Below are 230,686 nucleotides of genomic sequence, written 5' to 3'. Positions count from 1 at the left end.
CCACGGCAACACCTCAGGGATGACCGCCCCGTTCGCCAACCAGCGGTTCATGGCCATCTTCGAGGCCCGGCCCGGCTATCCGCTGTTCCTGGTCCCCTTCGTGACCGTGTTCGGCGCCACCTGGGGCCTCTGGCTCGCCGGGCTCGTCGTCGCGCTGGCCGGCAGCGTCTGCGTGCTGCTCACCCTCCGCGCCGCGGGCGCCTCCCGACGCGCCGGTCTGGCCGGGCAGGCCCTGTACCTGGCCCTGCCCACCGGCACCGTGGCCATGAACCCCCTGAGCGACGGGCTCTCCCTGGCGCTCGGCACGGCGGTCCTCCTCGGCTGCGTGCTAATGCTGCGGGACCGGCCCCGCACCGGCGCGGCGCTCGTCGCGGGCGGCCTGGCCCTGATGTTCCTCGTCCGGTACTCGCAGGCACTTCTGCTGGCGGCCGCTCTCGCGGGAGTCTTCCTGGCCTGGTCCGGGTGGCTGCGGCTGAAGCGGCGGCGGCCCACTCCCGTACTGCGGGCGGCCGGACTGTGCGGGGTGCTGGCGGCGGCCGTCTACGCCGGGGCGCATCTGCTGTCCTGGCCCATGGGCCAGGACAGCGCCCAGGATCTGCTGACCCACCACTACCAGCGCCCCGATCTGCCCGACCCCTGGCCCGAGTTCTTCGTCCAGGAGCGGGTCTTCTGGACGGCGTGGCTCCGGCGTCAGGCCACCTACCCGGTCCTTCCGGTCCTGCTCGCGCTCTCGGCCTGGGCGCTGCTGCTGCGGCGCTCCGTGGTACTGCCCGTGGCCCTGGCGGCGGGGGCGGCGGGCCTCCTCAACCAGGCGGGCCACCCGAACCTCGACCAGCTCATCGGCCACCGCCTCATCGTGTTCGTCTGGCTGCTGCCCGTCCTGGCGGTCCCGCTGCTCCTGGACCGGCCGGTCGCACCCGCCTCCGCGTCCGGGCGAGGGCCGTCACCCGACGTCGCGGAGCCGGAGAACGTACGCGGCGGTCAACGCGACGGCGCGGTCGGCGTCGGCCAGCAGCTCCCCGAGGGCACGTGAGGCAGCCGCCCCCGGGACGCCCGCCAGCGCCTGGGCCAGCCGCCCGCGCGCCGACGCGGAGGTGGTGTCGTGGGCGAGGGGGGCGACGAGCGCGGCCGTGATCCGGTCCGCCGCCGCTTCGTCGCCGGCCAGCACGCTCAGCGCGTCGGCCGCGTCGGTGTCGTTCCTTCCGGCCACGACCATGTCGACGAGCTCCGGGACGACGTCCGCCTCGCCCCGTGTCCCGAGCGCCAGGGCGGCGTGGCCGCGGACCACGGCATCGGGATGCGCGAGGGCGTCCCGCAACAGCGCGGTGGCCTCGCCGCCGGGCATCTCGGCGAGTGACCGGACGGCACGCTCCCGCACGGCGGCCTCCCGTGAGCCGAGCCCCCGGGCCAGCAGCGCCGGGCCGCCGCCGCCCGCTCGGGCCAGCGCCCATCGGAGAGCCCCGGCCACGTTCGGGTCGCTCTCGCCGAGCGCCGCCTCGGCCAGGGCCTCCACCGGAACCTCGGCGACCGGGGCGAGGGCCGCGCGCTGGCGTGCGTCGGCGTTCTTCGACCCCAGGGCGCCCAGGAGTGTGACGACCTGGAGGACGTCCTCCCAGCCGGCCGGATCCGTGGCATGGACCCGGCGCAGCCGCGTGAGCAACTCGGTCTCCGCCGCGATGCGTTCGCGCGTCCGGCGGATGAGGTCGTCGACGAGCGCGGACGGTGTGAAGCCGGGATCGTCGAGAGCACGCCCGATCTCGCGCAGCGACAGCCCCATCGCCCGCAGGCTCTCGACGTGGAAGATCCGCCGGATGTCCGCCCCGGAGTACTCCCGGTAGCCGGACCCGGTGCGGCCCGAGGGCCGCACCAGACCGAGCGACTCGTAGTGCCGGAGCATCCGGGCACTGACCCCGGACCGCCGCGCGACCTCACCGATCAGCACGCGTTACGGCCCTTCCCCGCCGGAGCGCCTGACAGCCGGGGCCCCCTCGGAGCCACCGGCCTCACCGGCTCACCGGCCTCACCGGCCTTACCGGCCTCACCGAACTCGCCGGAACCGCTGGCCTCACCGGCCTCGCCTGAGCTGCCGCCGGAACCGGCGCCGGAACCCCCGGCCTCACCGGAACCGGCGCCGAGGGCGACGACCCGCTTCGCCTCCTCCAGCGCGAACGTGAATCCGGCGTCCGGGTCGCGCAGCAGCCGATCCGTGGCGAGCGCATGCGCGCGTACCCGCGGGTCGGGGTCCTTCGCCGCGGCGGCCAGAGCCGACGCCATCGCGTCCCCGAGCGCGATCAGCGCCCGGCTGAGGCTCAGCCGGGTCTCCGGCCCGCCGCGCCCGAGCTGCGTCGCCAGCAGCGCGCCCAACGCAAACTCCTCCTCTTCCGGTACGAGCACGACCGCCGCCCGCCAGGCGCTCCGCGCCACTTCGTCGTCGGCGTCGGTCAGGAGCGCCCGGGTGATCGCCGGCCACGCCCGCCGGTCCCCGATCTTGGACAGCGTGTGCAGCGCCTGACTCCGCGCCGACGCCCGCTCCGAGCGGACCTCGCCGAGCAGCCGGGGAAGCGTGACGGACACCGGGTGACGGGTGAGAGCCCAGGTGAGCATGTCCCGGACGAAGAAGTCGGGCTCGACGGCGCTCCGCTCGACGAGCTTGTCGACGAAACGGGGGTCCGGCGTCGTGCCGACGGCCAGCGCGGCCCGCAGCCGTACGGCCGGACGACCGTCCTCCAGCCCGCGAAGCGCCCGTACCGCGCCGGCGTCCGCTCCCGTACCTGCGCTCGTGCCCCTGCCCGCGCCCGTGTCGTGTCCCGTGACCGTCATCGAGAGCACCTCCTCGACCAGCAGTGAAAAGCTTGTCACCGTGTCAAGGTCAAACCGGAGCGCCCGGCCCCCGGCTCAGGGTCCGCGCCAGACGTTGGCGAAGGCCGTGTTCTCGATGGTCCGCCGCTGGCGTACGGCCTCCAGCTCCATCACCGCTTCATGGACGGTGGCGACCACGGCCGTGACCGTCTCGTCGTCGAGGCGGATCTCGTCGTCATCGGACCCGGCGCCGTCGAGACCCACGGCCGACGCGAGGGAGGCCAGAACGGGGTCGCCCTCCTCCCGGCGGGCGAGGGCACGGCGGCGGGCGGGGGTGTCCACCAGTTCCACCTGCTTCGGACCGAAGGGCAGCAGACCGCTCCGCTTCTGCGTGAGCTCGCCGTCACGTTCCAGCGCGTCCTGGTAGGCGGCCGAGAGATCCCGGCCGCGGCGCCACAGCCAGTCCTCGATCCGCTCGTAGGGCGGTTGCCGGGTGAGCCCCGCCGTGGCCTCGCCGAGCAGCCGGTCGTCCGGCGCCGACGAACCGCCCGGCACGATGAGGTCGCCGTCCACGGTGATGGTTCCCGCACCGATGAGATCGAGGAGTTCGGCTCCCGCGAGGGCGAGCGACAGGTCGCCCTGCCCCACGGTGTGCTCCGGCTCCGGGTCCATGGCGATGATGAACAGGTCTTTCGCCGTGGTCATGTACGGCTCCCCTCAGAGGCATCGACAGAGCGGGGCCCCGCCGCCGCCCCGGCCGGGAGCCGGTTCGGCGGCGAGGCGACTGCTACGACCAGTATCGCCCCCGCCCGCCCCACGGCCTCGGCGGCAGCCGAGCCGGAGCCGAAGAAGTCGATGGCCGTGGACCGGAGCGAACCCTAGGCTGAGCCGATGAGCCACGGGAAAACGTCGTACGTCTGTCTCTCCTGCCGGGTGTCGTACAAGCAGCCCTACGACCGGACGAGGCAGCGGAACTGCCCGAACTGCGCGGAGCCGATGATCCACGCCGGATCGGCGTTCGCGGCGCCGCGGCGGCGGGACATCGCGGCATGGCGGGCCCTCACAGTGCTGCTCAACGCGGGCGTGGGATTTCACAAGAGCTGCTGCGGCGGGCCCGGGTTCCGGCCCCGGGGGCTGCGTGAGGTGCGCGAGCGGATGACATACGCACAGCGCAGCGGTACGCCGGTGGCCAAGGCGCTCGTCCGGTACAACGTGCCGTAGTGAGCGGGGCCGGGGTTGCGGACCTGCCGGCGGGAGGCCTCCGGCGAACCGGGTGACCTCGGACGATGACGGGTCCGGCCCGGATCAGCTCCGGATCATGGATGGTCACTCAGTGTGTCATTATGTGCACGCAACGTAGCCATGCCGTCGCTTCGGCGACCCCTCAGAAGGATTTCCCCCGTGCGCTTTCGCTCCGCCCTCCCCGCCGCTCTCGGCGCCGCACTGCTCCTCGCCGCCGTTCCCTCTTCCGCCTCGGCCGCCGAGGGGCAGTTCCGCTACGACTACGTGACCGTCGAGGGGTACGAGGCGACCGGCTTCCTGAACAGCCCGCCGAGCGGCCGGTGTGTCAACCTCCCGGGCGTCGGCCCGGAGAACCCCGAGCCCGGGCACTCGCCGAAGAACCGCACGGATGCCTGGGCTCAGGTCTTCACCGACGCCGACTGCGAGGGCGACTCCTTCCCCCTCCGTCCGCACACCGGCGGGGCATCGGAGCGGCTGAAGGTGCGTTCGGTTCTCTTCCTCTGATTCTCTGATCTCTCTGACGCATCGCCATGCGCACTGCTGCCCGGGCCGAGCGGCTCCGGGCAGCACGTCCTCGTAGGCGTCATGGCGCCGCGTCCGCCCGGTCCTTCGCCTGCGGGACGGCTGTCTCTCGCTCCTCCCCGGTCCGCCGCTTCGGCGAGTCCCGCCCACGCGTACGGTCCATCTCGCGCCACTCCGGCCGCAGTCCGGCCAGATGCGTGGTGAGGAAGTACACGGCTCCGCCGGCGATCAGCACCGGTGTCAGCCCGGCGGCGGTCACCGCCGCTCCGGCGATCAGCCCGCCGAGCGGGATACCGGACCAGGCCAGCGAGTCGCCGAGGGCGTTGACGCGACCCAGCATCCGGCGCGGCACCCGTTCGACGAGGACGGCCCCCAGCACGGGGTTGACGAACCCGGCGCCGAACCCGCTGAGCGCGAAGACCGCCAGGACCGCCCCCAACGGGGCATCGAGGGCGAGGACCAGGAATCTCGGCGCCCCGGCCAGCAGGAACCCGGCGAGGACCACCACCCGCCGCCGCAACCGGTGCGCGACCGCCGCGGCGATCAGGCTCCCGCCGACCCCGGCGGCCCCCATCACGCTACCCATCAGGCCGCTCGCGGCCGGCCCGTTGCCGGACTGCCTGGCCCGGACGGGCACGCGTGTTCGCGAAGAACCCTTTGCGAAGAACTTTCTACGATGGCCGAAGTGCGCTGAGGTTCAGCGCCGTTCACCGCGGTTCGTTCGCGATACGCCCGGCCGTTAGGGTCGCTCGCGTGACTACCGCGATCGTTGTCGGCAGTGGGCCCAACGGGCTCGCCGCCGCTGTCGTCCTCGCCCGTTCGGGGGCCCGGGTCACCGTGCTGGAGGCGGCCGACGAGATCGGCGGCGGCACCCGCTCGGGCGAGGCCGTCATGCCGGGGCTGCTGCACGACCACTGCTCGGCCATCCACCCGATGGCAGCCGGATCGGCGTTCCTGCGGAGCCTCGATCCGGAGCGGCACGGGTTGATCTGGCGTCGGCCGGAGATCGACTGTGTCCACCCGCTCGACGGCGGCGAGGCCGGCGTGCTGCACCGCTCGGTGGAGGAGACGGCGGCCGGGCTCGGCCGGGACGGCTCCCGCTGGCGACTGGCGTTCGCCGGGCCCGCGGCCCGCTTCGACCTGCTGGCCGAGGACGTCATGGGGCCGCTGCTGCGCCTGCCCGGGCACCCGCTCGCCCTGGCGCGGTTCGGTCTGCCGGCCCTGCTGCCGGCCTCGGCCGTCGCGCGCCTGTTCACCACCGAGCGCGGCCGGGCGTTGTTCGGCGGGGTGGCGGCGCACGCGTTCCGGCCGCTGCACCACCCGCTCTCCGCCGCCATCGGCCTGGGCATCATCACCGCCGGGCACCGACACGGCTGGCCGGTCGCCGCCGGCGGATCGCGGTCGATCGCGGCGGCGCTGGCCTCGGCCCTCGCCGAACACGGCGGCACGATCGAGACCGGCGTCGAGGTACGGCGCGTACAGGATCTGCCACCCGCCGACATCACGATGTTCGACCTCGCGCCGCGCGCCGTCGCCGACATCGTCGGCGACCGGCTGCCCGCCCGTGTCGCCCGCGCCTACCGGCGCTTCCGGCACGGACCGGGCGCCTTCAAGGTCGACTTCGCGGTCGAGGGCGGCGTCCCGTGGACGAACCCGGACGCCCGTCGGGCCGGCACGGTCCATCTCGGCGGCCCGTACGCCGAGACCGCCGCCGCCGAACGGGACGTCCACGCGGGCCGCATGCCCGAGCGCCCGTTCGTCCTCGTGGGCCAGCAGTACCTCGCCGACCCCCGGCGCTCCGTCGGCGACATCCACCCCGTCTACAGCTACGCGCACGTGCCCCACGGCTACACCGGGGACGCGACCGGAGCGGTGATCGACCGGATCGAACGGTTCGCCCCCGGATTCCGGGACCGCGTCGTCGGCCACGTGGCGCGATCCACCACGGCCATGCACGCCCACAACCCCAACTACGTGGGCGGCGACATCGTCACCGGCGCCAAGGACCCGCGCCAACTGGTCCTCGGGCCGCGGTCGACGCTCTCCCCGTACGACACCGGTGTCCCCGGCATGTACATCTGCTCGGCCGCCACCCCGCCAGGGCCGGGCGCGCACGGCATGTGCGGCGCCAACGCGGCGGAGGCGGCCCTGCGCCACCTCACCCGTCGGCCCCGCGACCGGTAACCTGGCCGTACAGCCACCCCGCGCGGGCGGCTGTACGGCGGTGGGGCCCGCCGTAACCAACCGCAGCCGCAACCGTCGTCGGCCGCCAACGGTCCCTGCCTGACACTTCCGCGCGCCCGCGCACGGACCGGCCGATCAGGTAGGAGCCTGAACACGTGCACCCCGACCGCCCCGAACACCACACCCCGCCCACCGGCAGGCAGGCCGAACCGGTCGACCCGGACACCGCCGTCGGCCCGTGGCCGCCCGCGAAGGCGCCCGGCCCGAAGCGCCGTCAGGGCGAGATCCTCGCCGCCATCGCGGCCGGCGGCGTCATCGGCGCCTGCGCCCGCTACGGCGCCACCCTGATCTGGCCCGCCGCCCCCACCGCGTTCCCCTGGACCGTCTTCTGGATCAACGTCTCCGGCTGCGCCGCCATGGGCGTCCTGATGGTCCTGATCACCGAACGCTTCACCGCCCACCCCCTGACCAGGCCGTTCCTCGGCACCGGCGTCCTGGGCGGCTACACCACCTTCTCCACCGCCACCCTCGACACCCAGCGCCTCCTCGACCACGGCCGGCACGCCACCGGCCTGCTGTACGCGGCGGCGACCCTGACGGCCGCGTTCGCCGCGGTCTGGGCCGCCGCCGCCCTCACCCGCCTCGTCGTCCTCCCGCGCACGGGTGCGGAGCGGGGGCGCTCATGAACTGGCTGATGGTCATCGCCGGGGCGATCGTCGGGGCCCCGCTGCGCTATCTCACCGACCGCGCCGTCCAGGCCCGCCACACCACCGTCTTCCCGTGGGGCACCTTCACCGTCAACATCGCCGCCTGCGCCGGACTCGGCTTCCTCACCGGCGCCGCCACCGCCACCACCGTGCCCGCCGCGCTCCAGCACCTGATCGGCCCCGGCCTGTGCGCGACGCTCAGCACCTACTCGACGTTCTCCTTCGAGAGCATGCGCCTGGCCGAGACCGGCGCGAAGTACTTCGCCGCCGCCAACGCCGTCGTCAGCGTCGTCGCCGGCCTCGGCACCGCGTACCTCGCCACCGCCCTCGCCACCACCCTTCTGACCTGACGACGGAACGCACCCGCCCCACCTGAAAGCGCTTTGCATAAAAGTGCGTCGATGCGTATAGTCATGCCATCGATCAGGAGGGTTACCGATGGTGGTACGAGCAGCAGTGGCAGGGGCGAGCGGATACGCCGGCGGGGAGCTGCTCCGCCTTCTGCTGGCGCACCCCGAGGTCGAGATCGGCGCCCTCACCGGGCACTCCAACGCCGGGCAGGCGCTCGGGTCGCTCCAGCCGCATCTGCGGCCGCTGGCCGACCGGGTGCTGGAGCCCACCACCGCCGAGGTGCTCGCCGGTCATGACGTCGTCTTCCTGGCGCTTCCGCACGGGCAGTCCGCCGCCGTCGCCGAGCAGCTCGGGGACGAGGTCCTCGTCGTCGACATGGGGGCCGACTTCCGGCTCAAGGACGCCGGTGACTGGGAGACGTTCTACGGGTCCCCGCACGCCGGGACCTGGCCCTACGGGCTGCCCGAGCTGCCGGGCGGGCGGGCCGCGCTCGCCGGGGTGCGGCGGATCGCCGTGCCGGGGTGCTACCCGACCGCCGTCTCGCTCGCGCTCTTCCCCGCGTACGAGGCCGGTATCGCCGAGCCGGAGGCCGTCATCGTCGCCGCGTCGGGCACCTCGGGTGCGGGCAAGGCGGCCAAGCCGCATCTGCTCGGCTCCGAGGTGATGGGCAACATGACCCCGTACGGCGTCGGCGGCGGGCACCGCCACACGCCCGAGATGATCCAGAACCTCAGCGCCGCCGCCGGTGAGCCGGTCTCCGTCTCCTTCACGCCGACCCTCGCGCCCATGCCGCGCGGCATCCTCGCCACGTGCAGCGCGAAGGCGAAGCCCGGCGTGAGCGCGGAGAGCCTGCGCGCGGTGTACGGGAAGGCGTTCGCGGACGAGCCGTTCGTGGACCTCCTGCCCGAGGGGCAGTGGCCCGCCACCGCCGCGGTGTACGGCTCCAACGCCGTACAGGTCCAGGTCGCCCACGACCCGGCCGCCGGACGGATCGTGGTCATCTGCGCCATCGACAATCTCGCCAAGGGCACCGCGGGCGGCGCCCTGCAGAGCATGAACATCGCCCTCGGGCTCCCCGAGGACACAGGTCTCACGACGATCGGAGTTGCACCGTGAGCGTCACGGCAGCACAGGGGTTCTCGGCGGCGGGCATCGCCGCGGGAATCAAGGAGAGCGGAAACCCGGACCTGGCCCTCGTGGTCAACAACGGGCCGCGCCGCGCCGCCGCGGGCGTCTTCACCTCCAACCGCGTCAAGGCCGCCCCGGTGCTCTGGTCGGAGCAGGTCCTCAAGGGCGGCGAGGTCACCGCCGTCGTCCTCAACTCCGGTGGCGCCAACGCCTGTACGGGCCCCCAGGGCTTCCAGGACACCCACGCCACGGCCGAGAAGGTCGCCGAGGTGCTGGACGGCCACAGTGCGGGAGAAGTAGCCGTCGCCTCCACCGGGCTCATCGGCATCCTGCTCCCCATGGACAAGCTCCTCCCCGGCATCGAGCAGGCCGCCGCCGCGCTCAGCGAGCACGGCGGTGAGAAGGCCGCCATCGCCATCAAGACCACCGACACCGTGCACAAGACGGCCGTCGCGGGCGGCGAGGGCTGGACCGTCGGCGGCATGGCCAAGGGCGCCGGCATGCTCGCCCCGGGCCTCGCCACCATGCTCGTCGTCCTCACCACCGACGCGGATGTGGAAGCCCCCGCACTGGACGCCGCACTCCGCGACGCCACCCGGACCACCTTCGACCGGGTCGACTCCGACGGCTGCATGTCCACCAACGACACCGTGCTGCTCCTCGCCTCCGGCGCCAGCGGCATCACCCCGGAGCAGGACGCGTTCGCCGAAGCCGTACGGACCGTCTGCGACGACCTCGCCCGGCAGCTCATCGGCGACGCCGAGGGCGCCTCCAAGGACATCCGGATCGAGGTGATCAACGCGGCCACCGAGGACGACGCCGTCGAGGTCGGCCGCTCCATCGCCCGCAACAACCTCCTCAAGTGCGCCATCCACGGCGAGGACCCCAACTGGGGCCGTGTCCTCTCCGCCATCGGCACGACGAAGGCGGCCTTCGAGCCGGACCAGCTCAACGTCGCCATCAACGACGTCTGGGTCTGCAAGAACGGCGGCGTGGGGGAGGACCGCGACCTCGTCGACATGCGCTACCGGGAGGTCAAGGTCACCGCCGACCTGGCCGCGGGCACCGAGTCCGCCGTCATCTGGGCCAACGACCTCACCGCGGACTACGTCCACGAGAACAGCGCGTACAGCTCATGAGCGCCGCGCGGAAGCACACCGCACTCCCGAAGGCGCAGATCCTCATCGAGGCGCTGCCCTGGCTGACCCGGCACAACGGCAAGACCGTCGTCATCAAGTTCGGCGGCAACGCCATGATCGACGAGGAGCTGAAGGCCGCCTTCGCCCAGGACGTCGTCTTCCTGCGGCACGCCGGCCTCAAGCCCGTCGTCGTGCACGGCGGCGGCCCCCAGATCAGCGCCCAGCTCGACAAGCAGGGCCTGGTCAGCGAGTTCAAGGCCGGGCTGCGCGTCACCACCCCCGAGGCGATGGACGTCGTCCGGATGGTGCTCGCCGGACAGGTCCAGCGCGAGCTGGTCGGCCTCCTCAACCAGCACGGCCCCCTCGCCGTCGGCATGACCGGCGAGGACGCCCACACCATCACCGCCACCCAGCACCGGCCCACCATCGACGGCGAGTCCGTCGACATCGGCCGGGTCGGCGAGATCACCGCCATCGACACCGGGGCCATCCAGGCGCTGCTGGACGACGGCCGCATCCCGGTCGTCTCCTCCATCGCCCGCTCCGCCGACGACCACCACGTCTACAACGTCAACGCCGACACCGCGGCCGCCGCGCTCGCCGCCGCCCTGAACGCCGAGACGCTGATGGTCCTCACCGATGTCGAGGGCCTCTACGAGGACTGGCCCAACAGCGACGACGTCATCAGCCGGCTCACCGCGAGCCAGCTGGAGAAGCTGCTGCCCGAGCTGTCCAGCGGCATGGTCCCCAAGATGCAGGGCTGCCTCCACGCCGTGCGCAACGGCGTCGAGACCGCCCGGGTCATCGACGGCCGGGTCCAGCACTCGATCCTGCTGGAGATCTTCACCGACGAGGGCATCGGCACCATGGTCGTGCCGGACGCCCCCATCGACGTACACGCAGCCGACGTACACGCAGGGCCTGAACAGGGGGCATCATGACCGGCACCGGAGCCGATACCGGACTCCCCTCGCGCTGGCAGGACGCGCTGATGGACAACTACGGCACGCCCCGCCTGCCGCTCGTCCGCGGCGAAGGCGCGTACGTCTGGGACGAGGACGGCACCCGCTACCTCGACTTCGTCGGCGGCATCGCGGTCAACGCCCTCGGCCACGCCCACCCCGCCGTCGTCGAGGCCGTCTCCACCCAGATCGCCTCCCTCGGCCACGTATCGAACCTGTTCATCGCCGAGCCGCCCGTCGCGCTCGCCGAACGGCTGCTCCAGCTGTTCGGCCGTCAGGGCCGGGTCTTCTTCGCCAACTCCGGCGCGGAGGCCAACGAGGCCGCCTTCAAGATCGGCCGGCTCACCGGGCGCACCCACATGGTCGCGACCGACGGCGGCTTCCACGGCCGGACCATGGGCGCGCTCGCGCTGACCGGACAGCCGGGGAAGCAGGAGCCGTTCCGGCCGCTGCCCGGCGATGTCACGCATGTGCCGTACGGAGACGTGGCCGCCCTGCGCGCGGCCGTCACCACCGACACCGCCCTGGTCATCATCGAGCCGGTGCAGGGCGAGAACGGTGTCGTCGTCCCGCCCAAGGGCTATCTGGAGGCCGCCCGCGAGATCACCCGGGCGACCGGGACCCTCCTCGTCCTCGACGAGGTACAGACCGGTATCGGCCGCTGCGGCCAGTGGTTCGAGCACCAGGCCCACCAAGGCGTCGAGCCCGACATCGTCACCCTCGCCAAGGGCCTCGGCGGCGGTCTGCCGATCGGCGCGACCGTCGCCTTCGGCCCGGCCGCCGACCTGCTGAAGCCCGGTCACCACGGCACCACCTTCGGCGGCAACCCGGTCGCCTGCGCCGCCGGACTCGCCGTCATCGACACCCTCGCGGCCGACGGCGCGCTCGACGAGGTCAAGCGGCTCGGCGAGAAGATCCGCGACGGCGTGGAGGCACTGGGACACCCGCTGGTCTCCCATGTCCGCGGCAGCGGCCTGCTGCTGGGTATCGTGCTCACCGGACCCCTCGCACCGCAGGTGCAGCAGGCGGCCCAGGGAGCCGGCCTCCTGGTGAACGCGCCCGCCCCCGATGTCGTACGGCTCATGCCGCCGCTGATCATCGGTGACGCGGAGGTGGACGCGTTCCTGGAGATCCTGCCGAGCGCTCTCGACGCGGCACACGGGGACGGACGATCCGGAGCATGACCCTCCGGAGAATGAGGCGACGACGATGACCGAGGCGCAGGAAACCGAGCACGGCGGGCCGTCCGTGCCGCAGACCCGCACCGCCCGCCACCGCCGGATCGTGGACATCCTGAACCGGCAGCCGGTCCGCTCGCAGAGCCAGCTGGCCAAGCTCCTCGCCGACGACGGGCTGAGCGTCACCCAGGCGACGCTCTCGCGCGATCTCGACGAGCTGGGCGCGGTGAAGATCCGCAACACCGGCGGCGAGCTGATCTACGCGGTGCCGAGCGAGGGCGGATTCCGCACCCCGCAGGCCCCGTTGGGCGGCTCGGCCAAGGAGGAGCGGATGCGCAGGCTCTCGGCCGAACTGCTCATCTCGGCGGAGGCCTCGGCCAACCTGGTGGTGCTCCGTACACCGCCGGGCGCGGCCCAGTTCCTCGCCTCGGCCATCGACCAGGCCGAACTGCACGACATCCTCGGCACGATCGCGGGCGACGACACGCTGATGCTCATCAGCCGCGACCCGAACGGCGGTCAGGCGCTCGCCGACCATCTGCTGAGGCTCGCTCAGAACGACCGCTGAGGCTTTTACTAGTAGCGCGTGATCGCGGTCGGGCCCGAGCCGGTCCCGACCGCGATGTGCGGCCGCCGCTCCGGCTTCGCCCACGCCAGGATCTCCGCCATGGCGCCGGCGGGTACGGACACACAACCCGCCGTCGCCCCGCGCCCGTTCACATGCAGGAAGATGCCCGCGCCCCGGTCGCGCACCGGACGGTCGTAGTTGAAGCCGATCACCAGCGCCCGGGCGTACTGCGTGCCGTAGGAGACCAGGTGCTCGGCCTCCGCCGCGCGGCAGTGGGAGGGCCGCGGTTCCACCCAGCGGTTGTACGCCTCCGAGTCGTTGTCCTGGCACCACCAGGAGTCCTCGTTCACCTTCCGGTACGGATACGTCGTCCCCGCCGGAGCGTCCTCGATGCCGAAGGCGTACGGCAGGTCGTACAGCCCGGTCGGGGTGGTACTCGTGCCCTGCTGCCGCGTCGCCCCCTCGGCCAGTCCGTTCGCCCCGAACCGCGCGGGCGCGGACCCGGCCTCCGCCCACCGGCCACCGCGCCGCTCCCACCAGGTCACCGTCCCGGTGGTCGAGCCGGTGCCGGGAGCCTCGGCGGTGATCAGCTGCGAACCGCCGCCCGTGTCCGCCAGCCGGTCCGGGAGCGGCGGTACGTCGGAGGCGGGCGCGGCCCCGAGGGAGCCGGCCAGGGCCAGGAGTACGGCGGCGGTCACCAGTGATCTGCGCATGCTCCGGACCGTACGGCGACCGGCCCGCCCGCCCCACCGGACCTGCTCCGTACGGCCCAGCGGCGCACACCGGGCGGGGCATCACCGGTTCGGCATCACGGGCCGGGGCATCAGCGGTACCCGGGCTCCGGAAGCCGCTGCCGCCCCGCCGCCCGCAGCAGCCGGTCCGCCGCCACCCGCACCGCGCGCGGCCGGTCCGGCGCACCCCGCTCACGCAGCAGGCGCTCCGGAATCCCGGCGGCCTCCGGCAGCAGGGCCCGGGTCGCCGCCCGCACCACGGCCGGGCTCGGGTCGTCCAGCAACGGCGTCAGCCGCTCCCGCACCACCACGTCCAGCGCACGCAGTCCGCCGATCGCGTGCAGGCGCACGGCGGGCAGCGGGTGCTCCACCAGGGCCCACAGCGTCCCGGCGTCCGCCGCGCGGTCGCCGCACTCGCCGAGGCCCGCGGCGGCACCCGGGTGCGCGGCGGGCTCGGTGCACAGGGCCCGGCAGAGGGGCAGCGGGTCGACGCCGTCCTGACGCAGCACGTAGCGCGCGCAGGCCCGTACGAGGGCGGACCGGTCGGCGAGGAACCGCTCCGCGTCACCGTGCCGCCCGGCCCGCCGCAGCGCGGTCACCCCCGCCGAACGCACCCGGGGCGAGCGAGCCGTCAGCAGCCGGTCCAGCACGGCGGCCGCGTCCGGCCCCGGAGTCGTGCCCGGCCTCACGGCGGCCTCCGCGCAGAGGTCCTGGAGCGTGACGTCACCGCAGGTCGCCGCCGTGGTGGCCAGCTCCATCGGCGTCAGCAGTCCGCGCTCCACCGCGATCCGGTACGCGAGGCGGTACGTCGCCCGGTCCGGGTGGCCGGTCAGCACCAGCACCTCGGCCGCCGGGCCCTCGCGCAGCGCGTCCTCCAGCAGGTCCCGGGCGAAGTCGCCCCGCGCCCGCCGCGACAGCCGCAGGATCAGCTCGGCCAGCGGGAACAGGTCGCCGCCGGGCAGTTCGGCGAGCAGCTTCCGGGCCTTCTCTTGGACCGGAGCGGCCCAGTCCGCGCACCGCACCACCAGCAGCGGGCGCAGCTCCGGGTCGGCGCCCGCCGCGTCCAGGGCCGATTCCCGGATCCGCCCGTCCGGGTGGGACAGGGCGATGGCGGGAGGGAGCGGGGGCGAGGCCGGGGGAGCGACCCTCGAACGCGTACGTCCGCGCAACCGGTCCAGCAGCGTGGGGGCCGGCCGAACCGGCTCCCCGGGCGGCCGAACCGGCTCCCCGGGCGACCGGGCCGGCAGCCACGGGCGGTCGTCGAGACACCGGACGTCGGCGTCGAAGTCCAACCACGCATCGGCCGACGCGCCGTCCAACACCTCGGCCGGAGCGGCGCCCTCCCACACCCGCACCACCGGGCTCACGGTCTCCTTGTCACGGCCGTCCACCGTGCCCCCTTTCGTAAGGTGCCGATGCTAGAGCCGCTCCGGTCGAGAAGCCTCGGCATTTCCCGACCGAACGGCCACGCGCACCACCCTGACCTGCTGTTTTGACAAACAATACAGAGGACTGCATAGTTATACCCATCAGTGATTGCACCGTAAGGAGAAACCCGTGACCGAGCGCGTCGTACTCGCCTACTCGGGCGGCCTGGACACCTCCGTCGCCATCGGCTGGATCGCCGAGGAGACGGGCGCCGAGGTCATCGCCGTTGCCGTGGACGTCGGCCAGGGCGGCGAGGACCTGGACGTCATCCGCAAGCGCGCGCTCGCCTGCGGTGCCGTCGAAGCCGAGGTCGCGGACGCCAAGGACGAGTTCGCCGAGGAGTACTGCCTCCCGGCGATCAAGGCCAACGCCCTCTACATGGACCGCTACCCGCTGGTCTCGGCCCTCTCCCGGCCGACCATCGTCAAGCACCTCGTCGCCGCCGCCCACAAGCACAACGCCGGGATCGTCGCCCACGGCTGCACCGGCAAGGGCAACGACCAGGTCCGCTTCGAGGCCGGCATCTCCGCGCTCGGCCCCGACCTGAAGTGCATCGCCCCGGTCCGCGACTACGCGATGACCCGGGACAAGGCGATCGCCTTCTGCGAGGAGAAGAACCTCCCGATCGCGACCACCAAGAAGTCCCCGTACTCCATCGACCAGAACGTCTTCGGGCGCGCCGTCGAGACGGGCTTCCTGGAGGACATCTGGAACGCGCCGATCGAGGACATCTACGAGTACACCGAGAACCCCGCCGTCCAGCGCGAGGCCGACGAGGTCGTCATCTCCTTCAAGGAGGGCGTGCCCGTCGCCATCGACGGCCGTCCCGTCACCGTCCTCCAGGCGATCCAGCAGCTCAACGAGCGGGCCGGCGCCCAGGGCATCGGCCGGATCGACATGGTCGAGGACCGGCTCGTGGGCATCAAGTCCCGCGAGGTGTACGAGGCGCCCGGCGCGATCGCGCTGATCACCGCCCACCAGGAGCTGGAGAACGTCACCGTCGAGCGCGAACTGGCCCGCTACAAGCGGCAGGTCGAGCAGCGCTGGGGCGAGATGGTCTACGACGGCCTGTGGTTCTCCCCGCTCAAGCGGGCGCTCGACGGCTTCATCAACGAGGCCAACCAGCACGTCACCGGCGACATCCGGATGACCCTGCACGGCGGCCGCGCCGTCGTCACCGGCCGGAAGTCCGAGGAGTCGCTGTACGACTTCAACCTCGCCACCTACGACTCGGGCGACACCTTCGACCAGTCCAAGGCGCAGGGCTTCATCGAGATCTTCGGCCTCTCCTCGAAGATCGCGGCCAAGCGCGACCTCGCCTGATCTTCTCTCGTTGTACAGCCGCCTCCCCGTCGTCACGCGGCAGGGAGGCGGCCGCATATCCGCAACCGGGCCTACGCCTTGGCCTTTTGCCTTCGCTTTTTGAGGAGCACGCAGTGAGCAGCAACAACGGTGACGTCCGGCTCTGGGGCGCGCGTTTCGCCGACGGACCGGCCGAGGCGCTGGCCAAGCTGTCGGCGTCCGTCCACTTCGACTGGCGGCTCGCGCCGTACGACATCGCCGGCTCCCGCGCCCACGCGCGCGTCCTCAACAAGGCGGGCCTGCTCACCGAGGACGAGCTGACCCGGATGCAGGCAGGCCTCGACCAGCTCGAAGCCGACGTCGCCGACGGCTCCTTCACCGGCACCATCGCCGACGAGGACGTCCACACCGCCCTGGAGCGCGGACTCCTGGAGCGCCTCGGCCCCGACCTCGGCGGCAAGCTGCGGGCCGGCCGGTCGCGGAACGACCAGATCGCCACGCTCTTCCGGATGTACCTGCGCGACCACGCCCGGATCGTCGGCGGTCTGATCGCCGACCTCCAGAGCGCGCTGGTCGGCCTCGCCGAGGCCAACGCCGACGTCGCCATGCCGGGCCGGACCCACCTCCAGCACGCCCAGCCCGTCCTCTTCGCCCACCACGTGCTCGCCCACGTCCAGTCCCTCTCCCGGGACGCCGAGCGGCTGCGCCAGTGGGACGAGCGCACGGCCGTCTCGCCGTACGGCTCCGGGGCGCTCGCCGGGTCCTCGCTCGGGCTGGACCCGGAGGCGGTCGCCGCCGACCTGGGCTTCGAGCACGGTTCGGTCGCCAACTCCATCGACGGCACCGCCTCGCGGGACTTCGTCGCGGAGTTCGCCTTCATCACCGCGATGATCGGCGTGAACCTCTCCCGGATCGCGGAGGAGGTCATCATCTGGAACACGAAGGAGTTCTCCTTCGTCACCCTCCACGACGCCTTCTCCACCGGCTCCTCGATCATGCCGCAGAAGAAGAACCCCGACATCGCGGAGCTGGCCCGGGGCAAGTCCGGCCGTCTCATCGGCAACCTGACCGGCCTGCTCGCCACGCTCAAGGCGCTCCCGCTGGCGTACAACCGGGACCTCCAGGAGGACAAGGAGCCCGTCTTCGACTCCTGCGACCAGCTGGAGGTCCTGCTGCCCGCCTTCACCGGCATGATGGCCACCCTCACCGTCAACCGCGAGCGCATGGAGGAGCTGGCCCCGGCGGGCTTCTCGCTCGCGACCGACATCGCGGAGTGGCTGGTCAAGCAGGGCGTGCCGTTCCGGGTGGCGCACGAGGTGGCCGGCGCCTGCGTCAAGGAGTGCGAGCAGCACGGCATCGAGCTCGACCAGCTCACCGACGAGCAGTTCGCCAAGATCTCCGAGCACCTCACCCCCGAGGTCCGCACGGTCCTCAACGTGCGGGGCGCCCTCGCCTCCCGCGACGGCCGGGGCGGAACGGCGCCCTCCGCCGTCGCCGTCCAGCTCGCCGAGGTGAAGGAGGACCTGGCGGCCCAGCACGCCTGGGCGACCGCCCGCCAGTAGGGCCACCGGTCCGGTCGCAGCAGGTGGCGGCGGTGTCGTAAGAGGTCCACGAAGGGTGTCGCGAGCTACGTTCACCGGGGTAGGAGTAACCGAAACCCGACCCCGAGGAGCCCGCGATGCCCTTCGCCGCCCTGGCCGCCGCGACGACCCCGACCGCCCACATCGGACTGGGCCTGGCCGCCGTGGGGAGGCCCGGCTACATCAACCTCCACCGCGACCGGGACCTGCCCGCCGACCGGGACGTCGACGCCCTGCGCGCCCGCACCCACGAGCTGCTGGACGCCGCCTACGCTCAGGGCGTCCGGTACGTCGACACCGCCCGCTCCTACGGCCGTGCCGAGGAGTTCCTCGCCGAGTGGCTGGACGCCCGGCCCTCGTTCACCGACCTCGTCGTCGGCAGCAAATGGGGCTACACCTACACCGCCGACTGGAACGTCGAGGCCGAGGCCCACGAGGTCAAGGACCACAGCCTCGCCACCTTCGAGCGCCAGTACGCCGAGACCCGGGACCTCCTCGGCGACCGGCTGAGCCTCTACCAGGTCCACTCGGTCACCCCGGACAGCCCGGCGCTCAGCGACAAGGAACTGCTCGACCGCCTCGCCGCCCTGGCCGCCGACGGCGTCACCGTGGGCCTCTCCACCAGCGGCCCCGCCCAGGCCGAGGCGATCCGGGCCGCCCTCGCCGTCACGGTCGACGGCGAACCCCTCTTCCGTACGGTCCAGGCCACCTACAACGCCCTGGAGACCTCGGCCGCGCCCGCGCTCGCCGAGGCCCACGACGCCGGGCTCACCGTGATCGTCAAGGAGGGCATGGCCAACGGGCGGCTCGCCGGGGAGGAGGCCCCCGCCGTGTTCCAGGAGATCGCGGCCGGCGCGGGCGTGGGCGGCGACGCGGTCGCCCTCGCCCTGGTCCTGCACCAGCCCTGGGCCGGCGTCGTGCTCTCCGGCGCCGCCACGGCCGCCCAGCTCTCCGGCAATCTGCACGCGGCCGTCGTCGACCTGGACGACGAGCAGCGGGCCGGCCTCGACGCCCTGGTCGAGGAGCCGGAGGCGTACTGGCGGCACCGCGCCGGCCTGCCCTGGCACTGAAACACCGCCCAGGACCGCCCCGGACTCTGAACCCGTCGGCCTCAGGAGCTCGTCAGGACGACGAGTTCCCGGGTCGCCCGGGTCATCGCGACATACCGGTCCACCGCCCCCGCGACGCCCTCACCGAAGTCCTGCGGGTCGACGAGGACGACCAGGTCGAACTCCAGGCCCTTCGACAGTTCCGGGGTCAGCGACCGCACCCGGGGCGTCGTCGTCCGGAACGCGGGAGCGCCGATGACGCAGGCGGTCCCGTCGTCGTGCGCGGCGAGCCGGTCGGCCAGGACCGACTCCAGGTCCGCCACGGACCCGTGGGCGACGGGAATGCCGCTGCTGCGGACCGAGACCGGCACATTGGCGTCGGGGAGCACGGCCCGGACGACCGGCTCCGCTTCCGCCATGATCTCCTCCGGCGTCCGGTAGTTGATGGTCAGCGAGGCCAGGGTGATCCGGTCGAGACCGACCCGCTCCAGACGCTCCCGCCACGACTCGGTGAACCCGTGCCGGGCCTGCGCACGGTCCCCGACGACGGTGAAGCTCCGGGACGGACACCGCTGGAGCAGCATCTGCCACTGGGCGTCGGTCAGTTCCTGGGCCTCGTCCACGACGATGTGCGCGAAGGGCCCGGCCAGCAGGTCGGGTTCCACCCCGCTCGGCCGGTCGGCGGTGGCCAGCGACTCGCGCAGATCCGCCCCGCGCAGCATCACCAGCGCACCCTCGCCGTCCGCGTCGGCGTCGGCCAGCGTCTCGTCGGCCAGCAGGCTGTCGACGACCTCGTCCATCCGCGCGCGTTCGGCGGCGGCGGCCGCCGCGTGGCGGCGCCTGCGCCGGGAGGCCTCCGGGTCGCCGAGCCGCTGCCGGGCCGCGTCCAGGACCGGCAGGTCCGACTCCGTCCAGGCCCGCGGGTCCGGGCGCTGCAGCCGCCGGACCTCCTCGGGGCTCAGCCAGGGCGCGCACCTGCGCAGATAGGCGGGTACGGACCAGAGGTCGCCGACCAGGTCGGCCGCATCGACCAGGGGCCAGGCCCGGTCGAAGAGGGCGAACAGCTCCCGGTTCCGCCGCAGCGAGGCGCGCAGCGCCTCCTCCGGGGCGTCGCCGTCGTGCTTGTCCACGAGGATCGTGACCAGCTCCTCCCAGATCTGGTCGCGCGCCTCGTTGTGCGGGGTGCCCGGGTCCGCCGCCCCGAACGCCGAGGCCCAGTCGGCGGCGCTCAGCCAGATGTCGGACCAGTGCGTCTCCACCCGTACGCCCTCGGTCGGCGGCTCCTCGTAGAACCGGACGGCCGGCTCGACCGCGTGCACGAGGTCCGCGGACGCCTTGAGGCGCGCCACCTCCGGATCGGTCTCGGCCACCGCCCCGGCCCCCTCCGCGACCAGGTCCCGCAGGGTGCACGTCTGTACGCCCTCCTCCCCGAGGCTGGGCAGCACATCGGAGACGTACCCGAGGTAGGGCTCGTGCGGGCCGACGAACAGGACCCCGCCGCGCCGGTGGCCCAGGCGCGGGTCGGCGTACAGGAGGTAGGCGGAGCGGTGCAGCGCGACGACGGTCTTCCCGGTGCCGGGCCCGCCGTCGACGACGAGCGTGCCCCGGGAGCCGGCCCGGATGACGGCGTCCTGGTCGGCCTGGATGGTGCCCAGCACATCACGCATCCGGGCCGACCGGTGGCCGCCGAGGCTGGCGATGAACGCCGACTGGTCGTCCAGCGCGGCATGCCCGGCGAACCCCTCCGGGGCGAACACCTCGTCCCAGTAGTCGTTGATCCGGCCGCCGTGCCAGCGGTAACGGCGGCGGCTCGCCAGGCCCATCGGGTCGGCGTGGGTGGCGCCGAAGAACGGTTCGGCCGCCGGGGATCGCCAGTCGAGCAGCAGCCGGCGGCCCGTGCTGTCGGTCAGCCCGAGCCGGCCCACGTACAGCGGCCCGGAGCCGTCCGCGGCGACCATGTGCCCGAGGCACAGATCCAGGCCGAACCGGCGCAGCGCGCGCAGCCGGGCGGTCAGCCGGTGGATCTCCACATCCCGGTCCATCGCCTGTCGGCTCGCCCCGCCGGGCGCCCTGCGTTCGGCCGCGAGCCGGTCGGTCAGCTCGGCGATCGACTGCTCCAGACAGTCGGCGACGGCCGCGAAGTGCCGCTCGTCATCGGCGATCAGCGCCGGGTCGGCCTTGGGGGAGAGGCGGTCGGGGAGGTCGAACGCGCTGGTGGTCAGGGGTTTCACGTGGTCGGTTCCGATCTGCGGTGCCTACAGGTACGTACCGGGGGCGGGGTTCCCCCGGGGGAGTCGGACGCGGCGCGGCGTGCGGTCAGGCGGAGGGGGCGCCGAACCACCGGGCCGTCGCGGCGTGCAGGTCCGCCTGCTCCCCACCGGCCCACGCCACATGGCCGTCCGGCCGCAGCAGTACGGCCGGGGCGTCGAGGCCCTCCGCCACGTCGACGACATGGTCGACCCGGTCCGCCCAGCCCGCGACGGACAGACGGCCGGTGCCGTCGAGCAGCAGCCCGCGGCCCTCGTGCGTCAGGTCGTAGAGCCGGCCGCGCCTGAGCGGCAGGTCCCGCAGCCGCCGGCCGAGCAGGTCATGGCCCTCGCCGAAGTCGTAGCGGACGTCGACCGCGGTGACCATGCCGGTCAGATACGTGTTGACCTCCTCGAAGTCCATCAGCCGGGAGAACAGCTCCCGCAGCGCGACCGCGCCCGGCGAGGTGCCCAGCAGGGTGATCTGCGCCCGGGTGTTGTCCAGGACGCGCGCGCCCACCGGGTGCCGCTCGGCGTGGTAGCTGTCCAGCAGCCCTTCCGGCGCCCAGCCGTTGACCGCCGCCGCCAGCTTCCAGCCGAGGTTGAACGCGTCCTGCACCCCGAGGTTGAGCCCCTGTCCGCCGGTCGGCGGGTGGATGTGCGCCGCGTCGCCGGCCAGGAAGACCCGGCCGACCCGGTACCGCTCGGCCTGCCGGGTGGCGTCGCCGAAGCGGGACAGACCGCGGGGCGAGTGGACGCCGAGGTCGGTGCCCGCGACGGCCCGCAGCCGGTGCCTGAACTCCTCCAGCGTCGGCGCGGTCGCCCGGTCCTCGGACACCCCTTCGGCGGGCACGATCACCCGGAACGTGCCGTCGCCGTTGGGGATGACGCCGAACCGCAGCTGCGTCCCGCGGACCTTCTCGACGACGGCGGCGACCGTCGCCGGATCCTCGCCCAGCTCCATGTCGCCGAGCAGCGTCTCGACCGTGGCGGGCTGCCCGGCGAAGTCGACGCCGAGCTGCTTGCGCACGGTGCTGCGGCCGCCGTCGCACCCGACGACGTACCGCGAGCGCAGCCGCGTGCCGTCCGTCAGCTCGACGGTCACCCCGGCCTCGTCACCGTCCTCGTCACCGTCCCCGTTTGTGTCTGCGGACCGGCTCAGCCCGGCCACCTCGCAGCCGCGCCGGATCTCGGCGCCCAGTTCGACGGCGCGTTCGCGCAGCAGCTGCTCGGTCACCGGCTGCAGCGTGGAAAGGCCGTACGGGTGCGCGGTGTCCAGGCGGTCCGGCCACGGTTTCTGAATTCCGCCGAAGAAGCCGCCCACCTGGAATGTCTCACTGACTGCCAGGAACCGTTCCAGCAGCCCGCGCTGGTCCATCACCTCGACGCTGCGCACATGCAGTCCGCGCCCCCGGGATTCCCGGCCCGGCTCCGCCTGTTTCTCCAGTACGACCGTGTGCACTCCGGCGAGCCGCAGCTCAGCGGCGAGCATCAGCCCGGTGGGCCCGCCGCCGACGACTATTACGTCGATCATCACCATTCCGCCTTCGTCGTCGAATGCGGACGATTCTGCGGTATATGGGGGGCCTTGCGGCAAGGCCCCCCATCCGCTATAAATTAAGAGTGGCAAGGAGTGGTTTTACCTCCGGCCGCTTTTTTTATTTCCCCACCCGACTTTTCGCGCGGCACCGTGCCCACTGCGTCGTCGGCGTCTCCGATGAGACGAAGGTGTCTCACGTGGGTTATGGTCGTCTCATGACTCTCGACCGTGAGCAGGTGCTGCGCAGCGCCGCCGCCCTGCTGTCCCACAAATCGACCGCCACCATGGACGAGGTCGCCAGGGCGGCGGGCATCGGCCGCGCCACCCTCCACCGCCACTTCGCCGGGCGCGACGCCCTGGTGAAGGCGCTGGAGAATCTCGGTATCCAGGAGTTCGAAGCGGCCCTGGACGCCGCCCGGCTCGACGAGGACACCTCCGAGGAGGGGCTCCGCCGCCTCATCGCGGCCGTCGAGCCCAGCGCCGGACTGCTGTCCTTCCTCGTCAACGAGAACCAGCTCTTCGAGGGCGACGAGGTCAACGAGGGCTGGAACCGGGCCGACGCCCGCGTCTCCGCCTTCTTCCGTCGCGGCCAGGAACGCGGCGAGTTCCGTATCGACCTCACCCCCGCCTGGCTGACCGAGGCCCTGTACGGGCTCGTCGGCACCGGCGCCTGGGCCGTCCAGGCGGGACGGGTCGCCGCACAGGATTTCCAACACATGATCGTCGAGTTGCTGCTCGGCGGAGCACGCCGGAGCGTGGAGCAATGACCAGCATCGACCAGAACCCCGACACCACGGACGCGGTACGCCGCCCGGGGAGGTGGATCGCGCTCGCGGTCCTCGTCCTCGCCGTGCTGCTGGTGGCGGTGGACGCGACCGTCCTCGGTCTCGCCACCCCGTTCCTCAGCGAGGATCTGGAGCCCACCGGCACCCAGTTGCTCTGGATCGGTGACGTCTACTCCTTCGTCATCGCCGGTCTGCTCGTCTCGATGGGCAGCCTCGGCGACCGCATCGGCCGCAAGAAGCTGCTGCTGGTCGGCGCCGTCGCGTTCGGCGCGGTCTCCGTGCTCAACGCGTACGCGACCTCGCCCGAGATGATGATCGTGGCCCGGGCGCTGCTCGGCGTCGCGGGCGCCACCCTGATGCCGTCCACCCTCGCCCTGATCCGCAACCTCTTCCACGACCCGCGCGAGCGCAGCCTCGCCATCGGGATCTGGGGGGCGATGGCCTCGGCGGGCGCGGCGGTCGGCCCGGTCGTCGGAGGGTTCCTGCTCGAACACTTCTGGTGGGGTTCGGTCTTCCTCATCAACCTGCCCGTGATGGCCGTCCTCGTCGTCGTCGGCATCAAGCTGATCCCCGAGTCCAAGAACCCGGCCCCGGGCCCCTGGGACATGCTCAGTGTCGGGCTCTCGCTGGTCGGCATGATCAGTGTCGTGTACGCCATCAAGGAGACGGCCTCGCACGGGGTGAGCTGGGACGCCGGGGCGGCGGCCGTGCTCGGCGTCGCCGCGCTCACCTGGTTCGTCCGCAGGCAACTGCGGCTGCCCGCGCCCCTGCTGGACATGCGGCTCTTCCACCACCGGGGCTTCTCCGGCGCGGTCCTCGCCGACCTGCTGACCATCCTCGGCCTGTCGGGCCTGGTCTTCTTCCTCTCCCAGTTCCTGCAACTGGTGCAGGGCAGGGGCCCGCTGGAGGCCGGGCTCGCCGAACTGCCCGCCGCGATCGGCGCGGTGACCGCCGGTCTGCTGGCCGGATTCGCCGCCCGCCGCTTCACGGTCCGCTCCGTCGTCTCGGGCGGCCTGGCCGCGGTCGGTCTCGCCCTGGGCAGTGTCACGCTGCTCGACCAGTACACCGGCTATCCGCTGCTCGGCGCCATGCTGCTGGTCGTCGGCATCGGCGCGGGCTTCGCCTTCACCGTCACCGCCGACGTGATCCTCTCCAGCGTCCCGAAGGAGCAGGCGGGCTCCGCGTCCGCCGTCTCGGAGACCGCGTACGAACTGGGCGCCGCCCTCGGCATCGCCCTGCTCGGCTCCATCGTCACCGGTGTCTACCGGGGCTTCCCGACCCCGTCCGGCATCCCCGCCGGCGTCGAGGCGGCCGCCCACGAGTCGCTGGGCGGAGCGGTCGAGGCGGCCGGGGCGCTGCCCGCCGCCCAGGCGGGGCCGCTGGTCGCGGCGGCCCAGGAGGCGTTCGTCGACGGGCTGCGGTCGGCCGCAGGCGTCGGCGCGGCGGTCCTGCTGGCGGCGGCCGTCGCCGCCTGGTTCCTGCTGCGGGGCCAGAAGCTGGAGGACGGCATCGAACACCCGTAGCCGCGCCCGGTCACGGAGAAGGGCCCGCACCCCGGCGTGGGGTGCGGGCCCTTCCCGTGTCCTGGACGGCCTACGGGATCAGGCGGCCTTCGCCTTCGTCGCGTACATGTCCACGTACTCCTGGCCGGACAGACGCATCACCTCGGCCATCACCGAGTCGGTCACCGCCCGCAGTACATAGCGGTCGCGGTCCATGCCCTCGTACCGGGAGAACTCCATCGGCTCGCCGAAGCGCACCGTGACCTTGCCCGGCCGGGGAAGACCCGCACCGCCCGGCTGCAGCTTGTCCGTCCCGATCATGGCGAAGGGGACCACCGGCGCACCCGTCATGAGCGTCAGCCGCGCGATGCCCGTACGGCCCCGGTAGAGCCGGCCGTCGGGGGAGCGGGTGCCCTCGGGGTAGATCGCGAAGGCCTGCCCCTCCTCCAGGACCCGGCGCCCGGTCATCAGCGCCGCTACCCCGCCCCGGCCGCCGTCCCGGTCCACCGGGATCATGCCGCAGCCGGTGAAGAACCAGGCCATCAGCCGGCCCTTGAGCCCCTTGCCCGTGACGTACTCGTCCTTGCCGATGTAGAACACCGGCCGGTCGCAGCAGATGGGCATGATCATCGAGTCGATGAACGTGAGGTGGTTGCCCGCGAGGATCACCGGCCCGGTCCCGGGAATGTTCTCGGCGCCCTCCACCTGGGGGCGGAACATCAGGCGCAGAATCGGTCCGAGCACTGCCTTGATGACCGTGAGACGGGACAACGGTTCCTCCGGTGTCGTGGCCGGGCCGGCCGCGGTGGTTCGGGGTCCACCGGGCGGTGGCCGGTGCCGACGGATGATGGTCGGTGCAGGTGAGGACGATACTCGCGGGTATGCGCTGATCGCACATCGGGTTCACGAAGCGGATACGCAGTGTTGACGTGTGTTTCCGCCATGTTGGCCGACGGTCCGTCCTTTCGTACGTCTCCCAGCCTACGATCGGGCCTCGCTGGACCGGTCCCGGACATCACCGAGCGAGGAGCATTCATGACGGAGCGTGCGCGGAAGACCCCCGGCCGGCGGACCCTGCTGGGCGCCGCCGTCCTCGGCACGGCTGCCCTGGGCCTGCCCGCCGCCGCCCAGGCGGCCGAGCGGGGCCGCGGTCACGGCGGCGGCCACGGATCGCTGCGCGAGCTGCCCGTGCCGACGGTGATCGGCCACCGGGGCGCCAGCGGCTACCGCCCCGAGCACACCCTCGGCTCCTACCAGCTGGCCCTCGACCTGGGCGCGCACATCGTCGAGCAGGACCTCGTGCCGACCAAGGACGGCCACCTCGTCTGCCGCCACGAGAACGACATCACCGGCACCACCGACGTCGCCGACCACCCCGAGTTCGCCGGCCGCAAGGCCACCAAGAGCATCGACGGCGTCTCCTACACGGGCTGGTTCACCGAGGACTTCACCCTCGCCGAGCTCAAGACCCTGCGGGCCACGGAGCGCATCCCGGGCAACCGCCCGCACAACACCCTCTACGACGGCCGCTGGGCGATCCCCACCTTCGAGGAGGTCCTGCGCTGGGCCGAGAAGGAGGGCCGCAAGCGGGGCAAGCCCGTCTGGCTGTACGTGGAGACCAAGCACCCCAGCTACTTCCGGGGCCTCGGCCTCGGCCTGGAGGAGCCGCTCGCCCGGCTGCTGCGCCGGTACGGCCGGGACCGCCGGAACTCCCCGCTCATCCTCCAGTCCTTCGAGCCCGGCTCCGTCCAGCGCCTCGCCCGGCTCGTCGACACCCCGCGCATCGTCCTGCTCTCCGGCCCCAAGGAGCGCCCCTGGGACTTCGTCGAGTCGGGCGACCCGCGCACGGTCGCCGACCTGGTGAAGCCCGCCGGGCTGAAGTGGCTGGCCTCCTTCGCCCAGGGCATCGGCCCCACGCTCGACCTGGTCATCCCCAAGGACGCCTCGGGCCGGCTCACCACCCCGACCACACTGGTACGGGACGCGCACGCCAAGGGCCTGCTCCTGCACCCGTACACGCTGCGCAACGAGAACAGCTTCCTGCCCGCCGACTTCCGGCGCGGCACCGACCCCAACGCGTACGGGGACGTGTTCGGCGCCTACGCGGCCTACCTCGCCACCGGCATCGACGGCATCTTCGCCGACCACCCGGACACGGCCCTGCTCGCGGCGGCGGACCACGCGGGGCGCTGACGGGGTACGGAGCGCGGCGCGCCTCCCCGCACGCGGGGCGCGCCGTCAGCCGTACGCCTCCGCATGCCCCGGTCGGGTGGTGCGGCGCGACCGGAGCAACCGGCCGCCCCCACCGGCACGTCCGCCGGGGCATGACGCTTCTCGATCATGACCTCGGCCCGGCCGCGCCCACCGCCCACGTCGTCCGCGCCTTACAGCCCCTCGTGCGCGCGGAGGCGAAGGCGGAGGCCCCGGCCGCCGGGGTCGACCCCGCCGACCTCGAACAGAGCGTCTGGGTGCGGCTCCTGGAGCGCCCGGCCGCCGCCGGACCACCCGCCGACCCGGCCCGCTGGGTGCGCGACACCGTACGGGCGGAGGCCCGCAGAGGCCGCCGCGCGGCCCGGCGGGAACGCCCGTACGCCGGAACGGAACCCGCCGCCGGGCCGGCCGACTGCCCGGAACGCGCCGCGATCGGGGCCGCCGAACGCCGGGCGCTGCGCTCCGCGATGGCCCGGCTGCCCGGACACTGCCCCCGGCTGCTGGCGGCGATGCTCGCCCCCAGCGACCCGACCTACCGGGAAATCGCAGGGGAGTTGGGTATGTCACAGGGGAGCTTGGGCCCGATCCGTTCCCGTTGCCTTGGATGTCTGCGCAGAATGCTGGCTGCGGAGGTTGTCGCCCCATCCGTGCGGGGATAGGGAGCGGTAGGCAACCGGCTGACAGGTGAGCGGGAGGCGTGCACACATGGGCATGAGCGTGACCATCTCGGCGGCGACGACACAGGACGTCGAGCAGATATTCAGACTTCAGTACCTCTGCTTCCAGCGCGAGGCGGAGCTGTACGACAACTACCGGATCGATCCGCTCGTCCAGAGCCTCGCTTCCCTGCGTGCCGAAGTCGCCGACGACCTGGTGTTCGTGGCCCGGCTCGGGGACGAAGTCGTCGGCGCGGTCCGAGGATTCACCGATCCCGACGGCACCGGTCTGATCGGCAAGCTCTGCGTCCACCCCCGGCTCCAGGGCCACGGCCTCGGCGCCCGACTGCTGCTGGCCGCCGAGTCGGCGCTCTCCGCCGAGCGGTCCGCGACCCGCTTCCGGCTGCACAGCGGCCACCGCAGCGAGGGCAATCTGCGGCTCTACCGGAAGGCCGGATACGCCCAGGTCGGGGCCGTCACCGGAGCCGACGGCGTACGGATGGTCCTGCTGGAGAAGGACGCCGCCGACCGGGACTACGTGGCCAGCGCCTGACCGTGCGCCGCGCGCGGCGGAGCGGAGCGGCAGACGCTCAGACCGCCACCGTCTTCGCGCGGCGCAGCCAGATCATCCCGGTGACCGGCAGGATCACCGGGATGAAGAGGTAGCCCATCCCGAAGTCCGACCACACCGTCGCGTCCGGGAAGGCGGCCGGCTCGGCCAGCGTCCACGCGCCGACGACCAGCACACCCAGCAACTCCGCGGCGCAGCACACCAGCGCCGCCCGGCGGGCCTTCTCCCCGCCGCGCACCAGCGAGTACGTGATGAAGCCGTACACCACGGCCGCGACGGCCGAGAGCACGTACGCCAGCGGCGCCCGGTCGAAGTCGATGATGATCTGGACGATCGAGCGCGAGGCCGCCGCGACCGTGAACACCCCGTAGAACCAGACCAGGACCCGGCCGGGACCGGTGCCCAGTTCGAAGGACGGCTTCGGGGCCGCGTCCACCTCGGGGCGGTCGGTGTCGCTCACGTCAGTTTCCCCAGATGTCATAGAGCCGGACTTCCAGAACCGCCAGCACGATCGCGCCCGCCGCCACGGTGACCGAGCCCCAGCGGGTCCGCTCGGTCAACGACAGGAAACCGGCCGCGGGCACGGCGGCGAACGAACCGATCAGATAGGCGATGAACACCGCCATCCCCTGCTCCGGCCGCTCCCCGCGCGCCAGCTGGACGATTCCCACCACCAACTGGGCCAGCGCCAGCACGGAGACGACCGCCATCCCGATGAAGTGCCAGTCCTTCGTCGGCTGGTCCCGGTAGGCGGCGTGTCCGCACCAGGCGGCGAGGGCGAGCGCGGTCACGGCGACCGCGACCGTCAGGGCGTCAAGCATGAGTCGAGGGTATTACGGCCGGAACGCCCGCCCGCGTGCGGCCCCGGCCACCACACAGGCGGCCACGACCCCGGCGGCGATGACCGTGGCCTTGACCACAACCGGCGGCCGAAGTTCCGCTCCCAAGCCGACTGAACGCCGCCGGACGCACCCCCGTAATACTGCTGTCATCGCAGGTCACAGACGTGTTTCGGGGGTCGGACAGCGGAACCGGAAGGCTGGCGTCCGACCATCCAGCACTGTCCGCTATCCGGACAACCGGGATCGCGGGGACCTCACGTCTGTATTGTCGAATGCGCGCCTTCTGAGGGCCCCCGCCTGAGCCTCGCGCCCCGAAGCGAGACCGAGCCAGCGCCGTCCGCGCCCCGCGGAACGAGCGCGCCCGCGCATGCGCTTCCCCGGCCGACCGCCGCGTACAGCCATGCCGAGACCCCGGCCGACCAGCCCGAACAGTCTCTTCAGACGAATGCCCCGTGCCCGGCGGACACCGCGCCGCGCACTCGACAGTGACGGAAACCCCTGTGATCACCACGACGGGCCTCACGAAGGTCTACCAGTCGCGCGACCGTGAGGTCACCGCACTCGACGGCGTCGACCTGCACGTCCGCGAAGGCGAGGTGTACGGCGTCATCGGACAGAGCGGCGCCGGAAAGTCCTCCCTCATCCGCTGCGTCAACCTCCTGGAACGCCCCACCTCCGGCACCGTGACGGTGGCCGGCCAGGACCTCACCGCCCTCGCCGGCCGCGGCCGGCGGGCGAGCGCCGAACTGCGCCGGGCGCGCACCCGCATCGGCATGGTCTTCCAGCACTTCAACCTGCTGGACTCCCGCACGGTCCTGGACAACATCGAACTGCCGCTGGAGATCCTCGGAGTCTCCGGCCAGGCCCGCACCCGCAAGGCCAAGGAGCTGCTCGACCTGGTCGGCCTCGCCGACAAGGCGAAGTCCTACCCCGGACAGCTCTCCGGCGGCCAGAAGCAGCGCGTGGGCATAGCCCGCGCCCTGGCGGGCGACCCCCAGGTGCTGCTCTCGGACGAGGCGACCTCCGCGCTCGACCCCGAGACCACCCGCTCCATCCTCCAGCTGCTGCGCGACCTCAACCAGCAGCTCGGCCTGACCGTCCTGCTCATCACGCACGAGATGGACGTCGTCAAGACCATCTGCGACTCCGCGGCGCTCATGCGGCGCGGCCGGATCGTCGAGTCCGGAACCGTCGGCGAACTCCTCGCCACCCCCGGCTCCGAACTGGCCCACGAGCTGTTCCCGGTCGGCGGCACCGCCTCAGGGCCGGACCGGACGGTCGTCGACGTCACCTTCCAGGGCGAGTCGGCCTCCCAGCCGGTCATCTCCCAGCTCTCGCGTACGTACAACATCGACATCTCGATCCTGGGCGCCGCGATGGACACCGTCGCCGGCAAGCAGATCGGCCGGATGCGCATCGAGCTGCCCGGCCGCTTCGAGGAGAACGTCGTCCCCATCGGCTTCCTGCGCGAACAGGGCCTCCAGGCCGAGGTCGTCGAGGACGAGACCGGCCCGAAGGCCACCGCGGAGGCCGCCGGGACCACGGCGCCCGCCGCCCCCGCCGTACCGGAGCAGACGCCCGCCGCGATCACCAAGGAGGTCGTCAAGTGACCTGGTCCGAAATGCAGCCCCTGCTGACCCAGGGCACCGTCGACACCCTCTACATGGTGCTGTGGTCCGCGCTGGTCACCGTCGTCGGCGGACTGCCGCTCGGCGTTCTGCTGGTCCTCACCGACAAGGGCGGACTGCTCCAGAACACCGTGGTGAACAAGGTCATCGGCGTGATCGTGAACATCGGCCGCTCGCTGCCGTTCATCATCCTGCTGATCGCCCTGATCCCCTTCACCACCTGGGTCGTCGGCACCTTCATCGGCCCCACCGCGATGATCGTGCCGCTCGCCGTCGGAGCCATCCCGTTCTTCGCCCGGCTCGTCGAGACGGCGATCCGCGAGGTCGACCACGGGCTCGTCGAAGCGGTGCAGTCGATGGGCGGCTCCATCCCCACGATCGTCCGCAAGGTGCTCCTCCCGCAGGCCCTGCCTTCGCTCGTCTCGGGCGTCACCACCACCCTCATCGTGCTCATCGGCTACTCCGCGATGGCCGGCGCGGTCGGCGGCGAAGGGCTCGGCTCCAAGGCCGTCACCTACGGATTCCAGCGCTTCGACAACCAGTTCATGCTGATCACCGTCGCGCTGCTGATCGTCATCGTCACCGTGATCCAGCTGATCGGCGACCTCGCCGCCCGGCTGCTGGCCCGCCGGGGCCGCACTGCCTCCTGAGGCCGCTCCGCCTCCCGAGACAGCCACCCGGCCCCCTCGACCTCTCTCCCCATCGAGCCCGAACTCCTTGTCCGGGCGCACCACCACCACAAGAAAGAGGCACTTTTCGTGCGCAAGAACATCAAGATCACCGCTGCCGTCGCTTCCGCCGCCGCCCTCGCCCTGGGCCTGAGCGCCTGCGGTACGGACTCCGACCCGGCCTCCAAGAGCGAGACCGGCGCCAACGCCGACACCTCCAAGGCCCTGGTCGTCGCCGCGTCCCCGACGCCGCACGCCGACATCCTGAACTTCGTCAAGAAGAACCTGGCGGAGAAGGAGGGCCTCAAGCTGGAGGTCAAGGAGTTCACGGACTACGTCCTGCCGAACACCGCCACCCAGAACGGCCAGGTCGACGCCAACTTCTTCCAGCACAAGCCCTACCTGGACGACTTCAACGCGAAGCAGAAGACCACCATCGTGCCCGTGGTCAACGTCCACCTGGAGCCGCTCGGCCTCTACTCCAAGACGGTCAAGGACCTCAAGGACATCAAGGCCGGCCAGACCATCGCCGTACCCAACGACACCACCAACGGCGGCCGCGCCCTCCAGCTGCTCGCCGAGAACGGCCTGATCACCCTCAAGGACGGCGTCGGCACCAGCGCCAAGCTGAGCGACATCACCGACAAGAAGGGCCTGGAGTTCAAGGAGCTGGAGGCCGCCACCGTGCCCCGCGCCCTCAACGACGTGGACGCCGCGGTCATCAACGGCAACTACGCCATCGAGGCCAAGCTGAAGCCCGGCAAGGACTCCCTCGCCCTGGAGAAGGCCGAGGGCAACCCGTACGCCAACTTCCTGGCGGTCAAGGACGGCAACGAGAACGATCCGCGCGTCGAGAAGCTCGCCAAGCTCCTCAACTCCGACGAGGTCAAGAAGTTCATCGAGGACACCTACCAGGGCTCGATCGTCCCGGCCTTCGGCGCACCCGCCAAGTCCTGATGCCCGACCGGCACTTGCCGACGGAGCCCCGCACCTTCCGCCCGGAGGTGCGGGGCTCCGTCGTGCCCACCCGCCCATGCACAAGGCGGACCCGATGCTGCATGCTGTGCTTTTACCCGGTCTTCGGCATGGAGCTGCGCATGACTACCACCTTTCCGTCCATCTCCATCAGCACGGACAGGTTGGTGATGCGCCCTTTCGAAACGGCCGACATCCCCGCGCACATCGAGATGATGAACGACGAGACGGTCGTCGCGTGGATGGACGGACCGAACCCGTACGAACAGGTCGACGCCGAACGCTGGGTCCGCAGAATCGCTCCCTCCGAACGCACCTCCGGCCAGGGCATCGCCCTCGCCGTCACCGAGTTCCTCACCCAGCGGCTCGTCGGCAGTGTCCGCCTCCTCAACACCGACTGGCGCACCCGCTCCACCGAGGTCCGCTACATCACCGCCCCCTGGGCCCGCGGTGAGGGGTACGCCACCGAGTCCGTGCTCGCCATAGCCGAATGGCTCTTCCGCGACCAGGGCTTCGAACGCATCGAGCTGCGCACCCCCGCCGACAACACCGCCTCCCAGCAGGTCGCCCAGAAGCTCGGCTGCATCAGCGAGGGCGTCCTGCGCAACGCCCGCATCGCCCGCACCCGCACCGAGAACGGCACCGACGGCGGCTGGACCGACATCCGCACCGACCTGATCGTCTGGGGGCTCCTCCCCGAGGACCTCGAAGGCGTCGCCGAACAGCTCGCCGACGCCGGCGGCTACGGCACGTACAACGACTGGAAGTAGCACCCCGAGGCCCCCCGCAGGGCCAAAGGTCCGGACCGGATACCCTCACCCCTGCCCGGCACGCACGGGCAACGCCCCGCACAGCACGGGAAACGCCTCGCACCGCACGCGCACACCCGTACACCCCGCACCCTCCGACACCCCAGGAGACAGACGACGATGGCCGACCGGGTCACGGTGATCGGCTGGGACGGCTCGCCACTGCCCGGAGCGGCCACGGCCGCGCTCTCGGCCGCCACGCTCGTCGCCGGCGCCGCCCACCACCTCGCCCTGCCGGAAGTGCCGCCGAACGCCGAACGCATCCGCCTCGGCAGCGTCGACCTGGCCGCCCGCAGGATCGCCGGACACCGCGGCAGCGCCGTGGTCCTCGCCGACGGCGACCCCGGCTTCTTCGGCGTCGTCCGCACCCTGCGCGCCCGCGAACACGGTCTGGAGGTCGAGGTCGTCCCCGCCGTCTCCTCCGTGGCCACCGCCTTCGCCCGGGCCGGCATGCCCTGGGACGACGCCCAGATCGTCGTCGCCCACCCCCGTACCCTGCGCCGCGCGGTCAACGTCTGCCGGGCCCACCACAAGGTCGCCGTCCTCACCTCACCGGGCGCCGGACCAGCCGAACTGGCCCTCCTCCTCGACGGCGTCCACCGCACCTTCGTGATCTGCGAGGAACTCGGCACCGACCGCGAGCGCGTCACCGTCCTCACCTCCGACAAGGCCGCCGACCACGCCTGGCGCGACCCCAACGTCGTCATCGTCATCGGCAGCGGCCCCGAGACCACCGCGGCCGGCGCCTGGATCGCCGGCCGCCGCCCCGCCTACCCCCAGGGCATACGGGGCTGGGCCCTGCCCGCCGAGGCCTACCGGGCGGCCGGGGCCGAGCGGATGCAGGAGGCCGGCGAGGGCGAGTTCCCCGGCCTGCGCGCCGCCCAGCTCGCCCGCCTCGGCCCCCGCACCGGCGACCTGCTATGGGACATCGGCTCCGGCAGCGGCGCCCTGGCCGTCGAGGCGGCCCGCTTCGGCGCGGCGGTCCTCGCCGTGGACGCCGACCCGGCCGCCTGCGCCCGCACCGAGGCCGCCGCCCGCGCCTTCGGCGTCCCCGTCCAGGTCGTCCGCGGCCAGGCCCCGCACGTCCTGGAACGGCTGCCCGAACCGGACGTCGTACGGATCGGCGGCGGGGGAGTGCCGGTGGCCACCGCGGTCGCCGACCGCCGCCCCGAACGCATCGTCACCCACGCCTCGACCCGCGACGAGGCCGAGGCCCTCGGCGGGGCCCTCACCGGCAACGGCTACACGGTCGAGTGCTCCCTGCTCCAGTCCGTCGACCTGGACACCACCGCCTGGACCGAGCGCGAAAGGTCGGTCGTGTTCCTGCTGTCCGCACGGCGTTCGGACCTCGCCCCCTGACCCGTTCGGCCCGGTACGCGAGGTAGGCTGGCCGATTGTTGTACCGCGCCCGGCCGTTCGTCGCTTCGTTCGTCAATGTCCGGAAAAGTGGACCGTTTTGGTCCGCACTGTGGTACGGCACCAACCGGGGGACGCGCAACGTGGCGCAGTCCACAGTGAGCCGTGGCAGAACTGCCTGTCGCGGCGGCGAACGGCCGCGAGAATAGGAAGACCCGCGGGCGTTTCGTGCCGCGCGGCGAGCCCGCTCGTTCTTGATGACGAGCACCGGCGTGCCGTGGTTCGGCGTCCCGGGCGAAGGGCCGAAGGAGCACTGACGATGGGCGAGGGGTACGCATGACTGACACCGGCCAGATCCCGGGCGAGGGACTGCCGGAGAACGCAGGCATGGTGGAGCAGCCGGGCATCCCCGCCCCGGACGCGTACACCTTCCTCGACCCCTCCGAGCACACCACCGAGGACGACGACCTTCTCCTGATGCCGACCTCCCAGGGCGCCTGGAGCGACCCGCAGGCCGCCCCGGCCCCCGCACCCGGCCAGCCCGCCGCGTCGGCCGCTGTCGCGGCACAGCCCTCCGGGCCCGAGCACGGTGCGCAGCAGCCCCAGCCGCAGTTCCCGGCGCAGCAGGCACAGGCCGCCCCCGCGCCCGCCCCCGCCGAGCCGCACGGAACTCATGAGTCCGGTGGCCGCGACTCCGGTTCCGTGGACCTCAACGGCGTACGCATCCCGGCGCCCGCGCCGGCGCCGGTCGGCGCGCACGCGGCCGCCGCCCCCGCCCGCCGCCCTCTGCACCGGGGCCCGGCCGCCGCCGACCCTCCGTCGTACGGCGGCGGTACGCAGGGCGGCGTCGTGCGCTCGCTGGCCGACCGCGGCCCCGCCGGAGCCACCAGGACCGCCCCCGCGCGCCACGCGGGCCCGCCGACGACGGGGCCCGAGTACTTCGACGCCCCGGCCGAGGACCCCTCGACGCTGCCGGGCCCGCAGCTGGGCGAGATCCCGCCGCAGGCCGGCGCCCCGTGGGGCGCGCAGCCGCCGCAGGCACAGCCGGAGACGGTGCCCGTGCCCGCCGAGGCGGTGGAGCAGCCGGAGCAGGTGGTACAGCCCGAGCAGCTTGTCGAGGCCGCGCAGCCGGTCGCGGAGCCGGAGGCGGCCGCCGAGCCCGCGGCTGCCGCTGAGGCCGCGCAGTCGGTGGCCGAGGTCGAGCAGCCGGTTGAGACGGTCCCGCCGGTACAGGCGGCCGAGCCGGTCACGGTGTCCGCCCCGGCGGCCCCGGCCGACCGGCCGGAGCAGTTGATCCAGCCGGAGCAGCCGATCCAGCCGGAGCAGCTGAGCGAGCAGCCCGTGCAGCCCGCCGCCGTGACGCAGCCCGAGCCGGTCGCGCAGGCAGAGCCCGCCCCGCAGCCCGAGCCGGCCCTGGAGACCGAGCCCGCCCCGCAGGCCGTCCCGGCAGAAACGGTCGTTCCCGAGCCGGCCGCCGTGGAGCTGCCCCCCGCCGGTCCGGTCGTCGTCCCGGAGCCCGAGGCGGCCCAGCCGGAGACCCCGGTGGAGGCTCCTGTTCAGCCCCTGGCCGACGAGGTGACCCCCGCCCCCGAGGCGCCGGCCCCGGAGGCCGAGGCGCAGGCCGCCCCGGTGCACGCCGCGGCCCCCGAATCCCCGGCCCCGGCACCGGAACAGCCGGTCGCCGAGCCGGTGGTACAGCCCGAGCCGGTGGCGCAGCCCGAGCAGGAGCTGCCCGTCGAGCCGGCCCCCGAGCCGGCCCTGGCGGTCACGCCCGTCGCGGCTCCGGAGCCGGTGGCCGCGCCGCTCGCCCCCGAGCCCGTACAGCCGCAGCCGGCTGCGGAACTGCCCGCGGAGCCCGCCGAGCAACTCCCCGTAACGGAGCAGGAAGCCGCCCCGGCCCCGGAGCCCGCAGAGGCGACGACGGCAGAAACGGCAGACGGGACGGCAGACGGAGCGGCGGACGCAACAGCAGCCGCTCACGTGGCCGCGCCCGACGCCGAGGACGGCACCGGCCCCGAGGTCATCGAGACGCCGGAGCTTCCGGAACCGCTGGAGCCGGAACTCGCCGAGCGGACACCGGCCACTGCCCCGCAGCAGCCGCAGACCGACGCACCGCAGAACACCGGGACGGCGGACAGCACCGACTCGCCGCAGCAGCCGCGGACCGAGCCGGCACCACAGCCCGAGGGGTCGGCCGAGGCGTCCACCCCGCCCGCCCCCGGGTACGACGACGCGGAACGCGAAGCGGTGCTCCGGGTCATGCGCGAGCGGCGGGACATCCGCAACGGCTTCCGCAGCGACCCCATTCCGCACGAGGTGCTGCTCCGGGTGCTGGAGGCGGCGCACACCGCGCCGAGCGTCGGCCACTCGCAGCCGTGGGACTTCGTCGTGATCCGCTCGGCGGAGACGCGCCGCTCCATGCACGAACTGGCCCAGAGCCAGCGCGACGCCTACGCCAAGTCGCTGCCCAAGGGCCGGGCGAAGCAGTTCAAGGAACTGAAGATCGAGGCGATCCTCGACACCCCGGTCAACATCGTCGTGACCGCCGACCCGACCCGGGGCGGCCGGCACACCCTGGGCCGCCACACCCAGCCGCAGATGGCCCCCTACTCCTCGGCCCTGGCCGTGGAGAACCTGTGGCTGGCGGCCCGCGCCGAGGGGCTCGGCGTCGGCTGGGTCAGCTTCTTCGACGAGCGGGAGATGGTCCGGGCGCTGGGCCTGCCCGAGCACCTGGAGGTCGTGGCCTACCTCTGCGTCGGCTACGTCGACGAGTTCCCCGAGGAGCCCGAGCTGATGCAGGCGGGCTGGTCCAAGCGCCGGCCGCTGTCCTGGGTCGTCCACGAGGAGACGTACGGCCGTCGCGCGCTGCCCGGCGCCGAGCCGCACGACCTGCTCCAGGAGACGATCTCCGCGATCCGCCCGCTGGACGCGAAGGCGCTCGGCGAGGCGTGGGAACGCCAGAAGCGGATGACGAAGCCCGCCGGGGCGCTCGGCATGCTGGAGATCATCTCCGCCCAGCTGTCCGGGCTCTCCCGGATGTGCCCGCCGCCGATCCCGGAGCCCGCGGCCGTCGCGATCTTCGCCGGTGACCACGGGGTGCACGCTCAGGGCGTCACCGCCTGGCCGCAGGAGGTCACCGCCCAGATGGTGGCGAACTTCCTGGGCGGCGGAGCCGTCTGCAACGCGTTCGCGGCCCAGGTGGGCGCGGAGGTCTGCGTCGTGGACGTCGGCGTCGCCACGGACCTGCCCGCGACGCCCGGCCTGCTGCCCCGCAAGGTGCGCCCGGGTACGGCGGACTTCACGACGGGCCCCGCGCTCACCCGCGAGGAGGTCCTGGCCGCGATCGAGGTCGGCATCGAGACCGCCCGCGACCTGGTGGCGGCGGGCAACAAGGCCCTGCTCACCGGCGAGATGGGCATCGCCAACACCACCGCTTCGGCTGCGCTGATCTGCGTGTACACGGGGATCGACGCCTCCGAGGTGACCGGCCGGGGGACCGGCATCAACGACGAGATGCACGCCCGCAAGGTCGACGTCGTACGCCGTGCGCTCGACCTCCACCAGCCGGACGCGTCCGACCCGATCGGCGTGCTCGCGGCGGTCGGCGGTCTGGAGCACGCGGCGATGGCCGGCTTCCTCCTCGGCGGAGCCTCCCTGCGTACGCCGGTGGTCCTGGACGGCGTGAGCGCGGGCGCGGCGGCCCTGGTCGCCCGGGCCATCGCCCCCGAGGCCCTGGCCGCCTGCATCGCCGGCCACCGCAGCGCGGAGCCCGGCCACGTCGCCGCACTGAACAAGCTGGGCCTGCGCCCGCTGGTCGACCTCGACCTCCGCCTGGGCGAGGGCACCGGCGCGCTGCTGGCGCTCCCGATCGTGCAGAGCGCGGCGCGCGCGATGCACGAGGTGGCGACGTTCGACTCGGCAGGCGTAACGGAAAAGTAAAACACTCACCGAGCGGTCCGGCGCCCCCTTTCCGGCCGCTACGGAGCTCCACCCCTGGTGCTCCGCTCCGGCGTTCCCCTTCCAGCCCCTCCGGCGTTTGAGGAGCGGGGTCCGGGGCGGAGCCCCGAAGCCCGGCCCGTCCGGCGCTCGAGGACAAGGGGGCCCGGGGCAGCGCCCCGGTTTCGGGAAGGGGCGGGGCAGGGGAGAAGGCCCGCCGCAGGCGCCCCCACTCCGCCCCGCCCCAGGCCGCCCCCCACCCCCACCCCGTATCGTGTCCCCCACCCGGACCAAGCTTTCCGCACGTCACAGCCGCTCCACCGCCGCAGCGGCCCAGAACGCAGCACCCGCACGAGGAGCCGTACCGCCATGGCCGAGCCCGCAGACCACGCCGACCGCTCAGGTCACGCCGACCACGCGGGTCGCACCGACCACGCCGACCACCCCGCGTACCCCGTGGGCCTGCGCCTGCACGGCCGCCGCGTCGTGGTCGTCGGCGGCGGCCAGGTCGCCCAGCGCAGGCTGCCGCAGCTCATCGCCACCGGTGCCGTCATCACCCTGATCTCCCCCTCCGCGACGCCCTCCGTCGAGGCCATGGCGGACGCCGGGGAGATCCGCTGGGAGCGCCGCCGCTACCAGGACGGCGACCTCGCCGACACCTGGTACGCCCTGATCGCCTCCTCCGACACCTCGGCCAACGACGCCGCGTCCGCCGAGGCCGAGCGCACCCGCACCTGGTGCGTCCGGTCCGACGACGCCGAGGCCGCCACCGCCTGGACCCCGGCCACCGGCCGCAGCGAGAACGTGACCGTCGCCGTCCTCACCACCACCTCCCAGGGCCGCGACCCCCGGCACTCCGCCGCCATCCGCGACGCCATCGTCGAAGGCCTGCGCGACGGCACCCTGGCCGCCCCGCACCACCGCACCCGCACCCCCGGTGTCGCCCTCGTCGGCGGCGGCCCCGGCGACCCGGACCTGATCACCGTGCGCGGCCGCCGCCTCCTCGCCGAGGCCGACGTGGTCATCGCCGACCGCCTCGGCCCCCGCGACCTGCTCGACGAACTCCCGCCGCACGTCGAGGTGATCGACGCCGCGAAGATCCCGTACGGGCGGTTCATGGCCCAGGAGGCGATCAACCAGGCGCTCATCGAGCACGCCAAGGCGGGCAAGTCCGTGGTCCGGCTCAAGGGCGGCGACCCGTTCGTCTTCGGCCGGGGCATGGAGGAGGCCCAGGCGCTGGCCGCCGAAGGCATCCCCTGCACGGTCGTCCCCGGCATCTCCAGCACCATCTCCGTGCCCGGAGCGGCCGGCATCCCGGTCACCCACCGAGGCGTCGCGCATGAGTTCACCGTGGTCAGCGGTCATGTCGCGCCCGAGGACCCGCGCTCCTTGGTCGACTGGGAGGCCATCGCCCGGCTGCGCGGAACCCTCGTCCTGCTGATGGCCGTCGACAAGATCGGCGCCATCGCCGCCGCCCTGATCGCCCACGGCAAGGACCCGGCCACCCCGGTCGCCCTTGTCCAGGAGGGCACCACCGCCGCCCAGCGCCGGGTCGACGCGACCCTCGCGGACGTCGGCGAACGCGCGGTCGCCGAGGACGTGCGCCCGCCCGCCGTGATCGTGATCGGCGAGGTCGTCGCGGTCGGCCCCGACTCCGCACCGAGGACCGCCCCGGACCGGGCCGAGTGACCACGGCGAAGTAACCCGCGGTTACAGGGATCTCGATCCCAGACGTTGGCACCACACACCGGACAAGGCAGTATCACCCTGTGGCAGACATCATCACCGTCGACGACCCCGACGACCCGCGGCTGAGCGACTACATCGGCCTGACCGACGTCGAGCTGCGCCGACGACGCGAACCCGCCGAGGGCCTCTTCATCGCCGAGGGCGAGAAGGTGATCCGGCGCGCCCGGCAGACCGGGTACGAGATGCGGTCCATGCTGCTCTCCGCCAAGTGGGTCGACGTCATGCGCGACGTCATCGACGAGGTCCCGGCCCCGGTGTACGCCGTCGCCCCCGAGCTCGCCGAACGCGTCACCGGCTACCACGTCCACCGCGGGGCGCTCGCCTCCATGCAGCGCAAGCCGCTGCCGGTCGCCGACGAACTGCTCGCCACCGCACGCCGGGTGGTGGTCATGGAATCGGTGAACGACCACACCAACATCGGCGCCATCTTCCGCAGCGCGGCCGCGCTCGGCATGGACGCCGTCCTGCTCTCCCCGGACTGCGCCGACCCGCTCTACCGGCGCTCGGTCAAGGTCTCCATGGGCGCGGTCTTCTCCGTTCCCTACGCCCGGCTCGAAGCCTGGCCCAAGTCACTGGAAACGGTACGGGAGGCCGGCTTCCGGCTCCTCGCCCTCACCCCGGACGCCAAGGCCACCAGCATCGACGAGGCGGCCCCGCACCGGTTGGAGCGGGTGGCGCTGATGCTCGGCGCGGAGGGCGACGGGCTGTCCACCCGGGCGCTGATGGCCGCCGACGAATGGGTCCGCATCCCGATGGCGCACGGCGTCGACTCGCTGAACGTGGGCGCGGCGGCGGCGGTCGCCTTCTACGCGGTGGCCACGGGCCGACCGGAGAACTGAGCCCGAACCGCCCGCGCCGGGGGCCCGGCGTCAGAACGACGTGGCCGCGCCCTGCGCGGTCCGCGCGGCCTGAACCGCCCCCGCGGCCTGCGTACCCTCCACGCCCTGCGTGACCAGTGCCCGCGGCGCCCGCTCCCGCTGCCCGCTCCCGCCCAGACCTCGCGCCGGCCCCTGGCAGCCCTGCGCCGCCGCGATGCCCAGTGCCACCAGCAGGGTCACCACGACGAACACCACCAGCCGCTGCCGCAGCAGCCGCGGATTGGCCGGACGCCGCCCCGCCGAGGTCGTGCGGCCCCCGGAACGGGTCCCGGGCCGCCCGTTCGTCCCGGCCGGAGCGCCCTGCCGCTTCCCGGCCTTCCCACCCGAACGCGTCGTGTTGCGCGACGCCTGCTGCGGGCGCGAGCCACCGGTGCGCGGCGGCCCCGAACGCGCGGGCGCCCCGCGCCTGCCCGGCTGGGGGCGGGAGGCGGACGGGCCTTCCGCGCGGCGGGTGTGCTGTTCGGCGTACGGATCGGCCATCCGCCCGGTCGGCCGGTCGGCCTCCTGGGCGGAGCGCTGGACGGGCGGCCGGCTCTCGTGCAGGCCCTGCGCCTCGCGCGCCGCGATCTCCTTGAGCCGCATGGACAGTTGCAGCGTGCTGGGCCGCTCCTCCGGATCCTTCGCCAGACAGGCGCTGATCAGCGGGGCCAACGCGTCGTGCACCCCGTGAAGCTGCGCCTCCTCGTGCACGACGCGGTACAGCATCACCTCGGAACTGCCGTGCCCGAAGGGGGAGTCGGCCATCGCCGCGTACGCCAGTGTCGCGCCGAGCGAGAAGACGTCCGTCGCGGGCGTCACGGCCGCGCCGCGGACCTGCTCCGGCGCGAGGAAGCCGGGCGACCCCACCGCCGTACCGACGTGGGTGAGCGTGCTCGCCCCGGTCGCCCAGGCGATACCGAAGTCGATGATCCGGGGGCCCTTGGGGGAGAGGAGGATGTTCGACGGCTTCAGGTCGCGGTGGACCACTCCCGCCTCGTGCACCGCCACCAGGCCCTCGGAGAGCGCCGCCCCGATCGAGGCGACCTCCGCGGCGGCCAGGGGGCCCTCCTCGGCGACCTTGTCGTGCAGCGAGGGGCCGGGCACGTACTGCGTCGCGAACCACGGGCGGTCCGCCTCCAGATCGGCGGCCACCAGCCGGGCCGTGCAGCCGCCGCGGATCCGCCGGGCCGCCGACACCTCGCGCGCGAACCGCGAACGGAACTCCTGGTCCTCCGCGAGGTCGGGCCGGATCACCTTGAGCGCGACGCGCTGGCCGCGCCGGTCGGAGCCGAGGTAGACGACGCCCATGCCGCCCGCGCCGAGCCGCCGGTGCAGCCGGAACGAGCCGACGAGACGCGGGTCCTCGCGCCGGAGCCGCATCATCGCCATCGTCTGCCCATCCCCGCTGCCTGGTCCGCCTGACGAGGCACAGCTTACGTACCCCGCGCCCGGCGCGCTCAGAGGCCGCGCCCTCGCCGGGGATTCGATTGTCCGTGCCGTACGGGAGAGATGAAGAGGGGTCAGGACACGGCGAATCCGGGCCCCTCGGCCGGGCCGCCTGCTCAAGGGGCCGTCGGACAAGGGGGATTGGATCACTACGGGAACGCCGGGACACGGTCGCCACGGAGGCCGCGACCGCCGCCCCGGCATACGGGGTGGCGGTGTCCCCGGCGGCCCCCGCGCCCTCGCGAGCGCCTGCCGGGGCGCGGAGGCGTGAGTGAAGTCACCCGATGGTCGCTGTCGCGAGGCCGGCGGACGGGAAAGGACGCGATCAGGACAGGCGGCGCGCAGTCATCCGGCCAGGCCTCGGTGTCCCCTCCGGGATGACCCCAACCCGCGGTGGCCCGTCTCCACCCAGGGGAGTACGCCGATCGACGACGGCTCATCCTCCGGGAGGCCCGGGATTCGGTACGCGGGCATGACGCCCTGTTCCCGCCGCTTACCTAATGTTGAGGTCAAGCGGCGGGCGCAGCACTCGTCCCCCGAGGTCACACGCCCGCCGCCCCCCATCAGGTCAGGAGAGGAACCATGTCGGACACGGCGACGCGGACGATGGTCCGTATGCAGGGACGCAAGGCGTACGCCGCGTTCGGCGGCCGCTCGTCCGGCACCCGTCACCCCTTGGTGGCGACGGCGATGGTCCTTCCCCTGGCGGCCCTGCTCGTGGTCGTCTTCGGCGGCTGGGACGCGGTGGTCACACAGGCGTCGTCCGTGGCGGTGATGCTGGGGCGCTGAGCGGCGCCCGGGGTCCGGAAGAGCGGTCCGGACCCGCACATCCGGCCAACAGCCCCGTGGGGACGGGGGTGCGGCGGACGGCAGCGTTTGTCCGGTCAGCTGGGGAGCTGACCGGGCATCGCGCTTTCCGGCCACTGGCCTCCGGCCCGGCCCGGCCCCAGGCCTCCGGTTCCGGTCCTGCCCGGCTCCGCCGTGGTCCCGGCTTATGTCCCGGTCTCCGGCCCCGGGCCTCCGGGAGCGGCCCCGCCCCGGGCCCGCCCCGGCTCCGCCGCAGTCCCGGCTTACGTCCCGGCCTCCGGACCTGCCCCGGGCCTCCGCCTTGGCCTCCGGCCCCGACCCCGGCCCCGCCCTGGCCCCTGGACTTCTTGACCCACCGCTCCGGGCCCCGGCCCCGACACCAGCCGCACGGGCCGCACCGGCAAACCAGGCAGCACCGGCAGCCCCGGCCGGGCCGGCCGCCCCCGCTCCCGCGTTACGCTCACGGCGGGACCGGTGCCACGGCCGGGCCGATCGCCGCCGGGGGAGCCGTTGACCGCCACGCAGACCTCAGCCTCAGTCGTCCATGACCTGGGCGACCTCGCGCACCGCCTCTCCCACTCCGCCAGGACGCGTTGCGTGTGCGAGCCCCCGCAGGTTCTCGCGGACCGGCCCGACGGCACCGTGGTCCGCAGCGGCGCGATCGTCGCGAAGGCCCACGCCGCCGACACCGACCGGGAGGCGCTGGCGGCCCGGATCGCCCTGGCCGCCGCTCCGCAGCTGACCGGAATCCTGCTGCCACCGCTCACCGCCCCCGAGTACCCGGAGCCCTCCGACGCCTCCCGCCGGCCAGGGCTCCCCGAGCCGCCGACGCCCACCCCTCGTCCGGTGACGCTCTGGCCGTTCGGCGCGCCCGTCGACCCCACCGACCCCGAGGCGGCGCCCTGGGCCGAGGCCGCCGTGCTGCTCGCCCGCCTCCACCGGACGCGGCCCCCGTTCCGGCTCCCGCCGATGCGGGGACCGGCCAAGGCGGCGCGGGCCGTCGCCCGGATGCGGGCCGCCCGCCCCGGTGATCCGGCCGTCCTGCCGGTGCTGGCCTGCTGGCGTGCCCTGCCCGCCTGGGCGCGGGGCGAGGGGCCGCCGCCCGCACCGAGGGCCGGCTATCTCTGCCACGGGGACCTGCACCTCGGCCAGCTCGTCCGCCATCCCGCGCCGGACGGGCCCTGGCTGCTCATCGACGTGGACGACGCGGGGGCGGGCGATCCGGCGTGGGACCTCGCCCGGCCCGCCGCCTGGTACGCGGCCGGACTCCTGGACCCCGAGGACTGGTCCGCCTTCCTGGACGCCTACCGCTCCGCCGGCGGACCCGCGGTCCCCGCCGACGGGAACCCCTGGCCCGAACTGGACGTACCGGCCCGCGCGCTGACGGTGCAGACCGCGGCGCTCGCCCTGGCCAAGTGCGCCGCGGAGAAGCGCGATCCGGACGAACCCGAACAGTTGATGATCGAATCCTGTGCCCGAATCGCTACGTTGCCGCCCGAGTTGACCACCGACCACGCGTCGTAGGGTGAACGGACCGTGGCCGGGCAGACATTCCGGCGACGGCACAACGAGGGCGAGGAGCCGAGTCGATGATGCAGTGTCCGAAGTGTCACGCGCAGATGAACACGTACAACCGCAACGGCGTCCAGATCGAGCAGTGCAGCGGCTGCCGGGGGATATTCCTCGACTACGGCGAGCTGGAGTCGCTGACCCGCCTGGAGTCCCAGTGGTCCCAGCAGGCCCCGCCCGCGCCCCCCGCCCCCGGTGGCTACCCGGCCCCTCCCGCCCCGCAGGCGTACCCGGCCGCTCCCGCCTCCCACGCCCCCGCCTGGGGTGCGCCGCAGCACGGCGGGCACTACGGCCACCGCCGCCAGAAGGGCTTCGGCCGGATGCTCTTCTCCTCCTGATCGTTCCTGATCCGTCCGCTCCGTGGTCCGGCAGCCGCCGGGCCTCCGGCCACGGAGCGCACGGACCGCGCGAGCCGGACGAGCGGTGCGGACCGCACGACGACGAAAGAACCCCCGGTCGTGGAGACGACCGGGGGTTCTCGATGGTGCGCGATACTGGGATTGAACCAGTGACCTCTTCCGTGTCAGGGAAGCGCTCTCCCGCTGAGCTAATCGCGCAGGGCGAACCTGCGTGTACTGCGTGCGCGATACTGGGATTGAACCAGTGACCTCTTCCGTGTCAGGGAAGCGCTCTCCCGCTGAGCTAATCGCGCGGGGATCCTTGCGGACCGATGATCCTTGCGGATCAGTGGACGATACTGGGATTGAACCAGTGACCTCTTCCGTGTCAGGGAAGCGCTCTCCCGCTGAGCTAATCGTCCTTGGAGGTGGAGACGGGATTTGAACCCGTGTAGACGGCTTTGCAGGCCGTTGCCTCGCCTCTCGGCCACTCCACCAGGGATGGGAGCTCGGGAAGAATCCCCCACCTTCTGCGAGCGGACGACCAGGTTCGAACTGGCGACCTCAACCTTGGCAAGGTTGCGCTCTACCAACTGAGCTACGTCCGCTTGTCTTTCCCGTTCCGCTTGCGCGTCCCGGCGACGTGTTGAACTCTAGCGGATTCCTGGGCCAGTACAAAAACGCGTTTGTGCAGCGTGCTGCGGCGACCCCGGCCCGCTCCTCGCCCCGACGCAGGTCACCGCGCACGGTCCTAGACTCATTCGCGTGTCCGACCTCGCCCCCATGGCCCGCTTCGACGGCCTCATAGCCTCCGGTCTGCAGGATGTGACCCACGATCCCGCGGCGCTCGACTCGTCCGGCTTCTGGGCGGTGTCCGCCGACTTCGAGGGCCGCATCGTCTGCGCCCGCTTCTCCGACGTACGCAGGGAGGCCGTGCCCCCTCCCGTGCCCGGAGCCTGGCGCGGGCCCGCCGCCGGGGACTGGAGCTCCTCACTGGACCGTGACGCCTATACGGCGGGCGTACGGCGGATCCGTGAACACATCGCGGCGGGCGACGTCTACCAGGCCAACCTCTGCCGGGTGCTGTCCGCACCGTTTCCCGGCGACGGGTCCGGGGCCGACGTCGACGCCCTGACCTCCCTGCTCGCCCGCGGCAACCCCGCCCCGTACGCGGGAACGATCCGGTTGCCCGGCCACGGTGTGGAGATCGCCACCGCCTCCCCGGAGCTCTTCCTCCGGCGCGACGGGCGGATCGTGGAGTCCGGGCCGATCAAGGGCACCGGCCGGACCGAGGACGATCTGCTGGAGAAGGACCACGCCGAGAACGTGATGATCGTGGACCTGGTCCGCAACGACCTGGGCCGGGTCTGTGCCACCGGAAGCGTCGGTGTGCCCGATCTCTGTGTGGTGGAGAAGCACCCCGGTCTCGTCCACCTCGTCTCCACCGTCCGGGGCCGGCTGGCCGACGGCGCGGGCTGGCCCGAACTGTTCGCGGCGGCCTTCCCGCCCGGTTCGGTCACCGGCGCGCCGAAGTCCAGCGCGCTGCGGATCATCACCGAGCTGGAGACGGCCCCGCGCGGGCCGTACTGCGGTGCGGTCGGCTGGGTCGACGCCGACCGGGGCACGGCCTCGCTCGCGGTGGGCATACGGACGTTCTGGATCGACCGGACCGGGCCCGCCCCGCTGCTGCGGTTCGGCACCGGCGCCGGGATCACCTGGGGATCCGATCCCGAGCGCGAGTGGGACGAGACCGAACTCAAGGCCTCTCGGCTGCTCGCTGTAGCGTCGGGCGCGTATTCGGAGACAGGAAGGACCGCATGATGAGGATCTGGGTCAACGGCGGACTGCGGGACGCCGACGACGCCCGGCTTTCGGTGCTCGACCACGGGCTGACCGTGGGCGACGGCATCTTCGAGACGGTGCGTACGAGCGAGGGACGCCCCTTCGCCCTGACCCGGCACCTCGACCGCCTCACCCGGTCCGCCCGGGGCCTCGGCCTGCCCGAACCGGACCACGACGAGGTCCGGCACGCCGTCGCCGCGGTCGTCGACGCCAACCCCGTCGCCCTGGGACGCCTGCGGATCACCTACACCGGCGGGCTCTCCCCGCTCGGCTCGGACCGGGGCGACCACGGGACGAGCCTCGTCGTCGCCCTCGACGGGGTGAGCCGGCGCCCGGACAGCACCGCGGTGATCACCGTCCCCTGGACGCGCAACGAACGCGGCGCGCTCGCGGGCCTGAAGACCACCTCGTACGCCGAGAACGTCGTCGCCCTCGCCCGGGCGCGGGAGCGGGGCGCGTCCGAGGCGCTGTTCCCCAACACCGTCGGCCGCCTCTGCGAAGGCACCGGCTCCAATGTGTTCGTCGTCCTGGACGGCCGTATCCACACCCCGCCGGTGGCCTCCGGCTGTCTCGCCGGGATCACCCGCGCGCTGGCCGTGGAGTGGACCGGGGCCGAGGAGACCGACCTGCCGATGGACGTCCTCGCCGAGGCCGACGAGGTGTTCCTGACCTCGACGCTCCGCGACATCCAGGCGGTGCACCGGGTCGACGACCGTGAGCTCACCCCGGAGACCGGACCGGTGACCGCGAAGGCCATGCGGATCTTCGCCGAGCGGGCCGGCAACGACCTCGACCCGTAACAGGCCCGCTGCCGGGCCCCTCGGAGACCCGGAAAAGCGCGTGACGGGGTGGCGCGCAGGGGATACAAACCTTTGATGACCACGACACTCCGGCCGTCCGGGCCGCTTCAGCAAGGCGCCGACGGGGCGCGGGCCCGCCAGTACGACGTGTGCGACAACGGGCGGCCGGTCGGCGCCGTCGCCATCAGCACCGACGACGCGTTCGGCGCGACCGCCGGGGTGCTGGGCCCGCTCAGCGTGGAGGAGCCCCGGCGCAGACGAGGCAGGGGCACCATCGCCGCGCTCGCCGCCGAAGAGGTGCTGCGCGGGTGGGGCTGCACCCGGGTACGGGTGGAGGTCCCCGCCGACAACGACCCCGCCCGCCGCCTCGCGGCCGCCCTCGGCTACATCGAACGCAGCCGCAACATGGTCAAGGACCTCGGCCCGGAGACCGCCCCGCTCCCCGCCGGCCTCACCTCACGCGCGATGAGCGAGGAGGAGTTCGCCGCCTGGCGGCAGGAGGCGCTCCTGGCGTACGCGCAGGACTGGATCGACCGCGGAGTGGAGCCCGAGCAGGCCCGGCGCAAGTCCGAGGCCGACCACGCCGCCCATCTGCCGGACGGGCTGGCCACCGAGGGCGTGCGCTTCGACGTGCTGGTGCACGCGGGGGAGGTCGTCGGCCATGTGTGGGTCGCGCTGCGGGAGCTGCCGCCGGGCGGCCCGGCCGGATTCGTCTTCGACGTCGAGGTCCGCGAGGAACACCGGGGCCGGGGGTACGGCCGGGCCCTGATGCTGCTCGCCGAGGACACCACCCGCGCCTGCGGCGCGGACCGGCTCGGTCTGCACGTCTTCGCCTCCAACACCCCGGCCCTGCGGCTGTACGAGTCGCTGGGCTATACGACGACGCGGTACAACCTGGCCAAGGCGCTGTAGCGGCTCGACCGTCCCGCCGGTGCCCGGCCGCGCACGTCGGCGCCCGGCGGTACCCGGTCAGCCCTGCGCGGCCAGGGTCCGGTCGACGATCTCCTCGATCCGCTCACGCAGCCCGTCCTGGCTCTTGCCGCCGTCCAGCCGCTGGTCGCCGATCACATAGGTGGGGGTGCCGGTGACGCCGATCGCCTTGGCCTCCGCGTGGTCGGCGTCGACGATCAGCAGATGCCGGCCGTCGATCAGCGCGGTGTCGAACTCCTCGGCGTCCAGGCCCAGTTCGCGCGCCACATCCAGGAGCAGCGGCTCGCCCGCGCGGCCGAGGTCGTCGGTGCGGGCGAGGAGGGCCTCGACGTACGGCCAGCCCTTGCCCTGGTCCGTGGCCTCCTCGGCGGCCTGGGCGGCGGCGTAGGCGTGCTTGTGCTTCTCCAGCGGGAAGTGCCGCAGCCGGATCTCGACACGGTCCCCGTACCGGGCGCGCAGGGCGCGCACATCGTCGAGGGCGCGGTGGCAGTCGGGGCATTCGAGATCGCACCAGAGGTCGAGGACGACCGGTGCCGCAGGGGTGGAATCGCTCATGTGCCCAGTCTTCCAGGCCGGGCGGGCGCGTCCCAACCGGGACCGGCACACCCCCTGGGGAGGAGCCCGGCCCTGAAATGTCCCTGAAGTGAGCCGCCGCCGTGGCCCCGGCGGCGGTCGTCGGTGCAGGATGGAAGGGACGTATCCCCTGCGCCTGGAGGCCCTGATGCTTGCCGAGACCATCTGTTCCGCGGTGTCGGCGGCCGGCCTGGGCATCGCCGCGGTGACCGCCTACCGCAAGCGGTTCCTCACGGCGACGCGGATCGCCGCCTACTCCCTCGTCCCGATCGGGCTCGTGCTGACCGGGGTCGTCGAGTGGGTCGCCGGGATCGCCTTCAAGCCGAGCGTCTGGCTCGGCTTCGGGGTGCTGGGCCTCTCCTGGCTGCTGTTCATGACCACCCGCGCCATCGAGCGCCGCAGCGGCACCACCCGCGCGGAACGCAAGGCGGCGCGGGCCGCCGAGCGCAACGAGGCGGTCGCCCCGGCCGCCTCCGCCCCCTCGCTCGGCGCCGGCGCCACCGCCGGACCGGCCGCCGCGGCCGCCGCGAAGCCGCAGCCGCAGCCCAGGGCGAAGAAGAAGCAGGAGGCCGCCGCGCCCGGCGACGACTTCAGCGACATCGAGGCGATCCTCAAGAAGCACGGCATCTGAGAGAAGCACGGCATCGGGGAGAAGCGCGGCGTCCGGCTCCGGGGTCCCGCCCGGGCCGCCGGTCCGAATGTCTGACGGCGACCCGTACGCCGGAGCGATTATCGATGGCCACGGGACGGTGAACTCCCGGGGGAATGACCCTGGTTGATCGCCAACCCGGCCGCCGGTGCGTCATGATCACTCCGAGATGGTGGACACTTCCCGGGGCGAAGCCCCCGCACCCCCCGCCGAAGAGCCCCGCGGCTGTCTCTTCGCGCTCTCCCAGCCGCCCCTGATGATCTTCCTGACGGTGATCGGGGTGCTGCTGCTGATGGCCGCCGTGCACGATCTCTTCGTGCTGTGACGGCCCGCGCCACCGTGCGGGGCGGCCCGGGCGTCAGCCCGCGGCTTCCTTGCGCCGGGCCCGGTACGCCGCGACATGGAGCCGGTTTCCGCACGTACGGCTGGAGCAGTAGCGGCGGGAGCGGTTGCGCGACAGGTCGACGAACGCGTGCCCGCAGTCCGGCGCCTCGCAGCGCCGCAGCCGTTCCTGCTCGCCCGCCACGATGATGAAGGCCAGCGCCATGCCGCAGTCGGCCGCGAGGTGGTCGGCGATCGAGGCGTCCGGGGCGAAGTAGTGCACATGCCAGTCGTAGCCGTCGTGGTCGGTGAGCTGCGGGGTGGTCCCGGCCGCCGCGACGAGCCGGTTGACCAGGTCGGCGGCGGTGCGGGGGTCGGGCGCCGCGAAGACCTCGGCGAAACGGGCCCGTACGTCGCGCACGGCGGCCAGGTCCTTCTCGCCGAGCGTGCCGACCCCGCTGATGAGATGCCGCTCCGCGAAGGCGTACAGCGCGGCGACGTCGGCGAGACCGTCCACGGGTCCGTCCGCGGGGTCGTCCGGCGGCGGCTCGCTCTCCGGCGCGGTGTTCACCAGATCGACCACCGTGTCGAGGGCGATCCGGGTGTCGTGAGGGATCAGCACGCTTCGCTCCCTGGCCTCCGGCGGGCGGGCGCCTGCCGATGGCGGCTGACTCTACTGGCTCGACCGGCCGGTGCCGGGCCCGGTGTGAGGCCCGCGTCGGCCCGCAGGAGGGCGGAATCAGCCCTTCCGGCCGGGGTGGGGTTCTCCGGGCGCGCAGCGGCGCCGTCGTCGCGGTGGATTCCGCGACGACGGCGCCGGTGTCTGCCCTATGCGGTTGTCGGCACGACGTCGTCTCCCCGAGTCGACGGCGTCGAGCGGCTCTCTGCCTGGCTCAGCTCTCGGCCAGGATGTGGGAGAGCTCCGTGTCGAGATCGAAGTGACGATGCTCGGTGCCGGGCGGAACCGCGGCGTCGGTCCTCTTCAGGAACGACTCCAGGGCCCGCGCCGGAGCTTCGAGCAGGGCTTCCCCCTCTGGGGAGCTCAGGGCGATGCATACGACGCCTTGACCGTGACTACGAGATGGCCAGACGCGGACGTCTCCGGTGCCGGTGGGCCGATGCAGCCCCTCGGCAAGGAGGTCGCGGGCGAATACCCATTCGACCGTCTCCTCCGCTCCGGTGTGGAAGGTGGCGTGCACGGCATAGGGATCGGCCGTGTCATACCGCAGGCCCGCGGGTACAGGCAGTGAGGACTCGCTCGACACAACGAGGCGCAGGTGCAGCTCGCAGCTGACCGTGGTGTTCATAAGCGCCAGGGCCTTTCGCTCAGTGTGCGCTCGGGGATTCGCACGTCGGCGAAATCGACATGCCACCTACGGTGGCGTTGTAAACCCCTCTGACCCATTTGTGATGCTTCGGGTCCCTCGCTCAGCGGCGTGTAACTTTGAGTTATGCGTCCATTCCAGTGACGAGGACGGGTCGGGTAAGTTGAGCTTCATGAACGCGGAGAGTGACGAGCGGAGCAAGGCCGCCGAGCAGGCGGACCCGGCATCCGCCACGGGGGAATCGGACCGGGCGGAGCGTGAGCTGGGCTCGCGTGCGCCGGGTTTCATCAAGGCATCCAAAGCGCTCCACCTGAGCTGGCAGGTCGGCGTCTTCGTCGTCGGCCTCGGCGTCGTGATCGCGGGCGTGCTCATGCTGGTGCTGCCCGGTCCCGGCTGGCTGGTGATCTTCGGCGGCATGGCGATCTGGGCGACCGAGTTCGTCTGGGCCCAGCTGGTGCTGCGCTGGACCAAGCGCAAGGTCACCGAGGCCGCGCAGCGGGCCCTCGATCCCAAGGTCCGGCGACGCAACATCATCCTCACCACGGTGGGGCTCGTGATCATGGCGGTGCTGGTCGGCATCTACGTCTGGAAGTTCGGGCTCACCATGCCGTGGAAGATCAGCGAGTAGCCCGGGGACGGTCCAGGAGCACCGCTGACATGGGGTAATGTTTGCGGTGCGCCCGGGCGATTAGCTCAGTGGGAGAGCGCTTCGTTCACACCGAAGAGGTCACTGGTTCGAACCCAGTATCGCCCACCCGGACAGAGGGCCCGGGAGACGGAATCCGTCTCCCGGGCCCTCTGCGTTGCCCGCTCCCGCCGGTCCGGGAGCCGCCGCGAACGGCGCCCCCGGACCGGCACGGCTCAGCGCATCCGCCCCAGCGCGTCCTTCAGTCGGCGGGCGTCGCGCAGCCGCTGCTCGTACGTCGCGCCCACCACCAGCAACAACAGCCCGGCCAGGGCCGGCGGCAGCCAGCGGGGGAGCGCCCCGGCCACCTGCACCACGTACGGCGCCAGCTCGTGCAGCCCGTCCAGCGCCAGCACCGCCCCGCCGAGCACCAGCAGCGCCTGGAGGCGGTGGCGCGCGCCCAGCAGCGTGACCACCAGCGCCGCCCCGCCGAGCAGCAGCGGCCGGAGCCAGTCCGTGTCGGTCCAGGCGACCGCCAGGCTCGGCAGCAGCGTCGCCGCGAGCCCCGGCCCGTACGCCGTCCACGAGGACGCCTCCGGGTCCTTCCGCCGCCGCAGGAACCCGACCACCAGCGCGGGCACGGTCACCGGCAGCGTGTACGCCTCCGGGAACGACACCTCCGACGCTGCCAGCCGCACCCAGGTGGCCAGCACGAACAGCGCCGCCGCCAGGCAGCCCGCCACCGGCCGCCGCTCGGGCCGTACCGCCGCGCCCGCCGCCAGCACCCCGCACAGCGCCAGCACCAGGGCCAGGAACGGCGCGTCGGGCACCGCGAGCCCCACGGCGACCAGCGCACCGAGCGCGCCCGTCAGCTCCACCGGCAACGCCACCGGGTTCCGCCGCAGCCGTGCCCCGAGCAGCACGGTCAGCGCGGGCACCAGGAGCAGCAGCGGCGCGGTCTCGTGCGGGGCGAGGCCCAGGGACCGGCCCGCGAACCCCGTCAGCACGGTCGCCCAGACCGTCGAGGCCACCGCGAACACCGCACGCGGCACCGCTGCCTTCGCGCGGACCGCCGCCCCGGCGAACAGCGCCGCCAGCGCGCCGAACACCGCGTAGGACGCCCCCTCGGACGCGAGCGACAGCAGCCCGGCGCTCACCGCCCCGGCCACCGCCCCCACCAGCGCGGTCACCGGCACCGCCGCCGAACCGTCCCGGCCGCCCTCCGTGCCGCGCACGGCCAGGGCGAGCAGACCGGCCACCAGGGCCGTCTCCCCGGCCACCGCGACCGCGTACGGCACATCCAGCACGGCCCCGCCGAGCAGCAGGGCTGCCCAGCCGAGAGCCACCGCCCCCGCGCCGGCGGCCCCACGCAGCGCCGCCCCGGACGGCCGCCTGCGGGCGGCGGACGCCCCACCGCCGTACCAGGGCGCTCCGGCCGGGCCGCCGGCGTACCAGGGGGCCCCGGGCGCGTGTGCCGCCGTCCCGGGCGCGCCCGGGACACCGCTCGCACCGGGGACCCCGGCGCCCGGCGCCCCCGCGCTCCCCGCCGTCTCCCGTGCCCACAGCGGCGCGGCGATCCGGGAGAGCGACGGCCACCAGCGGTACGCCGCGCCCAGCAGACCGGCCGACACCGCGAGCACCACCGGGGCCGCGGCAAGACCCGTCCACGGCAGCGTCGAGCCCAGCGCGGAACGGAAGCCGTCCGGCGACCCCGCCCACACGTCCGACAGCAACGTCACCGGGCCCAGCAGCACCGCCGCGATCCCCGGCACCGTCCCCGCCAGGGCCCCGGCCACCACCGCCGCCGACGCCACCAGCACCCCGAGCTTCGCGTTCCTCGGCAGCCGGGTCCGTACGACTGCCGTCAGCGCGAGGCCGGCCCCCAGGTACGCGAGCACACCCCAGTCCTCCGGCACCGCCGCCGCCGGTACGCCGCCCACCGCGGCCACCGCCGCGAGGCCGGCCACCACGCCGCCCGTCCGCGCGAAGCCCCTCGGCGCGCGCCACGCCCCGACCAGCGCCGCCGCCGCTGCCGTCAGCAGCAGCGCGCCCGGCGCCACCGCGCCGAGCGGCCCGGAGGCCGTCGTGGACAGCGTCAGGCCCACCAGCAGGGCCGAGAAGCCCATCACCGCTCCGCCGACGCACGCCGTGATCCGCACCCCGGCGCCCTTGCCCAGCAGCGCGATCGTCCCGTCCAGCACCGCCGTGGCCAGCAGCGCCCACCCGACCACCAGCGCCGGAGCACCGGCGGCCCACGCCCAGAACAGCAGCGGCCACTGGGCCAGCACCACGGCCGCCGGCAGCGGCAGCCGCAGCCTGCCCAGCGCCAGCCCGTACGCCGCCCACAGCGCCGCCAGCACCGCCGAGGCGACGGCCGTGAAACCGAGCCCGTCCGTGTCCGGCGCGGCCACCGCGTGGACCGCGTAGGCGTCCAGCAGCGTCAGCACCAGGGCCAGGGCCGCCAGCACCTCGGCGGTGGCGGCCAGCTTCCGCCGCAGCAGCACCGCCGGAGCGGTCAGCGCCCCCAGGGTCACCACGGCCAGCACGGCCGACCGGCCGCCGATCCCCATCGAGCCCCAGCTCACCAACGTGAACGCGATGGCCGCCACCGTCAGCAGCAGACCGCCCAGGGTCAGCAGGACGTTCTGGGCGCTGCGCGGCGCGGACGGCTGCTTCGGCTCCACGTGGCCCCACGGCTGCGCCGGAGCGCCCGGCCGGCCGCCGGGAGGCGCGCCCCAGGCCGACGGGTCCCAGCCCGGTGCGGCCGTCGGCGCGGGCGGCCGCAGCGCCGCGAGCAGCCAGGCACGCCGGGTCAGCAGCTGGGCCCGGCGGGCGTCCAGCTCGGCCAGTTCGCGGTCGAGGCGGGCCAGTTCCTCGGCGGGCGGGGGCACATGTTCCATGTACGGGAGTGTGACCCCGGCCGCCCGGCCCGTACATGCGCTCGGATACTCACTTCCCGGCCGGAACGCTCTGAGTAGAGCCCCGCCGGAAGCGGTTTGAACGAAGCCCGCGGAGCCCTGTATGGTTCAACCCGTTCCCGGGCGATTAGCTCAGTGGGAGAGCGCTTCGTTCACACCGAAGAGGTCACTGGTTCGAACCCAGTATCGCCCACCGGGGAAAGCCGGTCCGCATGCGTCACGCGGACCGGCTTTCGCATGTCCGGACCCTCGAACCCCTCACGCCGCCGCGGGCAGTTCCGGACGCAGCGGCCACGACGGATCCACCGCCTCCGGTGTCCCGCTCTTGGCGAACCACGCCTCCAGACCACGCGCCTGGGCCGCGTGCCAGGTCGCCTGAAGGGTGTGCAGCTCGGACGGCGACAGCCGCTCCAGCCGGGCCGAGAAGCGCCGGCACACCGCCCGCACCAGCTCCAGCGACGCGGTCGCGTCGGCCGCCGCGTCATGGGCCCCGTCGAGCACCACCTCGTACCGGGCGCACAGATCCGTGAGCGTACGGCGGCCCTTGCGGTAGCGGTCCAGGTGTTTGTCCAGCACCCTCGGGTCCACCACCCGCATCGGCACGCCGTCGAGATACCCGGCCAGCGACGACGCCCGGTGCCGCCTCAGCTCCCGGTCCAGCAGCGTCAGATCGAAGGGAGCGTTCATCACGACCAGCGGCCGGCCCGTCGCACAGCTCTCCGCCAGCGAACGGGCTATCTCGTCCATCACCGGCGCGGGCCAACGCCCGTTGCGCTGAAGGTGATCGTCCGTCAGACCGTGGATCTCGGTCGCCCCCGGCGGGACCGGAATCCCCGGATTGACCAGCCAGCGGGTGACGCGGACGCGACCGCCCGCGGTGTCCTGCGCGACGAGAGCGGCCGAAACGATCCGGTCCTGCTCGACGTCCACGCCTGTCGTCTCCGTGTCAAAAGCGGCCAGTGGCCCCTCGAACCAGTGCATCATCCCCGAACTCCTCGCACCTGCGCGGCAGATGGAGTGATTCCTCTGCCCGATATCGGTGATACCCGTGCTGTTTGCCTGATACGCCGTTTGCGGGCGGTCCGATGCGGTGACAACACAGTTGAGACGTACGGAAGTTGCTTCCGGCGTCCGTCGATCCGCCCAGCCCACGACACCCGCCGGCAGGCCACCTGCCATCGATCGGCACGCCCGGAAGGCACACGGAGCCATGGCGCTCGCGCAGCCCGACCCCGGAGGAACCGCCCGCGCCGAGGCCTTCGGGCCCCGGCTGCCGCAGCAGCTCGACGCGCCGCTGCGCGGCTCCCTCGCCACCACCGCCTGCATGGAGACCCTTCAGGTGGGCTATCTGCACGCCGTCGCGGCGGCGGCCGGATGCTCGCTGTCCCAGCCCTTCCCCGACAACGGCATCGACTGGCACGTCAGCCACGGCGCCCCGGCCCACACCGTCGACGACGAAGTGACCATCAAGGTGCAGCTCAAGTGCACCTACCAGATACCGCCGCACCCGGCGGGCGGGGCGTTCTCCTTCACGCTCGACAACGCCCACCTCGTCAAGCTCGCCCGCTCCCCGGTGTCGGTGCACAAGATCCTGGTCGTGATGCTCGTGCCGCGCAGCCAGGACGACTGGCTGCGCGCCGGGCCAGGCAGCCTCGACCTGCGCCACTGCTGCTACTGGATCAACCTGGCCGGCCACGCCGTGACGGGCCGGCACCGGACCACTGTGCGCATCCCGACCTCGCGGATCTTCGACGACCGCGCACTCTGCGACATCATGGCCCGGGTCGGGGCCGGAGGGAGACCCTGATGCACCGGTCGATGGACGAGTCCACGAGCGGGGCGGGACTGCCCGCCGCCCGCTCGCACCCCACCGCCCGCACCGGCCCGCCGCCTGTCTCCGGGGCGGAGCTGCCCGAACCCGCCGTCCTCGGCGCGCTCCTGCGCCGGCACGGCTGGCAGCGGCGCGGGGGAGCGCCGGGCCGCTACGGCCGGTGGACCCCGCCCGGGTCCGCCGCCGGGGCGACGAGCCTGCTGGTGCCCGAGAGCGCGGCCTTCCCCGACAGCGGGGAGCTGATCGAGGAGGCCCTGCTCGCCCTGGGCCGCAGCGCCGACCCCTCCGCCCGCGACGTCCTGGTCTCCCTCTCCGTGCCCAGCGACGAGATCCGCTGGTGGCGCGAGGTCCCCGAGTCGGTGGCGGCGGCCGCGGGCGCCTCGGGCTGGACCGAGGCGGAGGAGCTGCGCTCGGCCGCCCGGCAGGTCCTCATGGCCGGTGCGCTCGCGGCCCGCGGCCGGGCCGGCTACCACGGGGCCCGGCACCGCAGGAAGGCGCGGGCCGCCCTCGACGACGCCCTGATCGGGCCCGGGGCCGACGGCCGGACCCTCACCGCGTACGTCCCCGTCGCCTCCGGCCGCGCCGTCGCCGTCCGGCTCTGCCACGCCCTGCACGCCACCCGCGAGGCGGTGGACTACCAGCGGGCCACCGGCGGCATGGAGGCCTTCGACAGCGCGGTCGAGGCGGGCGTCGGCCGCGAGCTGACCGAGGCGCTGATCGCCCTGGTGCGCGGCACCGAGGGCGCCGGGATCGACGTGCGGTGGGCTCCCGCCGCGGGCACCCCGGACGGCTGCCCGGCCCGCCCCGCGCCCGTCGAGTTCTCCCCGGGCGACCTGCCCGCCCTGCGCGCCGCCGGAGCCCGCTACCTCCGCGACGAGCCCGCCGTGCAGGTGCGGCTGACCGGCGCGGTGGTCCGGCTGCGCCGCTCGGGGCCGCGCGGCGCCGGGATCGTACGGCTGCGGGTGCTGGCCGGGGCCGAGGTCGCGCACGTGCGCGTGGAGCTGGACGAGGAGGCGTACCGCATCGCGGGCCACGCCCACCTCGTGGGGCTGCCGCTGCGGGTCGAGGGGCGACTGGAGAACCGGGGCGGCTTCCGGCGGCTCACCGGCGCCTCGCAGGTCGCGCCCGTCCAGGTCGACGAGGCGGAGCGGGACCGGCTGATGAAGGCGCTCCAGGAGAACGTGGACTTCTTCGAGGAGGCGTGCGCGGGGGAGGAGGGGTAGCGCGGCCCGGAAGGCGTTCGCATCGGGGGCTGAGGGCTCGGTACGATTCGTCTTGCCTAGGCATGACGAAGTCAGGCAACCCCTTCAGTCAGGAGAGACCGGTGTCAGACGTCCGTGTGATCATCCAACGCGATTCCGAGCGGGAAGAGCACGTGGTGACGACGGGCACGACGGCCGGCGAGCTCTTCCCCGGTCAGCGCACCGTCGTCGCCGCGCGCATCGGCGGCGAGCTGAAGGACCTGTCCTACGTCCTCCAGGACGGCGAGAACGTCGAGCCGGTGGAGATCTCCTCCGAGGACGGCCTCAACATCCTGCGCCACTCCACCGCGCACGTCATGGCCCAGGCCGTGCAGGAGCTCTTCCCCGAGGCGAAGCTCGGCATCGGCCCGCCGGTCAAGGATGGTTTCTACTACGACTTCGACGTCGAGAAGCCGTTCACGCCCGAGGACCTCAAGGCCATCGAGAAGAAGATGCAGGAGATCCAGAAGCGGGGCCAGAAGTTCTCCCGCCGCGTGGTCTCCGACGAGGACGCCCGCGCGGAGCTCGCGAACGAGCCGTACAAGCTGGAGCTCATCGGCATCAAGGGTTCCGCCTCCTCGGACGACGGCGCGGACGTCGAGGTGGGCGGCGGCGAGCTGACCATCTACGACAACCTCGACCCCAAGACCGGTGACCTGTGCTGGAAGGACCTCTGCCGCGGTCCGCACCTGCCCACCACCCGGTTCATCCCGGCGTTCAAGCTGATGCGCAACGCGGCGGCGTACTGGCGCGGCAGCGAGAAGAACCCGATGCTCCAGCGCATCTACGGCACCGCCTGGCCCACCAAGGACGAGCTGAAGGCGCACCTGGAGTTCCTGGAGGAGGCCGCCAAGCGCGACCACCGCAAGCTCGGCAACGAGCTGGACCTCTTCTCCTTCCCCGACGAGATCGGCCCCGGCCTCGCGGTCTTCCACCCCAAGGGCGGCGTCATCCGCCGGGCCATGGAGGACTACTCGCGCCGCCGGCACGAGGAGGAGGGCTACGAGTTCGTCTACTCGCCGCACGCCACCAAGGGCAAGCTCTTCGAGAAGTCCGGCCACCTGGACTGGTACGCCGACGGCATGTACCCGCCCATGCAGCTCGACGACGGGGTGGACTACTACCTCAAGCCGATGAACTGCCCGATGCACAACCTGATCTTCGACGCGCGCGGCCGCTCCTACCGCGAACTGCCGCTGCGCCTGTTCGAGTTCGGCACGGTGTATCGCTACGAGAAGTCGGGCGTCGTGCACGGCCTGACCCGCTCGCGCGGCTTCACGCAGGACGACGCGCACATCTACTGCACCAAGGAGCAGATGGCGGAGGAGCTCGACCGCACGCTCACCTTCGTGCTGAACCTGCTCCGCGACTACGGGCTGACCGACTTCTACCTGGAGCTCTCCACCAAGGACCCGGAGAAGTACGTCGGGTCCGACGAGACCTGGGAAGAGGCCACCGAGACGCTCCGTCAGGTCGCCGAGAAGCAGGGGCTGCCCCTGGTCCCGGACCCGGGCGGCGCCGCGTTCTACGGGCCGAAGATCTCCGTGCAGTGCAAGGACGCCATCGGCCGCACCTGGCAGATGTCGACCGTGCAGCTCGACTTCAACCTGCCGGAGCGCTTCGACCTGGAGTACACCGGCCCGGACGGCTCCAAGCAGCGCCCGGTCATGATCCACCGTGCTCTGTTCGGCTCCATCGAGCGCTTCTTCGCCGTGCTCCTGGAGCACTACGCGGGCGCGTTCCCGGTCTGGCTCGCCCCGGTCCAGGCCGTCGGCATCCCGATCGGCGACGCCCACATCCCGTACCTCCAGGAGTTCGCCGCCAAGGCGCGCAAGCAGGGGCTGCGGGTGGACGTGGACGCGTCGTCGGACCGGATGCAGAAGAAAATCAGGAACCAGCAGAAGAACAAGGTTCCGTTCATGATCATCGCTGGTGACGAGGACATGGCCAACGGTGCCGTCTCCTTCCGCTACCGCGACGGTTCGCAGGAGAACGGCATCCCGGTCGACGAGGCCATCGCCAAGATCGCGAAGGCCGTCGAGGACCGCGTACAGGTCTGAGGCGTTCCCCGTATCGGCGGGGGTGACCCGGACGCGATCGGCCGCACGTGGCCCATGTCGGCCTGCTCCCCGCACAAGCGGGGCTCGGCCCCCGGAGCGCTAACCCCGCTCCGGGGGCCGTTTCTCGTCCTCCCGCGCGAACACCTGGATCAGCCACGACGAGAACGACCCCGTCACCGCGCCGAGCAGCGCCAGACCGCAGGCCATCAGCCCCGCCGCGACCACCCGCCCCCAGAACGTGACCGGGGTGGCGTCCCCGTAACCGACCGTCGTGAGCGTCGCGCACGCCCACCACACCGCGTCGCCGAACGTACGGATGGAGGCGCCGGGGGCCCGGTGCTCCAGGTGGTAGACCGCGAGCGAGGCGGCGAAGCCGAGCAGGACGGCAGTCAGGCCCGCGTACGCCATCACGCGGGCGTACAGGTCGAGCCGCGGCCGCTCACGTCGGCGCTGCACCGCCAGATACACCTGCACCATGCGCAGCGGGCGCAGCAGCGGCAGCAGCAGCACCAGGGTGTCGAGCCAGTGCACACGAACGAAGCGCGAGCCCAGGCCGCTGAGCCGCAGCCGGGTCGCGTAGTCGACGAGGAAGAGCAGCCAGGTCGACCAGACGAGGGTCAGCGCGATGTCGTGCCACGGCTGGGCGTCGTGCGGGGCCAGCACCCGGACCGCGTACCCCGTCAGGAAGAGCAGGCCCGCGGCGAAGAGCGGAACCTCCGTGCGCTGTTCCCAGCGCGTCAGCCGGTCGGGCGCTTCGGAGGCGGGTCGGTCGCTCATCGCCTCAGCATCGCGGGCGGCCGGGCGCAGCGGCCCCGGCGACACGCTCCGCCGGGGTGACGCAATATGCTGATCGGCATGACGAGTGAGCCGGAGCAGCAGATCGGCGTGGGGACGCCCGACGCGTTTCAGCGTCTGTGGACGCCCCATCGGATGGCGTACATCCAGGGTCAGGACAAGCCGACCGGCCCGGGTGCCGAGGACGGCTGTCCGTTCTGTTCGATTCCCGCGAAATCCGACGAGGACGGGCTCGTCGTGGCCCGCGGGGAGCACGTCTACGCGGTGCTGAACCTCTACCCGTACAACGGCGGTCACCTCATGGTCGTCCCCTACCGTCATGTGGCCGACTACACCGAGCTGGACGGGCCGGAGACGGCGGAGCTGGCGGACTTCACCAAGCGGGCGATGGTCGCGCTGCGGGCGGCCTCCGGGGCGCACGGCTTCAACATCGGCATGAACCAGGGCTCGGTGGCTGGCGCCGGGATCGCCGCGCATCTGCACCAGCACCTGGTGCCGCGCTGGGGCGGCGACACCAACTTCATGCCCGTCATCGGCCACACCAAGGTGCTGCCCCAGCTGCTGGGCGACACCCGGGCGATGCTGGCCGCCGCCTGGCCCGCGGCCGTCCAGTAGGACGTCGAACGCGGAGAGCCCCCGCCGTGGCGGGGGCCCTCCGGTGTACGCGCGCCTACGCGTCGTAGACGTCGGCCTTGCGCGGGGCCGCGTCCTGGACGAGACCGCTCAGTATCATCGAGCGGTTGTCGAAGCGCTCCGTGTCGACGCCGTTCTCCGTGAGGACGCGCATCGCCGCCGTGTGGACGGCCCGCAGCACCGGGGTGGCGGCCCGCATCGCGTCGTCCGCCATGAAGCGGTGGTTCCACGGCTTGGCCGCCCACGCGTGCCGCAGTCCGAACGGCTCGGGCAGCACTATCTTCCCGCCCAGGTAGTCCAGCAGCGGCGGATACCAGGTGAGCGGGGCCCGCAGGGCGAGCCGGACGACCTCCTTGGCGTCCACCAGGGCCAGCTGGATGTCCCGGGTCTCCCAGAAGCGGACCGTCTTGTTGACCGTCTTCGTCTTCGCGGCCGGTTTCGTGAGGAACAGACCGTGCACGGGCCCGAGCGCATGGCCGGTGACCTCGATGCGCAGGGTCTCGTGGAGCACGGTGACCGTGATCATCATGGTGATCACCAGCTGGCCGTCCCACAGGGTGAACTGCACGCCCAGATAGTGCCGGTCACCGCTGCCGAACTGCTGGTGGTTGCAGATCCGCTGTATCTCGTGCGGCTTCACCTGGAAGGTGGCGACGTCCTCCCCGTCGGGGCGGGTGACGGAGTCGGCGTTCTCCCCGATGGGCGAGACGATCCAGTGCTTCACGGACGGCTTCGGGAAGCCGCCGGTGTTCAGCGGCCCGCGCTCCAGCATCTTCAGCTGGTCGTGGATGATCCGGATCAGGTCCCAGCTGCGGAACTGGTGGATCTCCTTCGTCGGGTCCTTGGGGATCAGCTCCTCCGCCAGCTGCCAGCTGCCCCAGCGGGTGCCCATGCCGAGGACGCCCTTGGGGCCGGCGTAGAACACGGAGTTCGACTGCTGCTCGGCCGACAGCTTCTCCAGACCCTGGCGCAAGGCCTCGCGCGCGGTCTCGTTGGGGTTCTTCGGCACCGCCTCGGGGATGCTCGCGATCACGCCGGTGCCGGAGAGCAGGCCTTCCCAGCGGGCCCGCAGGTCCTTGGCCGAGGTCTCCGCGATCCGCTTGGCGAGCAGCCAGCCGATCACCGGGGCGACGAGCGCGCCCCGGATGTAGAGCGCGAGCAGCCCGTCCAGCGGGAGCCTGATCATCAGGACCAGCGCGCCGATCCCGAAGGCGGCCAGCAGCACCGTGCCGACCGCGCGGAACGCCGTGTCCTTGGACTTGTTGAGCGCGTCCCGGATCCGGAAGGCGATCACCCAGGCCAGCATGCCGGGCAGGAACAGGACGCCGAACACCACGGTCACCAGGGTGAGCCGGGTGTCGCGGGCCTTGCGCAAATTGTTCGCCGACAGACAGTGCTCCACCACGGTCTGCGGGTCCGTGCCGAAGGACTGGATCAGCGCCTTGCGGGCGCCGCCGAGCATGCGTTCCTGGACGGCACGGGCGAACGCCTCACCGAGATTCGGTTTGAAGTAGTCGGACTTGAAGAGCTTGGAGGAGCCCGGCTTCACCTGCGATGTGTGCCACTCGCTGTTGGCGTCGAGGATCGTCTCCACCGGACTGTCCCGATACGCCGCCGAGGCCAGGGCGTTGGTCGCCACACTCTGGCCGCCCGAGCCCTGGATCGGGATCTGGGCCCCGGGTGAGAAGTCGAATCCGTCGTTGGCCACCTGTCGCCCCCACTCGCCGCACGTCTGCTCCTGCGGTGTGCCCAACTACCGTACGCGGCATACCTTCTGAGCTGCGACCACAGCGTATCGTCCGGATCACTCCACCACCGGTCACCGGCGTGGACGCGGACGGTGTGTGCGACCGTGCGCCGGTCACGCGCCGGGGGCCCAGCCGGGCGCCGGGCCCGCCGGTCGCCGGTCACGCACCGGGTGCCCCGTCCGCCCGCTCCGCGCGGACCCGGTCCGCGAGCTGCGGCGGCATCGCCTCGTGCCGGGCGTACGCACGGTCGAAGCGGCCGGTGCCGTGGGACAGGGAGCGCAGGTCCACCGCGTACCGGCCGACCTCGATCTCCGGCACCTCGGCCCGTACGAGAGTGCGCCCGCCGGGACTCTGTTCGGTGCCCACGACCCGGCCCCGCCGCCCCGACAGGTCGCTCATCACCGGGCCCACGTAGTCGTCCGGAACCAGGACGCTCACCTCGCAGACCGGCTCCAGCAGCTGGATACGGGTGTCGGAGGCGGCCTCCCGCAGCGCGAGCGCCCCGGCGGTCTGGAAGGCGGCGTCCGAGGAGTCCACCGAGTGCGCCTTGCCGTCCAGCAGCGTGACCCGTACGTCGACCAGCGGATGCCCGGCGGCCAGCCCCCGGGCGGCCTGGGCCCGGACGCCCTTCTCCACCGAGGGAATGAACTGACGCGGCACCGAACCGCCGACGACCTTGTCGACGAACTCGATGCCGGAGCCCGGCGGCAGCGGCTCCACCTCGATCTCGCAGATCGCGAACTGCCCGTGCCCGCCCGACTGCTTGACGTGCCGTCCGCGCCCGGCCGCCCGGCCCGCGAACGTCTCGCGCAGCGGCACCCGGTGCGGCTCGGCGTCGACCTGGACGCCGTACCGGCTGCGCAGCCGCTCCAGCGCGACCTCCTGATGGGCCTCGCCCAGGCACCACAGGACGACCTGGCCGGTGTCCGGGTTCTGTTCGAGGCGCAGCGTGGGATCCTCGGCGACCAGCCGGGCCAGGCCCTGCGACAGTTTGTCCTCGTCCGCCTTGCCGTGCGCCCGTACGGCCAGCGGGAGCAGCGGGTCGGGGGTCGTCCAGGGTTCGATCAGGACCAGGTCGTCGGCGGGGGAGAGCGTGTCGCCGGTCTCCGCCTCGCCGAGCCGGGCCACACACGCCAGATCGCCCGCGACACACCGGTCCAGGGCGTGCTGCCGGCGGCCGAACGGCGAGGTGAGCGCCCCGACCCGGATCTCCGCCTCGTGGCAGGGGCGCGGCGCGTGGCCCGTCGCGGTCAGGCCGTGGCCGCACAGATGCACGGCGTCGTCGGGGCGCAGGGTGCCGGAGAAGACGCGGACCAGCGAGACCCGGCCCACGTACGGGTCGGAGGCCGTCTTGACGACCTCGGCGACCAGCGGGCCCCCGGGATCGCAGACCGGCGCGGGGCGCGGCGCGCCCGACGGAGTGGTGACGGCGGGCGGGGTGCGCTCCAGCGGGGTGGGGAAGCCGCGGGTGATCAGCTCCAGCAGCTCCACCGTGCCGATGCCCTGACGGGCTCCGTCGGCCGCCGGGGCCGCGGTGAGGACCGGGTGGAAGGAGCCCCGGGCCACGGCCCGTTCCAGATCGGCGATCAGCGTCGCGACGTCGATGTCCTCGCCGTCGAGATAGCGGTCCATCAGGGACTCGTCCTCGCTCTCGGCGATGATCCCCTCGATCAGCCGCTCCCGGGCCTCGCGCAGCGGCTCCTCCTGGTCGGGCGCGGGCGGCAGCTCGGCGCGCTCGCCCGACGAGTAGTCGAGGATCCGCCGGCTCAGCAGCCCGGTGAGGCCGGTGAGCGGGGCGTGCCCGTCGGCGCCCTCGGGGCCGAGCACCGGCAGGTACAGCGGCAGTACGGCGTCGGGGTCGTCGCCCCCGAAGGCCTCGGCGCAGATCCGGTTCATCTCCCGGTAGGAGGTGCGGGCGGTGTCCAGATGGGTCACGACGATGGCGCGCGGCATGCCTACGAGCGCGCACTCCTCCCAGGCGGCTCGGGTGGTCGCGGCCACGGACGAGGCGTCCTGGGCCGCCGAGACGACGAAGAGGGCCGCGTCCGCCGCGCGCAGACCGGCCCGCAGCTCGCCGACGAAGTCCGCGTAACCGGGGGTGTCCAGCAGATTGATCTTGCAGCCTTCCCAGGCCACCGGAACCAGTGAGAGCTGCACGGAACGCCGTCGGCGCTGCTCGATCTCGTCGTAGTCGGAGACGGTCGCCCCGTCCTCGACCCGCCCGGCCCGGTTCACGGCCCCCGCCGTCAGGGCCAGCGCCTCGACCAGCGTGGTCTTGCCCGAGCCGCTGGGGCCGACCAGCACCACGTTCCGTACGGCGGCGGGGTGGTCGGCCGTCGGTGCTCCTCCGGCGGCTCCGGAATGTGCGTGTGCCTTGTCGCCCATGGTGCGTGCCTCCCGGTCGATGGCGCGGTGCGGGGGAGGGCGACCGCGCGCGGAGCAGCGGTGGTCACGGGCACGGGGAGGCCGCCGCGGCGGCTTCGGCGACGCCCGCGGTCCTTCGAGCTTGGCACCGGAGCGGGGCCCCGTCCATACGTCGCGCACCGGCGCCGAGGGGCCGGGCGGCAGCCGGTGTGACACCCGGCGGCGGGTGCCCGTCCGGTGTGAGGCACCGGTGGTGACTACGATGGGCCAGCCGGTGGCCGTAGGGGCCCTCCGGCGAACCGAACCCTCGGGAAGGCCATGCTGAACAAGTACGCGCGTGCATTCTTCACGCGTGTCCTCACACCGTTCGCCGCTCTGCTGCTCCGCCTCGGGGTCAGCCCCGACGCGGTCACTCTCATCGGCACGGCCGGAGTGATGGCAGGTGCGCTGGTCTTTTTCCCGATGGGGGAGTTCTTCTGGGGCACGATCGTCATCACGATCTTCGTCTTCTCCGACCTCGTCGACGGCAACATGGCGCGGCAGGCCGGGATCTCCAGCCGGTGGGGCGCGTTCCTCGACTCGACGCTGGACCGGGTCGCCGACGGGGCGATCTTCGCCGGCTTCGCCCTCTGGTACGCGGGCAGCGGTGACGACAACATCCTGTGCGCCGTCGCGATCTTCTGCCTGGCCAGCGGCCAGGTGGTCTCGTACACCAAGGCGCGCGGCGAGTCGATCGGCCTGCCGGTGGCGGTCAACGGCCTCGTGGAGCGCGCCGAGCGTCTGGTCATCTCGCTGGTCGCCGCCGGTCTCGCCGGACTGCACACATTCGGAGTCCCCGGTATCGACGTCCTGCTGCCGATCGCGCTGTGGATCGTCGCCGCGGGCAGCCTCGTGACGCTGATCCAGCGCGTGGTGACCGTACGCCGCGAATCCGCCGAGGCGGACGCCGCGGAGGCCGCCGCCGGTCCGGCGGGAGCGGACGCCGCCGGGCGGGGGAGCGAGGCCGACCGGTGAGCGCCGGCGCGTCCGACCTGAGGGGCCGGATCACCGACGGGCTGTACGGACTGGGCTGGGGCGCCGTCAAGAAGCTGCCCGAGCCCGCCGCCGCCCGCCTCTTCCGCACCATCGCGGACCAGACGTGGAAGCGGCGCGGCAAGAGCGTGCTGCGCCTGGAGTCGAACCTCGCCCGGGTCGTCCCCGACGCGGGCCCGGAGCGGCTGGCCGAGCTGTCCCGGGCCGGGATGCGCTCCTACATGCGCTACTGGATGGAGTCCTTCCGGCTGCCGACCTGGACGCCGGAGCGCATCAAGGCGAGCATCGACGTCAAGGACGCCCATCTGCTGACCGAGGGCCTGGACGCCGGGAACGGCGTGATCATCGCCCTGCCCCACCTGGGCAACTGGGACCTCGCGGGCGCCTGGGTCACCACCGACCTCAAGGTCCCCTTCACCACCGTCGCCGAACGGCTGGAGCCCGCCACGCTCTACGACCGGTTCGTCGCCTACCGCGAGGGCCTGGGCATGGAGGTCCTGCCGCACAGCGGCGGCGCCGCCTTCGGCACCCTGGCCCGGCGGCTGCGCGCGGGCGGCCTGGTCTGCCTGGTGGCCGACCGGGACCTGTCCGCCTCCGGCGTCGAGGTGTCGTTCTTCGGCGCCACCGCACGGATGCCCGCGGGCCCGGCGCTGCTCGCCCAGCAGACGGGCGCGCTGCTGCTGCCGGTCACCCTCTGGTACGACGGCACGCCGGTGATGGGCGCATGCGTCCACCCGGCGGTCGAGGAACCGGAGGAGGGCACCCGCGCCGAGAAGACCTCCGTCATGACCCAGGCCCTGGCCGACGCCTTCGCCGGCGGCATCGCCGAGCACCCGGAGGACTGGCACATGCTCCAGCGGCTCTGGCTGGACGACCTGGACCCCCGGGGGGAACCCACGTGAAGATCGGCATCGTCTGCCCGTACTCCTGGGACGTACCGGGCGGCGTGCAGTTCCACATCCGGGACCTCGCCGAACACCTGATCCGGCTCGGCCACGAGGTCTCCGTGCTGGCCCCCGCCGACGACGAGACCCCGCTGCCTCGTTACGTCGTCTCGGCGGGCCGGGCCGTCCCGGTCCCGTACAACGGCTCCGTCGCCCGGCTGAACTTCGGCTTCCTGTCGGCGGCCCGGGTGCGCCGCTGGCTGCACGACGGCACGTTCGACGTGATCCACATCCATGAGCCGACCTCGCCGTCGCTGGGCCTGCTGGCCTGCTGGGCGGCGCAGGGGCCGATCGTGGCCACCTTCCACACCTCCAACCCGCGCTCCCGGGCGATGATCGCCGCGTATCCGATCCTCCAGCCCGCGCTGGAGAAGATCAGCGCGCGGATCGCGGTCAGCGAGTACGCCCGGCGCACGCTGGTCGAACACCTCGGCGGGGACGCCGTCGTCATCCCGAACGGCGTCGACGTCGGCTTCTTCGCCGAAGCCGAGCCGAAGGCCGAATGGCAGGGCCAGACCCTCGGCTTCATCGGCCGCATCGACGAACCCCGCAAGGGCCTGCCCGTCCTGATGAAGGCGCTGCCCGCGATCCTCGCCGCCCGCCCCGGGGCCCGGCTGCTGGTCGCCGGGCGGGGCGACGAGGAGGAGGCGGTGGCCTCGCTGCCGAAGGAGCTGCGCGAGCGCGTCGAGTTCCTCGGCATGGTCAGCGACGAGGACAAGGCCCGGCTGCTGCGCAGCGTCGATGTGTACGTGGCCCCGAACACCGGCGGCGAGAGCTTCGGCATCATCCTGGTCGAGGCGCTGTCGGCCGGTGCGCCCGTCCTCGCCAGCGACCTGGACGCCTTCGCGCAGGTCCTGGACCAGGGCGCGGCCGGTGACCTGTTCGCCAACGAGGACGCCGACGCGCTGGCCGCCGCCGCGATCCGGCTGCTGGGCGACCCGGAGCGCCGGAAGGGGCTGCGCGAGCGCGGCGAGGCCCACGTACGGCGGTTCGACTGGGCGACGGTGGGGGCCGACATCCTCGCGGTGTACGAGACGGTGACCGACGGGGCCGCCTCGGTCGCCGCGGACGAACGCTCCGGGCTGCGGGCCCGGTTCGGGCTGGCCCGGGACTGAGCCCGGGCGGCCGCGGCCGACGGTGACGCGGCCCGGGCCCCGGTCCGCGGCCCCGGGGCCTCCTGGTGAACCGGGGGCGGTCGGCGACGGTAGCGTGTGGGCCCGTGACCGTAACCCTCATCGTCTGGATCGTCCTCGCGCTCATCGCGATCGGCGTGTACCTCAGCTGGACCGCCGGCCGGCTCGACCGCCTGCACTCCCGGATCGACGCCGCCCGCGCCGCCCTCGACGCCCAACTGCTGCGCCGCGCCTCGGTCACCCAGGAGCTGGCCACCTCCGGCGTCCTGGACCCGGCCGCCTCGATCGTCCTGTACGAGGCCGCGCACGCCGCCCGGCAGTCCGAGGAGGACCACCGCGAGGTCGCCGAGAGCGAGCTGAGCACCGCCCTGCGCGCCGTCTTCGGCGAACCGGCCCAGGTCGACGCGGTGAAGGAGATCCCCGGCGGCGAGGAGGCCGCCACCGAACTGGCCGCCGCCGTACGCCGCGTACCCATGGCCCGGCGCTTCCACAACGACGCCGTGCGCGCCGCCCGCGCGCTGCGCCGGCACCGTACCGTCCGGCTCTTCCGGCTCGCCGGGCACGCACCCTTCCCGCTGGCCTTCGAGATGGACGACGCCCCGCCGGTGGCCCTCGCGGACCGCCCGGGCACCTGAGTCCGGGGGGCGGGCCCGGGGCGGGTCCGAAGGCGGGCCCGGCGGTGGATCCGGGGCCAAAACGATCCACGGCCTGTTCATTGGCCCTTGCTGTGGACCGGTCCCGCGGCGTTTGCTCGGCGATGCAGCATCCAGCGTCTTTCACCGAGTGAGGTCCCGTGTCCACGCTTCCCAGCACCCCGCAGTCCGCCGAGTCCCCCGCCACCGGCACCGCCCGCGTCAAGCGCGGCATGGCCGAGCAGCTCAAGGGCGGCGTGATCATGGACGTCGTCGACGCCGAGCAGGCGAAGATCGCCGAGGACGCGGGCGCCGTGGCCGTCATGGCCCTGGAGCGGGTCCCCGCCGACATCCGCAAGGACGGCGGCGTGGCCCGGATGTCCGACCCCAACATGATCGAGGAGATCATCGGGGCCGTCTCCATCCCCGTCATGGCCAAGTCCCGCATCGGCCACTTCGTCGAGGCCCAGGTGCTCCAGTCCCTCGGCGTCGACTACATCGACGAGTCCGAGGTCCTCACCCCGGCCGACGAGGTCAACCACAGCGACAAGTTCGCCTTCACCACCCCCTTCGTCTGCGGCGCCACCAACCTGGGCGAGGCCCTGCGCCGGATCGCCGAGGGCGCGGCCATGATCCGCTCGAAGGGCGAGGCCGGCACCGGCAACGTCGTCGAGGCCGTCCGCCACCTGCGCCAGATCAAGAACGAGATCGCCCGGCTGCGCGGCTTCGACAACAACGAGCTGTACGCCGCCGCCAAGGACCTCCGTGCCCCGTACGAGCTGGTCAAGGAGGTCGCCGAGCTCGGCAAGCTGCCCGTCGTGCTGTTCTCCGCCGGTGGCGTCGCCACCCCGGCCGACGCCGCGCTGATGCGCCAGCTCGGCGCCGAGGGCGTCTTCGTCGGCTCCGGCATCTTCAAGTCCGGCGACCCGGCCAAGCGCGCCGCCGCCATCGTGAAGGCCACCACCTTCTACGACGACCCGAAGGTCATCGCGGACGCCTCCCGCAACCTGGGCGAGGCCATGGTCGGCATCAACTGCGACACGCTGCCCGAGTCCGAGCGCTACGCCAACCGCGGCTGGTAACCACTGATGAGCGACACCCCCCTGATCGGCGTCCTGGCTCTCCAGGGTGACGTACGGGAGCATCTGATCGCCCTGGCCTCGGCTGACGCCGTGGCCAGGCCGGTCCGGCGCCCCGAGGAACTCGCCGAGGTGGACGGCCTGGTCATCCCGGGCGGCGAGTCCACCACCATGTCCAAGCTGGCCGTGCTCTTCGGCATGATGGAGCCGCTGCGCGAGCGGGTCCGGGCCGGGATGCCGGTCTACGGCACCTGCGCCGGAATGATCCTGCTGGCCGAGAAGATCCTCGACCCCCGCTCGGGCCAGGAGACCGTCGGCGGCATCGACATGATCGTGCGGCGCAACGCCTTCGGCCGGCAGAACGAGTCGTTCGAGGCCGCGGTCGAGGTCGACGGCGTCGGCGGCGGTCCGGTGGACGGCGTCTTCATCCGGGCGCCCTGGGTCGAGTCGGTGGGGGCCGAGGCCGAGGTCATCGCCGAACACGGCGGGCACATCGTGGCCGTCCGGCAGAAAAACGCCCTCGCCACCTCGTTCCATCCCGAACTGACCGGCGATCATCGCGTACATGCTCTGTTCGTGGACATGGTGCGCGCAGTGAACTGAGCGGACCCCGGTAGGATCTCTCGGGTTCGACTCGATTTTGGTGACGCGAAGGAGAAGGCAGATGTCCGGCCACTCTAAATGGGCTACGACGAAGCACAAGAAGGCCGTGATTGACGCCAAGCGCGGCAAGCTCTTCGCGAAGCTGATCAAGAACATCGAGGTCGCGGCCCGCTCCGGCGGCGTCGACCCCGACGGCAACCCCACGCTCGTCGACGCCATCCAGAAGGCGAAGAAGAGCTCCGTCCCGAACAAGAACATCGAGTCCGCCGTCAAGCGCGGCGGCGGTCTCGAAGCGGGCGGCGCCGACTACGAGACGATCATGTACGAGGGTTACGGCCCCAACGGTGTCGCGGTGCTCATCGAGTGCCTCACCGACAACCGCAACCGCGCCGCTTCCGACGTACGTGTCGCGATGACCCGGAACGGCGGCTCGATGGCCGACCCGGGTTCCGTCTCGTACCTGTTCAACCGCAAGGGCGTCGTGATCGTGCCCAAGGGCGAGCTGACCGAGGACGACGTCCTCGGCGCGGTCCTCGACGCGGGCGCCGAGGAGGTCAACGACCTCGGCGAGACCTTCGAGGTGGTCAGCGAGGCCACCGACATGGTCGCGGTGCGCACCGCGCTCCAGGAGGCGGGCATCGACTACGACTCCGCCGAGGCCAACTTCCTGCCGACCATGCAGGTCGAGCTGGACGAAGAGGGCGCCCGCAAGATCTTCAAGCTCATCGACGCGCTGGAGGACAGCGACGACGTGCAGAACGTCTTCGCCAACTTCGACGTGTCCGACGAGGTCATGGAGAAGGTCGACGCCTGACGGCACGGCCGGCACGGCTTCACACGACGGGCCGACGGGGCACTCCCCGTCGGCCCGTCGTCCTGTGGTTACGACGGTTTGTCAGTGCGAGCCGATAGCCTGCGGGAACAGATGATCGAGCGGGCGCGGCGAGCGTCGCGGACAGGGGGAGCTCCATGCGGGTTCTGGGTGTCGACCCGGGGCTGACCCGGTGCGGTGTCGGCGTGGTCGAAGGGGTCGCGGGCCGCCCGCTGACCATGCTCGGCGTCGGCGTCGTGCGCACCCCGGCCGACGCGGAGCTCGGCGACCGGCTCGTCGCCGTCGAGCGCGGCATCGAGCAGTGGCTCGACGAACACTCCCCGGACCGTGTGGCCGTCGAGCGCGTCTTCGCCCAGCACAACGTCCGTACGGTGATGGGCACCGCCCAGGCCAGCGCCATCGCCATGCTCTGCGCCGCCCGCCGCGGCATCCCGGTCGCCCTGCACACCCCCAGCGAGGTCAAGGCGGCCGTCACCGGATCCGGCCGCGCCGACAAGGCCCAGGTCGGCGCGATGGTGACCCGGCTGCTGCGGCTGGACGCACCGCCCAAGCCCGCCGACGCCGCCGACGCCCTCGCGCTCGCCATCTGCCACATCTGGCGGGCGCCCGCGCAGAACCGCCTCCAGCAGGCGGTCGCCGCGCACCGCACCCAGGCCGCACCCGGCGCCTCCCGTACGCCCGGCGCCCCGCGCCCGACCGGCACCTCCCGCACGCTGAAAGGCCGCACCGCATGATCGCCTTCGTCTCCGGCCCGGTGGCCGCACTCGCCCCGACCACGGCCGTCATCGAGGTCGGCGGCATCGGCATGGCCGTCCAGTGCACCCCGCACACCCTCGCCGATCTGCGGGTCGGCAAGGAGGCCCGGCTCGCCACCTCGCTGGTCGTCCGCGAGGACTCGCTCACGCTCTACGGCTTCGCCGACGACGACGAGCGGCAGGTGTTCGAGCTGCTCCAGACCGCCAGCGGCGTCGGCCCCCGCCTCGCCCAGGCGATGCTCGCCACCCACAGCCCCGACGCCCTGCGGCTCGCGGTCTCCACCGGCGACGAGAAGGCGCTCACCGCCGTCTCCGGCATCGGCAAGAAGGGCGCCCAGAAGCTGCTCCTGGAGCTCAAGGACCGGCTCGGCGAACCGGTCGGCGCGCACATCGGCCAGCAGGGCATCGGCACCCCCGTCACCTCCGGCTGGCGCGACCAGCTCCAGGCCGCCCTGATCGGCCTCGGCTACGCGAGCCGCGAGGCCGACGAAGCCGTCAACGCCGTCGCCCCGCAGGCCGAGGCCGCCGTCGCCGAAGGCGCCGCACCCCCCGTGCCGCAGCTGCTGCGGGCCGCCCTGCAGACTCTCAACCGCGCCCGCTGACCGGCACCGAACCACCGAAGAGGCCCTTGATGAACTGGGACGAGACCGGACCCGAGACCGACGAGCCCACCGGCCCGGTCCTCGACGACCGGCTGGTCGACGCCGACGCGGACGGTGAGGACACCGCGGTCGAGGCGGCCCTGCGCCCCAAGGACCTGGAGGAGTTCGTCGGCCAGGAGAAGGTCCGCGAACAGCTCGATCTGGTCCTCAAGGCCGCCCGCGCCCGCGGCGCCACCGCCGACCACGTGCTGCTCTCCGGCGCCCCCGGCCTCGGCAAGACCACCCTCTCGATGATCATCGCCGCCGAGATGAACGCCCCGATCCGCATCACCTCGGGCCCCGCCATCCAGCACGCCGGCGACCTCGCGGCGATCCTCTCCTCCCTCCAGGAGGGCGAGGTCCTCTTCCTCGACGAGATCCACCGCATGTCCCGGCCCGCCGAGGAGATGCTCTACATGGCGATGGAGGACTTCCGCGTCGACGTCATCGTCGGCAAGGGCCCCGGCGCCACCGCGATCCCGCTGGAGCTGCCCCCCTTCACCCTGGTCGGGGCCACCACCCGGGCCGGACTGCTGCCGCCCCCGCTGCGCGACCGCTTCGGCTTCACCGGGCACATGGAGTTCTACGCCCCCGCCGAGCTGGAGCGCGTCATCCACCGCTCCGCCCGCCTCCTCGACGTCGAGATCGACGTGGAGGGCGCCGCCGAGATCGCCGGACGCTCCCGCGGCACCCCCCGTATCGCCAACCGCCTGCTGCGCCGGGTCCGCGACTACGCCCAGGTCAAGGCGGAGGGAGCGATCGACCGTGAGATCGCCGCGGCCGCCCTCAAGGTGTACGAGGTTGACGCCCGCGGACTCGATCGGCTGGACCGTGCCGTCCTCGGCGCGCTGCTGAAGCTCTTCGGCGGCGGCCCGGTCGGCCTGTCCACCCTGGCGGTCGCCGTGGGGGAGGAGCGGGAGACCGTCGAGGAGGTCGCCGAGCCCTTCCTCGTACGGGAAGGACTGCTGGCCAGGACGCCGCGCGGCCGGGTCGCGACCCCCGCTGCCTGGGCGCATCTGGGCCTGGTCCCGCCGCAGCACGGAGCAAAGGGACAACAGGGTCTGTTCGGGGCGTGATGCGTCACAGGTTCGCGTGTACAGGAACCACGGTGTCATGCTGGGCGTTGTTCCATCGATGCGGACTCGCTTAGACTCCGCCGACGCCGCCCTTACCGGTCGGTGTACCCACCCCCGTATATACAGGCCGCATTCCAGCGCGGTCGTGCGAAGGAATTCCCGTCCCGTGGATCTCTTGACTCTCCTCCCCTTCATCGTGCTCATCGGGGCCATGTTCCTGATGACCCGCTCCGCCAAGAAGAAGCAGGCGGCCGCCGCGCAGATGCGCAATGACATGCAGCCCGGTACCGGCGTCCGGACGATCGGGGGCATGTACGCGACCGTCAAGGAAGTCCACGACGACACCGTTCTCCTCGAGGTCGCCCCCGGCGTGCACGCCATCTACGCGAAGAACGCCATCGGCGCCGTCCTGGACGACGCGGAGTACAACCGCATCGTGCACGGCGACGACCCGGAGCTGGACGCGGAGGGCACGGTCGTTCCCGACGACGCCTCCTCGCTGACCGGTGAGCCCGACGCCGACGCCGCCGAGGTCGCCAAGATCGACCTGGGCAAGGACGACGCGGCCGACGACGCCGAGACCGAGGACGCGCCCGCCAAGGACGCCGCCGCCAAGGACGTCAAGGACGCCAAGGGCGAGAGCAAGACCGACGGCGAGGCCGACTCCAAGTAGTTTCACGATCCCGGGGACGTCGCGCGCCCACCGGCGCGCGGCGTCCCCGGGACCGTGCGGTCGTCTGCGGGGGGCAGGGTCCCCACTACACTTCGTGGCCGCTCGGGCGCGTACCCGGCGCGGGGCGGTTGGACAGGGAGAAACGAGAAGGTGGCAGCACCCAAGAAGGGCCGAGGGCCGTCCGGCGGTCATGGCAGGCCGGGGCGTGCCCTGGCTCTGATCCTCATCGCCATGGTCGCGCTCACCGGCGGGTTGTTCCTGTCCGGGCACACCACGCCCCGGCTGGGCATCGACCTGGCCGGCGGGACGTCGATCACGCTGGAAGCGCAGAACCAGCCCGGCAAGCCGAACGCGATCAACCAGACCAACATGGACACCGCTGTCGGGATCATCGAGCGGCGTGTCAATGGTCTGGGCGTCTCCGAGGCAGAGGTACAGACCCAGGGCTCGAAGAACATCATCGTCAACATCCCCAAGGGGACGAACTCCAAGCAGGCCCAGGAGCAGGTCGGCACCACCGCCCAGCTCTACTTCCGGCCTGTTCTGACGGTGCAGGCGAGCGGCCCGGAGGCGCCCACGCCCTCCGGTTCGGCGACGCCCTCGGGCAGCGCCACCCCGAAGCCCGGCGAGTCCGCCGAGGGTGAGGACAAGGCCAAGGGCGAGGACAAGCCCGAGGGCGAGGAGGCCACCGGCACGGAGGCCACGCCCTCGGCGAGCGCCACCACCCAGGGCCGCGCGGTCACCGGCGCCCTGAAGAAGGACGACCCGACCCCCGGCGCCTCCGACAAGCCGAAGCCGTCCGATTCCCCCGAGGCCTCGCCCTCCGCGGACCCGGCGACGGCCAAGCTTCAGGAGGAGTTCGCCAAGCTCGACTGCACCGACCCCAAGCAGCGGACCGACGCGGGCAAGAACGCCAAGCCCACCGACACGATCGTCGCCTGCGGTTCGAACGTCCCGGGCAGCTACGAGAAGTACATCCTCGGCCCGGCCGAGGTCTCCGGCAGCGACGTCGACGACGCCAAGGGCGCCATCGAGCAGCAGACCGGCGAGTGGATCGTGTCGATGGAGTTCACCTCCAAGGGCGCGAAGAAGTTCCAGACGATCACCAGCCGGCTCTCGCAGCAGCAGCCGCCGATGAACCAGTTCGCCATCGTCCTCGACGGCGAGGTCGTCTCCGCCCCCTCGGTGCGCACGGCGCTCAGCAAGAACGCCCAGATCTCCGGCAGCTTCACCCAGCAGTCGGCCGAGGACCTCGGCAACATCCTGTCCTACGGCGCGCTGCCGCTGACCTTCAAGGAGGTCAGCGTCACCACGGTGACCGCGGCGCTCGGCAGCGAGCAGCTCCAGGCGGGCCTGATCGCCGGTGCGATCGGTCTGGCGCTGGTCATCATCTACCTGGTCGTCTACTACCGGGGCCTCGCGTTCATCGCCCTGCTCAGCCTGCTGGTCTCCGGCATCCTGACGTACACGATCATGGCTTTGCTGGGCCCGGCCATCGGCTTCGCGCTGAACCTCCCAGCGGTCTGCGGCGCCATCGTCGCCATCGGCATCACGGCGGACTCCTTCATCGTCTACTTCGAACGCGTCAGAGACGAGATCCGCGAAGGGCGCACGCTGCGACCGGCCATCGAGCGCGCCTGGCCGCGCGCCCGGCGCACCATCCTGGTCTCCGACTTCGTGTCGTTCCTGGCCGCCGCGGTGCTCTTCATCGTGACCGTCGGCAAGGTGCAGGGCTTCGCCTTCACGCTCGGCCTCACCACGCTGCTCGACGTCGTCGTGGTGTTCCTCTTCACCAAGCCCCTGATGACGCTCATGGGCCGGACGAAGTTCTTCTCCAGTGGCGGTCCGTGGTCCGGGCTGGACCCGAAGCGGCTCGGCGCCCAGCCGCCGTTGCGCCGCTCGCGCCGTGTCAACGCCCCCACCGAACCGAAGGAGGCGTGAGATGTCGCGACTCGGCAATCTCGGCGCCCGGCTCTACCGCGGTGAGGTCGGTTACGACTTCATCCGCAACCGCAAGATCTGGTACGGCATCTCGATCCTGATCACCATCACGGCCATCATCGGCGTGGCGGTCGGCGGCCTCCGCATGGGCATCGAGTTCAAGGGCGGCGCGGTCTTCACGACCGACACCAAGGCCCAGATCTCGACCTCGCAGGCCACGGACGTGGCGACCGAGGCCTCCGGGCACCAGGCCATCGTCCAGGAGCTCGGCAACGGCGGTCTGCGCATCCAGATCACCGAGGTCGACACCGCCAAGGCCAACGAGATCAAGGAGACCCTCTCCGACGAGCTCGGCATCCCGGCCAACGACATCAACGCGGACCTGGTCGGCCCCAGCTGGGGTGAGCAGATCGCCAACAAGGCGTGGACCGGCCTCGGGGTCTTCATGATCCTGGTGGTGATCTATCTGGCCATCGCCTTCGAGTGGCGGATGGCCGTCGCCGCCCTCATCGCGCTGATCCACGACATCACCATCACGGTCGGCGTCTACGCCCTGGTCGGCTTCGAGGTCACCCCGGGCACGGTGATCGGTCTGCTGACCATTCTCGGTTACTCCCTGTACGACACGGTGGTGGTCTTCGACTCCCTCAAGGAGGGCCAGAAGGACATCACCAAGCAGACCCGCTTCACGTACAGCGAGATCGCCAACCGGTCGATCAACAGCACCCTGGTCCGTTCCATCAACACCACCGTGGTGGCGCTCCTGCCGGTGGCCGGTCTGCTGTTCATCGGCGGCGGTGTCCTCGGCGCGGGCATGCTGAACGACATCTCGCTGTCGCTGTTCGTCGGTCTCGCGGCCGGCGCCTACTCCTCGATCTTCATCGCCACGCCGCTCGTCGCCGACCTCAAGGAACGCGACCCGCAGATGAAGGCGCTGAAGAAGCGCGTCCTGGCCAAGCGGGCCGCCGCGGCCGCCAAGGGCGAGTCCCCCGAGGACGACGGCTTCCAGGACGCGCCCGACAGCGCCGAGACGGCGGGCACGGCGATCGGCCGCCCCCGGTCGCACCGCACCCCCGGGAAGCGCTGAGCGATGACGAGCACCACCGAATCCACCAGGGAGCTGCTGCTCAGCCGGATCCGCGATGTCGCGGACTACCCGAAGCCGGGCGTGATGTTCAAGGACATCACCCCGCTGCTCGCGGACCCGGTGGCCTTCACGGCGCTCACCGACGTCCTCGCGGAGCTGTGCGTACGGCACGGCGCCACGAAGATCGTCGGCCTGGAGGCCCGCGGCTTCATCCTGGCCGCGCCCGTCGCGGTCCGGGCGGGCATCGGCTTCATCCCGGTCCGCAAGGCCGGGAAGCTCCCCGGGGCCACGCTGAGCCAGTCCTACGAGCTGGAGTACGGCAGCGCGGAGATCGAGATCCACGCCGAGGACCTCGACGCCGGGGACCGGATCATGGTCATCGACGACGTCCTCGCCACCGGTGGCACCGCCGAGGCCTCGCTGGAGCTCATCCGGCGGGCCGGCGCCCAGGTCGCGGGCGTCGCGGTCCTCATGGAGCTCGGCTTCCTCGAAGGCCGGGCCCGTCTGGCGCCCGGTCTCGCCGGGGCGCCGCTGGAGGCCCTGATCACGGTCTGAGCCACCGGCGACCGTCCGGCGACGGACATCGGGCACGAGGGATGGGCATCCGGGAACACCGGGTGCCCATCCCTCGTTGTGCAGGCTCCCACCGTCCCCGGGCGAGGTCCCGCCGGGGGATCGATACCATGGGCTCCCGGGTACCCCGGATCCGCACGAGGAGCGCTCTTGCCAGACGAGGCCCAGTCAGCCGCCGCCCCGCAGCCCGACAAGCCCGTGGCGGCCCCCGCCACGCCGCAGAAGGCCGCGCCCTCGAACGCGCCGAAGCCCGCGCCCCCCGGGCCCGCCGCTGACGCCGCGCGCCCCCCGGCCGCCGCGAAGCCCGCCGAGCCCACCGCTCCCGCGAAGCCCGCGGAGTCGGCCGCTCCGGCCAAGCCCGCGGCACCCGAGGCCCCGGAGCCGGCCGGAACCGGCAGCCCGGCGCAGCCGCCGGCCAGGAAACCGGCCGCCGCCGCGCCCAAGCCCCCGCCGCCCGGACCCCCCGCGAAGGCCGCGGCCTCCACCGGGTCCGCCTCCCGCAGCGGCGGCTCCTCCAACCGGGTGCGGGCCCGCCTCGCCCGACTGGGCGTACAGCGCTCCAGCCCGTACAACCCGGTCCTGGAACCCCTCCTGCGGACCGTCCGGGGCAACGACCCCAAGATCGAGACGGCCACGCTCCGCCAGATCGAGAAGGCGTACCAGGTCGCCGAGCGCTGGCACCGCGGCCAGAAGCGCAAGAGCGGCGACCCTTACATCACCCACCCGCTGGCCGTCACCACGATCCTCGCCGAGCTCGGCATGGACCCGGCGACGCTGATGGCGGGGCTGCTGCACGACACCGTCGAGGACACCGAGTACGGCCTGGACACCCTCAAGCGCGACTTCGGCGACCAGGTCGCCCTGCTCGTCGACGGCGTCACCAAGCTGGACAAGGTCAAGTTCGGCGAGGCCGCGCAGGCCGAGACCGTACGCAAGATGGTCGTCGCCATGGCCAAGGACCCCCGGGTCCTGGTCATCAAGCTCGCCGACCGCCTGCACAACATGCGCACCATGCGCTATCTCAAGCGGGAGAAGCAGGAGAAGAAGGCCCGCGAGACGCTGGAGATCTACGCCCCGCTGGCGCACCGGCTGGGCATGAACACCATCAAATGGGAGCTGGAGGACCTCGCCTTCGCGATCCTCTACCCCAAGATGTACGACGAGATCGTCCGCCTCGTCGCCGAGCGGGCCCCCAAGCGCGACGAATACCTCGCCATAGTGACCGACGAGGTCCAGTCCGACCTGCGCGCCGCCCGCATCAAGGCCACCGTCACCGGCCGCCCCAAGCACTACTACAGCGTCTACCAGAAGATGATCGTGCGAGGCCGCGACTTCGCCGAGATCTACGACCTGGTCGGCATCCGCGTCCTCGTCGACACCGTCCGCGACTGCTACGCGGCGCTCGGCACCGTCCACGCCCGGTGGAACCCGGTGCCCGGACGGTTCAAGGACTACATCGCGATGCCCAAGTTCAACATGTACCAGTCACTGCACACCACGGTGATCGGTCCCAGCGGCAAGCCCGTCGAGCTCCAGATCCGTACGTTCGACATGCACCGCCGCGCCGAGTACGGCATCGCCGCCCACTGGAAGTACAAGCAGGAAGCCGTCGCGGGCGCCTCCAAGGTGCGCACCGACGTTCCCAAGAACACCGGCCGCGGCCAGGACACCGTCAACGACATGGCGTGGCTGCGCCAGCTCCTGGACTGGCAGAAGGAGACCGAGGACCCCGGCGAGTTCCTGGAGTCCCTGCGCTTCGACCTCTCGCGCAACGAGGTCTTCGTCTTCACGCCGAAGGGCGACGTGATAGCGCTGCCCGCCGGCGCGACCCCCGTCGACTTCGCGTACGCCGTCCACACCGAGGTCGGCCACCGGACCATAGGAGCACGCGTCAACGGGCGGCTCGTCCCGCTCGAATCGACGCTCGACAACGGCGACCTGGTCGAGGTCTTCACCTCCAAGGCGGCCGGCGCCGGACCCTCCCGGGACTGGCTCGGCTTCGTCAAGTCGCCGCGCGCCCGCAACAAGATCCGTGCCTGGTTCTCCAAGGAGCGCCGCGACGAGGCCATCGAGCAGGGCAAGGACGCCATCGCGCGCGCCATGCGCAAGCAGAACCTGCCGATCCAGCGCATCCTCACCGGCGACTCGCTGGTCACCCTCGCCCACGAGATGCGCTACCCGGACATCTCCTCGCTGTACGCGGCGATCGGCGAGGGCCATGTCGCCGCCGCCGGCGTCGTACAGAAGCTGGTGCAGGCGCTCGGCGGCCACGACGAGGCCAACGAGGACATCGCCGAGTCCACCCCGCCCTCGCACGGCGGCCGCAGCAAGCGCCGCGCCAACGCGGACCCCGGCGTCGTCGTCAAGGGCGTCGAGGACGTCTGGGTCAAGCTGGCCCGCTGTTGTACGCCCGTTCCCGGCGACCCGATCATCGGCTTCGTCACCCGGGGCAGCGGCGTCTCCGTGCACCGCGCCGACTGCGTCAACGTGGAGTCGCTCTCGCAGCAGCCCGAGCGGATCCTGGAGGTCGAGTGGGCCCCCACCCAGTCCTCGGTCTTCCTGGTCGCCATCCAGGTCGAGGCGCTGGACCGCTCCCGGCTGCTCTCCGACGTCACCCGGATCCTCTCCGACCAGCACGTCAACATCCTCTCGGCGGCCGTCCAGACCTCCCGCGACCGGGTGGCCACCTCGCGCTTCACCTTCGAGATGGGCGACCCCAAGCACCTGGGCCACGTCCTGAAGGCCGTACGCGGCGTGGAGGGCGTCTACGACGTCTACCGGGTCACCTCGGCCCGCAGGCCCTAGCAGCGCATACGGAAGGGGCCCCGGTACGCAGCGCGTACCGGGGCCCCTCCTTCGTGCGGCGGGTCTCAGCCGCCGAACTCCTCCAGGCCCTTGAGCGCCTGGTCCAGCAGCGCCTGCCGGCCCTCCAGCTCCTTGGCCAGCTTGTCCGCACGGGCGTTGTTGCCCTGGGCACGCGCCGTGTCGATCTGGCCGCGCAGCTTGTCCACGGCGGCCTGGAGCTGACCGGTCAGACCCGCGGCGCGGGCCCGCGCCTCCGGGTTCGTCCGGCGCCACTCGGACTCCTCGGACTCCTGGAGCGCCCGCTCCACCGCCTGCATCCGGCCCTCGACCTTCGGGCGGGCGTCACGCGGTACGTGCCCGACGGCCTCCCAGCGCTCGTTGATGGACCGGAACGCGGCCCGGGCCGCCTTGAGGTCCTTCACCGGCACCAGCTTCTCGGCCTCGGCGGCGAGCTCCTCCTTGAGCTTGAGGTTCTCGCCCTGCTCGGCGTCCCGCTCCGCGAAGACCTCGCCGCGGGCGGCGAAGAAGACGTCCTGGGCGCCGCGGAAGCGGTTCCACAGGTCGTCCTCGGACTCGCGCTGGGCGCGGCCCGCCGCCTTCCACTCGGTCATCAGGTCGCGGTAGCGCGCCGCCGTGCCCGCCCAGTCCGTGGAGCCGGACAGCGCCTCGGCCTCGGTGACCAGCTTCTCCTTGGCCTTGCGGGCGTCCTCGCGCTGGGCGTCCAGCGCGGCGAAGTGCGCCTTGCGCCGCTTGGAGAACGCCGAGCGGGCGTGCGAGAAGCGGTGCCACAGCTCGTCGTCCGACTTGCGGTCGAGGCGGGGGAGACCCTTCCAGGTGTCCACCAGCGCCCGCAGCCGCTCACCGGCCGACCGCCACTGCTCGCTCCGCGCCAGCTCCTCGGCCTCGGCGACCAGCGCCTCCTTGGCCTGCTTGGCCTCGTCGGTCTGCTTGGCCTTGAGGACCTTGCGCTCCTCGCGGCGCGCCTCGACCGTCGAGACGAGCGCGTCCAGCCGCTTGCGCAGCGCGTCGAGGTCGCCCACCGCGTGGTGCTCGTCGACCTGCTGCCGCAGATGGTCGATCGCCGTCGTCGCGTCCTTGGCCGACAGGTCGGTGGTCTTCACCCGCCGTTCGAGGAGGCCGATCTCGACCACAATGCCGTCGTACTTGCGCTCGAAATAGGCCAGAGCCTCCTCGGGGGAACCGGCCTGCCACGATCCGACGACCTGCTCGCCGTCGGCTGTACGCACGTACACGGTGCCCGTCTCATCGACGCGGCCCCACGGGTCGCTGCTCACAGCGCCTCCTCCACCTGATACCTGCGAGGGGGTTCGCCCCCCGGGCATCGTCCACAGTTTCCTGGGGCGGGCCTCGCCCGCCCTGCACAACGCCAATCTAGGCGACCGGCCACCCGGCTGTCCGCACTCAGCACGGCCGAAATTCTCCGCTCCGGCCCGGGGCGGTCGCCTGCCCCGCCGGTGGCCGTCCGGCCGGTCGCCGTCCTGCCGCTTCCGTCCCGCCGGATCAGTCCTTCTCGACCGAAGCCTTCTCGATCGTCACGGCCTTCTTCGGGGCGCCGTCGCCCGCACCGCCCTCGACACCGGCTTCGCCGACCTTCTGGACGGCCTTCAGCGAGGCGTCGTCCATCGTGCCGAACGGGGTGTAGGTGGGCGGGAGCTTCGTCTCCTTGTAGACCAGGAAGAACTGGCTGCCGCCGGTGCCGGGCTGGCCGGTATTGGCCATCGCCACCGTGCCCGGGGGGAAGGACACCGTGCCGTCGGCGCCCGCCTTGCCGAGTGCGTCCAGGTTCTCGTCCGGGATGTTGTAGCCCGGGCCGCCGGTGCCGTCGCCCTTCGGGTCGCCGCACTGGAGCACGAAGATGCCCTGAGTGGTCAGCCGGTGGCACTTGGTGGCGTCGAAGTAGCCCTTGTCGGCGAGCGCCTTGAAGGAGTTCGTCGTCTCCGGGGTCTTCGCCGCGTCCATCGAGAACGCGATGTCGCCCTGGCTCGTCTTGAGCGACATCGTGTACGTCGCCTTCTTGTCGATCTTCATCGGAGGCGTGGGAGCCTTGCTCTCGCTCTCCGAAGGCTCCGGAGCCGGGCTCTGGCTCGCCGCGGCATCGGTCTTCTTGTCCTTGTCGTCGTCCTTGCCCGACACGACGAACGCGCTCACGCCCACGACGGCGACCACGGCCACCGAGGCCGCGACGATCGCGGTGATGCGCCTGGTCCTGCGGCGGGCCTCCTCCCGGCGCTTCTGCTGGCGCTCGAACTTCTCCCGGGCGAGCTGCCGCCGCCGCTGTTCGCTGCTGGACACCGGTTGGGCTCCTTGTTACGTCGTGAAATGAGGGCCTGAGTTGCCCGTACCGTATATGGGTTACCTGTGTCATGAGGAGCGCCGGTAGGCTCTGATCTGCCGCATCCGCCGCTGCGGCCGCATCCTCCGGACGAACATTAAGGACGATCGTGCTCATTGCCGGGTTCCCCGCCGGGGCCTGGGGGACCAACTGCTATCTGGTCGCCCCCGCCGCCGGTGAGGAGTGCGTGATCATCGACCCGGGCCACCAGGCCGCCCAGGGCGTCGAGGAAGCGCTGAAGAAGCATCGGCTCAAGCCCGTCGCCGTCGTGCTCACCCACGGCCATATCGACCATGTCGCCTCGGTCGTCCCCGTCTGCGGCGCCCACGACGTCCCCGCCTGGATCCACCCCGAGGACCGCTACATGATGAGCGACCCGGAGAAGGCGCTGGGCCGCTCGATCGGGATGCCGCTCATGGGCGAGCTGACCGTGGGAGAACCGGACGACGTCAAGGAGCTGACCGACGGCTCGAAGCTGACCCTGGCCGGTCTGGAGTTCGGTGTCTCGCACGCGCCCGGCCATACCAAGGGGTCGGTGACGTTCGGGATGCCCGAGGCCGCGGACGTTCCGCCGGTCCTCTTCTCGGGCGACCTGCTCTTCGCCGGCTCCGTCGGACGCACCGACCTGCCCGGCGGCGACCACGCCGAGCTGCTCGAGTCGCTGGCCCGTGTGTGCCTGCCGCTCGACGACTCGACCGTGGTGCTGTCCGGCCACGGCCCCCAGACGACCATCGGCCGCGAGCGCGCCTCCAACCCCTTCATGAACGGGCTGGACGCGGCGCCGCGCCGAGGACTGTAGACGAGAGACGTAATCACGTGAGCACCTTTCAGGCCCCCAAGGGCACGTACGACCTGACCCCGCCCCGTTCCGCGACGTTCCTGGCGGTGCGCGAGGCCATCGCGGCCCCGCTGCGGGACTCGGGCTACGGCTACATCGAGACGCCCGGCTTCGAGAACGTCGAGCTGTTCGCGCGCGGTGTCGGTGAGTCCACCGACATCGTCACCAAGGAGATGTACACCCTCACCACCAAGGGCGGCGACCAGCTGGCGCTGCGCCCCGAGGGCACCGCCTCCGTGCTCCGCGCGGCCCTGGAGGCCAACCTCCACAAGGCGGGCAACCTCCCCGTCAAGCTCTGGTACTCCGGCTCGTACTACCGCTACGAGCGCCCGCAGGCGGGCCGCTACCGCCACTTCTCGCAGGTCGGCGCCGAGGCCATCGGCACCGAGGACCCGGTCCTGGACGCCGAGCTGATCATCCTCGCCGACCAGGCGTACCGCTCGCTGGGCCTGCGGCAGTTCCGCATCCTGCTGAACTCGCTGGGCGACAAGGAGTGCCGCCCGGTCTACCGCGAGGCGCTCCAGACCTTCCTGCGCGACCTCGACCTCGACGAGGAGACCCGCCGCCGCATCGAGATCAACCCGCTGCGCGTCCTGGACGACAAGCGGGCCGACGTACAGAAGCAGCTCACCGACGCCCCGAAGCTCCGCGACTACCTCTGCGACGCGTGCAAGGCGTACCACGAGGAGGTCCGCGCGCTGCTGACGGCCGCCGGAGTCGTGTACGAGGACGACGAGAAGCTGGTGCGCGGCCTCGACTACTACACCCGTACGACCTTCGAGTTCGTCCACGACGGTCTCGGCTCGCAGTCCGCGGTGGGCGGCGGCGGCCGCTACGACGGCCTCTCCGAGATGATCGGCGGCCCCGAGCTGCCGTCCGTCGGCTGGGCGCTCGGCGTGGACCGCACGGTCCTCGCGCTGGAGGCCGAGGGCATCGAACTCGACCTGCCCTACGCCACCAGCGTGTACGCGGTCCCGCTCGGCGAGGAGGCCCGCCGGGTGCTGTTCGGCGTGGTCACCGGGTTGCGCCGGGCGGGCATCGCCGCGGACTTCGCGTTCGGCGGCCGCGGGCTGAAGGGCGCGATGAAGAGCGCCAACCGCTCGGGCGCGCGCTACGCCCTGGTCGCGGGCGAGCGCGATCTCGCCGAGGGCGTCGTCCAGCTCAAGGACATGGAGTCCGGCGAGCAGAGCGCGGTGCCGCTGACCGAGGTCGCGGCCGAACTGGCGAAGCGCCTCGGCTGACCGAGCCGTGAACGGGGCGCGGGCGGCAGGACTCCAGGTCCCGCCGCCCGCGCCTTTTCCGTCCGCTCACAGCAGCCCGTGGCGCATCGCCCCCGTCACCGCGGCGGTCCGGTCGCCGACGCCCAGCTTGCCGAAGACCCGCAGCAGATGGGTCTTCACCGTCGACTCGCCGATGAACAGCCGCCGCCCGATCTCCGCGTTGGTGCACCCCTCCGCCACCAGCCGCAGCACCTGCGTCTCGCGCTCCGAGAGCCGGGGCACCTCCGGCGCTTCGCGCAACTGGTCCACCAGCCGGGTCGCCACCGTCGGCGCGAGCACGGTCTCGCCCCGGGCCGCGGCCCGGATCGCGTCCGCCAGCTCCGCCCGGCCCAGGTCCTTGAGCAGATAACCGGACGCGCCGGCCTCCACCGCGCGCAGGATGTCGCCGTCGCTCTCGTACGTGGTCAGCACGACGACCCGGCACGGCAGCCCGGCCGCACGGATCCGGCGGATCGACTCGACGCCCCCGCCACCCGGCATCCGCAGGTCCATCAGCACGATGTCCGGCAACAGTTCGGCGCAGAGCGCCTCGGCGCGCGGACCGCTGGACGCCTCGGCCACGACCTCCAGGTCCGGCTCGGCGTCCAGCATCCCGCGCAGCCCCTCCCGTACGACGGGGTGGTCGTCGGCCAGCAGGACTCGGATCATCACAGATTCCTTCCAGGTGTGCTGGTGGCGCCCACGGACGGGACGGCCGGAGGCAGCGGCAGGGTCACGGTCACCGAGGTCCCGGCGCCCGGCGCACTGCGGATCGCCGCGCCGCCGCCCGCCTCCTCGGCCCTGGCCCGTACACCGTCGAGGCCGTAGCCCTCGCGTGGCGCCCGGGGGTCGAAGCCGCATCCCTCGTCCCGTACGGACAGGGTCAGGGCGTCGGAGGCGTACGTCAGCACGACGGCCACCGGTGCGGACGGGCCCGCGTGTTTACGGGTGTTGGCGAGGGCCTCCTGACAGGCGCGCAGGACGACGACCTCGTACGCGGTCGGCAGCGGGCGGACGCCGCCGGTCACCGTCAGCGCGGCCGGGGCGCCGGTCTGCGCGGTGTGCCGGTCGGTCAGCCGGTTCAGGGCGTCCGCCAGCGAGTTGCCCGCCAGGTCGGCCGGTGAACCGCCGGCCACCAGCGCCCGTGCCTCGGCGAGGTTCTCCCGCGCGGTGCGGGTCATCAGCGCCACGTGGAGCCGGGCCTGCGGCAGATCGTGCTCCAGCTCGGACTCGACGGCCTGGGAGAGCATCAGCAGGCTCGTGAAGCCCTGGGCCAGCGTGTCGTGGATCTCCCGCGACATCCGCTCCCGCTCCGCCAGCGCCCCGTGCGCCGTGGACAGCCGGGCGATCTCCTCACGGCCCGCCTCCAGTTCGGCGATCAGCGCGGCCCGCTCGCGGCTCTGGGCGATGATCCGCATCGTCCACCGGCCCAGGAACGCGCTGAACGCGAAGGTCGCCACCGCCAGCAGCAGCCGGAACGCGGCCTCGCCCGCCGTCGGATGCCACAGCAGCGTCCAGCCGACGAACGGCACCGCGCCCATACCGCCCAGCACCCACAGCGCGTCCCGCAGCCGCAGCAGCATGAAGCACTGCGGGGCCAGCGCGAACGTGACCAGCTGCGTCTCGCCGACCAGCATCGCGGTGGGCAGGAAGAGCAGCAGCGCTCCCACCACATAGCGGCGGGCCGGCCCCTCGGACCCGCTGTCGTCCAGCATGGCCGGCCGGCCGACCAGGACGTACCACGGCAGATTGAGCGCCACGATCGCGGCCGCCGCCGCCCGGACCGGCCACGACGGCTCGGCGGCCCCCAGCACCACGGCGAGGGTGACCGCCCAGACGACGGCGAAATACCCGTCCCAGGGAGGCAGCGACCGGACCCAGACGTCGGAGTCACGAGCCCCGCCCGCTCCGGTCAGCCGTCGCGCCGGCTCTTCCAGCGGAACGTCAGCAGACACAGCAGCAATCCTCCGATGCACCACGCGCCCAGCACCAGGGCGATCCGTCCGAACTCCCAGCCGCCCGCCTGCTCCAGCACGGCGGCCGACTCGGGCAGAAAGACCCCGCGAAAGCCCTGGCACATCCACTTCAGCGGGAACAGGGCGCCGATGTTCAGCATCCAGTCCGGGAGTTGGCTCGCCGGGATGTAGACGCCGGAGATGAACTGGAGCACCAGGAACGGCAGGATGACCACCGAGCCCGCGCTCCGGCCCGACCCGGGCAGACTGCTGATCGCGATGCCGAGCAGCGCGCAGGCCGCCGTCCCGAGCAGGAAGATCCAGCCGAACGTCAGCCAGGTGGACACGTCCCCGGGCAGCTCAAGATCGTACAGTCCCACCCCGACCGTCAGCAGGACGGCCGCCTCCAGGGCCCCGGTGACCAGGACCAGCCACACCTTTCCCAGGAAGTACGCGGCGGGCGGCATCGGTGTGGAGATCAGCCGGCGCAGCAGCCGCTCGTCGCGCTCGATCGCGATGGAGATGCCGAGCGACTGGAAACTGGTCGCCATGATGCCCGCCCCGAGCATCGCGGCCACATAGATCTGTGAGACGGGGACCTCGCCGTCCGCCAGGTCACCGCCGAAGATCGAGGCGAGCAGCATCAGGAGGACGACGGGGAACGCGAGCGAGAAGACGACCTGGTCGCGCAGGCGGAAGAACTGCTTCAGTTCCAGCCCGCCGCGCAGTAGACCCAGGCGCCACGCACCGGGCAGGCCGGTGGTGTCCCGCGCGGTCATCGGACGGCCTCCGACTGCCCGGTGAGCCGCAGATAGACGTCTTCGAGCGTGGGCCGGGTGACCAGCAGCCCCGGGACCTCGCCGCCGAAGCGGTCGGCGAGCGCGGTGACCGTACGCGTCGGCGTCCCGGTCTCCTCGGAGCGCGGCGATCCGTCGGGCTCCGTCCACCGGACCGTGGCGCGGGTGCCGTACCGGGCCCGCAGCTCCTCAGGAGTTCCCTCGGCGACCGCGGCGCCCGCGGCGACGACCACGAGCCGGTCGGCGAGCGCCTCGGCCTCCTCCAGGTAGTGCGTGGTCAGGAGGATGGTGGTGCCGCCGTCCGCGAGCAGCCGGATCAGCTCCCAGAACTGCCGCCGGGCCGCCGGATCGAAACCGGTGGTCGGCTCGTCGAGCAGGAGGAGTTCGGGGGAGCCGATCACCCCGAGCGCCACATCGAGACGGCGGCGCTGACCGCCGGAGAGGGCCTTGGTCCGGGATCCCGCTTTCGCCTCCAGACCGACCAGGGCGATGGTCTCGTCGGGGTCGCGCGGGTGCGGGTAGTAGCGGGCGAAGTGCCGGACCGTCTCCCGTACCGTCAACTCGGCGGGCGCGGATTCATCCTGCCAGACGATCCCGACCCGGGACCGTTGACGGCGGTCGGCCGTCGCGGGGTCGACGCCGAGGACCTCCACACGGCCGCCGTCCCGGTCCCGCTGCCCCTGGAGCACGCCCACGCAGGTGCTCTTCCCGGCACCGTTCGGACCGAGGAGTCCGCACACCTCGCCGCGCCGGATGCCCAGGTCCAGGCCGTCCAGCGCGGTCACGCCGCCGTATCGCTTGCGCAGTCCGCGCACGTTCACCACGAGTTCCGTCATGGGTCCGAGCATCCCGTGGGAGCGGCGTTCCGCTGCCCACCGGACGTACACCTTTATGTCCATCGAACGGTTGACCCGTACAGGGGTGCGGCACAATGACCTTGCCCGGCTGACCACTCGGTGACGGAACGGCGATATGACGACTGCTGCGGTAGACCACGACCTCTCCTCCGACCAGGACGAGGGCGGCGGCAAGCGCACCTTCGGGGCCGGACGCGGTCTCGCCCTGCTCCTGGTGATCACCGGCGCGGCCGGACTGCTGGCCTCCTGGGTCATCACGATCGACAAGTTCAAGCTGCTGGAGGACCCCTCCTTCACCCCCGGCTGCAGCCTCAACCCCGTCGTCGCCTGCGGCAACATCATGAAGAGCGAGCAGGCCTCGGCCTTCGGGTTCCCCAACCCGATGCTGGGCCTGGTCACGTACGGCATGGTCATCGCGATCGGCATGGGCCTGCTCGCCGGCGCCCGCTACCGCGGCTGGTTCTGGCTCGGGCTGAACGCCGGGACGCTGTTCGGCGTCGGCTTCTGCACCTGGCTCCAGTACCAGTCGCTCTACAACATCAACTCGCTCTGCCTGTGGTGCTGCCTGGCCTGGGTCGCCACCATCGTCATGTTCAGCTACGTGACCACGCACAACGTCAAGCACCGCATCCTCCCGGCCCCGGCCTGGCTGCGCAGCGGGCTCACCGAGTTCCCCTGGGTGCTTCCGGTGCTGTGGATCGGGATCATCGGCATGCTGATCCTGACCCGCTGGTGGGACTTCTGGACCAGCTGAGCAGGACCCATGGGGTACCCCGGCCCCGGCGGCGCTGTCAGTGGGGTCGCATAGGCTTCATGACGTGGAGCCCGACCTCTTTACCGCAGCCGCCGAAGACCGCCAGGAGAAGGACCCGTCCAGCAGCCCCCTCGCTGTCCGGATGCGGCCCCGCACCCTCGACGAGGTCGTCGGCCAGCAGCATCTGCTGAAGCCGGGCTCGCCGCTGCGCCGGCTCGTCGAGGGGAGCGGCGGTCCGGCCGGCGCGTCGTCGGTGATCCTCTGGGGCCCGCCCGGCACCGGCAAGACGACCCTGGCGTACGTGGTCAGCAAGGCCACCAACAAGCGCTTCGTGGAGCTCTCCGCGATCACCGCGGGCGTCAAGGAGGTCCGGGCCGTCATCGAGAGCGCGCGCCGCGCCACCGGCGGCTTCGGCAAGGAGACCGTCCTCTTCCTGGACGAGATCCACCGCTTCTCCAAGGCCCAGCAGGACTCCCTGCTCCCCGCCGTGGAGAACCGCTGGGTGACGCTCATCGCCGCCACCACGGAGAATCCGTACTTCTCCATCATCTCCCCGCTGCTCTCGCGCTCCCTGCTGCTCACCCTGGAGCCGCTGACCGACGACGACCTGCGCTCGCTGCTGCGCCGGGCGCTGACCGGCGAGCGGGGTCTCGGCGGTGCGGTCACCCTGCCCGAGGACGCCGAGGCGCATCTGCTGCGGATCGCGGGCGGTGACGCGCGCCGGGCCCTGACGGCGCTGGAGGCCGCGGCGGGCGCGGCCATCGCCACGGGGGAGGCGGAGATCACCCTGGAGACGGTGGAGGCGACCGTCGACCGGGCCGCCGTGAAGTACGACCGTGACGGCGACCAGCACTACGACGTGGCCAGCGCGCTCATCAAGTCGATCCGCGGCTCCGACGTGGACGCCGCTCTGCACTACCTGGCCCGGATGATCGAGGCGGGGGAGGACCCGCGGTTCATCGCCCGGCGGCTGATGATCTCGGCCAGCGAGGACATCGGCCTGGCCGATCCCACCGCGCTGCCGACCGCCGTGGCCGCCGCCCAGGCGGTGGCCATGATCGGTTTTCCGGAGGCGGCGCTGACCCTCAGCCACGCCACCATCGCGCTGGCGCTCGCGCCCAAGTCCAACGCGGCGACGCTGGCGATCTCCGCGGCGCAGGAGGACGTCCGCAAGGGGCTCGCGGGCCCCGTCCCGGCCCATCTGCGCGACGGTCACTACAAGGGCGCGGCCAAGCTCGGCCATGCCCAGGGCTATGTCTATCCGCACGACGTGCAGGGCGGCATCGCCGCCCAGCAGTACGCCCCGGACGCGGTCCGCGACCGGCGGTACTACACCCCCACCCGTTACGGCGCCGAGGCGCGGTACGCGGACGTCGTCGAGCGGGTCCGCGAACGCCTGGGCCGCTCCGGCGAGAGCGGCGAGCAGACGTAGAGGTGCTCGAGCCGCCCGGTCAGGAGGCGGCCGCCTCGAAGAGGGCGTGCATGGCGCGGCGCAGCTCGGTGACATCGCGCACCGGCTCCGGGAACTCGAAGCGGGCGTCGAAGCAGGACCCCTGGCCCTCGACGAAGCGGACCCGCAGCCCGAAGCGGTCCAGCGCCACCGGCACGGCCCTGGGCCGGTGGGCGGAGCAGGCGCGGGCGGTGCGCTCGCCCAGCAGTCCGCACAGGGTGCGCATCTGCTCGTCGTGGGCGGAGTGCAGATGCTGCAGCAGTTCCGCCTCGTGGAAGGCCAGCGGGTCGGGGGCCGCGTCGCGGAAGTCCTCCGCCTCGATGTCCTCGGCGCCCCAGAGGTCGTCCACGTACGCCTCGCCGAACTCCAGGCGCAGCATCATCCGGCCGGGCTCGGCGAGGCCGGGCACGGAGGTGAGCCAGCCGGAGACCCACGCGCGGCCACGGATCCGGTGCGGTACGGAGACCGGAGCGACGTCCGTGATCTCCAGCACGGCGGTCAGCTCGTCGCCCTGCGCGTGGGTCGCGGCCCGGACCGCCGGGGAATCCGCGGGGAATTCGAGGAACAGATCGCCCTCGGGTCCCACACTCCTGCTGTCCGGGACCAGCGGCTCCGCACGGGCCAGATCGAGCCCCGGTACGACGAGCAGCGCGGAGCAGGTACTCTGTACGAGAGTTCGTGTGCGTTCGGCTGCTGACGGCATCCGAGTGTTTTCTAGCCCGCTGGGACGCGGCTGACCACGATCTGATCGGCCTTCCGTCGTAGCAGCATCCTCCTCTGAGGTGCTGCCGCTGTCTGTGCTGTCCGTGACGTGAGTGGTGTTCCCAGGGCGAGACATGCGATCTCCTTGAGTAAGGTAAGCCTAACCTAACCTACAACGGAGGTCTGGAGAACGTGCCTAACCAGTCGCGTCCCAAGGTCAAGAAGTCGCGTGCCCTCGGCATCGCCCTGACGCCGAAGGCTGTCAAGTACTTCGAAGCTCGTCCGTACCCGCCGGGCGAGCACGGCCGTGGCCGCAAGCAGAACTCGGACTACAAGGTCCGTCTGCTGGAGAAGCAGCGCCTGCGTGCGCAGTACGACATCAGCGAGCGCCAGATGGCGCGTGCCTACGACCGCGCCAAGAAGGCCGAAGGCAAGACGGGCGAGGCGCTGGTCGTCGAGCTCGAGCGTCGCCTCGACGCCCTGGTCCTGCGTTCGGGCATCGCCCGCACCATCTACCAGGCCCGCCAGATGGTCGTCCACGGCCACATCGAGGTCAACGGCGGCAAGGTCGACAAGCCGTCCTTCCGCGTGCGCCCGGACGACATCGTCCAGGTCCGCGAGCGCAGCCGCTCCAAGGTCCCCTTCCAGGTGGCCCGCGAGGGTGGCTACGACACCGAGGGCGAGACCCCGCGCTACCTCCAGGTGAACCTGAAGGCCCTGGCCTTCCGCCTGGACCGGGACCCGAACCGCAAGGAGATCCCGGTGATCTGCGACGAGCAGCTCGTCGTCGAGTACTACGCCCGCTGATCCAGGCGTAGCCGCTCTCACCAGCGCTCCGGCCCGCCCCTCCCGATCATCCGGGAGGCGGCGGGCCTTCGCGTTCCCCCGGGGCCGGGTCCGGGTCCGCCCGGCGCCCCGCCGCCCGCGCCCGGCGCGTCCACCGACGAGCCCGGTCCGCCCGCCAGCGCCCGGGCCACCGCGGTGTCCGGATCCAGCCGCCGGCCCGCCCGCAGCCCTTCCTCGTACGCCGCGTTCCCCAGCTCCCGGCGCGCCTGCTCCTCGCACTCCGCCCGCGGCCGCCCGTAGAACGCCGAGCCGAACAGCCGCAGACCCACCGAGGGCCAGATGCCCTCCGCCGCGCCCTGGAGCACGGCGGCCTCCTCGGCGTCCCCCTCCGCCGCCGTCACCAGGGCCAGCAGCTCCAGCGACAGCACCGTGCCGAGCAGATCGTTGAAGGTCCGGCCGATCGTCAGACACTCCCCGAGCATCTGCCGCGCCCGGGCCGGCCGCCCACGCCGCAGCGCCGCGTACGCGAGGACGTACAGCGCGTACGCCAGCGCCCACCGCTCCCCGTGGTCCTCGCAGATCTCCCGGACCTCGTCGCAGATCACCGCCGCCGCTTCCAGATCGCCGAGGAACGCCACCGCCATGGCCAGCTCGACCTGTGCCATCAGCACATTGCTGTTCAGCTCGCCGACCTCGCGGTACCGGCCGAGGGCGTCGCGCAGCAGCTCCTCGGCCCGCTCCATGTCGTCCGTCACGATCGCCAGACACCCCGTGCGGTGCACCGCGTACGCCAGCGCCGTCGCGTCCCCGGTCCGCTCGGCCTCCTCCCGGCACTCCTGGAGCGCCGAGATCGCGCCGACCGCGTCGCCCTGCAGCACCGCCACATAGCCCAGCACCCACAGCACCTTCAGCCGCGCGGCATCGTGCGGGGTCGGCTCCTCCAGGACGTGGTCCAGCCAGTGCCGCCCCTCGGACAGCCGGCCGCAACCGGTCCAGTAGAACCACAGCGTGCCCGCCAGATGCTGTGCCAGATGCACCTCGTCGGGGCTCTCCATCGAACATTCCATCGCCCGGCGGAGATTGGGCAGCTCGCTGTCGATCCGCGCCGCCACCTCCGCCTGGCGGGGGCTGAACCAGTCCAGCTCGCACCAGGTCGCGAGCCCCAGGAACCAGTCCCGGTGCCGCCGTCGCAGCCGCTGGGCGTCCCCGGTGGCCGCCAGCCACTGCGCCCCGTACTCGCTGACCGTGTCCAGCAGCCGGTAGCGGGCGCCGGCCGGCCCGTCCTCGCGCTCCACCACCGACTGGGCGATCAGCTCGTCCAGCACATCGAGCACCGCGTCGGCCGGCAGATCCGCCCCGCCGCAGATGTACTCCGCGGCCTCCAGGTCGAACTGCCCGGCGAACACCGACAGCCGCGCCCACAGCAGCCGCTGCTCCGGCGTGCACAGCTCATGGCTCCAGCCGATCGCCGTACGCAGCGTCTGGTGGCGCGGCGGCGCACCGCGACGGCCGCCGGTCAGCAGCCGGAACCGGTCGTCCAGCCGCAGCAGCACCTGCTCCACCGAGAGGGCGCGCAGCCGCCCGGCCGCCAGCTCCAGGGCCAGCGGAATCCCGTCGAGACGGCGGCAGAGCTCCAGCACGGTCGTCCGCTCGCCCGCCGTCGGCCGCCAGCCCGGCCGCACCCCGCGCGCCCGTTCGGTGAAGAGCTCCACCGCGTCCTCGTCGGACATCGGTGCGAGCGGGTACGTCCGTTCCCCGTCCACCCGGAGCGGGCAGCGCCCGGCCGCGAGCACCTGGAGGCGCGGCGCCCGGCGCAGCAGTTCGGTGACGAGATCGGCACAGGCGTCGACGAGGTGCTCGAAGCCGTCGATCACCAGCAGCGTCCGGCGCTCGGAGAGGTGTTCGACGAGGACGGCGCGGGGCGGCCTGCTGGTGTGGTCGGTCAGGCCCAGCGCGTCGACCAGGGCGTGTTCCAGCAGGTCGGGGTGGCGTACGGCGGACAGCTCGGCCAGCAGGACCCCGTCGCAGTACCGTTTCTCCCGCAGGGCGGCGACCCGGGTCACGCACCGGGTCTTGCCCACGCCCGCCACCCCGGCGACGGTCACGAGCCGGGACTCCTCCAGCAGTCCGCCCAGCTCGGTCAGTTCGTCCTCACGTCCCACGAACGGGTTCAGTTCGGCCGGGAGATCGCCGGGCACGGCCGGGCGGCGGGCGTCCGGATCATCGGGATGAGGGGAGGGGTCCTGCAGGCGTCGCATGAAACACGCAGAGTACTGGCTTGAAAGCTCTCCGTACAATCGCGTAAGACAACTCCCGCCCCGCCCGCGGGGAATGCGGTAGGGGAGGAGATGCGCGGCGCGATAGGCTCGTGGAACAAGGCCCGGCAGGGCCCGAGCGACGAGCAGAGAGCGGTGCACAGTGTCCGGTGGAGAGGTGGCCGGGATCCTCGTGGCCGTCTTCTGGGCGATCCTGGTCTCGTTCCTCGCCGTGGTGCTGGTGAGGCTCGCCCAGACGCTCAGGGCGACCACCAAACTCGTGGCGGACGTGACCGACCAGGCCGTTCCGCTGCTGGCCGACGCCTCGGCGACGGTGCGCTCCGCGCAGACCCAGCTGGACAAGGTCGACGCCATCGCGAGCGACGTCCAGGAGGTCACCTCCAACGCCTCGGCGCTCTCCACCACCGTCGCCTCCACGTTCGGCGGCCCCCTCGTCAAGGTCGCCGCCTTCGGCTACGGCGTACGGCAGGCACTCGGCCGCCGCACCACGCCGGAGCCCGAACCGGAGCGCGCGCGGGGCCGTGGCTCCGCCCGCCGCACGGTGATCGTCGGCCGGACCGTACCCTCGGCGCGCGGACGCAGGCGCGAACGCCGAAACGCCCGCGGACAGAAGGACTGATCGAGCGATGTTCCGCCGCACGTTCTGGTTCACCGCCGGCGCAGCCGCCGGTGTGTGGGCCACCACCAAGGTCAACCGCAAGCTCAAGCAGCTGACCCCCGAAAGCCTCGCGGCGCAGGCCGCGGACAAGGCGATCGAGGCCGGTCACAAGCTCAAGGACTTCGCCCTCGACGTACGGGAGGGCATGGTCCGCCGCGAAGCCGAACTGGGCGGCGCCCTGGGCCTGGACGCACCGGTCGACCCCGATCTTCCCGTACAGCGGCACTTCGCCGTCGAAGCGGCCGAGCCCGCGAACACGTACCGCACACTTCCCTACAAAACGAACAACCGGAATGAGGACCACTGATGGAGTCGGCTGAAATCCGCCGCCGCTGGCTGAGCTTCTTCGAGGAGCGCGGTCACACCGCCGTGCCTTCGGCGTCGCTCATCGCGGACGACCCGACTCTGCTGCTGGTCCCCGCGGGCATGGTCCCCTTCAAGCCGTACTTCCTCGGTGAGGTCAAGCCGCCCGCCCCGCGCGTCACCAGCGTGCAGAAGTGCGTGCGTACGCCGGACATCGAAGAGGTCGGCAAGACGACCCGGCACGGCACCTTCTTCCAGATGTGCGGCAACTTCTCCTTCGGGGACTACTTCAAGGAAGGCGCCATCCAGCTCGCCTGGGAGGCGCTGACCAACTCCGTGGAGGACGGCGGCTACGGCCTCGACCCCGAGAAGCTCTGGATCACCGTCTACCTCGACGACGACGAGGCCGAGCAGATCTGGCGCGACAAGATCGGCGTCCCGGCCGAGCGCATCCAGCGCCTGGGCAAGAAGGACAACTTCTGGTCCATGGGCGTCCCCGGACCCTGCGGCCCCTGCTCCGAGATCAACTACGACCGCGGCCCCGAGTTCGGCGTCGAGGGCGGCCCGGCCGTCAACGACGAGCGCTACGTGGAGATCTGGAACCTGGTCTTCATGCAGTACGAGCGCGGCGCCGGCGACGGCAAGGAGGACTTCCCGATCCTCGGGGACCTGCCGTCGAAGAACATCGACACCGGTCTCGGCCTCGAACGCCTCGCCATGATCCTGCAGGGCGTACAGAACATGTACGAGACCGACACCCTGCGCGTCGTCATGGACAAGGCCACCGAGCTGACCGGCGTCCGGTACGGCGCCGACAAGAGCACGGACGTTTCGCTCCGCGTCGTCGCCGACCACATCCGTACGTCGGTGATGCTCATCGGCGACGGCGTCACCCCCGGCAACGAGGGCCGCGGCTATGTGCTGCGCCGCATCATGCGCCGCGCCATCCGCAACATGCGCCTGATGGGCGCCACCGGCTCCGTCGTCAACGAGCTGGTCGACGTCGTGATCAACACGATGGGCCTGCAGTACCCGGAGCTGATCACCGACCGCAAGCGCATCGAGACGGTCGCGCTCGCCGAGGAAGCCGCCTTCCTCAAGGCCCTCAAGGGCGGCACCAACATCCTGGAGACCGCCGTCACCGAGACCAAGGCCGCCGGTGGCCAGGTCCTCGCCGGCGACAAGGCGTTCCTGCTCCACGACACCTGGGGCTTCCCGATCGACCTGACCCTGGAGATGGCCGCCGAACAGGGGCTCTCCGTGGACGAGGACGGCTTCCGCCGCCTCATGCAGGAGCAGCGCGACAAGGCCAAGGCCGACGCCCGCGCCAAGAAGACCGGTCACGCCGACCTGTCCGCCTACCGCGAGGTCGCCGACACCTCCGGCGCCACCGAGTTCACCGGCTACACCTCCACCGCAGGCGAGTCCACCATCGTCGGCCTGCTGGTCGACGGGGTGCCCTCGCCCGCCGCCACCGAGGGCGACGAGGTCGAGGTCGTCCTGGACCGCACCCCCTTCTACGCCGAGGGCGGCGGCCAGCTCGCCGACACCGGCCGGATCCGGCTCGACACCGGCGCCGTGATCGAGGTCCGCGACGTGCAGAAGCCGGTCCCCGGCGTCCACGTCCACAAAGGCGTCGTCCAGGTCGGCGAGGTGACGGTCGGAGCCTCCGTCTTCGCCTCCATCGACAACACCCGCCGCCGCGCCATCGCCCGCGCCCACAGCGCCACCCACCTCACGCACCAGGCGCTGCGCGACGCGCTCGGCCCGACGGCCGCCCAGGCCGGCTCCGAGAACTCGCCGGGCCGCTTCCGCTTCGACTTCGGTTCGCCCGCCGCCGTTCCCGGCACGGTCCTCACCGACGTCGAGCAGCGGATCAACGAGGTCCTCTCGCGGGAACTCGACGTCCAGGCCGAGGTCATGTCCATCGACGAGGCCAAGAAGCAGGGCGCCATCGCCGAGTTCGGCGAGAAGTACGGCGAGCGGGTCCGCGTCGTCACCATCGGCGACTTCTCCAAGGAGCTGTGCGGCGGCACGCACGTCCACAACACCGCCCAGCTGGGTCTGGTGAAGCTGCTCGGCGAGTCCTCCATCGGCTCCGGCGTGCGCCGCATCGAGGCCCTCGTCGGTGTCGACGCGTACAACTTCCTCGCCAAGGAGCACACGGTCGTCGCCCAGCTCCAGGAGCTGGTCAAGGGCCGTCCCGAGGAGCTTCCGGAGAAGATCGCGGGCATGCTCGGCAAGCTGAAGGACGCCGAGAAGGAGATCGAGAAGTTCCGCGCGGAGAAGGTCCTCGCGGCCGCCGCCGGGCTCGTCGAGTCCGCCAAGGACGTCCGCGGCGTCGCCCTGGTCACCGGCCAGGTCCCCGACGGCACCTCCGCCGACGACCTGCGCAAGCTGGTCCTGGACGTACGCGGACGCATCCAGGGCGACCGCGCGGCCGTCGTGGCCCTGTTCACCACGGCCAACGGCCGTCCGCTCACCGTCATCGCCACCAACGAGGCGGCCCGCGAGCGCGGCCTCAAGGCCGGTGACCTCGTGCGTACGGCTGCCAAGACCCTCGGCGGCGGTGGCGGCGGCAAGCCGGACGTCGCCCAGGGCGGCGGCACGAACCCGGCCGCCATCGGCGACGCCGTCGCCGCGGTCGAACGCCTCGTCACCGAGACGGCGTGACGAGCGGGATGACGGAGATGCGCCGCGGCCGACGGCTCGCCGTCGACGTCGGGGACGCCCGGATCGGGGTCGCCTCGTGCGACCCCGACGGGATCCTGGCCACACCGGTGGAGACCGTGCCGGGACGCGATGTCCCGGCCGCCCACCGGCGGCTCCGCGGACTCGTCGAGGAGTACGAGCCGATCGAGGTCATCCTCGGCCTGCCGCGCTCCCTCGGCGGCGGCGAGGGGCCCGCGGCCGCCAAGGTCCGGGAGTTCGCGCAGGTGTTCGCTCGTTCGATCGCGCCCGTTCCGGTGCGACTGGTGGACGAGAGGATGACCACGGTGACGGCCGCTCAGGGGATGCGCGCCTCGGGCGTGAAGTCCAAGAAGGGCCGGTCCGTCATCGACCAGGCTGCCGCTGTGGTGATCCTCCAGAACGCTCTGGAGTCCGAACGGGCGTCTGGCAATCCCCCCGGTGAGGGCGTCGAAGTGGTTGTCTGATCGCGATACGGTAACGTTCCGCGCGATGCGGCGGTGTTCGAACAAACACCGCACAGCGAAGCGAAGAGACGGAACGTCGTCTCGCGGCTCTAGGGGATCGATGACTGAGTATGGCCGGGGCCCCGGCTCCGAACCGTGGCATCCCGAGGACCCCTTGTACGGGGACCAGGGATGGGGAGGCCAGCAGGCCGCCCACGGCCAGGGCCAGTACGGCGACCAGCAGCAGTCCTATCCGCAGGACCCGTACGCCCAGCAGTACCAGAACCACCAGCAGTACCCGCAGCAGCCGTACGACCAGCAGCAGCACCAGCAGTACGGACAGCAGCCGCAGCAGAACCACCAGCAGTACGGCGCGCCCCAGCAGGACCCGTACGCACAGCAGCAGGGTGCCCAGCCGCAGTACAACGGCGGCTGGGACACCGGGCAGCAGACCGCCATGCCGTACGGGGCCGAGCCCCAGGACCCGTACGCGCAGCAGCCCGGCGGCTACGACGCGACGCAGGACTACTACGGCACCCCCGAGGCCTACCCGCCGCCGCAGCCCCCGGGCCGCCGCGAGGCCGCGCCCGAGCAGCAGCAACACCAGCAGCAGGAACAGCACCAGCAGCAGCCGTCGACGGACTGGGACCCGGACGAGCCGCAGGAAGAGACGCACCCTTTCTTCACCGGTGCGGATGATCCGGCCGGCCGTGAGCCGCGCGACGGCGACGAGGACCCGGACGACGACGGATCGCGCGCCTCGCGCCGGGGCGGCAAGACCAAGAAGAAAAAGAGCCGCAGCGGCTGCGCCTGCCTGGTGGTCTCCGTGGTCCTGCTCGGCGGCCTCGGCGGAGTCAGCTACGTCGGCTACACCTTCTGGAAGAAGCAGTTCGGCGCTCCGGCCGACTTCGCGGGGACGGGCAGCGGCGAGGTGGAGGTCGAGATCCCGGAAGGGTCGCTCGGCTACGACATCGCCAACATCCTGCGCAAGAAGGGCGTCATCAAGTCCTCCGACGCCTTCGTCGCGGCGCAGAACGACAACCCCAAGGGCAAGTTGCTCCAGGCCGGCGTCTACCTCCTGAAGAAGGAGATGTCCGCCGCCAGCGCGATCGACCTGATGCTCGACCCCAAGAGCCAGAACGCGTTCGTGATCCCGGAGGGGACCCGTAACGTCAAGGTCTACGAGATGATCGACAAGCGGCTGGAGCTGAAGGAAGGCACCACGGCGAAGGTCGCCAAGACCAAGGCGGAGTCGCTGGGCCTGCCCGACTGGGCCGACGACAACCCGGATGTGAAGGACCCGCTGGAGGGCTTCCTCTACCCGGCGGCCTATCCGGTTCCCAAGGGGTCGAAGCCCGAGGACGCCCTGCAGCGGATGGTGAAGCGGGCGAACAAGGAGTACGACAAGGCCGACCTGAAGACCAGTGCGAAGAAGCTCGGTCTCAAGAGCCCGTGGGAGCTCATCACCGTCGCGAGCCTCGTGCAGGTCGAGGGCAAGTACAAGCACGACTTCGACAAGGTCGCGCGGGTCGTCTACAACCGTCTCAAGCCGGGCAACATGGAGACCGTCGGGCGGCTGGAATTCGACTCCACGGTCAACTACATCAAGGGCCAGAGCACGCTGGACGTGGGTGCCGTCGACGATCTGCGGAAGATCGACGACCCGTACAACACGTACAAGATCATCGGTCTGCCCTCGGGCCCCATCAGCAATCCGGGTGCGGACGCACTGCACTCGGCCATGAACCCCACACCGGGCCCCTGGTACTACTTCGTCTCGATCAACGAGGACAAGACGGTCTTCGCCGAGACCAACGCGGAGCACGAGAAGAACCGTCGGGAGTACGAGGACGGGAAGGCCGGCCAGTGAGCGAGCCACGCCGGGCCGCCGTCCTCGGCTCGCCCATCGCCCACTCCCTCTCCCCGGTCCTGCACCGCGCCGCGTACGCCGAACTCGGCCTGGAGGACTGGTCCTACGACCGGTTCGAGGTCGACGAGGCCGCGCTGCCCGGATTCATCGAGGGTCTTGACGGCTCCTGGGCCGGGCTGTCGCTGACCATGCCGCTCAAGCGCGCGATCATCCCGCTGCTCGACGAGATCAGCGCGACGGCCGCCTCCGTGGAGGCCGTCAACACGGTCGTTTTCACCGAGGACGGCCGCCGCGTCGGCGACAACACCGACATCCCCGGCATGATCGCCGCCCTGCGCGAACGCGGCGTCGACAAGGTCGAGACCGCCGCCGTCCTCGGCGCCGGCGCCACCGCCTCCTCCGCGCTGGCCGCGCTCGCGGCGATCTGCGCCGGACCGGTCACCGCCTATGTGCGCAGCGCCGAGCGCGCGGCCGAGATGCGCGCCTGGGGAGACCGGCTCGGCGTCGACGTCGTGATCGCCGACTGGACGGACGCGGCGGCGGCACTGAGCGCACCCCTGGTCATCGCCACCACCCCGGCCGGGGCCACCGACGCCCTGGCCGGATCCGTACCGGAGACCCCCGGCATCCTCTTCGACGTGCTGTACGAGCCGTGGCCCACCGCGCTCGCCGCCGCCTGGTCCGCGCGCGGCGGGGCGGTGGTCGGCGGGCTCGACCTCCTCGTGCACCAGGCCCTGCTCCAGGTCGAGCAGATGACCGGCCGCGTTCCGGCCCCGCTGGCCGCCATGCGGCAGGCCGGGGAAGCGGCGCTCGCCGCCCGCTGACGGGCCACGCGTCGGGCCCCGCCGGTCCGTCTGCTGGACCGGCGACCGGATCGTGCCTCCGTTCGTGGGAGGATCGGATGCGGCGGGCCAGGGCCGCGCACCCGGTGGCGCCGTTGGATTCAGGCGCGAGCATGAGGAGCACCGTTGAGCAGGTTGCGCTGGCTGACCGCAGGCGAGTCGCACGGTCCCGCACTGGTGGCGACGCTGGAGGGTCTTCCCGCCGGTGTCCCGATCACCACGGAGATGGTGGCGGAGGCGCTGGCCAGGCGACGGCTCGGTTACGGGCGCGGTGCGCGGATGAAGTTCGAGAAGGACGAGGTCACCTTCCTCGGCGGCGTACGCCACGGCCTCACCATGGGCTCCCCGGTCGCCGTCATGGTCGGCAACACCGAGTGGCCCAAGTGGGAGCAGGTCATGTCGGCCGACCCGGTCGACCCCGACGAGCTGGCCCAGCTCGCCCGTAACGCCCCGCTGACCCGCCCCCGGCCCGGCCACGCCGACCTCGCGGGGATGCAGAAGTACGGCTTCGACGAGGCCCGGCCGATCCTGGAGCGCGCCAGCGCCCGGGAGACCGCCGCCCGCGTGGCCCTCGGAACCGTCGCCCGCTCCTACCTCAAGGAGACCGCGGGCATCGAGATCGTCAGCCATGTCGTCGAGCTGGCCGCCGCCAAGGCGCCCTACGGCGTCCTCCCGGTCCCCGCCGACGTGGAGAAGCTGGACGCCGACCCGGTCCGCTGCCTGGACGCCGATGCCTCCAAGGCGATGGTGGCCGAGATCGACCAGGCCCACAAGGACGGCGACACCCTCGGCGGCGTCGTCGAGGTGCTGGCGTACGGCGTGCCCGTCGGGCTCGGCTCGCACGTGCACTGGGACCGGCGACTGGACGCCCGGCTCGCCGCCGCGCTCATGGGCATCCAGGCCATCAAGGGCGTCGAGGTCGGCGACGGCTTCGAGCTGGCCCGGGTCCCCGGCTCGAAGGCGCACGACGAGATCGTCGCCACGGACGAGGGCATCCGGCGCACCTCCGGGCGTTCCGGCGGCACCGAGGGCGGCCTCACCACCGGCGAACTGCTGCGCGTCCGCGCCGCGATGAAGCCCATCGCGACCGTGCCGCGCGCGCTGGCCACCGTGGACGTCACCACCGGCGAGGCCACCAAGGCCCACCACCAGCGCTCCGACGTCTGCGCCGTCCCGGCGGCGGGCATCGTCGCGGAGGCGATGGTCGCCCTGGTCCTGGCCGACGCGGTCGCGGAGAAGTTCGGCGGCGACAGCGTGGCCGAGACCCGCCGCAACGTCCAGTCGTACCTCGACCACCTCCAGATCCGATGAGCGGCCCCCTGGTCGTCCTCGTCGGCCCGATGGGCGTCGGCAAGTCCACCGTCGGCGAACTGCTCGCCGCCCGGCTCGGCACCACCTACCGGGACACCGACGCGGACGTCGTCGCCGAGGCCGGCAAGCCGATCGCGGAGATCTTCTACGACGAGGGCGAGGAGCACTTCCGGGCCCTGGAGCGCCGCGCCGTCGAGGCGGCCGTCGCCGGGCACCCGGGCGTCCTCTCCCTCGGTGGCGGAGCCGTCCTGGACCGGGCGACCAGGGAGCTGCTGGCCGGCCGGCCGGTCGTCTACCTCTCCATGGACGTGGACGAGGCCGTCCGCCGCGTCGGCCTCGGCGCCGCCCGCCCGCTGCTCGCGGTCAACCCGCGCCGGCAGTGGCGCGAGCTGATGGACGCCCGCCGTCACCTCTACGAAGAGGTCGCCCGTACCGTCGTCGCCACCGACGAACACACCCCCGAAGAGGTCGCCCAGGCGATCATCGACGCACTGGAACTGCCGGAGGGCCAAGCCGCCCCCGGCGTGGAGAACACCGGTATGACGCAGCAGGGCCCCACCCGCATCCAGGTCGCAGGCTCCGCGGGCTCCGACCCGTACGAGGTCCTCGTCGGCCACCAGCTCCTCGGCGAGCTGCCCCAGCTCATCGGCGACCGCGCCCAGCGGGTCGCCGTGCTGCACCCCGAGGCGCTCGCCGAGACCGGTGAGGCGGTCCGCCAGGACCTCGCCGACCAGGGCTACGAGGCCATCGCCATCCAGCTGCCGAACGCGGAGGAGGCCAAGACCGTCGAGGTCGCCGCCTACTGCTGGAAGGCGCTCGGCCAGACCGGCTTCACCCGCACCGACGTCATCGTCGGTATCGGCGGCGGCGCGACCACGGACGTCGCCGGGTTCGTCGCGGCCAGCTGGCTGCGCGGGGTCCGCTGGATCGCGATCCCGACCACCGTGCTCGGCATGGTCGACGCGGCCGTCGGCGGCAAGACCGGCATCAACACCGCCGAGGGCAAGAACCTCGTCGGCGCCTTCCACCCGCCCGCCGGTGTGCTCTGCGACCTCGCCGCGCTCGCATCGCTGCCGGTCAACGACTACGTCTCCGGCATGGCCGAGATCATCAAGGCCGGTTTCATCGCCGACCCGGTCATCCTGGACCTGGTGGAGGCCGACCCCGAGGGTGCGCGTACCCCGGCCGGTCCGCACACCGCCGAGCTGATCGAGCGGTCCATCCGGGTCAAGGCCGAGGTCGTCTCCAGCGACCTCAAGGAGTCCGGGCTCCGCGAGATCCTCAACTACGGCCACACCCTGGCCCACGCCATCGAGAAGAACGAGCGCTACAAGTGGCGCCACGGCGCGGCCGTCTCCATCGGCATGGTCTTCGCCGCCGAGCTGGGCCGGCTCGCCGGACGCCTCGACGACGCCACCGCCGACCGGCACCGCAGCGTCCTGGAGTCGGTGGGCCTGCCGCTCGCCTACCGCGGCGACCAGTGGCCCAAGCTGCTGGAGAACATGAAGGTCGACAAGAAGTCCCGCGGCGACCTGCTGCGCTTCATCGTCCTGGACGGCATCGGCAAGCCCACCGTCCTGGAGGGCCCCGACCCGGCCGTGCTGCTCGCCGCCTACGGGGAGGTCTCCGCGTGACCCGCAGGGTCCTCGTCCTGAACGGCCCGAACCTCGGCCGGCTCGGCTCGCGCGAGCCCGACGTCTACGGAGCCACCTCCTACGCCGGACTCGTCGAGACCTGCACCGTGCTCGGCAAGGAGCTCGGCTTCGACGTCGAGGTGCGCGAGACCAACGACGAGGGCGAGCTGATCCGCTGGCTCCACGAGGCGGCGGACGGATCGATTCCGGTCGTTCTCAACCCCGGCGCCTTCACGCACTACTCGTACGGCATGCGGGACGCGGCGGCCCAGCGCACCGCCCCGCTGATCGAGGTGCACATCTCCAATCCGTACACCCGCGAGGAGTTCCGGCACACCTCCGTGGTCGCGGCGGTGGCCACGGGAACGGTGGCCGGGTTCGGCATCGGCTCCTACCGGCTGGCCCTGCGCGCCCTGGCCGACGAACTGACGAACTGACACCCCGCGGTTCCCGTCCGTCCCGCCGCGCGGCCGACGGGCACTTCGCACCCTCCCGGGCCGTTCACCCTGAGACGGCCCGGGAAGGTACGGTAGCCGTCCCATCAGCGTCAGTTGCGGTTACGAGACGGAGTGGCACCGGATGCAGCACGCAGTGGGGGCCCCGCTGCCGCCGCCCCACGGACCCGGTATCGGGCACGTCGGCCGGCCGTACCAGGCCCAGCACCCCGGTCACCCCGGCACGCCCCCGATACCCCCGCCCCCGGCCCCCGGTCAGGCCCCGCCTCTCCAGGGCCCGGGCCAGGCGCCGCCGCCCCCCGCTCCGGGGCAGGGCCCGCCCCCTCCGGCCCCCGGCCAGGCACCGCCTCCGCAGGCTCCCGGCCAGGCCCCGCAGCACGGCTGGAGCGGCACCGGCCCCACGCCCCCCGCCAGGGAGGCCGTCGGGCACACCGGGCACGTCCAGCTGCCCCCGGGCGGTCCCGTACCGCTGCCCGCGCCCCCCGCCGAGCCCGGCACCGGCGGCGCGACGCTCGCCGTGCTGCTCATCGGCCCGGCCGGGGCGGGCAAGACCACCGTCGCCAAGCTCTGGGCCGCCCGCCGCCGGGTGCCCACCGCCCATGTCTCCCTCGACGACGTCCGCGAGTGGGTCTGCTCCGGCTTCGCCGACCCGCAGGCCGGCTGGAACGACCACTCCGAGGCGCAGTACCGGCTGGCCCGCCGCACCTGCGGCTTCGCCGCCCGTAACTTCCTCGCCAACGGCATCTCCTGCATCCTCGACGACGCCGTCTTCCCCGACCGCCCGGTCGTCGGCCTCGGCGGCTGGAAGCGCCATGTGGGCCCCGGCCTGCTGCCCGTGGTCCTGCTGCCCGGCCTGGAGATCGTCCTGGAGCGCAACGCCGCCCGCAGCGGCAACCGCAGGCTCTCCGACGAGGAGGTCGCCCGCATCCACGGCCGGATGGCCGGCTGGTACGGCTCCGGCCTCCCGATCATCGACAACTCCACGTACGACGTCGAGACCACCGCCCGCGTCCTGGACGACGTGCTGGCCCGCTCCATCGCGAGCCCGCCCGCCTGGTGACGACAGCGCTCCGCACCCCGGTCGGGTGCGCTGGCCGGGCGGCCCTCCGCCCCCGCTCGTACGCTCGAACCATGTCAGAGGTGCACGCCGTCCGACGCGGGCTGCTCCGCGACCGGTGCGCCGCCGCGGGGTCCGCGGCCGCCCTGGTCTCCCGCCCCGCCAACGTCCGCTATCTCGCGGGCGGAGCGCCGCCCGGCGCCGTGCTGTTGCTCGGCCCCGGCGAGGACGTTCTGCTCTGCCCCCGCGCCCCGACCGCTGAACCCGCCCACGGGCGGCCCGACGAGGCGCTCCGGATCGACCTCCTGCCCGTACCGGACGCGGATCCGGTGGTCGCCGCCGCGGGCCTCGCCGCCGCGTCGGGCGCGGGTTCGCTCGCCGTCGAGGAGCACGATCTGACCGTGGCCCGGCACCGGGCCATGGGGAAGGCCGCCCCGCGCCTGGACCTGGCCGATCTGGGCTTCACCGTGGAGCAGCAGCGGATCGTCAAGGACGAGGAGGAGATCGGCTGCCTCCGGATCGCCGCGGAGATCACCGACCAGGCCCTCGGTGAACTCCTCGAATCGATCCTGGTCGGCCGCACCGAGCGGCACCTCGCCCTCGAACTGGAGCGCCGCCTGGTCGACCACGGGGCGGACGGCCCCGCCTTCGCCACCTCCGTGGCCACCGGCCCCAACTCCGGCCAGGGCCGCCACCGGCCCTCCGACCGCAGGGTGGAGGAGGGGGATTTCCTCTCCGTCCGGCTGGGCGCGAGCTACCACGGCTACCGCTGCGAGATCGGCCGGACCTTCGTCATCGGCACCGCGCCCGCCGAGTGGCAGATCGAGCTCTACGACCTCGTTTTCGCCGCTCAGCGGGCCGGCCGGGAGGCCCTGGCGCCGGGGGCCGCCTACCGGGACGTGGACCGCGCCGCCCGGCACCTGCTGGAATCCGCGGGGCACGGAGAGGGTCTTCAGCCGAGGACCGGGCACGGTGTGGGGCTCGAAATCGAGGAGGACCCGCAACTGGCACCGACAGCCATGGGTAAACTGGACGCTTGTGTGCCGGTCACCGTCGAACCGGGGGTCCACCTCCCGGGCCGGGGCGGTGTCCGGATCGATGACACGCTCGTCGTGCGCCCCGAGGCGGACGGCGGACCCGAGCTACTCACCATGACGACCAAGGAGCTGCTCGCGCTCTAGCGCGCATCCTCGGTCGTTCCACCAGCTTCAGTCCAGGAGATTCCGCAACCGTGGCTTCCACGAACGACCTCAAGAACGGCCTGGTGCTCAAGCTCGACGGAGGCCAGCTCTGGTCCGTCGTCGAGTTCCAGCACGTCAAGCCCGGCAAGGGCCCCGCCTTCGTGCGCACCAAGCTCAAGAACGTGCTCTCCGGCAAGGTCGTCGACAAGACGTTCAACGCCGGCGTGAAGGTCGATACGGCCACCATTGACCGCCGTGACATGCAGTTCTCGTACATGGACGGCGAGTACTTCGTCTTCATGGACATGGACACGTACGACCAGCTCATGGTCGACCGCAAGGCCGTCGGCGACGCCGCCAACTTCCTGATCGAGGGCTTCACCGCCTCCGTCGCCCAGCACGAGGGCGAGGTGCTCTACGTCGAGCTGCCCGCCGCCGTCGAGCTGACGATCCAGCACACCGACCCGGGCGTGCAGGGCGACCGCTCCACCGGCGGCACCAAGCCCGCCACCCTGGAGACCGGTTACGAGATCGGCGTGCCGCTCTTCATCAGCACCGGCGAGAAGATCAAGGTCGACACCCGCTCGGGCGACTACCTCGGCCGGGTGAACAGCTAACCGTGGCTGCCCGGAACAAGGCCCGCAAGCGTGCCTTCCAGATTCTCTTCGAGGCCGACCAGCGCGGTGAGTCCGTGCAGAGCGTCCTCGCGGACTGGGTTCGGCACTCGCGGACCGACGACCGTCAGCCGCCGGTCGGCGAATTCACGATGGAGCTCGTCGAGGGGTACGCGCAGTACGCGGACCGGATCGACGACCTCATCGTCACCTACGCCGTGGACTGGGAGATCGACCGAATGCCGGTCGTCGACCGGAGCATCCTGCGGCTCGGTGCGTACGAGCTGATCTGGATGGACGAGACCCCGGACGCCGTGGTGATCGACGAGGCCGTCCAGCTCGCCAAGGAGTTCTCCACGGATGACTCCCCGGCCTTTGTGAACGGCCTGCTGGCCCGTTTCAAGGACCTCAAGCCGAACCTCCGCCGGGAGCAGTAGCCCCGGCCGCGACGGTTCGGTCGCACACGCCTCGAAGGGCCCACGGTCAGCCGACCGTGGGCCCTTCGGTGTACCCGCCGCGACACCGGGCGCACCAACGCCGGGCGGGCGGGAACCCGAAGGTCCCCGCCCGCCCGGCGGTACGTTTCTGCTGTGGGGTCCGGCCCCGCCCGCTCAGCCCTCGTCGTGGGCGACCGCGCGGCGCGCGTCCGCGTCCAGCACGCCCCAGCTGATGAGCTGCTCCGTGAGCACGGAAGGCGACTGGTCGTAGATCACGGCGAGCGTGCGCAGGTCGTCCTGGCGGATCGAGAGCACCTTGCCGTTGTAGTCACCGCGCTGGCTCTGGATGGTCGCCGCGTAGCGCTGCAGCGGACCGGCCTTCTCCGGCGGGACGTGGGCGAGGCGCTCCAGGTCCAGAACGAGCTTCGGCGGCGGCTCGGCGGCTCCGCCCGGCGTCGTGCCGGGCAGCAGCTCCTGCACCGGGACCCCGTAGAAGTCCGCCAGCTCGGCGAGGCGCTGCACGGTCACGGCACGGTCGCCGCGCTCGTACGAACCGACCACGACGGCCTTCCAGCGGCCCTGGGACTTCTCCTCCACGCCGTGGAGGGAAAGGCCCTGCTGGGTGCGGATGGCACGAAGTTTGGCCCCGAGCTGTTTTGCGTATTCGCTGGACATATGGCTCCCCGGACGCTGGAACAGTGTGCGGCTCCGCCGCGTGGCTGGTAACTCACTGTGAGGTTACGCAGCGTTACTTGGATGCGTCAAGCCGAATGGTCCGGACCGGCACCTCCCGGGGGCGGGGTCAGGGCCGAGCACAAGCCCTGGTAGCGTGGATGACGCAATTTCGACGTCCTTTAACGATCCGTCCCGTGAGGCGGAGAAGGAGGTCCGTTTCTTATGGACGCACAGCACGACGACACCGGCAACGCGGCGCGCCCCGTTCTCGAGGCCCCCGACATCGCCCGTGTTCTGACCCGTATCGCCCACGAGATCGTCGAACGCGCCAAGGGCGCCGACGACGTGGTGCTGCTCGGCATCCCGACCCGGGGCGTCTTCCTCGCCCGCCGGCTCGCCGACAAACTCGAACAGATCACCGGCCGGAAGACGCCGGTCGGATCGCTCGACATCACGATGTACCGCGACGACCTGCGGCTGCGCCCGGCGCGCGCCCTGGCCCGCACCGACATCCCCGGCGAGGGGATCGAGGGCAGCCTGGTCGTCCTGGTCGACGACGTGCTCTTCTCCGGCCGCACGATCCGCGCCGCCCTCGACGCGCTCGGCGACATCGGCCGCCCCCGCGCGGTGCAGCTCGCGGTCCTCGTCGACCGCGGCCACCGGGAGCTCCCGATCCGCGCGGACTACGTCGGCAAGAACCTCCCCACGTCGCTGCGGGAGACGGTCAAGGTCCAGCTCGCCGAGGAGGACGGCCGCGACGCCGTGCTGCTCGGCGTCAAGCAGACCGCCCCCGCGGACGCGCAGTAGCCCGAACCCTCCCGTACGCCCCTGTGGGGACGTACGGCGCCCTTCTGCGCGCCCGCATGCCTGAAACCCCCTCCAGCCACCCGGAGAACCCCAGATGATGCGTCACCTCATCTCGGCCGCCGACCTCACCCGCGACGACGCCGTCCTGATCCTCGACACCGCCGAGGAGATGGCCCGGGTCGCGGACCGGCCGATCAAGAAGCTCCCCACCCTGCGCGGCCGTACCGTCGTCAACCTCTTCTTCGAGGACTCGACCCGTACCCGCATCTCCTTCGAGGCGGCCGCCAAGCGGCTGTCCGCCGACGTCATCAACTTCTCCGCCAAGGGCTCCTCGGTCTCCAAGGGCGAGTCGCTCAAGGACACCGCGCTGACCCTGGAGGCGATGGGCGCCGACGCCGTCGTCATCCGGCACGGCGCCTCCGGAGCCCCCTACCGGCTCGCCACCTCCGGCTGGATCGACGGGGCCGTGGTCAACGCCGGGGACGGCACCCACGAGCACCCCACCCAGGCCCTGCTGGACGCCTTCACCATGCGCCGCCGGCTCGTCGGCCCCGACGCCGGGCTCGGCCGCGACCTGGACGGCCGCCGCATCACGATCGTCGGCGACATCCTGCACAGCCGCGTCGCCCGCTCCAACGTCCACCTGCTGACCACGCTCGGCGCGCACGTCACCCTGGTGGCCCCGCCCACCCTCGTGCCCGTGGGCGTCGAGCAGTGGCCCTGCGACGTCAGCTACAGCCTCGACGACGTGCTGGCGAAGTCGGATGCGGTGATGATGCTGCGTGTGCAGCGCGAACGGATGAACGCCGCGTACTTCCCGACCGAGCGTGAATACTCCCGCCGCTACGGCCTGGACGGCGAGCGGATGGCGAAGATGCCCGAACACGCCGTCGTCATGCACCCCGGCCCGATGGTCCGCGGCATGGAGATCACCGCCGAGGTCGCCGACTCCGACCGCTGCACGGTCGTCGAGCAGGTCGCCAACGGCGTCTCCATCCGCATGGCCGTGCTCTACCTGCTGCTCGGCGGCTCCGACACCGCGCTGTCCGCCGCCCCCGCCCGTACCGAGGAGAACAAGTAACCATGAGCAAGATCATTGTCCGCGGTGCGCGGATCCTCGGCGGCGAGCCGCAGGACGTCCTGATCGACGGCGAGACCATCGCCGAGGTGGGCACCGGCCTCCGGGCCGAGGGCGCCACCGTGATCGAGGCCGAGGGGCAGATCCTGCTGCCCGGCCTGGTCGACCTGCACACCCATCTGCGCGAGCCCGGCCGCGAGGACTCCGAGACCGTCCTCACCGGCACCAAGGCCGCGGCCGTCGGCGGCTTCACCGCCGTGCACGCCATGGCCAACACCTTCCCCGTCGCCGACACCGCCGGCGTCGTCGAGCAGGTCTGGCGGCTCGGCAAGGAGTCCGGCTACTGCGACGTACAGCCCGTCGGCGCCGTCACCGTCGGCCTGGAGGGCAAGCAGCTCGCCGAGCTCGGCGCCATGCACGACTCGGCCGCCGGAGTGAAGGTCTTCTCCGACGACGGCAAGTGCGTCGACGACGCCGTGATCATGCGCCGCGCCCTGGAGTACGTGAAGGCCTTCGACGGCGTCGTCGCCCAGCACGCCCAGGAGCCCCGCCTCACCGAGGGCGCCCAGATGAACGAGGGCATCGTCTCGGCCGAGCTGGGACTCGGCGGCTGGCCCGCCGTCGCCGAGGAGTCGATCATCGCCCGCGACGTCCTCCTCGCCGCCCACGTAGGCTCCCGCGTCCACATCTGCCACCTCTCCACCGCCGGCTCCGTGGAGATCGTCCGCTGGGCCAAGTCCAAGGGCTGGAACGTCACCGCCGAGGTCACCCCGCACCACCTCCTCCTCACCGACGAGCTGGTCCGCACCTACAACCCGGTCTACAAGGTGAACCCGCCGCTGCGCACCGAGGCCGACGTCCTGGCCCTGCGCGAGGCGCTCGCCGACGGCACGATCGACTGCGTCGCCACCGACCACGCCCCGCACCCGCACGAGGACAAGGACTGCGAGTGGGCCGCGGCCGCCATGGGCATGGTGGGCCTGGAGACCGCGCTCTCGGTCGTCCAGCAGACGATGGTGGACACCGGTCTGATCGACTGGGCGGGCGTCGCCGACCGCATGTCCTTCCGCCCCGCGGCCATCGGCCGGCTCGAAGGACACGGCCGTCCCGTCTCGGCGGGTGAGCCCGCCAACCTCACTCTGGTCGATCCGGCATACCGTGGAGCCGTGGACCCCGCGGGCTTCGCGTCCCGCAGCCGCAACACCCCCTACGAGGGCCGTGAGCTGCCGGGCCGTGTCACCCACACCTTCCTGCGGGGCCGTGCCACGGTCGTCGACGGGAAGCTCGCGTGACAACTCTGACCCCCCTGTACCACCTGGCCGCCGAGCAGAAGTCGGCGGAAGTGACGGACTGGGCCGCCCGCATCGCCTGGGTGGTCGGCCTGTTCGTCTTCATCGCCCTCGTCTACTGGCTGATGCGCCAGGGCTGGAAGTGGCGCGCCAGCCTCCAGTCGGACCTGCCGGAGCTCCCGGCCACCCCCGAGGGCTTCGCCGACGACGAGCCCCTGCTGACCCTCCAGGGGCGCTACCACGCCTCCACCACCGCCGGGCACTGGCTCGACCGGATCGTCGCGCACGGCCTCGGCACCCGCAGCCGTACCGAGCTCACGCTCACCGCCCGCGGCCTCGACGTCGTACGCCCCGGAGCGGCCGACTTCTTCATCCCGGCCGCATCCCTGCGCGAAGCCCGCCTCGACAAGGCGCTCGCGGGCAAGGTCCTCCCCGAGGGCGGCCTGCTGATCATCACCTGGGAGCACGGCGGGACGATGATCGACTCCGGCTTCCGCTCCGACCGCGCCGCCGAGCACCAGGCCTGGGTCGACGCCGTCAACCAGTTCGCCGGCACCACGGAACTCACCAGCACCACGACGGAAGGCACCGCACGATGACGATCTCCACCCGGGGGGCCCACACCCCCGCCGTTCTCGTCCTGGAGGACGGTCGCGCCTTCCGCGGCCGTGCCTACGGGGCCGTGGGGGAGACCTTCGGCGAAGCGGTGTTCTCCACCGGCATGACCGGCTACCAGGAAACGCTGACGGACCCCTCGTACCACCGCCAGGTCGTCGTCATGACGGCCCCGCACGTCGGCAACACCGGCGTCAACGACGAGGACCCCGAGTCCGGCCGCATCTGGGTCTCCGGCTACGTCGTCCGCGACCCCGCCCGCAAGCCCTCCAACTGGCGCTCGCAGCGCTCGCTGGACGAGGAGCTGGCCGCCCAGGGCGTCGTCGGCATCAGCGGCGTCGACACCCGAGCCCTCACCCGCCACCTGCGCGAGCGCGGCGCGATGCGCGTCGGGATCTTCTCCGGCAACGCCATCCCCGACGAGGGCACCCTCCTCGCCAAGGTCCGCCAGGCCCCCGAGATGACCGGCGCCGACCTCTCCGCCGAGGTCGCCACCAAGGAGGCCTACGTCGTCCCCGCGATCGGCACGAAGAAGTTCACCGTCGCCGCGATCGACCTCGGCATCAAGGGCATGACCCCGCACCGGATGGCCGAGCGCGGCATCGAGGTGCACGTGCTGCCCGCCACCGCCACCCTGGGGGAGGTGTACGCGGTCGAGCCCGACGGCGTCTTCTTCTCCAACGGTCCCGGCGACCCGTCCACCGCCGACCACCCGGTCGCCCTGATGCGCGGCGTCCTGGAGCGCTCCACCCCGCTCTTCGGCATCTGCTTCGGCAACCAGATCCTCGGCCGCGCGCTCGGCTTCGGCACCTACAAGCTGAAGTACGGCCACCGCGGCATCAACCAGCCGGTGCAGGACCGCACCACCGGCAAGGTCGAGGTCACCGCGCACAACCACGGCTTCGCCGTCGACGCCCCGCTGGACCAGGTCTCCGACACGGAGTTCGGCCGCGCCGAGGTCTCCCACGTCTGCCTGAACGACCAGGTGGTCGAAGGCCTCCAGCTGCTGGACCGGCCCGCCTTCAGCGTCCAGTACCACCCCGAGGCCGCCGCGGGCCCGCACGACGCCGCGTACCTCTTCGACCGCTTCGTTTCCCTGATGGAGGGCCAGCGTGCCTAAGCGCTCCGATATCCAGTCCGTCCTGGTCATCGGCTCCGGCCCGATCGTCATCGGCCAGGCCGCCGAGTTCGACTACTCCGGCACCCAGGCCTGCCGCGTCCTCAAGGCCGAGGGCCTGCGCGTCATCCTGGTGAACTCCAACCCGGCGACGATCATGACCGACCCGGAGATCGCCGACGCCACCTACGTCGAGCCGATCACCCCCGAGTTCGTCGAGAAGATCATCGCCAAGGAGCGCCCCGACGCGCTCCTGCCCACCCTCGGCGGCCAGACCGCGCTGAACACCGCGATCTCCATGCACGAGAACGGCGTCCTGGAGAAGTACGGCGTCGAGCTCATCGGCGCCAACGTCGAGGCGATCAACAAGGGCGAGGACCGCGACCTCTTCAAGGGCGTCGTGGAGGCCGTCAAGGAGAAGATCGGCTACGGCGAGTCCGCCCGCTCCGTCATCTGCCACTCCATGGACGACGTCATCGCCGGCGTCGACACCCTCGGCGGCTACCCCGTCGTCGTCCGCCCCTCCTTCACCATGGGCGGCGCCGGCTCCGGCTTCGCCCACGACGAGGAGGAGCTGCGCCGCATCGCCGGACAGGGCCTCACGCTCTCCCCGACCACCGAGGTGCTCCTGGAGGAGTCCATCCTCGGCTGGAAGGAGTACGAGCTGGAGCTGATGCGCGACCGGAACGACAACGTCGTGGTCGTCTGCTCCATCGAGAACTTCGACCCGATGGGCGTCCACACCGGCGACTCGATCACCGTCGCCCCGGCCATGACGCTCACCGACCGCGAGTACCAGCGGCTGCGCGACATCGGCATCGCGATCATCCGCGAGGTCGGCGTCGACACCGGCGGCTGCAACATCCAGTTCGCCATCGACCCCACCGACGGCCGGGTCATCGTCATCGAGATGAACCCCCGCGTCTCCCGCTCCTCGGCGCTCGCCTCCAAGGCCACCGGCTTCCCGATCGCCAAGATCGCCGCCAAGCTGGCCGTCGGCTACACCCTGGACGAGATCCCCAACGACATCACCGAGAAGACGCCGGCCTCCTTCGAGCCGACCCTCGACTACGTCGTCGTCAAGGCCCCGCGCTTCGCCTTCGAGAAGTTCCCCTCCGCCGACTCCACCCTCACCACCACCATGAAGTCGGTGGGCGAGGCCATGGCGATCGGCCGGAACTTCACCGAGGCCCTCCAGAAGGCCCTGCGTTCGCTGGAGAAGAAGGGCTCGCAGTTCGCCTTCACCGGCCCGGTCGGCGACAAGGCCGAGCTGCTCGCGGAGGCGGTCCGCCCGACCGACGGCCGCATCAACACCGTCATGCAGGCGATCCGCGCCGGAGCCACCCAGGAAGAGGTCTTCGACGCCACGAAGATCGACCCCTGGTTCGTCGACCAGCTCTTCCTGATCAAGGAGATCGCCGACGAGCTGGCCACCGCCGAGCGCCTGGACGCCGAGCTGATCGCCGACGCCAAGCGGCACGGCTTCTCCGACGTCCAGATCGGCGAGATCCGCGGACTGCGCGAGGACGTCGTCCGCGAGGTCCGGCACGCGCTCGGCATCCGCCCGGTCTACAAGACCGTTGACACGTGTGCGGCCGAGTTCGCGGCGAGGACGCCGTACTTCTACTCCTCCTACGACGAGGAGAGCGAGGTCGCGACCCGCACCAAGCCGGCCGTGATCATCCTCGGCTCGGGCCCCAACCGCATCGGCCAGGGCATCGAGTTCGACTACTCCTGTGTGCACGCCTCCTTCGCCCTGAGCGACGCGGGCTACGAGACCGTCATGGTCAACTGCAACCCGGAGACCGTCTCCACCGACTACGACACCTCCGACCGGCTCTACTTCGAGCCGCTCACCCTGGAGGACGTCCTGGAGATCGTGCACGCCGAATCGCTGGCGGGCCCGATCGCCGGTGTCATCGTGCAGCTCGGCGGCCAGACCCCGCTCGGCCTCTCGCAGGCGCTCAAGGACAACGGCGTGCCCGTCGTCGGCACCTCCCCGGAGGCCATCCACGCCGCCGAGGACCGGGGCGCCTTCGGCCGGGTCCTGGCCGAGGCCGGGCTGCCCGCGCCCAAGCACGGCACGGCCACCACCTTCGCCGAGGCCAAGGCCATCGCCGACGAGATCGGCTACCCCGTCCTCGTACGGCCGTCGTACGTCCTCGGCGGGCGCGGCATGGAGATCGTGTACGACGAGACCCGCCTCGCCTCGTACATCTCCGAGTCCACCGAGATCAGCCCCACCCGGCCGGTCCTGGTCGACCGCTTCCTCGACGACGCCATCGAGATCGACGTGGACGCCCTCTACGACGGCACCGAGCTGTACCTCGGCGGCGTCATGGAGCACATCGAGGAGGCCGGCATCCACTCCGGCGACTCGGCCTGCGCCCTGCCCCCGATCACCCTCGGCGGCTTCGACATCAAGCGGCTGCGCGCCTCCACCGAGGGCATCGCCAAGGGCGTCGGCGTCCGCGGACTGATCAACATCCAGTTCGCGCTCTCCGGCGACATCCTCTACGTCCTCGAAGCCAACCCGCGCGCCTCCCGCACGGTCCCCTTCACCTCGAAGGCGACCGCCGTCCCGCTCGCCAAGGCCGCCGCCCGCATCTCGCTGGGCGCGACCATCGCCGAGCTGCGCGCGGAGGGCCTGCTGCCGGCGGTCGGCGACGGCGGCACCCTGCCGCTGGACGCGCCGATCTCCGTCAAGGAGGCCGTGATGCCGTGGTCGCGCTTCCGCGACATCCACGGCCGCGGCGTCGACACGGTCCTCGGCCCGGAGATGCGCTCCACCGGCGAGGTCATGGGCATCGACTCGGTCTTCGGCACGGCGTACGCCAAGTCGCAGGCCGGCGCCTACGGCCCGCTGCCCACCAAGGGCCGCGCGTTCATCTCGGTCGCCAACCGGGACAAGCGCTCGATGATCTTCCCGGCCCGCGAGCTGGTCGCCCACGGCTTCGAGCTGATGGCCACCTCCGGCACCGCCGAGGTCCTCAAGCGGAACGGCATCAACGCCACGGTCGTGCGCAAGCAGTCCGAGGGCCCCGGCCCCAACGGAGAGAAGACGATCGTCCAGCACATCCACGACGGCGAGGTCGACCTCATCGTCAACACCCCGTACGGCACCGGCGGCCGCCTCGACGGCTACGACATCCGCACCGCGGCCGTCTCCCGCTCCGTACCGTGCCTGACCACGGTCCAGGCGCTCGCCGCCGCCGTCCAGGGCATCGACGCCCTCAACCACGGCGACGTGGGCGTCCGTTCCCTCCAGGAACACGCCGAGCATCTGACAGCGGCCCGCGACTAGCAGCCCAGCAGGGGGACACCGGAAACGGTGTCCCCCTCTCTGTGAGGACATCTCTTCATGTACAAGCTCTTCTTCCGGCTGGTCTTCAAGCGGATGGACCCCGAGCGGGCCCACTACGCCGCCTTCCGCTGGATCCGCCTCGCCGCCCGGATCCCCGTCCTGCGCACCTTCGTCGCCGCCGCCCTCGCCCCCCGCCACAAGGAGCTGCGCACCGAGGCCCTCGGCCTTCGGATGCACGGCCCCTTCGGGCTCGCCGCCGGCTTCGACAAGAACGCCGTCGCGATCGACGGCATGGCGATGCTCGGCTTCGACCACATCGAGATCGGCACCGTCACCGGCGAACCGCAGCCCGGCAACCCCAAGAAGCGCCTCTTCCGGCTCGTCGCCGACCGTGCGCTGATCAACCGCATGGGCTTCAACAACGAGGGTTCCGCCGCCGTCGCCGCCCGCCTCGCCGCCCGCAACCCGGTCTTCCGCACCACGGTCGGCGTCAACATCGGCAAGACCAAGGTCGTGCCCGAGGCCGAGGCCGCCGCCGACTACGTGAAGTCCACCGAGGCGCTGGCCGCCCACGCCGACTACCTGGTCGTCAACGTCTCCTCGCCCAACACCCCCGGCCTGCGCAACCTCCAGGCCACCGAGTCGCTGCGCCCGCTGCTCAGCGCCGTACGCGAGGCCGCCGACCGCACCGTCACCACCCGGCGCGTCCCGCTGCTCGTCAAGATCGCCCCGGACCTCGCCGACGAGGACGTCGACGCCGTCGCCGACCTCGCCGTGGAACTGGGCCTCGACGGCATCATCGCCACCAACACCACCATCGCCCGCGAGAGCCTGGGCCTGAAGTCCGACCCCGAGCTGGTGGGGGAGACCGGCGGACTCTCCGGCGCGCCCCTCAAGGAGCGCTCGCTGGAGGTCCTGAGCCGTCTGTACGCCCGGGTGGGGGACCGGATCACCCTGGTCGGCGTCGGAGGCGTCGAGACCGCCGAGGACGCCTGGCAGCGCATCCTCGCCGGAGCCACCCTCGTCCAGGGCTACAGCGCCTTCATCTACGAAGGCCCCTGCTACGCCCGCGCGATCCACCAGGGCCTCGCCGCCCGGCTCGCCGCCTCCCCGTACGCCACCCTCGCCGAAGCCGTCGGCGCCGAGACCCGGAAGAAGGCCGCCCTGTGACCACCGAACCCTTCGGCGCCCGCCTGCGCCACGCCATGGACACCCGCGGGCCGCTCTGCGTCGGCATCGACCCGCACGCCTCGCTGCTCACCTCCTGGGGTCTGAACGACGACATCGCGGGCCTGGAGCGCTTCACCCGGACCGTCGTGGAGGCGCTGGCCGACCGGGTCGCCGTCCTCAAGCCGCAGTCCGCGTTCTTCGAGCGCTTCGGATCGCGCGGCGTCGCCGTCCTGGAGAAGGCCGTCGAGGAGGCGCGGGCGGCCGGCGCGCTCGTCCTGATGGACGCCAAGCGCGGCGACATCGGCTCCACCATGGGCGCCTACGCGGCGACCTACCTGGACAAGGACTCGCCGCTCTTCTCGGACGCGGTCACCGTCTCCCCGTACCTCGGCTTCGGCTCGCTGCGCCCGGCGCTGGACGCCGCCGCCGTCTCCGGCGCGGGCGTCTTCGTCCTCGCCCTCACCTCCAACCCGGAGGGCGCCGAGGTCCAGCGGGCCACGGCGGCCGACGGCCGCTCGCTCGCCCAGCTGATGCTCGACCACATGGCCGCGGAGAACGAGGGAGCGGCTCCGCTCGGCTCGGTCGGCGCGGTGGTCGGCGCGACGCTCGGCGACGCCGGAGTGAACCTGGCGATCAACGGACCGCTCCTCGCGCCCGGCATCGGAGCCCAGGGCGCGACCCCCGCGGATCTGCCGACGGTGTTCGGCGACGCGGTGGGCAACGTCGTGCCCAGCGTGAGCCGGGGCGTGCTGCGCCACGGCCCGGACGTGTCCGGGCTGCGCGAAGCGGCCGAACGGTTCGCGGACGAGGTCCGTCGTGCCGTATCCGGCAGCTGACCCTGACACGTTTACAGCGTGTTGACGAATTACTGACGGGAAACCTGGTCGATATGTCGGGAAAATCCTGGTCGGCCACAGCTGACCAGGACTTTTCGTCTGTTCTCGCTGACTACAGCGGCCCTTGCCGCTAGTCTCCGTCGAAGAGCGGCCGAGCACAGTGTGTTCGTCGCTCACCTGGTGGGGTGGCGTCCAGCCTCTCCGCCGGTCCGTATCCGACAGATCGACATCCGAGGTGACGTAGGCGTGGCTCTTCCGCCCCTTACCCCTGAACAGCGCGCAGCCGCGCTCGAAAAGGCCGCCGCGGCTCGCCGGGAGCGGGCCGAGGTCAAGAATCGACTCAAGCACTCCGGCGCCTCCCTCCACGAGGTCATCAAGCAGGGCCAGGAGAACGACGTCATCGGGAAGATGAAGGTCTCCGCACTGCTGGAATCCCTGCCGGGCGTCGGCAAGGTCCGCGCCAAGCAGATCATGGAGCGTCTCGGCATCTCCGAGAGCCGCCGGGTCAGGGGTCTTGGCTCCAACCAGATCGCATCCCTGGAGCGTGAGTTCGGCGGCAGCCCCGCCTGACGTTCTCAGGCACTCCTGAGAGCGGGGATAATCGCCCCATGGCTGCAACATCCCGGGGGACGTCCCCCGTACCCCCGGACGTACGTCCGCGGCTGACCGTGCTCTCCGGCCCTTCGGGCGTCGGCAAGAGCACGGTCGTCGCTCATATGCGCACCGTGCACCCCGAGGTCTGGCTCTCCGTGTCGGCGACGACACGCAAGCCGCGCCCCGGGGAGCGCAACGGTGTCCACTACTTCTTCGTGGACGACGAGGAGTTCGACAAGCTCATCGCCAACGGTGAGCTGCTGGAGTGGGCCGAGTTCGCGGGCAACCGCTACGGCACACCTCGCCGCGCCGTGCTGGACCGCCTGGAGGCGGGCGAGCCGGTCCTGCTGGAGATCGACCTCCAGGGCGCCCGGCTGGTCCGTCAGTCGATGGACGACGCGCGTCTGGTCTTCCTGGCCCCGCCGAGCTGGGAGGAGCTGGTGCGCCGGCTCACCGGCCGGGGCACCGAGGCGCCCGAGGTCATCGAGCGCCGGCTCGCCGCAGCGAAGGTCGAGCTGGCCGCCGAGGCCGAGTTCGATACGACGCTCGTCAACACCTCCGTCGAGGACGTGGCACGCGAGCTGCTAACGTTGATGCTTCAGGCCTAGATCTCCGAGATCGTCCAGATCTCCCGGATCTTTGATCTACACCCCCTTCGGAAGGCAGAGAGTGTCCTCTTCCATCACCACGCCCGAGGGCATCATCAACCCGCCGATTGATGAGCTCCTCGAGGCCACCGACTCGAAGTACAGCCTGGTGATCTACGCGGCCAAGCGCGCCCGCCAGATCAACGCGTACTACTCGCAGCTCGGCGAGGGTCTCCTCGAGTACGTCGGTCCGCTCGTCGACACCCACGTGCACGAGAAGCCGCTGTCGATCGCGCTCCGCGAGATCAACGCGGGCCTGCTGACCTCCGAGGCCATCGAGGGCCCCGCGCAGTAAAGCAGCAGCACCACGGCACCTTCACTCCAGGCCCGGCGGCCCGTCCGCCGGGCCTGAGGTGTGTCCGGGGCCGGATGAACGCGCCGCGCGCGGTGAGGCAGCATGGGACGCACATATTGCCGTTACGGTGCCGAGTGCGGGGAGACGCAGTGGACAAGCCGAAGGTGGTCCTGGGGGTCAGCGGGGGCATCGCCGCCTACAAGGCGTGCGAGCTGCTGCGCCGGCTGACCGAGTCCGGCCATGACGTACGGGTCGTCCCGACCGCCGCCTCGCTGCACTTCGTGGGGGCCGCCACCTGGTCGGCGCTCTCCGGCCACCCGGTCTCCGACGAGGTCTGGCAGGACGTCCACGAGGTGCCGCACGTGCGGATCGGGCAGGGCGCCGACCTCGTCGTGGTCGCCCCGGCCACCGCGGACATGCTGGCCAAGGCCGCCCACGGGCTCGCCGACGACCTGCTCACCAACACGCTCCTGACCGCCCGCTGTCCGGTGGTCTTCGCCCCCGCCATGCACACCGAGATGTGGGAGCACCCGGCCACCCAGGAGAACGTCGCCACCCTGCGCCGCCGGGGCGCGGTCGTCATCGAGCCCGCCGTCGGGCGGCTCACCGGCGTCGACACCGGCAAGGGCCGGCTGCCCGACCCGGGCGAGATCTTCGAGGTCTGCCGCCGGGTGCTCGCGCGCGGGGTCACCGGGAGGGACCTCGCGGGCCGCCATGTGGTGATCAGCGCGGGTGGCACCCGTGAGCCGCTGGACCCGGTGCGCTTCCTGGGCAACCGCTCCTCCGGCAAGCAGGGCTACGCGCTGGCGCGTACTGCGGTGGCCCGGGGGGCCCGGGTCACCCTGATCGAGGCCAACACCGGGCTGCCCGACCCGGCCGGGGCCGACGTCCTGCGGGTCGGCACGGCCGTCCAGCTGCGCGAGGCCGTGCTGAAGGCCGCCTCCGACGCGGACGTCGTGGTGATGGCGGCCGCGGTGGCCGACTTCCGCCCCTCCGAGTACGCCACCGGCAAGATCAAGAAGAAGGACGGCGAGGAGGCTCCCGCGGTCACCCTGGTCCGTAACCCCGACATCCTCGCCGAGGTCTCCGCCGAGCGGGCCCGGCCCGGTCAGATCGTCGTCGGATTCGCCGCCGAGACCGACGACGTGCTGGTCAACGGCCGGGCGAAGCTCCGCCGCAAGGGCTGCGACCTCCTCGTCGTCAACGAGGTGGGGGAGCGCAAGACCTTCGGCTCGGAGGAGAACGAAGCGGTCGTCCTCGCCGCCGACGGCCAGGAGACCCCGGTGCCGTACGGACCGAAGGAAGCCCTTGCCGACACGGTCTGGGATCTGGTTTCAGGAAGGTTCCAGCCGATTTCATAATCAACCCTCCGGGCGAGCAAAATCGTCCCATAAGGCACAAAATGGCGGCCTGGAAGGGTGGATTGTCCTACTGGCGACCCGCGTGGCGCACGTCACGAACCTCCCAAAGGGCGAGACACCTGGCCCGGCCGCCGGATGCGACCGATAAACTGGCCGTCGGTACGAGCCGAGCGCAGCTCTCGAGCCGTGCCACCCATGATCAGCCAGCAGCCGCTGCAACCCCAGGGAGCGATGTGTCCCGCCGTCTCTTCACCTCGGAATCTGTCACCGAGGGTCACCCCGACAAGATCGCTGACCAGATCAGCGACACGATTCTCGACGCGCTCCTGCGCGAGGACCCCTCCTCGCGCGTCGCCGTCGAGACCTTGATCACCACCGGTCTGGTGCATGTCGCGGGCGAGGTCACCACCAAGGCCTACGCCGACATCCCCAACCTCGTGCGCAACAAGGTTCTGGAGATCGGTTACGACTCCTCCAAAAAGGGCTTCGACGGTGCTTCCTGCGGTGTCTCGGTGTCGATCGGCGCGCAGTCGCCGGACATCGCGCAGGGCGTCGACACCGCGTACGAGAAGCGGGTCGAGGGCGATGAGGACGAGCTCGACAAGCAGGGCGCGGGCGACCAGGGCCTGATGTTCGGCTACGCCTGCGACGAGACGCCGGAGCTGATGCCGCTCCCGATCCACGTCGCCCACCGGCTCTCGCGCCGGCTGTCCGAGGTGCGCAAGAACGGGACCATTCCCTACCTGCGTCCGGACGGCAAGACGCAGGTCACCATCGAGTACGACGGTGACAAGGCGGTGCGGCTGGACACGGTGGTCGTCTCCTCGCAGCATGCGAGCGACATCGACCTGGACTCGCTGCTCGCGCCGGACATCCGCGAGTTCGTCGTCGAGCACGTCCTCGCGCAGCTCGTCGAGGACGGGATCAAGCTGGACACCGAGGGCTACCGCCTGCTGGTGAACCCGACCGGCCGTTTCGAGATCGGCGGCCCGATGGGCGACGCGGGTCTGACCGGCCGCAAGATCATCATCGACACGTACGGCGGCATGGCCCGTCACGGTGGCGGTGCGTTCTCGGGCAAGGACCCGTCCAAGGTCGACCGCTCGGCGGCGTACGCGATGCGCTGGGTCGCCAAGAACGTGGTCGCCGCCGGTCTCGCCGCGCGCTGCGAGGTCCAGGTCGCGTACGCGATCGGCAAGGCCGAGCCGGTCGGTCTCTTCGTGGAGACCTTCGGCACCGCCGCGGTCGACACGGAGAAGATCGAGAACGCGATCGGCGAGGTCTTCGACCTCCGTCCGGCCGCGATCATCCGCGACCTCGACCTGCTGCGCCCGATCTACGCCCAGACCGCCGCGTACGGCCACTTCGGCCGTGAGCTGCCGGACTTCACCTGGGAGCGCACCGACCGCGTGGACGCACTCCGCGCCGCCGCCGGTCTGTAGAACCGCGGCCGACCCGCCCGCGTACGACAGCGGAGCGGGCGACATCGAGTACGACGGCGGGGCCCGGACACCGAACGCGGTGGCCGGGCCCCGCTGCCGTGCCCCCGCCGCTGTCAGTGGTCTCTGGTAGGAATTCAGCTGTGAGCAGCGAGAACGAGCAGTCCGCCGAGCCCGGTGCCGGGGCGCCGGAGCAGCTTGCGCTGATCCGGGAGACCGTGCGCCGGGCGAAGGTGCCGCGCGCCAAGCCGCGGACCTGGCGCGGCGCGCCCCTCGCCGACGAACTGCCCGTCGCCCGCGTCCTGGTCAACAAGGGCGTCCTCCACCTCGACCAGTATTTCGACTACGCGGTCCCCGAGGAGCTGGACGCCGACGCCCGGCCCGGCGTCCGGGTGCGGGTCCGCTTCGGAGCCGGCGGGCGCAACGTCCAGGGCGGGCGGCGCGAGGGCGGCGGGCTCATCGACGGCTTCATCGTCGAGCGCCGCGCCGACTCCGACTACCAGGGAGCGCTGGCCGCCATCGCCTCGGTGGTCTCCCCCGAGCCGGTCCTCGGACCCGAGCTGCTCGCCCTCTGCCGCGCCGTCGCCGACCGGTACGCGGGCAGCCTCGCCGACGTCCTCCAGCTCGCCGTGCCGCCGCGCAACGCCCGCGCCGAGTCCAAGCCCTCCCCGGACCCGCTGCCTCTGCCACCGCCCCCCGAGCCGGGCAGCTGGGAGCGGTACGGCCAGGGCCCGGCCTTCCTGCGCGCACTGGCCGAGGGCGGTGCGCCGCGCGCCGTGTGGACCGCCCTGCCCGGCCCGCACTGGCCCGCCGAGATCGCCGGGGCCGTCGCGGCGACGCTCTCCTCCGGGCGCGGCGCCCTCGTCGTCGTCCCGGACGGGCGGGCGGCCGGCCGGGTCGACGCGGCCCTGACCGAGGCGCTCGGCGCGGGCCGGCACGCCCTGCTGACCGCCGAGTCCGGCCCCGAGAAGCGCTACCGCCAGTGGCTCGCCGTGCGTCGGGGCTCGGTCCGGGCGGTCGTCGGGGCCCGGGCCGCCATGTTCGCCCCCGTCCAGGACCTCGGGCTGGTCGTCGTCTGGGACGACGGGGACTCCAGCCACAGCGACGACAACGCCCCCTTCCCGCACGTCCGCGAGGTCCTGGAGCTACGGGCGGCACAGGGCCGCTGCGGCTTCCTGCTCGGCTCCACCAGCTGCACGGTCGAGGCCGCCCAGCTCGTGGAGAGCGGCTGGGCGCTGCCGCTCCTCGCGGACCGAGAGCGACTGCGCCGGGCCGCGCCCCTCATCCGTACGGTCGGCGACGGCGAGCTGGCCCGGGACGGCGCCGCCCGGTCCGCCCGGCTGCCCAGCCTGGCCTGGGGGACCGTGCGCGACGGCCTGCGCAACGGTCCGGTGCTGGTCCAGGTGCCCCGGCGGGGCTACGCCCCCCGCCTCGCCTGCGAACGCTGCCGCACGCCCGCCCGCTGCCGGCACTGCGCGGGCCCTCTCCAGGCCCCGGACCAGCAGGATCTGAACTGCGACTGGTGCGGGCGGGCCGAGCGGTCCTGGCACTGCGCGGAGTGCGGCTCGAACCGGCTGCGCGCCCGGATCGTCGGCGCCCGCCGCACCGCGGAGGAGCTGGGCCGGGCCTTCCCCGCCGTGCCGGTCCGCACCTCGGGGCGCGATCACATCCTGGACGCGGTGCCGGACGCCCCGGCCCTGGTCGTCTCCACCCCGGGCGCGGAGCCCGTCGCGGAGGGCGGCTATGCGGCGGCCCTGCTGCTGGACGGCTGGGCCATGCTCGGCCGCCCCGATCTGCGGGCGGGCGAGGAAGCGTTGCGGCGGTGGACGGCGGCGGCGGCGCTGGTGCGGGGGCAGGACGAGGGCGGCACGGTGGTGATCGTGGCCGAGCCGACGGAGCGCGCGGTGCAGGCGCTGGTCCGCTGGGACCCGGCGGGATTCGCCCGGCGGGAACTGGCGGAGCGGGCCGAGCTGGGCTTCCCGCCGGTCTCCCGGATGGCCTCGGTGACCGGCCCGGCCGAGGCCCTGGCCGCCTTCCTCCGGACCGCCGGGCTGCCGCCGGAGGCCGAGATCCTGGGCCCGGTGCCGGTCCCGTCGGCCGGACCCGGCCGACCCCGCCGACCGGGGGACGCCCCACCGGGCGAGACCTGGGAGCGGGCTCTGGTCCGGGTGGTCCCGGGGCGCGGGGCGGCGTTGGCCCGCGCCCTGAAGTCGGCGCTCGCGGCCCGTACGGCCAAGGGCGCGACCGACCCGATACGCATCAGGATCGACCCGCCGGACATCGGCTGAGGCCACCGGGAGAGCTTGCGATCCCGCGGGACCTTGCGGCTTCGGGGGAGCCCCAGGCCTCCGGGCTCGGACAGCGGACTGCCCCGCCGTGCGACCGGCACGGTGGGGCAGCGGGGTGGTGAACGGTCAGCCGTTACGGGGGCCGGGGAAGGCGCCGGGGCGCAGTTCCTCGCGGGCCGGCTGCTGGGCCGACGACGGCTGCGGCGGCATCGAGCGGGCCGCCGGGACGGAGGGCACCGGGGAGCCGGACCCTGCGGCGGAGGACCCGGTCAGACCCGGACCGACGGAGACGGGACGCGGCACGGCCGTCGTCTCGCCGGCCGTCTCCGCCGCGGGCTGCGGCGTGGCCCGGCGTGTCCCGTAACGGCGGTGCACGGCCTGCTTGGTGACGCCGAGGGCGGAGCCCACCGCGTCCCAGGAGAAGCCCAGCGAGCGGTCGAAGTCCACCGCGGCCGTGACCAGGGTCTCGACGCTGTCCCGCAGCTCCTGGGCGAGGCGGACGGTGGGGGCCGGGGCCCTGCCGTAGACGACGAAGCCCGCGGAGGGGCCGGAGCGGCGCGGACGGTAGACGTTGCCCAGCTGGGCGGTGAGGGTGCGCAGCGCGTCCACCTGCCGCCGGACCCGCTCGATGTCCCGCACCAGAAGATGCAGACTGGCCCGCGCTTGGGCGTCGTGGGTTGCGTGGTCGGCCATGAAGAAGCCTCTCGAACCGGCGTTGAAAGGGATCGGGCCGCATCGGGGCGGCCCGCTTCGGTCAATCTCCTTTGACCAACGCCCGAGCCGGGTATGTGGTCACGCTATCGGGGCGTATGTGCATATGCACGGGGCGTGCGCGGCGCGCGTACGCCCCCTGGTAGCCGCCCCCGCACCAGGGTGCGGCCGGGCCCTGCCGACCAGGGCACCCCTAGACTGGTGTGCTGCTCGTCACCGTACGTCTTGGCCCGAGAGGCAGTCAGCCACCATGAAGCTCGTCTTCGCCGGCACCCCCGAAGTCGCCGTCCCCGCCCTGGACGCCCTGATCGCCTCCGACCGCCATGAGGTGGCCGCCGTGGTGACCCGTCCCGACGCCCCGGCCGGACGGGGCCGCCGACTCGTCGCGAGCCCGGTGGCCGAGCGGGCGGAGGAGGCCGGGATCGAGGTGCTCAAGCCGGTGAAGCCCCGCGACGAGGAGTTCCTCGCCCGGCTGCGCGAGGTCGCCCCGGACTGCTGCCCGGTCGTCGCCTACGGCGCCCTGCTGCCCAAGGTCGCCCTCGACGTGCCCGCCCGGGGCTGGGTCAACCTGCACTTCTCGCTGCTGCCCGCCTGGCGGGGCGCGGCGCCCGTGCAGCACTCGGTGATGGCGGGCGACGAGGTGACCGGCGCGTCGACCTTCCTGATCGAGGAGGGCCTGGACTCCGGGCCGGTCTACGGCGTCCTCACGGAGGAGATCCGCCCCACCGACACCAGCGGCGATCTGCTCACCCGGCTCGCCTTCGCCGGCGCCGGGCTGCTGGCGGCCACCATGGACGGCATCGAGGACGGCACGCTGCACGCCGTGCCCCAGCCGCACGACGGGGTCACCCTGGCCCCGAAGATCACCGTCGAGGACGCGCAGATCCAGTGGTCCGCTCCGGCGCTGCGCGTCGACCGTGTCGTACGCGGCTGCACCCCGGCCCCCGGCGCCTGGACCCTGTTCCGCGGCGAGCGGCTCAAGCTGATCCAGGCCACGCCGGTCCTGGACCGCACCGACCTGGCCCCCGGCGAGCTGTCGGCCGCCAAGAACAACGTGTACGTGGGCACCGGATCGCACGCGGTCGAGCTGCTCTGGGTCCAGCCGCAGGGCAAGAAGCCGATGAAGGCCGCCGACTGGGCGCGCGGCGTCCGCATCGCCCACGGCGAGCTGCTGGGCCTGTAGCGGGCTTTCCCGGGCCCGGGACGGCGTCCACGGGCCCCGGGCTGCCGTTCGGGCGGCCGGGGACGGCGACGTACGCTGGGAGGGTTCGCCCCTCTCACCCTCAGCGGAGCACCTTTCACGTGAACGACCAGCCGCGTCGCCGTCCCGCCAAGCCTCACCGCCGTCCCAAGAAGGACCCGGTCCGCTTCCTCGCCTTCGAGGCGCTGCGGGCCGTCGACGAGCGCGACGCGTACGCCAACCTGGTGCTGCCCCCGCTGCTGAAGAAGGCCCGCGCCAAGGGCGACTTCGACGGCCGGGACGCGGCGCTGGCGACCGAGCTGGTCTACGGGACGCTGCGCCGCCAGGGCACGTACGACGCGATCGTGGCGGCCTGCATCGACCGGCCGCTGCGCGAGGTCGACCCGCCGGTCCTGGACGTCCTGAACATGGGCGTCCACCAGCTGCTCGGCACTCGTATCCCCACCCACGCGGCCGTCTCCGCCAGTGTGGAGCTGGCCCGGGTGGTGCTGGGGGAGGGGCGCGCGAAGTTCGTCAACGCGGTGCTGCGCAAGGTCACCGCGCACGACCTCGACGGCTGGGTGGAGAAGGTCGCCCCGCCGTACGACGAGGACGCCGAGGACCACCTCGCCGTCGTCCACTCCCACCCCCGCTGGATCGTCTCCGCCCTCTGGGACGCGCTGGGCGGCGGCCGGGCGGGCATCGAGGATCTTCTGGAGGCCGACAACGAGCGGCCCGAGGTGACGCTGGCGGCCCGCCCCGGCCGCTCCACCACCGACGAGCTGGTCAAGGCCCTGGGCGAGGACAACTCCCTGCCGGGCCGCTGGTCCCCGTACGCCGTCCGGATGGCCGAGGGCGGCGAGCCCGGTGCGCTGGAAGCCGTCCAGGAGGGCCGGGCGGGCGTGCAGGACGAGGGCAGCCAGCTCGTCGCCGCCGCCCTGGCCGCCGTACCCGTCGAGGGCCGCGACACCCGCTGGCTGGACGGCTGCGCGGGCCCCGGCGGCAAGGCCGCCCTGCTCGCGGCGCTGGCCGCCGGACGCGGCGCGACGCTGCTCGCCGCCGAGAAGCAGCCGCACCGGGCCCGGCTGGTCGAGCGGGCGCTCGCCGGCAACCCCGGCCCGTACCAGGTGATCACCGCCGACGGCACCCGCCCGCCGTGGCTGCCCGGCACGTTCGACCGCATCCTGATGGACGTGCCCTGCTCCGGCCTGGGCGCGCTGCGCCGCCGTCCGGAGTCCCGCTGGCGGCGTCGGCCCGAGGATCTGGAGGGCTTCGCGCCGCTCCAACGCGGCCTGCTGCGCGAGGCGTTGAAGGCGGTGCGGGTCGGCGGCGTGGTCGGCTACGCGACCTGCTCGCCGCATCTCGCGGAGACCCGTGTGGTGGTCGAGGACGTGCTCAAGGGCCGGGGCGGGGAACCGGTGGAGGCGGAGTGGGTCGACGCCCGCCCGCTGATGCCCGGAGTGCCCGCGCTGGGGGAGGGGCCCGACGTCCAGCTCTGGCCGCATCTGCACGGCACGGACGCGATGTATCTGGCTCTGCTGCGCCGGACCGGCTGAATACCACCGCGTCAGCGTGTGCGCCCGTACGGCAAAAGAAAAGTAAAGCGCTGGCAAAATGCCCAGAATGCGCGGACTGTGATGGCCGTGTGAGGCTTCGGAGGGCATCGAGGCGGGGAACCGGCCGCGGACGTGGCAGGCTTGGGTCATGGCGCAGATCAACCCCAGCATCCTGTCCGCCGATTTCGCACGTCTCGCCGAGGAGGCGAAGGCCGTCGAAGGCGCGGACTGGCTCCACGTCGATGTCATGGACAACCACTTCGTGCCCAACCTGACCCTCGGCGTGCCGATCGTCGAGGCGCTCGGCAAGGCCACGGACACCCCGCTGGACTGCCACCTCATGATCGAGGACGCGGACCGCTGGGCCCCGCAGTACGTGGAGGCCGGCGCCGGGTCCGTCACCTTCCACGCGGAGGCCGCCGCGGCTCCGGTGCGCCTCGCGCGGGAGATCCGGGCGAAGGGGGCGCGCGCCTCGATGGCGCTGAAGCCCGCGACGCCGATCGAGCCGTACGAGGATCTGCTGCCCGAGCTGGACATGCTGCTGATCATGACGGTCGAGCCGGGCTTCGGCGGCCAGGCCTTCCTGGACATCATGCTGCCGAAGATCCGCCGCACCCGGGAGCTGATCAGCAAGCACGGCCTCGAACTGTGGCTCCAGGTCGACGGCGGGGTCTCGGCCGCCACCATCGAGCGGTGCGCCGAGGCCGGCGCCGACGTCTTCGTGGCCGGATCCGCGGTCTACGGGGCGGCGGACCCGGCAGCAGCGGTGCGCGGGCTGCGGGCGCAGGCGGAGGCGGTCACGGCCGTCGCCCCCTGGGCATGCGGCCACTGAACCAAGGGCAGATGAACGCGGTCCGACAGGACCGATCAAGGATCGCCGGATCTGACAGGATGAACGGCGTATCGGGCGTGTGAACAGCAGTGAGGAGATCGCGGTGTCTGGCATCTCGGCGGGTCGGTCAGCCATGCGGATGGGACCCGCGGAGCTGGTGCAGGCGGCGGCCATGGCCCGCCGGTTCTACCTGGAGGGCAAGTCCAAGATCCAGATCGCCGAGGAGTTCGGCGTGAGCCGCTTCAAGGTGGCCCGGGTCCTGGAGACCGCCCTCGAACGCGATCTCGTACGGATCGAGATCCGGGTACCGGCCGAGCTCGACGCCGAACGCTCCGACGCGCTCCGGGCCCGTTACGGGCTGCGCCACGCGGTCGTCGTGGAGTCCCCGGCCGAGGAGCCCGAGGACGCCCCCGACCCGGAGAACCTGGGCGAGGTCGCGGCCGACCTCCTCGGCGAACTGGTGGCCGAGGGCGATGTGCTCGGCCTGGCCTGGGGCCGCTCCACCATCCACATGGCGGCCGCCCTCGACCGGCTCCCGCCGTGCACGGTGGTCCAGCTGACCGGGGTGTACGACGCGGGCACCGCCGAGCGCGGCTCGGTCGAGGCGGTCCGCCGGGCTGCCCAGGTGTCCGGCGGCGAGGCGCACCCCATCTACGCCCCGATGCTGCTGCCCGACCCCGCGACGGCCGCCGCGCTGCGCGAGCAGACGGGCATCGCCCGCGCCTTCGAGTACTTCGACAAGGTGACGGTCGCCGCCGTCTCCATCGGCTCCTGGGAGCCGGGCATCTCCACGGTCCACGACATGCTCTCGGACGAGGAGCGCGCCCACTACGCCTCGCTCGGCGTCGCCGCCGAGATGTCCGCGCACCTCTTCGACGCCGAAGGCCGCCGGGTCGGCCGTGACCTCGGCGAGCGCTGCATCACCGTGGAGGCGGACCGGCTGCGCCGGATCCCCGAGGTGGTCGCCATTGCGGGCGGGCGGCGCAAGGCGGCGGCGATCGGCGCGGTGCTCCGCTCCGGTCTGGTCACCAGCCTGGTCACGGACACCGCCGCGGCCGACCATCTGCTCACCGAGTCAGCCGCGGGCGTCCGCCCGGCGCTGGAGCGGGCCGACCCCGACGGGGAGTGACCCCCAGGACATGCCGAGGGCCGGGCACCCGCGGGTGCCCGGCCCTCGGCATGTCCGGCCGCCCTCAGCCGGCCGGCGGCGCCTTCGCCGCGCACGGAGCGGGAGCCGCCACCTCGGTGCGCGCGGGCGGGACGCCCAGCACGGTCTCCTCCAGATACTCCTCGGGCTCCTCGTACTGGCCCACGTCGGCGGGGTTGTAGCGGGGCGTCTGGCGCGACCAGTCCAGATTGCCGCGCATCCAGCTCCGCATCCCGTCGAGATAGGGCACCAGCAGCCCGGACAGCTCCGGATACAGCTCCAGCAACTCGTCCTCGGCGGTCAGGAACCGTTCGGTCTCCATCGCCAGCCGCTCCGCGACATGGTCCAGCGCCTGCTGCTCCCCGAAACCCCGGTGGTGGCGGACCAGGTGGACGAGGTTGTGGATCTCGCCGAGCACCTGCTCCTTCTCGAAGGAGTACACGTCGTTGGCCCAGCACACGTGGTTGCACGCGGCTTCCAGCGCGGTGATGAAGCGGGGGTCGTTGTGGAGCGACTCCGGGGCCTCGATGCCCGCCACGATCTCTATGAGGTCCATGCAGACGTGGATGGCCCCGGTGTGCCGCCGCTTGGCGATGTACGTCTCCTCCGAGGGCACCACGTCCTCGGCGCGGTTTCCCGCCTCCCAGGTCGTGGCGGTCGTGAGGTAGGTGATCAGGTGCCAGGCGAACCGGGTGCGCCAGTGGGGCGCGGCGTTCGGCGTCGTACGTTTCCACAGATCGGCCAGGGCGGTCACGGCGGCCGGGACCTCTTCCCCGGGCAGCGGCTCGGGGGCGGAGCCGTCGACCACCGCGCGCATGCGTTCGACGACACTTCTCACCCGATCGGGTGAACGGCCGAGGTGGCCGTCGTCGAGCTGGTCGTCGACCAGGAAGAGCCAGACGAACCAGTCGGCCACCAGGTCGAGGTGCTCCTCGTCGGCCGTCGGGTAGACCATGCCGACGAACGACCCGAAATCGGCTTGTTCGAATCGGTGCCTCGCGGACTCGCGGTGGACCAGCCCCGTCCGTCTGGTCCAGGCGTCCAGATGCCCCCGGGTGTGTCCCACGTGCGGGTTGGTCCGCTGCGGGAACGGGCAGTAGATGTCCGGCAGTTCGCTGTCCACAGGCGGATCTGGATCCTCTCCGGTCAAACGGTGTGCCCAGGGGTGCCGACGAGCCGGATCGACGCTTCGGACACCCCCGAGACCTGCGGGTTTGAAGCTACCTGACCCCTTGTCACCCGGTCCAGGGATGGTGATCACGAATGATTCGAATACCGTTCGGGTAGAGTCCGTGGGTAAGGCAGGTTCCACTTGCCCGGGGCCCCCGGCCACCTTCTCGGAGCACTTCTCGGTGCTCCTTGGAGGAACGGACGAACGCGGGGGTCTTTTGCTGTGTCTTCGTGGAAACGACCTGCACCGTTTCGTATGAAAAAATGAGTGTTATGCGTTTTCTTGAGCCGGGCACCGGTCGCTACACAGAGTCCCCCGCGGTCCCGTACGACCTCACGTACGACGACGTCTTCATGGTTCCGGGCCGCTCCGCGGTCGGCTCCCGGCAGGGTGTGGACCTCTCGTCGCCCGACGGAACCGGCACCACCATTCCGCTCGTGGTCGCCAACATGACCGCCATCGCGGGCCGCCGGATGGCCGAAACCGTCGCCCGCCGCGGCGGCCTCGTCGTCATCCCCCAGGACATCCCGATCGAGGTCGTCACCGACGTCATCTCCTGGGTCAAGACGCGCCACCTCGTCCTCGACACCCCGATCGAGCTGGCCCCCGGCCAGACCGTCGCCGACGCGCTGTCGCTGCTGCCCAAGCGCGCCCACGGCGCGGGCGTCGTCGTCGACGCCGACCGCCGCCCGGTGGGCGTCGTCACCGACCACGACCTCACCGGCGTCGACCGCTTCACCCAGCTCTCCGAGGTCATGTCCAAGGACCTGGTGCTGCTCGACGCCGACATCGACCCGCGCGACGCCTTCAACAAGCTCGACGGCGCCAACCGCAAGCTCGCCCCCGCGGTCGACGCGGACGGCCGCCTCGTCGGCATCCTCACCCGCAAGGCCGCCCTGCGCGCCACGCTCTACACCCCCGCCACCGACGCCGCGGGCAAGCTGCGCGTCGCGGCCGCCGTCGGCATCAACGGCGACGTGGCCGGCAAGGCCAAGCAGCTCCTGGACGCGGGCGCCGACGTCCTCGTCGTGGACACCGCCCACGGTCACCAGGAATCGATGATCAGCGCGGTGAAGGCCGTGCGGGCACTCGACCCGCGGGTGCCGATCGTCGCGGGCAACATCGTCGCCGCCGAGGGCGTGCGCGACCTCATCGAGGCGGGCGCGGACATCATCAAGGTCGGTGTCGGCCCCGGCGCCATGTGCACCACCCGGATGATGACCGGCGTCGGCCGCCCGCAGTTCTCCGCCGTCCTGGAGTGCGCCGCCGAGGCGAAGAAGCATGGCAAGCACGTCTGGGCCGACGGTGGCGTCCGGCACCCGCGCGACGTCGCGATGGCGCTCGCCGCCGGCGCGTCCAACGTGATGATCGGCTCCTGGTTCGCGGGTACGTACGAGTCGCCCGGCGACCTCCAGCAGTCCGCCGACGGCCGCTTCTACAAGGAGTCCTTCGGGATGGCCTCGGCCCGCGCCGTCAAGAACCGCACCTCGGACGAGTCCGCGTACGACCGCGCCCGCAAGGCGCTCTTCGAGGAGGGCATCTCCACCTCGCGGATGTTCCTGGACCCGACCCGCCCGGGCGTCGAGGACCTGATCGACTCGATCATCGCGGGCGTCCGCTCCTCCTGCACCTACGCCGGCGCCGGTTCCCTCGCGGAATTCGCCGAGAAGGCCGTCGTCGGTATTCAGAGCGCCGCCGGTTACGCCGAGGGCAAGCCGCTGCACGCCAGCTGGAGTTGATCCCGGATCACCGCGACGACCCCGCCCCCTTAAGGCCTTTTCGCGCCGGAGGGGGCGGGGTCTTTTCCGGCCTTGTGGAGTGGCCGGGGCCGCGCTTCAACTCTGTTGAAGTATAAGTAATATGAAGCGCACTCAGCTGCTTGCCTCTCTCTGCGGTAAGGGATCTCATGTCCTTCTTCACTGACCTGGCCCACCAGTACATCGACGGCGAGTGGAGGCCGGGGAAGGGGTCCTGGGACATCATCGACTTCAACCCGTTCGACGGGGAGAAGCTCGCCTCGATCCCGGTCGCCACCGCCGACGAGGTCGACCAGGCCTACCGCGCCGCGGAGCGCGCCCAGCAGGCGTGGGCGGACACCAACCCGTACAGCAGGCGGGCCGTCCTGGAGAAGGCGCTGCGCCTCGTGGAGGAGCGCGAGCCGGAGATCGGCGAGGCCATCGTCGCCGAGCTCGGCGGCACCCGGCTGAAGGCCGCCTTCGAACTGCACCTGGCCAAGGAATTCCTCCGTGAGGCGATCCAGCTGGCCCTGCGCCCCGCCGGACAGATCCTCCCCTCGCCCACCGAGGGCAAGGAGAACCGGGTCTACCGTGTGCCCGTCGGGGTCGTCGGCGTGATCAGCCCGTTCAACTTCCCCTTCCTGCTCTCCCTCAAGTCCGTCGCGCCCGCGCTGGCCCTCGGCAACGCCGTCGTCCTCAAGCCGCACCAGAACACCCCGATCTGCGGCGGCACCCTGCTCGCCAAGATCTTCGAGGACGCCGGGCTGCCCGCCGGGCTGCTGAACGTCGTGATCACCGACATCGCGGAGATCGGCGACACCCTGCTGGAGCACCCCGTACCGCAGGTCATCTCCTTCACCGGCTCGGACAAGGTCGGCCGCCACGTCGCCACCGTCTGCGCCCGCAACCTCAAGCGCGCCGTCCTCGAACTCGGCGGCAACAGCGCCCTGATCGTGCTCGATGACGCCGATCTGGACTACGCCGTCGACGCGGCGGTCTTCAGCCGGTACGTCCACCAGGGCCAGGTCTGCATGGCCGCCAACCGCATCCTGGTCGACCGCGCCGTCGAAGCGGAGTTCACCGAGAAGTTCGTCGCCAAGGTCGCCTCGCTCACCGTCGGCGACCCCGCCGACCCGGCCACCCAGATCGGCCCGCTGATCAACTCCTCGCAGGCCGAGTCCGTCTCCAAGCTCGTCGACCAGACCGTGGCGGCCGGCGCGACGGCCCTCCTGCACGGCCGCGCCGACGGCAACCTGGTCAGCCCCTCCGTACTGACCGGCCTCGCCGCCGACTCGCCCGTCCTGCACCAGGAGATCTTCGGCCCCGTCGCCCTGCTGATCCCCTTCGACGGCGAGGACGAGGCCGTCCGCATCGCCAACGACACCCCGTACGGACTCAGCGGCGCCGTCCACACCGGCAACATCGAGCGCGGGGTGCGGGTCGGGCAGCGCATCCACACCGGCATGATCCACATCAACGACGGCACCGTCCACGACGAGCCGATCGTCCCCTTCGGCGGTGAGAAGAGCTCCGGCCTCGGCCGGCTGAACGGCGAATCGATGACCGAGGCCTTCACCACCCAGAAGTGGATCTCCATCCAGCACGGCCGCTCGCAGTTCCCCTTCTGACGGCCTGCCCCGCCGCACCGGGCATGCCCAGGGCGGCGGCCCGTGGTCTACTGCGGGAGGCGGCACCCTCCGCCTCCCGCAAGCCGACCCACCGCAGAGAAGTGAACCGCCCGACGTGCGCCTGAACGACCTCGACGAACGCATCGTCCACGCCCTCGCCGAAGACGCCCGGCGCTCCTACGCCGACATCGGCGCCCTCATCGGCCTCTCCGCCCCCGCCGTGAAACGCCGCGTCGACCGGCTGCGGGCCGAGGGCGCGATCACCGGCTTCACCGTGCGGGTCGACCCGGCGGCGCTCGGCTGGGAGACCGAGGGGTTCATCGAGATCTACTGCAGCCGCAACACCTCCCCGGAAGCGATCAAGCAGGGCCTCGCCCGCTATCCGGAGATCGCCGCGGCCTCCACCGTCACGGGCGAGGCGGACGCGGTGGTGCAGGTCTTCGCCGCCGACATGCGCCACTTCGAACAGGTCCTGGAGCGGATCGCGGGGGAGCCGTACGTCGAGCGGACCAAGTCCGTCCTGGTGCTCTCACCGCTGCTCCGCCGGTACTCCGCGGAGGCCCCGCCGGCCTGAAACGGGTGGCGCACATCACCCCGCTGACCTGCGGTGATGTCCGACGCAACGATTCGCCGCGGCAAGCCCTTCGCGCGCAACGAATCAACGGTCGACGCGCAACACTCGCGCCTTGTCCGGCGCGAACCGGGCCACGTACCTTCGATACGTCTCCCCACCCCGCCCGCACCGCCCGAGGTCAGCCATGCCGTCGTTGCGCACCGCCCTGCTCCAGAGCTCCGGACGTCCGGGCGCCGTCGCCGAGAACCTGAAGGTGCTCGACGAGGCCGCCGCACGGGCCGCCGGCGCCGGAGCCGGGCTGCTGGTCTCGCCGGAGCTGTTCCTCACCGGTTACGCCATCGGCGACGCCGTCCCCGTACTCGCCGAGCCGGCCGACGGTCCCGGCGCGGAGGCCGTCGCCGAGATCGCCGTACGCCACGGCCTCGCCGTCCTCTACGGCTACCCGGAGCGCGACGGGCAGCGGATCTTCAACGCCTCCCAGCTCATCGGCCCCGACGGCACGCGCCTCGCGAACTACCGCAAGACCCACCTCTTCGGCTGCTTCGAGCAGGAGTGGTTCACCCCCGGCGAGCAGACCGTCGTCCAGGCCGACCTCGACGGTCTCCGCATCGGCCTGCTGATCTGCTACGACGTCGAGTTCCCGGAGAACGTCCGGGCGCATGCCCTGGCCGGCACCGACCTGCTGCTGGTGCCCACCGCGCAGATGCACCCCTTCCAGTTCGTCGCCGAATCCGTCGTCCCCGTCCGGGCCTTCGAGAGCCAGATGTACGTGGCGTACGTCAACCGCACCGGCCCGGAAGGCGAGTTCGAGTTCGTCGGGCTCAGCTGCCTGGCCGGCCCCGACGGCACCGTGCGCACCCGCGCCGGCCGCGGCGAGGAGCTCGTCCTCGGCGAGGTGGACCCGGAGTTCCTGGCCGCATCGCGCGCCGCCAACCCCTATCTGCACGACCGCCGCCCCGGTCTGTACGGCTCCCTCGCCTGAGCCCGCCCCCCTCGACTTCCCCTCCCCAGAGTCATCGCGCAAGGAGTCCGTACCCCATGACGTCCACGGTGCCCAACGCCGTCCAGCACACCGACGCGGCCGCCCCGCCGATCACCATGTTCGGACCGGACTTCCCGTACGCGTACGACGACTTCCTCGCCCACCCGGCCGGCCTCGGACAGATACCGGCGACCGAGCACGGCCAGGAGGTCGCCGTCATCGGCGGCGGGCTGTCCGGCATCATCGCCGCGTACGAGCTGATGAAGATGGGCCTCAAGCCCGTCGTGTACGAGGCGGACCAGATCGGCGGCCGGCTGCGTACCGTCGGCTTCGACGGCTGCGACGGCGACCTCACCGCCGAGATGGGCGCGATGCGCTTCCCGCCGTCCTCCACGGCGCTCCAGCACTACATCGACCTGGTGGGTCTGGAGACCCGGCCCTTCCCCAACCCGCTCTCCCCGGCCACGCCCTCGACCGTCGTGGACCTCAAGGGCGAGTCGCACTACGCCGAGACCATCGACGACCTGCCGCAGGTCTACCGCGATGTGGCCGAGGCCTGGAACGCCTGTCTGGAGGAGGGCGCCGACTTCTCCGACATGAACCGGGCCCTGCGCGAGCGCGACGTACCGCGCATCCGGGAGATCTGGGCGCAGCTCGTCGAGCGGCTCGACAACCAGACCTTCTACGGCTTCCTCTGCGAGTCCGAGGCCTTCAAGTCCTTCCGGCACCGCGAGATCTTCGGCCAGGTCGGCTTCGGCACCGGCGGCTGGGACACCGACTTCCCCAACTCCATCCTGGAGATCCTGCGCGTCGTCTACACCGAGGCCGACGACCACCACCGCGGCATCGTCGGCGGCAGCCAGCAGCTCCCGCTGCGCCTGTGGGACCGTGAGCCGCAGAAGATCGTCCACTGGCCGCTCGGCACCTCGCTCTCCTCCCTGCACGGCGGCGAGCCGCGCGGCGCCGTGACCCGGCTGACCCGCACCGCGGGCAACCGCATCACCGTCACCGACGCCACCGGCGACATCCGCACCTTCCGGGCCGCGGTCTTCACCGGCCAGTCCTGGCTGCTGCTCTCCAAGATCGACTGCGATGACGCGCTCTTCCCGATCGACCACTGGACGGCGATGGAGCGCACCCACTACATGGAGTCGTCCAAGCTGTTCGTGCCGGTGGACCGGCCGTTCTGGCTGGACAAGGACGAGCTCACCGGCCGCGACACCATGTCGATGACGCTCACCGACCGGATGACCCGGGGGACGTACCTCCTGGACGAGGGCCCGGACAGGCCCGCCGTCATCTGCCTCTCCTACACGTGGTGCGACGACAGCCTGAAGTGGCTGCCGCTCTCCCCGAAGGAGCGCATGGACGTCATGCTCAAGTCGCTCGGCGAGATCTACCCGAACGTCGACATCCGCAGCCACATCATCGGCAACCCGGTCACCGTCTCCTGGGAGAACGAGCCGTACTTCATGGGCGCGTTCAAGGCGAACCTGCCCGGCCACTACCGCTACCAGCGGCGGCTGTTCACCCACTTCATGCAGGACGACCTGCCCGAGGACAAGCGGGGCCTGTTCCTGGCGGGCGACGACATCTCCTGGACGGCCGGCTGGGCCGAGGGGGCCGTGCAGACCGCGCTGAACGCCGTGTGGGGCGTCATGCACCAGTTCGGCGGGGCGACCGACGCGACCAACCCCGGCCCCGGCGACGTCTTCGACGAGATCGCCCCGGTCGAACTCCCGGAGGACTGACCGGCGGCACCGCGCACCGACGCGGGCGCGGGCGTCAGCGGCAGGGCGTGAGCAGGAAACGCCCCACCAGACCCGCGCCCGCGTCGGTCCGCTGCCTGAACTCCTCGGCCAGCGACGGGAATCCGCGCAGCCGCCAGAGCACCCGGGCCGCCGACCAGGCCGCCTCGCGGGCCCGCTCCAGGCTCCAGGAACTCACCAGATGCGTCACCGGGTCCGCGATCTCCAGCAGATCGGGACCCGGCATCAGATCGTCGTGGATCAACTCCTCCAGCAACACGAGGAGATCGCCCACGCGCTCGAACTCCCCTTCCAGGTCCGGCGGAGCGCAGCCGAGCGTACGACAGGTGTCCACCACCGCCAGGACCAGATCGTGCCCGACGTGCGCCTGCAGACCGCTCAGCGCGAACTGCAGCGGGCGTACGCCGGGATGGCGGCGGTACTGGAGCAGCGGGCGCCAGCACTGCGGCGGACGCCCGCCCGCCGTCGCCGTCTCCACGGCCGACAGATAGCGCTCCGCGCAGCGCACGCCCAGCAGGGCGGCGGCCTCCCGGTCGTCGAACCCACCCCGGCCGAGGCCCGGATCAGCCCTCTCGACGACCTCCAGATAGGCCTCGTTGAAGACCGCCACCCCGTCCGTGGACGGCCACCGGGAACGCAGTTCCCGCATACGTTCGACCACCGGGGAGCCGCCCGTCGGCGCGCCGCCGACGGGGACCGGTACTGCGGACTGCTCGATCTGCGTCATGCGCGGAGCGTCCCAGCCGTAGGCTCGCCACGGCGCCGACCGGCCCGAGGTTCATCGGATCGGACGAACAACGGTGCCGGAAAAGGGGATCGAGGAGTGCCGGGTTCACGCGCGCAGCGCCGTATCGCACACCGGGATCGCCGGCGTGCCACCCGCCGTCACGCCGTGCTGGCCGTCGCCTCGGCGGTCGTGGCGATCGGCGCCACCGCCGGGCTGATCGACGCGGGCCGGGACGACGGGCGCAACACCTCCCGCCCCGAGCCGACACCCCCGCCCGTCCTCCAGCCCCTCCCCGCCGTGCCGACGCCCACGGCCCCGTCGCCCACCGCGCCCCCGTCCTCCGCGACCCCCGCTCCGGCCCCGTCCTCCTCGCGCACCGCGACCCGCCCGCGTACCGCCCCCGCGACGACCGCGCCATCCCGGCCGGCCACCCCCGCCCCGCCGCCCCGGACCCTGCTGTTCCGGCACCCCCGGTCGCAGGTCCTGGACTGGGTGCGGGCCAACCCCGACGACCCACGCCGCCCGGTGATCGAGTCCCGTATCGCCGCGCAGCCCGCCGCCGTCTGGTTCACCGCCCACAACCCGGACGGGATAGCGGCGCAGGTCCGCACGGTCACCCGGGGCGCGGCCGCCGCGGGCCGGACCCCGGTGCTCGTGCCGTACGCGATACCCGACCGGGACTGCGGCGGCGCGTCGCAGGGCGGCGCCCCGGACCTGGCCGCGTACGACGCGTGGATACGGGAGTTCGCCGCAGGGCTCGGCGCGGGCCCGGCGATCGTGATCCTGGAGCCGGACGCCATCGCCCTCTCCGACTGCCTCGCCGCCTCCGAGCGGGCCGCCCGCTTCGCCTCGCTGGCCCGCGCCGGACGCACCCTGCGCACCGCGAACCCGCAGGCCAGGGTCTACTTCGACGGCGGTCACTCGGGCTGGCACACCCCTGCGAAACAGGCCGCGGCGCTCCGGGCCGCCGGAGCGGCCACCAGCGGCGACGGCATCTTCACCAACGTGTCCAACTTCCACCGCACCGCCGACGAGACCGCCTACGCCCGCCGGGTGCTCGCCGCGCTCGGCGGCCCGCCCGGCCTCGGCGCGGTCGTCGACACCAGCCGCAACGGCAACGGAGCGCCCGCCGCCGGCCAGTGGTGCGACCCGGCGGGCCGGGCCCTGGGACAGACCCCGACGACCCGGACGGGCGAGGCCCGGATCGACGCGTATCTCTGGGTGAAGCTGCCGGGGGAGTCCGACGGCTGCTCGGGCGCGGCGGGCTCCTTCACCCCGGAGTACGCCTACGCCCTGGCCACGGGCTGATCCACGGGCGGGCCCATCTGCTGCCGCGGCCTCAGGACTTCCCGGGTCCGGCGGCCGGTCCCTCGGACCCGGTGGCGTCCTCGTCGTACGCCGAGGTGCCCGAATCCAGCAGCGGTTCCTGCGTCTTGAGGTGCGCCGGGGCGAAGGCCCGCAGCACGTGGTAGCCGGTGATCACGACGATCGTGCCGAGCGCGATGCCGCCCAGCTCGAAGTTGTCGGTGATCTTCAGGCCGACCCCGCCGACGCCGATGATGATGCCCGCCGCCGCCGGGACGAGGTTGAGCGGATTGCGCAGGTCCACCCGGCCGTTGAGCCAGATCTGCGCGCCGAGCAGGCCGATCATCCCGTACAGGATCACGGTGATCCCGCCGAGCACCCCGCCCGGGATCGCGGCGACGACCGCGCCGAACTTCGGGCACAGGCCGAAGAGCAGCGCGAAGCAGGCCGCCGCCCAGTAGGCGGCCGTGGAGTAGACGCGGGTCGCGGCCATCACGCCGATGTTCTCGGAGTACGTGGTGTTGGGCGGCCCGCCGACGGCGGTGGAGAGCATGGAGGCCGCGCCGTCCGCCGCGATGGCGGTGCCGAGCTTGTCGTCCAGCGAGTCGCCGGTCATCTCGCCCACGGCCTTCACATGCCCGGCGTTCTCGGCGACCAGCGCGATCACCACGGGCAGCGCCACCAGGATCGCGGACCACTCGAAGGCGGGCGCGTGGAAGGACGGCAGCCCGATCCAGTCGGCCTGCCCGACGGCCGAGAGATCCAGGCGCCAGTGGTCGACGGCCTCCGCCCCGCCCGCCGGGGAGTGGATCTTCCCGAAGACCAGGTCCAGCACCCAGGAGAGTACGTAGCCGAAGACCAGCCCCAGGAAGATCGCGATCCGGGAGAGGAACCCGCGCAGACACACCACGGCGAGCCCGGTGAACAGCATCACCGCGAGCGCCGTCCACTGGTCCTGCGGCCAGTAGGTGGAAGCGGTCACCGGCGCCAGGTTGAAGCCGATCAGCATCACGACCGCGCCCGTCACCACCGGCGGCATCGCCGCGTGGATGATCCGCGCGCCGAACCGCTGCACCGCAAGACCCACCAGGAACAGGGCGGCGCCGACCACCAGCACCGCGCCCGTGACGGTCGCGCTGTCGCCGCCGCTGGCCCGGATCGTGGCCGCGACGCCGACGAAGGAGAGCGAGCAGCCCAGATAGCTGGGCACCCGGCCCTTGGTCGCCAGCAGGAAGATCGCGGTCGCGACACCGGACATCATGATCGCGAGATTCGGATCGAGGCCCATCAGGACCGGGGCGACGAACGAGGCCCCGAACATCGCCACCACGTGCTGGGCGCCGAGTCCGAACGTACGGGGCCAGGAGAGCCGCTCGTCGGGGCGCACCACCGCCCCGGGCGCGGGTGTCTTCCCGTCGCCGTGCAAGGTCCAGCGCACGCCGAGGCTCATGGTTGCTCCCTGAAGGTCTGCTCGGTGTGCCGGCCGGTCCGCGATCGGGACTTCGGTGTTCACCTGCGGAAAAAGATCAGCGCCATGGTAGTGGTGCGGCGAGCGGCGGCCGCGCGGAGGTCACCCGCCGCGCGCCGCCGTACCGCGTTTCCGTCGCCGTACCCCTCACGCGCCTCCCGGTTTCCTCGGCCGTACGCCTCCCGCCGCCGCGCACACCGACCGCCCCGGTCAGCTCCCGGTCGCGCTCTTCGTCGTCGTACCGCCGCCCACCGCCGAGCCGGTGACCTTGCGATCGGCCGACTTCAGCACTCCGGCGCCCAGCACCAGGCCGAAGGCCAGCGCCGTCACCACGCCGAACGACACCACCAGCGAGGTCGCCTCGGCCAGCGAGCCGATCGCGGAGGGGGCGATGAGGCCCGAGGTGTACGTGATGGTGGCGACGCCCGCGATGGCCTGGCTCGGGTTCGGTCCGCTGCGCCCCGCCGCGGCGAAGGCCAGCGGGACCACGACCGCCACGCCGAGGCCCAGCAGCCCGAAGCCGCACATCGCGGCCGCCGGGCTGGGCGAGAACACGACCAGCAGCCCGCCGGCGGTGGCCAGCAGCCCACCGGTGCGCACCGTGCGGACCGCGCCGAACCGGTCGACGATCCGGTCCCCGGCGATCCGGGCCACCGCCATCGTCAGCGCGAACGCCGTGGTGGACGCCGCCGCGAGACCGTCGGAGCTGTCCAGGACGTCCCGCAGATAGACCGCGGACCAGTCCAGGCTCGCCCCTTCGGCGAACACCGCGCAGAACCCGATCGCCCCGATGACCAGGGCCGACTTGGGCGGCAGCGTGAAGCGCGGCGGCGGTTCCTCCTCCGGAGCGCTCTGGAGGTCGAGGACGCCCCGGCAGGCGATCAGCCCCAGCACGGTGAGGGCCACCGCGGCGACGAGGTGGTGGAGACGGGCGTCGGTCCCGGTGTGGGCGGCGACCGTGCCCGCCGCCGAACCGATCAGCGCGCCCACGCTCCACATGCCGTGCAGCCCCGACATGATCGACTTGTCGAGACGGTTCTCCACCTCGACGCCCAGGGCGTTCATCGCGACATCGGACATGCCCGCCGTCGCCCCGTAGACGAACAGCGCCGCGCACAGGGTGACCAGGCTCGGTGCGAGGGCGGGCAGGATCAGCGCCAGTGTCCACAGCGTCAGCAGCCCCCGCAGGGCGGTCCGCGCCCCGAACCGGTGACTGATCCGGCCGGCCAGCGGCATCGCGATCGACGCGCCGATCGCCGGGAAGGCCAGCGCCAGACCGAGCTGGCCCGCGCTCACCCCGGCGTGGTCCTGGATCCACGGCACCCGGGTCGCGAAGCTGCCGGTCACCGCCCCGTGCACGGTGAAGACCGCGGCGACGGCGATCCGCGCCCGCTTCACCTGTGGCGCGCTGTAGACCGTGACGGTCGGGTCGTTCGTCATGCCGTCGTGTCCCTCCCCTGGGAATGCTCGGGTGCCAGCCGTCCCGGCGTTCTCCGTGCGGCGATGCGTGGCGTAAACTATCAGGAACCCTGCCTGATAAATAGTCGTTACTTCGCGCCCGGAGAACGCCCGGGAGAACGGCGCGGCGGCGATCTGGAAGGATCCCGGTTATGCCCGCATCACCGAGCACGGCTCGGGCCATCAACGACCGGCTCGCCCTGCGGCTGCTCCAGCAGGAGGGCCCGCTGACGGCCGCCCAGCTCAAGACGCTGACCGGGCTCTCCCGTCCCACCGTCGCCGACCTCGTCGAGCGGCTCCGGGGGGCCGGGCTGATCCAGGTCGTGGGCGAGTCCGGGGCCGTCCGCCGCGGACCCAACGCGAAGCTGTACGGGATCGTCGCCGACCGGGCCCATCTCGCGGCGCTCGACGTGCGCCTCGGAAGCGTCGGCGTGGTCGTCGCCGATCTGCTGGGCGCCACCCTCGCCGAGGGCTCCCTGCCCATCGGCAGCGACACCGGCACCGAACCCGCCGTCGAGCTGGCCGCCGCCCTGCTGGAACGCACCGCCCGCGAAGCCGGTTCCGTACCGCTGCACAGCGTCGGGGTCGGAGCGCCCGGGCTGATCGACCCCGTCACCGGCGAACTGCGCGACAGTTCCGGCCTGCCCGCCTGGCACCGGGGCCTGGTGCGGGAGCTCCAGCGACGGCTGCCCGCCACCGTCCTGGTGGAGAACGAGACCAACCTCGCGGCCGTCGCGGAACACCGGGAGGGCGCCGCCCACGACCGGGAGACCTTCGTCCTGCTCTGGCTCGGCCAGGGGATCGGGGCCGCCGTGATGCTGGACGGCAAGCTGCGTCAGGGGGCGTCCGGCGGCGCGGGCGAGATCGGCTTCCTGCCCGTTCCCGGGGTGAGCGGGCTGCCCTCCGCGGTCAACTGCGAGGGCGGCTTCCACTCGCTGGCCGGTTCGGTCGCGCTGTGCGAACTCGCCGCCGGGCACGGGCTCATGGACCTCGACGCGGTGGCCGAGGGCCGGGAGGAGGCGGCGGCCGCGGACGTGGTGCGGGCCGCTCTGGAGGCGGGGGAGGCGGGCGAGCCCTTCCTGAAGGAGCTGGCGGACCGCCTCGCCCTCGGCGCCGCCGCCGTCGTCTCGGTGCTCGACCCCGGCTGCGTCCTGCTCGCGGGGGCCGTCGGCCATGCGGGCGGGGGAGCGCTCGCCGCCCGGGTCGAGGAGCGGCTGGCGGCGATGTCACCGCTGCGCACCGAGGTCCGCGCCGGTTCGCTGGGCGACGGGGCGGTGCTGCGCGGTGCGCTGATCACGGCGCGGGACGCGGCGCAGGACGCGCTCTTCGCCCCGGGCGGCTGACGACCCGGAACTCCGTTCAGGCCGGACGGCGACGGCGGTGGTCGAGGAATTCTTCGAACGTCACGGTTCCCAGGGCGTGTTCGGGTGCCAGGTGGTCGCCGCGCCGGTAGCCCGCGTACGCCTTGCCCGCCAGCCGGACCGGTACGATCCGTCGGCTCCGGCCGGTGGACCGCAGGAACGCCCCGGCCAGGTCGGTCAGCTCACGGACCTCGGGGCCGCCCAGATCGGGCACCCGGCCCGCCGGAGCGCCGAGCGCCAGGGTCGTCAGCCGGTCGGCGACCTCACCGCTGTCGACCGGCTGGAGCGCCACCCCGGAGGGCACCGGCAGCACGGGCAGCTTCGCCGCTCCGGACAGGATGCGCAGGGCCAGATCGTGGAACTGTGTGGTCCGCAGGATCGTCGCGCCGAGCCCGGAGTCCTCGATCATCCGCTCGACCCGGTGCTTGACCGTGTAGTAGCCCAGCGGCAGCCGGTCCACGCCGACGATCGAGATGGAGAGAAGATGCGGCGTCCCGGCCCGCTTCGCCGCGTCGATGAGGAACCCCGCCGCCACGTCGTCGCCGCCGCGCGGGGCGGTGGCGCAGTGGACGATCACGTCCGCCCCCTCGACCGCCGCGTCCAGCCCCTTGCCGTCGCGCAGATCGACGGCGTACGAGGGGGAGCGCCGGCTGAGGCCGCGGACGTCGGCCCCTTCGGTGCGCAGTCGCTCCGCGACCTGCCGGCCGAGTGTTCCGGTGGCGCCGGTGACCAGAATCGTCGTCATGGGGCCAGTCTGACGGAGCGCGGCCCGGCCCGGCGCGAGCGGGGCGAGCCGCTCGCACCGGGCCGGAGGGCGCGGGAGGCCTCAGCAGGCGCCGAGGTCCTTCCAGGGGCCCCACTCGGTGGATCCGGGCGTCTCGCCCTTCGTCCACCACGAGGCCTTCCACTCGTGGCCGCCGTGGCTGACGACGGAGCCGCCGGTGTACTCGGTGGCCGCGTTCCAGGCCGCCGCCGAGCAGTCGCCGCCCGGCTGCGTCGGGGTCGGGGTCGGCGTCGGCCCGGTCGGGTCCGGCGTCGGCGTGGGGCTGGTCCCGGTGCCGGGCTCGACCACGGTGGTGCCGCGGGCCAGGTCACCGGCGAGGGAGTAGGACTTCCCGCCGAAGGTCACGGTCCAGTTCGACGGGGTGGAGGTGGGCAGGTAGTAGACGAAGTCCAGCTCCACCGAGGCGCCCGGGGCCAGCGTCTGCCAGGCCGGGAGCTTCAGCGAGACGCGGTTGTAGTCGCCCTTCAGGCCGCCGATGTTGTTGGCCGCCGTGTGGTCGCTGCGGATGATCGTCGTACCGAAGCCGGACTGGTCCTTGGCGTTGGCCGGGGCGGAGGTGGAGTAGTCGAACTGGAACTCCGTACCGCCGGGCAGCGTGGCCTGGGTCCGGTTGGTGATCTTCAGCTTGGGGCTGATCGGGTAGTTGGAGTCGCCCAGCGGGAACTGTCCGAAGGAGACGTCGATGTCCAGCGCCTCGGTCGGCAGGTCGATCGTGGAGCGCTTCGCGCCGTACGGGGCCGCCGACTTGAACGCGTCGTACATCGCGGTCGTCAGCGTGGAGCCGGTCTCGTACTGGCCCTTGGCCGCGTTCCACTGATAGTCGCCCGCCAGCTCCCAGATCATCGTGCCGCCGATGCCCTGGTCCACGACGTAGTCGGCCTTGGCCTTCACCGACTGCTCGTCCTCGGTGGAGAGGAACACCTTCTTCTCGGCGTTCCAGAGCCACGGGGCGACCAGCGTGGAGTCGTACTTACGGGCGTACGTGCCGGTCAGCTGGGTGCTCGCGGGGAAGCCGTAGTCGGTGACGTAGTCGCCGACGATGCCCTTCTCCAGGTTCTTCGCGTGCCACATCGGGTTGGAACCGGCGGGCGATTCCTTGCCGTTGGTGTCCTTGTCGTGCCACAGGTTGTCGATGCCGACCGCGCCGTCACCGCACTTGGTCAGACCCGCGCCCGCCGGGCAGTCGGTCGTGGCCGCCTTGCCCCACAGGCCGTCGGTGCCGCCCTGCACGTTCTTGAAGCCGCGGGTGTAGTACGGCAGGCCGATGTTGATCCGGCCGGCCGGCATCGAGCCGCGGAAGTAGTGGTAGGCCCAGTCGGTGTTGAGGTAGCCGGTGCCGCCGTACTGCGAGGTGGAGTACACGCCCGCCTGCGCCAGTTCGGCGTCCTTGCCGTCGTCGAACAGGGAGGCGTTCGGGCCGACGTACTCGTTCCAGGCGCCGTGCAGGTCGTAGGACATGATGTTGACGTAGTCCAGGTACTTCTGCATCTGGTACGTCTCCATGCCCCGCAGCAGATAGCCGGAGGAGGGGGCGGCGACGGTCAGCAGGTAGTGCTTGCCGTCGGCCTCGCCCGCGCGGTCGAGCTTCTCGCGCAGCGTCTTCATCAGGGCGTCGTAGCCCTTGACCAGCCCGGCGCGTCGGCCGTTGGACAGTGCGTGGTCCAGCGGGTTGCCCGCGTCCTTCATCGAGGTCGCGTACTCGTAGTCGATGTCGACGCCGTTGAAGCCGTACTTCTTGATGAAGTCGACGGCCGAGTCGGCGAAGGTGTTGATGCCCGCCTGGTTGACCGAGCCGTCGGCGTTGGTGGCCATCGAGTAGAAGCCGCCCGAGTCGACGCGCTCGCCGTCGGGGCCGAAGTAGCCGCCCGTCTCGGCCCAACCGCCCACGGAGACCAGGGTCTTCACGTTCGGGTGCTGCTTCTTGTACTTCGTCAGCAGGTTGAAGTGCCCCTTGTAGGGGAGCGCCGGGTCCATCTCCGCGCCTTCGACACCGGGCCAGGTCATGCCGGTGGAGGCGTTGTCGGCGCTGTCGGGGCCGACCGAGAGCTTGTTGGACCCGTCGACGTGCGCGAAGGCGTAGTTGAGGTGCGTGACCTTGTCCCACGGGATGTCCGGGACCAGGTAGGCGTCCTTGCCGTCCTTGCCGGTACGCCAGTTGGTGAAGTAACCGATGACGCGCCGCTGGTGGTCGGCGCCCATCTTCTCGCGGCCGTCGGCGTCGTAGACCGAACAGTAGGGGACGTCGACGCCGGGGGTCTGATACAGCCCGTCGGGGCGACAGGAGGTCTGGTCGGCGGCGGCGGCCGACGGACCTGCGGCGAGTGAACTCAACAGCAGTCCGGCGACGGCGGCGCCGGCGGCGAGCAGGGTGGCTCTCGCTCGGGTGGGGGACAGCATGTGGTCGTTCCTCCTGGGGAGGTCGGCAGAACACAACTGGCAAAGGGGTGGGTCGTGTCGGGGTCCTGGTGTGCGCACACCGCCGGACCGAACCTCGGAGGTGACGCAGAGGTTAAGAGGACTAGACCAGTGCGTCAATAGGTCTGGACCTTTAACGGTCAACTTTTCCGCTGCCGCGTCGATGACTACGTTGTCGACTTCGCGCCGACGTGAACACGCCAGGGATCCACCGCGCCCGCTGTGACCCAGCCCACAGCCCTCACCCGCATGGCCGAGAGGCGACCGTGGCAGACTGGTTGCGTACCAATAGCAGCGCACTCCGGGGTCGGTGCAATTCCGAACCGGCGGTTACAGTCCGCGACCCGTCCGCAGCCAGCGGCCGGTTGACCAGGTGAAATTCCTGGACCGACGGTGAAAGTCCGGATGGGAGGCAGTGCGCGGCGGTTTGTCATCGGTACGCCGCCGTCGGCGGACGCATGGCCGGGAATCTCCCGGACTCCGTGCGTTCCTGGCGTTTCCCGTTCTCGGGATTTCGGCGTTTCCCCTGATCAGCCGCTTCATCTGTCGTCATCGACAGGCCCCGGAGTCCGTGCCCGAAGAGGCAGGAGGACCCGGTGGACACCGCAGCCGACATCACCGCCATGCGCCGAGCGATCACGCTCGCGGCGCGCGGTCTCGGCTCCACCAGCCCCAATCCGGTCGTCGGCTGTGTGATCACCGACGCCGCCGGAAACCTGGTCGGCGAAGGCTTCCACCAGCGCGCCGGAGGGCCGCACGCCGAGGTCCACGCCCTGCGCGCGGCCGGCGAGCGGGCCCGCGGCTCCACCGCCTACGTCACCCTCGAACCCTGTAACCACACCGGCCGCACCGGCCCCTGCGCCCAGGCCCTCCTGGCCGCCGGGATCAGCCGTGTCGTGTACGCGGTCGGCGACCCGAACCCGCAGGCCACCGGCGGTGGCGACACCCTGCGCGCGGCCGGGGTCCGGGTGGAGCAGGGCCTCCTCGCCGACGAGGCCGAGGCGGGCAACGCCGCCTGGCTCACCTCGGTGCGCCTCGGCCGGCCGTACGTCCTGTGGAAGTACGCCGCCACGCTCGACGGCCGGATCGCCGCCGCCGACGCCACCAGCCGCTGGATCACCTCGCCCGAGGCCCGCGCCGACGTCCACCGGCTGCGCGCCGAGGCCGACGCCGTGCTCGTCGGGTCCGGCACCGCCCGGACCGACGACCCGCAGCTGGGCGTACGCGGCGTCGACGGCGCCACCCAGCCGCTGCGGGTCGTCGTCGACACGAACGCCTCCGCCGTGCGGCCCGGCGCCCGGGTCCTGGACGACACCGCGCCCACGCTGGTCGCCGTGGCCGAGGACGCCCCGGCCGATCACCTCCCCGAGGCCGCCGTCCTGCGGCTGCCCCGCGCCGCCGGACGCGGCCTGGACCTCGACGCCCTCCTCGCCGCCGTGCACGAGCGCGGCGTCCGCTCCGTACTCCTCGAAGGCGGGCCCACCCTCGCCGGAGCCTTCGTCGCCGCCGGGAAGGTCGACAAGGTCGTCGGCTATCTCGCCCCGGTCCTGCTCGGCGCGGGCCCCGCCGCCCTCGCCGACGCCGGAATCTCCACCATCTCCGGGGCGTTGCGCCTCGATGTGACCGAGACCGTGCCCATCGGCCCCGATCTGCGCATCACCGCCGTCCCCGCCCCTGCTCGGAAGGGAAACTGAGTGTTCACCGGAATTGTCGAAGAACTGGGTGAGGTCACCGCCGTCGAGCGGCTGTCGGACGCCTCCCGCTTCCGGCTGCGCGGCCCCGTCGTCACCGAGGGCGCCAAGCACGGCGACTCCATCGCGGTGAACGGCGTCTGCCTCACCGTCGTGGACACCGCGGAGGGCGAATTCACCGCCGACGTGATGGCCGAGACGCTGAAGCGCTCCAGCCTCGGCGCGCTCGCCCCCGGCTCCCGGGTCAACCTGGAACGCCCGATGGAGCTCGGCGGCCGGCTCGGCGGACACCTCGTCCAGGGCCATGTGGACGGCACCGGCACCATCGTCGAGCGCACCCCCTCCGAGCACTGGGAGATCGTCAAGGTCTCGCTGCCGCCCGAGCTGACCCGCTACGTCGTGGAGAAGGGCTCCATCACCGTCGACGGCGTCAGCCTCACCGTCGTCGACGCGGCGGCCGACCACTTCACCATCAGCCTCATCCCCACCACCCTCGACCTGACCACGCTCGGCCACAAGCAGCCCGGCGACCCGGTCAACCTGGAAGTGGACGTCGTCGCCAAGTACGTCGAGCGGATGCTCGGCGACCGGGCCGGACAGGACCCGCGATGAACGCCGCATCCTGGCTCAACTCCGAGGCCTTCACCGTGTTCGGCCAGCACATCAAGTGGTCGGACATGATCGGCAACATCATCGGCCTGGTCGCCCTGGCCCTCGGCTGGCGACGCTCCATCTGGACCTGGCCCGCCCAGCTGCTCTCCGGCGCCATCCTCCTGGTCGCCTTCGCCTCCGCCCACCTCTCCGGCAGCGCGGGCAAGCAGCTGGTCGTCATCGTCGTCGCCCTGTGGGGCTGGTGGTCCTGGAACCGCGGCAGGCAGCGGGCCCAGGACGGCTCCATCGCCGTCCGCTTCGCCACCTGGCGCGAGCGCGGCGTGCTGATCGGCGCCGCCGCCCTCGGCACCCTCGCCGTCGGCGGCCTGTTCACCGCCTTCCCGTCGCTGTCCTGGGACCCGTGGCCGGACGCGTACATCTTCGTCGGCACCGTCGTCGCGATGTACGCCCAGGCCAAGGGCATGGTCGAGTTCTGGTTCGCCTGGCTGCTGGTCGACCTGGTCGGCGTCCCGCTGAACTTCGCCAACGGCTTCGCCTTCTCCGGCTTCGTCTACATCATCTACGGCGCGCTCGTCCTGTGGGGCATGCGCGACTGGTGGCTGCGTACGCGGACACCCGCTCTGGAAGGAGCCACGGCATGACTGCTCAGCCCACCTGGCTGCACCCCGGCCACGACCCGCTCGCCGAGGACCTCTCGCTGGACCCGGTCGAGCAGGCCATCCGTGACATCGCCGCAGGCCGACCCGTCGTCGTCGTGGACGACGAGGACCGCGAGAACGAGGGCGACCTCGTCATCGCCGCCGAGAAGGCCACCCCCGAGATCGTCGCCTTCATGATGAGCGAGTGCCGCGGCCTGATCTGCGCGCCCATGGAGAGCGACGAGCTGGAACGCCTCGACCTCCCGCAGATGGTCCAGCACAACACCGAGTCGATGCAGACCGCCTTCACCGTCTCCGTCGACGCCTCCGCCGCCCACGGCGTCTCCACCGGCATCTCCGCCGCCGACCGCGCCACCACCCTGCGGATGCTCGCGGGCGGCGTCGCCGGCCCCGGCGACTTCGTCCGGCCCGGTCACATCTTCCCGCTGCGCGCCCGCTCCGGCGGCGTCCTCGTCCGCAACGGCCACACCGAGGCCGCTGTCGACCTCGCCCGGCTCGCCGGACTGCGCCCGGCCGGCGCGATCGTCGAGATCGCCGGCGAGGACGGCGTGATGCTCCGGCTGCCCGAGCTGGTGCCCTTCGCCCGCAAGCACGGACTGACGATCATCTCCATCGAGGACCTGATCGCCTACCGCCGCGGCAACGAGCCGACCGTCCGCCGCGAGGCGGAGACCCGGCTGCCCACCGCGTTCGGCGACTTCACCGCGTACGGCTACCGCTCCACCGTCGACGGCGTCGAGCACGTCGCCCTGGTCCACGGCGAGATCGGCGACGGCGAGGACATCCTCGTCCGGATCCACTCCGAGTGCCTGACCGGCGACATCTTCCAGTCCCAGCGCTGCGACTGCGGCCCCCAGCTGCACGCCTCCATGCGGCGCATCACCGAGGAGGGCCGGGGCGTCGTCGTCTATCTGCGCGGCCACGAGGGGCGCGGCATCGGCCTGCTCTCCAAGCTGCGCGCGTACGAACTCCAGGAGCGCGGCGTGGACACCCTCGACGCCAACCTGGAGCTCGGCCTGCCCGCCGACGCCCGCGACTACGCGGCCGGCGCCCGGATCCTCGCCGACCTCGGCGTCACCAGCCTGCGGCTGATGACCAACAACCCCGACAAGACCGAGGCCGTCGTCCGCCACGGTCTCGCCGTCACCGGCCGCGAGCCCATGCCCGTCCAGGCCGGCGAACACAACCTGCGCTACCTGCGCACCAAGCGCGACCGCATGGGCCACGATCTGCCCTGGCTCGACGCCCCCGCGTCGACCTGCGCCAACCAGTAACGACCATTCCCACATCAGCGTCTTCAGGAGAAACATGAGCGGCAAGGGTGCACCCGAACTGTCCGTACGCAACTGCGGCGACCTGCGCGTGGCCGTGATCGCGGCCCAGTGGCACGAGAAGGTCATGGACGGCCTCGTCGACGGCGCCCTGCGCGCCCTGCGCGAGCTGGGCATCGACGAGCCCACCCTGCTCCGCGTGCCGGGCTCCTTCGAGCTGCCCGTTGTCGCCAAGGTGCTCGCCGGACGCGGCTACGACGCGATCGTCGCCCTCGGCGTGGTCATCCGCGGCGGCACCCCCCACTTCGAGTACGTCTCCCAGGGCGTCACCCTCGGCCTCACCCAGGTCACCGTCGACACCGGTGTTCCCGTCGGCTTCGGCGTACTGACCTGCGACACCGAGGAGCAGGCGCTCGACCGGGCCGGCCTCGAAGGGTCCAACGAGGACAAGGGGCACGAAGCGGTCACCGCCGCCGTGGCCACCGCGGCCACGCTGCGCACCGTCAGCGAACCCTGGCGCTGAGTGCGCCCCGGCGACCCCGTATTCTGAGGACCATCATGGCGAACAAGACCTTTGAAGAGCTCTTCACCGAGCTCCAGCTCAAGGCCGCCGAAGGCGACCCCGCGACCTCCCGCACCGCCGAACTGGTGGACAAGGGCGTCCATGCCATCGGCAAGAAGGTCGTCGAGGAGGCCGCCGAGGTCTGGATGGCCGCCGAGTACGAGGGCAAGGAAGCCGCCGCCGAGGAGATCTCCCAGCTGCTGTACCACGTCCAGGTGATGATGGTCGCGCGCGGTATCTCGCTCGACGACGTCTACGCCCATCTCTGAGCCGGTCCCGAGCTCCGCACGCCCCGTCTCTCATCTCTCCCCTCCGCACGAAGGAAGCCGACCTCATGCTGCGCATCGCCGTCCCCAACAAGGGTTCACTCTCCGGGCCTGCGATGGCGATGCTCCATGAGGCCGGCTACCAGCAGCGCAAGGAGTCCAAAGAGCTGGTCCTGGTCGACCCGGAGAACGAGGTGGAGTTCTTCTACCTCCGCCCGCGCGACATCGCGATCTACGTCAGCTCCGGCAAGCTCGACATCGGCATCACCGGCCGCGACCTGCTGCTGGACTCCGGCGCCGACTCCGAGGAGATCCTCCAGCTCGGCTTCGCCCGCTCCACCTTCCGCTACGCCACCAAGCCCGGCACCGCGGCGGGCCCGCAGGACTTCGACGGCATGACGATCGCCACCTCCTACGAGGGCATCGTCGCCAACCACCTCGACAAGGCGGGCGTCAAGGCCTCCGTCGTCCACCTCGACGGCGCGGTCGAGACCGCCATCGAGCTGGGTGTCGCCCAGATCATCGCCGACGTGGTGGAGACCGGCACCAGCCTGCGCAACGCCGGTCTTGAGGTGATCGGCGAGCCGATCATGACCTCCGAGGCCGTCGTCATCCGGCGCAACGGCGCCCCCGCCGACGACCCCAAGGTGCAGCAGTTCCTCCGCCGCCTCCAGGGCGTCCTGGTCGCCCGGTCCTACGTGATGATGGACTACGACTGCCGCGTCGAGCACCTGGAGCGCGCCGTCGCCCTCACCCCGGGCCTGGAGTCGCCGACCATCTCCCCGCTGCACCACGAGGGCTGGGTCGCCGTCCGTTCCATGGTCGCCGCCAAGGAGGCCCAGCGGATCATGGACGACCTGTACGAGCTCGGCGCCCGCGCCATCCTCACCACGGCCATCCACGCCTGCCGCCTCTGACGGCACCGGCCACCCCGCACCCCCGAGAGAAGACCCGATGTCCGCGCCCAGGCCCGAACTCCCCGCCCTGCCGGTCACCTTCCGGCCCATCCTCACCCGGGTGGTCCTGCTGAGCGTGGGCCTGGCGATGTTCCTCGTCATCACGGTCATCGCCCTGATGCTGGAGCGGCTCAACCCGGGGGAGCGGGTCAGCTTCATCTTCGTCGCGGCCCTCTTCTTCGGTGTCCTGGCCCTGCTCAGCAGGCCCCGGGTCACCGCCGACGACTCCGGGGTCACCGTCGTCAACCTCACCCGGTCCCGCAGGCTGGCGTGGGAGGAGATCCTCCGCGTCAACCTGCGCTCCGGCGACCCCTGGGTCTTCCTCGACCTCAGCGACGGCACCAGCCTGCCCGCCCTCGGCATCCAGCCCGGCCTGGCCAAGCAGCAGGCCATCCGCGACGCCCGCGCCCTGCGCGACCTCGCCGAGTCGCGCGGCACCGGGAACGACGACACCCCCGGCAGCGGCTGAGCCCCTGCCCGACGCGGGGCCTTCTTGTCTACTCTGGTGGGCGGCGGCGCCCCGTGCGCCCCGCCCCGCCCGTACCACGGCCCTATCCCGGGCCCGCGGGGTTCTTCCTGCGACCCAAGGAGTGACTCCCTCCAGCAATGGACGGATCGTCCGGTAGTACCTGCGCCGCCCCTTCCCCGGAGGCGGCGGCCTCATGACCACCCCCCTGCTGCTCCTCGCGGCGGCCTTCCTCCTCATCCTCGCCAACGGGTTCTTCGTGGCAGCCGAATTCGGGCTCGTCACCGTGGACCGGCCCGACGCCGAACGCGCCGCCGCCGAGGGCGACCGACGGGCCCGTACCGTCGTCGAAGCCCTGCGCGAACTCTCCTTCCAGCTCTCCGGCACCCAGCTCGGCATCACCATCACCTCCCTGGTGGTGGGCATGCTCGCCGAACCGGCCCTGGCCCGGCTGCTCGCCGGACCCCTCACCGCCACCGGACTGCCCGCCGGGGCCGTGTCCGGGGTCGCCGTCGTCATCGGCATGCTGCTGGCCTCCGCCGTCCAGATGATCGTCGGCGAACTCGTGCCCAAGAACTGGGCCGTCTCCCGGCCGCTCCAGGTGGCCCGCTTCGTCGCCGGACCGCAGGCCCGCTTCGCCGCGCTCCTGCGACCGGTGATCACCCTCCTCAACGCCCTGGCCAACCGGCTGGTGCGCCTCCTGGGCGTCGAGCCCACCGACGAACTGGCCTCCGCCCGCACCCCGGGCGAACTGGTCTCCCTCGCCCGGCACTCCGCCGAGGCCGGGGCCCTGGAACAGGACACCGCCGACCTCTTCGTCCGGACCCTCTCGCTGGCCGGCCTCACCGCCCAGCACGTCATGACCCCCCGGGTGAAGGTCAGCGCCCTGCACTCCTCCGCGACCGCCGAGGACGTCCTCAACCTCACCCGCGCCACCGGCCTCTCCCGCTTCCCGGTCTACCGGGACCGCATCGACGAGGTCATCGGCATGGTCCACCTCAAGGACGCCCTCGTCGTCCCCGCCCACGAGCGCCTGCGCACCCCGGCCGGACGGATCGCCGTCGCCCCGCTGCTGGTGCCCGGCACGCTGCCGGTGGAACACCTGCTGCGGCGACTGCGCCACGAACAGCCCATAGCCGTGGTCGTCGACGAGTACGGCGGCACCGCCGGCGTCGTCACCCTGGAGGACATCATCGAGGAACTCGTCGGCGAGGTCCGCGACGAGCACGACGCCGAGGGCTCCGACCGCCCCGAGCTGACCACCGCCACCGGCGAGGACGGCCGCCCGGTGTGGGACGCCGAGGGCAGCTGCCGGGTCCACACCCTGCGCCGCAGCGGCCTGGACGTCCCCGACGGACCGTACGAGACCGTCGCCGGGCTCGTCGCGGAACTCCTGGGCCGCATCCCCGCCCCCGGCGACCGGGCCGAACTCCCCGGCTGGCGGATCTCCGTCCGCCAGGTCGGCCACAACCGCGCCGAACGGGTCCGATTCACCCGGACGCCCGGCCCGCTGCCGGAGACGGCCGCCCCCGGCCTGCTGGAGGCCGCGCGATGAGCATGTTCCAACTCCTCCTCGCCGCCCTCCTCGTGCTGGCGAACGGCTTCTTCGTCGGCGCCGAGTTCGCCCTCGTCTCCGTCCGCCGCAGCCAGATCGAACCGCTGGCCGCCCAGGGGTCGGGCCGGGCCCGCACGGTCCTGCACGGCCTGGAGAACCTGCCGCAGATGATGGCCGCCGCCCAGTTCGGCATCACCGTCTGCTCCCTCACCCTCGGAGCCGTCGCCGAGCCGACCGTCGCCCATCTCCTGGAGCCGGTCTTCCACGCGGCGCACGTCCCCGACGGACTCGTCCACCCCCTCGGCTTCGCCCTCGCGCTGCTGTCCGTGGTCGTCCTGCACCTGGTCATCGGCGAGATGGTCCCGAAGAACCTCGCGATGGCGGCGCCCGAGCGGACCGCGCTCTGGCTCAGCCCCGGCCTGGTCGCCTTCGCCCGGCTCTGCCGCCCGGTCACCACCGCGCTCGGCGCCTGCGCCGGACTGGTGCTGCGGCTGTTCGGCGTGGAGCCGAAGGACGAGGTGGAGGCCGTCTTCACCAGCGAGCAGCTCAACCGGCTCGTGGAGGACTCCGGACAGGCCGGTCTCCTCGGACCGGAGGCCGCCGAACGACTGGAGGACGCCCTCGAACTGGGCAGCAGGCCCGTCGCCGACGTCCTGCTGGAGCGGGCCTCCCTGGTCACGGTCGACCCGTCCGTGACCCCGCGCCGGATCGAGGAGCTGACGGTGCGCACCGGCTTCTCCCGCTTCCCGGTCTGCGCGGACGGCGGCGGCCCCTTCATGGGCTACCTCCACGTCAAGGACGTCCTGGAGCTGGAGGACGCCGACCGGGCGGTCCCGCAGCAGATCTGGCGCCCGATGGCGACCGTACGGGCCGAACTCCCGCTCGACGACGCCCTGACCGTGATGCGCCGCGCCGCGACGCATCTGGCGCAGGTCGCGGACGGATCGGGCCGGGTCCTCGGTCTGGTCGCCATGGAGGACGTCCTGGAGATGCTGGTGGGGGAGGTGCGCGACCCGGCCCACCGGTCGGTGTCGGTGCCCCGCCGCCCGGTGGACGTGCCGAAGACGCCGGGGCTCCCGGCGTCCGGGGCTCTGGTGCACTGACGTGACACCGTGCCGGGGGCCGACGCTCCCGGCACGCTGTCACACCGCGCCGGGCTCCTGCTTGCCCCGGCCCACCGGACCGCGCCCCGACAGCACCTCGCCGTAGGCCTGCATCAGGTCCGGGAGCCGCAGCGTCGACAGGTCCTCCCGGGTCAGCTCGCCCGGATAGCCGGAGAGCCGCAGATCACGGTAGGCGCAGCTCTTCTCGTACAGCGTCCGCAGGAAACGGCCGTTGCCCAGCTCGTCGATCCAGCCCTGGTCCACCACATGGCCGCTGATGGAACGCAGCTCGTCCACCGCCTCCTCGTCCCACACGTCGTCGTTCTCGGCGGCCAGGACGCTGCCGATCGCGGTGAGTTCGAGCGGCCGGTAGCTGGGGAAGTCGACCCGGCTGGTGAAACGGGAGGAGAGCCCCGGATTGGTGGCGAGCAGCCGGTCCATGCCCTCCGGGTAGCCCGCGAGGATGACGACGAGATGGTCCCGGTTGTCCTCGGCCCGCTTGAGGAGCACCTGGAGCGCCTCGTCGCCGTACGCGTCGCCCTTGCTGTAACCGGAGTTGGCCAGGCTGTACGCCTCGTCGACGAACAGCACCCCGCCGAGCGCCGAGTCGATCAGCTCATTGGCCTTGACCGCCGTCTGCCCCAGGAACTCCCCGACTAGATCCGACCGTTGGGCCTCGACCAGATGATCGCCGCCGAGCAGACCGAGGGCGTAGAAGACCCGGCCCAGGATGCGCGCCACCGTGGTCTTGCCGGTGCCGGAGGGGCCGGAGAAGACGAAGTGGCGCTTCGGCGGCTGGACGGGCAGGCCCTGCTCGGCCCGCCGCCGGGCCATGTTCAACTGCGCGGAGAGCGCCTTGACCTGACGCTTCACCGGTTCGAGACCGACCATGCGCTCCAGCTGCGCCAGCGCCTCGGCCAGCAGGGCGGGATCGCTGGGCCCGGCCGGGAAGGGCGGCGGCTTACGGGTCCTGGTGCGGCGGGCGCCCTCCACGGGCACGGTCGGGCCGGGCGCCGGCTCGTCGCCGAGCAGCCCCGCCTCGCCCACCGGCCAGGACTCGCGCCCGTCCACCAGATCGGTGCCGAGCAGCGCGTCGCCCTCCGGCTGCGCCTCCGCCCCCGGGACCCCCGCACCGAAACCGGTCAGGGTCACCGCGGCCAGGTCCGCCGACTCGTCGTACCCGTCGCCCTCCACGAGCGCCGCCAGCCGGGCGGAGGTGTCCATGAACGCCGGGTCGACCCGGTGCACCGCCCGGTACAGCGGCAGGGCGGCCGCACTGCGCCCGGTGCCCTCGTGGGCCCGCGCCAGCCAGTAGCGCAGCTCCTTGCGCTGCGGCTGCTCGCTGCGGCAGCGCATCAGCGCGGCCGACAGCAGCGGCTCCGCCTGCCCGAACATCTCCAGCCGGACCCGCGCCATCCCGCCGAACAGCCCCGCCTCGATGCCCAGCATCGGATCGTCGACGAGCTGCTCGGTGCAGCGCACCAACTGCTCCCAGTCCTTGACCAGATACGAGCGACAGGCGTGCAGGAACCGCACCTGCGGATCCGCGTCCACCGGCGGCAGCCCGGCCAACGCCCGGTCCAGCTCCGGCACATGGCGCCCGTCCAGCCAGTGCGAGGCGTGCGCCAGCAGCAGATCGCGCGGACTCTCCAGCACCGGCTGCACCCACCAGCCCAGCCAGTACCAGGAGTTGAGCGTACGTCGGTGGCGTGCGCGCTGTTCACCGAAGCGGTCGCGGTGCCGGTACATGCGCAACAGGGCCGTGGTGGTGTCGATGCGCAGCGCGTGGAGGCCGAGCCAGCCGTCCGCCATGCCGGGATCGAACCGCACCGCGGCTCTGAACTCCTCCTCGGCCTGCGGGTAGGCGCCCATCGTGTAGGCGTCCATGCCACGCAGCCAGGCGAGGTCGGCAGGGGCTCCAGCGCCCTGTGTGCCGATGTCCATCAGGTCCCCCACAAACCGTGCCCCCAGGATGTCCCGCCCGCACAGCATGCCCACCGGAGCGTGCTGAATCACGGCGTGGAGGAAGGGAATTGACCACACCGAGCTGCATCGTACCCGCGCACCGGGGGTGGGGCCGCTTCCTGACCGACCCTCAGGAGTGGTCACCGAGGGTGAGTGCATCGCTCTGCGTGGTCGCCGGAACGGTGCGGGGAGCACAGAGCGAAGCCCCCGATCACGGGGGAACAACCGGGGGCTTCGCGTCTGCGGGGGCTCCGAAAAGCCGCACAATGAGAACGTAAGACCAGTAAGGCCCGCCGGTCAAGCGGAGTTGAGGCTCTTCTGAGCTGATTTCCGACTGCTCAGTATGGCGGGATCTCCTGGCTACCGTGGGTGACGATGCGGCTCTCTCCCGCTGTCGCGTGGGGCCCCGGCAGCCACACGTACCCCTCCGGCACCTGGCGTACCAGCGTGTCGGCGTACGGACGTGACGGGTCTTCGGCGAAATGCCGTTCCTCGGCGCGCGTCCACCCGTCCCAGAACCCGGTGAGCACCTCGCCGTCCCGGCGACGGCCCCGCTCCCAGGACGTCTCCCGCTCCAGCTCCATCCAGCACAGCGCCGCCAGCCACGGCCGCACCTCCCGGCGTCCCGCGCCGACCCCCTCCACCAGCACCAGCGGGGCCGGCTCCAGGGTCCGCGCCGGGTCGAAGCGGCGCTCCGTCCAGTCGTACGGGGCATAGCGGGCGCTCTCGCCGCGCGAGAGCGGCAGGACCACCTGCTCCAGCAGCCGCCCCGTCCAGCCGAACAGCTCCTCGTGCGTGGCGAGATCGTCCAGATGGAGGACCGGCGCACCGCCCAGCGCCGCCGCGAGGCGGGCGGCGAAGGTGCTCTTGCCCGAACCGGCGTGCCCGTCGACCGCCACCAGTCGGACCGGTCCGCAGGAAGGGGGCAGTGAGCGCAGGTCATCGGCGTGGCGGGCCAGGTCGTCCATGGCTCCAGGGTACGTTCCGGCACGGAGCCGCCCCGGGGTGCGCCGCGCACCACCGCAGGTCACGCCAGTGGTCCAGACCCATGTTGGTCCGGCGGCGGTTGCCGAACCGCTGGCCCGATCCGGCCCGGAGCCGGGATAGTTGGCGCACCGAACGGCACCCGCAGACCACCTTCCGCATCCGACCGGGGGTCACGACCATGACCAGTCCGACTTCGCGCAGAACCGTTCTGACCGCCGCGCTCGCGGCGGCGGCAGGCGCCGGGACGGTGGCCTCCGCCACGCCCGCGACGGCCGCCGCGTCCTCGTCCACCGCCCCGTCCTCGCCCGCCGGCTCCGCCGCCGCCCCGAAAGCCCTCGTGGACAACCGTTTCTGGCACACCTACACCGACTGGCGCTGCGGCACGGGCGACGGCACCCGGGTGCTTCCCGGCGCCCGCCCCGGCCTGGTGATCGCCACCCCGGCCGGCCGCACCGACCACACCGACCCGCACACCGGTACGACGGCCGCCTGGGACTACGCCACCTGGACCTCCGCCGTCCACCGCTCCGCCGTCCCCGCCACCGAGGTGATCGCCTCCTGGAACGCCCGCACCCCGGCCGGCACCTGGATCCAGGTCGAGCTGAGCGGCGCCTACGCGGACGGCACCGCGACCCCCTGGTTCGTGATGGGCCGCTGGGCGGCGGGCGACGGCGACATCCGCCGTACCTCCGTCGACGACCAGGGCGACCCGTACAGCTCCGTGTGGACGGACACCCTCTCGGTGGACGACCCGGCGAGCGGTGTACGCCTGGTCTCCTACCGGCTGCGGCTGACGCTGTACCGCGCCCCGGGCAGCCGCCTCACCCCGACCGTCTGGCGGGTCGGCGCGATGGCCTCCGACGTGCCCGACCGCTTCACCGTGCCCGCGAGCGCCCCCGCGCTCGCCCGCGAACTGCCCGTGCCGCGCTACTCGCAGAACATCCACATCGGGCAGTACCCCGAGTACGACAACGGCGGCGAGGCGTGGTGCAGCCCCACCTCCTCGCAGATGATCATCGAGTACTGGGGCCGGAAGCCCACCGCGGACGACCTCGCCTGGGTCAAGCCCGGCCTGCCCGACCCCCAGGTCTGCCACGCCGCCCGCCACACCTACGACTACCAGTACGGCGGCTGCGGCAACTGGCCGTTCAACGCCGCCTACGCCGCCACGTACCGCGACATGAACGCCGCCGTCACCCGGCTCGGCTCGCTCACCGACGTGGAGCGGCTGATCCGCGCCGGAATCCCGGTCATCACCTCCCAGTCCTTCCTGAAGGAGGAGCTGACCGGCGCCGGATACGGCACCTCGGGCCACCTGATGACGGTCATCGGCTTCACCCCCGAGGGTGACGTCATCGCCAACGACCCGGCCTCGCCCGACAACGACGCGGTACGCCGGGTCTACCGCCGGCGCGAATGGGAGAACATCTGGCTGCGCACGAAGCGGTACGACGCGAACGGCCAGGTCAGAAGCGGCACGGGCGGGGTGTGCTACGTGTACTGGCCGGCCCGGCCGACGCCCTCCCAGCAGCGGGTCCTGCGGTCGCTCGGTCTGCTGTGAGCCGGCGCGGAGGCGCTTGAGCTCCGCGCGCCCGTGAGGAAGCGGGAAAGTTGCCCGGGACGCTTCGGCGTCCCGGGCAACGCGCGTTCCGGGCACGGTGACCGCCGCGGCCGGAACGCATCCGTGACCGGCGGCTGTCACATTCCGTGGAAACCAACAAAGCGCTGTGTGGTGGGGCACGGCGGGTCGCGTCAGGCCCGCGTCAAGGGATTTCCGGTCCTCGTATGGAGCCCGTCAAAGCGGCTTACCCGGGGGGCGAAGCCGAGGTTTCCTTTTTCTCGGCCACCGGGCCGATTTCTCTTCCCCACGTCAATCAGGAGTTCGCGATGGCCGACCTGGCCTTCGTCGTCACCACGGTCGCGGTATTCGCGCTGGTGGCTCTCATCGCCCGGGGGGTGACCAAGCTGTGACCGCCGAGAACGTCGTCGGCCTCGTCGTGGCCGTCTCCCTGATCGGGTATCTCGTACTGGCTCTCCTTTTCCCGGAGAGGTTCTGAGTGCCGCAATGAGTTCCCAGATCGCTGGTGTGCTCCAGCTGCTCGCCCTGATAGCCGCCCTCGCGCTCGCCTATCGCCCGCTGGGCGATTACATGGCCAGGGTCTACTCCTCCGAGAAGCACTACACGCCGGAGAAGTGGATATACAAAGTCATCGGCGCCGATCCGGCCGCCGAAATGCGCTGGCCCGCCTATCTGCGCGGTGTGCTCGCCTTCTCGGCGGCGAGCGTCCTCCTCCTGTATCTGATGCAACGGGTACAGGGCTCGCTGCCCGGTTCGCTCGGCTTCTCCTCGATCGACCCGGACCAGGCGTTCAACACCGCCGCGTCCTTCGTCGCCAACACCAACTGGCAGTCCTACTACGGCGAACAGGCCATGGGCCACGTCGTGCAGACCGGCGGCCTCGCGGTGCAGAACTTCCTGTCCGCCGCCGTCGGCATGGCCGTCGCGGTGGCACTCGTACGCGGCTTCGCCCGGTCCCGTACCGGCGAACTCGGCAACTTCTGGGCCGACCTCGTGCGCGGCACCGTCCGCATCCTGATCCCGGTCTCGGTGATCGGCGCGATCGTGCTGGTCGCCTGCGGGGCGATCCAGAACTTCTCCGGCATCCACCAGGTCGGACAGTTCATGGGCTCCACCCAGGAATGGAACGGCGGCGCGGTCGCCTCCCAGGAGGCCATCAAGGAGCTCGGCACCAACGGCGGCGGCTACTTCAACGCCAACGCCGCCCACCCCTTCGAGAACCCCAACCCCCTCTCCAACCTCTTCGAGATCTTCCTCATCCTGCTGATCCCGTTCGCGCTGACGCGGACCTTCGGCCGGCTGGTCGGTTCGCTCAAGCAGGGGTACGCGATCCTCGGCGCGATGGCCGTCATCTGGATCGGCTTCACGGCCCTGATGATGTGGACCGAGTTCGCCCACCGGGGCCCGGCGTTCGAGATCGCGGGCGGGGCCATGGAGGGCAAGGAGACCCGCTTCGGGATCGCCGGCTCGTCGATCTTCGCGGTCGCCACGACGCTGACCTCCACCGGCGCGGTGAACTCCTTCCACTCCTCGTACACCGGCTTCGGCGGCGGCATCACACTGCTCGGCATGCAGCTCGGCGAGATCGCGCCCGGCGGCGTCGGCTCCGGCCTCTACGGCATGCTGATCATGGCGGTCATCGCGGTGTTCATCGCCGGACTGATGGTCGGACGCACCCCGGAGTACCTCGGCAAGAAGATCGGCACCCGCCAGATCACCTTCGCCGCCTGCTACCTCCTCATCACCCCGGCCCTCGTCCTCGGCTTCACCGCCGTCGCGCTGGCCCTGCCCACCCCGGGCCACTCGATGACCAACTCCGGCGCGCACGGCTTCTCCGAGATCCTGTACGCCTACACCTCCGGCGCCAACAACAACGGCTCCGCCTTCGCCGGGCTGAACGCCGACACCCAGTGGTTCAACACCACCATCGGCATCGCCATGCTGCTCGGCCGGTTCCTGCCGATGGTGTTCGTCCTCGCCCTCGCCGGCTCGCTCGCCGAGCAGAAGCCGGTGCCCGGGACAGCGGGCACGCTGCGCACCGACAAGCCGCTCTACGCGGGGCTGCTCGTCGGCACGATCCTCATCATCACCGGACTCACCTACTTCCCCGCCCTCGCGCTGGGGCCGCTCGCCGAAGGGCTCGCCTCATGAGCACCGCCACCCCCGTCCGCGCCCCCCACGGAGACCCGCCGCCCACCGGTGGCCCGGGAACCGCCCACCGTGCCGGCGCCGGACTCTTCGACCCCCAGCAGCTTCTGAGGTCCTTCCCGGACGCACTGCGCAAGCTCGACCCGCGCGTGATGATCAAGTCGCCGGTGATGTTCGTCGTGCTCGTCGGCTCGGTGGTCACCACCGTGCTCGCGATCATGGACCCGACCGACTGGTTCGGCTGGGCGATCACCGCCTGGCTCTGGCTGACCACGCTCTTCGCCAATCTGGCGGAGGCGGTGGCGGAGGGCCGGGGCAAGGCCCAGGCCGACACCCTGCGCCGGGCCAGGACCGACACCGTCGCGCGCCGGATCACCGGTGCGCGGGAGGAACGGGTCGCCGGAACGGATCTGCGCATCGGGGACCTGGTGGTCTGCGAGGCCGGAGACGTCATCCCCGGCGACGGAGACGTCGTCGAGGGCGTCGCCTCCGTCGACGAGTCCGCGATCACCGGCGAGTCCGCCCCCGTCATCCGCGAGTCCGGCGGCGACCGCTCGGCCGTCACCGGCGGTACGAAGGTGCTGTCCGACCGCGTCGTCATCAGGATCACCACCAGGCCGGGCGAGACCTTCATCGACCGCATGATCGGCCTGGTGGAGGGCGCGGCCCGGCAGCGGACGCCCAACGAGATCGCCCTGAACATCCTGCTGGCCTCCCTCACGATCGTCTTCCTGCTGGCCGTCGTCACCCTGAAGCCGTTCGCGATCTACGCGGGCGCGGACGACCAGACCTCGCTGATCGTGCTCACGGCCCTGCTGGTGTGCCTGATCCCCACCACGATCGGGGCGCTGCTGTCCGCCATCGGCATCGCCGGGATGGACCGGCTCGTCCAGCGCAACGTCCTGGCCATGTCGGGCCGCGCGGTCGAGGCGGCGGGTGACGTATCGACCCTGCTGCTCGACAAGACCGGCACGATCACCCTCGGCAACCGCCAGGCGGCCGCGTTCGTACCGGTCCAGGGCGTGACGGAAGCCGAACTCGCCGACGCCGCACAGCTCTCCTCGCTCGCCGACGAGACCCCGGAGGGCCGGTCGGTCGTCGTGCTGGCCAAGGAGAGGTACGGGCTGCGCGAACGGGACCGGGGGGAGCTGACCGACGCCGCGTGGATCGCGTTCACCGCGCAGACCCGGATGTCGGGCGTGGACCTGGCCGGGCGGAAGGTCCGCAAGGGCGCGACCGGCGCGGTCGCGGCCTGGGTGAAGGAGCGGGGCGGGAGCGCCTGCGAGGACGCGCGGGCGCTCACCGAACAGATCTCCGAGGCCGGTGGCACGCCGCTGCTGGTGGCCGTGGAGGATGCTCGCGGCGCACGCGTCCTCGGCGTCATCCACCTCAAGGACGTGGTGAAGGAGGGCATGCGGGAGCGGTTCGACGAACTGCGCCGGATGGGCATCCGTACGGTCATGATCACGGGCGACAACCCGCTGACCGCGAAGGCCATCGCCCACGAGGCCGGGGTCGACGACTTCCTGGCCGAGGCGACGCCCGAGGACAAGATGGCCCTCATCAAGCGGGAGCAGGCCGGCGGCAAGCTGGTCGCGATGACCGGCGACGGCACCAACGACGCCCCCGCCCTGGCCCAGGCCGACGTCGGCGTCGCGATGAACACCGGTACCTCGGCCGCCAAGGAGGCCGGGAACATGGTCGATCTCGACTCCAACCCCACCAAACTCATCGAGATCGTCGAGATCGGCAAGCAACTCCTCATCACCCGGGGCGCGTTGACGACGTTCTCCATCGCCAACGACGTCGCCAAGTACTTCGCGATCATCCCCGCCATGTTCGCCGTGGCCTACCCGTCGCTGGACAAGCTGAACATCATGGGGCTCGCCTCGCCCGAGTCCGCGATCCTGTCGGCGGTCATCTTCAACGCGCTGATCATCGTCGCCCTGGTGCCCCTCGCGCTCAAGGGCGTGCGCTACCGGCCCGCGAGCGCCGACCGGATGCTCCGCCGCAACCTCGGCGTCTACGGACTCGGCGGCCTCGTCGCCCCGTTCATCGGCATCAAGCTCATCGACCTGCTCCTCTCCCTCATCCCCGGAATCGGCTGATCCGCCATGACCCACAACACCGTCAGCAGCACCGCACGCCTGCTCGGGGCGGGGCTCCGCGCCCTGCTCGTCCTCACCCTCCTCTGCGGAGTGCTCTACCCGCTCGCCGTCACCGGCGTCGCCCAGGCCCTGTTCAACGACAAGGCCAACGGCTCCGAGATCAAGGACGCGAGCGGCCGGGTCGTCGGCTCCTCCCTCATCGGCCAGCGCTACGACCTCCCGCTGAAGGACGGTCAGGAGTCGCCCGCACCAGACCTGAAGTGGTTCCAGCCCCGTCCCTCCAACGGCCTCGGGACCAACAGCGTCAACACCCAGTACTCCCTGATCCTCTCCGGCGCCACCAACCGCTCCGGCGACAACGAGGAGTTGATCCGCTGGGTGAAGGACGCCAAGGCGGCCGTGGTGAAGGACAACTCCACCCCCGCCTACAAGGTGAAGCCCGCCGATGTGCCGGCCGACGCCGTCACCTCCTCCGGCTCCGGCCTGGACCCGGACATCTCACCCGCGTACGCGAAGCTCCAGGTCCACCGGGTCGCCGAGCGGAACGGGCTCGGCGTCCAGGAGGTCGAGGCCCTGGTCGCCGACCACACCACCGGCCGGCTCCTCGGCTTCCTGGGCGAGCCCCGGGTGAACGTCCTGGAGCTGAACACCGCGCTCAGGAGCCTGACCCGGGGCTGAGAGCGCACGATCCGAGGGCGCTCAGCGGTGGGACCCGTGGGATCCGCCGTGCGCGCCCGGGGCGTCGAGGGTCCGGGAGACGTTGTCCTCGCGCCCGGGGGCGACGACGAGGAACTGGCCCATCATGCCGTCGTCCTCGTGGCGCAGGACATGACAGTGGTACATGTACGGAGTCCGCTCGTCCGTGAGCGTGTCGAACCGGACCGCCAGGCGGACGGTGGTGGTGCCGGGGAGGTAGACGGTGTCCTTCGGACCGCGCAGATGGGCGGGCGGCTTCGCCCCGTCGACCTCCAGCACGTCGAAGGTGGCGCCATGGACGTGGAAGGCGTGGACGTTGCCGTCGCCGCGCTCGATCTCCCAGATCTCGGTGGCCCCGGCCGGCACGACCTCGTCGACGCGCTCCATGTCCATCGCCCTGTCGTTGATCCGGGTGCCGACGAAGCTGAAGCGCCGGGTCCGGGGGTCGGCGGGGAGGGGGATGGCGGCCGGGGCCCCGTCGATCCGGGTGGGAAGCGGCGGGGACGGATCGAGGCGCGGGGCGGCGCGCAGTTCGAGCAGGTCGAAGGTGTCGTCGCCGCCCGCGAAGCGGTCGACGGGGAAGCCGACCCCCAGCTCCGGCGGAAAACTCCGCAGCAACGCCTTCTCGCCCGCCGTGAACGACACGACGATCTCGGCGCGCTCGCCCGGGGCGAGCCGCAGCCGGGTCAGTGCGAGCGGGCGCTTGAGGAGCCCGTTCTCGGTCGCGGCGAGGTGGAAGGTCTTGTCGCCGGGGAAGCCGAGTTCGTACACGCGGGCGTTGGAGCCGTTGAGGAGCCGCAGCCGCACCCGCTCGGTGGTGACCTCGAAGTGGGGGTCGTGGGTGCCGTTGACGAGGATCGTGTCGCCGAGCAGGCCGAGGCTGTCGACGCCCGCGAGGGTGTCGGCGAACGTGGACTCGGTGAAGTCCAGCGCACCGTCGTCGTGGAAGTTCTTGTCCTGGAGGACGAGCGGAATGTCGTCGACACCGTAGGCCGAGGGCAGCCCGGACCGGTCGGACACCGCGTCGTCGACGATGATCATCCCGGCGATGCCCCGGTAGACATGACTGCCGGTGGAGCCGTGCGGGTGCGGGTGGTACCAGAGCGTCGACGCGGGCTGGTGGACCGTCCAGCGGGGCCGCCAGACCGCGCCGGGGGCCACCATCTGGTGCGGTCCGCCGTCCATCGCGGGCGGCAGATGCATACCGTGCCAGTGCAGGGTCGTCGGCTCCGGGAGAGCGTTGCGTACGGTCAGGGCGACGGGGTCGCCGTCACGCATCCGCAGGGTCGGGGCGAGGTAGGGGCCGTTGGCGCCCCAGGTCGCGGTCTTCCTGCCGGGCAGGAACTCCGAGGAGCCCGGGGCCAGTTCCAGCTTGTAGCGTCTCGCGCCGCCGTCAAAGGCCCTCGGATCGAGCAGTTCGGGGATCCGCAGCCGGTTGCGGAAGCCCAGCGTGCCGACGTTGCTCCGTGCGTGACGTTTGTACGCGGCCAGCCAGTTGCCGCCCCAGCCGGCCGAGGCCGCGAGCACGACGCCGCCCGTCGCGAGCAGGATCCGGCGCCGGGTCGGGCGGGCCGCGGAATCGGTTCGGCGTGCGGGCATGAGGTTCCTTCCCCCGAGGTTGTGCGGTGGCCGTCCACGGGAGCGCCGCGGCCGATGGAGCGCGGTGCCGGATCCGGCCCTCGCCCCGGGGGGCGCGCCCTTCGGTCCCGTACCTGTCACTGGAAGCTGACAGGTGGTCCGGCCGTCTGTCAGCGTCTTCCGGCACATCTCAGGGACGGCTCAGGGGCTGCCCGGGGACGGCGAAGGGGAGGCCTCGGGGTTTTCCGAGGCCTCCCCCTACTCCGCAGGGCCGGGGTGCCGGCGTCGGTCGGCGCCCCCCGGCCCACGCACGCGTCAGGCGGTACGTCGTCGGCGCACCGCCCCCACCGCCGCGTCGACCACCAGGAACCCGGCCAGCGTCACCCCCAGCACCGGCAGCGCCCAGCCCAGGGCGGCCACGGCCGGGATGCCCAGGACGAGGGCCGGCAGCGGAATCCGCCGCCACGCCCCGCGCTCCGGGGCCCTGCCGACCGGCGCGGACCGGTCGCCCCGGGTGGGCCGCCGCTGCCACCACATGCGGTAGCCCCAGACGATCACCGCGGTCAGGCCGAGCGCGAGGAGCGCCAGCGCGATCTGGTTGACGACGCCGAACAGCACGCCCATGTGGCCCTGCACGCCCAGCTTGCTGAGCTTGTTCAGGGCAGGGTGGTCGGCCCAGCGGGTGCGGGAGGTGATCTCGCCGCTCGTGGTGTCCACGGCCACCCGGTCGTAGTGCACCGGCCAGGTGTTGTCGGTCTGCGCCACGACCCACGCACGCGACGCGTCCGCCGGAGGCGTCACCTCCACGATGCCGCCGAGGCCCGCGCCCCGGGCCGCCGCCAGGGCCGCGTCGAACTCCGCCGGGTCGGCGTCGGCCGTCGTGCCGCCGGAACCGCCGTGCCCGGCGTGCTCGGAGTGGTCCTCGGCGGGGGCCTCTGCGCCGGGCAGCGCCGTGTCCAGGGCCGGGGCGTTGCCGTCGGCCGCGTTCAGCAGCCGCCCGAAGCGCTCGCCGCCGTACTGTGACCACGTGAGGCCGGTGGCGCTCAGGAACAGCAGACCCAGCGCCAGCCACACCCCGGTCGCCGCGTGCAGGCTCCGGGTCCGCCGCACCCCCTTGGCCGTACGGTCCGGAAGCAGCACGCCCCGGGCCGACTTCGCCCGCCGGCCCCGGGCACGCCCGAGCCACAGGACGAGGCCGCCCGCGACGGCCACCCACAGCCAGCTCGCGGCCACCTCGGAGTACAGCCGGCCGGTGTCGCCCAGGTGCAGATTGCGGTGCAGGTCGTCGAGCCAGGTGGTGAGCGGAGTCGACCCGAACCAGGTCGTCAGCTCGCCCCGCACCTCGGCGGTGTACGGGTCGACGAAGACCGTGCGCTGGTTCTCGCCCAGCTCCGGCACCGCGAGCACCACCCGGGTGGTGTCCTCCGGGCCCGGCGGTGTGATCACCGATGCCAGGGTGCCCTCGGGGTGGGCGGACCGTGCCGCGGCGATCTGCTCGGACAGCGGGCGCACCTGCTCGCCGACCCGCTCGACCCGCAGCTGGTCGCCGTGGACGAGCCGGTCGAGCTGGGGCGTCAGGGTGTAGGCCAGCCCGGTCAGCGCGGCCACCAGCAGGAAGGGGGCGACGAGCACTCCGGCGTAGAAGTGCAGCCGGACCAGGAGATGCCAGACCTCCGACCAGGAGCGGGCCGGCCGGGCCGGTTTTCCGTCCGGGGTGCCGGCCGGAGGGTCGGTCGGATCGTGGTCGTGTCGCGCTATGTGTTCGGTTCTGTTGGACATGGGTGCTCCTCGGAGGGCGGACGGTGGCGGACGCGCGCCCGACGCCTCCCGTACGCATGCCGGAGGGACGCCGGGTCTCTTCCGGCGTCGACGGCTGGTGCGGGTGAGGTCGGGCGGAGGCCACCGAAGGCGGCCCGCGCCGGGACCGGGACCGGGCGAGGAGCGCCCCGAACCGGATCCGCGCCACCACCGGCGGCGTCGGGCGCGGCCGGGGCGGGCAGGGGAGCGAGGCGGCCCACCGGAGGACGACGAGCGGGGCGACCAGGGCCGCGAGGCGTCGCAGGACCCGCTCCCCGTACAGCACGCACAGGGCCGTCCCGAGCGTGGCCGCCGCATGGGCCCCGGTCATCCCGGCGTCCATGGCGTGCCGGCCGACGGCGTCCGTACCGCCGCCCGCGGACGGCCCGGCCATGTGGTGCGCGTGCCCGGCCGGCATCCCGGCGTGCGGATCCCCGCCGGGGGCCGGGAAGAGGTGGAAGGCGTGGTGCAGGGCGAACTGCGTCGCCCCGAGCACCAGCACCACGAGGTCGAAGCGGTGCCGTCGGCCGCCCAGGAGCAGTGCCCCCTGCGCGGTCAGGGCGAGGAGCAGGAGGCCGAGCACCCCCGCGCCGGGCAGACGTCCGCCCGCCGCGACATGGCTCACCGCGCCGAGCAGCAGGCAGGCCGAGCCGCAGAGCAGGCCCCTGGCCGCTCTCCCCGGCAGGCCGCCCGGTGCACGCATCGGCACGAGGTAGCCGACCGCCCGGCGTGGCTCGGCGGCGGGCTCGGTACCGCGGTCTCTTCCCATGGGGCAGTAGTCGGCCCCGTGGCCGAAAAGGTTCCCGCGTGTGTCCTGAGTCTTTTCGCGCGGCCCCGGTCCGGGAATCGGCCCGGACCGGTGTGGCGTCGCCCACAGTGCGCCCCGCCCGCGCCACCGGCCCCGGCGGCGTATTTCCGTACCGTCGCGGGGGAGCGGGACGTCCGGTCACGCCCCGGCCGCACCGGGCCGTGACCGGGATCTCGTTCTGTACGGCCCGGGGCGCTGGCACTCTGGTCGGGTCACGGGGGACCCCGCCCACGCCGTACGAACAGCGAGACGCCATGACCGCGACCACCGCCGCAGGAAACGCCCGCCACGCCCGCCGCGCACGCACCGGCGGCCCCGAGGACGGCTCGAAGCTGATGGAGCACATCGCCGGCTGGGCCTTCGTGGTCGTGTTCGCGATGCTGGTCACCCAGATCGGTCTGCTGTGACGGCGTGAAGGCCGCGTACCTCCTGGGGCCCGGCGGGAGGCGGCGCACGCGAAAGGGCGGGGCGCCCGCCCGGCACCCCGCCCGTTCCGTCCGCCTCGTGAGAACTAGTCGATCGCCTTGATCAGCTCGCCGTTCCCGGTGTCACCGCTCAGCTCCCAGAAGAACGTGCCGCCGAGGCCCTGCTCGTTCTTGTAGGTCATCTTGGTGCCGATGGTCTCCGGGGTGTCGTAGCTCCACCAGTTGTTCCCGCAGTGGGCGTACGCCGTGCCCGCGACCTTGCCCGTGGCCGGGCAGCTGTCCTTGAGGACCTTGTAGTCCTCGATGCCCGCCTCGTACGTGCCCGGCGCGGCGCCCGTCGCGCTGCCGCCCGGCTCGGACTGCGTCACGCCGGTCCAGCCGCGTCCGTAGAAGCCGATGCCCAGCAGCAGCTTCTCCGACGGGATGCCCAGCGACTTCAGCTTGGAGATCGCGGCGTCCGAGTTGAAGCCCTCCGACGGGATGCCCGGGTAGGACGTCAGCGGGGAGTGCGGGGCCGTCGGGCCCTGCGCCGCGAAGGCTCCGAAGAAGTCGTACGTCATCGGCAGGTACCAGTCGAGGTGCTTGGCCGCACCCGCGTAGTCCACCGCGTCGATCTTGCCGCCGTCGGAGCCGTCCGCCGTGATCGCCGAGGTGATCAGGTTGTCGTTGCCGAAGGCCTTGCGCAGCTCGCCCAGCAGGTTGCCGTAGGCGTCGCGGCCGCTGGTGTCACAGGTGAGACCGCAGGCGTTGGGGTACTCCCAGTCGATGTCGATGCCGTCGAAGACATCGGCCCAACGGGGGTCCTCCACCAGGTCGTAGCAGGACTTCGCGAACGCGGCCGGGTTCTGCGCGGCCTCACCGAAGCCGCCGGACCAGCTCCAGCCGCCGAAGGACCAGAGGACCTTCAGATCGGGGTGGAGCTTCTTCAGCTTGCGCAACTGGTTGAAGTTGCCCCGCAGTTCCTGGTCCCAGGTGTCGGCGACCCCGTCGACCGACTGGTCGGCGGTGTAGGCCTTCTCGTAGTCGGCGTAGGAGTCGCCGATCTGGCACTTGCCGCCGGTGACGTTCCCGAAGGCGTAGTTGATGTGGGTCAGCTTGTCCGCGGAGCCCGACGTCTCGATGTTCTTGACGTGGTAATTGCGGTCGTACGTACCCCAGTTGGTGAAGTATCCGATCACCTTGTCGCCCGCCGCCGTGGGGGCGGCCTCGGCGGCGGGCGGCTGTGCGGCGGGGGCCGCGCCGGCCGGGGACATACCGGCGACGCCGAGCAGGGTGGCGCCGAGGGCCGCCGTACAGGCGGCCGCGGCGAGCGCCCGGAGCCGGGCGCGGGGACGGTGCAGCTTGAGCATCGTGGCTCCTCGTGGGGGAGGGCTGGTGCGTGGGGGGTGCCGGCCGAACACCGGGCGACTGCGCCCGGTTTGACATGAACGCGTTATGCGTTCGGTGGAACCGTAGAAGGACTAGACCAGTTGGGTCAATGGTTCGGACCAATTCGCTGATCCTTTGGCGGCTCTCCAGGCCGTCCGACCTGCCCGTCGCCCCGTGACGGGAGGCATCCGATCGGGCATACTCAACCCGCCACAGCCGATGACCGTGCCACCCGTGACCCGGGAGGGCAGGATCGGCGGGGCAGTCTGTTTTTCCCGGGTCACTTCCGGGAGATCACCCGGCGGCGCCTCTCACACCCCGAGCGCGCGACCGTCGCAACGCCCGACAGGGAGGAGAGCGCCGTCATGTCCGACCGTGCCCCGCAGCCGGTGGAACGCCGTCTGCCCACCGAGGAGTCCCGGCAGCTCGTCGCGCTCGTCCGCGACATCGTGTCGAAGGAGATCGCTCCCCGGGCGGCCGAGCAGGAGGAAGCCGGCGTCTTCCCGCGCGAGGTCTTCACCCTCCTGTCCGAGTCCGGACTCCTGGGACTCCCGTACGACTCCGCCCACGGCGGCGGTGACCAGCCCTACGAGGTCTACCTCCAGGTCCTGGAAGAGCTGGCCGCCGCCCGGCTCACCGTCGGACTCGGCGTCAGCGTCCACTCCCTCGCCTGCCACGCCCTCGCCGGATACGGCACCGAGGAGCAGCGCGCCGCGCACCTCCCGGCGATGCTCACCGGCGGCCTGCTGGGCGCCTACTGCCTCTCCGAGCCCGCCTCCGGCTCCGACGCCGCCTCGCTGCGCACCAAGGCCGTACGGGACGGGGACGACTGGGTCATCACCGGGACCAAGGCCTGGATCACCCACGGCGGCGTCGCGGACTTCTGCACCGTGCTCGCCCGCACCGGCGTCGAGGGCCCCCGCGGCATCACGGCCTTCCTCGTCCCCGGCGACGCCGAGGGGCTGAACGCGGCGCTCCCCGAGAAGAAGATGGGGATGAAGGGCTCGCCCACGGCCCAGCTCCACTTCGACGGCGTACGGGTCGGCGACGACCGGCGCATCGGCGAGGAGGGCCAGGGCTTCGCCATCGCCCTGTCCGCGCTCGACTCCGGGCGCCTCGGCATCGCCGCGTGTGCCGTCGGGGTCGCCCAGGCGGCCCTGGACGAGGCCGTCCGGTACGCCACCGACCGGCACCAGTTCGGCCGCCCCATCGCGGACTTCCAGGGGCTGCGGTTCATGCTCGCCGACATGGCCACCCAGATCGAGGCCGGCCGGGCGCTCTACCTGGAGGCGGCCCGGCTGCGCGACGCGGGGGAGCCCTTCTCCCGGCAGGCCGCCATGGCGAAGCTGTTCTGCACGGACGCGGCCATGCGGGTGACCACCGACGCCGTCCAGGTGCTCGGCGGCTACGGCTACACGCTCGACTTCCCCGTCGAGCGGCTGATGCGCGAGGCGAAGGTGCTCCAGATCGTGGAGGGCACCAATCAGATCCAGCGCATGGTCATCGCCCGCCACCTCGCGGGTCCCGAGACGCGCTGAACCGCAGGGGCCCCTCGGACCACGGGGGCAGCGCCGCGGCCTGGGTCCACTCCGGGTCGCGGCGCCCCGGCACGGTCCGGCCGGCGCTCTCCCACTGTCTGAGCAGGGCGCTGTAGATCGGCGGGTCGGCAGGGGAGCCCATGGGCGAGGCTCCGGTGGATCGGGGCGAGGCTCCGGTGGATCGGGGCAGCGGCTGTGCGGGCGTACCCGGCTGCGGAACCGATTCTTCGGGGGCGGGTGCGGCGAGCCGGCGGCGACCCGAACCGACTGGTGAATGCAGCGTGGTCATACGAGGCCAACGCGGCAGGGCGGACCGGGGTCACTGCCCCGCCGATTCGAGCGCCCGTTCGCGGGGGCCCGTACCCCGCGCCGGCGACCGGGACGCGGAACCGCGGGCACCACGGCGGCCGGGCCGTCGTGGTGCTGGGCGTCGCGTACGGCGTACGGGTCAGGCGGCCTCGCGCCGCATCCGCGGCACCCGCAGCGGACGGGAGCCGGGTCCTCCGGCGTGCGAGAAGGGCTGCATCCGCCAGTCGAGCCCCTGGGGGAGCGTCAGCAGCAGCCCGGTCTCCTGCTCCTGGAGCTCCAGCGTCTCGTCCGCGGGCGGGGCGTCGCCCACACCGCGCCCGGTTCCGGAGCAGACCGTGAGGACGAAGGGGTTCCACGGTGTGGGGCACCGGGCGTGCTCCGGCAGAACGTCCTCGTCGGCCAGGAGCGCGATGGGCTGGGCGCAGTCCGGGCAGATCACCCGGACCATCTCGAACATGTCGTACGCGTCGGCGGTACCGTCGTCGTCCGGATCGACAGGCTCCGGTTCGGTACGTCCGGTGAGCTTCAGGCTCTGCATGGGAATTCCCCCCTCGGGTGGGCCGACAAGGCGCCACGGCCTCGACCACAGCAAGCACTTCCCGTCGCGCGTGGCCGATAACCGCGAGGCGGCCCGCTACCGACCCACAAACCTGTGGCATTCGTCACATGCCGCCCGCAGGTGCCGTTCCGTGACCCCCGCGACTGTGCCGAGGGGCGCCCTGGGCCATAGGTTGATCCGCATGGAGGAGCTGGACCGTCAGATCGTTGAGTTGCTCGTCAAGGACGGGCGGATGAGCTACACCGACCTGGGCAAGGCCACGGGCCTGTCCACCTCGGCGGTTCATCAGCGCGTCCGCAGGCTGGAGCAGCGCGGGGTGATCCGCGGCTATGCCGCGGTCGTCGACCCCGAGGCCGTCGGGCTGCCCCTCACCGCGTTCATCTCGGTGAAGCCGTTCGACCCGAGCGCACCCGACGACATCGCCGAACGGCTCGCCGGGGTGCCCGAACTGGAGGCCTGCCACAGCGTCGCCGGTGACGAGAACTACATCCTCAAGGTGCGGGTCGCGACCCCGCTGGAGCTGGAACACCTGCTCACCCGGATCCGTACGCTCGCCGGCGTGTCCACCCGGACCACGGTCGTCCTCTCCACCCCGTACGAGGCCCGGCCCCCGCGCATCTGAAGCCCCGGAACCCCGGGGTCCGGGCCCCGGCCCGTTCTCCCGGGAGGGGGCCGCGGTCCGGGCGGGCGCCACCAGGCGCGAGACTGGTCCCATGAGCCAGAGCACCGCCCCCCAGAGCGCCCCCGAACACCGCACCGTGCTGTTGCGCGGCGGAGACGTCCACAGCCCCGCCGACCCGTTCGCCACCGCGATGGTCGTCGAACGCGGGCATGTCGCCTGGGTGGGGTCCGAGGGGGCCGCCGACGCCTTCGCGAGCGGCGTCGACGAGGTGATCGACCTCGAAGGCGACCTGGTCACCCCGGCGTTCACCGACGCGCATGTGCACACCACCGCCACCGGCCTGGCCCTGACGGGGCTCGACCTCTCCGGCGCCCGCACGCTCGCCGAGGCCCTCGGCCTCGTCCGTGCGTTCGCGAACCGGCACGCCGCAGGGGACGTCCTGCTCGGACACGGCTGGGACGCCGCCCGCTGGCCCGAGCGGCGCCACCCCTCGCGCGCCGAGCTCGACGAGGCGACCGGCGGCCGGGCCCTGTACCTGCCGCGGATCGACGTGCACTCCGCGGTCGTCACGACGGCCCTGCTGGACCTCGTCCCCGGCGTCACCGCGATGGCCGGATACCACCCGGACGCGCCGCTGACCGGCGACGCCCACCACGCCGTACGGGCCGCCGCCCACGGCGCGCTGTCCACCGCCCAGCGGACCGCCGCCCAGCGCGCCGCCCTCGACCACGCGGCCTCCCTCGGCATCGGCAGCGTGCACGAGTGCGGCGGGCCCGAGATCTCCGACGAGGAGGACTTCACCGGCCTCCTCGCGCTGGCCGCCGAACGGCCGGGACCACGCGTCCTCGGCCTCTGGGCCGAGGGGATCGCGAACGAGAAGGACGCCCGGCGCATCCGTGAACTCGGGGCGATCGGCGCCGCCGGCGACCTCTTCGTCGACGGCTCCCTCGGCTCGCACACCGCCTGCCTGCACGAGCCCTACGCGGACGAGCCGCACACCGGCACCGCCCACCTGGACGCCGCCCGGATCGCCGCCCATGTCACCGCCTGCACCGAGGCGGGCCTCCAGGCGGGCTTCCACGCCATCGGCGACGCCGCGGTCACCGCCGTCGTGGACGGGATCAGGGCCGCCGCCGCGACGCTCGGCCTCGACCGGATCCGGGCCGCCCGCCACCGCGTCGAACACGCCGAGATGCTCACCCCCGAGACCATCGCCGCCTTCGCCGAGCTGGGCCTCACCGCCTCCGTCCAGCCCGCCTTCGACGCCGCCTGGGGCGGTCCGGAGGGGATGTACGCCGAGCGCCTGGGCGCGGAGCGGGCCGCCGGCCTCAACCCGTACGCGGCACTGCTGCGCACCGGAGTGCCGCTCGCCTTCGGCTCCGACAGCCCGGTCACCCCGCTCGACCCCTGGGGCACCGTCCGGGCCGCCGCCCACCACCGCACCCCGGAGCACCGCATCTCGGTCCGCGCCGGGTTCGCCGCCCACACCCGGGGCGGCTGGCGGGCCGTCGGCCGCGACGACGCGGGCATCCTGGTGCCCGGCGCCCCGGCCGACTACGCCGTCTGGCGCACCGCCGAACTCCTGGTCCAGGCCCCCGACGACCGGGTCGCCCGCTGGTCCACCGACCCCCGGTCCGGCACGCCGGGACTGCCGGACCTGACGCCCGGCGCCGACCTTCCCGTCTGCCTGCGGACGGTGGTCCTCGGACAAACGGTCTACGTGCGACCGAACGAGTGACGTCGGGACATTTCGTACCGCCGATCGATGGCCCGACGGCCGGTCCGCGACCTGCGGCCCTTCGGCACTGACCAGGCAATTTCGGAAGAAGTCGCAGGTCGCACGGCTGTTGACAGAACGCGCCCACAGGCCGGTAGGTTCGGCCGGGTCCACCACAGGACGTCCGACCGGTTGAACCTCCACGCAGTCGTCGAACGCCGCTGGGTCATGAGGTGGTGTGCCGCACCGGCGCACCACCACTGACAGCCAGGTTCAGCGCCCGCGCCTCGGGGCGAGGGAAGGTTGCAGCCGGACGGAGGGTGGGATCCGGGTGGGGCCCGGACGTTCAGTAGACAACGGCTTTCGGTCGACCCGCAGCCAGCGGGTCCCAGGTCGGCCCGAAGGGCGCCGGGCCCCGATCCGAAGTTCCGACGTGGGGGCGCGCTCCGCCGGTCGCCGTGCTGGATATGGTGTCCCCCTGTGTACGGACTCTAAGGGGCAGTAGTGAACGACGGCGGTCAGAGGCAGTTCGGCCCGCTCGGCAAGGTTCTGGTGATCATTCCGACCTACAACGAGGTCGAAAACATCGGGCCGATCGTCGACCGGGTGCGCACCGCCGTCCCGGATGCCGACATCCTGGTGGCCGACGACAACAGCCCCGACGGCACCGGCAAGGCGGCCGACGAGATCGCCGCGGCCGACGGCCAGGTGCACGTCCTGCACCGCAAGGGCAAGGAAGGTCTCGGCGCCGCCTATCTCGCGGGCTTCGCCTGGGGCTCCGAGCACGGTTACGGCGTGCTCGTCGAGATGGACGCCGACGGCTCCCACCAGCCCGAGGAACTACCCCGGCTGCTCACCGCGCTCAAGGGCGCGGACCTGGTCCTCGGCTCCCGCTGGGTGCCGGGCGGCCGCGTGGTCAACTGGCCCAAGAGCCGCGAGGTGATCTCGCGCGGCGGCAGCCTCTACTCCCGGCTCGCGCTCGGCCTCTCCGTCCGCGACGTCACCGGCGGCTACCGCGCCTTCCGCACCGAGACCCTCGACGGCCTCGGACTGGGCGAGGTCGCCTCGCAGGGCTACTGCTTCCAGGTGGACCTCGCCCGCCGCGCGGTCGAGGCGGGCTACCACGTGGTCGAGGTCCCCATCACCTTCGTCGACCGGGAGGTCGGCGACTCGAAGATGAGCCGGGACATCCTCGTCGAGGCGCTCTGGCGGGTCACCGGCTGGGGCATCACCTCCCGGGCGAACAAGGTCATGGGCCGCAAGACCCTCTGACCGCCCCCGGGCCCGCCGCCCGGTCCACTTCATGATCACCCCCTTACGCCGCCTGCACGCCGTTACGGGCACACTGGGGGCATGACGACCGGCACTCCGCCCCCGACCCGTCCCCGGCGCTCGCGCGCCCGTAGATTCCTGCCGCTGGCCCTGGCCGCCTGGCTGGTCCTGGAGATCTGGCTGCTGACCCTGGTCGCCTCGGCCGCGGGCGGCCTCACCGTCCTGCTGATCCTGGTGGCCGGCGCCGTGCTCGGCGCCGTGGTCATCAAGAGCGCGGGCCGGCGTGCCTTCAAGAACCTCACCGAGACCCTCCAGCAGATGCCGGGACAGCCCGGCGCCCCCGCAGGCTCCAAGGGCTCGCGGGGCAACGGGCTGCTGATGCTGGGCGGGCTGCTGCTCCTGATCCCGGGCCTGATCTCGGACGCGGCCGGGCTGATCCTGCTGGTGCCGCCGGTACGCACCATGATCAGCCGTTACGCGGAGCGCTCGCTGGAACGCCGGATGCGGGCCGCACCGCCGGGCAGCCTCTCGGACGCCTTCCAGCAGGCCAGGATGCACCGGCCGGACGGAAAGGTCGTCCAGGGCGAGGTCATCCGCGAGGACGGCTCCCAGGCGCCCTCCGGCCCCGACGACGACCCCCAGGACCGCCGCCCGCCGCTCACTCCGTGACCCGATGGGCCTGAGAGCCCGTGGGCCCGTGGGGGAGCGGATGGCAAGAGCCGCGGGCCGTGACACAGATGCTGTGTCACGGCCCGCGGCTCTCGGTGCTGTACTGCGGTGTTGCGTGATGCTGTGCGGTGCTACGCGGTCAGGCAGACTTCCTGCTGTCCCGCGGGTGCACGGCGATGTTCATGGCTCCGGAGCGCAGAACCGCCAGCCTCTCGGCCAGCACCTCCTCCAGCTCCTCGCGGGTGCGCCGCTCCATGAGCATGTCCCAGTGCGTGCGCGCAGGCTTGCCCTTCTTCTCTTCGGGGCCGTCCCCGTCCACCAGGAGTGCCTGGGCGCCGCACGCCTTGCACTCCCACTCCGGCGGAATTTCCGCCTCTACCGAGAACGGCATCTCGAATCGATGTCCGTTCTGGCATGCGTACTCCACCGCCTGGCGCGGGGCCAGATCGATGCCGCGGTCCGTCTCGTAGCTGGTAACCACAAGTCGCGTGCCGCGGAGAGCTCGCTCACTCATGAATCGTGCCTCCCGGGCTTGTCGCCCACAGGACAAAATGTCGCTGTCGTCGTCATCCGGTCAACGTCCGGTCGGCGGCAAAGATTCCCGTTGCCGGTCATGCGTCGCCCGTCGTGCCGCTGCTTTATCTGGGTTGAGTACCCGCACATGCCCGGTTTGTCACCTCTGGTGGATGTTGTCACCCAACGGTTGAACCGCTTCCACTCGCAGTAACGGTCCTCCGGGCAGGCCAAAGACGTATACTACCGGCCTTTGACTTCAACGTCTAAATTCGCTCCGGCACCGGGTTGCCCGCGGCCTGGATCGCGCGCTTCACCGGGACCCGCGCGAGCAGCACCGCGCCGAGGGCGAAGAACACGATCAGCGAGATGATCGCCTCCCGGTAGCTGCCGGTCAGCTGGTACGCCAGACCGAACACCAGGGGCCCCAGCCAGCTCAGTCCCCGGTCGCTCATCTCGTACGCGGAGAAGTACTCCGCCTCCTTGCCGCGCGGCACCAGATGCGAGAACAGCGACCGCGACAGGGCCTGACTGCCGCCCAGCACCAGGCCGATCGCCGCCGCCAGAACGAAGAAGAACACCGGCGCGTCGGCCGGCAGCAGATAGGCGGAGCCCAGGATCAGGGTCCAGACGGCCAGGGACCCCAGGATCGTGCGCTTGGCGCCGTGCGTCCGGGCCAGCCGCCCCATGCCGAGCGCCCCCGCCACCGCCAGGACCTGCACCAGCAGCACGGCGACGATCAGCGTCGTCTGGTCCAGGCCCAGCTCCTCGGAGCCGTACAGCGAGGCCTGCGAGATCACCGTCTGGATCCCGTCGTTGTAGACGAGATAGGCGAGCAGGAAGGAGAGCGTCAGCGGGTGGCGCCGCATGTCGCGCAAGGTGGCCCGCAGCTGCTTCCACCCGGATCCGACCGCTCCCTCGCCGCCCGGCGGCACTCTGCGGTCGCGCAGCCGGCGCAGCGGTACGAGAGTGAACGCGCCCCACCACACACCGGCCGAGGCGAGGCAGATCCGCACCGCGTCGGACTCCGAGAGCCCGAAGGACTCGTGACCGGTGTACAGGATCAGATTGAGGACCAGGACGAGGGCGCCCGAGGTGTAGCCGAAGGCCCAGCCGCGCGAGGAGACCGCGTCGCGCTCCTCCGGCCCGGCGATCTGCGGCAGATAGGCGTTGTACAGCACCATCGACACCGAGATCGAGGCGTTGGCCACGATCAGCAGGAACGCGCCCAGCAGATAGCGGTGACCGTCCAGGAAGAACATCCCGGCCGTCGCCGCCGCCCCCGTGTAGGCGGCCGCCGCCAGCAGCGGCTTCTTGCGCCCCGTACGGTCCGCCGCCGCGCCCACGATCGGCATCAGGATCACGGCCACCACGATGGAGGCCGATACGGAGTACGCGAACAGCGAGCCCGCGCGCACGGGTATGCCCAGCGGGTGCACGAACCCGTCGGGATCGGCCGCCGCCTTGGCGATCGACGTCAGATACGGACCGAGGAAGACGGTCAGCACGCTGGTGGAGTAGACCGAGCAGGCGAAGTCGTAGAAGTACCAGCCGTGCTGCTCGCGTCTGCGGGCGGCGGCCGTTCCGTCGCCCGGCGGCTGTCCGGACGGTTCGGCCTTGCCTTCGGTGCCGGTGCTCATCCCGCGCCCCCTCGGTCGTCCCCTGTGGACGCGGACGGACCGGGCGTCAGGACCATGCCCCACGCTCGCTCAGCACCGTACGCAGCGTCTCGATGTGATCGGTCATGATGCCATCCACACCGAGGTCCAGGAGAGCCGCCATCCGCTCCGGTTCGTTGACCGTCCAGACGTGCACCTGGAGCCCCAGCGCGTGCGCCGTGCGGACGAAGCGGGCGTCCACCACCGGAATGCCGCCCTGCCGCTCCGGAACCTGCGCGCAGACCGCGCCCGCGCGCGGCGTCGCCGGGATCCCGTACGAACGCAGGCGCAGCGCCAGGACGCCGCGCACCCCGTACGACGTGGCCAGCCGGGGCCCCGCCAGGCGGTGCGCGCGGGCCACCCGGGCCTCCGAGAACGAGCCGACGCAGACCCGGTCCCAGGCATCGGTGCGGCGGATCAGGCCGAGCAGCGGCTCCAGCGCCGATTCGGCCTTCAGATCCACGTTCCAGCGGGCTTCGGGAAACTCCTCCAGCAGTTCCTCGAAGAGCGGGAGCGGTTCGGCGCCCCCGACCCGGGCCCGGCTCACCTCGCTCCACGGCAGCTCGGCGATCCGCCCCCGGGCATCGGTGACCCGGTCCAGTGTCGCGTCGTGGAAGGCGACCAGCCGGCCGTCCGCCGTGGTGTGCACATCGGTCTCGAAGTAGCGGTAGCCCGCGTCCGACGCCCGGCGGAAGGCGGTCACGGTGTTCTCCACGCCGTCCGCCGCCCCGCCGCGATGGGCGAAGGCGATCGGCGTCGGATGGTCCAGATAGGGGTGGCTCGGTTTCACTGCGGCAGTATGGCCTGCCCGGATGCCGGGGCGGCAACGGGGCCGGAACCGCCGGGCGGCGCGGCGGTGTCCGGTCCGCCGGAGGCCGGGGCGGCCTCGACCGGTGCGGGCAGCGCGAACATCCGCAGGAAGAACTGGGCCAGCGGGCCGATGGCCAGGGCGTACAGCACCGTGCCCGCGCCCAGCGAGCCGCCCAGCACGAAGCCCGTGGCGACGACGGCCACCTCGATCGCCGTGCGGACCAGCCGGATCGATCGGCCGGTGATGTGGTTCAGCCCGGTCATCAGTCCGTCCCGCGGACCGGGGCCGAACCGGGCCGCGATGTACAGCCCGGTCGCCACGCCGTTCAGCACGATGCCCAGGACCATCACCGGAATCCGGAACCCGAGGCTCTCCAGGTCGCCGACCATCGCGAGCGTCCCGTCCATCGCCAGCCCGACCACGAAGACGTTGGAGACCGTGCCGAGCCCCGGCCGCTGGCGCAACGGGATCCACAGCAGCAGCACGACCGCGCCGATGATGATCGAGACGACGCCGATCGAGATCCCGGTCAGCTCCGCGAGCCCCTGATGCAGCACGCCCCACGGCTCCAGGCCGAGCCCGGCCCGCACCAGGAGCGCGGAGCTGGCCCCGTACAGCGTCAGTCCGACGTACAGCTGGACCAGCCGCCGGGTGAGATGCGTGGTGCTCCGGTCGGTGTTTCTGGCCACGTCGTACCCCCTGATGTCGTGATAGTGGACTGCTTCGTGTCACTCTGTGGCAGGGGACAGGCCACCAACTATGGCCAATTCGCGGAAGGTGGACTGATTTTCATGGCGCAGTGGACATCAACGGTAGGCGCGGCACAGCTCGCCCGCCAGCTCCGCTCCCAGCAGGCCAGGCCCACCGGCCCCGGCGGCCGTAAACCGCCCGCCTACCGCGCGCTCGCCGACGGCGTACGGCTGCTCGTCCTGGAGGGCCGGGTCCCGGTCGCCGCCCGGCTCCCCGCCGAACGCGAACTGGCCCTCGCCCTGTCCGTCAGCCGGACGACCGTCGCGGCCGCCTACGAGGCGTTGCGCGCCGAAGGCTTCCTGGAGTCGCGGCGCGGCGCGGGCAGCTGGACCGCCGTCCCGGCCGGCAACCCACTGCCCGCCCGCGGCCTCGAACCGCTGCCGCCGGAGGCGCTCGGCTCGATGATCGACCTGGGCTGCGCGGCGCTGCCCGCGCCCGAGCCCTGGCTGACCCGTGCCGTCCAGGGGGCGCTGGAGGAACTGCCGCCGTACGCCCACACCCACGGCGACTACCCGGCCGGACTGCCGGCCCTGCGCCGGATGATCGCCGACCGCTACACCGCGCTCGGCGTTCCGACCATGCCCGAGCAGATCATGGTCACCACCGGTGCGATGGGCGCCATCGACGCGATCTGCCACCTCTTCGCGGGCCGCGGCGAACGCATCGCGGTCGAGTCGCCCAGTTACGCCAACATCCTCCAGCTGATGCGCGAGACGGGCGCCCGCCTGGTCCCGGTCGCGATGGAGGAGGGGCTCGGCGGCTGGGACATGAACCGCTGGCGCCAGGTGCTGCGGGACGCCGCGCCCCGGCTCGCCTATGTGGTTGCCGACTTCCACAACCCCACCGGCGCCCTCGCCGACGAGCAGCAGCGCCGGGACCTGGTGGAGGCGGCCCGGTCCGCCGGAACGGTCCTGGTCGTCGACGAGACCATGAACGAACTCCGCCTGGACACCGACATCGACATGCCCCGCCGGGTCTGCGCCTTCGACCCGGCCGGCAGCACGGTCCTGACCGTCGGCTCGGCCAGCAAGGCCTTCTGGGCCGGTATGCGCATCGGCTGGGTGCGCGCCGCCCCGGACGTCATCCGCAGCCTGGTCGCCGCCCGCGCCTACGCCGACATGGGCACCCCCGTCCTGGAACAGCTCGCGATCAACTGGCTCATGGGCACGGGCGGCTGGGAACAGGCCGTCGAGGTCCGGCGGAGCCAGGCACGGGAGAACCGGGACGCGCTGGTCGCGGCGGTGCGCCGGGAGCTGCCGGACTGGGAGTTCGCCGTGCCGCGCGGCGGTCTGACGCTCTGGGTGCGCACCGGCGGCCTCTCCGGGTCGAGGCTGGCCGTGGCGGGCGAACGCGTCGGCGTCCGGGTGCCCTCGGGGCCCCGCTTCGGGGTCGACGGGGCCTTCGAGGGATACGTACGGCTGCCGTTCACGGTGAGCGGTCCGGTCGCCGACGAAGCGGCCGTACGCCTGGCGGCCGCGGTGGACCTGGTGCGCTCCGGGGCGGGCGTGGGGGCGGACGCCCCGCGCAGCTTCGTGGCCTGAGAGCCCGCGGGCAGTTCTTCCTGAGGGAACGGCGGCGGGCGGGAGCGGACCCGGTGGTCCGCTCCCCGCCCGCCGCCGCTCCGCTCCGCCCGGCTCAGCTCTCGGCGCCCGCCGGCTGCGCCTTCGCCAGCGGCTCGGACGGCCAGGCCTCGGCGACGATCGCCTCCACCGGCACCGCCTCGACCGGACGGGCCGCGGTGTCCACCGCCACGGGGACCTGCTCCGTCGCCGGGCCCTCGTCGGCGTGCTCCCGCGCGGGCGTGTCCTCCACCGAGGAGTGCCGGTCGGGCAGCAGACCGAGGACCGCCCGCCGGTGCGCCTCGCTCGTGGCGTCGTCGTACGGGTCCGGGGTGGCGGGCACCTGGAGCCGCAGGACCGGGCCCGCGCCGAGGCGGACGTAGCCACGGCCCGCGGGCACCTCGGACGGCGGTGTGGTGTGCGGTTCGACGCCCAGCACGGCTTCGATCTGCTCACGGGAGGCCGGTCCGAGAACGGCGCGGGCGCGGGTGTGGGTCCGCACGGTCTCCGTGAGGGTGTCCAGCGCGTCGAACTGTTCCGCCAGCACCACCGTGACCTGGGCCGCCCGGCCGTGCCGCAGCGGGATCCGGAGCAGTTCCTGCGGGTCGGGCCGTCCGTCGGCCGCCGCGAGATGGCCCAGCACGCCGGGCCGGTCCAGCAGGATCCACAGCGGGCGCCGGATGTCGTCCGGCACCGGGTGACCGTTCTGCCGGGCCCGGTTGGCGGTGATCAGCCGGCGCTCCGTCTCGTGCGCCGCCCACTCCAGCGTGGCCAGCGCCCCGCCGAGACCGGACTCCACGGCGAGGACGCCGGTGCGCCCGGCCAGGGCGCCGTACTCACCGGTCCCGCCGCCGTCGACGACGATCACATCGCCGTTCTGCAGGGCCTGGAGGGCGATCGAGCGGATCAGGGTCGTGGTGCCGCCGCCGGGGTGGCCGACGGCCAGCAGATGCGGTTCGGTGGAGCGGCCACCGGTCCGCCAGACCACCGGTGAGGCGTCCACGGTCGTGTCGCCGTCGCGCACGGGGACGGTGCGCGAGACGGCGTCCGGGTCGGTGAAGCCGAGGACCGTCTCGCCGGGGGCGGTGACGAAGCGCTGGGCGGCGATCGTCGTGGGGAGCGCGTCCAGCACGGTCATGACGAGGCGGTTGGCCTCCTCGTCCCAGCTGAAGTGGTACTCACGGCCCCGGCCGGACTTGGTGTGGAGCAGCTGCTCGATCCGGGAGCGGGCGGCGGCCTCGCCGTCCGTGAAGTACGCGGGGTAGGAGACCTGGAGCCGGGTGAGCCGGCCGTCGTCGAAGGCGTACCCGTCGAAGGCCTTCGCCCAGTCGCCGCCGTGGGCGAACAGCGGATCGGGGTCGTCGGCCGTCGAGAAGTACGGCACGAGCGCCTCGTACAGCGACCGCAGACGCGCGGTCTCCGTCTCGTCGGGCCCGGTCCGCACGGGGGTCCGCTCCCGCCCCTTCCACGCGGCAGCGCCCATCACCGTGATCAGGGCCAGGATCGGCCCGTAGGGGACGAGCGCCACCACCAGCACGCAGGCCGCGCCGAGGAACAGCTTGGGACCACGCCGTTCCTTGGGGGTCGCGACCCACTTCTGCCGGCCGGACACGGCCAGCAGCCGCAGCCCGCGGACCACCGTGATCAGCGGGTGGAGAACATCGGTGGCACTGTCGGCGGCCGTGCGCGCGATCTTTCTGCTGCGAGTGATCGAAGCGCTGCCGCTGCTCAGAATGCGGGGGAGTGGTCGCCGGGCCACGTCGGTCTCCTGAAGGGGTGGGAGCGGTTGCGGAGCGTCAGAACTTGATCCCGCCCAGCAGGCCGGCGAGGCTCGCCCCGCCCGCCGTGATGCTCGGGGCGATGGCGGTGCCGGCCAGGTAGAAGCCGAACAGGGCACAGACGATGGCGTGGGAGGCCTTGAGCCCGTCCTTCTTGAAGAACAGGAAGACGATGATGGCGAGCAGTACCACGCCCGAGATGGAAAGGATCATGAGCGGTTCTCTCCTGGTTGAAGGGGACAGTCACCATGAGTCCTTCCAGGATCACGGGAAGTATCTATACGACAAAAGGTGCAATCGAGTGAATATCCTGCTCTTTCACTTGACTGGCCCACAGAAGTCGGCCCCCGGGGAGCGGCATCACCTCGTCCGTGCCGGGCAGGATCAGCCGCGGTGATCCCTTGCCGCATCCGGGCCGGGTCATGTCGGCCCGGGAGCAGTACCCTGTCGATTCACTCGTACGGCCCCGTGCCGTACTCCCCACCAGGTCAACCGCGGCGGTGACAGCCGCGGCAGCAGTCAAGGAAGGCGGTCCGTCCGATGAGCGAAACCCCCGATCCCGAGGTGGTCGAGCTGGCGACCAAGGTCTTCGACCTGGCCCGCGCCGGCGACACCGAGGCGCTCACCGCGTACGTCGAGGCCGGAGTCCCCGCCAACCTCACCAACGACCGGGGCGACACGCTCCTGATGCTCGCCGCCTACCACGGGCACGCCGCCACGGTCGCCGCCCTCGTCGCCCGCGAGGCCGACCCGGACCGGGCCAACGACCGCGGCCAGACCCCGCTGGCCGGAGCCGTCTTCAAGGGCGAGGACGCCGTCATCGACGCCCTGCTCGCCGGAGGCGCCGACCCGGCCGCCGGAACGCCGTCCGCGCTGGACACGGCCCGGATGTTCGGCAAGGCCGACCTGCTGGAACGCTTCGGTGCGCGGTGAGACGCCGGCGGACGCGCTCGTCGACGCGTCCGCCGTGGGCTCCGCTGACCGGTCCGTCGTAAATGTGGTCGCGGTGGCGAAATGGCTGGGTCATCATGACGTCGCGGGCCCGCTCAGGGCCACCGACGAGAGGCAGAGGAAGATGCTCTACACCAGGCGAAAGACGGCGGTCGGCCGATCATGTCACTGCGCGGCGTAACGGTGTCCCCCGGACACCCCCACGTGCCGAGAGGCACGGGGCACTGCACAGTCCCGGTTGCGTCGACAGCTTGATGTGAGGCTTTCTCCCATGTTCGATCCGTTCATAGCGCCGAGCGGCACCCTGCTCGGCCTGTTGCAGAGGGGCCGCGGCGACGGCACGCTCCACGCGCTCGCCGCACCGCGCCCCGAGGCCCTCGCGGCCCTCAACCACTGCGTCGTGAGCGACCCCCGTCACGACTGGCAGGTGGAGAACCGCTCCCTCTACTACGCGCGTCTCTATCTCGACCTCGACGGCGGTATCGAGGAGATCGAGCGACACCTCGCCGATCCCGACGACCCCATCGACACCGACGACTCCCGCACCGGTCTGGCGCTCTCCGTCCTCGGCCACCTCGCCTCCTACGGACGCGACGACGCCCTGGCCCTGCTCCGCCGTTACGCGGCGACCGGCGCCAACTGGGCCTGGGCCCTGGACGAGCTGGCCCTGCGCGACGACGACGCCGGTCTGCGCTCCCTCGCGCTGCCCGTCCTCGCCCGCTTCCCGGCCACGGACCAGGGCGCGGCCGACCTCGCCGCCGCCGTACGCGACTCCTTCGAACCGCGCCCCTGGCGGCTCTGGGCCGACGACCCGCGCGAAGCGGTCGGCGCCCGGGTCAGGGCCGCCGGTGAACAGGGCTCGTTCGACCGATGGCAGCGCCAGATGCGCCCCGGGGGACCCCGCCCCGGATGGAGCGTCCAGGCCGTCTTCGACTGGGCCCAGCAGGCCCTGGAACGCGGCAGCGAACTGCACGTCCCCGCGGCCCGCTGCCTCACCGCCGTCGCCGGACCCGACGACCTTCCCCAGATCGTCGAGGCCGCCCGCAGCGGCCCGGAAGGCGCCCGCTGCGCCGCCCTGCACTACCTCGCGGAGGCCGGCGACCCCGTCGTCCTCGACCTCATCGAGGCCGCCGCCATCAGCCCCGCCCGTACGGTCGCCGACACGGCCATCGCCGCCTTCGAGCGGATGACCAGCGACGACGCCGTGCAGCGGGCCCGCCGCTGGGCCCACCGCCCCGATGCCCTCGGCGCCTCGGCCGCCGGAGTGCTCGCCTGCCGAGGCGCCGCCCAGGACGCTCCCCAAGTCCTCGGCGCGCTCCGGGAGGCCGTACGCGGCGACGGACCCGACGCCCCCCGGCTGTGGACCCTCGTCGACGGGGCCGGCCGCCTCGGCATCGCCTGCGCCGCCCCCGTGCTGCGCCACGTCTACCGCGAGACGTCCTCCTCGCACCTGCGGGGCAGGGCAGCCCGGGCCCTGGCCGCCACCGACCCGTCCTTCGCGAGCGGGTTCGCGGTGGAATGCCTCTGGGACTGCGAGGAGACCACCCGCAGGCCCTGGCCGCCACCGACCCGTCCTTCGCGAGCGGGTTCGCGGTGGAATGCCTCACTGCGCGCGCCGACGCCCGGAGACATCCGCGTCGCCGAACGCCTGCGCCGCCTCGCCGCCGATCCGGCCGAGGAGGTCGAGGTCCAGACGGCGGTACGGAGCCGGATCGGGCCGGACGCACCGGCGGTCTGACCGCACGGTTCCCAGGAGGAGGGTCGTTGTCAGACCCTCCTCCTACGCTTTTCCCCATGGACATCAACGAGTGGTGGGGGCTCGTCGAACGGGCACGTGAGGCGGCCGGTGACCGGGCGGACGACCGGGACGCCCCCGACGATCCGCTGCCCGGCGCGCTGACGGATGTGCTCGCGGCCCTGGAGCCCGAGCGGATAGCCGCCTTTTCCGTCACGGCGGCGCAGGTGTCCCGCTCCGCGTACCGGTGGCCCCTGTGGAACGCGGCCCACCTCATCGAGGGCGGCTGCGGCGACGACGGCTTCATGGACTTCCGCAACGGGCTCGCCCTGCTCGGCCGGGAGACCTTCACCCGGGCGGTGGCCGACCCCGACTCCCTGGCCGCACTGCCGGTGGTGCACCGGATGGGCCGCGGCGAGCGCGGCTGGATCGGGTACGAGTCCCTGAACGTGCCCGTGGCCGAGGCCTACCGGCGGGTCCGGGGTGAGACGGACTCGCTCGACGCGACCGTGGCGGCGGCTCTGCGCGGGCGGATCCCCCCGGCACAGCCCGCGGGGGAGACCTGGGACGCCGAGGACGACGAGGCGAACCGCAGACACCTGCCCCGGCTGGCGGCGCTCTTCCTGGACTGACCTTCACTGCGGGGTCGGGGGCGCGGGCACACAATGGCGCCATGACCGGACGCTGGGAGTTCTGGATCGACCGGGGCGGCACCTTCACCGATGTGGTGGGCCGCCGCCCCGACGGCCGCCTGATCACCCGCAAGCTCCTCTCCCACGACCCCGACCGCTACGACGACGCCGCCGTCGCCGGAATCCGGCTGCTCCTCGGCCTGGACCCCGGAGAGCCGGTGCCCGCCGACCGGGTCGCCGCCGTCCGGATGGGCACCACCGTCGCCACCAACGCCCTGCTGGAGCGGCGCGGCGAGCCGACCGTCCTGCTGATCACCGAGGGCTTCCGGGACGCGCTGCGGATCGCGTACCAGAACCGGCCCCGGCTCTTCGACCGGCACATCGTCCTGCCCGAGTCCGTCCACGAGCGTGTGATCGAGGTCCCCGAACGCGTCGACGCCCACGGCCGCACCGTACGGTCCCTCGAACTCGACCCCGTACGCGAACAGTTGCGGGCCGCCCACGCGGACGGTCTGCGCAGCGCCGCCGTCGTCCTGATGCACGGGTACCGCCACCCGGCGCACGAGCGGGCCGTCGCGGAGGCGGCCCGCGAGGCGGGCTTCACCCAGGTCAGCAGCTCCCACGAGGTCAGCCCGCTGATCAGGCTCGTCCCCCGGGGCGACACCACGGTCGTCGACGCCTACCTCTCACCCGTCCTGCGCCGGTACGTCGACGAGGTCGCCGCCCGTCTCGACGGGATCCGGCTGATGTTCCTCCAGTCCAACGGCGGGCTGCGCGAGGCCGCCCGGTTCCGCGGCAAGGACGCCGTCCTGTCCGGACCGGCCGGAGGCGTCGTCGGCATGGTCCGCACCTCGCAACGGGCCGGGTACGACCGCGTCATCGGGTTCGACATGGGCGGCACCTCCACCGACGTCTCCCACTACGCCGGAGCGTTCGAACGCGAGCTGGGCACCGAGGTCGCCGGGGTCCGGATGCGCGCCCCGATGATGAGCATCCACACCGTCGCGGCCGGCGGCGGCTCCGTCCTGCACTTCGACGGCAGCCGCTACCGCGTCGGCCCCGACTCGGCCGGCGCCTCACCGTCCCGGCCCGTGCCCGTGACCAGCCCGCCCTTCCGGCGGTCTTCGGCCCTGACGGAGACCTTCCGCTCGACGCCGACCACGTACGCGAACGGTTCACCGCGCTCGCCGACGAGGTGGGGCGCGCCACCGGACGGCGGCCGGACGAGGCGGAGGTGGCGGCGGGCTTCCTGGAGATCGCCGTGCTCAACATGGCCAACGCCGTCAAGAAGATCTCCGTGCAGCGCGGCCACGACATCACCCGCTACGCGCTGACCGGCTTCGGCGGCGCGGGCGGCCAGCACGTCTGCGCCGTCGCCGACGCCCTCGGCATCGGCACGGTCCTCGTCCCTCCGCTGGCCGGGGTGCTCTCCGCGTACGGCATCGGCCTGGCCGACGCCACCGCGATGCGCGAACAGTCGGTGGAGGAGGAGCTCGACGCGGCCGCCCGGGAGCGCGTGGAGAGGCTCTGCGCGGAGCTCGCCGACCGCACCCGCGAAGCGCTGCGCGCCGACGGAGTGCCGGACTCCGCGATCACCGCACGGGCCCGCGTCCTGCTGCGGTACGCCGGGACGGACGCGGCGCTGCCGGTGGACCTGGACACGGAGGCCGCCATGGCCGAGGCGTTCGCCGCCGCCCACCGGACCCGGTTCGGCTTCACGATGGACAAGCCGGTCGTCGTGGAGACGGTGTCGGTGGAAGCGACCGGGGCGGCGGGGGCTGCCGAGTCCGACGCGGACCCCGGGCTCGCAGACGCTGCCGCACCCGATGCCGACGCCGACGCCGACGCGGACCTCGATCTCCGTAACGCCTCGCCGGACAACGCCCCGCCCGGTCCGGCCGACACCGTGGACCTCTACGCCGAGGGCCGATGGCAGCGGTCACCGCTGTACCGCCGGGCGGACCTGCGCCCCGCCGACACCGTCACCGGACCCGCGATCGTCGCCGAGGACGACGCCACCACCGTCGTCGACGCCGGCTGGCAGGCCGAAGCGGCTTCCACCGGACACCTCGTCCTCACCCGCAGCCGCCCCCGCCCCGAACGCACCGCCGTCGGCACCCGGGTGGACCCGGTGATGCTGGAGGTTTTCAACAACCTCTTCATGTCGATCGCCGAGCAGATGGGCGTCCGGCTGGAGAACACCGCCCACTCGGTCAACATCAAGGAGCGCCTGGACTTCTCCTGCGCCCTCTTCGACGCCGAGGGCAACCTGATCGCCAACGCCCCGCACATCCCCGTGCACCTCGGCTCGATGGGCGAGTCGATCAAGGAGGTCCTGCGGCGCAACGAGGACACGCTGCGGCCCGGCGACGTGTACGCGGTCAACGACCCGTACCACGGCGGCACCCACCTGCCCGACGTCACCGTGATCACCCCCGTGTTCGACCGGGACCGCGGCGGCCGGCTGCGCTTCCTGGTCGCCTCGCGCGGACACCACGCCGAGATCGGCGGCATCACCCCCGGCTCCATGCCCGCCTTCAGCCGGACGATCCACGAGGAGGGCGTGCTCTTCGACAACTGGCTGCTCGTCCGCGACGGCCGGCTGCGCGAGGACGAGACCCGCGAGCTGCTCGCCGCCGCCCCGTACCCCTCCCGCGACCCGGACACCAACCTCGCCGACCTGCGCGCCCAGATCGCCGCCAACGAGAAGGGCATCGCCGAACTGCGGCGCATGACCGACCAGTTCGGGGCCGACGTCGTGGACGCCTACATGGGCCACGTCCAGGACAACGCAGAGGAGTCCGTACGCCGCATCGTCGCCGGACTGCACGACGGCCACTGCCGCTACGAGACCGACGGCGGGGCCGTGATCCAGGTCCGGCTCACCGTGGACCGCGACGCCCGCACCGCGCACCTCGACTTCACCGGGACCTCGCCCCAGCAGCCCGGCAACGCCAACGCGCCCCGGTCCGTCGTCATGGCCGCCGTCCTCTACGTCTTCCGCACCCTCGTCGGTCAGGACATCCCGCTCAACAGCGGCTGCCTCAAGCCCCTGGAGGTGACGATTCCGCCCGGCTCCATGCTCGACCCCACCTACCCGGCGGCGACCGTCGCGGGCAACGTGGAGACCTCCCAGGCGGTCACCGGAGCCCTGTACGGAGCGATCGGCGGCCAGGCCGAGGGTTCCGGCACCATGAACAACCTCACCTTCGGCAACGAGAACGTCCAGTACTACGAGACGATCGCCAGCGGATCCGGGGCCGGCGACGGCTTCGACGGCGCCGACGCCGTACAGACCCATATGACCAACTCGCGGCTCACCGACCCCGAGATCCTGGAGTGGCGGCTGCCGGTCCGCCTGGAGTCCTTCGCCGTACGGGACGACAGCGGGGGAGCGGGGCGGTGGCACGGCGGCGACGGCGTCCAGCGCCGCATCCGCTTCCTGGAACCGGTCACGGTGGCGCTGCTCTCCGGCCACCGCCGCGTCCCGCCGTACGGAGCGGAGGGCGGGGATCCGGGGGCGCTCGGAGCACAGCACATCGAGCGGGCCGGGGGCGGGACCGTCCCGCTGAAGGGCTGCGACACCGCCGAACTGGACGTCGGCGACGTCCTGGTGGTGCGTACACCGGGCGGTGGAGGATACGGGCCGGCCGCACCCGGGGCGCCCGCTCCGGGCCGGTCGCATTAGCGCCGTTTCGACCGTTGTCAGTGCGAGGACCTAATCTGTCCCACGTGACTTCGCCTGCCTACCCGGACCACGCCTCGCCGCAGCTCAGCGCGGGGCCGCGGCCTGCCCCGGGCCCCGCCGCCGACGAGGGGCTCTCGCGGCGGCTGCGCGCGCTCGCGTGCACGGCTCCGCTGCACGACCTCGACGTCCGCAAGGCGAATCTGGCCGGCGAGTACACGGTGTACGCCATGGCGGAGGTCGCCCTCGCCGCGATCGACCACGTCACGCTCAACATGGACTTCGACACCGGGGCCGACCACGACCAGATAGTGGCCAGACTGCTGCCCCGGGTCGGCGCCCAGGCCCCCGAGCGCCCCGTCACCGAGCACGAACGGGTCGCCCGCTGGGTCCTGGAGAACCTGATCAACGTCGGCAGCGTCGACCGCGGCTTCCGCGCGGTCTACGGCACCTTCAACACCGACGGGGTCTATGTCCGCCGCGACTACGACTTCAAACTCATCGAGGAGGTCCCGGGCTACGGCGGCACGGTCTACCTCCGCGCCACCGACGAAGCGGTCAACGTCCTGGTCGGCGCGTTGGACACCGATGTCACCAGCGCCCAGATCGCCGCCGAGGTCAAGCTGGAGGTCCTCATCAGCCGGGGCCGTCTCGCCGACGCCCAGCTCGCCGCCGAACAGGCTCGCTACCGCACCGTGCAGTACGCCGAGACCCTGCGCCGCACCCTGGAGGCCACCCGGCGCAACGTCCGCGCCGTCGACTGGCTCCACACCGTCCCGGACATGATCGACGAGGCCCTGGACCACGTGGCCGACCGCTACCGCCACGAGAACGCGATCCTCACCAACATCCGCAAGGCGCGCGACGAGGCCGAGGACCCCGAGCACAAGCGCCGGGCCGCCGAGCTCGTCGACATCGTCAAGGACTGCATCCGCCGCCACACCCAGCTCCAGTCCCGGCTCCTGGAAGCGGGCCCGCTCTTCCGCGCGGAGCAGGACCGGCAGGCGTTCGCCCCGCCCGCCGCCCACGCGGGCCTCGATCTGTACGGGCAGCTCCTCGCCCCGCTCCTCCCGCTCCCCGTCGAGCGGTCCACCCGGGCTACCGACGCCTTCTTCGCCCACGGCACCGGACTGCGCACCCCCACCGCCGTACGGATCGGGGACCTGGTCGACATGCTGCTCACCCCGCCCCTGGAGCGTGAGCACCTGGGCGCGGAGATGCCCGAGCCCGATCTGATCGCCACCCCGGACGACAGCCGGTTCAGCGAGGAGCAGCTCGCCCGCGCCATGACCCTGCTCGATCTGGAGCACGACGCCCCGCGCCGGCTCTCCGGACTGCTCGCCGAGGCCCGCCGCACCGGCGACACCGACCTGCCCTACCTGGTCGCGCTGCTCGCCGTCCACGCCGCCAGCCCGCCGGTCGGCACCGCCTACCGCCAGGGCGAGCGCCGCCTGCTGTTCGCCGTCGACGACGGGGCCGAGCTGGACGACCCGGAGTTCGGCGGCGCCGACCTGATCGTGGGCACCGCCCTGCTGGACGCCGTCGGCATGGCCGCCGACCGCCAGGAGGCCTCGTGACCGGCCCCGCGCACTCCGCCCCCTCTCCCATCGCGTCCGGCCCCGCACGCCCCGCGCACCCGCACCCCTTCCGTACCGAGGAGTCCCAGCCGTGAGCGACCACGACGCCGAGCACCCCGACGCGTGGACCGAGCCCTCCGCGCACACCGGCTCCTCCACGCCGTACGGGGCTCCCTCCACGACGTACGCGGCCGACTCCGCGCACACCTCTCCGCACACCGCCGAGCCCGCCGGACAGACCCCCGTCACCCCGGCCGACGCCGCCGACGCCGCCCGCCTGGTCTCCTTCGGGCTCCAGCCCAAGCTGCTGCCCGCCCGCGACGCCGAATACGCCGACCTGCTGCGGCGCTACCGCGAGGAGAGCGCCTTCGCCCGGCTCGCCGACGCCGTCGCCACCGGCCTCGGCCTCATCGTCCTGGAAGTCTCACCGCGCGCCGGGATGGCCGTGACGGCGGGCGAGGACTCCGTCTTCGCCGTCCGCATGGGCGACTACGCCCGCCGCGCCTCCTCCGACGCAGCCGACCGCTTCCTCCACGGCCTCGCCCACCTGGCCGTCGCCGCCCTCGCCTTCCCCCGCCCCGAGGACCTCGCCGACGACGCGTACATCGGCCGCATCACGGTCAACGGCGTCGACGCCTTCGTACGCCAGGCCTGCCGACGTCTTGAGGAGCGCGCCGAGGAACAGGGCGACAACACCGACCCGGCCAGCGACGCCCCCGGGCTCGAAGCCGGCTGGCGGATCTACGCCCGCCGCAGCGCCACCGGCGCCACCAAGGACGCCCGCCGGCTCGCCGGATCCACCACCGGCATCATCGGCAAGGCCGTCGCCTTCCTCACCGACTCCGGCTTCCTCCAGCGCACCGGCGACGACGCGGGCGGCGCCTACCGCACCACCGCCCGCTACCAGCTCCAGGTCCGCGACATGGCGGGCAGCGCCGCCATGGCCGAACTGCTGGAGCTCGGCGTCGTCCCCGTCACCGACGGCTCCGCCACCCTGCTGCCGCCGCCCGACCCCGACAGCGTGGAGCTGGCCGCCGACGCGGGCCTGCCCTTCCACTCCTGACCCGACCGACCGTTCCCGACCAGCCCGCACACCCCCGCCGCTCCACCCCCGCTCACCGAACGACGAGAGTCCGCCGCCATGTACGAGTTGTCCCGGGTCCGCCTCTACTCCATCGGGCCTGCCGGTGCGCGCTACGCCGACACCGTCCTCGATCTGCGCGGCGTCGGCGCACCCGTCCCCCACCCCGCTCCCGCCCAGGCGGAGTTCTTCGAGGACGAGCCGGTCGGCCCGCCCCGCCGCCCCGCACCGGCGGGCGTCCTCTTCCTGGAGAACGGCGGCGGCAAGTCCGTCCTGCTCAAGCTGATCTTCTCGGTGATGCTCCCCGGTCACCGCAACACCCTCGGCGGCGCCAGCTCCGGCGTGCTGCGCAAGTTCCTCCTCGCCGACGACTGCGGCCACGTCGCGCTGGAGTGGCAGCACACCCTCACCGGTGAATGCGTCGTCGTCGGCAAGGTCAGCGAGTGGCGCGGCCGCCAGGTCTCCAACGACCCCCGCAAGTTCGCCGAGGCCTGGTATTCGTTCCGCCCAGGACCCGGGCTCAGCCTGGACAGCCTGCCCGTCGCCGAGTCCTCCGCCGTCGGCCGCCCCGTCGAGGGCGTCTCCGGGGCGCGCGGCAGGCGGCGCACCATGAAGGGCTTCCGCGACGCGCTGATGGACGCGGGCAAGTTCTACGCCCACCTCGACGTGCACTGGGAAGAGATCCACGACCGCTGGAACGAACACCTCGGCGACCTCGGCCTCGACCCCGAACTCTTCCGCTACCAGCGCGAGATGAACGCCGACGAGGGCGAGGCCGCCGGACTCTTCGCGGTGAAGAAGGACTCCGACTTCACCGACCTGCTGCTCCGCGCCGTCACCGACACCCGCGACACCGACGGACTCGCCGACCTGGTCAGCGGCTTCGGCAACAAGCTGGGCCGCCGCGCCGAGCTCACCGCCGAACGCGACTTCACCGCCGGTTCCGTGGACCTCCTGAACCGGATCGTCGAGGCCACCGACACCCGCGCCCGGGCCCGTGACATCCACGCCGGCGCCGAGCGCCGCACCCGCACCCTGGCCCGCCGCCTGACCGTCCGCGCCGCCGAGGAGCGCGGCCGCACCGCCGAGCTGGCCGAGCGGGTCACCGCCGCCGCCCACACCGTCACCGAAGCCGAGTCCGCCCGGGGCCGCCGCGCCCTGATCGCCGCCGAACTGGCCTACCGGCACGCCTCCTTGGCCCTGACCGCGGCCGAGAAGAGTGCCGCCGCCGGACGCAAGGAGCTGGTCGAGGCCCGCACCCTGCACGCCGCCTGGCAGGCCGCCGAGGCCGTCCTGCGCCACCGCGCCGCCGCCGACCGCTCGGCCAGGGTCGCCGCCGCCATCCGTGAGGCCGAGCGCGACGCCGCCCCGGCCCTCGCCGCCCGCTCCGCCGCCGCCACCGACCTCGTCCGCGCCCTGCACCGGGCCGCCGAGGAGGGCGAGCGCGTCGCCAACGAGGAGGAGGAGCGCTCCGACACCCTCCAGGCCACCGGCGAACGCGCCCACCGCGACGCCACGGTCGCCGCCACCGAGGCCCAGCGTGCCCGCAGCGAGGCCGGACATCTGCGCCAGCGCCTCGCCGAGGTCGGCCAGGAGACCGCCGAAGCCGTCCGGGCCGGCTGGCTCGACGACACCGCGCCCGACGCCGACCCGGCCCGCGCCGCCCTCGCCGCCAGCGACGCCGAACAGTCCGCCGTCGCGGCCTGGGACACCGCCCGCGAAGCCGCCCGGAGCGCCGCCGACACCGCCCGCGAGGCCGCTGCCGCCGAGAGCCGCGCCGAACTGGCCGCCGCCCGCGCCGCCGACGGGGCCAAGGCCGCCGAGCAGAGTTACGAGGACGAGCACCGCGCCGCCGCGTCCATCGCCGCCGACCCCCGCCTCGGCGACCTGCTGGGCCTGCCCTCCGGCACCGGCGTCCCGCACCCGCGCCGGGAATCCGCCGACGAGGCGTCAGGACCCGCCCAGGGCACCACCGCCCGCACCGGCCCGGGGAACGGCGACGACTCCACGGCCACCGCCGCCGAACCGGCCGCCGACCGCGCCGTGGCCCTCGCCGACCAGCCCGCCACCGCCCAGCAGCCGCTGACCGCGGAGGAGTTCGACCGCAGCGCCGACGAACTGCGCGAACTCCTCGACCAGTCCGTCGCCGCCGCCGAGCGCCGCCTCTTCGACCTGCGCACCGCCGCCGCCGACGACGCCCGCATCCTCGGCGCGCTCGGCGAGGGCGGACTGCTGCCGCCCGGCCCCGACGTCCTCGCCACCGTCGAGTATCTCGGCGAGCACGGCATCCCCGCCCTGCCCGGCTGGCGCTACCTCGCCCAGGCCGTGGACCCGGCCGACCACGCCGCCGTCCTCGCCGCCCGCCCCGAGCTCGTCGACGGCGTCGTCATCACCGACCCCGACGCCCACAGCCGCGCCCGCGAGGTCCTCGGCGGCGCGGCCCTGCTGCCCCGCTCGACCGTGGCCGTCGGCACCGCCGCCGCCCTCCTGGCCCCGGTCCCGGACCCCGGCACCGGTTCCGACGCGCAGCACGACGGCGTCTTCCTCGTCCCGCCGAACCCGGCCATGCACGACGAGCACGCCGCCGACGAGGAACGCCACGCACTGCGCAGCCGCGCCGCCGCCCGCGACGAGGACATCCGGACCCTCGCCGCCCGCCTCTCCGGGGACCGCGCGCTCGCCGCCCGGATCGGCTCCTGGCGCGCCGACTGCCCGCCCGGCATGCTCGCCGAGCTGGCCGAGGCCGCCGCCACCGCCCGTACGGCCGCCGAGAGCGCCGAAGCCGTGCTCGCCGAGGCCCGCACCGCCCGCGCCGAGGCCGACGAGGCCGCAGCCGACACCGCCCGGGTCCGCGACGAACGCCAGGAAGCCGCCCAGCGCGCCCGCCGCGCCGCCGACGCCCTGGCCGGACTCGCCCACCGGCTGCGGGAGCGGGCCGGCTGGCAGGTCCGGCTGCGCGAACTGGTCGACGAGGCCGCCGAGTCCGAGGCCCGCGCCGCCGTCTGCCTCGACCTCGCCCGCGCAGCCGACGAGGACCGCAGGGCCGCCCAGCGCGCCGGGGACGACGCCCGCCGCACCGCCCGCGCCCTGCGGGCCGAGCGCGCCGAGATCGCCGGTGTCCCCGAAGTCCTCCCCGAGGAGGACGAGTCCACGGCCCGCACCGCCCTGCCCACCCTGCGCGAGGCCTACCGAGCCGCCTCCCAGCTGTACGAGAAGGTCGGCGTCGGCGCCGATCTGCGCGCCGAACAGGCCCGCGCCGAGAGCGACGAGAGCGCCGCCCTGGCCGAGCTGGACCGCCTCACCAACAAGGTCCGCACCCGCGCCGCCCAGCTCCTGGAAGGCACCGACGGCGCGGACGGGCCCTCCCGCCAGGCCGCCGCCGCCCGCGCCGAGGCGCACGTCCAGCTCCTGGAGACCCGCGCCTCCACCGCCAGCGAGCATCTGGGACGGCTGCGCGGCGAGGCCGAGCGGCTCGCCCCCGACGACGAGCGGCAGCACCACACCGAACTGCCCGACGACCTGGTCCCGGCCGACGCCGGGAGCGCCCAGGCCCTGCTGCGTACCGCCACCGCCGAACTGGCCGAAGCCACCGCCGCCCTGGACACCGCCCGCGCCGCCCACAGCGAGCTGCTGCACGCCCACCGCACCGCGGAGGACTCCGCCGGCGGCTTCGACGAGACCGCGGCCCTCCTCCGGGACCTGCTCCGCGACCACGGCACGGACGACGGGACCGAGGACCCCGACCCGTACCCCGGCAGTCTGGAGGAGGCCCGGCAGTCCGCCGCCGAGTCCCGCCGCTCCCTGCGCGGCTGCAACGCCGACCTCTCGGCCGCCGAGAGCGCCGTCCGGGAAGCGAGCGACATCCTCGTCCGGCACGCCAACTCCACCCGCTACGAACAGGTCCGCACCCCGGCCCGCCAGCAGATCCGCGAGCTGCCCGCCTCCGCCCTGCCCGAGCACGCGCAGAAGTGGGCCGACGCCTTCGCCCCCCGGCTGCGCGTCCTCACCGACGAGCTCGTCCAGCTGGAACGCAACCGCGACTCGATCGTCGACCGGCTGCGCGGGCTGGTCGAATCGGCGCTCACCACCCTGCGCTCCGCCCAGCGGCTGTCCCAGCTCCCCGAGGGCCTGGGAGAGTGGTCGGGGCAGGAATTCCTCCGGATCCGCTTCGAGGAACCCGACCAGGCGACCCTCACCGAACGCCTCGGCGAGGTCATCGACGAGGCCACCCACGCCGCCCTCAAGAAGAACTCCGATCTGCGCCGGGACGGCATGTCCCTGCTGCTGCGGGGCGTCGAGGCCGCCCTGCGGCCCAAGGGCATCGCGGTGGAGATCCTGAAGCCGGACGCCGTGCTGCGCGCCGAGCGCGTCCCGGTCGGGCAGATGGGCGACGTCTTCTCCGGCGGCCAGCTGCTCACCGCCGCCATCGCCCTCTACTGCACGATGGCGGCCCTGCGCAGCAACGACCGGGGCCGCGACCGCCACCGGCACGCGGGCACCCTGTTCCTCGACAACCCGATCGGCCGCGCCAACGCCACGTATCTGCTGGAGCTCCAGCGGGCCGTCTCGGACGCACTGGGCGTGCAACTGCTGTACACGACCGGTCTGTTCGACACGACCGCGCTCGCCGAATTCCCCCTCGTCATCCGGCTGCGCAACGACGCCGACCTGAGGGCGGGGCTGAAGTACATCAGCGTGGAGGAGCATCTGCGCCCCGGCCTGCCGCAGCAGGACCCGGACGGAGAGACGGTCCACGGCGAGATCACGGCGACCCGCATGTTCAAGCGGAGCGAACAGACCGCGGCCGCCGGCCACCCGGTCCCCGAACCGGGCGAGTAGCGGCACCCGGCGACGGGAGCGACCCGCGGGTCAGGCCCGCGGGTCAGGCCCGCGGGTCGGCCACGGAAAGCCGGGCCAAGGAGGTCAGGCCCGGCAGCGGGCCAGGTCCAGCAGGTCAGGCCCGGGAGAGGTCGCCGGTGTTCCGGCGGCCGCCTATGCCACCGCCGGTGCCGTCCCGCTCAGCCGCCCGCTCGGCCCGGCGGGACCTGCGCCGCTCACGGCGTATCTGCCGGGCCGAACTGCTCGGCACGGACACCACGCCGTTGCGCTGGTTCCACACCTGCCGGGTCACCCAGACGTCGAGCACCGACCAGGTGGCGACCACCGTGCTGGCCACACTGCTGAGCACCATCGGGAAGGCCAGCCAGGAGCCGGTCAAGGTGCTCAGAAAGGCGATCATCGCCTGGATGATCGTCAGCGACATGATGAGAACGGCACGCACGGCGGCCGTCCGCACCGCATCGGGCATCCGCCGCTTCGAGGCCGGCTCCTCCACCCACAACTGCCGCGGGATCCGTGCCCCGTCCGCGGCTTCCGCCCTCGCGGCCGCCGGTGCTCCGGCACTCCCGCGTTCCTGCGTGCTCAAGGTCCTTCAACTCCCCACCACTGTCCGACTTCAGGGTGGCTGCCCGGCTTGCGCCGGTTCTACGCGGGCGGAACACGTCCGTCCTGCCGCGCACGACCCCACCGTGCGTCTACCCCGTACATATGGACGAACCACCCGTCCCGAAGATTCCCCTGAAAAGCGCCCGCAGGGCACAGAAGGTCACGGACCGAAGAATTCCAGCCAACTGATACGTGCCGGTACCGGCACGTCCGGCCGGTATCCTCTGTCGCTTTCGCGAATTTCATCTCCGGGAATACCGGGACAACCCATGATCAAGCCCAGCATGGACGGCTGAAAATCATCCGGACGTGTCTTCGAGTTGTCTCTGTGTCAGTAGTAGGCTCGCGCCGTTTATTGACACAGGGCCGAGCAACGGCCAGGAGAAGACCACCCCCGCGGTGCGGGGCCGATCTGGGGGAGGCCATGCGCTTTCGCGGGAAGTCCATCCGCAGGAAGATCGTGGCGTTGCTGCTGGTGCCGCTCGTCTCCCTCACCGGCCTCTGGGTCTTCGCCACCTACATCACCGGCCGCCAGGCCGACGAGCTGATGAGCGCCGGATCCATCGTGGAGAAGGTCGCCCACCCGCTGGACGACGCCGTCCGCGCGGTACAGGCCGAGCGGCGGCAGACCCTGGTCTTCCTCGCCGACCCCCGGGCCTCCGACGCGCTCCCCGTCCTCATGGGCCAACGCGCCGCCACCGACCGCATCGTGAGCGAGGTCAGGGAGAACGCCCGGGCGCAGGACGTCCGGGAATCGCTGAGCGCCGCCGACAGCAGCCGCCTGGACGCGATCCTCAGCGCCGTCGACGGACTGGACGCCCTGCGCGAGTCGGTCGAGAAGCGCACCATCAGCCGGGCGAAGGCGCTGGACTTCTACAACGGCCTCGTCGACCCCTCGTACCGCTTCCTCAACGGACTCCACACCCTGGAGAACGTGTCGATGGACAAGCAGATGCGGGCGCTGGTCGGGGTCTCCCGGGCCCGGGAGATCCTCTCGCGCGAGGACGCGCTCATCGCATCGGGCCTCATAGCCGGCCGCTTCACCACCTCCGAACTGCGCCAGATATCCGGCCTCGTGGCCCAGCGCGAGCTGCTGTACGAGGTCAGCCTGGAGAGCCTCCCCGCCGCCGAGCGCCGACGCGTCGAGCAGTTCTGGGGCAGTCCCGACACCGAACCGCTGCGCACCGCCGAGGACGCCCTGATCGCCGCCGGTCCGACGAAGCGCCCCGGCGCCGTCGACGCCGCCCGCTGGGAGGAGGCCGCCGTGCCCGTCCTCGACCGGCTGGCGAACGACTCCACCGAGATGGGCAACCGGTTCCAGGACCGCGCCGAACCGGCCGCCTACCGGGTCCTCGCCCAGGCCGGTATCGCCGGAATCCTCGGTTTCCTGGCCCTGATCGTCTCGATCTTCGTCTCCGTCCGCATCGGCCGTGAACTCGTCCGCGACCTCTCCCGGCTCCGCAAGGACGCCCATGAGGTCTCCGGCGTACGGCTGCCGAGCGTCATGCGCCGGCTGGCCGCGGGCGAGCAGGTGGACGTCGAGACCGAGGCCCCGCACCTCAGTTACGAGCCCGACGAGATCGGCCAGGTCGGCCAGGCGCTCAACACCCTTCAGCGGGCCGCCGTCGAGGCCGCCGTCAAGCAGGCGGACATGCGCCGCGGCGTCTCCGAGGTCTTCGTCAACCTCGCCCGCCGCAACCAGGTCCTCCTGCACCGCCAGCTCACGCTGCTGGACGCGATGGAGCGCCGCACCGAGAACAGCGACGAACTGGCCGACCTGTTCCGCCTCGACCACCTCACCACCCGTATGCGCCGGCACGCCGAAGGGCTCGTGATCCTCTCCGGCGCGGCGCCCTCCCGCCAGTGGCGCAAGCCCATCCAGCTGATGGACGTGGTGCGGGCCGCCGTCGCCGAGGTCGAGGACTACGAACGCATCGAGGTCCGCCGCCTGGCCCGGATCGGCGTGGGCGGACCGGCCGTCGCCGACCTCACCCACCTGATCGCCGAACTCCTGGAGAACGCCACCGTCTTCTCGCCGCCGCACACCGCGGTCCAGGTGCACGGTGAACGCGTCTCCAACGGTTTCACGCTCGAAATCCACGACCGCGGCCTCGGCATGGCCCCCGAGGTCCTTCTCGACGCCAACCTGCGCCTCGCCGAGACCCCCGACTTCGAGCTCTCCGACACCGACCGGCTCGGCCTGTTCGTGGTCAGCCGGCTCGCCCAGCGCCAGAACGTCCGGGTCTCCCTGCAGAAGTCGCCGTACGGAGGCACCACCGCGGTCGTGTTCATCCCGGCCGCCCTGCTCACCGACGCCCCCGACACCCACGGCACCGGGTTCCGCCTCGACCGCCGGGCCGAGCGGGCGATCGGCAGCGGCCGGAGCGCCGACGCACCGCAGGGCGCGCAGGGCACGGCCCCGGGCGGGGAACGCCGCGTCAACGGCAGGTCCGCCGTCCTGTCGCCGGTGCCCACCGGACTCACCGGACCGGGCGTTCTGGACGGGCCCGTCGAGCTGGAGGCCCCGGTCGGCCCGCTGGACTTCGCCGGCGACCGGCTGGACCGTACGCCGGATCCCGCCCTGGACCCGGCCCTCGGCCCCGTCCTGGACGGCGTCTCCGACCTGGAGGACACCGAGAGCGAGCGCGGCGGCATCTTCCGCGCCCGGGACGTTCGCCGTGACGGCGACCGCGAGCCCCGCCGCGACAAGCCCGGCGGCCGCCCGCGCCGGGACGCCGACCGGGAGCAGCACCAGCAGGCCCGCGACCACGGCGACGAGCCCACGGCCGAGGTCCGCCCGATGCGCCCCGCCGGTCCCGTCCCACTGCCCCGTCGTACGCCGCCGACCCTGGTCACCGACCGGGGCCGCCGGGTCGACACCCCGGGCGACGATCCGGTCGCGTCCCCCGCGAAGGCCACCGGTCCGGTCCCGCACACCGCCGACCGCGCCCCCGACCCGGCCGACCGGCCCCGTACCGCCGACGCACCCTGGACCGTGCGGGCCGCCGCCCGCCGCGCGCCGGAGCCACCCCGTACGACCGAGGAGTCCCACGACACCGGGGCACCCCGTACGACCGATGCGCCCCGCCCGGGAGAGGCGTCCCGAGCCGGGGGAACCCCCGCGCCGGCCGCTCCACCGGCACCCGACACCATCGGCGGCCTGCCCCGGCGGGTCCGGCAGGCCAGCCTCGCCCGCCAGCTCCGTGAGGAGTCCGTGGAGCGCCCTGTGCACCGGGCGCCCGTGGACACGTTCGACGACGCCGAGCGTGACGCGGACGAGGTGCGCGACCGCATGGCCTCGCTCCAGCGCGGCTGGCAGCGCGGCCGCCGGCAGAACGCCGAAACCGCCGAGGACACCACGAACACCGAGAACACCGGCACGACCGACAACACCGGAACGTCAGGGAACAACGCGAACACCGCGACCACCGATAGCGCCGAGGACACCGCGAACACCGGCGGCCCCGGTGGCACAGCACCAGGAACCACTCCGGGAGGGGACGGTCGATGACCGCACCGAACGCCGCAGCACCCAACCCCGCACGCCACGGCTCGGGCGAACTGAACTGGCTGCTCGACGAACTCGTCCAGCGCGTCGCCAGCATCCGCAAGGCGCTGGTCCTCTCCAGCGACGGGCTCGCCACCGGCGCGTCGGCGGACCTGACCCGCGAGGACAGCGAGCATCTCGCCGCCGTCGCCTCCGGGTTCCACAGCCTCGCCAAGGGCGTGGGCCACCACTTCGATGCGGGCCGGGTGCGCCAGACCGTCGTCGAGCTGGACGAGGCGTTCCTCTTCGTCACCGCCGCCGGCGACGGAAGCTGCCTCGCCGTTCTGGCGGAGGCCGACTCCGACGTGGGCCAGGTCGCCTACGAGATGACGCTGATGGTCAAGCGCGTGGGGGCCCATCTGGCCAACGCCCCACGGACGACCGGTACGCCCGCCGGAGGGTGAGCGTGGCGGGCATGAGCGCCGACTCCCCCCGGGCCACCGGCCCCGTATCCCCGGACGGGACCGTCGATCCCCAGGCCTCGCGGTGGTACGACGCCGAGGCCGGACCGGTGGTCCGCCCGTACGCGATGACCCGGGGGCGTACGAGCAGCGCCTCCCGCCATCGCCTCGACCTGATCGCGCTCGTCGTGCCGGAACCGGCCGCCGACGATCCCGGCCGGGACCAGACGCTCGCCCCCGAACACGTGGCGATCGTCGAACTCTGCAGCGACATGCCCCAGTCGATCGCCGAGCTCGCCGCCGAACTCGACCTCCCGGTAGGGGTGGTGCGGGTTCTGGTCGGCGATCTCGTCGAGGACGAGCTGGTGCACGTGACCCGTCCCGTTCCGCCGGCCGAGCTGCCGGACGTGAACATTCTCCGCGAGGTGATCAATGGCCTTCGGGCGCTCTAGCCGCGCCGAGCAGCGGCCCGTCGAGCCCGTCACCCTGAAGATCCTGGTGGCGGGAGGGTTCGGCGTCGGCAAGACGACCGCGGTCGGCGCGGTCAGTGAGATCCGGCCCCTGCGCACGGAGGAACGCCTCAGCGAGGCGGGCCGCCCGGTGGACGATCTGGACGGGGTCGAGTCCAAGACCACCACCACGGTCGCGATGGACTTCGGCCGGATCACGCTCCGCGACGACCTGGTCCTCTATCTGTTCGGCACCCCGGGCCAGGACCGCTTCTGGTTCCTCTGGGACGAACTGGCCCAGGGCTCCCTGGGCGCGGTCGTCCTCGCCGACACCCGGCGTCTGGAGGACTGCTTCGCCGCGGTCGACTACTTCGAGCGCAGGCGGATCCCGTTCACGGTGGCGGTCAACACCTTCGAGGGCGCCGAACGGTTTCCCACGGAGACCGTGCAGGCCGCCCTCGACCTCGACCCCGAGGTCCCGGTGCTCGTCTGCGACGCGCGGGACCGTTCCTCCGTGCGCGATGTCCTGGTCGCGGTCGTGGAGCACGCGCTGGAGCGCGCCGCCGCGGAGCGCGCCGCGCGGGCCCGCGAACCCGTCGCCACCTGAGCCACCGGAACCACGGGGGTCCGGGCACGCGTACGGCCCGTACCCCCGCCGACAGGGGTACGGGCCGCACGCTGTCCGGCGCGCCGGGCCCCGAGTGTTCTGCGGTGGTGACGTCCAGTCAAGTGAAGGGCAGGGAAAACCTGTTGAGGCCGGCCGCGCTCAGCGGACCGCCACCACCGCCGAGCCGTGCCCGAACAGCCCCTGGTTCGCCGTGATGCCGACCCGAGCCCCCGGCACCTGCCGTTCCCCGGCCCGCCCGCGCAACTGCCGCGTCAGCTCGCAGACCTGCGCGATGGCCTGGGCCGGGACCGCCTCGCCGAACGAGGCCAGCCCGCCGCTCGCGTTCACCGGAACCCGCCCGCCCGGCCCGGTCGCCCCCGAACGCAGCAGCTTCGCCCCCTCGCCCGGACCGCACAGCCCGATGTCCTCGTACCACTCCAACTCCAGCGCGGTGGACAGGTCGTAGACCTCGGCCAGCGAAAGGTCCTCCGGCCCGATCCCCGCCTCCTCGTACGCGGTCCGCGCGATCGAGGCCCGGAAGCTCTCGGGCGACGGGTCCACGGCCACCGCCGAGTCCGTGCCGATGTCCGGCAGATCCAGGACGGTCCTCGGGAAGGTCGGCGTCACGGTGGAGACGGCCCGGATCCGCACCGGATCACGCACCCCGCGACGCCGCGCGAACTCCAGGCTGCTCAGCACCAGGGCGGCGGCACCGTCGGACGTGGCGCAGATGTCCAGCAGCCGCAGCGGATCGGCGACCATCGCGGAGGCGGCGACCTCCTCGGCCGTCACCGGCCTGCGGTAGCGGGCGAACTCGTTCAGCGCCCCCGCCGCCGCGTTCTTCACCTTGACCAGCGCGAAGTCCTCCGGCGTGTCCCCGTACAGCGCCATGCGACGGCGCGCGTAGAGCCCGAAGTACGCCGGGTTCGTCGCCCCGAGCACCCGGAAGCGCAGCCAGTCCGGATCGTCCGGACGCTCCCCGCCCGCCGGGGCGAAGAACCCCTTGGGCGCCGCGTCGGCCCCCACCACCAGGACCACGTCCGCCAGCCCCGCCAGGATCTGCGCCCGCGCCGTGTCGATGGCCTGCGCCCCCGAGGCGCACGCGGCGTACACGGACGCCACCCGCGCCCCCTGCCACCCGAGCGCCCGGGCGAACGTCGCCCCCGCCACGTACCCCGGATAGCCCCCGCGCACCGTCTGCGCGCCGACCACCGACCCGACCTCCGGCCAGCCGATGCCCGCGTCCGCGAGCGCCGCGTGCGCGGCGATCCGCCCGTACGTGACGAAGCCGCGCCCCCACTTGCCCCACGGGTGCATCCCGGCCCCGAGGACGGCCACGTCGCCGCTCATGAGGCCTCCCCGCCCGCCGGTACGGGCCGCCAGTGCCACGTCGTGTGTACGGTGCCGGTCGCCCGGTCCTCGTCCAGGACGCCCGGCACCACCTCCACCACCGAGCCGACGGGCAGATCGCCCACGCCGACCCCGGGCGCGGCCTGCCCCAGCACCACCATGCGCTCGGCGGCCAGCTCGACGGCGACCAGGGTGTACGGGACCCAGGGCTCCCCGGGGTCGCTGACGTACGGGGGAGGCGGCCGGTAGCGCCCGTCGGTGCAGGACCACACCGTGCCCCGCTTCGACAGCGGCGCCTCCTCCAACTCGCCGCCGGGGCATGCCGGGTTGCGGCAGTGGTCGTCCTCGCGGGGGAAGTGCACCGACCGGCAGCCGGAGCAGCGGGTGCCCAGCAGCCGGAAGTCCTCCTCCGCGGTGTCCTCGGTGAACCAACCGGCCACCACGGGTGTGCGCGTGCGCGACAAGGCCCCTCCCGGCAACTGGATCTGACGGAACGTCAGAAGTGTGCCACGGGCGCCGTCGTCCGGCGAGGGGTCCGGCCCCGCCTCCTCGGCCTCAGCCGTCCTTCCGGTCCTCCCCGTGCTCGGCCAGCCACTTCGCCGCGGTCTCCGCCAGCTCCGCGTCCCGGCCCGCGAGCATCGTCCGGATCATCTGCGCGTCCCCGCGCAGCGACCACGCCGGATGCCCGAACGTGGCCGGGTTGTTCTTCTCGATCAGGAAGTGCGCGGGCCACGCGGTGCCGTAGCCGATCAGCGGCAGGGCCGCCAGATAGCGCTTACGGCCCCGCGCGAGCCCGTATGCGGAGATCGCGAGCCCGGTCAGGGTGCCGGTCAAGTGGACCCAGCGCGTGGCGGCCCGGGAGTGCATCGCGACGTAGTACGGCCAGAATTCCTCGTACGAATCGAACCTCTGCTGTGACATACGGGCACCGTAGTCGCCCGATCGGCAACCGAACACGCCCCTTTCGCGTCCGAAATGAAGAACGGGCGGCCGGAGCCCACGGGGGTGGTCCCGGTCGCCCGTTCTCCTCAGGGCCTGCCCACCGACCCGCGGTCCACCGGGAAGTCGAAGTAGGTGTCCGGGAACACCTCGGGCCGGTGGGTGAAGTGCCACCACTCCTCCGGCAGGTTCACGAACCCCACCTCGGTCAACGTCCGCTTCAGGAACTGCCGGTTGGCGCGCTGGGGCCCCTGGATCCGGGGGTCGTCCGTGTGCGACAGGGTGTCGAAGCAGTCGTAACCCGTGCCCATGTCCAGCGAGTTGTCGGGGAACCGCTCGCCCTTCGGTGCGAAGCAAGGGGTCAGCCGCTCGCCCGGACGGTACGGCCTGGTCGGCAGGGCCGGCAGCCTCACCAGGGTCAGGTCCACCGTGCTGCCCCGGCTGTGCCCGGACTTCTCGGCGATGTAACCGTCCTCGAACAGCCGGTCCTTGGCGACCCGCGGATAGAACTCCTCCTTCATCGTCTGGTCGTCGAGGTCCTTCGCCCACCGCACGAAGTGGTCCACCGCCCGCTGCGGCCGGTAGCAGTCGTACACCTTCAGCGAGTAGCCCTGGCGCAGCAGTTTCCGCTGTGCCAGGTGCAGGGCGCGGGCGGCGGGCCGGGTCAGGAGGCAGACCGGCTGCCGGTATCCGTCCACCCGCTCGCCCATGAAGGTGTGCGCCGTGGTGTAGCGCATCTCCTGGATGATCGTCGGATCCACCGAACGCAGCGCCACGAACTCCTCGGGAGCCTTCGGTTCGGGGCGCGCCCAGGCCGAGGGGGAGTGGGCGGTGACGGCGAGGAGGACGGCGGCCGTGGCGGCCAGGGCGCGGAGAGCGGTACGCATTCCTGTCATGGGCACACCATCTATCAGTTGGGGCGCCCTGCGGGAAAGGACGCGGCTTCGCGGTCTCCGGGATGCGGGGAGGGGGCGGACCGATACAGTCCGCCCGTGTCCGAACCCGGCGACAGCCCTTCCCCGACCGCCCCGCAGCCACTCCGGTACGTACGGAACTCCCACTGCGGCACCTGCGGAGCCCCGTACACCGGGCTCCCGTCCGCCGACGCCTGGCCCCGCACCTGCACGCACTGCGGAACCACCGCCTACCGCAACCCGCTGCCCGTCGCGGTGGCCCTGCTTCCCGTCATCGGCCCCCGCTCGACCGGGCTCGTCATCATCACCCGCACCATCGAACCGCAGAAGGGCGGCACGGCCCTGCCCGGCGGGTTCATCGACCACGCCGAGGACTGGCGTCACGCGGTCGCCCGCGAGCTGCGCGAGGAGACCGGCATCGAAGCCGCCGCACAGGACGTCCGCCTCGCCGACGCCCTCAGCGACACCGACGGCCACCTCCTGGTCTTCGGCCTCCTCCCGGCCCGCCCCCTCGCGAGCCTCCCGCCCTCGACCCCCACCGACGAGACGTCCGGCTACGACATCCTGTACAGCCCGCGCCCCCTGGCCTTCCCTCTGCACACGGAAGCCGCCGCCGCCTGGTTCGCGGGGCGCCACCGCTGAGAGCCCGGGGCCATACGGAGAGGCGGCCCCTTCCGTAAGCCCTAGGACTCCTCCGCCACCCCCCGCACCCGCACCGGACAGTCGACCCGGCCCTCCGCACCGTCCCGCTCCACCACCACGCGGTCGCCCTCCCACCGCGTCACATACCGCTCGACCTCCGCCTCCGCCCACCCGTCGCCCGGATCCCGCACCACCAGCCCGCCGCCCGTACGCCCCGGCGCGGGCGCCCACACCTCCAGCTCCGGCCCGCCGTCCGCGCCCCGCACCGGAACCACCGCGCCCGCCCGCGCCAGCACCGGCACCCGGGACAGCGGAGCGTCGACCAGGACCTGGCCCGGACCCTCGTACGCCCGCCCGGTCACCGTGTCGTACCACCGCCCCCGGGGCAGCCGCACCGCCCGCCGCCGCGCCCCGGGCTCCAGCACCGGAGCCACCAGCAGCGCGTCGCCCAGCAGGAACGCGTCCTCGCACTCCCGCAGCGCCCGGTCGCCCGGCGCACCCCACCACAGCGGCCGCACATACGGCGCACCGGTCAGCCGCGCCACGTGCGACAGCGTCACGAAGTACGGGCGCAGCCGCTCCCGCTCCACCAGTGCCGCCCGCGCGGCCTCCAACGCCTCCGGCCCGAACTCCCAAGGCTCCCGCCGCCCCGCGCCGGTCGCCGAGTGCGTACGGAACAACGGCAGATACGCCCCCAGCTGGAACCACCGCACATACAGCTCCGGCGACGGGAACCCGTCGAACCCGCCCACATCCGGGCCCGAATACGGCACCCCGCACAGCCCGAGCCCCACCACCAGCGACAACGACGCGCGCAGCCCCGGCCACCCCGTCGACACATCACCGGACCAGGTGCCGCCGTACCTCTGCATCCCCGCCCAGCCCGACCGCGAGAAGAGGAATGGCCGCTCCTCCGGGCGGAACCGGAGCAGCCCTTCATAACCCGCCCGCGCCATCGCCAGGGCGTACACGTTGTGCGCCTCGCGATGATCACCACCGGCGCCCTCCAGCGCGTGCCGGGCCGAACGCGGCAGCGACGGATCCCCGAACGCCGCGAAGGACACCGGCTCGTTCATGTCGTGCCAGACCCCCGAGAAGCCCTGCGCAAGCCGCTCCTCGTACAGCGATCCCCACCAATCCCGCACAAGCGGATCGGTGAAGTCCGGATAGACGGACGCCCCCGGCCACACCTCCCCGACCACCACCCGCCCCCGCGCGTCCCGGACGTACGCACCCCGCTCACCCACCGACCGCCCCGCGTCGAACACCGCGTCGCCCGGCTCCGCCTTCACCGCCGGATCCACGATCGACACCAGCCGCACCCCGTCCTCGCGCAACTCCTTCGCCAGCGCGGGCAGACCGGGGAACCGCTCCCGGTCCACCGTGAACACCCGGTGCCCGTCGAAATGGTCGATGTCCAGATGCAGCACGGACAGCGGCAGCCCCCGCTCCCGGTACCCGGCGACGACCCGCCGCACCTCCCGCTCACCGCCGAACCCCCACCGGGCGTGCTGCGGCCCCAGAGCCCAGGACGGCGGCAGCGCCGGCGCACCCGTCAACGCCGTCCACCCCTGGAGCACCCGGGCCGGCGTCCCCGCCACCACCCAGCAGCGCAGCGGACCGCCCTCCATCCGCACCTCGCAGGTGCCCGGCCGGTCATGCCCCGAGCCGGCGCCCTCCTCGCCCTCCCGCAGCACCACCCGCCCCGCCCAGCTGTTGTCGTGGAACGCCAGATGCGTCCCCGCGTCCGACACCACCACCTGCACCGGCATCGTCAGATACAGCGGATCGTCCTCCGGGCCGAAACGCCCGCCGGGATCGGTGTTCCACAGCCCGTAGACGCCGTCCCGCAACCGAGGCCCGCCCGCCCGGCCGCCCAGCCCGAAGAACCGCGCGTCCGCCGGCACCTCCGAGCGCTGCACCCACCGCACCGGCCCCCCGCCCACCGGCTCCCACCAGCGCGGCGGCAGCTCCCGCCGCAGCAGCAGCCCGCCCGGCGTCCGCAGCTCCACCGCCCCGGTCCGCGACACCACCACCGTCAGCCGCTCCGAGACCACCTGCCAGCCGCCGTCCTTGTCCGGCTCCAGCACCGCCCGCGGATCCGGCGCGGGAGCCTCGCCCGGCACCGCGTACGACGGCAATGGCTCCGCCCCGTCCCACGCCCAGAACACCGCACCGCCCACCGACACCCGGATCCGCAGCTCCGAACGGGCGAACCGCACCACACCCCCGCCGGGCTCCGGCTCCGCCCCCGTCAGCGCCCCGGGCACCCGGGCCCGCTCCGGCCCGCGCGCCGGCAGTGCCGCCGCGTCCGCGGACCGACGCCGCCACGCCGAACGCACGGTGCGCAGCCCCCGCACCGAACCGACCAACCTCACCCGACGCACCAGGTCACGACCGTCCATGGCGCACACCCTGCCACCCGCCCGACGCGCAGAACCTTCCGTTCAACTCCCGTTCACCCGCTCCGGCCCGAAAGCGACGCAGCCCCTCACAGCGGGGCCACCCTGGTGCCGAAGACGATCACATGGCATCGTCCGTGTCAGCCGCTCACGCGCACACCCCAGCCCGTGCGCGCCGACACGCCCACCCCGCGTACCCGTACAGCCAGGGAGCAGCCCTCATGACCGCAGCCACGCCCGACGACGCCCCGCTCTGGCAGCCCGGCCCCGACCGCATCGAGGCCGCGGCCGTCACCCGCTTCCAGAACTGGGCCGCGACCCGGTACGGCGCCCCGGCCGACGGCGGGTACGCCGCACTGCACCGCTGGTCGGTCGACGAGCTCGACACCTTCTGGCGCGCCGTCGCCGAATGGTTCGACGTCCGCTTCTCCACGCCGTACGAGAGCGTCCTCGGCGACCGCACCATGCCCGGCGCCACCTGGTTCCCCGGAGCCACCCTCAACTACGCCGAACACGCCCTGCGCACCGCCGATGACCCGTCCCGCGCGGACACCCCCGCCCTGCTGTACGTCGACGAGACCCACACCCAGTCCCCTGTCAGCTGGGCCGAACTCCGCCGCCAGGTCGGCGCACTCGCCGCCGAACTCCGCGCCCTCGGCGTCACCCCCGGCGACCGCGTCAGCGGCTACCTCCCCAACATCCCGCAGGCCGTCGTCGCCTTCCTCGCCACCGCAGCCGTCGGCGGCGTCTGGACCTCCTGCGCCCCCGACTTCGGCGCCCGCAGCGTCCTCGACCGCTTCCAGCAGATCGAGCCCGTCGTCCTGTTCACCGTCGACGGCTACCGCTACGGCGGCAAGGAACACGACCGCACCGAGACCGTCGCCGAACTCCGCCGCGAACTGCCCACGCTCCGCGCCGTCGTCCACATCCCGCTGCTCGGCACCGACGCCCCCGAGGGCGCGCTCGCCTGGGCCGCCCTCACCTCCGCCGACACCGAACCGGTCTTCGAACAGGTCCCCTTCGACCACCCGCTGTGGGTCCTCTACTCCTCCGGCACCACCGGCCTGCCCAAGGCCATCGTCCAGTCCCAGGGCGGCATCCTGCTCGAACACTTCAAGCAGATCGGCCTGCACTGCGACCTCGGACCCGAGGACCGCTTCTTCTGGTACACCTCCACCGGCTGGATGATGTGGAACTTCCTCGTCTCCGGCCTTCTCACCGGCACCACCGTCGTCCTCTACGACGGCAGCCCCGGCTACCCGGACATCAGCGCCCAGTGGCGGGTCGCCGAGCAGACCGGCGCCACCCTCTACGGCACCTCCGCCGCCTACGTCATGGCCTGCCGCAAGGCGGACATCCACCCCGGCCGCGACTTCGACCTCTCCCGCGTCCAGTGCGTCGCCACCACCGGCTCCCCGCTCCCGCCCGACGGCTTCCGCTGGCTCCACGACGAGTTCGCCAACAGGGGCGCGGACCTCTGGATCGCCTCCGTCAGCGGCGGCACCGACGTCTGCTCCTGCTTCGCCGGAGCCGTCCCCACCCTCCCGGTCCACATCGGCGAACTCCAGGCCCCCTGCCTGGGCACCGACCTCCAGTCCTGGGACCCGTCGGGCAAGCCGCTGATCAACGAGGTCGGCGAACTGGTCGTCACCAACCCGCTGCCCTCCATGCCGATCCGCTTCTGGAACGACCCCGACGGCAGCCGCTACCACGACAGCTACTTCGACATGTACCCCGGCGTCTGGCGGCACGGCGACTGGATCACCATCACCGACCGCGGCTCGGTGATCATCCACGGCCGCTCCGACTCCACCCTCAACCGCCAGGGCGTCCGCATGGGCTCCGCCGACATCTACGAGGCCGTCGAACGCCTCCCCGAGATCCGCGAATCCCTCGTCATCGGCCTCGAAGAACCCGACGGCGGCTACTGGATGCCCCTCTTCGTCCACCTCGCCGAAGGCGCGACCCTCGACGACGACCTGCGCGCGGCGATCAAGCAGACCATCCGCGAGAACCTCTCCCCGCGCCACGTACCGGACGAGGTCATCGAGGTCCCCGGCATCCCGCACACCCTCACCGGCAAGCGCATCGAGGTTCCGGTCAAGCGCCTGCTCCAGGGCACCGAGCTGGCCAAGGCGGTCAACCCGGGCTCCGTCGACAACCTCGACCTCCTCCGCTTCTACGCCGAACTGGCCGCGAGCCGCCGCGCATAACGCCACTGTCAGTCCCCCTGATTACGCTGAGTGAGCAAGGATTCACCGCGCACAGGGGGACACATGGCGCACACCGACACCACCATGCGACGCACGCTGCGCCGCGAAGCACCCAGCACCGTCGGCCTGCTGGCCGACGCACAGGACTTCGCGGCCATGCGGCACTACCGCACCTTCACCTTCGACGACCACACCGTCTATCTCCAGCAGGTCGAGAGCCTGCTCAAAACGCTCACGGCCCAGGGCGTGCACACCACCGTCGCCCTCTTCGACCCGGAGGACTACGCGGAGTTCTGCGCCGAATCCGGACTCGACGCCGACACCGGAGCCAGCCGCAGCCGCTTCACCGCGGAGATCGCCGCCGCCGGAGCCACGGTCACCTACACCGGCCAACGCCTGAGCGACCTCATCCCCGTCCTCGTCTCCCGCGCGGTCCGCCAGGCCACCTGGGAGTACGCCACCCTCCTCCTCGCCGACCTCGGCAACTGCGCCGACTGCGGCCAGGACATCGGACGCGCGGCCTTCGACCGCGCCTCCCACCTCCTGATGCGCCTGCTGGAAACGGCGGGACCGGGCACCCACCACCTGGTGTGCAGCACCCCGACGGAGAACGACCAGCTCCTGGCCGTGCTCCACACCCACCGCGACACCACGGGACCGGCCCGCCTCGACAGCGCGGAAGGCGCGGAGTTCGCCACCGTCCTCGCGGTCGCCATCGCCCTCGCATCACGCGGGGGAGTCGTCCTGCGCACCAGCGCCCCCGACAGCCCGGACCGCGTCCACGGCTGGCGACTGGCCCACGGCGCACTCGCCCCGCTCACCGCCGGCGAGGTCTTCAACGCCTACTGCACCGACGCGGACACCGGAGAGCCCGTCTCCCCGGAGTCCGGCGTGGAGTACTGCGCGGGATTCGACATCGGAGCCGACCCGGCGGAGCCCCACCACTGAGACGCCGGAGAACACCGGCACACAGCAGGAGGGGCCTCCCACCACCCGGCGGAAAGCCCCTCCTGCTTCAAACAGACGCACCCGCCTCGGCTACTCGCCGGACAGCACCGCCTGAGCGGCGCTGCGCGCCTCGTCGGCGGAGTCGGCGGAACGAGCGGCGTTCGCCGCACGCTCGCACTGCGCCAGCGTGTACTTGGCCAGCGTGGCCCGCACATAAGGAATGGACGCCGCACCCATGGAGAGCGAGGTGACACCCAGCCCGGTCAGCACACACGCCAGCAGCGGATCGGCCGCGGCCTCACCGCACACACCACAGCTCTTGCCCTCGGCACGAGCCGCCTCGGCGGACAGCGCCACGAGATCCAGCAGCGCCGGCTGCCACGGGTCCTGGAGCCGCGACACCGCGCCCACCTGACGGTCGGCCGCGAAGGTGTACTGCGCCAGGTCGTTGGTGCCCAGCGACAGGAACTCCACCTCCTGGAGGATCGACCGCGCCCGCAGAGCGGCCGACGGAATCTCCACCATCGCACCGAACTTCGCCCGCAGCCCGGCCTCGCGGCACGCGTCCGCGAACGCCTTGGCGTCGGCACGGTCCGCCACCATGGGGGCCATGACCTCCAGGTACACCGGCAGACCCTCGGCGGCCTTCGCCAGCGCGGTCAGCTGGGTACGCAGCACCTCGGGGTGGTCCAGCAGACTCCGCAGCCCCCGCACGCCGAGCGCCGGGTTCGGCTCGTCGGCCGGCGTCAGGAAGTCCAGCGGCTTGTCGGCCCCGGCGTCCAGCACGCGCACCACGACACGCCCCTCGGGGAACGCCTCCAGCACCGCACGGTAGGCCGCGACCTGCTTCTCCTCGGAAGGAACCTGCTTGCTGTCGTCCAGGAACAGGAACTCGGTCCGGAACAGCCCCACACCCTCGGCACCCGCCTCGACCGCCGCGGGCACATCGCCCGGACCGCCGACATTCGCGAGCAGCGGCACCTTGTGCCCGTCGGAGGTGGCACCAGGACCGGTGGATGCGGACAGCGCAGCCTTACGGGCGGCAGCGGCGCTCTCCATCTCCTCCCGCTTCTCGGCGCTCGGGTTCACGAAGATCTCACCCGTGCTGCCGTCCACCGCGACGACCGTGCCCTCGGCCAGCTCACCCGCGCCGGGCAGCGCCACCACGGCCGGAACGCCGAGCGCCCGCGCCAGGATGGCGCTGTGGCTGGTCGGCCCGCCCTCCTCGGTGACGAAGCCGAGCACCAGCGTCGGGTCGAGGAGCGCGGTGTCGGCCGGCGCCAGATCGCGGGCGATCAGCACATACGGCTCGTCGCTGTCCGGCACACCGGGCATCGGCACACCGAGCAGCCGCGCCACGATCCGGTTCCGTACGTCGTCGAGGTCCGCGACCCGCCCCGCCAGGTACTCCCCGGCATTGGCGAGCAACGCCCGGTACGCGGCGAAGGCGTCGTACACGCCACGCTCGGCGGTGCTGCCCACGGCGATGCGCCGGTCGACATCGGACATCAGCTCGGGGTCCTGCGCCATCATGGCCTGCGCCTCGAGCACGTGCTGTGCCTCGCCGCCGGCCAGATTGCCGCGCGCGATCAGATCGGCGGCCACGGCCTCCACCGCCTGCCGGGCACGCCCCTGTTCGCGCTCGGCCTCCTCGGCGGGAATCGATTTGGCCGGCGGTTCCAGCACCGCCGTACCCATGTGCCGAACCTCGCCGATGGCCACACCGTGGCTCACGCCGACGCCTCGCAGCGTTGTCTCCATTTCACCCGTCTCCGGTTGTGCGGCGACCGAGTCACCGCGGTGGTTGTGCAACTGGCTCGTCACTGCGCCCGAGGCGCTACTGCCAGCCGAACAGCGTGTCGCCGACCTTCACGTCCCCGTCCTCACGGACGTCGGAGAGCGACTCGGCGGTGGCTTCCAGGGCCACGATCGGGCAGATGGGCGACTTGCCGGCGGCCTCGACCGCGGACGGGTCCCAGCGCACGACGCTCTGGCCCCGGGTCACCGTGTCCCCCTTGTTCACGAGCAGCTCGAAGCCCTCGCCGTTGAGCTGGACGGTGTCGATGCCGAGGTGCGTCAGGACCCCGTGCCCGTCCGCGTCGACGACGACGAACGCGTGCGGGTGCAGGGAGACGACGATGCCGTCGACCGGGGACACGGCCTCCGAGGGCTCGCGCACGGGGTCGATGGCGGTGCCGGGACCGACCATCGCGCCGGAGAAGACCGGGTCGGGAACCGCGGTGAGTCCGATGGCGCGTCCAGCAAGAGGGGACGTCACGTTGGTCATGGGGAGCCTCCCAGGGGGTGGAGATTCAGGTGTCGCCGCCGCGGCTGATGGGGGACGGCGTACTGCTCAGCAGAGTAAGTCATATGAAGTCCCGGTTCCGCCCGAGACCTACCGCTTGGCGGACCTAGGGGTGCACCAGAAACGATTTGCCTCGACTCCCGGCGGCCTGTACTGTCGTACTCCTGCCTGACCCCAACGCGACTTTGAGTCGGGGGTCGGCGGCGACTTTCAAGCCCAGATCCTAACCTTGCCCCTTCCTTCGGCATGCCCGCAGGCCGTGGTCAGGGAGACGGAAAAGGCCTGATAGAGTCGGACTCGCCGAAAGGGAAAGCGCGAAAGCGAATTCCTCGGAAGCGAAATGCAGAACCCGCTTCGACCGGGAATCAGACACGAAAGAGTCTGATAGAGTCGGAAACGCAAGAACGAAGGGAAGCGCCCGGAGGGCCCCGGTGAAACGGGACCGAAGGAAGCGTCCGTTCCTTGAGAACTCAACAGCGTGCCAAAAGTCAACGCCAGATATGTTGATACCCCGGCCTGCTTCGGCAGGTTGGTGGTTCCTTTGAAAGTCCTGCCGTTCCGCTCCTTGTGGGTGGCGGTAGGCAATACACAGCGAGGACGCTGTGAACAACGGGTCTTATTCCGACCGGTTGTTCCGCTCTCGTGATGTGTGCACCCGATTACGGGTAAACATTCACGGAGAGTTTGATCCTGGCTCAGGACGAACGCTGGCGGCGTGCTTAACACATGCAAGTCGAACGATGAAGCCGCTTCGGTGGTGGATTAGTGGCGAACGGGTGAGTAACACGTGGGCAATCTGCCCTTCACTCTGGGACAAGCCCTGGAAACGGGGTCTAATACCGGATAACACTCTGTCCCGCATGGGACGGGGTTAAAAGCTCCGGCGGTGAAGGATGAGCCCGCGGCCTATCAGCTTGTTGGTGGGGTAATGGCCTACCAAGGCGACGACGGGTAGCCGGCCTGAGAGGGCGACCGGCCACACTGGGACTGAGACACGGCCCAGACTCCTACGGGAGGCAGCAGTGGGGAATATTGCACAATGGGCGAAAGCCTGATGCAGCGACGCCGCGTGAGGGATGACGGCCTTCGGGTTGTAAACCTCTTTCAGCAGGGAAGAAGCGAAAGTGACGGTACCTGCAGAAGAAGCGCCGGCTAACTACGTGCCAGCAGCCGCGGTAATACGTAGGGCGCAAGCGTTGTCCGGAATTATTGGGCGTAAAGAGCTCGTAGGCGGCTTGTCACGTCGGATGTGAAAGCCGGGTCTGCATTCGATACGGGCTAGCTAGAGTGTGGTAGGGGAGATCGGAATTCCTGGTGTAGCGGTGAAATGCGCAGATATCAGGAGGAACACCGGTGGCGAAGGCGGATCTCTGGGCCATTACTGACGCTGAGGAGCGAAAGCGTGGGGAGCGAACAGGATTAGATACCCTGGTAGTCCACGCCGTAAACGTTGGGAACTAGGTGTTGGCGACATTCCACGTCGTCGGTGCCGCAGCTAACGCATTAAGTTCCCCGCCTGGGGAGTACGGCCGCAAGGCTAAAACTCAAAGGAATTGACGGGGGCCCGCACAAGCAGCGGAGCATGTGGCTTAATTCGACGCAACGCGAAGAACCTTACCAAGGCTTGACATATACCGGAAAGCATCAGAGATGGTGCCCCCCTTGTGGTCGGTATACAGGTGGTGCATGGCTGTCGTCAGCTCGTGTCGTGAGATGTTGGGTTAAGTCCCGCAACGAGCGCAACCCTTGTTCTGTGTTGCCAGCATGCCCTTCGGGGTGATGGGGACTCACAGGAGACTGCCGGGGTCAACTCGGAGGAAGGTGGGGACGACGTCAAGTCATCATGCCCTTATGTCTTGGGCTGCACACGTGCTACAATGGCCGGTACAATGAGCTGCGATGCCGCGAGGCGGAGCGAATCTCAAAAAGCCGGTCTCAGTTCGGATTGGGGTCTGCAACTCGACCCCATGAAGTCGGAGTTGCTAGTAATCGCAGATCAGCATTGCTGCGGTGAATACGTTCCCGGGCCTTGTACACACCGCCCGTCACGTCACGAAAGTCGGTAACACCCGAAGCCGGTGGCCCAACCCCTTGTGGGAGGGAGCTGTCGAAGGTGGGACTGGCGATTGGGACGAAGTCGTAACAAGGTAGCCGTACCGGAAGGTGCGGCTGGATCACCTCCTTTCTAAGGAGCACTTCTTACCAGGCTCTCGAGTTTGGTCAGAGGCCAGTACACCGGCGAATGTTCGGTGCTGGTTGCTCATGGGTGGAACGTTGACTATTCGGCACGATGATCTGGTTGTCACTAGTACTGCTTCGGCGTGGAACGTGGTGAACAGGGCATCGGGCCGGGCACGTTGTTGGGTGTCTGAGGGTACGGCCGAGAGGCTGCCTTCTGATCCGGTCCCAGTGAACTCGCCTGTTTGGGCGGGGTGATGGGTGGCTGGTCGTTGTTTGAGAACTGCACAGTGGACGCGAGCATCTGTGGCCAAGTTTTTAAGGGCGCACGGTGGATGCCTTGGCACCAGGAACCGATGAAGGACGTGGGAGGCCACGATAGTCCCCGGGGAGCTGTCAACCAAGCTTTGATCCGGGGGTTTCCGAATGGGGAAACCCGGCAGTCGTCATGGGCTGTCACCCGCTGCTGAACACATAGGCAGTGTGGAGGGAACGAGGGGAAGTGAAACATCTCAGTACCCTCAGGAAGAGAAAACAACCGTGATTCCGGGAGTAGTGGCGAGCGAAACTGGATGAGGCCAAACCGTATGCGTGTGATACCCGGCAGGGGTTGCGCATTCGGGGTTGTGGGATCTCTCTTTGCAGTCTGCCGGCTGTGAGACGAGTCAGAAACCGTTGATGTAGGCGAAGGACATGCGAAAGGTCCGGCGTAGAGGGTAAGACCCCCGTAGCTGAAACATCAGCGGCTTGTTTGAGAGACACCCAAGTAGCACGGGGCCCGAGAAATCCCGTGTGAATCTGGCGGGACCACCCGCTAAGCCTAAATATTCCCTGGTGACCGATAGCGGATAGTACCGTGAGGGAATGGTGAAAAGTACCGCGGGAGCGGAGTGAAATAGTACCTGAAACCGTGTGCCTACAAGCCGTGGGAGCGTCGCTGGCAGCACTTGTGCTGTCAGTCGTGACTGCGTGCCTTTTGAAGAATGAGCCTGCGAGTTAGCGGTGTGTAGCGAGGTTAACCCGTGTGGGGAAGCCGTAGCGAAAGCGAGTCCGAATAGGGCGTTTGAGTTGCACGCTCTAGACCCGAAGCGGAGTGATCTAGCCATGGGCAGGTTGAAGCGGAGGTAAGACTTCGTGGAGGACCGAACCCACCAGGGTTGAAAACCTGGGGGATGACCTGTGGTTAGGGTGAAAGGCCAATCAAACTCCGTGATAGCTGGTTCTCCCCGAAATGCATTTAGGTGCAGCGTCGTGTGTTTCTTGCCGGAGGTAGAGCACTGGATAGGCGATGGGCCCTACCGGGTTACTGACCTTAGCCAAACTCCGAATGCCGGTAAGTGAGAGCGCGGCAGTGAGACTGTGGGGGATAAGCTCCATGGTCGAGAGGGAAACAGCCCAGAGCATCGACTAAGGCCCCTAAGCGTACGCTAAGTGGGAAAGGATGTGGAGTCGCAGAGACAACCAGGAGGTTGGCTTAGAAGCAGCCACCCTTGAAAGAGTGCGTAATAGCTCACTGGTCAAGTGATTCCGCGCCGACAATGTAGCGGGGCTCAAGCGTACCGCCGAAGTCGTGTCATTCACACATATAGGGCCAACGCCTGTGTGGATGGGTAGGGGAGCGTCGTGTGCCGGGTGAAGCAGCCGCGGAAGCGAGTTGTGGACGGTTCACGAGTGAGAATGCAGGCATGAGTAGCGATACACACGTGAGAAACGTGTGCGCCGATTGACTAAGGGTTCCTGGGTCAAGCTGATCTGCCCAGGGTAAGTCGGGACCTAAGGCGAGGCCGACAGGCGTAGTCGATGGACAACCGGTTGATATTCCGGTACCCGCTTTGAAACGCCCAGTACTGAATCAGGCGATGCTAAGTCCGTGAAGCCGGCCCGATCTCTTCGGAGTTGAGGGTAGTGGTGGAGCCGATGAACCAGACTTGTAGTAGGTAAGCGATGGGGTGACGCAGGAAGGTAGTCCAGCCCGGGCGGTGGTTGTCCCGGGGTAAGGGTGTAGGACGCACGGTAGGTAAATCCGTCGTGCACATAGTCTGAGACCTGATGCCGAGCCGATTGTGGTGAAGTGGATGATCCTATGCTGTCGAGAAAAGCCTCTAGCGAGTTTCATGGCGGCCCGTACCCTAAACCGACTCAGGTGGTCAGGTAGAGAATACCGAGGCGTTCGGGTGAACTATGGTTAAGGAACTCGGCAAAATGCCCCCGTAACTTCGGGAGAAGGGGGGCCATCACTGGTGATCCGATTTACTCGGTGAGCTGGGGGTGGCCGCAGAGACCAGCGAGAAGCGACTGTTTACTAAAAACACAGGTCCGTGCGAAGCCGTAAGGCGATGTATACGGACTGACGCCTGCCCGGTGCTGGAACGTTAAGGGGACCGGTTAGCTGACTTTCGGGTTGGCGAAGCTGAGAACTTAAGCGCCAGTAAACGGCGGTGGTAACTATAACCATCCTAAGGTAGCGAAATTCCTTGTCGGGTAAGTTCCGACCTGCACGAATGGCGTAACGACTTCTCGACTGTCTCAACCATAGGCCCGGTGAAATTGCACTACGAGTAAAGATGCTCGTTTCGCGCAGCAGGACGGAAAGACCCCGGGACCTTTACTATAGTTTGATATTGGTGTTCGGTTCGGCTTGTGTAGGATAGGTGGGAGACTTTGAAGCGGCCACGCCAGTGGTTGTGGAGTCGTCGTTGAAATACCACTCTGGTCGTGCTGGATGTCTAACCTGGGTCCGTGATCCGGATCAGGGACAGTGTCTGATGGGTAGTTTAACTGGGGCGGTTGCCTCCTAAAGAGTAACGGAGGCGCCCAAAGGTTCCCTCAGCCTGGTTGGTAATCAGGTGTTGAGTGTAAGTGCACAAGGGAGCTTGACTGTGAGACCGACGGGTCGAGCAGGGACGAAAGTCGGGACTAGTGATCCGGCAGTGGCTTGTGGAAGCGCTGTCGCTCAACGGATAAAAGGTACCCCGGGGATAACAGGCTGATCTTCCCCAAGAGTCCATATCGACGGGATGGTTTGGCACCTCGATGTCGGCTCGTCGCATCCTGGGGCTGGAGTCGGTCCCAAGGGTTGGGCTGTTCGCCCATTAAAGCGGTACGCGAGCTGGGTTTAGAACGTCGTGAGACAGTTCGGTCCCTATCCGCTGTGCGCGTAGGAATATTGAGAAGGGCTGTCCCTAGTACGAGAGGACCGGGACGGACGAACCTCTGGTGTGCCAGTTGTCCTGCCAAGGGCATGGCTGGTTGGCTACGTTCGGAAAGGATAACCGCTGAAAGCATCTAAGCGGGAAGCCTGCTTCGAGATGAGTATTCCCACCTCCTTTGAGGGGTTAAGGCTCCCAGTAGACGACTGGGTTGATAGGCCAGATGTGGAAGCCCGGTAACGGGTGGAGCTGACTGGTACTAATAGGCCGAGGGCTTGTCCTCAGTTGCTCGCGTCCACTGTGTTAGTTCTGAAATAATGAACGGCCGTGTTTACATCCGGTGTTCTAAATTTCATAGTGTTTCGGTGGTCATTGCGTTAGGGAAACGCCCGGTTACATTCCGAACCCGGAAGCTAAGCCTTTCAGCGCCGATGGTACTGCAGGGGGGACCCTGTGGGAGAGTAGGACGCCGCCGAACAATTTTTCCGGGAAAGCCCCGCACCTTTTTGGTGCGGGGCTTTTCTGCGTTTCCGGGCCTTTGGGCTCTGTGGACAGTTCTTCGCCGCACCCCCGTGCACCGAACGGAGGAAGCTGAGGGTAGGGTCAGGGGGCATCATTGGCACGTTCTTCACAGGAGGCCCCCGGGTGGAGGTCCAGGAGACTCGGGTCCAGACGGACCGGGTCCTCACCATCCCCAACATCCTCAGCATGGCTCGCCTTGTCGGGGTACCGCTCTTCCTGTGGCTGATTCTTCGCCCCGTGTTCGGTGGGCCCAACAGTGACAACTGGGCGCTGCTGGTGCTGATGCTCAGCGGCATCAGCGACTACCTGGACGGGAAGCTCGCCCGCAAGTGGAACCAGATCAGCAGCCTCGGCCGGCTCCTGGACCCGGCGGCGGACCGCCTCTACATCCTTTCCACCCTGGTCGGCCTCACCTGGCGTGAGATCTTGCCCCTCTGGGTCACCGCGGCGCTTCTCGCCCGTGAGCTGATGCTTCTCGTGATGGTGGCCGTTCTGCGACGCCACGGCTATCCGCCCCCGCAGGTCAACTTCCTCGGGAAAGCTGCAACCTTCAACCTGATGTACGCGTTCCCCTTGTTGCTGCTCAGCGACGGGAGTGGTTGGCTGGCCACACTGGCCGCCGTTTTCGGATGGGCGTTCGCAGGATGGGGTACAACGCTCTACTGGTGGGCAGGGATCCTCTATGTGGTTCAGGTCCGCCGGCTCGTGAAGGCGGACGCAGTAGCCGATTGAGCTCGTTGATGCGGTGCCGCGCAATGTGGCCGGCCCGCGGCAGATGGCGTGAATGATGCCCCGGCGGGCGAAGTCGGCTAACCGTCGTCTCTTCTAGGAGGACGTTTCCGACATGAAGGCCGTCGTGATGGCTGGCGGCGAAGGCACACGTCTTCGCCCCATGACCTCGAGCATGCCCAAGCCGCTCCTGCCCGTGGCCAACAGGCCGATCATGGAGCACGTCCTGCGGCTGCTCAAGCGGCATGGGCTCAATGAAACCGTAGTGACCGTCCAGTTCCTCGCCTCCCTGGTCAAGAATTACTTCGGGGACGGCGAAGAGCTCGGGATGGAGCTCACCTATGCCAACGAGGAGAAGCCACTCGGCACCGCAGGCAGCGTGAAGAACGCCGAGGAGGCGCTGAAGGACGACACGTTTCTCGTCATTTCCGGTGACGCGCTCACCGACTTCGACCTCACCGACCTCATCGCGTTCCACAAGGAAAAGGGCGGCCTCGTCACGGTCTGCCTCACCCGGGTTCCCAATCCGCTGGAATTCGGCATCACCATCGTGGACGAGAACGGTCAGGTCGAACGGTTCCTGGAGAAGCCGACGTGGGGGCAGGTCTTCTCGGACACCGTCAACACGGGCATCTATGTCATGGAGCCCGAGGTCTTCGACTACGTCCAGGCCGACACCTCGGTCGACTGGTCCGGTGATGTCTTCCCTCAGCTGATGAAGGAGGGCAAGCCCATCTACGGCTATATCGCCGAGGGCTACTGGGAGGACGTCGGCACCCACGAGAGCTATGTGAAGGCCCAGGCGGACGTCCTGGAGCGCATGGTCGACGTGGAACTCGACGGCTTCGAGATCTCGCCCGGCGTGTGGGTCGCCGAAGGCGCGGAGGTCCACCCCGACGCCGTGTTGCGCGGGCCGCTCTACATCGGCGACTACGCCAAGGTCGAGGCCGACGTCGAGATCCGGGAACACACGGTCGTCGGGTCGAACGTCGTCGTCAAGACCGGCGCCTTTCTTCACAAAGCCGTGGTGCACGACAACGTCTACATCGGCCAGCACAGCAATCTCCGGGGCTGTGTGGTCGGCAAGAACACCGACATCATGCGTGCGGCCCGGATCGAGGACGGCGCCGTCATCGGGGACGAATGCCTGGTCGGCGAGGAGTCGATCATCCAGGGCAATGTGCGGGTGTATCCGTTCAAGACCATCGAGGCCGGCGCGTTCGTCAACACCTCGGTCATCTGGGAATCCCGCGGACAGGCGCACCTCTTCGGAGCGCGCGGGGTCTCCGGGATCCTGAACGTCGAGATCACCCCCGAACTGGCCGTGCGGCTGGCGGGCGCCTACGCCACGACCCTCAAGAAGGGCTCGACGGTCACGACCGCCCGTGACCACTCCCGAGGCGCCCGCGCCCTCAAGCGGGCCGTCATCTCGGCCCTGCAGGCCAGCGCCATCGACGTACGGGACCTCGAGAACGTACCGCTGCCCGTGGCACGTCAGCAGACCGCCCGGGGCAGCGCCGGCGGCATCATGATCCGTACGTCGCCCGGGGTGCCCGACTCCGTGGACATCATGTTCATCGACGAACGGGGCGCGGACCTCTCGCAGGCCCAGCAGCGCAAGCTCGACCGCGTCTACGCCCGTCAGGAGTACCGCAGGGCGTTCCCCGGCGAGATCGGTGACCTGCACTTCCCGTCCAGCGTGTTCGACTCGTACACCGGCTCCCTCCTGCGGAACGTCGACGTCGAGGGCATCGCCGAATCCGGGCTCAAGGTCGTCGTCGACGCCTCCAACGGCAGCGCCGGGCTCGTTCTGCCCAGCCTGCTCGGACGGCTCGGCGTGGACGCGCTGACGATCAACCCCGGGCTCGACGAGGCGCGGCCCACCGAGTCCGCCGACACCCGGCGGGCCGGTCTGGTGCGGCTCGGGGAGATCGTGTCCTCCGCGCGGGCCGCCTTCGGGGTGCGGTTCGACCCGGTGGGCGAGCGGCTCTCCCTCGTCGACGAACTGGGCCGGATCATCGAGGACGACCGCGCCCTGCTGGTCCTCCTCGATCTCGTCGCCGCCGAGCGGCGCAGCGGCCGGGTCGCCCTGCCCGTGACGACCACGCGCGTCGCCGAGCAGGTGGCGGCCTACCACGGCACCCAGGTGGAGTGGACGACCACCTCGCCCGACGATCTGACCCGGGTGGGCCGTGAAGAGGACACCATCTTCGGAGGAGACGGGCGCGGCGGGTTCATCGTTCCCGAATTCAGCAGCGTCTTCGACGGGACCGCCGCCTTCGTCCGGCTGATCGGGCTCGTCGCGCGCACCCAGCTCACCCTGAGCCAGATCGACGCCCGCATCCCCCGGGCGCACGTCCTGCGCCGCGATCTGGCGACGCCCTGGGCCGTCAAGGGGCTCGTCATGCGGCGGGTCGTCGAAGCGGCCGGTGACCGCAGCGTGGACACCACGGACGGGGTCCGGGTGGTCGAGACCGACGGTCGGTGGATCATGGTCCTGCCCGACCGGGCGGAGGCCGTCACCCATCTGTGGGCGGAGGGCCCGGACGACGCCTCGGCCCAGGCGCTGCTCGACGAGTGGGCCGCGGTGGTGGACAGCGCGGGCGACTGAGGCCCGGACCCGCACGGTGCGCCGCGACGCCCCGGACAGGGGGTTGTGGCGCACCGGTGGGGCCATTCGGCGGCAGCCGTGATGACGTGCGACGATGTGCGGCATGTCGCAGCAGTCCCCCGATCGGAGCACCGCCTCGCCGCCCGCACGCCCCGACGCCTCCATGTCGCTGCTGAACAACGTGATGGACCACAGCCTCGACGACGGTTACGCGGAGGCCTCGGCGCGGCGCAAGGCCGACGGGAGCGCTGGGCTGCCCCGTACGCTCAAGTCGAAGCTCGGCCTGGCCGCCGGACTGGTGGTGGCCGCCCTCGTGGTCACCCTCGGCGCCGCCGAGGCGCGGATCGCGGCACCGGTCGTCGCCAAGGAGCGCGAAGAGCTGATCGACCGGATCAACGCGGAGACACAGGCCGCGGACACGCTGGAGTCGAGCGTCGACGCGCTCCGCTCCGATGTGAGCGAACGTCAGCGCAAGGCCCTGGAGCAGCACGGCGGGGACCAGGGCGAGCTGGTGGCCCTGCTGGCCGGAGCGACCCCGGTGGAGGGCCCGGGGGTCAAGCTGGTCGTCGACGACGCGAAGAACACCGACCAGGGCGGCGGCGGGCCGCGCGAGTCCTCGGGCTTCGCCGACACCGGGCGGGTGCGCGACCGGGACATGCAGCGGGTCGTCAACGGCCTCTGGGAATCCGGGGCCGAGGCCATCGCCATCAATGGGCAAAGGCTGACGGCACTGTCGGCCATCCGGGCCGCCGGCGACGCCATACTGGTCGACAACAGGCCGCTCGTACCGCCGTACACGGTGCTCGCGGTGGGGGACGGGAAGAAGCTCGCGACCGCCTTCCGGGACAGTGCCGACGGCCAGTACCTGCAGGCGCTCAAGGAGAGCTTCGACATCCGCACCAGCATCTCCGATCAGGCGAAGGTGCAGCTTCCGGCCGCGCCGAGCCTGATCGTCCGTACAGCAGAGCCGAAGGCCGCCGGCAGTGGTGCGGCAGACACAGGGAAGGGCACATCGTGATCGCCGTACTGGGCCTCGTCGTGGGAGTCGTGGTCGGACTGTTGGTCCGGCCCGAGGTACCGGCGGTGGTCGAGCCCTACCTGCCGATCGCGGTGGTCGCCGCGCTCGACGCCGTGTTCGGCGGTCTGCGGGCCATGCTCGACGGAATCTTCGTCGACAAGGTCTTCGTGGTCTCCTTCCTCTCCAATGTGGTGGTGGCCGCGCTGATCGTGTTCCTCGGCGACAAACTGGGTGTCGGCGCCCAGCTCTCCACGGGTGTGGTGGTCGTGCTCGGCATCCGGATCTTCTCCAACGCCGCCGCGATCCGCCGGCACGTCTTCCGGGCTTGAGGCCGATGAACAACGACGAGAACCCCCGCAGCGAACAGCCCGAGGGCGGCGCCTCCGCCGTCCCGGACGCGCCCGCGCCGGCGCCCGCGTCCGAGGAGGTGTCCGGTCGCCAACGGCTCAAGGCGGGGCTCTGGCCGCCCCGGCTGAGCCGGGCGCAACTCATCGTCGCCGTGCTGCTGTTCGGGCTCGGTCTGGGGCTCGCCATCCAGGTGCGGTCGACCAGCGACGACGGCGCGTTGCGAGGCGCCCGGCAGGAGGACCTGGTCCGCATCCTCGACGAGGTCGACGACCGGACCCAGCGGCTGGAG

The 230,686-nt window shown here is 71.9% G+C and carries 194 protein-coding genes, 7 tRNA genes, 3 rRNA genes, 2 pseudogenes and 1 riboswitch (2 of these 207 running past the window's edge); of the genes and pseudogenes, 145 read left to right on the top strand and 61 right to left on the bottom strand.

Translation table 11 applies throughout. The features are described 5' to 3' along the window. Positions 1-1,033 carry the 3' portion of a glycosyltransferase family 39 protein gene (locus tag KV381_RS05475; protein ID WP_032787547.1) on the top strand. It extends 269 nt beyond the left edge of the window, so only the last 1,033 of its 1,302 coding nucleotides appear in the window; the start codon falls outside the window, past its left edge; it ends in the stop codon at positions 1,031-1,033. Here the strand turns inward: KV381_RS05475 and KV381_RS05470 are convergent. Genes KV381_RS05470 through KV381_RS05460 form a run of 3 tightly spaced genes read right to left on the bottom strand, consistent with a single transcriptional unit; the run spans position 944 to position 3,504 of the window. After that, positions 944-1,942, bottom strand: coding sequence for a MerR family transcriptional regulator (locus KV381_RS05470; RefSeq protein ID WP_030632274.1), 999 nt, complete (start codon positions 1,940-1,942; stop codon positions 944-946). The genes KV381_RS05475 and KV381_RS05470 overlap by 90 nt on opposite strands. After that, positions 1,936-2,859, bottom strand: coding sequence for a HEAT repeat domain-containing protein (locus KV381_RS05465; protein WP_373460985.1), 924 nt, complete (start codon positions 2,857-2,859; stop codon positions 1,936-1,938). Before KV381_RS05465 ends, KV381_RS05470 begins: the two co-directional genes overlap by 7 nt. Positions 2,860-2,895: 36 nt before the next feature. Continuing rightward, positions 2,896-3,504 (bottom strand): GPP34 family phosphoprotein, encoded by a 609-nt coding sequence (locus KV381_RS05460; protein WP_030632267.1) that lies wholly within the window; start codon positions 3,502-3,504, stop codon positions 2,896-2,898. A 186-nt stretch (positions 3,505-3,690) separates the two neighbouring features. Between KV381_RS05460 and KV381_RS05455 the strand changes: the two genes are divergently transcribed. Both KV381_RS05455 and KV381_RS05450 read left to right on the top strand, forming a co-directional pair. Beyond that, complete coding sequence (locus tag KV381_RS05455) at positions 3,691-4,020, top strand: hypothetical protein (protein ID WP_030632264.1); 330 nt, start codon at positions 3,691-3,693, stop codon at positions 4,018-4,020. A gap of 180 nt (positions 4,021-4,200) precedes the next feature. Beyond that, on the top strand, positions 4,201-4,545 hold the full coding sequence (locus tag KV381_RS05450) for a hypothetical protein (protein ID WP_030088408.1): 345 nt from the start codon (positions 4,201-4,203) through the stop codon (positions 4,543-4,545). 79 nt (positions 4,546-4,624) lie between these two features. Here the strand turns inward: KV381_RS05450 and KV381_RS05445 are convergent. Beyond that, positions 4,625-5,200: pseudogene (locus KV381_RS05445) on the bottom strand (MFS transporter); the annotation flags it as partial. A gap of 116 nt (positions 5,201-5,316) precedes the next feature. Here KV381_RS05445 and KV381_RS05440 point away from each other — a divergent pair. The 8 genes from KV381_RS05440 (at position 5,317) to KV381_RS05405 (ending at position 12,780) form a co-directional block, all read left to right on the top strand. Continuing rightward, the gene (locus KV381_RS05440; RefSeq protein WP_218784780.1) at positions 5,317-6,747 is read left to right on the top strand and encodes an NAD(P)/FAD-dependent oxidoreductase; all 1,431 of its coding nucleotides are present in this window, start codon (positions 5,317-5,319) and stop codon (positions 6,745-6,747) included. A gap of 155 nt (positions 6,748-6,902) precedes the next feature. Further along, positions 6,903-7,433, top strand: coding sequence for a CrcB family protein (locus KV381_RS05435; RefSeq protein WP_218784778.1), 531 nt, complete (start codon positions 6,903-6,905; stop codon positions 7,431-7,433). Beyond that, positions 7,430-7,804, top strand: coding sequence for a CrcB family protein (locus KV381_RS05430; protein WP_030088416.1), 375 nt, complete (start codon positions 7,430-7,432; stop codon positions 7,802-7,804). Before KV381_RS05435 ends, KV381_RS05430 begins: the two co-directional genes overlap by 4 nt. Before the next feature lie 88 nt (positions 7,805-7,892). Further along, positions 7,893-8,921: an N-acetyl-gamma-glutamyl-phosphate reductase gene (argC, locus tag KV381_RS05425; RefSeq protein WP_030088419.1), complete on the top strand. Its 1,029-nt coding sequence runs from the start codon at positions 7,893-7,895 to the stop codon at positions 8,919-8,921. Further along, on the top strand, positions 8,918-10,072 hold the full coding sequence (gene argJ, locus KV381_RS05420; RefSeq protein WP_030088421.1) for a bifunctional glutamate N-acetyltransferase/amino-acid acetyltransferase ArgJ: 1,155 nt from the start codon (positions 8,918-8,920) through the stop codon (positions 10,070-10,072). Before argC ends, argJ begins: the two co-directional genes overlap by 4 nt. Then, on the top strand, positions 10,069-11,013 hold the full coding sequence (gene argB, locus KV381_RS05415; RefSeq protein ID WP_086778476.1) for an acetylglutamate kinase: 945 nt from the start codon (positions 10,069-10,071) through the stop codon (positions 11,011-11,013). Before argJ ends, argB begins: the two co-directional genes overlap by 4 nt. Then, positions 11,010-12,218, top strand: coding sequence for an acetylornithine transaminase (locus KV381_RS05410; protein WP_218784769.1), 1,209 nt, complete (start codon positions 11,010-11,012; stop codon positions 12,216-12,218). Before argB ends, KV381_RS05410 begins: the two co-directional genes overlap by 4 nt. Before the next feature lie 25 nt (positions 12,219-12,243). Continuing rightward, positions 12,244-12,780 (top strand): arginine repressor, encoded by a 537-nt coding sequence (locus tag KV381_RS05405; protein WP_019764598.1) that lies wholly within the window; start codon positions 12,244-12,246, stop codon positions 12,778-12,780. Between the two features lie 8 nt (positions 12,781-12,788). On the opposite strand, the gene KV381_RS05400 is transcribed toward KV381_RS05405, so the two are convergent. Both KV381_RS05400 and KV381_RS05395 read right to left on the bottom strand, forming a co-directional pair. Next, the gene (locus tag KV381_RS05400) at positions 12,789-13,493 is read right to left on the bottom strand and encodes a L,D-transpeptidase (protein WP_030632243.1); all 705 of its coding nucleotides are present in this window, start codon (positions 13,491-13,493) and stop codon (positions 12,789-12,791) included. 110 nt (positions 13,494-13,603) lie between these two features. Then, a complete protein-coding gene (locus KV381_RS05395) occupies positions 13,604-14,902 on the bottom strand; it encodes a hypothetical protein (RefSeq protein ID WP_218784767.1) in 1,299 nt (432 codons plus the stop codon). 166 nt (positions 14,903-15,068) lie between these two features. Between KV381_RS05395 and KV381_RS05390 the strand changes: the two genes are divergently transcribed. The 3 genes from KV381_RS05390 to KV381_RS05380 all read left to right on the top strand — a co-directional run bounded on the left by KV381_RS05390 (position 15,069) and on the right by KV381_RS05380 (position 18,891). Further along, positions 15,069-16,262: an argininosuccinate synthase gene (locus tag KV381_RS05390; protein ID WP_007445871.1), complete on the top strand. Its 1,194-nt coding sequence runs from the start codon at positions 15,069-15,071 to the stop codon at positions 16,260-16,262. A 113-nt stretch (positions 16,263-16,375) separates the two neighbouring features. Next, a complete protein-coding gene (argH, locus tag KV381_RS05385; RefSeq protein WP_030088438.1) occupies positions 16,376-17,803 on the top strand; it encodes an argininosuccinate lyase in 1,428 nt (475 codons plus the stop codon). Positions 17,804-17,919: 116 nt separating this feature from the next. Continuing rightward, entirely contained in the window at positions 17,920-18,891 is a 972-nt protein-coding gene (locus KV381_RS05380; RefSeq protein ID WP_086778878.1) for an aldo/keto reductase, read from the top strand. Positions 18,892-18,932: 41 nt separating this feature from the next. On the opposite strand, the gene helR is transcribed toward KV381_RS05380, so the two are convergent. Next, complete coding sequence (gene helR, locus KV381_RS05375; protein ID WP_218784765.1) at positions 18,933-21,101, bottom strand: RNA polymerase recycling motor ATPase HelR; 2,169 nt, start codon at positions 21,099-21,101, stop codon at positions 18,933-18,935. Between the two features lie 85 nt (positions 21,102-21,186). Then, a complete protein-coding gene (rox, locus tag KV381_RS05370; RefSeq protein ID WP_030632228.1) occupies positions 21,187-22,650 on the bottom strand; it encodes a rifampin monooxygenase in 1,464 nt (487 codons plus the stop codon). Between the two features lie 221 nt (positions 22,651-22,871). Between rox and KV381_RS05365 the strand changes: the two genes are divergently transcribed. Further along, positions 22,872-23,423, top strand: coding sequence for a TetR/AcrR family transcriptional regulator (locus KV381_RS05365; RefSeq protein WP_030632226.1), 552 nt, complete (start codon positions 22,872-22,874; stop codon positions 23,421-23,423). Beyond that, positions 23,420-24,964 (top strand): MFS transporter, encoded by a 1,545-nt coding sequence (locus KV381_RS05360; RefSeq protein ID WP_030632223.1) that lies wholly within the window; start codon positions 23,420-23,422, stop codon positions 24,962-24,964. The genes KV381_RS05365 and KV381_RS05360 overlap by 4 nt, the downstream gene beginning before the upstream one ends. Before the next feature lie 78 nt (positions 24,965-25,042). Here KV381_RS05360 and KV381_RS05355 read toward each other — a convergent pair whose 3' ends face one another. Further along, positions 25,043-25,714: a 1-acyl-sn-glycerol-3-phosphate acyltransferase gene (locus KV381_RS05355; protein ID WP_030088450.1), complete on the bottom strand. Its 672-nt coding sequence runs from the start codon at positions 25,712-25,714 to the stop codon at positions 25,043-25,045. Positions 25,715-25,978: 264 nt separating this feature from the next. On the opposite strand from KV381_RS05355, the gene KV381_RS05350 reads away from it, so the two are divergent. The 3 genes from KV381_RS05350 (at position 25,979) to KV381_RS05340 (ending at position 28,363) form a co-directional block, all read left to right on the top strand. After that, positions 25,979-27,136 (top strand): glycerophosphodiester phosphodiesterase, encoded by a 1,158-nt coding sequence (locus tag KV381_RS05350; protein WP_030632220.1) that lies wholly within the window; start codon positions 25,979-25,981, stop codon positions 27,134-27,136. A 131-nt stretch (positions 27,137-27,267) separates the two neighbouring features. Further along, the gene (locus KV381_RS05345; RefSeq protein ID WP_030632217.1) at positions 27,268-27,813 is read left to right on the top strand and encodes a sigma-70 family RNA polymerase sigma factor; all 546 of its coding nucleotides are present in this window, start codon (positions 27,268-27,270) and stop codon (positions 27,811-27,813) included. A gap of 46 nt (positions 27,814-27,859) precedes the next feature. Then, positions 27,860-28,363 carry a GNAT family N-acetyltransferase gene (locus tag KV381_RS05340; RefSeq protein ID WP_030632214.1) on the top strand — a complete coding sequence of 168 codons (504 nt, stop codon included), beginning with the start codon at positions 27,860-27,862 and terminating at the stop codon, positions 28,361-28,363. A 37-nt stretch (positions 28,364-28,400) separates the two neighbouring features. Here the strand turns inward: KV381_RS05340 and KV381_RS05335 are convergent, their stop codons facing one another. After that, entirely contained in the window at positions 28,401-28,841 is a 441-nt protein-coding gene (locus KV381_RS05335; RefSeq protein ID WP_030088458.1) for a hypothetical protein, read from the bottom strand. 1 nt (position 28,842) lies between these two features. Further along, positions 28,843-29,202 carry a hypothetical protein gene (locus KV381_RS05330; protein ID WP_086778882.1) on the bottom strand — a complete coding sequence of 120 codons (360 nt, stop codon included), beginning with the start codon at positions 29,200-29,202 and terminating at the stop codon, positions 28,843-28,845. 521 nt (positions 29,203-29,723) lie between these two features. On the opposite strand from KV381_RS05330, the gene KV381_RS05325 reads away from it, so the two are divergent. From KV381_RS05325 to KV381_RS05290, 8 genes are all read left to right on the top strand, one after another. Beyond that, positions 29,724-30,833, top strand: coding sequence for a methionine ABC transporter ATP-binding protein (locus tag KV381_RS05325; RefSeq protein WP_030088462.1), 1,110 nt, complete (start codon positions 29,724-29,726; stop codon positions 30,831-30,833). Beyond that, entirely contained in the window at positions 30,830-31,501 is a 672-nt protein-coding gene (locus tag KV381_RS05320; protein WP_086778883.1) for a methionine ABC transporter permease, read from the top strand. Before KV381_RS05325 ends, KV381_RS05320 begins: the two co-directional genes overlap by 4 nt. Before the next feature lie 108 nt (positions 31,502-31,609). Further along, on the top strand, positions 31,610-32,476 hold the full coding sequence (locus KV381_RS05315; protein WP_086778884.1) for a MetQ/NlpA family ABC transporter substrate-binding protein: 867 nt from the start codon (positions 31,610-31,612) through the stop codon (positions 32,474-32,476). Positions 32,477-32,577: 101 nt separating this feature from the next. After that, entirely contained in the window at positions 32,578-33,264 is a 687-nt protein-coding gene (locus tag KV381_RS05310; protein ID WP_030088466.1) for a GNAT family N-acetyltransferase, read from the top strand. A 159-nt stretch (positions 33,265-33,423) separates the two neighbouring features. Continuing rightward, positions 33,424-34,662 carry a precorrin-6y C5,15-methyltransferase (decarboxylating) subunit CbiE gene (gene cbiE, locus KV381_RS05305; protein ID WP_030632202.1) on the top strand — a complete coding sequence of 413 codons (1,239 nt, stop codon included), beginning with the start codon at positions 33,424-33,426 and terminating at the stop codon, positions 34,660-34,662. 333 nt (positions 34,663-34,995) lie between these two features. Further along, on the top strand, positions 34,996-38,598 hold the full coding sequence (gene cobT / locus KV381_RS05300; protein WP_218784763.1) for a nicotinate-nucleotide--dimethylbenzimidazole phosphoribosyltransferase: 3,603 nt from the start codon (positions 34,996-34,998) through the stop codon (positions 38,596-38,598). Between the two features lie 366 nt (positions 38,599-38,964). Further along, a complete protein-coding gene (gene cobA / locus KV381_RS05295) occupies positions 38,965-40,284 on the top strand; it encodes a uroporphyrinogen-III C-methyltransferase (protein ID WP_030085869.1) in 1,320 nt (439 codons plus the stop codon). A gap of 80 nt (positions 40,285-40,364) precedes the next feature. Further along, positions 40,365-41,183 carry an RNA methyltransferase gene (locus KV381_RS05290; protein ID WP_030085871.1) on the top strand — a complete coding sequence of 273 codons (819 nt, stop codon included), beginning with the start codon at positions 40,365-40,367 and terminating at the stop codon, positions 41,181-41,183. 30 nt (positions 41,184-41,213) lie between these two features. Here KV381_RS05290 and KV381_RS05285 read toward each other — a convergent pair whose 3' ends face one another. Then, on the bottom strand, positions 41,214-42,590 hold the full coding sequence (locus KV381_RS05285) for a serine/threonine-protein kinase (RefSeq protein ID WP_218784753.1): 1,377 nt from the start codon (positions 42,588-42,590) through the stop codon (positions 41,214-41,216). 639 nt (positions 42,591-43,229) lie between these two features. On the opposite strand from KV381_RS05285, the gene KV381_RS05280 reads away from it, so the two are divergent. The 3 genes from KV381_RS05280 (at position 43,230) to KV381_RS05270 (ending at position 45,361) form a co-directional block, all read left to right on the top strand. Further along, positions 43,230-43,436, top strand: coding sequence for a hypothetical protein (locus KV381_RS05280; RefSeq protein ID WP_030085875.1), 207 nt, complete (start codon positions 43,230-43,232; stop codon positions 43,434-43,436). Between the two features lie 528 nt (positions 43,437-43,964). Further along, a complete protein-coding gene (locus tag KV381_RS05275; RefSeq protein ID WP_218784751.1) occupies positions 43,965-44,978 on the top strand; it encodes a phosphotransferase family protein in 1,014 nt (337 codons plus the stop codon). 65 nt (positions 44,979-45,043) lie between these two features. Beyond that, positions 45,044-45,361: a zf-TFIIB domain-containing protein gene (locus tag KV381_RS05270; protein ID WP_030085879.1), complete on the top strand. Its 318-nt coding sequence runs from the start codon at positions 45,044-45,046 to the stop codon at positions 45,359-45,361. A gap of 144 nt (positions 45,362-45,505) precedes the next feature. On the opposite strand, the gene KV381_RS05265 is transcribed toward KV381_RS05270, so the two are convergent. From KV381_RS05265 to KV381_RS05245, 5 genes are all read right to left on the bottom strand, one after another. Next, positions 45,506-45,580 (bottom strand) — tRNA-Val (locus KV381_RS05265). A gap of 23 nt (positions 45,581-45,603) precedes the next feature. Next, positions 45,604-45,675 (bottom strand) — tRNA-Val (locus KV381_RS05260). A 36-nt stretch (positions 45,676-45,711) separates the two neighbouring features. Continuing rightward, a tRNA-Val gene (locus tag KV381_RS05255) sits at positions 45,712-45,783 on the bottom strand. Between the two features lies 1 nt (position 45,784). Further along, a tRNA-Cys gene (locus KV381_RS05250) sits at positions 45,785-45,858 on the bottom strand. Between the two features lie 38 nt (positions 45,859-45,896). After that, positions 45,897-45,969, bottom strand: a tRNA-Gly gene (locus tag KV381_RS05245). A 175-nt stretch (positions 45,970-46,144) separates the two neighbouring features. On the opposite strand from KV381_RS05245, the gene KV381_RS05240 reads away from it, so the two are divergent. The 3 genes from KV381_RS05240 (at position 46,145) to KV381_RS05230 (ending at position 48,915) form a co-directional block, all read left to right on the top strand. Then, complete coding sequence (locus KV381_RS05240; RefSeq protein WP_218787176.1) at positions 46,145-47,182, top strand: chorismate-binding protein; 1,038 nt, start codon at positions 46,145-46,147, stop codon at positions 47,180-47,182. Beyond that, on the top strand, positions 47,182-48,003 hold the full coding sequence (locus tag KV381_RS05235; protein ID WP_218787175.1) for an aminotransferase class IV: 822 nt from the start codon (positions 47,182-47,184) through the stop codon (positions 48,001-48,003). Before KV381_RS05240 ends, KV381_RS05235 begins: the two co-directional genes overlap by 1 nt. A gap of 75 nt (positions 48,004-48,078) precedes the next feature. Further along, positions 48,079-48,915, top strand: coding sequence for a GNAT family N-acetyltransferase (locus KV381_RS05230; RefSeq protein ID WP_030085885.1), 837 nt, complete (start codon positions 48,079-48,081; stop codon positions 48,913-48,915). Positions 48,916-48,972: 57 nt separating this feature from the next. Here KV381_RS05230 and KV381_RS05225 read toward each other — a convergent pair whose 3' ends face one another. Continuing rightward, a complete protein-coding gene (locus tag KV381_RS05225; protein WP_030085887.1) occupies positions 48,973-49,488 on the bottom strand; it encodes a DsbA family protein in 516 nt (171 codons plus the stop codon). 166 nt (positions 49,489-49,654) lie between these two features. Here KV381_RS05225 and KV381_RS05220 point away from each other — a divergent pair, with 166 nt between their 5' ends. Both KV381_RS05220 and KV381_RS05215 read left to right on the top strand, forming a co-directional pair. Further along, the gene (locus tag KV381_RS05220) at positions 49,655-50,137 is read left to right on the top strand and encodes a hypothetical protein (RefSeq protein ID WP_030633320.1); all 483 of its coding nucleotides are present in this window, start codon (positions 49,655-49,657) and stop codon (positions 50,135-50,137) included. Positions 50,138-50,324: 187 nt separating this feature from the next. Then, positions 50,325-50,480, top strand: a complete 156-nt coding sequence (locus KV381_RS05215; RefSeq protein WP_167396300.1) for a hypothetical protein — start codon at positions 50,325-50,327, stop codon at positions 50,478-50,480. A 33-nt stretch (positions 50,481-50,513) separates the two neighbouring features. On the opposite strand, the gene KV381_RS05210 is transcribed toward KV381_RS05215, so the two are convergent. Then, positions 50,514-51,098 (bottom strand): CGNR zinc finger domain-containing protein, encoded by a 585-nt coding sequence (locus KV381_RS05210; RefSeq protein WP_030085891.1) that lies wholly within the window; start codon positions 51,096-51,098, stop codon positions 50,514-50,516. Positions 51,099-51,369: 271 nt separating this feature from the next. Beyond that, complete coding sequence (locus KV381_RS05205) at positions 51,370-51,783, bottom strand: SsgA family sporulation/cell division regulator (protein WP_003959770.1); 414 nt, start codon at positions 51,781-51,783, stop codon at positions 51,370-51,372. A gap of 190 nt (positions 51,784-51,973) precedes the next feature. On the opposite strand from KV381_RS05205, the gene KV381_RS05200 reads away from it, so the two are divergent. Then, positions 51,974-52,429 carry a TIGR02611 family protein gene (locus KV381_RS05200; protein ID WP_030633317.1) on the top strand — a complete coding sequence of 152 codons (456 nt, stop codon included), beginning with the start codon at positions 51,974-51,976 and terminating at the stop codon, positions 52,427-52,429. A 54-nt stretch (positions 52,430-52,483) separates the two neighbouring features. Then, positions 52,484-52,555 (top strand) — tRNA-Val (locus KV381_RS05195). Positions 52,556-52,662: 107 nt separating this feature from the next. Here the strand turns inward: KV381_RS05195 and KV381_RS05190 are convergent. Continuing rightward, the gene (locus tag KV381_RS05190; protein ID WP_218784750.1) at positions 52,663-55,326 is read right to left on the bottom strand and encodes an SCO7613 C-terminal domain-containing membrane protein; all 2,664 of its coding nucleotides are present in this window, start codon (positions 55,324-55,326) and stop codon (positions 52,663-52,665) included. Positions 55,327-55,465: 139 nt separating this feature from the next. Here KV381_RS05190 and KV381_RS05185 point away from each other — a divergent pair. Further along, positions 55,466-55,537: transfer RNA gene (locus KV381_RS05185), tRNA-Val, on the top strand. A gap of 65 nt (positions 55,538-55,602) precedes the next feature. Here KV381_RS05185 and KV381_RS05180 read toward each other — a convergent pair. Continuing rightward, the gene (locus KV381_RS05180) at positions 55,603-56,328 is read right to left on the bottom strand and encodes a 3'-5' exonuclease (RefSeq protein WP_218784748.1); all 726 of its coding nucleotides are present in this window, start codon (positions 56,326-56,328) and stop codon (positions 55,603-55,605) included. A gap of 226 nt (positions 56,329-56,554) precedes the next feature. Between KV381_RS05180 and KV381_RS05175 the strand changes: the two genes are divergently transcribed. From KV381_RS05175 to thrS, 3 genes are all read left to right on the top strand, one after another. Continuing rightward, positions 56,555-57,151, top strand: a complete 597-nt coding sequence (locus KV381_RS05175) for a DUF4365 domain-containing protein (protein WP_098027103.1) — start codon at positions 56,555-56,557, stop codon at positions 57,149-57,151. Further along, positions 57,151-58,398: a hypothetical protein gene (locus KV381_RS05170; RefSeq protein WP_098027102.1), complete on the top strand. Its 1,248-nt coding sequence runs from the start codon at positions 57,151-57,153 to the stop codon at positions 58,396-58,398. Before KV381_RS05175 ends, KV381_RS05170 begins: the two co-directional genes overlap by 1 nt. A 101-nt stretch (positions 58,399-58,499) precedes the next feature. Next, a complete protein-coding gene (thrS, locus tag KV381_RS05165; RefSeq protein ID WP_218784746.1) occupies positions 58,500-60,476 on the top strand; it encodes a threonine--tRNA ligase in 1,977 nt (658 codons plus the stop codon). Between the two features lie 99 nt (positions 60,477-60,575). On the opposite strand, the gene KV381_RS05160 is transcribed toward thrS, so the two are convergent. Next, a complete protein-coding gene (locus KV381_RS05160; RefSeq protein WP_030085901.1) occupies positions 60,576-61,253 on the bottom strand; it encodes a potassium channel family protein in 678 nt (225 codons plus the stop codon). A 66-nt stretch (positions 61,254-61,319) separates the two neighbouring features. Here KV381_RS05160 and KV381_RS05155 point away from each other — a divergent pair, with 66 nt between their 5' ends. Then, a complete protein-coding gene (locus KV381_RS05155; protein ID WP_030085903.1) occupies positions 61,320-61,886 on the top strand; it encodes an HIT domain-containing protein in 567 nt (188 codons plus the stop codon). Between the two features lie 55 nt (positions 61,887-61,941). On the opposite strand, the gene KV381_RS05150 is transcribed toward KV381_RS05155, so the two are convergent. Both KV381_RS05150 and KV381_RS05145 read right to left on the bottom strand, forming a co-directional pair. Next, on the bottom strand, positions 61,942-63,612 hold the full coding sequence (locus tag KV381_RS05150; protein WP_103536707.1) for a hypothetical protein: 1,671 nt from the start codon (positions 63,610-63,612) through the stop codon (positions 61,942-61,944). A 199-nt stretch (positions 63,613-63,811) separates the two neighbouring features. Beyond that, positions 63,812-66,037 carry an elongation factor G-like protein EF-G2 gene (locus KV381_RS05145; protein WP_218784744.1) on the bottom strand — a complete coding sequence of 742 codons (2,226 nt, stop codon included), beginning with the start codon at positions 66,035-66,037 and terminating at the stop codon, positions 63,812-63,814. A gap of 297 nt (positions 66,038-66,334) precedes the next feature. On the opposite strand from KV381_RS05145, the gene pgsA reads away from it, so the two are divergent. The 15 genes from pgsA (at position 66,335) to KV381_RS05070 (ending at position 81,822) form a co-directional block, all read left to right on the top strand. Beyond that, a complete protein-coding gene (gene pgsA / locus KV381_RS05140; RefSeq protein WP_086778122.1) occupies positions 66,335-67,030 on the top strand; it encodes a phosphatidylinositol phosphate synthase in 696 nt (231 codons plus the stop codon). Further along, entirely contained in the window at positions 67,027-67,950 is a 924-nt protein-coding gene (locus KV381_RS05135; RefSeq protein ID WP_218784742.1) for a phosphatidylinositol mannoside acyltransferase, read from the top strand. Before pgsA ends, KV381_RS05135 begins: the two co-directional genes overlap by 4 nt. Next, on the top strand, positions 67,947-69,107 hold the full coding sequence (locus KV381_RS05130) for a glycosyltransferase family 4 protein (RefSeq protein WP_218784740.1): 1,161 nt from the start codon (positions 67,947-67,949) through the stop codon (positions 69,105-69,107). The genes KV381_RS05135 and KV381_RS05130 overlap by 4 nt, the downstream gene beginning before the upstream one ends. A gap of 104 nt (positions 69,108-69,211) precedes the next feature. Continuing rightward, entirely contained in the window at positions 69,212-69,760 is a 549-nt protein-coding gene (locus KV381_RS05125; RefSeq protein WP_030085915.1) for a hypothetical protein, read from the top strand. A 158-nt stretch (positions 69,761-69,918) separates the two neighbouring features. After that, positions 69,919-70,839: a pyridoxal 5'-phosphate synthase lyase subunit PdxS gene (gene pdxS / locus KV381_RS05120; RefSeq protein WP_003970325.1), complete on the top strand. Its 921-nt coding sequence runs from the start codon at positions 69,919-69,921 to the stop codon at positions 70,837-70,839. 6 nt (positions 70,840-70,845) lie between these two features. After that, on the top strand, positions 70,846-71,439 hold the full coding sequence (gene pdxT / locus KV381_RS05115; protein WP_030085917.1) for a pyridoxal 5'-phosphate synthase glutaminase subunit PdxT: 594 nt from the start codon (positions 70,846-70,848) through the stop codon (positions 71,437-71,439). A 61-nt stretch (positions 71,440-71,500) separates the two neighbouring features. Continuing rightward, positions 71,501-72,253 carry a YebC/PmpR family DNA-binding transcriptional regulator gene (locus KV381_RS05110; RefSeq protein WP_030085918.1) on the top strand — a complete coding sequence of 251 codons (753 nt, stop codon included), beginning with the start codon at positions 71,501-71,503 and terminating at the stop codon, positions 72,251-72,253. A gap of 155 nt (positions 72,254-72,408) precedes the next feature. Beyond that, entirely contained in the window at positions 72,409-73,005 is a 597-nt protein-coding gene (gene ruvC, locus KV381_RS05105) for a crossover junction endodeoxyribonuclease RuvC (protein ID WP_030633292.1), read from the top strand. Then, entirely contained in the window at positions 73,002-73,628 is a 627-nt protein-coding gene (gene ruvA, locus KV381_RS05100; RefSeq protein WP_030633289.1) for a Holliday junction branch migration protein RuvA, read from the top strand. The genes ruvC and ruvA overlap by 4 nt, the downstream gene beginning before the upstream one ends. Positions 73,629-73,657: 29 nt before the next feature. Continuing rightward, on the top strand, positions 73,658-74,743 hold the full coding sequence (gene ruvB / locus KV381_RS05095) for a Holliday junction branch migration DNA helicase RuvB (protein WP_030633286.1): 1,086 nt from the start codon (positions 73,658-73,660) through the stop codon (positions 74,741-74,743). 166 nt (positions 74,744-74,909) lie between these two features. Continuing rightward, positions 74,910-75,416, top strand: coding sequence for a preprotein translocase subunit YajC (gene yajC / locus KV381_RS05090; protein ID WP_030085926.1), 507 nt, complete (start codon positions 74,910-74,912; stop codon positions 75,414-75,416). A 150-nt stretch (positions 75,417-75,566) separates the two neighbouring features. Beyond that, the gene (secD, locus tag KV381_RS05085) at positions 75,567-77,357 is read left to right on the top strand and encodes a protein translocase subunit SecD (protein WP_030633283.1); all 1,791 of its coding nucleotides are present in this window, start codon (positions 75,567-75,569) and stop codon (positions 77,355-77,357) included. Position 77,358: 1 nt separating this feature from the next. Then, the gene (gene secF / locus KV381_RS05080; protein WP_030085930.1) at positions 77,359-78,444 is read left to right on the top strand and encodes a protein translocase subunit SecF; all 1,086 of its coding nucleotides are present in this window, start codon (positions 77,359-77,361) and stop codon (positions 78,442-78,444) included. Between the two features lie 3 nt (positions 78,445-78,447). Beyond that, positions 78,448-78,999 (top strand): adenine phosphoribosyltransferase, encoded by a 552-nt coding sequence (locus KV381_RS05075; RefSeq protein WP_218784738.1) that lies wholly within the window; start codon positions 78,448-78,450, stop codon positions 78,997-78,999. A 168-nt stretch (positions 79,000-79,167) separates the two neighbouring features. Then, the gene (locus tag KV381_RS05070; RefSeq protein ID WP_030085935.1) at positions 79,168-81,822 is read left to right on the top strand and encodes a bifunctional (p)ppGpp synthetase/guanosine-3',5'-bis(diphosphate) 3'-pyrophosphohydrolase; all 2,655 of its coding nucleotides are present in this window, start codon (positions 79,168-79,170) and stop codon (positions 81,820-81,822) included. Between the two features lie 65 nt (positions 81,823-81,887). Here KV381_RS05070 and KV381_RS05065 read toward each other — a convergent pair whose 3' ends face one another. Next, positions 81,888-83,117 carry a DUF349 domain-containing protein gene (locus KV381_RS05065; protein WP_218784736.1) on the bottom strand — a complete coding sequence of 410 codons (1,230 nt, stop codon included), beginning with the start codon at positions 83,115-83,117 and terminating at the stop codon, positions 81,888-81,890. A gap of 226 nt (positions 83,118-83,343) precedes the next feature. Then, the gene (locus KV381_RS05060; RefSeq protein WP_030085939.1) at positions 83,344-84,135 is read right to left on the bottom strand and encodes a peptidylprolyl isomerase; all 792 of its coding nucleotides are present in this window, start codon (positions 84,133-84,135) and stop codon (positions 83,344-83,346) included. A gap of 149 nt (positions 84,136-84,284) precedes the next feature. Between KV381_RS05060 and KV381_RS05055 the strand changes: the two genes are divergently transcribed. Together KV381_RS05055 and hisS are read left to right on the top strand one after the other, a co-directional pair. Continuing rightward, entirely contained in the window at positions 84,285-84,974 is a 690-nt protein-coding gene (locus KV381_RS05055) for an MBL fold metallo-hydrolase (protein ID WP_030085941.1), read from the top strand. Between the two features lie 17 nt (positions 84,975-84,991). Continuing rightward, positions 84,992-86,254 (top strand): histidine--tRNA ligase, encoded by a 1,263-nt coding sequence (gene hisS / locus KV381_RS05050; protein ID WP_086777285.1) that lies wholly within the window; start codon positions 84,992-84,994, stop codon positions 86,252-86,254. Between the two features lie 66 nt (positions 86,255-86,320). On the opposite strand, the gene KV381_RS05045 is transcribed toward hisS, so the two are convergent. From KV381_RS05045 to KV381_RS05030, 4 genes are read right to left on the bottom strand one after another with little or no spacing between them, the layout of a single operon-like run. Continuing rightward, positions 86,321-86,941, bottom strand: coding sequence for a response regulator transcription factor (locus KV381_RS05045; RefSeq protein ID WP_030633275.1), 621 nt, complete (start codon positions 86,939-86,941; stop codon positions 86,321-86,323). Further along, positions 86,941-88,227 carry a sensor histidine kinase gene (locus KV381_RS05040; RefSeq protein ID WP_193464055.1) on the bottom strand — a complete coding sequence of 429 codons (1,287 nt, stop codon included), beginning with the start codon at positions 88,225-88,227 and terminating at the stop codon, positions 86,941-86,943. The genes KV381_RS05045 and KV381_RS05040 overlap by 1 nt, the downstream gene beginning before the upstream one ends. After that, a complete protein-coding gene (locus KV381_RS05035; RefSeq protein ID WP_030633270.1) occupies positions 88,185-89,006 on the bottom strand; it encodes an ABC transporter permease in 822 nt (273 codons plus the stop codon). Before KV381_RS05035 ends, KV381_RS05040 begins: the two co-directional genes overlap by 43 nt. Next, a complete protein-coding gene (locus KV381_RS05030; protein ID WP_107058025.1) occupies positions 89,003-89,860 on the bottom strand; it encodes an ABC transporter ATP-binding protein in 858 nt (285 codons plus the stop codon). Before KV381_RS05030 ends, KV381_RS05035 begins: the two co-directional genes overlap by 4 nt. Positions 89,861-89,996: 136 nt before the next feature. Here KV381_RS05030 and KV381_RS05025 point away from each other — a divergent pair, with 136 nt between their 5' ends. Beyond that, entirely contained in the window at positions 89,997-90,635 is a 639-nt protein-coding gene (locus KV381_RS05025; RefSeq protein ID WP_030085949.1) for a vitamin K epoxide reductase family protein, read from the top strand. Positions 90,636-90,699: 64 nt separating this feature from the next. Continuing rightward, positions 90,700-92,067 (top strand): replication-associated recombination protein A, encoded by a 1,368-nt coding sequence (locus tag KV381_RS05020; protein ID WP_030085951.1) that lies wholly within the window; start codon positions 90,700-90,702, stop codon positions 92,065-92,067. 19 nt (positions 92,068-92,086) lie between these two features. Here KV381_RS05020 and KV381_RS05015 read toward each other — a convergent pair whose 3' ends face one another. Continuing rightward, a complete protein-coding gene (locus tag KV381_RS05015) occupies positions 92,087-92,788 on the bottom strand; it encodes a DUF2470 domain-containing protein (protein WP_030633266.1) in 702 nt (233 codons plus the stop codon). Positions 92,789-92,979: 191 nt separating this feature from the next. Here KV381_RS05015 and rpsD point away from each other — a divergent pair, with 191 nt between their 5' ends. After that, positions 92,980-93,594: a 30S ribosomal protein S4 gene (gene rpsD / locus KV381_RS05010; protein ID WP_006123201.1), complete on the top strand. Its 615-nt coding sequence runs from the start codon at positions 92,980-92,982 to the stop codon at positions 93,592-93,594. Positions 93,595-93,611: 17 nt separating this feature from the next. Here the strand turns inward: rpsD and KV381_RS05005 are convergent, their stop codons facing one another. Further along, on the bottom strand, positions 93,612-95,831 hold the full coding sequence (locus KV381_RS05005) for an AAA family ATPase (protein ID WP_030633264.1): 2,220 nt from the start codon (positions 95,829-95,831) through the stop codon (positions 93,612-93,614). Between the two features lie 175 nt (positions 95,832-96,006). Between KV381_RS05005 and KV381_RS05000 the strand changes: the two genes are divergently transcribed. The 13 genes from KV381_RS05000 to nusB all read left to right on the top strand — a co-directional run bounded on the left by KV381_RS05000 (position 96,007) and on the right by nusB (position 109,345). Then, positions 96,007-96,468: a DUF948 domain-containing protein gene (locus KV381_RS05000; protein ID WP_030085955.1), complete on the top strand. Its 462-nt coding sequence runs from the start codon at positions 96,007-96,009 to the stop codon at positions 96,466-96,468. Positions 96,469-96,475: 7 nt separating this feature from the next. Next, positions 96,476-96,814 (top strand): DUF6167 family protein, encoded by a 339-nt coding sequence (locus KV381_RS04995; RefSeq protein WP_030085957.1) that lies wholly within the window; start codon positions 96,476-96,478, stop codon positions 96,812-96,814. Continuing rightward, positions 96,814-99,483, top strand: a complete 2,670-nt coding sequence (gene alaS / locus KV381_RS04990) for an alanine--tRNA ligase (protein WP_030085959.1) — start codon at positions 96,814-96,816, stop codon at positions 99,481-99,483. The genes KV381_RS04995 and alaS overlap by 1 nt, the downstream gene beginning before the upstream one ends. An 8-nt stretch (positions 99,484-99,491) precedes the next feature. After that, positions 99,492-99,965 (top strand): Holliday junction resolvase RuvX, encoded by a 474-nt coding sequence (gene ruvX, locus KV381_RS04985; RefSeq protein ID WP_030085960.1) that lies wholly within the window; start codon positions 99,492-99,494, stop codon positions 99,963-99,965. A gap of 100 nt (positions 99,966-100,065) precedes the next feature. Next, the gene (mltG, locus tag KV381_RS04980) at positions 100,066-101,814 is read left to right on the top strand and encodes an endolytic transglycosylase MltG (RefSeq protein WP_218784733.1); all 1,749 of its coding nucleotides are present in this window, start codon (positions 100,066-100,068) and stop codon (positions 101,812-101,814) included. Then, a complete protein-coding gene (locus tag KV381_RS04975) occupies positions 101,811-102,638 on the top strand; it encodes a shikimate dehydrogenase (RefSeq protein ID WP_218784731.1) in 828 nt (275 codons plus the stop codon). Before mltG ends, KV381_RS04975 begins: the two co-directional genes overlap by 4 nt. A 144-nt stretch (positions 102,639-102,782) precedes the next feature. Beyond that, a complete protein-coding gene (gene aroC / locus KV381_RS04970) occupies positions 102,783-103,967 on the top strand; it encodes a chorismate synthase (protein ID WP_030085964.1) in 1,185 nt (394 codons plus the stop codon). Continuing rightward, positions 103,964-105,601 (top strand): 3-dehydroquinate synthase, encoded by a 1,638-nt coding sequence (gene aroB / locus KV381_RS04965; RefSeq protein WP_078611243.1) that lies wholly within the window; start codon positions 103,964-103,966, stop codon positions 105,599-105,601. The genes aroC and aroB overlap by 4 nt, the downstream gene beginning before the upstream one ends. Continuing rightward, the gene (gene aroQ, locus KV381_RS04960) at positions 105,598-106,038 is read left to right on the top strand and encodes a type II 3-dehydroquinate dehydratase (RefSeq protein ID WP_030633251.1); all 441 of its coding nucleotides are present in this window, start codon (positions 105,598-105,600) and stop codon (positions 106,036-106,038) included. The genes aroB and aroQ overlap by 4 nt, the downstream gene beginning before the upstream one ends. Before the next feature lie 142 nt (positions 106,039-106,180). After that, positions 106,181-107,116: an AAA family ATPase gene (locus KV381_RS04955; RefSeq protein WP_218784729.1), complete on the top strand. Its 936-nt coding sequence runs from the start codon at positions 106,181-106,183 to the stop codon at positions 107,114-107,116. Positions 107,117-107,187: 71 nt separating this feature from the next. Then, positions 107,188-108,294 (top strand): M24 family metallopeptidase, encoded by a 1,107-nt coding sequence (locus tag KV381_RS04950; RefSeq protein ID WP_086778511.1) that lies wholly within the window; start codon positions 107,188-107,190, stop codon positions 108,292-108,294. A 50-nt stretch (positions 108,295-108,344) separates the two neighbouring features. After that, positions 108,345-108,911 carry an elongation factor P gene (gene efp, locus KV381_RS04945; protein WP_018515205.1) on the top strand — a complete coding sequence of 189 codons (567 nt, stop codon included), beginning with the start codon at positions 108,345-108,347 and terminating at the stop codon, positions 108,909-108,911. A gap of 2 nt (positions 108,912-108,913) precedes the next feature. Next, complete coding sequence (gene nusB, locus KV381_RS04940) at positions 108,914-109,345, top strand: transcription antitermination factor NusB (protein ID WP_030085975.1); 432 nt, start codon at positions 108,914-108,916, stop codon at positions 109,343-109,345. A gap of 174 nt (positions 109,346-109,519) precedes the next feature. On the opposite strand, the gene bldD is transcribed toward nusB, so the two are convergent. Next, complete coding sequence (gene bldD / locus KV381_RS04935) at positions 109,520-110,020, bottom strand: transcriptional regulator BldD (RefSeq protein WP_014157378.1); 501 nt, start codon at positions 110,018-110,020, stop codon at positions 109,520-109,522. A 222-nt stretch (positions 110,021-110,242) separates the two neighbouring features. On the opposite strand from bldD, the gene pyrR reads away from it, so the two are divergent. From pyrR to KV381_RS04865, 14 genes are all read left to right on the top strand, one after another. Then, positions 110,243-110,827: a bifunctional pyr operon transcriptional regulator/uracil phosphoribosyltransferase PyrR gene (pyrR, locus tag KV381_RS04930; protein ID WP_030085979.1), complete on the top strand. Its 585-nt coding sequence runs from the start codon at positions 110,243-110,245 to the stop codon at positions 110,825-110,827. Between the two features lie 94 nt (positions 110,828-110,921). After that, positions 110,922-111,908 (top strand): aspartate carbamoyltransferase catalytic subunit, encoded by a 987-nt coding sequence (locus KV381_RS04925; protein ID WP_030085981.1) that lies wholly within the window; start codon positions 110,922-110,924, stop codon positions 111,906-111,908. A 2-nt stretch (positions 111,909-111,910) separates the two neighbouring features. Further along, entirely contained in the window at positions 111,911-113,197 is a 1,287-nt protein-coding gene (locus KV381_RS04920) for a dihydroorotase (protein ID WP_030085983.1), read from the top strand. Further along, the gene (locus tag KV381_RS04915) at positions 113,194-113,793 is read left to right on the top strand and encodes a hypothetical protein (protein WP_218784727.1); all 600 of its coding nucleotides are present in this window, start codon (positions 113,194-113,196) and stop codon (positions 113,791-113,793) included. Before KV381_RS04920 ends, KV381_RS04915 begins: the two co-directional genes overlap by 4 nt. Then, entirely contained in the window at positions 113,790-114,929 is a 1,140-nt protein-coding gene (gene carA, locus KV381_RS04910) for a glutamine-hydrolyzing carbamoyl-phosphate synthase small subunit (protein WP_030085985.1), read from the top strand. The genes KV381_RS04915 and carA overlap by 4 nt, the downstream gene beginning before the upstream one ends. After that, complete coding sequence (carB, locus tag KV381_RS04905; RefSeq protein ID WP_030085986.1) at positions 114,922-118,230, top strand: carbamoyl-phosphate synthase large subunit; 3,309 nt, start codon at positions 114,922-114,924, stop codon at positions 118,228-118,230. Before carA ends, carB begins: the two co-directional genes overlap by 8 nt. Before the next feature lie 57 nt (positions 118,231-118,287). After that, positions 118,288-119,400 carry a quinone-dependent dihydroorotate dehydrogenase gene (locus tag KV381_RS04900; RefSeq protein ID WP_030085987.1) on the top strand — a complete coding sequence of 371 codons (1,113 nt, stop codon included), beginning with the start codon at positions 118,288-118,290 and terminating at the stop codon, positions 119,398-119,400. After that, positions 119,397-120,236, top strand: a complete 840-nt coding sequence (gene pyrF / locus KV381_RS04895; protein ID WP_030085989.1) for an orotidine-5'-phosphate decarboxylase — start codon at positions 119,397-119,399, stop codon at positions 120,234-120,236. The genes KV381_RS04900 and pyrF overlap by 4 nt, the downstream gene beginning before the upstream one ends. 246 nt (positions 120,237-120,482) lie before the next feature. Next, a complete protein-coding gene (locus KV381_RS04890; RefSeq protein ID WP_003970367.1) occupies positions 120,483-120,806 on the top strand; it encodes an integration host factor in 324 nt (107 codons plus the stop codon). Between the two features lie 38 nt (positions 120,807-120,844). Further along, entirely contained in the window at positions 120,845-121,438 is a 594-nt protein-coding gene (gene gmk / locus KV381_RS04885; protein ID WP_030085992.1) for a guanylate kinase, read from the top strand. 61 nt (positions 121,439-121,499) lie between these two features. Further along, complete coding sequence (gene rpoZ / locus KV381_RS04880) at positions 121,500-121,772, top strand: DNA-directed RNA polymerase subunit omega (protein ID WP_003970369.1); 273 nt, start codon at positions 121,500-121,502, stop codon at positions 121,770-121,772. A gap of 149 nt (positions 121,773-121,921) precedes the next feature. Further along, on the top strand, positions 121,922-123,133 hold the full coding sequence (coaBC, locus tag KV381_RS04875) for a bifunctional phosphopantothenoylcysteine decarboxylase/phosphopantothenate--cysteine ligase CoaBC (protein ID WP_032787738.1): 1,212 nt from the start codon (positions 121,922-121,924) through the stop codon (positions 123,131-123,133). A 233-nt stretch (positions 123,134-123,366) separates the two neighbouring features. Beyond that, positions 123,367-124,575: a methionine adenosyltransferase gene (gene metK, locus KV381_RS04870; protein WP_047175686.1), complete on the top strand. Its 1,209-nt coding sequence runs from the start codon at positions 123,367-123,369 to the stop codon at positions 124,573-124,575. 140 nt (positions 124,576-124,715) lie between these two features. Beyond that, positions 124,716-126,860 (top strand): primosomal protein N', encoded by a 2,145-nt coding sequence (locus KV381_RS04865; protein WP_218784724.1) that lies wholly within the window; start codon positions 124,716-124,718, stop codon positions 126,858-126,860. A 126-nt stretch (positions 126,861-126,986) separates the two neighbouring features. On the opposite strand, the gene KV381_RS04860 is transcribed toward KV381_RS04865, so the two are convergent. Next, positions 126,987-127,553 carry a hypothetical protein gene (locus KV381_RS04860; RefSeq protein WP_030080380.1) on the bottom strand — a complete coding sequence of 189 codons (567 nt, stop codon included), beginning with the start codon at positions 127,551-127,553 and terminating at the stop codon, positions 126,987-126,989. Between the two features lie 268 nt (positions 127,554-127,821). Between KV381_RS04860 and fmt the strand changes: the two genes are divergently transcribed. From fmt to KV381_RS04840, 4 genes are all read left to right on the top strand, one after another. Then, entirely contained in the window at positions 127,822-128,754 is a 933-nt protein-coding gene (gene fmt / locus KV381_RS04855; protein ID WP_218784722.1) for a methionyl-tRNA formyltransferase, read from the top strand. A 119-nt stretch (positions 128,755-128,873) separates the two neighbouring features. Next, on the top strand, positions 128,874-130,307 hold the full coding sequence (locus tag KV381_RS04850) for an RsmB/NOP family class I SAM-dependent RNA methyltransferase (protein WP_030080377.1): 1,434 nt from the start codon (positions 128,874-128,876) through the stop codon (positions 130,305-130,307). Between the two features lie 148 nt (positions 130,308-130,455). After that, positions 130,456-131,139 carry a ribulose-phosphate 3-epimerase gene (gene rpe, locus KV381_RS04845; protein ID WP_030080375.1) on the top strand — a complete coding sequence of 228 codons (684 nt, stop codon included), beginning with the start codon at positions 130,456-130,458 and terminating at the stop codon, positions 131,137-131,139. Between the two features lie 133 nt (positions 131,140-131,272). After that, positions 131,273-132,268 carry a sugar-binding transcriptional regulator gene (locus KV381_RS04840; protein ID WP_030080373.1) on the top strand — a complete coding sequence of 332 codons (996 nt, stop codon included), beginning with the start codon at positions 131,273-131,275 and terminating at the stop codon, positions 132,266-132,268. Between the two features lie 64 nt (positions 132,269-132,332). On the opposite strand, the gene KV381_RS04835 is transcribed toward KV381_RS04840, so the two are convergent. Next, a complete protein-coding gene (locus tag KV381_RS04835; protein WP_030080371.1) occupies positions 132,333-133,409 on the bottom strand; it encodes a terpene cyclase in 1,077 nt (358 codons plus the stop codon). A gap of 320 nt (positions 133,410-133,729) precedes the next feature. Here KV381_RS04835 and KV381_RS04830 point away from each other — a divergent pair, with 320 nt between their 5' ends. The 5 genes from KV381_RS04830 to KV381_RS04810 all read left to right on the top strand — a co-directional run bounded on the left by KV381_RS04830 (position 133,730) and on the right by KV381_RS04810 (position 140,128). After that, positions 133,730-135,196: a GuaB1 family IMP dehydrogenase-related protein gene (locus KV381_RS04830; RefSeq protein WP_030080369.1), complete on the top strand. Its 1,467-nt coding sequence runs from the start codon at positions 133,730-133,732 to the stop codon at positions 135,194-135,196. A gap of 167 nt (positions 135,197-135,363) precedes the next feature. Then, a complete protein-coding gene (locus KV381_RS04825; protein ID WP_030080367.1) occupies positions 135,364-136,821 on the top strand; it encodes an aldehyde dehydrogenase family protein in 1,458 nt (485 codons plus the stop codon). Between the two features lie 115 nt (positions 136,822-136,936). Then, the gene (locus tag KV381_RS04820) at positions 136,937-137,395 is read left to right on the top strand and encodes an Lrp/AsnC family transcriptional regulator (protein ID WP_030080365.1); all 459 of its coding nucleotides are present in this window, start codon (positions 136,937-136,939) and stop codon (positions 137,393-137,395) included. A gap of 184 nt (positions 137,396-137,579) precedes the next feature. Then, positions 137,580-138,377, top strand: a complete 798-nt coding sequence (locus tag KV381_RS04815; RefSeq protein WP_218784720.1) for a carbon-nitrogen hydrolase family protein — start codon at positions 137,580-137,582, stop codon at positions 138,375-138,377. A gap of 56 nt (positions 138,378-138,433) precedes the next feature. Beyond that, entirely contained in the window at positions 138,434-140,128 is a 1,695-nt protein-coding gene (locus tag KV381_RS04810; protein ID WP_030080361.1) for an NAD(P)/FAD-dependent oxidoreductase, read from the top strand. 34 nt (positions 140,129-140,162) lie between these two features. On the opposite strand, the gene KV381_RS04805 is transcribed toward KV381_RS04810, so the two are convergent. Further along, the gene (locus tag KV381_RS04805; RefSeq protein WP_030080359.1) at positions 140,163-140,873 is read right to left on the bottom strand and encodes a DUF5995 family protein; all 711 of its coding nucleotides are present in this window, start codon (positions 140,871-140,873) and stop codon (positions 140,163-140,165) included. A gap of 96 nt (positions 140,874-140,969) precedes the next feature. Here KV381_RS04805 and KV381_RS04800 point away from each other — a divergent pair, with 96 nt between their 5' ends. After that, a complete protein-coding gene (locus KV381_RS04800) occupies positions 140,970-142,181 on the top strand; it encodes a glycoside hydrolase family 6 protein (protein WP_218784718.1) in 1,212 nt (403 codons plus the stop codon). 31 nt (positions 142,182-142,212) lie between these two features. On the opposite strand, the gene KV381_RS04795 is transcribed toward KV381_RS04800, so the two are convergent. Beyond that, positions 142,213-143,628, bottom strand: a complete 1,416-nt coding sequence (locus KV381_RS04795) for a uracil-xanthine permease family protein (RefSeq protein WP_086779709.1) — start codon at positions 143,626-143,628, stop codon at positions 142,213-142,215. Positions 143,629-143,856: 228 nt separating this feature from the next. Continuing rightward, positions 143,857-145,086 carry an MFS transporter gene (locus tag KV381_RS04790; protein ID WP_218784716.1) on the bottom strand — a complete coding sequence of 410 codons (1,230 nt, stop codon included), beginning with the start codon at positions 145,084-145,086 and terminating at the stop codon, positions 143,857-143,859. Between the two features lie 170 nt (positions 145,087-145,256). Between KV381_RS04790 and KV381_RS04785 the strand changes: the two genes are divergently transcribed. Further along, positions 145,257-146,447, top strand: coding sequence for an ROK family transcriptional regulator (locus tag KV381_RS04785; RefSeq protein ID WP_218784714.1), 1,191 nt, complete (start codon positions 145,257-145,259; stop codon positions 146,445-146,447). 16 nt (positions 146,448-146,463) lie between these two features. Here the strand turns inward: KV381_RS04785 and KV381_RS04780 are convergent, their stop codons facing one another. Both KV381_RS04780 and KV381_RS04775 read right to left on the bottom strand, forming a co-directional pair. Then, on the bottom strand, positions 146,464-147,210 hold the full coding sequence (locus KV381_RS04780; RefSeq protein ID WP_218784712.1) for an SDR family oxidoreductase: 747 nt from the start codon (positions 147,208-147,210) through the stop codon (positions 146,464-146,466). An 81-nt stretch (positions 147,211-147,291) separates the two neighbouring features. After that, on the bottom strand, positions 147,292-149,646 hold the full coding sequence (locus KV381_RS04775; RefSeq protein ID WP_218784710.1) for a chitinase C-terminal domain-containing protein: 2,355 nt from the start codon (positions 149,644-149,646) through the stop codon (positions 147,292-147,294). A gap of 310 nt (positions 149,647-149,956) precedes the next feature. Next, a riboswitch (FMN riboswitch) is annotated at positions 149,957-150,087 on the top strand. Between the two features lie 173 nt (positions 150,088-150,260). On the opposite strand from KV381_RS04775, the gene ribD reads away from it, so the two are divergent. The 10 genes from ribD to KV381_RS04725 all read left to right on the top strand — a co-directional run bounded on the left by ribD (position 150,261) and on the right by KV381_RS04725 (position 158,805). Continuing rightward, the gene (gene ribD, locus KV381_RS04770) at positions 150,261-151,358 is read left to right on the top strand and encodes a bifunctional diaminohydroxyphosphoribosylaminopyrimidine deaminase/5-amino-6-(5-phosphoribosylamino)uracil reductase RibD (RefSeq protein ID WP_218784708.1); all 1,098 of its coding nucleotides are present in this window, start codon (positions 150,261-150,263) and stop codon (positions 151,356-151,358) included. Next, positions 151,359-151,967, top strand: a complete 609-nt coding sequence (locus KV381_RS04765; RefSeq protein WP_030080348.1) for a riboflavin synthase — start codon at positions 151,359-151,361, stop codon at positions 151,965-151,967. It begins immediately after the preceding gene. Then, on the top strand, positions 151,964-152,608 hold the full coding sequence (locus KV381_RS04760; protein ID WP_218784706.1) for a nicotinamide mononucleotide transporter family protein: 645 nt from the start codon (positions 151,964-151,966) through the stop codon (positions 152,606-152,608). Before KV381_RS04765 ends, KV381_RS04760 begins: the two co-directional genes overlap by 4 nt. Then, positions 152,605-153,900 carry a bifunctional 3,4-dihydroxy-2-butanone-4-phosphate synthase/GTP cyclohydrolase II gene (locus tag KV381_RS04755; protein ID WP_218784704.1) on the top strand — a complete coding sequence of 432 codons (1,296 nt, stop codon included), beginning with the start codon at positions 152,605-152,607 and terminating at the stop codon, positions 153,898-153,900. The genes KV381_RS04760 and KV381_RS04755 overlap by 4 nt, the downstream gene beginning before the upstream one ends. Positions 153,901-153,934: 34 nt before the next feature. Beyond that, positions 153,935-154,420, top strand: a complete 486-nt coding sequence (ribH, locus tag KV381_RS04750) for a 6,7-dimethyl-8-ribityllumazine synthase (protein ID WP_007453188.1) — start codon at positions 153,935-153,937, stop codon at positions 154,418-154,420. A 35-nt stretch (positions 154,421-154,455) separates the two neighbouring features. After that, positions 154,456-154,728: a phosphoribosyl-ATP diphosphatase gene (locus KV381_RS04745; protein ID WP_003970410.1), complete on the top strand. Its 273-nt coding sequence runs from the start codon at positions 154,456-154,458 to the stop codon at positions 154,726-154,728. A 65-nt stretch (positions 154,729-154,793) separates the two neighbouring features. Then, a complete protein-coding gene (hisG, locus tag KV381_RS04740; protein ID WP_030080338.1) occupies positions 154,794-155,642 on the top strand; it encodes an ATP phosphoribosyltransferase in 849 nt (282 codons plus the stop codon). A 37-nt stretch (positions 155,643-155,679) separates the two neighbouring features. Continuing rightward, complete coding sequence (locus KV381_RS04735; protein WP_030080336.1) at positions 155,680-156,150, top strand: PH domain-containing protein; 471 nt, start codon at positions 155,680-155,682, stop codon at positions 156,148-156,150. A gap of 193 nt (positions 156,151-156,343) precedes the next feature. Next, complete coding sequence (locus KV381_RS04730) at positions 156,344-157,702, top strand: hemolysin family protein (RefSeq protein ID WP_218784702.1); 1,359 nt, start codon at positions 156,344-156,346, stop codon at positions 157,700-157,702. Then, positions 157,699-158,805, top strand: a complete 1,107-nt coding sequence (locus tag KV381_RS04725; protein ID WP_030080333.1) for a hemolysin family protein — start codon at positions 157,699-157,701, stop codon at positions 158,803-158,805. The genes KV381_RS04730 and KV381_RS04725 overlap by 4 nt, the downstream gene beginning before the upstream one ends. A 39-nt stretch (positions 158,806-158,844) precedes the next feature. Here KV381_RS04725 and KV381_RS04720 read toward each other — a convergent pair whose 3' ends face one another. Beyond that, positions 158,845-160,749: an AAA family ATPase gene (locus KV381_RS04720; RefSeq protein ID WP_030080330.1), complete on the bottom strand. Its 1,905-nt coding sequence runs from the start codon at positions 160,747-160,749 to the stop codon at positions 158,845-158,847. Between the two features lie 359 nt (positions 160,750-161,108). Continuing rightward, positions 161,109-161,738 carry a uridine kinase gene (locus KV381_RS04715; RefSeq protein ID WP_103537201.1) on the bottom strand — a complete coding sequence of 210 codons (630 nt, stop codon included), beginning with the start codon at positions 161,736-161,738 and terminating at the stop codon, positions 161,109-161,111. Between the two features lie 197 nt (positions 161,739-161,935). Between KV381_RS04715 and KV381_RS04710 the strand changes: the two genes are divergently transcribed. The 6 genes from KV381_RS04710 (at position 161,936) to KV381_RS04685 (ending at position 168,270) form a co-directional block, all read left to right on the top strand. Then, complete coding sequence (locus KV381_RS04710; RefSeq protein WP_030633835.1) at positions 161,936-163,318, top strand: peptidase C39 family protein; 1,383 nt, start codon at positions 161,936-161,938, stop codon at positions 163,316-163,318. 224 nt (positions 163,319-163,542) lie between these two features. Beyond that, positions 163,543-163,728: a hypothetical protein gene (locus KV381_RS04705; RefSeq protein ID WP_146065296.1), complete on the top strand. Its 186-nt coding sequence runs from the start codon at positions 163,543-163,545 to the stop codon at positions 163,726-163,728. After that, positions 163,725-163,814 carry a K(+)-transporting ATPase subunit F gene (gene kdpF / locus KV381_RS04700; RefSeq protein ID WP_032787837.1) on the top strand — a complete coding sequence of 30 codons (90 nt, stop codon included), beginning with the start codon at positions 163,725-163,727 and terminating at the stop codon, positions 163,812-163,814. Before KV381_RS04705 ends, kdpF begins: the two co-directional genes overlap by 4 nt. Before the next feature lie 8 nt (positions 163,815-163,822). Beyond that, a complete protein-coding gene (gene kdpA / locus KV381_RS04695; protein ID WP_218784700.1) occupies positions 163,823-165,487 on the top strand; it encodes a potassium-transporting ATPase subunit KdpA in 1,665 nt (554 codons plus the stop codon). After that, the gene (gene kdpB, locus KV381_RS04690; RefSeq protein WP_218784697.1) at positions 165,484-167,592 is read left to right on the top strand and encodes a potassium-transporting ATPase subunit KdpB; all 2,109 of its coding nucleotides are present in this window, start codon (positions 165,484-165,486) and stop codon (positions 167,590-167,592) included. Before kdpA ends, kdpB begins: the two co-directional genes overlap by 4 nt. Positions 167,593-167,598: 6 nt before the next feature. Further along, positions 167,599-168,270: a potassium-transporting ATPase subunit C gene (locus KV381_RS04685; RefSeq protein ID WP_030080318.1), complete on the top strand. Its 672-nt coding sequence runs from the start codon at positions 167,599-167,601 to the stop codon at positions 168,268-168,270. A 21-nt stretch (positions 168,271-168,291) separates the two neighbouring features. On the opposite strand, the gene KV381_RS04680 is transcribed toward KV381_RS04685, so the two are convergent. After that, positions 168,292-169,887, bottom strand: coding sequence for a multicopper oxidase family protein (locus KV381_RS04680; RefSeq protein WP_218784695.1), 1,596 nt, complete (start codon positions 169,885-169,887; stop codon positions 168,292-168,294). A gap of 294 nt (positions 169,888-170,181) precedes the next feature. Continuing rightward, positions 170,182-171,645: a PepSY domain-containing protein gene (locus KV381_RS04675; RefSeq protein WP_218784693.1), complete on the bottom strand. Its 1,464-nt coding sequence runs from the start codon at positions 171,643-171,645 to the stop codon at positions 170,182-170,184. 1,080 nt (positions 171,646-172,725) lie between these two features. Here KV381_RS04675 and KV381_RS04670 point away from each other — a divergent pair. Further along, entirely contained in the window at positions 172,726-172,878 is a 153-nt protein-coding gene (locus tag KV381_RS04670) for an SCO1431 family membrane protein (RefSeq protein WP_107058028.1), read from the top strand. A gap of 104 nt (positions 172,879-172,982) precedes the next feature. Here KV381_RS04670 and KV381_RS04665 read toward each other — a convergent pair whose 3' ends face one another. After that, the gene (locus tag KV381_RS04665; protein WP_193464583.1) at positions 172,983-174,245 is read right to left on the bottom strand and encodes a glycoside hydrolase family 18 protein; all 1,263 of its coding nucleotides are present in this window, start codon (positions 174,243-174,245) and stop codon (positions 172,983-172,985) included. 384 nt (positions 174,246-174,629) lie between these two features. Between KV381_RS04665 and KV381_RS04660 the strand changes: the two genes are divergently transcribed. Then, complete coding sequence (locus tag KV381_RS04660; protein WP_030633844.1) at positions 174,630-175,802, top strand: acyl-CoA dehydrogenase family protein; 1,173 nt, start codon at positions 174,630-174,632, stop codon at positions 175,800-175,802. Positions 175,803-176,250: 448 nt separating this feature from the next. On the opposite strand, the gene KV381_RS04655 is transcribed toward KV381_RS04660, so the two are convergent. Continuing rightward, positions 176,251-176,649: a hypothetical protein gene (locus KV381_RS04655; protein ID WP_086780101.1), complete on the bottom strand. Its 399-nt coding sequence runs from the start codon at positions 176,647-176,649 to the stop codon at positions 176,251-176,253. A 202-nt stretch (positions 176,650-176,851) separates the two neighbouring features. Here KV381_RS04655 and KV381_RS04650 point away from each other — a divergent pair, with 202 nt between their 5' ends. The 4 genes from KV381_RS04650 (at position 176,852) to fxsA (ending at position 180,950) form a co-directional block, all read left to right on the top strand. Further along, positions 176,852-177,292, top strand: a complete 441-nt coding sequence (locus KV381_RS04650; protein ID WP_010057405.1) for an Lrp/AsnC family transcriptional regulator — start codon at positions 176,852-176,854, stop codon at positions 177,290-177,292. Positions 177,293-177,383: 91 nt separating this feature from the next. Further along, complete coding sequence (locus KV381_RS04645) at positions 177,384-179,030, top strand: amidohydrolase (protein ID WP_218784691.1); 1,647 nt, start codon at positions 177,384-177,386, stop codon at positions 179,028-179,030. Between the two features lie 483 nt (positions 179,031-179,513). Then, entirely contained in the window at positions 179,514-180,281 is a 768-nt protein-coding gene (locus tag KV381_RS04640; protein WP_030080302.1) for a polyprenol monophosphomannose synthase, read from the top strand. Between the two features lie 81 nt (positions 180,282-180,362). After that, entirely contained in the window at positions 180,363-180,950 is a 588-nt protein-coding gene (fxsA, locus tag KV381_RS04635) for an FxsA family membrane protein (RefSeq protein WP_218784689.1), read from the top strand. A 139-nt stretch (positions 180,951-181,089) separates the two neighbouring features. Here fxsA and KV381_RS04630 read toward each other — a convergent pair whose 3' ends face one another. The 4 genes from KV381_RS04630 to KV381_RS04615 form a co-directional block, all read right to left on the bottom strand. Continuing rightward, on the bottom strand, positions 181,090-181,464 hold the full coding sequence (locus tag KV381_RS04630; protein ID WP_003959706.1) for an RNA polymerase-binding protein RbpA: 375 nt from the start codon (positions 181,462-181,464) through the stop codon (positions 181,090-181,092). Positions 181,465-181,729: 265 nt separating this feature from the next. Continuing rightward, positions 181,730-183,103, bottom strand: coding sequence for an MFS transporter (locus KV381_RS04625; protein ID WP_030080296.1), 1,374 nt, complete (start codon positions 183,101-183,103; stop codon positions 181,730-181,732). A 46-nt stretch (positions 183,104-183,149) separates the two neighbouring features. Beyond that, complete coding sequence (locus KV381_RS04620; RefSeq protein WP_103537852.1) at positions 183,150-183,911, bottom strand: glycerophosphodiester phosphodiesterase; 762 nt, start codon at positions 183,909-183,911, stop codon at positions 183,150-183,152. Then, positions 183,908-184,621, bottom strand: a complete 714-nt coding sequence (locus tag KV381_RS04615) for a YitT family protein (protein WP_218784687.1) — start codon at positions 184,619-184,621, stop codon at positions 183,908-183,910. The genes KV381_RS04620 and KV381_RS04615 overlap by 4 nt, the downstream gene beginning before the upstream one ends. 102 nt (positions 184,622-184,723) lie before the next feature. On the opposite strand from KV381_RS04615, the gene KV381_RS04610 reads away from it, so the two are divergent. Then, positions 184,724-186,223, top strand: a complete 1,500-nt coding sequence (locus KV381_RS04610; protein WP_193464587.1) for a PLP-dependent aminotransferase family protein — start codon at positions 184,724-184,726, stop codon at positions 186,221-186,223. A gap of 94 nt (positions 186,224-186,317) precedes the next feature. Here the strand turns inward: KV381_RS04610 and KV381_RS04605 are convergent, their stop codons facing one another. Both KV381_RS04605 and KV381_RS04600 read right to left on the bottom strand, forming a co-directional pair. Next, positions 186,318-188,000, bottom strand: a complete 1,683-nt coding sequence (locus KV381_RS04605; protein ID WP_218784686.1) for a hypothetical protein — start codon at positions 187,998-188,000, stop codon at positions 186,318-186,320. A gap of 37 nt (positions 188,001-188,037) precedes the next feature. After that, the gene (locus KV381_RS04600) at positions 188,038-188,232 is read right to left on the bottom strand and encodes a hypothetical protein (protein ID WP_006123109.1); all 195 of its coding nucleotides are present in this window, start codon (positions 188,230-188,232) and stop codon (positions 188,038-188,040) included. 327 nt (positions 188,233-188,559) lie between these two features. Between KV381_RS04600 and KV381_RS04595 the strand changes: the two genes are divergently transcribed. The 7 genes and pseudogenes from KV381_RS04595 (at position 188,560) to KV381_RS04565 (ending at position 202,519) form a co-directional block, all read left to right on the top strand. Then, a complete protein-coding gene (locus KV381_RS04595; RefSeq protein ID WP_103536726.1) occupies positions 188,560-188,952 on the top strand; it encodes an ankyrin repeat domain-containing protein in 393 nt (130 codons plus the stop codon). A gap of 289 nt (positions 188,953-189,241) precedes the next feature. Beyond that, entirely contained in the window at positions 189,242-190,708 is a 1,467-nt protein-coding gene (locus KV381_RS04590; protein ID WP_218784684.1) for a HEAT repeat domain-containing protein, read from the top strand. A 56-nt stretch (positions 190,709-190,764) separates the two neighbouring features. Further along, positions 190,765-191,337, top strand: coding sequence for a DUF4240 domain-containing protein (locus KV381_RS04585; RefSeq protein ID WP_218784682.1), 573 nt, complete (start codon positions 190,765-190,767; stop codon positions 191,335-191,337). A 41-nt stretch (positions 191,338-191,378) separates the two neighbouring features. Then, a pseudogene (locus KV381_RS04580) lies at positions 191,379-195,025 on the top strand (hydantoinase B/oxoprolinase family protein). 44 nt (positions 195,026-195,069) lie between these two features. Further along, positions 195,070-196,599: a hypothetical protein gene (locus tag KV381_RS04575; RefSeq protein WP_218784680.1), complete on the top strand. Its 1,530-nt coding sequence runs from the start codon at positions 195,070-195,072 to the stop codon at positions 196,597-196,599. Between the two features lie 91 nt (positions 196,600-196,690). Continuing rightward, on the top strand, positions 196,691-197,662 hold the full coding sequence (locus tag KV381_RS04570; protein ID WP_030633868.1) for a membrane protein: 972 nt from the start codon (positions 196,691-196,693) through the stop codon (positions 197,660-197,662). Positions 197,663-197,740: 78 nt separating this feature from the next. Continuing rightward, on the top strand, positions 197,741-202,519 hold the full coding sequence (locus tag KV381_RS04565) for a hypothetical protein (protein WP_218784678.1): 4,779 nt from the start codon (positions 197,741-197,743) through the stop codon (positions 202,517-202,519). Between the two features lie 115 nt (positions 202,520-202,634). Here KV381_RS04565 and KV381_RS04560 read toward each other — a convergent pair whose 3' ends face one another. Then, a complete protein-coding gene (locus KV381_RS04560; protein ID WP_030080267.1) occupies positions 202,635-202,988 on the bottom strand; it encodes a hypothetical protein in 354 nt (117 codons plus the stop codon). Between the two features lie 561 nt (positions 202,989-203,549). Between KV381_RS04560 and KV381_RS04555 the strand changes: the two genes are divergently transcribed. Genes KV381_RS04555 through KV381_RS04540 form a run of 4 tightly spaced genes read left to right on the top strand, consistent with a single transcriptional unit; the run spans position 203,550 to position 208,129 of the window. Continuing rightward, positions 203,550-206,636 (top strand): nitrate- and nitrite sensing domain-containing protein, encoded by a 3,087-nt coding sequence (locus KV381_RS04555; RefSeq protein WP_218784676.1) that lies wholly within the window; start codon positions 203,550-203,552, stop codon positions 206,634-206,636. Continuing rightward, a complete protein-coding gene (locus KV381_RS04550) occupies positions 206,633-207,076 on the top strand; it encodes a roadblock/LC7 domain-containing protein (protein WP_030633876.1) in 444 nt (147 codons plus the stop codon). Before KV381_RS04555 ends, KV381_RS04550 begins: the two co-directional genes overlap by 4 nt. Before the next feature lie 11 nt (positions 207,077-207,087). Continuing rightward, positions 207,088-207,525: a DUF742 domain-containing protein gene (locus KV381_RS04545; RefSeq protein ID WP_218784675.1), complete on the top strand. Its 438-nt coding sequence runs from the start codon at positions 207,088-207,090 to the stop codon at positions 207,523-207,525. Beyond that, the gene (locus tag KV381_RS04540) at positions 207,506-208,129 is read left to right on the top strand and encodes an ATP/GTP-binding protein (protein WP_030633881.1); all 624 of its coding nucleotides are present in this window, start codon (positions 207,506-207,508) and stop codon (positions 208,127-208,129) included. Before KV381_RS04545 ends, KV381_RS04540 begins: the two co-directional genes overlap by 20 nt. Before the next feature lie 159 nt (positions 208,130-208,288). Here the strand turns inward: KV381_RS04540 and KV381_RS04535 are convergent, their stop codons facing one another. The 4 genes from KV381_RS04535 to KV381_RS04520 all read right to left on the bottom strand — a co-directional run bounded on the left by KV381_RS04535 (position 208,289) and on the right by KV381_RS04520 (position 211,314). After that, positions 208,289-209,479 carry a lipid-transfer protein gene (locus KV381_RS04535; protein ID WP_030633883.1) on the bottom strand — a complete coding sequence of 397 codons (1,191 nt, stop codon included), beginning with the start codon at positions 209,477-209,479 and terminating at the stop codon, positions 208,289-208,291. Next, entirely contained in the window at positions 209,476-209,943 is a 468-nt protein-coding gene (locus tag KV381_RS04530) for a Zn-ribbon domain-containing OB-fold protein (RefSeq protein WP_078611116.1), read from the bottom strand. The genes KV381_RS04535 and KV381_RS04530 overlap by 4 nt, the downstream gene beginning before the upstream one ends. A 91-nt stretch (positions 209,944-210,034) precedes the next feature. After that, complete coding sequence (locus tag KV381_RS04525; protein ID WP_218784673.1) at positions 210,035-210,400, bottom strand: DUF962 domain-containing protein; 366 nt, start codon at positions 210,398-210,400, stop codon at positions 210,035-210,037. A 107-nt stretch (positions 210,401-210,507) separates the two neighbouring features. Continuing rightward, positions 210,508-211,314, bottom strand: coding sequence for a M15 family metallopeptidase (locus KV381_RS04520; protein WP_218784671.1), 807 nt, complete (start codon positions 211,312-211,314; stop codon positions 210,508-210,510). 96 nt (positions 211,315-211,410) lie between these two features. Here KV381_RS04520 and KV381_RS04515 point away from each other — a divergent pair, with 96 nt between their 5' ends. Beyond that, complete coding sequence (locus KV381_RS04515) at positions 211,411-211,974, top strand: NUDIX domain-containing protein (RefSeq protein ID WP_218784669.1); 564 nt, start codon at positions 211,411-211,413, stop codon at positions 211,972-211,974. A gap of 41 nt (positions 211,975-212,015) precedes the next feature. Here KV381_RS04515 and KV381_RS04510 read toward each other — a convergent pair whose 3' ends face one another. Next, entirely contained in the window at positions 212,016-214,379 is a 2,364-nt protein-coding gene (locus KV381_RS04510) for a glycoside hydrolase family 31 protein (protein ID WP_218784667.1), read from the bottom strand. A 218-nt stretch (positions 214,380-214,597) separates the two neighbouring features. Here KV381_RS04510 and KV381_RS04505 point away from each other — a divergent pair, with 218 nt between their 5' ends. Then, positions 214,598-216,589, top strand: coding sequence for an acetoacetate--CoA ligase (locus KV381_RS04505; RefSeq protein WP_030080228.1), 1,992 nt, complete (start codon positions 214,598-214,600; stop codon positions 216,587-216,589). A gap of 63 nt (positions 216,590-216,652) precedes the next feature. Beyond that, positions 216,653-217,537 (top strand): hypothetical protein, encoded by an 885-nt coding sequence (locus KV381_RS04500; RefSeq protein WP_098026185.1) that lies wholly within the window; start codon positions 216,653-216,655, stop codon positions 217,535-217,537. Positions 217,538-217,627: 90 nt separating this feature from the next. Here the strand turns inward: KV381_RS04500 and ptsP are convergent, their stop codons facing one another. Both ptsP and KV381_RS04490 read right to left on the bottom strand, forming a co-directional pair. Then, positions 217,628-219,298, bottom strand: coding sequence for a phosphoenolpyruvate--protein phosphotransferase (ptsP, locus tag KV381_RS04495; RefSeq protein WP_218784665.1), 1,671 nt, complete (start codon positions 219,296-219,298; stop codon positions 217,628-217,630). A gap of 76 nt (positions 219,299-219,374) precedes the next feature. Next, on the bottom strand, positions 219,375-219,824 hold the full coding sequence (locus KV381_RS04490; RefSeq protein ID WP_030080222.1) for a PTS glucose transporter subunit IIA: 450 nt from the start codon (positions 219,822-219,824) through the stop codon (positions 219,375-219,377). Positions 219,825-220,514: 690 nt separating this feature from the next. Here KV381_RS04490 and KV381_RS04485 point away from each other — a divergent pair. The 8 genes from KV381_RS04485 to KV381_RS04450 form a co-directional block, all read left to right on the top strand. After that, a 16S ribosomal RNA gene (locus KV381_RS04485) occupies positions 220,515-222,027 on the top strand. 301 nt (positions 222,028-222,328) lie between these two features. After that, positions 222,329-225,452, top strand: a 23S ribosomal RNA gene (locus tag KV381_RS04480). A 78-nt stretch (positions 225,453-225,530) separates the two neighbouring features. Continuing rightward, positions 225,531-225,647, top strand: a 5S ribosomal RNA gene (rrf, locus tag KV381_RS04475). Together the 16S, 23S and 5S rRNA genes form the textbook arrangement of a ribosomal RNA operon. Positions 225,648-225,814: 167 nt before the next feature. Next, positions 225,815-226,423 carry a CDP-alcohol phosphatidyltransferase family protein gene (locus tag KV381_RS04470; protein ID WP_030081108.1) on the top strand — a complete coding sequence of 203 codons (609 nt, stop codon included), beginning with the start codon at positions 225,815-225,817 and terminating at the stop codon, positions 226,421-226,423. A gap of 112 nt (positions 226,424-226,535) precedes the next feature. Next, complete coding sequence (locus tag KV381_RS04465; RefSeq protein ID WP_030081109.1) at positions 226,536-229,031, top strand: mannose-1-phosphate guanyltransferase; 2,496 nt, start codon at positions 226,536-226,538, stop codon at positions 229,029-229,031. Between the two features lie 103 nt (positions 229,032-229,134). After that, entirely contained in the window at positions 229,135-230,049 is a 915-nt protein-coding gene (locus tag KV381_RS04460) for a DUF881 domain-containing protein (protein ID WP_030623760.1), read from the top strand. Beyond that, positions 230,046-230,378 carry a small basic family protein gene (locus tag KV381_RS04455; protein ID WP_003970459.1) on the top strand — a complete coding sequence of 111 codons (333 nt, stop codon included), beginning with the start codon at positions 230,046-230,048 and terminating at the stop codon, positions 230,376-230,378. Before KV381_RS04460 ends, KV381_RS04455 begins: the two co-directional genes overlap by 4 nt. Before the next feature lie 5 nt (positions 230,379-230,383). Continuing rightward, a protein-coding gene (locus tag KV381_RS04450) for a DUF881 domain-containing protein (RefSeq protein WP_218784663.1) crosses the window boundary here: on the top strand, positions 230,384-230,686 show its 5' end (the start). It continues 510 nt past the right edge of the window; the window shows 303 of its 813 coding nt (coding positions 1-303); it begins with the start codon at positions 230,384-230,386; the stop codon falls past the right edge of the window.

The sequence above is a fragment of the Streptomyces sp. WY228 genome (assembly GCF_019287315.1).
GTDB classification, from domain to species: Bacteria; Actinomycetota; Actinomycetes; order Streptomycetales; family Streptomycetaceae; genus Streptomyces; species Streptomyces caviscabies.
The sequence above is the reverse complement of the archived record's forward strand: the minus strand, read 5'-3'. Positions and strand labels throughout refer to the sequence as shown.

Excerpts from the sequence above, each read along its gene's own strand:
- KV381_RS05460 (WP_030632267.1), bottom strand. The coding sequence starts at position 3,504 with ATGACCACGGCGAAAGACCTGTTCATCATCGCCATGGACCCGGAGCCG.
- KV381_RS05455 (WP_030632264.1), top strand. The coding sequence starts at position 3,691 with ATGAGCCACGGGAAAACGTCGTACGTCTGTCTCTCCTGCCGGGTGTCG.
- KV381_RS05430 (WP_030088416.1), top strand. The coding sequence starts at position 7,430 with ATGAACTGGCTGATGGTCATCGCCGGGGCGATCGTCGGGGCCCCGCTG.
- argC (WP_030088419.1), top strand. The coding sequence starts at position 7,893 with ATGGTGGTACGAGCAGCAGTGGCAGGGGCGAGCGGATACGCCGGCGGG.
- argB (WP_086778476.1), top strand. The coding sequence starts at position 10,069 with ATGAGCGCCGCGCGGAAGCACACCGCACTCCCGAAGGCGCAGATCCTC.
- KV381_RS05410 (WP_218784769.1), top strand. The coding sequence starts at position 11,010 with ATGACCGGCACCGGAGCCGATACCGGACTCCCCTCGCGCTGGCAGGAC.
- KV381_RS05405 (WP_019764598.1), top strand. The coding sequence starts at position 12,244 with ATGACCGAGGCGCAGGAAACCGAGCACGGCGGGCCGTCCGTGCCGCAG.
- KV381_RS05400 (WP_030632243.1), bottom strand. The coding sequence starts at position 13,493 with ATGCGCAGATCACTGGTGACCGCCGCCGTACTCCTGGCCCTGGCCGGC.
- KV381_RS05380 (WP_086778878.1), top strand. The coding sequence starts at position 17,920 with ATGCCCTTCGCCGCCCTGGCCGCCGCGACGACCCCGACCGCCCACATC.
- rox (WP_030632228.1), bottom strand. The coding sequence starts at position 22,650 with ATGATCGACGTAATAGTCGTCGGCGGCGGGCCCACCGGGCTGATGCTC.
- KV381_RS05365 (WP_030632226.1), top strand. The coding sequence starts at position 22,872 with ATGACTCTCGACCGTGAGCAGGTGCTGCGCAGCGCCGCCGCCCTGCTG.
- KV381_RS05360 (WP_030632223.1), top strand. The coding sequence starts at position 23,420 with ATGACCAGCATCGACCAGAACCCCGACACCACGGACGCGGTACGCCGC.
- KV381_RS05350 (WP_030632220.1), top strand. The coding sequence starts at position 25,979 with ATGACGGAGCGTGCGCGGAAGACCCCCGGCCGGCGGACCCTGCTGGGC.
- KV381_RS05345 (WP_030632217.1), top strand. The coding sequence starts at position 27,268 with ATGACGCTTCTCGATCATGACCTCGGCCCGGCCGCGCCCACCGCCCAC.
- KV381_RS05340 (WP_030632214.1), top strand. The coding sequence starts at position 27,860 with ATGGGCATGAGCGTGACCATCTCGGCGGCGACGACACAGGACGTCGAG.
- KV381_RS05330 (WP_086778882.1), bottom strand. The coding sequence starts at position 29,202 with ATGCTTGACGCCCTGACGGTCGCGGTCGCCGTGACCGCGCTCGCCCTC.
- KV381_RS05310 (WP_030088466.1), top strand. The coding sequence starts at position 32,578 with ATGCTGTGCTTTTACCCGGTCTTCGGCATGGAGCTGCGCATGACTACC.
- cbiE (WP_030632202.1), top strand. The coding sequence starts at position 33,424 with ATGGCCGACCGGGTCACGGTGATCGGCTGGGACGGCTCGCCACTGCCC.
- cobT (WP_218784763.1), top strand. The coding sequence starts at position 34,996 with ATGACTGACACCGGCCAGATCCCGGGCGAGGGACTGCCGGAGAACGCA.
- cobA (WP_030085869.1), top strand. The coding sequence starts at position 38,965 with ATGGCCGAGCCCGCAGACCACGCCGACCGCTCAGGTCACGCCGACCAC.
- KV381_RS05285 (WP_218784753.1), bottom strand. The coding sequence starts at position 42,590 with ATGGCGATGATGCGGCTCCGGCGCGAGGACCCGCGTCTCGTCGGCTCG.
- KV381_RS05280 (WP_030085875.1), top strand. The coding sequence starts at position 43,230 with ATGTCGGACACGGCGACGCGGACGATGGTCCGTATGCAGGGACGCAAG.
- KV381_RS05270 (WP_030085879.1), top strand. The coding sequence starts at position 45,044 with ATGATGCAGTGTCCGAAGTGTCACGCGCAGATGAACACGTACAACCGC.
- KV381_RS05240 (WP_218787176.1), top strand. The coding sequence starts at position 46,145 with ATGGCCCGCTTCGACGGCCTCATAGCCTCCGGTCTGCAGGATGTGACC.
- KV381_RS05235 (WP_218787175.1), top strand. The coding sequence starts at position 47,182 with ATGAGGATCTGGGTCAACGGCGGACTGCGGGACGCCGACGACGCCCGG.
- KV381_RS05230 (WP_030085885.1), top strand. The coding sequence starts at position 48,079 with ATGACCACGACACTCCGGCCGTCCGGGCCGCTTCAGCAAGGCGCCGAC.
- KV381_RS05225 (WP_030085887.1), bottom strand. The coding sequence starts at position 49,488 with ATGAGCGATTCCACCCCTGCGGCACCGGTCGTCCTCGACCTCTGGTGC.
- KV381_RS05220 (WP_030633320.1), top strand. The coding sequence starts at position 49,655 with ATGCTTGCCGAGACCATCTGTTCCGCGGTGTCGGCGGCCGGCCTGGGC.
- KV381_RS05215 (WP_167396300.1), top strand. The coding sequence starts at position 50,325 with ATGGTGGACACTTCCCGGGGCGAAGCCCCCGCACCCCCCGCCGAAGAG.
- KV381_RS05205 (WP_003959770.1), bottom strand. The coding sequence starts at position 51,783 with ATGAACACCACGGTCAGCTGCGAGCTGCACCTGCGCCTCGTTGTGTCG.
- KV381_RS05200 (WP_030633317.1), top strand. The coding sequence starts at position 51,974 with ATGAACGCGGAGAGTGACGAGCGGAGCAAGGCCGCCGAGCAGGCGGAC.
- KV381_RS05190 (WP_218784750.1), bottom strand. The coding sequence starts at position 55,326 with ATGGAACATGTGCCCCCGCCCGCCGAGGAACTGGCCCGCCTCGACCGC.
- KV381_RS05180 (WP_218784748.1), bottom strand. The coding sequence starts at position 56,328 with ATGATGCACTGGTTCGAGGGGCCACTGGCCGCTTTTGACACGGAGACG.
- KV381_RS05175 (WP_098027103.1), top strand. The coding sequence starts at position 56,555 with ATGGCGCTCGCGCAGCCCGACCCCGGAGGAACCGCCCGCGCCGAGGCC.
- KV381_RS05170 (WP_098027102.1), top strand. The coding sequence starts at position 57,151 with ATGCACCGGTCGATGGACGAGTCCACGAGCGGGGCGGGACTGCCCGCC.
- KV381_RS05160 (WP_030085901.1), bottom strand. The coding sequence starts at position 61,253 with ATGAGCGACCGACCCGCCTCCGAAGCGCCCGACCGGCTGACGCGCTGG.
- KV381_RS05155 (WP_030085903.1), top strand. The coding sequence starts at position 61,320 with ATGCTGATCGGCATGACGAGTGAGCCGGAGCAGCAGATCGGCGTGGGG.
- KV381_RS05145 (WP_218784744.1), bottom strand. The coding sequence starts at position 66,037 with ATGGGCGACAAGGCACACGCACATTCCGGAGCCGCCGGAGGAGCACCG.
- pgsA (WP_086778122.1), top strand. The coding sequence starts at position 66,335 with ATGCTGAACAAGTACGCGCGTGCATTCTTCACGCGTGTCCTCACACCG.
- pdxT (WP_030085917.1), top strand. The coding sequence starts at position 70,846 with ATGAGCGACACCCCCCTGATCGGCGTCCTGGCTCTCCAGGGTGACGTA.
- KV381_RS05110 (WP_030085918.1), top strand. The coding sequence starts at position 71,501 with ATGTCCGGCCACTCTAAATGGGCTACGACGAAGCACAAGAAGGCCGTG.
- ruvC (WP_030633292.1), top strand. The coding sequence starts at position 72,409 with ATGCGGGTTCTGGGTGTCGACCCGGGGCTGACCCGGTGCGGTGTCGGC.
- ruvA (WP_030633289.1), top strand. The coding sequence starts at position 73,002 with ATGATCGCCTTCGTCTCCGGCCCGGTGGCCGCACTCGCCCCGACCACG.
- ruvB (WP_030633286.1), top strand. The coding sequence starts at position 73,658 with ATGAACTGGGACGAGACCGGACCCGAGACCGACGAGCCCACCGGCCCG.
- secF (WP_030085930.1), top strand. The coding sequence starts at position 77,359 with ATGTCGCGACTCGGCAATCTCGGCGCCCGGCTCTACCGCGGTGAGGTC.
- KV381_RS05075 (WP_218784738.1), top strand. The coding sequence starts at position 78,448 with ATGACGAGCACCACCGAATCCACCAGGGAGCTGCTGCTCAGCCGGATC.
- KV381_RS05045 (WP_030633275.1), bottom strand. The coding sequence starts at position 86,941 with ATGATCCGAGTCCTGCTGGCCGACGACCACCCCGTCGTACGGGAGGGG.
- KV381_RS05035 (WP_030633270.1), bottom strand. The coding sequence starts at position 89,006 with ATGACCGCGCGGGACACCACCGGCCTGCCCGGTGCGTGGCGCCTGGGT.
- KV381_RS05030 (WP_107058025.1), bottom strand. The coding sequence starts at position 89,860 with ATGACGGAACTCGTGGTGAACGTGCGCGGACTGCGCAAGCGATACGGC.
- KV381_RS05025 (WP_030085949.1), top strand. The coding sequence starts at position 89,997 with ATGACGACTGCTGCGGTAGACCACGACCTCTCCTCCGACCAGGACGAG.
- KV381_RS05015 (WP_030633266.1), bottom strand. The coding sequence starts at position 92,788 with ATGCCGTCAGCAGCCGAACGCACACGAACTCTCGTACAGAGTACCTGC.
- KV381_RS05005 (WP_030633264.1), bottom strand. The coding sequence starts at position 95,831 with ATGCGACGCCTGCAGGACCCCTCCCCTCATCCCGATGATCCGGACGCC.
- KV381_RS04995 (WP_030085957.1), top strand. The coding sequence starts at position 96,476 with ATGTTCCGCCGCACGTTCTGGTTCACCGCCGGCGCAGCCGCCGGTGTG.
- alaS (WP_030085959.1), top strand. The coding sequence starts at position 96,814 with ATGGAGTCGGCTGAAATCCGCCGCCGCTGGCTGAGCTTCTTCGAGGAG.
- ruvX (WP_030085960.1), top strand. The coding sequence starts at position 99,492 with ATGACGGAGATGCGCCGCGGCCGACGGCTCGCCGTCGACGTCGGGGAC.
- mltG (WP_218784733.1), top strand. The coding sequence starts at position 100,066 with ATGACTGAGTATGGCCGGGGCCCCGGCTCCGAACCGTGGCATCCCGAG.
- aroB (WP_078611243.1), top strand. The coding sequence starts at position 103,964 with ATGAGCGGCCCCCTGGTCGTCCTCGTCGGCCCGATGGGCGTCGGCAAG.
- KV381_RS04955 (WP_218784729.1), top strand. The coding sequence starts at position 106,181 with ATGCAGCACGCAGTGGGGGCCCCGCTGCCGCCGCCCCACGGACCCGGT.
- KV381_RS04950 (WP_086778511.1), top strand. The coding sequence starts at position 107,188 with ATGTCAGAGGTGCACGCCGTCCGACGCGGGCTGCTCCGCGACCGGTGC.
- bldD (WP_014157378.1), bottom strand. The coding sequence starts at position 110,020 with ATGTCCAGCGAATACGCAAAACAGCTCGGGGCCAAACTTCGTGCCATC.
- pyrR (WP_030085979.1), top strand. The coding sequence starts at position 110,243 with ATGGACGCACAGCACGACGACACCGGCAACGCGGCGCGCCCCGTTCTC.
- KV381_RS04925 (WP_030085981.1), top strand. The coding sequence starts at position 110,922 with ATGATGCGTCACCTCATCTCGGCCGCCGACCTCACCCGCGACGACGCC.
- KV381_RS04920 (WP_030085983.1), top strand. The coding sequence starts at position 111,911 with ATGAGCAAGATCATTGTCCGCGGTGCGCGGATCCTCGGCGGCGAGCCG.
- carA (WP_030085985.1), top strand. The coding sequence starts at position 113,790 with ATGACGATCTCCACCCGGGGGGCCCACACCCCCGCCGTTCTCGTCCTG.
- KV381_RS04900 (WP_030085987.1), top strand. The coding sequence starts at position 118,288 with ATGTACAAGCTCTTCTTCCGGCTGGTCTTCAAGCGGATGGACCCCGAG.
- gmk (WP_030085992.1), top strand. The coding sequence starts at position 120,845 with ATGGCTGCAACATCCCGGGGGACGTCCCCCGTACCCCCGGACGTACGT.
- KV381_RS04860 (WP_030080380.1), bottom strand. The coding sequence starts at position 127,553 with ATGGCCGACCACGCAACCCACGACGCCCAAGCGCGGGCCAGTCTGCAT.
- fmt (WP_218784722.1), top strand. The coding sequence starts at position 127,822 with ATGAAGCTCGTCTTCGCCGGCACCCCCGAAGTCGCCGTCCCCGCCCTG.
- rpe (WP_030080375.1), top strand. The coding sequence starts at position 130,456 with ATGGCGCAGATCAACCCCAGCATCCTGTCCGCCGATTTCGCACGTCTC.
- KV381_RS04840 (WP_030080373.1), top strand. The coding sequence starts at position 131,273 with ATGCGGATGGGACCCGCGGAGCTGGTGCAGGCGGCGGCCATGGCCCGC.
- KV381_RS04830 (WP_030080369.1), top strand. The coding sequence starts at position 133,730 with ATGCGTTTTCTTGAGCCGGGCACCGGTCGCTACACAGAGTCCCCCGCG.
- KV381_RS04825 (WP_030080367.1), top strand. The coding sequence starts at position 135,364 with ATGTCCTTCTTCACTGACCTGGCCCACCAGTACATCGACGGCGAGTGG.
- KV381_RS04815 (WP_218784720.1), top strand. The coding sequence starts at position 137,580 with ATGCCGTCGTTGCGCACCGCCCTGCTCCAGAGCTCCGGACGTCCGGGC.
- KV381_RS04810 (WP_030080361.1), top strand. The coding sequence starts at position 138,434 with ATGACGTCCACGGTGCCCAACGCCGTCCAGCACACCGACGCGGCCGCC.
- KV381_RS04805 (WP_030080359.1), bottom strand. The coding sequence starts at position 140,873 with ATGACGCAGATCGAGCAGTCCGCAGTACCGGTCCCCGTCGGCGGCGCG.
- KV381_RS04795 (WP_086779709.1), bottom strand. The coding sequence starts at position 143,628 with ATGAGCCTCGGCGTGCGCTGGACCTTGCACGGCGACGGGAAGACACCC.
- KV381_RS04790 (WP_218784716.1), bottom strand. The coding sequence starts at position 145,086 with ATGACGAACGACCCGACCGTCACGGTCTACAGCGCGCCACAGGTGAAG.
- KV381_RS04785 (WP_218784714.1), top strand. The coding sequence starts at position 145,257 with ATGCCCGCATCACCGAGCACGGCTCGGGCCATCAACGACCGGCTCGCC.
- KV381_RS04780 (WP_218784712.1), bottom strand. The coding sequence starts at position 147,210 with ATGACGACGATTCTGGTCACCGGCGCCACCGGAACACTCGGCCGGCAG.
- KV381_RS04775 (WP_218784710.1), bottom strand. The coding sequence starts at position 149,646 with ATGCTGTCCCCCACCCGAGCGAGAGCCACCCTGCTCGCCGCCGGCGCC.
- KV381_RS04760 (WP_218784706.1), top strand. The coding sequence starts at position 151,964 with ATGAACGCCGCATCCTGGCTCAACTCCGAGGCCTTCACCGTGTTCGGC.
- KV381_RS04755 (WP_218784704.1), top strand. The coding sequence starts at position 152,605 with ATGACTGCTCAGCCCACCTGGCTGCACCCCGGCCACGACCCGCTCGCC.
- ribH (WP_007453188.1), top strand. The coding sequence starts at position 153,935 with ATGAGCGGCAAGGGTGCACCCGAACTGTCCGTACGCAACTGCGGCGAC.
- KV381_RS04745 (WP_003970410.1), top strand. The coding sequence starts at position 154,456 with ATGGCGAACAAGACCTTTGAAGAGCTCTTCACCGAGCTCCAGCTCAAG.
- hisG (WP_030080338.1), top strand. The coding sequence starts at position 154,794 with ATGCTGCGCATCGCCGTCCCCAACAAGGGTTCACTCTCCGGGCCTGCG.
- KV381_RS04735 (WP_030080336.1), top strand. The coding sequence starts at position 155,680 with ATGTCCGCGCCCAGGCCCGAACTCCCCGCCCTGCCGGTCACCTTCCGG.
- KV381_RS04730 (WP_218784702.1), top strand. The coding sequence starts at position 156,344 with ATGACCACCCCCCTGCTGCTCCTCGCGGCGGCCTTCCTCCTCATCCTC.
- KV381_RS04725 (WP_030080333.1), top strand. The coding sequence starts at position 157,699 with ATGAGCATGTTCCAACTCCTCCTCGCCGCCCTCCTCGTGCTGGCGAAC.
- KV381_RS04720 (WP_030080330.1), bottom strand. The coding sequence starts at position 160,749 with ATGGACATCGGCACACAGGGCGCTGGAGCCCCTGCCGACCTCGCCTGG.
- KV381_RS04715 (WP_103537201.1), bottom strand. The coding sequence starts at position 161,738 with ATGGACGACCTGGCCCGCCACGCCGATGACCTGCGCTCACTGCCCCCT.
- KV381_RS04710 (WP_030633835.1), top strand. The coding sequence starts at position 161,936 with ATGACCAGTCCGACTTCGCGCAGAACCGTTCTGACCGCCGCGCTCGCG.
- KV381_RS04705 (WP_146065296.1), top strand. The coding sequence starts at position 163,543 with ATGGAGCCCGTCAAAGCGGCTTACCCGGGGGGCGAAGCCGAGGTTTCC.
- kdpA (WP_218784700.1), top strand. The coding sequence starts at position 163,823 with ATGAGTTCCCAGATCGCTGGTGTGCTCCAGCTGCTCGCCCTGATAGCC.
- kdpB (WP_218784697.1), top strand. The coding sequence starts at position 165,484 with ATGAGCACCGCCACCCCCGTCCGCGCCCCCCACGGAGACCCGCCGCCC.
- KV381_RS04685 (WP_030080318.1), top strand. The coding sequence starts at position 167,599 with ATGACCCACAACACCGTCAGCAGCACCGCACGCCTGCTCGGGGCGGGG.
- KV381_RS04680 (WP_218784695.1), bottom strand. The coding sequence starts at position 169,887 with ATGCCCGCACGCCGAACCGATTCCGCGGCCCGCCCGACCCGGCGCCGG.
- KV381_RS04675 (WP_218784693.1), bottom strand. The coding sequence starts at position 171,645 with ATGTCCAACAGAACCGAACACATAGCGCGACACGACCACGATCCGACC.
- KV381_RS04670 (WP_107058028.1), top strand. The coding sequence starts at position 172,726 with ATGACCGCGACCACCGCCGCAGGAAACGCCCGCCACGCCCGCCGCGCA.
- KV381_RS04665 (WP_193464583.1), bottom strand. The coding sequence starts at position 174,245 with ATGCTCAAGCTGCACCGTCCCCGCGCCCGGCTCCGGGCGCTCGCCGCG.
- KV381_RS04660 (WP_030633844.1), top strand. The coding sequence starts at position 174,630 with ATGTCCGACCGTGCCCCGCAGCCGGTGGAACGCCGTCTGCCCACCGAG.
- KV381_RS04655 (WP_086780101.1), bottom strand. The coding sequence starts at position 176,649 with ATGCAGAGCCTGAAGCTCACCGGACGTACCGAACCGGAGCCTGTCGAT.
- KV381_RS04650 (WP_010057405.1), top strand. The coding sequence starts at position 176,852 with ATGGAGGAGCTGGACCGTCAGATCGTTGAGTTGCTCGTCAAGGACGGG.
- KV381_RS04645 (WP_218784691.1), top strand. The coding sequence starts at position 177,384 with ATGAGCCAGAGCACCGCCCCCCAGAGCGCCCCCGAACACCGCACCGTG.
- fxsA (WP_218784689.1), top strand. The coding sequence starts at position 180,363 with ATGACGACCGGCACTCCGCCCCCGACCCGTCCCCGGCGCTCGCGCGCC.
- KV381_RS04630 (WP_003959706.1), bottom strand. The coding sequence starts at position 181,464 with ATGAGTGAGCGAGCTCTCCGCGGCACGCGACTTGTGGTTACCAGCTAC.
- KV381_RS04625 (WP_030080296.1), bottom strand. The coding sequence starts at position 183,103 with ATGAGCACCGGCACCGAAGGCAAGGCCGAACCGTCCGGACAGCCGCCG.
- KV381_RS04610 (WP_193464587.1), top strand. The coding sequence starts at position 184,724 with ATGGCGCAGTGGACATCAACGGTAGGCGCGGCACAGCTCGCCCGCCAG.
- KV381_RS04600 (WP_006123109.1), bottom strand. The coding sequence starts at position 188,232 with ATGATCCTTTCCATCTCGGGCGTGGTACTGCTCGCCATCATCGTCTTC.
- KV381_RS04595 (WP_103536726.1), top strand. The coding sequence starts at position 188,560 with ATGAGCGAAACCCCCGATCCCGAGGTGGTCGAGCTGGCGACCAAGGTC.
- KV381_RS04590 (WP_218784684.1), top strand. The coding sequence starts at position 189,242 with ATGTTCGATCCGTTCATAGCGCCGAGCGGCACCCTGCTCGGCCTGTTG.
- KV381_RS04585 (WP_218784682.1), top strand. The coding sequence starts at position 190,765 with ATGGACATCAACGAGTGGTGGGGGCTCGTCGAACGGGCACGTGAGGCG.
- KV381_RS04565 (WP_218784678.1), top strand. The coding sequence starts at position 197,741 with ATGTACGAGTTGTCCCGGGTCCGCCTCTACTCCATCGGGCCTGCCGGT.
- KV381_RS04560 (WP_030080267.1), bottom strand. The coding sequence starts at position 202,988 with ATGCCCGATGCGGTGCGGACGGCCGCCGTGCGTGCCGTTCTCATCATG.
- KV381_RS04555 (WP_218784676.1), top strand. The coding sequence starts at position 203,550 with ATGCGCTTTCGCGGGAAGTCCATCCGCAGGAAGATCGTGGCGTTGCTG.
- KV381_RS04550 (WP_030633876.1), top strand. The coding sequence starts at position 206,633 with ATGACCGCACCGAACGCCGCAGCACCCAACCCCGCACGCCACGGCTCG.
- KV381_RS04545 (WP_218784675.1), top strand. The coding sequence starts at position 207,088 with ATGAGCGCCGACTCCCCCCGGGCCACCGGCCCCGTATCCCCGGACGGG.
- KV381_RS04540 (WP_030633881.1), top strand. The coding sequence starts at position 207,506 with ATGGCCTTCGGGCGCTCTAGCCGCGCCGAGCAGCGGCCCGTCGAGCCC.
- KV381_RS04535 (WP_030633883.1), bottom strand. The coding sequence starts at position 209,479 with ATGAGCGGCGACGTGGCCGTCCTCGGGGCCGGGATGCACCCGTGGGGC.
- KV381_RS04525 (WP_218784673.1), bottom strand. The coding sequence starts at position 210,400 with ATGTCACAGCAGAGGTTCGATTCGTACGAGGAATTCTGGCCGTACTAC.
- KV381_RS04520 (WP_218784671.1), bottom strand. The coding sequence starts at position 211,314 with ATGACAGGAATGCGTACCGCTCTCCGCGCCCTGGCCGCCACGGCCGCC.
- KV381_RS04510 (WP_218784667.1), bottom strand. The coding sequence starts at position 214,379 with ATGGACGGTCGTGACCTGGTGCGTCGGGTGAGGTTGGTCGGTTCGGTG.
- KV381_RS04505 (WP_030080228.1), top strand. The coding sequence starts at position 214,598 with ATGACCGCAGCCACGCCCGACGACGCCCCGCTCTGGCAGCCCGGCCCC.
- KV381_RS04500 (WP_098026185.1), top strand. The coding sequence starts at position 216,653 with ATGGCGCACACCGACACCACCATGCGACGCACGCTGCGCCGCGAAGCA.
- ptsP (WP_218784665.1), bottom strand. The coding sequence starts at position 219,298 with ATGGAGACAACGCTGCGAGGCGTCGGCGTGAGCCACGGTGTGGCCATC.
- KV381_RS04490 (WP_030080222.1), bottom strand. The coding sequence starts at position 219,824 with ATGACCAACGTGACGTCCCCTCTTGCTGGACGCGCCATCGGACTCACC.
- KV381_RS04465 (WP_030081109.1), top strand. The coding sequence starts at position 226,536 with ATGAAGGCCGTCGTGATGGCTGGCGGCGAAGGCACACGTCTTCGCCCC.
- KV381_RS04460 (WP_030623760.1), top strand. The coding sequence starts at position 229,135 with ATGTCGCAGCAGTCCCCCGATCGGAGCACCGCCTCGCCGCCCGCACGC.